Origin of the sequence: Candidatus Tisiphia endosymbiont of Thecophora atra (assembly GCF_964026395.1) — a bacterium.
GTDB lineage: Bacteria > Pseudomonadota > Alphaproteobacteria > Rickettsiales > Rickettsiaceae > Tisiphia.
In genome coordinates, this window is sequence record NZ_OZ032145.1 from 288,357 (window position 1) to 519,042 (window position 230,686).

General features: G+C 32.3%; 230 protein-coding genes, 6 tRNA genes and 4 pseudogenes (1 of these 240 running past the window's edge). 126 read left to right on the plus strand and 114 right to left on the minus strand.

Annotated features, from left to right (window positions below; all coding sequences use genetic code 11):
• Positions 1 to 4 precede the first annotated feature (4 nt).
• The 4 genes from rpmI to AAGD45_RS01370 all read left to right on the plus strand — a co-directional run bounded on the left by rpmI (position 5) and on the right by AAGD45_RS01370 (position 2,483).
• Positions 5 to 208 (plus strand): 50S ribosomal protein L35, encoded by a 204-nt coding sequence (gene rpmI, locus AAGD45_RS01355; RefSeq protein ID WP_341747956.1) that lies wholly within the window; start codon positions 5 to 7, stop codon positions 206 to 208.
• Between the two features lie 27 nt (positions 209 to 235).
• The gene (gene rplT, locus AAGD45_RS01360) at positions 236 to 592 is read left to right on the plus strand and encodes a 50S ribosomal protein L20 (RefSeq protein ID WP_341747957.1); all 357 of its coding nucleotides are present in this window, start codon (positions 236 to 238) and stop codon (positions 590 to 592) included.
• Between the two features lie 570 nt (positions 593 to 1,162).
• Positions 1,163 to 1,714, plus strand: a complete 552-nt coding sequence (locus tag AAGD45_RS01365; protein WP_341761670.1) for a hypothetical protein — start codon at positions 1,163 to 1,165, stop codon at positions 1,712 to 1,714.
• A 133-nt stretch (positions 1,715 to 1,847) separates the two neighbouring features.
• Positions 1,848 to 2,483: a hypothetical protein gene (locus AAGD45_RS01370; protein ID WP_341761671.1), complete on the plus strand. Its 636-nt coding sequence runs from the start codon at positions 1,848 to 1,850 to the stop codon at positions 2,481 to 2,483.
• A 5-nt stretch (positions 2,484 to 2,488) separates the two neighbouring features.
• Here the strand turns inward: AAGD45_RS01370 and AAGD45_RS01375 are convergent, their stop codons facing one another.
• A complete protein-coding gene (locus AAGD45_RS01375) occupies positions 2,489 to 3,553 on the minus strand; it encodes a hypothetical protein (protein ID WP_341761672.1) in 1,065 nt (354 codons plus the stop codon).
• Between the two features lie 29 nt (positions 3,554 to 3,582).
• Entirely contained in the window at positions 3,583 to 4,935 is a 1,353-nt protein-coding gene (gene ffh / locus AAGD45_RS01380) for a signal recognition particle protein (RefSeq protein ID WP_341761673.1), read from the minus strand.
• Between the two features lie 237 nt (positions 4,936 to 5,172).
• Between ffh and AAGD45_RS01385 the strand changes: the two genes are divergently transcribed.
• Entirely contained in the window at positions 5,173 to 5,982 is an 810-nt protein-coding gene (locus AAGD45_RS01385; protein ID WP_341761674.1) for a class I SAM-dependent methyltransferase, read from the plus strand.
• A 34-nt stretch (positions 5,983 to 6,016) separates the two neighbouring features.
• Positions 6,017 to 7,351, plus strand: coding sequence for an MFS transporter (locus tag AAGD45_RS01390; RefSeq protein WP_341761675.1), 1,335 nt, complete (start codon positions 6,017 to 6,019; stop codon positions 7,349 to 7,351).
• Here the strand turns inward: AAGD45_RS01390 and AAGD45_RS01395 are convergent.
• The 4 genes from AAGD45_RS01395 to AAGD45_RS01410 all read right to left on the minus strand — a co-directional run bounded on the left by AAGD45_RS01395 (position 7,269) and on the right by AAGD45_RS01410 (position 10,441).
• On the minus strand, positions 7,269 to 8,021 hold the full coding sequence (locus tag AAGD45_RS01395; protein ID WP_341761676.1) for an HD domain-containing protein: 753 nt from the start codon (positions 8,019 to 8,021) through the stop codon (positions 7,269 to 7,271). The two genes, AAGD45_RS01390 and AAGD45_RS01395, sit on opposite strands and share 83 nt — an antisense overlap.
• A 526-nt stretch (positions 8,022 to 8,547) precedes the next feature.
• Complete coding sequence (gene kdsA / locus AAGD45_RS01400; protein WP_341761677.1) at positions 8,548 to 9,381, minus strand: 3-deoxy-8-phosphooctulonate synthase; 834 nt, start codon at positions 9,379 to 9,381, stop codon at positions 8,548 to 8,550.
• A 17-nt stretch (positions 9,382 to 9,398) separates the two neighbouring features.
• Entirely contained in the window at positions 9,399 to 9,704 is a 306-nt protein-coding gene (gene secG, locus AAGD45_RS01405; RefSeq protein ID WP_341755495.1) for a preprotein translocase subunit SecG, read from the minus strand.
• Entirely contained in the window at positions 9,701 to 10,441 is a 741-nt protein-coding gene (locus AAGD45_RS01410) for a triose-phosphate isomerase family protein (RefSeq protein ID WP_341761678.1), read from the minus strand. Before AAGD45_RS01410 ends, secG begins: the two co-directional genes overlap by 4 nt.
• A gap of 76 nt (positions 10,442 to 10,517) precedes the next feature.
• Between AAGD45_RS01410 and AAGD45_RS01415 the strand changes: the two genes are divergently transcribed.
• Together AAGD45_RS01415 and AAGD45_RS01420 are read left to right on the plus strand one after the other, a co-directional pair.
• Positions 10,518 to 12,206, plus strand: a complete 1,689-nt coding sequence (locus AAGD45_RS01415; protein ID WP_341761679.1) for a peptidylprolyl isomerase — start codon at positions 10,518 to 10,520, stop codon at positions 12,204 to 12,206.
• A gap of 421 nt (positions 12,207 to 12,627) precedes the next feature.
• On the plus strand, positions 12,628 to 13,464 hold the full coding sequence (locus AAGD45_RS01420) for a hypothetical protein (RefSeq protein WP_341761680.1): 837 nt from the start codon (positions 12,628 to 12,630) through the stop codon (positions 13,462 to 13,464).
• A 323-nt stretch (positions 13,465 to 13,787) separates the two neighbouring features.
• On the opposite strand, the gene AAGD45_RS01425 is transcribed toward AAGD45_RS01420, so the two are convergent.
• A complete protein-coding gene (locus AAGD45_RS01425; RefSeq protein WP_341761681.1) occupies positions 13,788 to 14,231 on the minus strand; it encodes a hypothetical protein in 444 nt (147 codons plus the stop codon).
• Between the two features lie 933 nt (positions 14,232 to 15,164).
• Between AAGD45_RS01425 and AAGD45_RS01430 the strand changes: the two genes are divergently transcribed.
• Both AAGD45_RS01430 and groL read left to right on the plus strand, forming a co-directional pair.
• Positions 15,165 to 15,452, plus strand: a complete 288-nt coding sequence (locus AAGD45_RS01430; RefSeq protein ID WP_341761682.1) for a co-chaperone GroES — start codon at positions 15,165 to 15,167, stop codon at positions 15,450 to 15,452.
• 30 nt (positions 15,453 to 15,482) lie between these two features.
• Positions 15,483 to 17,138 (plus strand): chaperonin GroEL, encoded by a 1,656-nt coding sequence (gene groL / locus AAGD45_RS01435; protein ID WP_341761683.1) that lies wholly within the window; start codon positions 15,483 to 15,485, stop codon positions 17,136 to 17,138.
• 449 nt (positions 17,139 to 17,587) lie between these two features.
• On the opposite strand, the gene AAGD45_RS01445 is transcribed toward groL, so the two are convergent.
• Positions 17,588 to 18,193 carry a carbonic anhydrase gene (locus AAGD45_RS01445; RefSeq protein ID WP_341761684.1) on the minus strand — a complete coding sequence of 202 codons (606 nt, stop codon included), beginning with the start codon at positions 18,191 to 18,193 and terminating at the stop codon, positions 17,588 to 17,590.
• A 59-nt stretch (positions 18,194 to 18,252) separates the two neighbouring features.
• The gene (locus tag AAGD45_RS01450) at positions 18,253 to 18,840 is read right to left on the minus strand and encodes a UbiX family flavin prenyltransferase (protein WP_341761685.1); all 588 of its coding nucleotides are present in this window, start codon (positions 18,838 to 18,840) and stop codon (positions 18,253 to 18,255) included.
• A gap of 117 nt (positions 18,841 to 18,957) precedes the next feature.
• Here AAGD45_RS01450 and AAGD45_RS01455 point away from each other — a divergent pair, with 117 nt between their 5' ends.
• Positions 18,958 to 19,143, plus strand: coding sequence for a DUF465 domain-containing protein (locus tag AAGD45_RS01455; RefSeq protein ID WP_341755487.1), 186 nt, complete (start codon positions 18,958 to 18,960; stop codon positions 19,141 to 19,143).
• Positions 19,121 to 19,750 (plus strand): guanylate kinase, encoded by a 630-nt coding sequence (gene gmk / locus AAGD45_RS01460; protein ID WP_341761686.1) that lies wholly within the window; start codon positions 19,121 to 19,123, stop codon positions 19,748 to 19,750. Before AAGD45_RS01455 ends, gmk begins: the two co-directional genes overlap by 23 nt.
• 220 nt (positions 19,751 to 19,970) lie before the next feature.
• On the opposite strand, the gene AAGD45_RS01465 is transcribed toward gmk, so the two are convergent.
• Together AAGD45_RS01465 and AAGD45_RS01470 are read right to left on the minus strand one after the other, a co-directional pair.
• Positions 19,971 to 20,120, minus strand: a complete 150-nt coding sequence (locus AAGD45_RS01465) for a hypothetical protein (protein ID WP_341761687.1) — start codon at positions 20,118 to 20,120, stop codon at positions 19,971 to 19,973.
• A gap of 18 nt (positions 20,121 to 20,138) precedes the next feature.
• Positions 20,139 to 20,804 (minus strand): bifunctional (p)ppGpp synthetase/guanosine-3',5'-bis(diphosphate) 3'-pyrophosphohydrolase, encoded by a 666-nt coding sequence (locus tag AAGD45_RS01470; RefSeq protein WP_341761688.1) that lies wholly within the window; start codon positions 20,802 to 20,804, stop codon positions 20,139 to 20,141.
• Positions 20,805 to 21,104: 300 nt separating this feature from the next.
• On the opposite strand from AAGD45_RS01470, the gene AAGD45_RS01475 reads away from it, so the two are divergent.
• The 3 genes from AAGD45_RS01475 to xth all read left to right on the plus strand — a co-directional run bounded on the left by AAGD45_RS01475 (position 21,105) and on the right by xth (position 23,851).
• Complete coding sequence (locus tag AAGD45_RS01475; protein ID WP_341761689.1) at positions 21,105 to 22,397, plus strand: NAD(P)H-binding protein; 1,293 nt, start codon at positions 21,105 to 21,107, stop codon at positions 22,395 to 22,397.
• Positions 22,397 to 22,864, plus strand: a complete 468-nt coding sequence (locus AAGD45_RS01480; protein WP_341761690.1) for a DUF2269 domain-containing protein — start codon at positions 22,397 to 22,399, stop codon at positions 22,862 to 22,864. The genes AAGD45_RS01475 and AAGD45_RS01480 overlap by 1 nt, the downstream gene beginning before the upstream one ends.
• Positions 22,865 to 23,071: 207 nt before the next feature.
• Entirely contained in the window at positions 23,072 to 23,851 is a 780-nt protein-coding gene (gene xth, locus AAGD45_RS01485) for an exodeoxyribonuclease III (protein ID WP_341761691.1), read from the plus strand.
• Positions 23,852 to 24,051: 200 nt separating this feature from the next.
• On the opposite strand, the gene AAGD45_RS01490 is transcribed toward xth, so the two are convergent.
• The 4 genes from AAGD45_RS01490 to AAGD45_RS01505 form a co-directional block, all read right to left on the minus strand.
• Complete coding sequence (locus tag AAGD45_RS01490) at positions 24,052 to 25,008, minus strand: transposase (protein WP_341760848.1); 957 nt, start codon at positions 25,006 to 25,008, stop codon at positions 24,052 to 24,054.
• A 343-nt stretch (positions 25,009 to 25,351) separates the two neighbouring features.
• Positions 25,352 to 26,227: a heme o synthase gene (cyoE, locus tag AAGD45_RS01495; protein WP_341762178.1), complete on the minus strand. Its 876-nt coding sequence runs from the start codon at positions 26,225 to 26,227 to the stop codon at positions 25,352 to 25,354.
• 59 nt (positions 26,228 to 26,286) lie between these two features.
• The gene (gene parC, locus AAGD45_RS01500) at positions 26,287 to 28,497 is read right to left on the minus strand and encodes a DNA topoisomerase IV subunit A (RefSeq protein WP_341762179.1); all 2,211 of its coding nucleotides are present in this window, start codon (positions 28,495 to 28,497) and stop codon (positions 26,287 to 26,289) included.
• 470 nt (positions 28,498 to 28,967) lie between these two features.
• Complete coding sequence (locus AAGD45_RS01505; protein ID WP_341761692.1) at positions 28,968 to 31,139, minus strand: hypothetical protein; 2,172 nt, start codon at positions 31,137 to 31,139, stop codon at positions 28,968 to 28,970.
• A gap of 923 nt (positions 31,140 to 32,062) precedes the next feature.
• Here AAGD45_RS01505 and AAGD45_RS01510 point away from each other — a divergent pair.
• Complete coding sequence (locus AAGD45_RS01510; RefSeq protein WP_341761693.1) at positions 32,063 to 32,722, plus strand: hypothetical protein; 660 nt, start codon at positions 32,063 to 32,065, stop codon at positions 32,720 to 32,722.
• On the plus strand, positions 32,715 to 33,077 hold the full coding sequence (locus AAGD45_RS01515; RefSeq protein WP_341761694.1) for a hypothetical protein: 363 nt from the start codon (positions 32,715 to 32,717) through the stop codon (positions 33,075 to 33,077). The genes AAGD45_RS01510 and AAGD45_RS01515 overlap by 8 nt, the downstream gene beginning before the upstream one ends.
• Here the strand turns inward: AAGD45_RS01515 and AAGD45_RS01520 are convergent.
• The 11 genes from AAGD45_RS01520 to rpoH all read right to left on the minus strand — a co-directional run bounded on the left by AAGD45_RS01520 (position 33,074) and on the right by rpoH (position 40,500).
• Positions 33,074 to 33,541 carry a transposase gene (locus AAGD45_RS01520; RefSeq protein WP_341761695.1) on the minus strand — a complete coding sequence of 156 codons (468 nt, stop codon included), beginning with the start codon at positions 33,539 to 33,541 and terminating at the stop codon, positions 33,074 to 33,076. The two genes, AAGD45_RS01515 and AAGD45_RS01520, sit on opposite strands and share 4 nt — an antisense overlap.
• Positions 33,542 to 33,581: 40 nt before the next feature.
• On the minus strand, positions 33,582 to 33,989 hold the full coding sequence (locus AAGD45_RS01525; RefSeq protein WP_341761696.1) for a hypothetical protein: 408 nt from the start codon (positions 33,987 to 33,989) through the stop codon (positions 33,582 to 33,584).
• Positions 33,990 to 34,422: 433 nt separating this feature from the next.
• Positions 34,423 to 34,497, minus strand: a tRNA-Thr gene (locus AAGD45_RS01530).
• Between the two features lie 158 nt (positions 34,498 to 34,655).
• The gene (locus AAGD45_RS01535) at positions 34,656 to 34,955 is read right to left on the minus strand and encodes a YraN family protein (protein WP_341761697.1); all 300 of its coding nucleotides are present in this window, start codon (positions 34,953 to 34,955) and stop codon (positions 34,656 to 34,658) included.
• Positions 34,956 to 35,192: 237 nt separating this feature from the next.
• A tRNA-Met gene (locus tag AAGD45_RS01540) sits at positions 35,193 to 35,269 on the minus strand.
• A 61-nt stretch (positions 35,270 to 35,330) separates the two neighbouring features.
• Positions 35,331 to 35,807 carry a 30S ribosomal protein S9 gene (gene rpsI, locus AAGD45_RS01545; protein WP_341761698.1) on the minus strand — a complete coding sequence of 159 codons (477 nt, stop codon included), beginning with the start codon at positions 35,805 to 35,807 and terminating at the stop codon, positions 35,331 to 35,333.
• A 6-nt stretch (positions 35,808 to 35,813) separates the two neighbouring features.
• Positions 35,814 to 36,281 (minus strand): 50S ribosomal protein L13, encoded by a 468-nt coding sequence (gene rplM / locus AAGD45_RS01550; RefSeq protein ID WP_341761699.1) that lies wholly within the window; start codon positions 36,279 to 36,281, stop codon positions 35,814 to 35,816.
• A gap of 313 nt (positions 36,282 to 36,594) precedes the next feature.
• Positions 36,595 to 37,833, minus strand: coding sequence for a PQQ-binding-like beta-propeller repeat protein (locus tag AAGD45_RS01555; protein WP_341762180.1), 1,239 nt, complete (start codon positions 37,831 to 37,833; stop codon positions 36,595 to 36,597).
• 281 nt (positions 37,834 to 38,114) lie between these two features.
• Positions 38,115 to 38,768, minus strand: coding sequence for a DUF2659 family protein (locus AAGD45_RS01560; RefSeq protein ID WP_341761700.1), 654 nt, complete (start codon positions 38,766 to 38,768; stop codon positions 38,115 to 38,117).
• A gap of 28 nt (positions 38,769 to 38,796) precedes the next feature.
• A complete protein-coding gene (gene ybgF / locus AAGD45_RS01565) occupies positions 38,797 to 39,549 on the minus strand; it encodes a tol-pal system protein YbgF (protein ID WP_341761701.1) in 753 nt (250 codons plus the stop codon).
• A 66-nt stretch (positions 39,550 to 39,615) separates the two neighbouring features.
• Entirely contained in the window at positions 39,616 to 40,500 is an 885-nt protein-coding gene (gene rpoH / locus AAGD45_RS01570; protein WP_341761702.1) for an RNA polymerase sigma factor RpoH, read from the minus strand.
• Between the two features lie 379 nt (positions 40,501 to 40,879).
• Between rpoH and AAGD45_RS01575 the strand changes: the two genes are divergently transcribed.
• A complete protein-coding gene (locus AAGD45_RS01575; RefSeq protein ID WP_341748108.1) occupies positions 40,880 to 41,440 on the plus strand; it encodes a cytochrome c oxidase assembly protein in 561 nt (186 codons plus the stop codon).
• A 200-nt stretch (positions 41,441 to 41,640) separates the two neighbouring features.
• On the opposite strand, the gene AAGD45_RS01580 is transcribed toward AAGD45_RS01575, so the two are convergent.
• Positions 41,641 to 42,597, minus strand: a complete 957-nt coding sequence (locus tag AAGD45_RS01580; protein WP_341760848.1) for a transposase — start codon at positions 42,595 to 42,597, stop codon at positions 41,641 to 41,643.
• A gap of 548 nt (positions 42,598 to 43,145) precedes the next feature.
• On the opposite strand from AAGD45_RS01580, the gene map reads away from it, so the two are divergent.
• From map to AAGD45_RS01600, 4 genes are read left to right on the plus strand one after another with little or no spacing between them, the layout of a single operon-like run.
• Complete coding sequence (map, locus tag AAGD45_RS01585; RefSeq protein ID WP_341761703.1) at positions 43,146 to 43,940, plus strand: type I methionyl aminopeptidase; 795 nt, start codon at positions 43,146 to 43,148, stop codon at positions 43,938 to 43,940.
• 8 nt (positions 43,941 to 43,948) lie between these two features.
• The gene (radC, locus tag AAGD45_RS01590) at positions 43,949 to 44,629 is read left to right on the plus strand and encodes a RadC family protein (RefSeq protein WP_341761704.1); all 681 of its coding nucleotides are present in this window, start codon (positions 43,949 to 43,951) and stop codon (positions 44,627 to 44,629) included.
• On the plus strand, positions 44,626 to 45,645 hold the full coding sequence (locus AAGD45_RS01595) for a UDP-phosphate alpha-N-acetylglucosaminyltransferase (protein ID WP_341761705.1): 1,020 nt from the start codon (positions 44,626 to 44,628) through the stop codon (positions 45,643 to 45,645). Before radC ends, AAGD45_RS01595 begins: the two co-directional genes overlap by 4 nt.
• On the plus strand, positions 45,626 to 45,946 hold the full coding sequence (locus AAGD45_RS01600) for a DUF721 domain-containing protein (protein ID WP_341761706.1): 321 nt from the start codon (positions 45,626 to 45,628) through the stop codon (positions 45,944 to 45,946). Before AAGD45_RS01595 ends, AAGD45_RS01600 begins: the two co-directional genes overlap by 20 nt.
• A 15-nt stretch (positions 45,947 to 45,961) precedes the next feature.
• Here AAGD45_RS01600 and metG read toward each other — a convergent pair whose 3' ends face one another.
• From metG to AAGD45_RS01630, 6 genes are all read right to left on the minus strand, one after another.
• The gene (metG, locus tag AAGD45_RS01605; protein WP_341761707.1) at positions 45,962 to 47,500 is read right to left on the minus strand and encodes a methionine--tRNA ligase; all 1,539 of its coding nucleotides are present in this window, start codon (positions 47,498 to 47,500) and stop codon (positions 45,962 to 45,964) included.
• A 170-nt stretch (positions 47,501 to 47,670) separates the two neighbouring features.
• Complete coding sequence (locus tag AAGD45_RS01610) at positions 47,671 to 48,072, minus strand: type II toxin-antitoxin system VapC family toxin (protein ID WP_341762181.1); 402 nt, start codon at positions 48,070 to 48,072, stop codon at positions 47,671 to 47,673.
• A complete protein-coding gene (locus AAGD45_RS01615) occupies positions 48,066 to 48,290 on the minus strand; it encodes an AbrB/MazE/SpoVT family DNA-binding domain-containing protein (protein ID WP_341761708.1) in 225 nt (74 codons plus the stop codon). Before AAGD45_RS01615 ends, AAGD45_RS01610 begins: the two co-directional genes overlap by 7 nt.
• 47 nt (positions 48,291 to 48,337) lie before the next feature.
• Entirely contained in the window at positions 48,338 to 49,105 is a 768-nt protein-coding gene (locus AAGD45_RS01620) for an SIMPL domain-containing protein (RefSeq protein WP_341761709.1), read from the minus strand.
• A gap of 143 nt (positions 49,106 to 49,248) precedes the next feature.
• Positions 49,249 to 49,503, minus strand: coding sequence for a Txe/YoeB family addiction module toxin (locus AAGD45_RS01625; protein WP_341761710.1), 255 nt, complete (start codon positions 49,501 to 49,503; stop codon positions 49,249 to 49,251).
• On the minus strand, positions 49,484 to 49,750 hold the full coding sequence (locus AAGD45_RS01630; protein WP_341761711.1) for a type II toxin-antitoxin system Phd/YefM family antitoxin: 267 nt from the start codon (positions 49,748 to 49,750) through the stop codon (positions 49,484 to 49,486). Before AAGD45_RS01630 ends, AAGD45_RS01625 begins: the two co-directional genes overlap by 20 nt.
• 492 nt (positions 49,751 to 50,242) lie before the next feature.
• Here AAGD45_RS01630 and AAGD45_RS01635 point away from each other — a divergent pair, with 492 nt between their 5' ends.
• Together AAGD45_RS01635 and AAGD45_RS01640 are read left to right on the plus strand one after the other, a co-directional pair.
• Positions 50,243 to 50,620 carry a hypothetical protein gene (locus AAGD45_RS01635; RefSeq protein ID WP_341761712.1) on the plus strand — a complete coding sequence of 126 codons (378 nt, stop codon included), beginning with the start codon at positions 50,243 to 50,245 and terminating at the stop codon, positions 50,618 to 50,620.
• A gap of 111 nt (positions 50,621 to 50,731) precedes the next feature.
• Positions 50,732 to 52,219, plus strand: coding sequence for a carboxypeptidase M32 (locus AAGD45_RS01640; RefSeq protein WP_341761713.1), 1,488 nt, complete (start codon positions 50,732 to 50,734; stop codon positions 52,217 to 52,219).
• A gap of 273 nt (positions 52,220 to 52,492) precedes the next feature.
• On the opposite strand, the gene AAGD45_RS01645 is transcribed toward AAGD45_RS01640, so the two are convergent.
• A complete protein-coding gene (locus tag AAGD45_RS01645) occupies positions 52,493 to 54,445 on the minus strand; it encodes a primosomal protein N' (protein WP_341761714.1) in 1,953 nt (650 codons plus the stop codon).
• A 185-nt stretch (positions 54,446 to 54,630) separates the two neighbouring features.
• Between AAGD45_RS01645 and AAGD45_RS01650 the strand changes: the two genes are divergently transcribed.
• A complete protein-coding gene (locus AAGD45_RS01650; protein WP_341761715.1) occupies positions 54,631 to 55,344 on the plus strand; it encodes an HD domain-containing protein in 714 nt (237 codons plus the stop codon).
• Here AAGD45_RS01650 and AAGD45_RS01655 read toward each other — a convergent pair.
• The 5 genes from AAGD45_RS01655 to hemE form a co-directional block, all read right to left on the minus strand.
• The gene (locus tag AAGD45_RS01655; RefSeq protein ID WP_410521079.1) at positions 55,271 to 56,209 is read right to left on the minus strand and encodes an MFS transporter; all 939 of its coding nucleotides are present in this window, start codon (positions 56,207 to 56,209) and stop codon (positions 55,271 to 55,273) included. The genes AAGD45_RS01650 and AAGD45_RS01655 overlap by 74 nt on opposite strands.
• Positions 56,122 to 56,535: an MFS transporter gene (locus AAGD45_RS01660; protein WP_341761716.1), complete on the minus strand. Its 414-nt coding sequence runs from the start codon at positions 56,533 to 56,535 to the stop codon at positions 56,122 to 56,124. Before AAGD45_RS01660 ends, AAGD45_RS01655 begins: the two co-directional genes overlap by 88 nt.
• A gap of 297 nt (positions 56,536 to 56,832) precedes the next feature.
• Positions 56,833 to 57,270, minus strand: coding sequence for a protoporphyrinogen oxidase HemJ (gene hemJ / locus AAGD45_RS01665; protein WP_341761717.1), 438 nt, complete (start codon positions 57,268 to 57,270; stop codon positions 56,833 to 56,835).
• A 17-nt stretch (positions 57,271 to 57,287) separates the two neighbouring features.
• On the minus strand, positions 57,288 to 58,391 hold the full coding sequence (gene hemH, locus AAGD45_RS01670; RefSeq protein ID WP_341761718.1) for a ferrochelatase: 1,104 nt from the start codon (positions 58,389 to 58,391) through the stop codon (positions 57,288 to 57,290).
• Positions 58,369 to 59,388, minus strand: coding sequence for a uroporphyrinogen decarboxylase (gene hemE, locus AAGD45_RS01675; protein WP_341761719.1), 1,020 nt, complete (start codon positions 59,386 to 59,388; stop codon positions 58,369 to 58,371). Before hemE ends, hemH begins: the two co-directional genes overlap by 23 nt.
• A gap of 394 nt (positions 59,389 to 59,782) precedes the next feature.
• Between hemE and AAGD45_RS01680 the strand changes: the two genes are divergently transcribed.
• The 10 genes from AAGD45_RS01680 (at position 59,783) to AAGD45_RS01725 (ending at position 69,284) form a co-directional block, all read left to right on the plus strand.
• Positions 59,783 to 60,616: a pyruvate, water dikinase regulatory protein gene (locus AAGD45_RS01680; protein ID WP_341761720.1), complete on the plus strand. Its 834-nt coding sequence runs from the start codon at positions 59,783 to 59,785 to the stop codon at positions 60,614 to 60,616.
• 265 nt (positions 60,617 to 60,881) lie between these two features.
• On the plus strand, positions 60,882 to 61,205 hold the full coding sequence (gene trxA / locus AAGD45_RS01685; protein ID WP_341755385.1) for a thioredoxin: 324 nt from the start codon (positions 60,882 to 60,884) through the stop codon (positions 61,203 to 61,205).
• 16 nt (positions 61,206 to 61,221) lie between these two features.
• Positions 61,222 to 61,959 carry an ABC transporter ATP-binding protein gene (locus AAGD45_RS01690; RefSeq protein WP_341761721.1) on the plus strand — a complete coding sequence of 246 codons (738 nt, stop codon included), beginning with the start codon at positions 61,222 to 61,224 and terminating at the stop codon, positions 61,957 to 61,959.
• Positions 61,959 to 62,735 carry an ABC transporter permease gene (locus AAGD45_RS01695; RefSeq protein ID WP_341761722.1) on the plus strand — a complete coding sequence of 259 codons (777 nt, stop codon included), beginning with the start codon at positions 61,959 to 61,961 and terminating at the stop codon, positions 62,733 to 62,735. The genes AAGD45_RS01690 and AAGD45_RS01695 overlap by 1 nt, the downstream gene beginning before the upstream one ends.
• A 25-nt stretch (positions 62,736 to 62,760) precedes the next feature.
• Complete coding sequence (locus AAGD45_RS01700; protein ID WP_341761723.1) at positions 62,761 to 65,931, plus strand: FAD-dependent oxidoreductase; 3,171 nt, start codon at positions 62,761 to 62,763, stop codon at positions 65,929 to 65,931.
• A gap of 1 nt (position 65,932) precedes the next feature.
• On the plus strand, positions 65,933 to 66,454 hold the full coding sequence (locus tag AAGD45_RS01705) for a methylated-DNA--[protein]-cysteine S-methyltransferase (protein ID WP_341761724.1): 522 nt from the start codon (positions 65,933 to 65,935) through the stop codon (positions 66,452 to 66,454).
• A 97-nt stretch (positions 66,455 to 66,551) separates the two neighbouring features.
• Complete coding sequence (gene efp / locus AAGD45_RS01710; protein ID WP_341761725.1) at positions 66,552 to 67,118, plus strand: elongation factor P; 567 nt, start codon at positions 66,552 to 66,554, stop codon at positions 67,116 to 67,118.
• Positions 67,119 to 67,124: 6 nt separating this feature from the next.
• Positions 67,125 to 67,883 carry an inositol monophosphatase family protein gene (locus tag AAGD45_RS01715; RefSeq protein WP_341761726.1) on the plus strand — a complete coding sequence of 253 codons (759 nt, stop codon included), beginning with the start codon at positions 67,125 to 67,127 and terminating at the stop codon, positions 67,881 to 67,883.
• 125 nt (positions 67,884 to 68,008) lie between these two features.
• Positions 68,009 to 68,344 carry a DUF2610 domain-containing protein gene (locus AAGD45_RS01720; RefSeq protein WP_341751470.1) on the plus strand — a complete coding sequence of 112 codons (336 nt, stop codon included), beginning with the start codon at positions 68,009 to 68,011 and terminating at the stop codon, positions 68,342 to 68,344.
• Between the two features lie 244 nt (positions 68,345 to 68,588).
• Positions 68,589 to 69,284, plus strand: a complete 696-nt coding sequence (locus tag AAGD45_RS01725) for a metal ABC transporter ATP-binding protein (RefSeq protein ID WP_341762183.1) — start codon at positions 68,589 to 68,591, stop codon at positions 69,282 to 69,284.
• A gap of 75 nt (positions 69,285 to 69,359) precedes the next feature.
• Here AAGD45_RS01725 and AAGD45_RS01730 read toward each other — a convergent pair whose 3' ends face one another.
• From AAGD45_RS01730 to pgeF, 5 genes are all read right to left on the minus strand, one after another.
• Entirely contained in the window at positions 69,360 to 70,085 is a 726-nt protein-coding gene (locus AAGD45_RS01730) for an SDR family oxidoreductase (protein ID WP_341761727.1), read from the minus strand.
• 5 nt (positions 70,086 to 70,090) lie between these two features.
• Positions 70,091 to 70,654 (minus strand): NifU family protein, encoded by a 564-nt coding sequence (locus tag AAGD45_RS01735; protein ID WP_341761728.1) that lies wholly within the window; start codon positions 70,652 to 70,654, stop codon positions 70,091 to 70,093.
• Between the two features lie 43 nt (positions 70,655 to 70,697).
• Positions 70,698 to 70,783: transfer RNA gene (locus tag AAGD45_RS01740), tRNA-Leu, on the minus strand.
• 283 nt (positions 70,784 to 71,066) lie between these two features.
• Positions 71,067 to 72,230 carry a DNA polymerase III subunit beta gene (gene dnaN / locus AAGD45_RS01745; protein ID WP_341761729.1) on the minus strand — a complete coding sequence of 388 codons (1,164 nt, stop codon included), beginning with the start codon at positions 72,228 to 72,230 and terminating at the stop codon, positions 71,067 to 71,069.
• A 12-nt stretch (positions 72,231 to 72,242) separates the two neighbouring features.
• Positions 72,243 to 72,977 carry a peptidoglycan editing factor PgeF gene (gene pgeF / locus AAGD45_RS01750; RefSeq protein ID WP_341761730.1) on the minus strand — a complete coding sequence of 245 codons (735 nt, stop codon included), beginning with the start codon at positions 72,975 to 72,977 and terminating at the stop codon, positions 72,243 to 72,245.
• Here pgeF and AAGD45_RS01755 point away from each other — a divergent pair, their 5' ends adjacent.
• From AAGD45_RS01755 to bcp, 3 genes are read left to right on the plus strand one after another with little or no spacing between them, the layout of a single operon-like run.
• Positions 72,978 to 74,003 carry a palindromic element RPE1 domain-containing protein gene (locus AAGD45_RS01755; protein WP_341761731.1) on the plus strand — a complete coding sequence of 342 codons (1,026 nt, stop codon included), beginning with the start codon at positions 72,978 to 72,980 and terminating at the stop codon, positions 74,001 to 74,003. It begins immediately after the preceding gene.
• A complete protein-coding gene (locus AAGD45_RS01760; protein WP_341761732.1) occupies positions 74,003 to 74,737 on the plus strand; it encodes an SURF1 family protein in 735 nt (244 codons plus the stop codon). Before AAGD45_RS01755 ends, AAGD45_RS01760 begins: the two co-directional genes overlap by 1 nt.
• Positions 74,738 to 74,739: 2 nt before the next feature.
• Positions 74,740 to 75,207: a thioredoxin-dependent thiol peroxidase gene (gene bcp / locus AAGD45_RS01765; protein WP_341761733.1), complete on the plus strand. Its 468-nt coding sequence runs from the start codon at positions 74,740 to 74,742 to the stop codon at positions 75,205 to 75,207.
• 22 nt (positions 75,208 to 75,229) lie between these two features.
• Here the strand turns inward: bcp and AAGD45_RS01770 are convergent, their stop codons facing one another.
• Together AAGD45_RS01770 and AAGD45_RS01775 are read right to left on the minus strand one after the other, a co-directional pair.
• Complete coding sequence (locus tag AAGD45_RS01770; RefSeq protein WP_341761734.1) at positions 75,230 to 76,084, minus strand: cytochrome c oxidase subunit 3; 855 nt, start codon at positions 76,082 to 76,084, stop codon at positions 75,230 to 75,232.
• Between the two features lie 483 nt (positions 76,085 to 76,567).
• Entirely contained in the window at positions 76,568 to 78,145 is a 1,578-nt protein-coding gene (locus AAGD45_RS01775) for a patatin-like phospholipase family protein (protein ID WP_341761735.1), read from the minus strand.
• A 409-nt stretch (positions 78,146 to 78,554) separates the two neighbouring features.
• Between AAGD45_RS01775 and AAGD45_RS01780 the strand changes: the two genes are divergently transcribed.
• Entirely contained in the window at positions 78,555 to 79,820 is a 1,266-nt protein-coding gene (locus AAGD45_RS01780) for an MFS transporter (protein WP_341761736.1), read from the plus strand.
• A gap of 83 nt (positions 79,821 to 79,903) precedes the next feature.
• Entirely contained in the window at positions 79,904 to 80,740 is an 837-nt protein-coding gene (gene hemF, locus AAGD45_RS01785) for an oxygen-dependent coproporphyrinogen oxidase (RefSeq protein WP_410521080.1), read from the plus strand.
• Between the two features lie 42 nt (positions 80,741 to 80,782).
• Here the strand turns inward: hemF and AAGD45_RS01790 are convergent.
• From AAGD45_RS01790 to grxC, 3 genes are all read right to left on the minus strand, one after another.
• Positions 80,783 to 80,859: transfer RNA gene (locus AAGD45_RS01790), tRNA-Arg, on the minus strand.
• A gap of 175 nt (positions 80,860 to 81,034) precedes the next feature.
• Positions 81,035 to 81,111 (minus strand) — tRNA-His (locus tag AAGD45_RS01795).
• A 116-nt stretch (positions 81,112 to 81,227) separates the two neighbouring features.
• On the minus strand, positions 81,228 to 81,500 hold the full coding sequence (gene grxC, locus AAGD45_RS01800; protein ID WP_341754140.1) for a glutaredoxin 3: 273 nt from the start codon (positions 81,498 to 81,500) through the stop codon (positions 81,228 to 81,230).
• A gap of 74 nt (positions 81,501 to 81,574) precedes the next feature.
• Between grxC and uvrB the strand changes: the two genes are divergently transcribed.
• The 9 genes and pseudogenes from uvrB to AAGD45_RS01845 all read left to right on the plus strand — a co-directional run bounded on the left by uvrB (position 81,575) and on the right by AAGD45_RS01845 (position 92,633).
• Positions 81,575 to 83,563, plus strand: coding sequence for an excinuclease ABC subunit UvrB (uvrB, locus tag AAGD45_RS01805; RefSeq protein WP_341762184.1), 1,989 nt, complete (start codon positions 81,575 to 81,577; stop codon positions 83,561 to 83,563).
• Positions 83,564 to 83,968: 405 nt separating this feature from the next.
• Complete coding sequence (locus tag AAGD45_RS01810) at positions 83,969 to 84,667, plus strand: type I restriction endonuclease (RefSeq protein ID WP_341761738.1); 699 nt, start codon at positions 83,969 to 83,971, stop codon at positions 84,665 to 84,667.
• Positions 84,664 to 84,966, plus strand: coding sequence for a hypothetical protein (locus tag AAGD45_RS01815; RefSeq protein ID WP_341761739.1), 303 nt, complete (start codon positions 84,664 to 84,666; stop codon positions 84,964 to 84,966). The genes AAGD45_RS01810 and AAGD45_RS01815 overlap by 4 nt, the downstream gene beginning before the upstream one ends.
• Positions 84,967 to 85,013: 47 nt before the next feature.
• A complete protein-coding gene (locus AAGD45_RS01820) occupies positions 85,014 to 85,157 on the plus strand; it encodes a hypothetical protein (RefSeq protein ID WP_341761740.1) in 144 nt (47 codons plus the stop codon).
• A 258-nt stretch (positions 85,158 to 85,415) separates the two neighbouring features.
• Positions 85,416 to 88,376 (plus strand): annotated as a pseudogene (locus AAGD45_RS01825) (acyl-[ACP]--phospholipid O-acyltransferase); the annotation flags it as partial.
• 766 nt (positions 88,377 to 89,142) lie between these two features.
• Positions 89,143 to 89,946, plus strand: coding sequence for a DsbA family protein (locus tag AAGD45_RS01830; protein ID WP_341761741.1), 804 nt, complete (start codon positions 89,143 to 89,145; stop codon positions 89,944 to 89,946).
• A gap of 421 nt (positions 89,947 to 90,367) precedes the next feature.
• The gene (locus AAGD45_RS01835; RefSeq protein ID WP_341761742.1) at positions 90,368 to 90,682 is read left to right on the plus strand and encodes a hypothetical protein; all 315 of its coding nucleotides are present in this window, start codon (positions 90,368 to 90,370) and stop codon (positions 90,680 to 90,682) included.
• Positions 90,672 to 91,004 (plus strand): type II toxin-antitoxin system YafQ family toxin, encoded by a 333-nt coding sequence (locus AAGD45_RS01840; RefSeq protein WP_341761743.1) that lies wholly within the window; start codon positions 90,672 to 90,674, stop codon positions 91,002 to 91,004. Before AAGD45_RS01835 ends, AAGD45_RS01840 begins: the two co-directional genes overlap by 11 nt.
• A gap of 282 nt (positions 91,005 to 91,286) precedes the next feature.
• Entirely contained in the window at positions 91,287 to 92,633 is a 1,347-nt protein-coding gene (locus tag AAGD45_RS01845) for an IS110 family transposase (protein ID WP_341761046.1), read from the plus strand.
• A 108-nt stretch (positions 92,634 to 92,741) separates the two neighbouring features.
• Here AAGD45_RS01845 and AAGD45_RS01850 read toward each other — a convergent pair whose 3' ends face one another.
• The 3 genes from AAGD45_RS01850 to AAGD45_RS01860 form a co-directional block, all read right to left on the minus strand.
• Complete coding sequence (locus AAGD45_RS01850; protein WP_341761744.1) at positions 92,742 to 93,446, minus strand: TIGR02281 family clan AA aspartic protease; 705 nt, start codon at positions 93,444 to 93,446, stop codon at positions 92,742 to 92,744.
• The gene (locus AAGD45_RS01855) at positions 93,443 to 94,165 is read right to left on the minus strand and encodes an amino acid ABC transporter ATP-binding protein (RefSeq protein WP_341761745.1); all 723 of its coding nucleotides are present in this window, start codon (positions 94,163 to 94,165) and stop codon (positions 93,443 to 93,445) included. Before AAGD45_RS01855 ends, AAGD45_RS01850 begins: the two co-directional genes overlap by 4 nt.
• Positions 94,166 to 94,247: 82 nt before the next feature.
• Entirely contained in the window at positions 94,248 to 94,994 is a 747-nt protein-coding gene (locus AAGD45_RS01860; RefSeq protein WP_341761746.1) for an MBL fold metallo-hydrolase, read from the minus strand.
• Between the two features lie 31 nt (positions 94,995 to 95,025).
• Between AAGD45_RS01860 and AAGD45_RS01865 the strand changes: the two genes are divergently transcribed.
• The 7 genes from AAGD45_RS01865 to hemW all read left to right on the plus strand — a co-directional run bounded on the left by AAGD45_RS01865 (position 95,026) and on the right by hemW (position 102,189).
• The gene (locus AAGD45_RS01865) at positions 95,026 to 95,697 is read left to right on the plus strand and encodes a phosphatase PAP2 family protein (RefSeq protein ID WP_341761747.1); all 672 of its coding nucleotides are present in this window, start codon (positions 95,026 to 95,028) and stop codon (positions 95,695 to 95,697) included.
• A 98-nt stretch (positions 95,698 to 95,795) separates the two neighbouring features.
• Entirely contained in the window at positions 95,796 to 95,969 is a 174-nt protein-coding gene (locus AAGD45_RS01870) for a zinc-finger domain-containing protein (RefSeq protein ID WP_341748418.1), read from the plus strand.
• A complete protein-coding gene (gene mutL / locus AAGD45_RS01875) occupies positions 95,944 to 97,968 on the plus strand; it encodes a DNA mismatch repair endonuclease MutL (protein ID WP_341761748.1) in 2,025 nt (674 codons plus the stop codon). The genes AAGD45_RS01870 and mutL overlap by 26 nt, the downstream gene beginning before the upstream one ends.
• 354 nt (positions 97,969 to 98,322) lie before the next feature.
• On the plus strand, positions 98,323 to 99,567 hold the full coding sequence (gene hemA / locus AAGD45_RS01880; protein WP_341761749.1) for a 5-aminolevulinate synthase: 1,245 nt from the start codon (positions 98,323 to 98,325) through the stop codon (positions 99,565 to 99,567).
• A gap of 335 nt (positions 99,568 to 99,902) precedes the next feature.
• Entirely contained in the window at positions 99,903 to 100,361 is a 459-nt protein-coding gene (locus AAGD45_RS01885; protein WP_341761750.1) for a nucleotidyltransferase substrate binding protein, read from the plus strand.
• Positions 100,342 to 100,677 (plus strand): nucleotidyltransferase domain-containing protein, encoded by a 336-nt coding sequence (locus AAGD45_RS01890; RefSeq protein WP_341761752.1) that lies wholly within the window; start codon positions 100,342 to 100,344, stop codon positions 100,675 to 100,677. Before AAGD45_RS01885 ends, AAGD45_RS01890 begins: the two co-directional genes overlap by 20 nt.
• A 282-nt stretch (positions 100,678 to 100,959) precedes the next feature.
• Positions 100,960 to 102,189: a radical SAM family heme chaperone HemW gene (gene hemW, locus AAGD45_RS01900; protein ID WP_341761754.1), complete on the plus strand. Its 1,230-nt coding sequence runs from the start codon at positions 100,960 to 100,962 to the stop codon at positions 102,187 to 102,189.
• Between the two features lie 728 nt (positions 102,190 to 102,917).
• Here hemW and AAGD45_RS01905 read toward each other — a convergent pair.
• The 3 genes from AAGD45_RS01905 to AAGD45_RS01915 all read right to left on the minus strand — a co-directional run bounded on the left by AAGD45_RS01905 (position 102,918) and on the right by AAGD45_RS01915 (position 105,716).
• The gene (locus tag AAGD45_RS01905) at positions 102,918 to 103,979 is read right to left on the minus strand and encodes an IS110 family transposase (protein WP_341761755.1); all 1,062 of its coding nucleotides are present in this window, start codon (positions 103,977 to 103,979) and stop codon (positions 102,918 to 102,920) included.
• A 99-nt stretch (positions 103,980 to 104,078) separates the two neighbouring features.
• On the minus strand, positions 104,079 to 105,347 hold the full coding sequence (locus AAGD45_RS01910; protein WP_341761756.1) for an IS1634 family transposase: 1,269 nt from the start codon (positions 105,345 to 105,347) through the stop codon (positions 104,079 to 104,081).
• 18 nt (positions 105,348 to 105,365) lie between these two features.
• Positions 105,366 to 105,716 (minus strand): hypothetical protein, encoded by a 351-nt coding sequence (locus AAGD45_RS01915; RefSeq protein ID WP_341761757.1) that lies wholly within the window; start codon positions 105,714 to 105,716, stop codon positions 105,366 to 105,368.
• A gap of 434 nt (positions 105,717 to 106,150) precedes the next feature.
• Here AAGD45_RS01915 and AAGD45_RS01920 point away from each other — a divergent pair, with 434 nt between their 5' ends.
• The gene (locus AAGD45_RS01920) at positions 106,151 to 106,369 is read left to right on the plus strand and encodes a hypothetical protein (RefSeq protein ID WP_341761758.1); all 219 of its coding nucleotides are present in this window, start codon (positions 106,151 to 106,153) and stop codon (positions 106,367 to 106,369) included.
• Positions 106,370 to 106,463: 94 nt separating this feature from the next.
• On the opposite strand, the gene AAGD45_RS01925 is transcribed toward AAGD45_RS01920, so the two are convergent.
• From AAGD45_RS01925 to AAGD45_RS01945, 5 genes are all read right to left on the minus strand, one after another.
• Complete coding sequence (locus AAGD45_RS01925; RefSeq protein ID WP_341761759.1) at positions 106,464 to 107,063, minus strand: phosphatidylglycerophosphatase A; 600 nt, start codon at positions 107,061 to 107,063, stop codon at positions 106,464 to 106,466.
• An 8-nt stretch (positions 107,064 to 107,071) separates the two neighbouring features.
• Complete coding sequence (locus AAGD45_RS01930; protein WP_341761760.1) at positions 107,072 to 108,292, minus strand: aspartate kinase; 1,221 nt, start codon at positions 108,290 to 108,292, stop codon at positions 107,072 to 107,074.
• A gap of 158 nt (positions 108,293 to 108,450) precedes the next feature.
• The gene (rpmA, locus tag AAGD45_RS01935; RefSeq protein WP_341761761.1) at positions 108,451 to 108,699 is read right to left on the minus strand and encodes a 50S ribosomal protein L27; all 249 of its coding nucleotides are present in this window, start codon (positions 108,697 to 108,699) and stop codon (positions 108,451 to 108,453) included.
• A gap of 24 nt (positions 108,700 to 108,723) precedes the next feature.
• On the minus strand, positions 108,724 to 109,041 hold the full coding sequence (gene rplU, locus AAGD45_RS01940) for a 50S ribosomal protein L21 (RefSeq protein ID WP_341748347.1): 318 nt from the start codon (positions 109,039 to 109,041) through the stop codon (positions 108,724 to 108,726).
• 328 nt (positions 109,042 to 109,369) lie between these two features.
• Entirely contained in the window at positions 109,370 to 109,717 is a 348-nt protein-coding gene (locus tag AAGD45_RS01945) for a hypothetical protein (protein ID WP_341761762.1), read from the minus strand.
• A 364-nt stretch (positions 109,718 to 110,081) separates the two neighbouring features.
• Here AAGD45_RS01945 and AAGD45_RS01950 point away from each other — a divergent pair, with 364 nt between their 5' ends.
• Entirely contained in the window at positions 110,082 to 110,501 is a 420-nt protein-coding gene (locus AAGD45_RS01950; RefSeq protein WP_341761763.1) for a helix-turn-helix transcriptional regulator, read from the plus strand.
• Between the two features lie 59 nt (positions 110,502 to 110,560).
• On the opposite strand, the gene AAGD45_RS01955 is transcribed toward AAGD45_RS01950, so the two are convergent.
• From AAGD45_RS01955 to AAGD45_RS01995, 9 genes are all read right to left on the minus strand, one after another.
• Complete coding sequence (locus AAGD45_RS01955) at positions 110,561 to 111,643, minus strand: hypothetical protein (RefSeq protein ID WP_341761764.1); 1,083 nt, start codon at positions 111,641 to 111,643, stop codon at positions 110,561 to 110,563.
• Positions 111,607 to 112,860 (minus strand): NB-ARC domain-containing protein, encoded by a 1,254-nt coding sequence (locus AAGD45_RS01960; protein ID WP_341761765.1) that lies wholly within the window; start codon positions 112,858 to 112,860, stop codon positions 111,607 to 111,609. Before AAGD45_RS01960 ends, AAGD45_RS01955 begins: the two co-directional genes overlap by 37 nt.
• Positions 112,857 to 114,242, minus strand: a complete 1,386-nt coding sequence (locus AAGD45_RS01965; RefSeq protein WP_341761766.1) for a hypothetical protein — start codon at positions 114,240 to 114,242, stop codon at positions 112,857 to 112,859. Before AAGD45_RS01965 ends, AAGD45_RS01960 begins: the two co-directional genes overlap by 4 nt.
• Positions 114,243 to 114,264: 22 nt before the next feature.
• A complete protein-coding gene (locus AAGD45_RS01970) occupies positions 114,265 to 117,141 on the minus strand; it encodes a hypothetical protein (RefSeq protein WP_341761767.1) in 2,877 nt (958 codons plus the stop codon).
• A gap of 92 nt (positions 117,142 to 117,233) precedes the next feature.
• Complete coding sequence (locus AAGD45_RS01975) at positions 117,234 to 117,566, minus strand: HesB/IscA family protein (protein ID WP_341761768.1); 333 nt, start codon at positions 117,564 to 117,566, stop codon at positions 117,234 to 117,236.
• Positions 117,567 to 117,570: 4 nt separating this feature from the next.
• On the minus strand, positions 117,571 to 117,954 hold the full coding sequence (gene iscU, locus AAGD45_RS01980) for a Fe-S cluster assembly scaffold IscU (protein ID WP_341753738.1): 384 nt from the start codon (positions 117,952 to 117,954) through the stop codon (positions 117,571 to 117,573).
• A 102-nt stretch (positions 117,955 to 118,056) separates the two neighbouring features.
• Entirely contained in the window at positions 118,057 to 119,313 is a 1,257-nt protein-coding gene (locus AAGD45_RS01985; RefSeq protein ID WP_341762185.1) for an IscS subfamily cysteine desulfurase, read from the minus strand.
• 220 nt (positions 119,314 to 119,533) lie between these two features.
• Entirely contained in the window at positions 119,534 to 120,700 is a 1,167-nt protein-coding gene (locus tag AAGD45_RS01990) for a cysteine desulfurase family protein (RefSeq protein ID WP_341761769.1), read from the minus strand.
• Between the two features lie 65 nt (positions 120,701 to 120,765).
• Positions 120,766 to 121,182, minus strand: a complete 417-nt coding sequence (locus tag AAGD45_RS01995) for an Rrf2 family transcriptional regulator (RefSeq protein WP_341761770.1) — start codon at positions 121,180 to 121,182, stop codon at positions 120,766 to 120,768.
• 194 nt (positions 121,183 to 121,376) lie between these two features.
• On the opposite strand from AAGD45_RS01995, the gene AAGD45_RS02000 reads away from it, so the two are divergent.
• The 4 genes from AAGD45_RS02000 (at position 121,377) to AAGD45_RS02015 (ending at position 126,184) form a co-directional block, all read left to right on the plus strand.
• A complete protein-coding gene (locus AAGD45_RS02000) occupies positions 121,377 to 123,530 on the plus strand; it encodes an LPS-assembly protein LptD (protein WP_341761771.1) in 2,154 nt (717 codons plus the stop codon).
• Between the two features lie 10 nt (positions 123,531 to 123,540).
• The gene (locus tag AAGD45_RS02005) at positions 123,541 to 124,428 is read left to right on the plus strand and encodes a SurA N-terminal domain-containing protein (RefSeq protein ID WP_341761772.1); all 888 of its coding nucleotides are present in this window, start codon (positions 123,541 to 123,543) and stop codon (positions 124,426 to 124,428) included.
• Positions 124,428 to 125,291, plus strand: a complete 864-nt coding sequence (rsmA, locus tag AAGD45_RS02010) for a 16S rRNA (adenine(1518)-N(6)/adenine(1519)-N(6))-dimethyltransferase RsmA (RefSeq protein WP_341762186.1) — start codon at positions 124,428 to 124,430, stop codon at positions 125,289 to 125,291. The genes AAGD45_RS02005 and rsmA overlap by 1 nt, the downstream gene beginning before the upstream one ends.
• A 128-nt stretch (positions 125,292 to 125,419) precedes the next feature.
• Positions 125,420 to 126,184, plus strand: a complete 765-nt coding sequence (locus AAGD45_RS02015) for a polysaccharide deacetylase family protein (protein ID WP_341761773.1) — start codon at positions 125,420 to 125,422, stop codon at positions 126,182 to 126,184.
• A gap of 373 nt (positions 126,185 to 126,557) precedes the next feature.
• On the opposite strand, the gene AAGD45_RS02020 is transcribed toward AAGD45_RS02015, so the two are convergent.
• From AAGD45_RS02020 to AAGD45_RS02035, 4 genes are all read right to left on the minus strand, one after another.
• Positions 126,558 to 127,343 (minus strand): succinate dehydrogenase iron-sulfur subunit, encoded by a 786-nt coding sequence (locus tag AAGD45_RS02020; protein WP_341761774.1) that lies wholly within the window; start codon positions 127,341 to 127,343, stop codon positions 126,558 to 126,560.
• Between the two features lie 262 nt (positions 127,344 to 127,605).
• The gene (gene ftsH, locus AAGD45_RS02025; protein ID WP_341761775.1) at positions 127,606 to 129,495 is read right to left on the minus strand and encodes an ATP-dependent zinc metalloprotease FtsH; all 1,890 of its coding nucleotides are present in this window, start codon (positions 129,493 to 129,495) and stop codon (positions 127,606 to 127,608) included.
• Positions 129,496 to 129,506: 11 nt separating this feature from the next.
• On the minus strand, positions 129,507 to 130,943 hold the full coding sequence (gene tilS, locus AAGD45_RS02030) for a tRNA lysidine(34) synthetase TilS (protein WP_341761776.1): 1,437 nt from the start codon (positions 130,941 to 130,943) through the stop codon (positions 129,507 to 129,509).
• Positions 130,943 to 131,338 (minus strand): hypothetical protein, encoded by a 396-nt coding sequence (locus AAGD45_RS02035; RefSeq protein WP_341761777.1) that lies wholly within the window; start codon positions 131,336 to 131,338, stop codon positions 130,943 to 130,945. Before AAGD45_RS02035 ends, tilS begins: the two co-directional genes overlap by 1 nt.
• A 262-nt stretch (positions 131,339 to 131,600) precedes the next feature.
• Here AAGD45_RS02035 and AAGD45_RS02040 point away from each other — a divergent pair, with 262 nt between their 5' ends.
• Positions 131,601 to 132,281: a palindromic element RPE2 domain-containing protein gene (locus AAGD45_RS02040; RefSeq protein WP_341761778.1), complete on the plus strand. Its 681-nt coding sequence runs from the start codon at positions 131,601 to 131,603 to the stop codon at positions 132,279 to 132,281.
• Between the two features lie 498 nt (positions 132,282 to 132,779).
• Complete coding sequence (locus AAGD45_RS02050) at positions 132,780 to 134,321, plus strand: Npt1/Npt2 family nucleotide transporter (protein ID WP_375332607.1); 1,542 nt, start codon at positions 132,780 to 132,782, stop codon at positions 134,319 to 134,321.
• 48 nt (positions 134,322 to 134,369) lie between these two features.
• On the opposite strand, the gene cyaY is transcribed toward AAGD45_RS02050, so the two are convergent.
• Positions 134,370 to 134,681, minus strand: a complete 312-nt coding sequence (gene cyaY / locus AAGD45_RS02055; RefSeq protein ID WP_341761779.1) for an iron donor protein CyaY — start codon at positions 134,679 to 134,681, stop codon at positions 134,370 to 134,372.
• Positions 134,682 to 134,683: 2 nt separating this feature from the next.
• Positions 134,684 to 135,652: an endolytic transglycosylase MltG gene (mltG, locus tag AAGD45_RS02060; protein ID WP_410521081.1), complete on the minus strand. Its 969-nt coding sequence runs from the start codon at positions 135,650 to 135,652 to the stop codon at positions 134,684 to 134,686.
• Between the two features lie 254 nt (positions 135,653 to 135,906).
• Here mltG and AAGD45_RS02065 point away from each other — a divergent pair, with 254 nt between their 5' ends.
• From AAGD45_RS02065 to AAGD45_RS08695, 7 genes and pseudogenes are all read left to right on the plus strand, one after another.
• Positions 135,907 to 136,155: a hypothetical protein gene (locus AAGD45_RS02065; protein WP_341761781.1), complete on the plus strand. Its 249-nt coding sequence runs from the start codon at positions 135,907 to 135,909 to the stop codon at positions 136,153 to 136,155.
• A gap of 39 nt (positions 136,156 to 136,194) precedes the next feature.
• Positions 136,195 to 136,623 (plus strand): hypothetical protein, encoded by a 429-nt coding sequence (locus AAGD45_RS02070; protein ID WP_341761782.1) that lies wholly within the window; start codon positions 136,195 to 136,197, stop codon positions 136,621 to 136,623.
• Positions 136,624 to 136,818: 195 nt separating this feature from the next.
• Positions 136,819 to 139,296, plus strand: a pseudogene (locus AAGD45_RS02075) (UvrD-helicase domain-containing protein); the annotation flags it as partial.
• 6 nt (positions 139,297 to 139,302) lie between these two features.
• Positions 139,303 to 140,028, plus strand: coding sequence for a PD-(D/E)XK nuclease family protein (locus tag AAGD45_RS08690; protein WP_410521082.1), 726 nt, complete (start codon positions 139,303 to 139,305; stop codon positions 140,026 to 140,028).
• A gap of 26 nt (positions 140,029 to 140,054) precedes the next feature.
• Entirely contained in the window at positions 140,055 to 140,363 is a 309-nt protein-coding gene (locus tag AAGD45_RS02085; protein ID WP_341761783.1) for a nucleoside triphosphate pyrophosphohydrolase, read from the plus strand.
• Positions 140,364 to 140,405: 42 nt separating this feature from the next.
• Positions 140,406 to 140,687, plus strand: coding sequence for a transposase (locus tag AAGD45_RS02090; RefSeq protein ID WP_341761784.1), 282 nt, complete (start codon positions 140,406 to 140,408; stop codon positions 140,685 to 140,687).
• A gap of 64 nt (positions 140,688 to 140,751) precedes the next feature.
• On the plus strand, positions 140,752 to 141,120 hold the full coding sequence (locus AAGD45_RS08695) for a transposase (protein ID WP_410521083.1): 369 nt from the start codon (positions 140,752 to 140,754) through the stop codon (positions 141,118 to 141,120).
• A 240-nt stretch (positions 141,121 to 141,360) separates the two neighbouring features.
• Here AAGD45_RS08695 and AAGD45_RS02095 read toward each other — a convergent pair whose 3' ends face one another.
• The 5 genes from AAGD45_RS02095 to lgt form a co-directional block, all read right to left on the minus strand.
• Positions 141,361 to 141,828 (minus strand): transposase, encoded by a 468-nt coding sequence (locus tag AAGD45_RS02095; RefSeq protein ID WP_341761047.1) that lies wholly within the window; start codon positions 141,826 to 141,828, stop codon positions 141,361 to 141,363.
• A 40-nt stretch (positions 141,829 to 141,868) separates the two neighbouring features.
• Complete coding sequence (locus AAGD45_RS02100) at positions 141,869 to 142,507, minus strand: hypothetical protein (protein WP_341761785.1); 639 nt, start codon at positions 142,505 to 142,507, stop codon at positions 141,869 to 141,871.
• Between the two features lie 300 nt (positions 142,508 to 142,807).
• Entirely contained in the window at positions 142,808 to 143,818 is a 1,011-nt protein-coding gene (locus AAGD45_RS02105) for a tetratricopeptide repeat protein (protein WP_341761786.1), read from the minus strand.
• Positions 143,819 to 144,049: 231 nt separating this feature from the next.
• Positions 144,050 to 145,129, minus strand: coding sequence for a class I SAM-dependent methyltransferase (locus tag AAGD45_RS02110; RefSeq protein WP_341761787.1), 1,080 nt, complete (start codon positions 145,127 to 145,129; stop codon positions 144,050 to 144,052).
• The gene (gene lgt, locus AAGD45_RS02115; RefSeq protein WP_341762190.1) at positions 145,108 to 145,899 is read right to left on the minus strand and encodes a prolipoprotein diacylglyceryl transferase; all 792 of its coding nucleotides are present in this window, start codon (positions 145,897 to 145,899) and stop codon (positions 145,108 to 145,110) included. Before lgt ends, AAGD45_RS02110 begins: the two co-directional genes overlap by 22 nt.
• A gap of 131 nt (positions 145,900 to 146,030) precedes the next feature.
• Between lgt and AAGD45_RS02120 the strand changes: the two genes are divergently transcribed.
• Together AAGD45_RS02120 and AAGD45_RS02125 are read left to right on the plus strand one after the other, a co-directional pair.
• Positions 146,031 to 147,194, plus strand: coding sequence for a mechanosensitive ion channel family protein (locus tag AAGD45_RS02120; RefSeq protein ID WP_341761788.1), 1,164 nt, complete (start codon positions 146,031 to 146,033; stop codon positions 147,192 to 147,194).
• An 18-nt stretch (positions 147,195 to 147,212) separates the two neighbouring features.
• The gene (locus AAGD45_RS02125) at positions 147,213 to 147,965 is read left to right on the plus strand and encodes a class II aldolase/adducin family protein (RefSeq protein WP_341761789.1); all 753 of its coding nucleotides are present in this window, start codon (positions 147,213 to 147,215) and stop codon (positions 147,963 to 147,965) included.
• Between the two features lie 187 nt (positions 147,966 to 148,152).
• Here AAGD45_RS02125 and AAGD45_RS02130 read toward each other — a convergent pair whose 3' ends face one another.
• Positions 148,153 to 149,235 (minus strand): IS481 family transposase, encoded by a 1,083-nt coding sequence (locus AAGD45_RS02130; protein WP_341761164.1) that lies wholly within the window; start codon positions 149,233 to 149,235, stop codon positions 148,153 to 148,155.
• Positions 149,236 to 149,842: 607 nt separating this feature from the next.
• Here AAGD45_RS02130 and AAGD45_RS02135 point away from each other — a divergent pair.
• Positions 149,843 to 149,919, plus strand: a tRNA-Arg gene (locus tag AAGD45_RS02135).
• On the opposite strand, the gene AAGD45_RS02140 is transcribed toward AAGD45_RS02135, so the two are convergent.
• The 4 genes from AAGD45_RS02140 to AAGD45_RS02155 form a co-directional block, all read right to left on the minus strand.
• The gene (locus tag AAGD45_RS02140; protein ID WP_341761790.1) at positions 149,890 to 151,446 is read right to left on the minus strand and encodes a recombinase family protein; all 1,557 of its coding nucleotides are present in this window, start codon (positions 151,444 to 151,446) and stop codon (positions 149,890 to 149,892) included. The two genes, AAGD45_RS02135 and AAGD45_RS02140, sit on opposite strands and share 30 nt — an antisense overlap.
• A 222-nt stretch (positions 151,447 to 151,668) precedes the next feature.
• Positions 151,669 to 151,791, minus strand: a complete 123-nt coding sequence (locus tag AAGD45_RS02145) for a hypothetical protein (protein WP_341761791.1) — start codon at positions 151,789 to 151,791, stop codon at positions 151,669 to 151,671.
• Position 151,792: 1 nt separating this feature from the next.
• Positions 151,793 to 152,248 carry a hypothetical protein gene (locus AAGD45_RS02150; protein WP_341761792.1) on the minus strand — a complete coding sequence of 152 codons (456 nt, stop codon included), beginning with the start codon at positions 152,246 to 152,248 and terminating at the stop codon, positions 151,793 to 151,795.
• Between the two features lie 318 nt (positions 152,249 to 152,566).
• On the minus strand, positions 152,567 to 152,767 hold the full coding sequence (locus tag AAGD45_RS02155) for a hypothetical protein (RefSeq protein WP_341761793.1): 201 nt from the start codon (positions 152,765 to 152,767) through the stop codon (positions 152,567 to 152,569).
• Between the two features lie 276 nt (positions 152,768 to 153,043).
• On the opposite strand from AAGD45_RS02155, the gene AAGD45_RS02160 reads away from it, so the two are divergent.
• The 4 genes from AAGD45_RS02160 to AAGD45_RS02175 all read left to right on the plus strand — a co-directional run bounded on the left by AAGD45_RS02160 (position 153,044) and on the right by AAGD45_RS02175 (position 155,844).
• On the plus strand, positions 153,044 to 153,286 hold the full coding sequence (locus AAGD45_RS02160) for a hypothetical protein (RefSeq protein ID WP_341761794.1): 243 nt from the start codon (positions 153,044 to 153,046) through the stop codon (positions 153,284 to 153,286).
• A 523-nt stretch (positions 153,287 to 153,809) separates the two neighbouring features.
• Positions 153,810 to 154,562 (plus strand): DUF1376 domain-containing protein, encoded by a 753-nt coding sequence (locus AAGD45_RS02165; protein ID WP_341761795.1) that lies wholly within the window; start codon positions 153,810 to 153,812, stop codon positions 154,560 to 154,562.
• A gap of 285 nt (positions 154,563 to 154,847) precedes the next feature.
• Positions 154,848 to 155,594, plus strand: a complete 747-nt coding sequence (locus AAGD45_RS02170; RefSeq protein WP_341761796.1) for a hypothetical protein — start codon at positions 154,848 to 154,850, stop codon at positions 155,592 to 155,594.
• A gap of 16 nt (positions 155,595 to 155,610) precedes the next feature.
• Positions 155,611 to 155,844 carry a helix-turn-helix transcriptional regulator gene (locus AAGD45_RS02175; RefSeq protein WP_341761797.1) on the plus strand — a complete coding sequence of 78 codons (234 nt, stop codon included), beginning with the start codon at positions 155,611 to 155,613 and terminating at the stop codon, positions 155,842 to 155,844.
• A 50-nt stretch (positions 155,845 to 155,894) separates the two neighbouring features.
• Here the strand turns inward: AAGD45_RS02175 and AAGD45_RS02180 are convergent, their stop codons facing one another.
• On the minus strand, positions 155,895 to 156,152 hold the full coding sequence (locus tag AAGD45_RS02180) for a type II toxin-antitoxin system RelE/ParE family toxin (RefSeq protein ID WP_341761798.1): 258 nt from the start codon (positions 156,150 to 156,152) through the stop codon (positions 155,895 to 155,897).
• Positions 156,142 to 156,393, minus strand: coding sequence for a ribbon-helix-helix domain-containing protein (locus AAGD45_RS02185; protein WP_341761799.1), 252 nt, complete (start codon positions 156,391 to 156,393; stop codon positions 156,142 to 156,144). The genes AAGD45_RS02180 and AAGD45_RS02185 overlap by 11 nt, the downstream gene beginning before the upstream one ends.
• Before the next feature lie 156 nt (positions 156,394 to 156,549).
• On the opposite strand from AAGD45_RS02185, the gene AAGD45_RS02190 reads away from it, so the two are divergent.
• Positions 156,550 to 157,416, plus strand: coding sequence for a Dam family site-specific DNA-(adenine-N6)-methyltransferase (locus AAGD45_RS02190; protein WP_341761800.1), 867 nt, complete (start codon positions 156,550 to 156,552; stop codon positions 157,414 to 157,416).
• Positions 157,417 to 157,550: 134 nt separating this feature from the next.
• Here AAGD45_RS02190 and AAGD45_RS02195 read toward each other — a convergent pair whose 3' ends face one another.
• From AAGD45_RS02195 to AAGD45_RS02220, 6 genes are all read right to left on the minus strand, one after another.
• The gene (locus AAGD45_RS02195) at positions 157,551 to 157,769 is read right to left on the minus strand and encodes a hypothetical protein (RefSeq protein ID WP_341761801.1); all 219 of its coding nucleotides are present in this window, start codon (positions 157,767 to 157,769) and stop codon (positions 157,551 to 157,553) included.
• Positions 157,770 to 158,166: 397 nt separating this feature from the next.
• Positions 158,167 to 158,820, minus strand: a complete 654-nt coding sequence (locus AAGD45_RS02200) for a hypothetical protein (RefSeq protein ID WP_341761802.1) — start codon at positions 158,818 to 158,820, stop codon at positions 158,167 to 158,169.
• A gap of 464 nt (positions 158,821 to 159,284) precedes the next feature.
• On the minus strand, positions 159,285 to 159,497 hold the full coding sequence (locus tag AAGD45_RS02205) for a hypothetical protein (RefSeq protein ID WP_341761803.1): 213 nt from the start codon (positions 159,495 to 159,497) through the stop codon (positions 159,285 to 159,287).
• Positions 159,451 to 160,692 carry a hypothetical protein gene (locus tag AAGD45_RS02210; RefSeq protein WP_341761804.1) on the minus strand — a complete coding sequence of 414 codons (1,242 nt, stop codon included), beginning with the start codon at positions 160,690 to 160,692 and terminating at the stop codon, positions 159,451 to 159,453. Before AAGD45_RS02210 ends, AAGD45_RS02205 begins: the two co-directional genes overlap by 47 nt.
• 125 nt (positions 160,693 to 160,817) lie before the next feature.
• Positions 160,818 to 162,278 (minus strand): sodium:solute symporter family protein, encoded by a 1,461-nt coding sequence (locus tag AAGD45_RS02215; protein ID WP_341761805.1) that lies wholly within the window; start codon positions 162,276 to 162,278, stop codon positions 160,818 to 160,820.
• A gap of 288 nt (positions 162,279 to 162,566) precedes the next feature.
• Positions 162,567 to 162,806, minus strand: coding sequence for a hypothetical protein (locus AAGD45_RS02220; RefSeq protein ID WP_341761806.1), 240 nt, complete (start codon positions 162,804 to 162,806; stop codon positions 162,567 to 162,569).
• Between the two features lie 507 nt (positions 162,807 to 163,313).
• On the opposite strand from AAGD45_RS02220, the gene AAGD45_RS02225 reads away from it, so the two are divergent.
• The 3 genes from AAGD45_RS02225 to AAGD45_RS02235 all read left to right on the plus strand — a co-directional run bounded on the left by AAGD45_RS02225 (position 163,314) and on the right by AAGD45_RS02235 (position 164,405).
• Entirely contained in the window at positions 163,314 to 163,553 is a 240-nt protein-coding gene (locus tag AAGD45_RS02225; protein ID WP_341761807.1) for a type II toxin-antitoxin system prevent-host-death family antitoxin, read from the plus strand.
• A 190-nt stretch (positions 163,554 to 163,743) separates the two neighbouring features.
• Complete coding sequence (locus AAGD45_RS02230) at positions 163,744 to 163,992, plus strand: type II toxin-antitoxin system Phd/YefM family antitoxin (RefSeq protein ID WP_341761808.1); 249 nt, start codon at positions 163,744 to 163,746, stop codon at positions 163,990 to 163,992.
• 5 nt (positions 163,993 to 163,997) lie between these two features.
• Positions 163,998 to 164,405 (plus strand): type II toxin-antitoxin system VapC family toxin, encoded by a 408-nt coding sequence (locus AAGD45_RS02235; protein WP_341761809.1) that lies wholly within the window; start codon positions 163,998 to 164,000, stop codon positions 164,403 to 164,405.
• On the opposite strand, the gene AAGD45_RS02240 is transcribed toward AAGD45_RS02235, so the two are convergent.
• On the minus strand, positions 164,402 to 164,899 hold the full coding sequence (locus tag AAGD45_RS02240; RefSeq protein WP_341761810.1) for a helix-turn-helix transcriptional regulator: 498 nt from the start codon (positions 164,897 to 164,899) through the stop codon (positions 164,402 to 164,404). The genes AAGD45_RS02235 and AAGD45_RS02240 overlap by 4 nt on opposite strands.
• Before the next feature lie 678 nt (positions 164,900 to 165,577).
• Here AAGD45_RS02240 and AAGD45_RS02245 point away from each other — a divergent pair.
• The 3 genes from AAGD45_RS02245 (at position 165,578) to AAGD45_RS02255 (ending at position 168,882) form a co-directional block, all read left to right on the plus strand.
• Complete coding sequence (locus AAGD45_RS02245) at positions 165,578 to 167,371, plus strand: Sca4 family protein (protein ID WP_341761811.1); 1,794 nt, start codon at positions 165,578 to 165,580, stop codon at positions 167,369 to 167,371.
• 2 nt (positions 167,372 to 167,373) lie between these two features.
• Entirely contained in the window at positions 167,374 to 167,991 is a 618-nt protein-coding gene (locus tag AAGD45_RS02250; RefSeq protein WP_341761812.1) for a hypothetical protein, read from the plus strand.
• A 234-nt stretch (positions 167,992 to 168,225) separates the two neighbouring features.
• The gene (locus tag AAGD45_RS02255; RefSeq protein ID WP_341761813.1) at positions 168,226 to 168,882 is read left to right on the plus strand and encodes an HD domain-containing protein; all 657 of its coding nucleotides are present in this window, start codon (positions 168,226 to 168,228) and stop codon (positions 168,880 to 168,882) included.
• 276 nt (positions 168,883 to 169,158) lie between these two features.
• Here AAGD45_RS02255 and AAGD45_RS02260 read toward each other — a convergent pair.
• A pseudogene (locus AAGD45_RS02260) lies at positions 169,159 to 169,263 on the minus strand (IS5/IS1182 family transposase); the annotation flags it as partial.
• Positions 169,264 to 169,515: 252 nt separating this feature from the next.
• On the opposite strand from AAGD45_RS02260, the gene AAGD45_RS02265 reads away from it, so the two are divergent.
• The 23 genes from AAGD45_RS02265 (at position 169,516) to AAGD45_RS02375 (ending at position 193,113) form a co-directional block, all read left to right on the plus strand.
• Positions 169,516 to 169,869: a hypothetical protein gene (locus tag AAGD45_RS02265; RefSeq protein WP_341761814.1), complete on the plus strand. Its 354-nt coding sequence runs from the start codon at positions 169,516 to 169,518 to the stop codon at positions 169,867 to 169,869.
• 50 nt (positions 169,870 to 169,919) lie between these two features.
• The gene (locus AAGD45_RS02270) at positions 169,920 to 170,204 is read left to right on the plus strand and encodes a hypothetical protein (protein ID WP_341761815.1); all 285 of its coding nucleotides are present in this window, start codon (positions 169,920 to 169,922) and stop codon (positions 170,202 to 170,204) included.
• 46 nt (positions 170,205 to 170,250) lie between these two features.
• Complete coding sequence (locus tag AAGD45_RS02275; protein WP_341761816.1) at positions 170,251 to 170,856, plus strand: TraE/TraK family type IV conjugative transfer system protein; 606 nt, start codon at positions 170,251 to 170,253, stop codon at positions 170,854 to 170,856.
• 27 nt (positions 170,857 to 170,883) lie between these two features.
• Positions 170,884 to 171,624 (plus strand): type-F conjugative transfer system secretin TraK, encoded by a 741-nt coding sequence (locus AAGD45_RS02280; RefSeq protein ID WP_341761817.1) that lies wholly within the window; start codon positions 170,884 to 170,886, stop codon positions 171,622 to 171,624.
• Position 171,625: 1 nt separating this feature from the next.
• Positions 171,626 to 172,954, plus strand: coding sequence for a TraB/VirB10 family protein (locus AAGD45_RS02285; protein ID WP_341761818.1), 1,329 nt, complete (start codon positions 171,626 to 171,628; stop codon positions 172,952 to 172,954).
• Entirely contained in the window at positions 172,954 to 173,271 is a 318-nt protein-coding gene (locus AAGD45_RS02290) for a hypothetical protein (protein WP_341761819.1), read from the plus strand. The genes AAGD45_RS02285 and AAGD45_RS02290 overlap by 1 nt, the downstream gene beginning before the upstream one ends.
• Before the next feature lie 17 nt (positions 173,272 to 173,288).
• On the plus strand, positions 173,289 to 176,030 hold the full coding sequence (locus AAGD45_RS02295; RefSeq protein ID WP_341761820.1) for a TraC family protein: 2,742 nt from the start codon (positions 173,289 to 173,291) through the stop codon (positions 176,028 to 176,030).
• Positions 176,031 to 176,051: 21 nt separating this feature from the next.
• Entirely contained in the window at positions 176,052 to 176,534 is a 483-nt protein-coding gene (locus AAGD45_RS02300) for a hypothetical protein (protein WP_341761821.1), read from the plus strand.
• A 98-nt stretch (positions 176,535 to 176,632) separates the two neighbouring features.
• Positions 176,633 to 176,851 carry a conjugal transfer protein TraD gene (locus AAGD45_RS02305; RefSeq protein WP_341761822.1) on the plus strand — a complete coding sequence of 73 codons (219 nt, stop codon included), beginning with the start codon at positions 176,633 to 176,635 and terminating at the stop codon, positions 176,849 to 176,851.
• Positions 176,852 to 177,466, plus strand: coding sequence for a type-F conjugative transfer system protein TraW (gene traW, locus AAGD45_RS02310; protein WP_341761823.1), 615 nt, complete (start codon positions 176,852 to 176,854; stop codon positions 177,464 to 177,466). It abuts the gene before it with no gap.
• A gap of 53 nt (positions 177,467 to 177,519) precedes the next feature.
• The gene (locus tag AAGD45_RS02315) at positions 177,520 to 177,786 is read left to right on the plus strand and encodes a type II toxin-antitoxin system prevent-host-death family antitoxin (RefSeq protein ID WP_341761824.1); all 267 of its coding nucleotides are present in this window, start codon (positions 177,520 to 177,522) and stop codon (positions 177,784 to 177,786) included.
• Positions 177,783 to 178,199, plus strand: a complete 417-nt coding sequence (locus AAGD45_RS02320; protein WP_341761825.1) for a type II toxin-antitoxin system VapC family toxin — start codon at positions 177,783 to 177,785, stop codon at positions 178,197 to 178,199. Before AAGD45_RS02315 ends, AAGD45_RS02320 begins: the two co-directional genes overlap by 4 nt.
• 116 nt (positions 178,200 to 178,315) lie before the next feature.
• Positions 178,316 to 179,302, plus strand: a complete 987-nt coding sequence (gene traU, locus AAGD45_RS02325) for a conjugal transfer pilus assembly protein TraU (RefSeq protein WP_341761826.1) — start codon at positions 178,316 to 178,318, stop codon at positions 179,300 to 179,302.
• On the plus strand, positions 179,272 to 179,955 hold the full coding sequence (trbC, locus tag AAGD45_RS02330; protein WP_341761827.1) for a type-F conjugative transfer system pilin assembly protein TrbC: 684 nt from the start codon (positions 179,272 to 179,274) through the stop codon (positions 179,953 to 179,955). Before traU ends, trbC begins: the two co-directional genes overlap by 31 nt.
• A 32-nt stretch (positions 179,956 to 179,987) precedes the next feature.
• Positions 179,988 to 181,289, plus strand: coding sequence for a hypothetical protein (locus AAGD45_RS02335; RefSeq protein WP_341761828.1), 1,302 nt, complete (start codon positions 179,988 to 179,990; stop codon positions 181,287 to 181,289).
• A gap of 56 nt (positions 181,290 to 181,345) precedes the next feature.
• Entirely contained in the window at positions 181,346 to 182,419 is a 1,074-nt protein-coding gene (traN, locus tag AAGD45_RS02340) for a conjugal transfer protein TraN (protein WP_341761829.1), read from the plus strand.
• A gap of 176 nt (positions 182,420 to 182,595) precedes the next feature.
• Positions 182,596 to 183,480, plus strand: a complete 885-nt coding sequence (gene traF / locus AAGD45_RS02345) for a conjugal transfer protein TraF (RefSeq protein ID WP_341761830.1) — start codon at positions 182,596 to 182,598, stop codon at positions 183,478 to 183,480.
• Positions 183,470 to 184,897 carry a conjugal transfer protein TraH gene (locus AAGD45_RS02350; RefSeq protein WP_341761831.1) on the plus strand — a complete coding sequence of 476 codons (1,428 nt, stop codon included), beginning with the start codon at positions 183,470 to 183,472 and terminating at the stop codon, positions 184,895 to 184,897. Before traF ends, AAGD45_RS02350 begins: the two co-directional genes overlap by 11 nt.
• A gap of 116 nt (positions 184,898 to 185,013) precedes the next feature.
• On the plus strand, positions 185,014 to 187,779 hold the full coding sequence (locus AAGD45_RS02355; RefSeq protein WP_341762191.1) for a conjugal transfer protein TraG N-terminal domain-containing protein: 2,766 nt from the start codon (positions 185,014 to 185,016) through the stop codon (positions 187,777 to 187,779).
• A 188-nt stretch (positions 187,780 to 187,967) separates the two neighbouring features.
• A complete protein-coding gene (locus tag AAGD45_RS02360) occupies positions 187,968 to 188,888 on the plus strand; it encodes a lytic transglycosylase domain-containing protein (protein WP_341761832.1) in 921 nt (306 codons plus the stop codon).
• Positions 188,889 to 189,016: 128 nt separating this feature from the next.
• Complete coding sequence (locus tag AAGD45_RS02365; protein ID WP_341761833.1) at positions 189,017 to 190,453, plus strand: AAA family ATPase; 1,437 nt, start codon at positions 189,017 to 189,019, stop codon at positions 190,451 to 190,453.
• 33 nt (positions 190,454 to 190,486) lie between these two features.
• Positions 190,487 to 192,508: a type IV secretion system DNA-binding domain-containing protein gene (locus AAGD45_RS02370; RefSeq protein ID WP_341761834.1), complete on the plus strand. Its 2,022-nt coding sequence runs from the start codon at positions 190,487 to 190,489 to the stop codon at positions 192,506 to 192,508.
• Positions 192,505 to 193,113 (plus strand): hypothetical protein, encoded by a 609-nt coding sequence (locus tag AAGD45_RS02375; protein ID WP_341761835.1) that lies wholly within the window; start codon positions 192,505 to 192,507, stop codon positions 193,111 to 193,113. Before AAGD45_RS02370 ends, AAGD45_RS02375 begins: the two co-directional genes overlap by 4 nt.
• 52 nt (positions 193,114 to 193,165) lie before the next feature.
• Here the strand turns inward: AAGD45_RS02375 and AAGD45_RS02380 are convergent, their stop codons facing one another.
• Positions 193,166 to 193,519: a hypothetical protein gene (locus AAGD45_RS02380; RefSeq protein ID WP_341761836.1), complete on the minus strand. Its 354-nt coding sequence runs from the start codon at positions 193,517 to 193,519 to the stop codon at positions 193,166 to 193,168.
• Positions 193,520 to 193,963: 444 nt separating this feature from the next.
• Between AAGD45_RS02380 and AAGD45_RS02385 the strand changes: the two genes are divergently transcribed.
• Complete coding sequence (locus AAGD45_RS02385) at positions 193,964 to 194,383, plus strand: helix-turn-helix domain-containing protein (RefSeq protein WP_341761837.1); 420 nt, start codon at positions 193,964 to 193,966, stop codon at positions 194,381 to 194,383.
• Here AAGD45_RS02385 and AAGD45_RS02390 read toward each other — a convergent pair.
• The 3 genes from AAGD45_RS02390 to AAGD45_RS02400 all read right to left on the minus strand — a co-directional run bounded on the left by AAGD45_RS02390 (position 194,376) and on the right by AAGD45_RS02400 (position 198,022).
• Entirely contained in the window at positions 194,376 to 195,356 is a 981-nt protein-coding gene (locus AAGD45_RS02390; RefSeq protein ID WP_341761838.1) for a hypothetical protein, read from the minus strand. The genes AAGD45_RS02385 and AAGD45_RS02390 overlap by 8 nt on opposite strands.
• A gap of 7 nt (positions 195,357 to 195,363) precedes the next feature.
• Positions 195,364 to 195,729, minus strand: a complete 366-nt coding sequence (locus tag AAGD45_RS02395) for an ATP-binding protein (RefSeq protein ID WP_341761839.1) — start codon at positions 195,727 to 195,729, stop codon at positions 195,364 to 195,366.
• A gap of 118 nt (positions 195,730 to 195,847) precedes the next feature.
• Positions 195,848 to 198,022, minus strand: coding sequence for a sodium:solute symporter family protein (locus AAGD45_RS02400; protein WP_341761840.1), 2,175 nt, complete (start codon positions 198,020 to 198,022; stop codon positions 195,848 to 195,850).
• A 17-nt stretch (positions 198,023 to 198,039) separates the two neighbouring features.
• Between AAGD45_RS02400 and AAGD45_RS02405 the strand changes: the two genes are divergently transcribed.
• Complete coding sequence (locus AAGD45_RS02405) at positions 198,040 to 198,774, plus strand: TylF/MycF/NovP-related O-methyltransferase (RefSeq protein WP_341761841.1); 735 nt, start codon at positions 198,040 to 198,042, stop codon at positions 198,772 to 198,774.
• Positions 198,775 to 198,819: 45 nt separating this feature from the next.
• On the plus strand, positions 198,820 to 199,014 hold the full coding sequence (locus AAGD45_RS02410) for a hypothetical protein (RefSeq protein ID WP_341761842.1): 195 nt from the start codon (positions 198,820 to 198,822) through the stop codon (positions 199,012 to 199,014).
• 607 nt (positions 199,015 to 199,621) lie between these two features.
• On the opposite strand, the gene AAGD45_RS02415 is transcribed toward AAGD45_RS02410, so the two are convergent.
• The 5 genes from AAGD45_RS02415 to AAGD45_RS02435 all read right to left on the minus strand — a co-directional run bounded on the left by AAGD45_RS02415 (position 199,622) and on the right by AAGD45_RS02435 (position 204,576).
• Entirely contained in the window at positions 199,622 to 199,876 is a 255-nt protein-coding gene (locus AAGD45_RS02415; protein WP_341761843.1) for a hypothetical protein, read from the minus strand.
• Between the two features lie 176 nt (positions 199,877 to 200,052).
• On the minus strand, positions 200,053 to 202,731 hold the full coding sequence (locus tag AAGD45_RS02420; RefSeq protein WP_341761844.1) for a UvrD-helicase domain-containing protein: 2,679 nt from the start codon (positions 202,729 to 202,731) through the stop codon (positions 200,053 to 200,055).
• A 158-nt stretch (positions 202,732 to 202,889) separates the two neighbouring features.
• Positions 202,890 to 203,519 (minus strand): hypothetical protein, encoded by a 630-nt coding sequence (locus tag AAGD45_RS02425; RefSeq protein WP_341761845.1) that lies wholly within the window; start codon positions 203,517 to 203,519, stop codon positions 202,890 to 202,892.
• Positions 203,520 to 203,657: 138 nt separating this feature from the next.
• The gene (locus tag AAGD45_RS02430; RefSeq protein ID WP_341761846.1) at positions 203,658 to 203,852 is read right to left on the minus strand and encodes a hypothetical protein; all 195 of its coding nucleotides are present in this window, start codon (positions 203,850 to 203,852) and stop codon (positions 203,658 to 203,660) included.
• A gap of 100 nt (positions 203,853 to 203,952) precedes the next feature.
• Positions 203,953 to 204,576: a hypothetical protein gene (locus AAGD45_RS02435; RefSeq protein ID WP_341761847.1), complete on the minus strand. Its 624-nt coding sequence runs from the start codon at positions 204,574 to 204,576 to the stop codon at positions 203,953 to 203,955.
• Between the two features lie 288 nt (positions 204,577 to 204,864).
• Between AAGD45_RS02435 and AAGD45_RS02440 the strand changes: the two genes are divergently transcribed.
• Entirely contained in the window at positions 204,865 to 205,578 is a 714-nt protein-coding gene (locus tag AAGD45_RS02440; RefSeq protein ID WP_341761848.1) for an HD domain-containing protein, read from the plus strand.
• Here AAGD45_RS02440 and AAGD45_RS02445 read toward each other — a convergent pair.
• The 5 genes from AAGD45_RS02445 to AAGD45_RS02465 all read right to left on the minus strand — a co-directional run bounded on the left by AAGD45_RS02445 (position 205,508) and on the right by AAGD45_RS02465 (position 211,717).
• Complete coding sequence (locus tag AAGD45_RS02445; protein WP_341761849.1) at positions 205,508 to 206,851, minus strand: MFS transporter; 1,344 nt, start codon at positions 206,849 to 206,851, stop codon at positions 205,508 to 205,510. The genes AAGD45_RS02440 and AAGD45_RS02445 overlap by 71 nt on opposite strands.
• A gap of 29 nt (positions 206,852 to 206,880) precedes the next feature.
• A complete protein-coding gene (locus tag AAGD45_RS02450) occupies positions 206,881 to 208,128 on the minus strand; it encodes an MFS transporter (protein WP_341761850.1) in 1,248 nt (415 codons plus the stop codon).
• Between the two features lie 133 nt (positions 208,129 to 208,261).
• Positions 208,262 to 209,926 (minus strand): CDC27 family protein, encoded by a 1,665-nt coding sequence (locus AAGD45_RS02455; RefSeq protein WP_341761851.1) that lies wholly within the window; start codon positions 209,924 to 209,926, stop codon positions 208,262 to 208,264.
• A 95-nt stretch (positions 209,927 to 210,021) separates the two neighbouring features.
• Positions 210,022 to 210,657, minus strand: a complete 636-nt coding sequence (locus tag AAGD45_RS02460; RefSeq protein WP_341761852.1) for a hypothetical protein — start codon at positions 210,655 to 210,657, stop codon at positions 210,022 to 210,024.
• Between the two features lie 16 nt (positions 210,658 to 210,673).
• Positions 210,674 to 211,717 (minus strand): hypothetical protein, encoded by a 1,044-nt coding sequence (locus AAGD45_RS02465; protein ID WP_341761853.1) that lies wholly within the window; start codon positions 211,715 to 211,717, stop codon positions 210,674 to 210,676.
• A gap of 333 nt (positions 211,718 to 212,050) precedes the next feature.
• Between AAGD45_RS02465 and AAGD45_RS02470 the strand changes: the two genes are divergently transcribed.
• Together AAGD45_RS02470 and AAGD45_RS02475 are read left to right on the plus strand one after the other, a co-directional pair.
• A complete protein-coding gene (locus AAGD45_RS02470; RefSeq protein WP_341761854.1) occupies positions 212,051 to 213,358 on the plus strand; it encodes an MFS transporter in 1,308 nt (435 codons plus the stop codon).
• Between the two features lie 294 nt (positions 213,359 to 213,652).
• Complete coding sequence (locus AAGD45_RS02475; RefSeq protein WP_341760830.1) at positions 213,653 to 215,323, plus strand: IS1634 family transposase; 1,671 nt, start codon at positions 213,653 to 213,655, stop codon at positions 215,321 to 215,323.
• Between the two features lie 217 nt (positions 215,324 to 215,540).
• On the opposite strand, the gene AAGD45_RS02480 is transcribed toward AAGD45_RS02475, so the two are convergent.
• Positions 215,541 to 216,308: a 16S rRNA (uracil(1498)-N(3))-methyltransferase gene (locus AAGD45_RS02480; protein WP_341761855.1), complete on the minus strand. Its 768-nt coding sequence runs from the start codon at positions 216,306 to 216,308 to the stop codon at positions 215,541 to 215,543.
• 159 nt (positions 216,309 to 216,467) lie between these two features.
• Between AAGD45_RS02480 and AAGD45_RS02485 the strand changes: the two genes are divergently transcribed.
• From AAGD45_RS02485 to AAGD45_RS02525, 9 genes and pseudogenes are all read left to right on the plus strand, one after another.
• Positions 216,468 to 217,265, plus strand: coding sequence for an isocitrate lyase/phosphoenolpyruvate mutase family protein (locus AAGD45_RS02485; RefSeq protein ID WP_341761856.1), 798 nt, complete (start codon positions 216,468 to 216,470; stop codon positions 217,263 to 217,265).
• A gap of 64 nt (positions 217,266 to 217,329) precedes the next feature.
• Positions 217,330 to 217,416, plus strand: a pseudogene (locus AAGD45_RS02490) (DUF1674 domain-containing protein); the annotation flags it as partial.
• Positions 217,417 to 217,423: 7 nt separating this feature from the next.
• Positions 217,424 to 217,891, plus strand: a complete 468-nt coding sequence (locus tag AAGD45_RS02495) for a type II toxin-antitoxin system RatA family toxin (RefSeq protein ID WP_341761857.1) — start codon at positions 217,424 to 217,426, stop codon at positions 217,889 to 217,891.
• A 174-nt stretch (positions 217,892 to 218,065) separates the two neighbouring features.
• Positions 218,066 to 218,785, plus strand: a complete 720-nt coding sequence (pyrH, locus tag AAGD45_RS02500) for a UMP kinase (protein ID WP_341761858.1) — start codon at positions 218,066 to 218,068, stop codon at positions 218,783 to 218,785.
• A 3-nt stretch (positions 218,786 to 218,788) separates the two neighbouring features.
• The gene (gene frr / locus AAGD45_RS02505) at positions 218,789 to 219,349 is read left to right on the plus strand and encodes a ribosome recycling factor (RefSeq protein WP_341761859.1); all 561 of its coding nucleotides are present in this window, start codon (positions 218,789 to 218,791) and stop codon (positions 219,347 to 219,349) included.
• A 132-nt stretch (positions 219,350 to 219,481) separates the two neighbouring features.
• Positions 219,482 to 219,784 (plus strand): Asp-tRNA(Asn)/Glu-tRNA(Gln) amidotransferase subunit GatC, encoded by a 303-nt coding sequence (gatC, locus tag AAGD45_RS02510; RefSeq protein ID WP_341751542.1) that lies wholly within the window; start codon positions 219,482 to 219,484, stop codon positions 219,782 to 219,784.
• 3 nt (positions 219,785 to 219,787) lie between these two features.
• Positions 219,788 to 221,275 (plus strand): Asp-tRNA(Asn)/Glu-tRNA(Gln) amidotransferase subunit GatA, encoded by a 1,488-nt coding sequence (gene gatA / locus AAGD45_RS02515; RefSeq protein WP_341761860.1) that lies wholly within the window; start codon positions 219,788 to 219,790, stop codon positions 221,273 to 221,275.
• Positions 221,276 to 221,575: 300 nt separating this feature from the next.
• Positions 221,576 to 223,087 (plus strand): NADH-quinone oxidoreductase subunit M, encoded by a 1,512-nt coding sequence (locus tag AAGD45_RS02520; protein WP_341761861.1) that lies wholly within the window; start codon positions 221,576 to 221,578, stop codon positions 223,085 to 223,087.
• 154 nt (positions 223,088 to 223,241) lie between these two features.
• Positions 223,242 to 223,532 (plus strand): hypothetical protein, encoded by a 291-nt coding sequence (locus AAGD45_RS02525; protein WP_341761862.1) that lies wholly within the window; start codon positions 223,242 to 223,244, stop codon positions 223,530 to 223,532.
• A gap of 508 nt (positions 223,533 to 224,040) precedes the next feature.
• Here AAGD45_RS02525 and AAGD45_RS02530 read toward each other — a convergent pair.
• Together AAGD45_RS02530 and AAGD45_RS02535 are read right to left on the minus strand one after the other, a co-directional pair.
• The gene (locus AAGD45_RS02530; protein ID WP_341761863.1) at positions 224,041 to 226,248 is read right to left on the minus strand and encodes a hypothetical protein; all 2,208 of its coding nucleotides are present in this window, start codon (positions 226,246 to 226,248) and stop codon (positions 224,041 to 224,043) included.
• A gap of 132 nt (positions 226,249 to 226,380) precedes the next feature.
• Positions 226,381 to 226,668, minus strand: a complete 288-nt coding sequence (locus tag AAGD45_RS02535) for a hypothetical protein (RefSeq protein ID WP_341761864.1) — start codon at positions 226,666 to 226,668, stop codon at positions 226,381 to 226,383.
• Between the two features lie 218 nt (positions 226,669 to 226,886).
• Between AAGD45_RS02535 and AAGD45_RS02540 the strand changes: the two genes are divergently transcribed.
• From AAGD45_RS02540 to AAGD45_RS02550, 3 genes are all read left to right on the plus strand, one after another.
• Positions 226,887 to 227,117 carry a hypothetical protein gene (locus tag AAGD45_RS02540; protein WP_410521070.1) on the plus strand — a complete coding sequence of 77 codons (231 nt, stop codon included), beginning with the start codon at positions 226,887 to 226,889 and terminating at the stop codon, positions 227,115 to 227,117.
• Positions 227,096 to 228,022, plus strand: a complete 927-nt coding sequence (locus AAGD45_RS02545) for a hypothetical protein (protein ID WP_341761865.1) — start codon at positions 227,096 to 227,098, stop codon at positions 228,020 to 228,022. Before AAGD45_RS02540 ends, AAGD45_RS02545 begins: the two co-directional genes overlap by 22 nt.
• A 65-nt stretch (positions 228,023 to 228,087) precedes the next feature.
• A complete protein-coding gene (locus AAGD45_RS02550) occupies positions 228,088 to 228,291 on the plus strand; it encodes a palindromic element RPE1 domain-containing protein (RefSeq protein WP_341761866.1) in 204 nt (67 codons plus the stop codon).
• Positions 228,292 to 228,637: 346 nt separating this feature from the next.
• Here the strand turns inward: AAGD45_RS02550 and AAGD45_RS02555 are convergent, their stop codons facing one another.
• Positions 228,638 to 229,129, minus strand: a complete 492-nt coding sequence (locus AAGD45_RS02555; protein ID WP_341761867.1) for an SH3 domain-containing protein — start codon at positions 229,127 to 229,129, stop codon at positions 228,638 to 228,640.
• A gap of 8 nt (positions 229,130 to 229,137) precedes the next feature.
• A protein-coding gene (locus AAGD45_RS02560; RefSeq protein ID WP_341761868.1) for a cation:proton antiporter crosses the window boundary here: on the minus strand, positions 229,138 to 230,686 show its 3' portion. The gene runs 179 nt beyond the window's last position; the window shows 1,549 of its 1,728 coding nt (coding positions 180–1,728); its start codon lies off the right edge, out of view; the stop codon is at positions 229,138 to 229,140.

The following is a 230,686-nucleotide window of genomic DNA, read 5'->3' on the forward strand; positions in this document are numbered from 1 at the left end:
TATAATGCCTAAATTAAAAACAAAATCAGCGGTAAAAAAGCGCTTTAAGCTTACTGCTACTGGCAAAGTCTGTGCCACTCAAGCTGGAAAAAAGCACTTTATGCGACGTCGTACAAAATCTCAGCTTCGTAACCTTAGAGGAACAACAATTCTCTGCGATCAAGATGCAAAGAACTTGAAAAAATTCTTTCTTCCATATGGAATTTAATAATTTAAATAAGGAAATAGGTGAGATATGTCACGAGTAAAATCAGGAAAAGTTTCAAAAAATCGTCATAAAAAAATTCTCAAACTTGCTAAAGGTTATAGGGGAAGATCGAATAATTGCTTTAGGGTAGCAATTGAAAAAGTTGAAAAAGCTCTACAATATGCTTATAGAGATCGTAGAAATCGTAAGCGTGATTTTAGAGGGCTTTGGATACAAAGAATCAATGCAGCAGTACGCGAGCATGATTTAGTATATTCACAGTTTATGGGTGGGCTGAAAAAAGCTGCCATAGATATCGATCGCAAGGTGCTAGCTGAATTGGCAGTTAACAACCCACAAGGTTTTGCAGATATAGTGGTGCAGGTAAAGACTCATCTGCAATAGACTTATTATACCATTTCCGAAAATTAATCATCACGTCGTCGTACTTCATGATCTCCGCTCCTCACTGTACGCGAAGGTAGCCGACACTCGTACTCCGAGTAGCAATTTAATTTTGGGAAATGGTATTAAACCTCTTGGATCATTCTACTTTTGCTGGTAATTTGGGCGTTGGGATTAGACTCAAATCCTCACGTATATTTGTTATACTGCTTGCGGGTTAAGGTTTCGGCTCTCCTGCAAATTCCGCAGAAGAGGATTCTGTAATAGGTCTATTGTTGCGTGCAATTTAGAAATACAACTTAGAAGTAGTTTTGTCATCAAAGTAATGATAGTGTTGTGAACGGATTCTTTGTGGTAATTTTGTCGTCAAAATTTGCTTCCGTTTCTTACATACATCTGCGTACTGCTTGCGGTATTCAGCTACATTTTCCCTAAAAATTCCTCAAAAATTATTCAGTTTAATTGGCAACTGGAGATAGTAATTTATTGCATGTATCTTTGTACATTTAGTATAATCTTACTTATTAATTCATTCTTAAATTTTATTAGCAATATAAAAATAATAATTTTATGATTAAAAAACTTTTATATACTTTTTTGATTCTTATAATTGCTTCTACTATTTCTAGTTGTGGTCGGAATCTTGCGGCAAATACATATACTAGTGATTCAACATTAAATATTGTATTGGAAGGAAAGCTTCTTGCCAAAAGAGATATCAAAATCACGGAGGATGAAAGACTTGGTGATAATGCAGTTGGTGGTCTAACTGGTGCTGTCGCTGGTGGGGCGGTTGCTGCTAGCGGAACTAATAACGCGGCTATAATTGTTGGTGGTGCTATTGTTGGAGGTGTTACTGGTGCAATAATGCAATCTGCTTTGGGGGCATCAAAAGGTACAGAATATATCGTACAGGTTAATAGATCGAATTTGAAAGACGATTATTACGAAGGTAGCAGACTTCTAAGAAATGCTATAGCAGCCGTACGTGCAACAGGTATTATCACCATTGTGCAGGCTAGAGAAGATAAAACTAATCCTGTGATAAATGAGGGGCAAGATGTTCTAGTTATTCTTTCTGAGAAGAGATCTAGACTCATTCCAGCTACATATAAAAATTAATAAAAATACATAGTTAATGGTCAGAATTTTCTTTATAATTTTACTGTTTTTTTCTACATCGGCTTGTACTAAGACGACTTTTGTTAGATCTGCACCTGATTATTCGCAATCACTAACTAAGTCCAGAATTGTTTTGCTTTTACCACCAATAGTTGAAGTAAATCAAATTGATGCTTTTAACAAAAAAACGAGAGTTTATAGTTATGAGGATCGCCTTGAAGAAAATATTGTAGATACATTCATAACCAAAATGCAGGACAAAGGGTATAATATTAAACTTTTCTCTAGAACAGAAATTGGTACTAACAAACTGTCAAAATACGTCGTTGACATTAAGGATAATTTTGATGAAACTCTAAATATACTCTATGCTAGTGGAGCTTGGAAAGAGGATGCGGCATATTCTATTGATGAAAAAATTTCTTCTGCAGTTGATCTTGGTGAGAAAGCTGGAGCTGATTTACTAGTTGTAATGAATTTCTATGCGGAGAGTAAAACATCTGGTGCAGTAACTAAGGATTTTTGTACAGAGATTTTGAAGGGATGTATAACTGGTAGAGTCAATTTAGACCCATCAGAATTTTCGCGAGTTAGATTAGCTATTCTTGATGTACCAACTGGTAGGGTACTATGGACACACTCGGTAGGACTGTCTAGTGATATGATTGACACCACTATTGCTAGTTTTTCTGATAATGACAAAGTGGATAAGAAAAATCTTTCTATATTGTTTAATTCAGCACTTGCAGATCTTCCTGATGCGAAATAGGTTTGTTATACCTTCTTATATTCATCCACAGATGGCTGGTTGAATGGATCGATTTTTAGGTGATTTGCAATTAGGATAGTACTCAACATTACGTGAATAATTTGATCTACAATTACCTGTTCATCGATATGTACAAAATTCTCTAGCATCACTGGTCGTTTGACTTGACCTAATGCATTATATATATTATTAGCATGAGCAGCTAGAGCTATTTCAATATCTGAGCTTGCTTTGTTAGTAATAACTTGATAAAATTTATCATCCGGACCTTCTAAATAAAGCTGCAATTGACTGTGTTGATCAAATGTTCCTTTTGCTATTATAGGAGTTATACCAAAACCATTCTTACCAAGTGATTCAGCTATAATTTGTTGTTGCCATCTACATAGACCATCTAATTGATAACAATAATTAAACATAACTAACATATGTCTATTTAAAGAATATTGATTAAGGTAATACTCCGCTATCTCACAAATATTAAATCCATCAAGAATAATATCTGATATTTTTTTTGAAGCAGCTAGTACGACTTTATGTACATCAACTCCTGCAACTGCGGTTGGGAGCAAAGATGCATTAGAAATTACGCCAAATCTTCCACTACGAATGTTATCATGTTCTAGACAATTTGTACCAAAAGACTCTGCTAAATTACGTAATAAATTATTACTAAACGGTACTATTACATAAATATTTTGAGGGGGAACGTGTAAAACTTCTAAAACATACTTAGTTAATAAATAGGTTTCATTTGTGTTCCCAGATTTACTCAATGAGAAAAAGACGGCTTTACTTAAATCAACTAATGCCAGTTTCTCATCAATTTCCAACTGATCTAAACTATCAAGATATATTAGCCTTTTAGTAGCTACTGCCTTTATACTTAATAATGCTCTAACATTTAGAGAAGATGCACCAAAACCTATAACTACCACAATATCATATTTTAAAGCAAGCCGAGCTGCGAGATCCTTTATGGCATCTTGCTTAATCAGATCAAACCTTAGAAAATCATATTTATTAGCTTTAATCTGTAAAATAAGATCGTTATATACCTTGCTAAGCATTTAATCTCCAGTCCTGCTAATTCAGATTATCATAATTTAAATAAGTTGCCTATACCACTACGCATTAGGCTTTTGGGATTCATATTGCTTGCCTTTTTCATGAAACCACTTATTTGTTTAAATTGCTTCAATAGGCTATTCACTTTTTGGACTGATGTTCCAGAGCCTTCAGCGATACGTTTTCGACGTGAGGCATTTAGCAAATCTGGGTTTTTTCGTTCTTTTTGGGTCATAGATAAAATTATTGCTTCTTGGTGGTCTATTAATTTGCCACTTAATTTCGATTGATCGATTTTATCGATAATTTTATTAATACCAGGCAACATACTCATCATACTGCTGAATCCACCTAGTTTCTTTATACTCCTCATTTGCGTTAGATAATCTTCCAAATCAAAATTACCCTTTTTAAGTCTAGCAGCCGCTCTTTCTGCCTCTTGATTGTCTATTATGCTTGCTGCTTTTTCAACGAAGGAGATGATATCTCCCATATCTAATATTCTTGAAGCTATGCGTTCTGGGTCAAATAATTCTAGAGTTGTCAATTTCTCGCCAGCGCTTAAGAACTTAATAGGTTTCTTGGTAACATGTTTAATGCTTAGAGCCGCCCCACCTTTGGCATCGCCATCAATACAGGATAAAATTACGCCGGTAATCCCTAATTTTTGATCAAAATTGCTGGCTATAAGCACCGAATCTTGCCCAGTCATTGCATCAACCACCAAAATTATCTCTTTTGGATCTATTAAATTTTTTATATTTGATGCTTCTTTCATCATTTCATCATCGATTTGCGACCTACCTGCTGTATCATAAATAACGACGTCATAGGCAGATAATTTTGACTCGTGTAAAGCTCTTTTCGTAATATCTATAGGAGTATGGTTGGGGACAATAGTTAAACAATCTACCCCTATAGATTTACCAAGGATAGTTAACTGTTCTTGAGCACCTGGTCTATAAATATCAAGAGAGACTAAAAGTACCTTTTTATTTTGATTTTTTAGCCTAAGTGCTAATTTGGCACTTGCTGTAGTTTTTCCACTGCCTTGTAGACCAACCATTAAAATATTTACCGGCGGTTCAGATTTAAGCTGTAAACTACTTTCATCTAGAGACGAGGATAATATATTGATTAACTCATTATGGACAATCTTTACTATCATCTGCCCTGGGGCTACTGATTTTATGACTTCCTGCCCTGTAGCTTTTAATGTTACTTCAGCAATAAAATCCTTAACTACCGGTAGTGCAACATCTGCTTCAAGAAGGGCAATCCTAATATCACGCATAGTATCGTTTATTTGGGATTCCGATAAAGTACCACTTCTTTTGATACGATCAAAAATTTTCGTTAGATTTTGAGTTAATGTTTGAAACATAAAATGTAATAAATTACTTGAATTCACCGCATTGTAGCATATTTACTAATAATCACTAAGCATATTAGCAAAAAAAATAGTAATTAATTTGTGAAATAAAATTTTCAGATTCTATTGAGAACTAGTGATATTGTTACAACCAAGAATTTATTATTTCAATTTTCTATATTATTTTCTCTTGCTATCAATAAACCAAATCAGCAATATATTTACTAAAAAATAGATATATAAAATATAATGGTAAAAAAGAATAGCTATATTTTGGCAACTGGCAATGAAACGGATTATAGGCTTAGTATTCTGAATAAAATATATGGTAAATATACTAATATTCTATTAGACAGGTTAGAACTTCGCCCTAGTATGAAAGTAGCGATTATTGGTTGTGGATCGGGGGAGTCTATTGATGTAATATATCAGAAAATTGGACAAGATGGCAAACTATTATGCCTAGATATAAGCCAGAAACAGATAGAGCTTACTAAAAGTAAGTTAAGTAGTAAAAACATCGATATTGTTGAATACCAAGTTGCAGATATACAAGATTATCAGGGTAATGAGCAATATGATCTCGTATATTGTAGGTTTGTACTCATACATCTAACACATCCTCAAAAAGCCTTAAATAATATGTTAAGTTTATTAAAGCTAGGTGGAACTATTGCATGTGAAGAGCATGATTATAAAGCTATATTTAATTATCCATATGCTCGTTCAATAGAACAATATAAAGAATTATTACATAAAATTGAAAAAAGACTTAGTGTAGATTATTCTTATGGTATAAAGCTATTTAATACTTTGTGTAGTCTTCAATTAACAGATGTAAAATTTGATTTTTATCAACCAGTTTTTAATGGGGCTGAAGAAAAATTATTATTAAAATTATCTCTGTTAGAAGAAAAAGAACATTTTATTAAGCATAAGTTGATCGATAATTTAGAAATAGAAAAGATGCTAAAAGAAATGGATCAGATTATTCAAGATAAGACGGTTATACAAAGTGCAGGTGGGGTGTTTCAATCTTGGGGGAGAAAACTCCAATGAGTAGTATAATTTACTCCCTCATAAATATATTTCAATGAACGCAAATGCAAGGCAAATAATGTTAAAATATCAGCAAGAACAAAGAAGCTTAACTAGAGAACAAAAAGAAGCGGTAGGATTGCTGTCCATTGGCACATTTTTAGAATTTTTTGATTTTATGCTTTACGTACACATGGCTACATTCCTTAATGAGATATTTTTCCCAAAAACAGATCCTAGTACTGCCACTTTGCTCGCAGCAGCTGCTTTTTGTTCATCATATGTGCTTAGACCTATAGGAGCATTAATATTTGGATATATAGGAGACAATATAGGGCGTAAATCAACTTTCATTATAACTACTTGTATTATGGCTGCCTGTTGCTTCACTATGGCTAATCTCCCAACTTACGCTCAATGGGGTTATACTGCTTCTGTATGTATGGTTATATGTCGTGTTATGCAGGGGCTCTCTTCTATTGGGGAAATAGTTGGTGCGGAGGTTTACGTCACAGAAATGACGAAACCGCCTGCTCAATATCCCGCTGTAGCAACTATTGAAGTAATGGGGCTTTTAGGCACAACAATTGCCTTAATTGTTGCAAGTTTTGCAACTTTAGGAAATGTAAATTGGCGGATAGCTTTTTGGTTTGGAACAATAATAGCCATAATTGGAGGAACTGCTAGAAGAATTTTAATAGAAACTCCGGAATTTGCTGATGCAAAACTTCAGTTAAAAAGGGTATTTGAAAAAGCTAATATGGATATTAAAAAATTAAATAATAACCCCATTGTTAATGAAAAGGTGAATAAGAAAACAGCCTTTGCTTATTTCTTATTAGATTGCTCTTGGCCATTAAATTTCTACATTGCGTATTTTTTTTGTGGTACTATTCTAAAAAATTCTTTCTGTTTTAGTACAGAACAAGTGATTCATCAAAATTTAATGCTCTCAATAATACAAATTTTTCCTTGGTGCATGTTAGCTTGGCTAAGTTACAAAATACATCCATTAAAATTACTAAAAGTAAAGTTATTTATTTTTTTACCTTTTATATTTATTTTTCCATTTTTACTGAAAAATGTCACCAACTCATTTAATATGTTATTAATTCAGAGTTTTATTGTTGTCTTTTCTCCAACTACTATACCAGCTGTTCCTATCATTCTTAAAGCCCTTCCTATCTTTAAACGTTTTACATGTAGCGGTTTAATATATGCTTTTTCTCGGGCTGGTGTCTTTATTGTTTGTTCTTTTGGATTAATTTATTTAACAACATATTTTGGCTATCCAGGATTATTATTTATTATGATCCCAGTAAGTATTGGTTATATATTTGGGCTACTTCATTTTGAGAAGTTGTCTCGGGAAACTGAAAATCATCTTTAACCATAATTTTCCATTGTTTCAATAAAGGATGTTTAATAGATAAATGTTGACAGCATAGTTCAATAATTTGTTTTGTTATTGTTGGTATTTCTAAATGTATAGCTAAAGTTACAAAATGTATTACCGTCTCTTCTATAATCTTCTTAATTTTTTCAGGAGATTTTACACCAACAGTTTCTAAATTATGAATCCGATCAAAAATTTTAATCAATGCTACATTATATTTTTTTTGTTGAATTAATAAATCTAATGTTTCCGCCGAGCTAATCTTGCCACTAGGTTTAACCCTAGTCAAATCTTCTACTTGACTAGCCACCTTGCTGCCAAAAATATAGGCAATCATGGGTTCGGTCAGTTGTGTATCTTCAATGGTATCGTGCAGTAATGCGGTAACAATCATGTCAGTTCTAAACAATCGTGGAATTTCTAGGGCTGTGTACTGGGCTACCATATATGCCACCTCTATTGGGTGTGAGTAATATGGCTCGCCGGACTGCCTCATTTGACTACCATGATATTTTTTAGCATAGTAGATGCCTTTTTTGACTTCATACATGTCTATTGGTTGCTTTACTTTTTCATTTAGCGAAATTAACTCATTAAGCAACCTCTCAGCATATGCACAATACTGGTATTTTGAATTATCCCAATAGTTATTAACATCTTCCATAAAAACCATAATATTTTAATTCTAAAGTCATTTTAAACTAAAATTTCGACTGTTTAAAGCATTTACTATTTTTTATTTTTAAAAAGATGCAATATCTTCTAATCTTGTTGTATAAATTACAGCATAGTACCATTTTTTATGCTGCTGCTGTTAAGAGGTCTTCCGAGCGTCTATTAGCGAGGAGTCGCGAAAAAGCGGCGACGCGGCAATCTAGGATACGCACAACTGTTGAAAGTTAAAAAACCGTCATTGCGAGGCGTCGATAGACGCCGTGGCGATCTCATGAAGTAAGCTCTTCTTCACAAGATTGCCACGTCGTCGCTTACAGCGACTCCTCGCAATGACGGTTTTTTAACTTTCAACAGTTGTGCTAGGATACGCGAAGCGTTACAAAAAAACAGCTTCGCTGTTTACCTAGAGCATCTAAAGAGCCTTGCTATGATGATATAGAAAAATGTAGGTACTATGGGTGCAGGGACACCCTAGGTTATTAAACCGATGTCTTACATAAATACTTGAGGTTATGTTATATCTTAAATATTGCTTTAGTTAGCTCATCATAGCTCTTTAACCTAACCAATATAGGTTCTAAATCATCCAGCTTGATCATACAAGGTCCGTCACTTGGGGCATTATTTGGGTCTTGGTGAACTTCCATAAAAACACCTGCTAATCCGACGCTAACAGCTGCCCTTGCTAATATTTCAACATATTTTCTTTCGCCACCACTACTGTTGCCTATGCCACCTGGTTGCTGAACTGAATGGGTGGCATCAAAAATTACAGGAGTCTTAGTTTCTGCCATAATTGGCAAACTACGCATATCTGATACTAGTGTGTTGTAACCAAAACATGCACCCCGTTCGGTAAGCATGATATTCTTTGCACCAAACGCTTCAAGTTTAGCATACACATTCTTCATATCCCAAGGGGCAAGAAACTGACCTTTTTTAACATTAACAACCTTATTAGTCATAGCTGCAGCATGCAGCAAATCTGTTTGTCTACATAAGAAGGCAGGGATTTGGATTATATCAACAATTTCAGCAACTTTAGCACACTGATTCTCTGTATGAACGTCAGTAAGAATAGGGCAGTTAAAGTATGTTTTTACTTTAGACAAAATTTCCATCCCTTTCTCAAGACCGCTACCCCGGATACCATTTATTGAAGTTCTATTGGCTTTATCGAATGACGATTTATAGATAAAGGGTATGTTAAGTTTAGCAGTAAGGGTCACAAGCTTGTCAGCCATAAATAATGCATGATCTAGATTTTCTATTTGACAAGGTCCAGCAATAAACACAAATGGTAGGGTATTACCAATTTTGATATTATGTAAATCAATTATTTTTTGCATAACTTAGTCCTTAAATTTTACTTGGCAATTGGCAAGCTAGACTCTTCTTGTTTATCGTCAACTTGCTCAATTTTCTTAATTATCCCAAGGTTTTTCTTAGAAGACAGATTGGCAAGAATAATAGCATTAATTATAAACAAGGTGGCAAGCACTACCGTGGTTTTAGTCAAGAAATTAGCTACAGTTCTGCCTGTTACAACACCCATATTACCACTACCACCGCTCATACCACTTAACCCATCATTGCCAGTCTTTTGCATCAGAATTACGATAATTAGCAGTATTGCTATTACAATATGAACAAAAAGTAATATATTCATCATTTTTTAAAAAACCTATAATTTAATATTTGAACTAAAATTTGATAATCAAGTGAAGATTTGCCAATCATAACCCCATCAATATTCTGTATACTTAATATTTTTTCTATATTACCTAAATTTACAGATCCACCATACACTAAGCTAACATTATTTGCAACTTGGCTTTGCTGAAGAAAATAATTGAGGACATCAAATATCTCTATTAATTCTTCTTGGTTAGGAATAATCCCTGTTCCTATAGTCCAAATCGGCTCATACGCTATTATCACATCTATCCCCTCCCCTATTGTATCATTTGGCAGGGATTCCACTAATTGTTTTAATAAAAAATTTTTATAATTATTATTTCTTCGTGTAGCTAGGTCTTCTCCGATACAAATAATAGGGCTAATCTTGGCGTTTAAGCAATTCTCTGCTTTTTGTTTGATTAATTCATTGGATTCTTGAAAGAGACTTCTACGTTCACTATGACCAACAATAGCGTAATTAATACCACTTAGTTTCAGTAGCAGGCTTGAATATTCTCCCGTATAACTTCCTTGTCCTTCAAATTGACTGACATTTTGTCCACAAAACTCTATAGATTTGAATTTATCAGATAAATAAGCAAGATATGGAGCAGGAGGAGCTATAATAAATTTGTTGTTATGTTGCTGCTCTGTCAGCCTAGCACAAAATTTAAATGCATCATCTAAACTTATATGCATTTTCCAGTTAGCAATAATAAGTTTTTTCATAAAAATCGCTTGCAGATATTAGTGTACAGAACTATTGTAGTATACTACAAAAACTTGAAGAGAAAAATTTATATTTATGTTAAATAATATTAGAAACGCTGCTGATAGTTTTGTAATGCGTGTTTTACTTGGAATGATTGCCTTTGCATTTGTTGGATGGGGAATTAAAGATGTATTACAGACTAGCAATAATTTTGATTTGATTACATTTTCTGATACAAAAACTATTAGCGAAGAAGATTTTCTAAAAGCAAAAGCTGAACAAATTCGTGTTATTCAAAAACAAACTGGAACACATCTTAGTGAAGAAGATATAAAGCAGTTGAATATTGATAGTTTTATTATTAAAAAACTTATCAATAATCGCATCATGAACTATTTAGTACACTATTATAATCTAGATATAACTGATGATACTGTGATTCAGTTTATTAAAGAATCTGCTGATTTTAAGAATGAGCAAGGTCTATTTGACATAGCACTCTTTAAAGGTTTTTTAAAAAATTCTTATATTAATGAGGAGGACTATGTATCTGACGTTAAAGAACATACCTTAAAGAATACTCTAATTAGTATTTTTATAGAATCATTTCAAACACCAAAAATAATGGTCAAAAATATCGTAGACTATATGGCCGAAACAAGAGATGTTGACCTTGTGCAAATTGACCTAAAAGCTCAACCTAAAGGGGCGTTTATGACTTATGCAACTCCGGCTGAGTTAGAAGAGCTATACAAGCAAAACCAAGAGTTATTTGAAATACCGGAAAAACGTAGCTTGTCTTATGTAAAAATATCAAATGAAGTGTTAGGTAAGCAAATTCATAATAGCGATGAAGAATTATTGAAATTTTATCAGGATAACCAAGAAGAATTTGCTAATAAAAAATTTAGCGAGGTACGAAAACAGGTTAATGAATTATTGCAACAACAAAAAATAGAAGAGCTGAAGCTATTGTTAGCAAAAAATCTAGAAGATGATGTGGCAGCTGGTTCAAGTTTAACAGAAATTGCTGGAAAATATGAATTACCAATACAGAATTTAGATTCTGTAAGTTATAAGGATTTAACTAATAATATACAAGATGAATTTCAAGAGTTGGCTAAGCCTGCGAGTGGCGATCGAACGAAACGTAGTAAAACCGTTGTTCCTACGCGAAGTCCCATCGTGCCACAACGCCAACAGCTGAAAGGTGGATTGTATATTGATCTTGGTCAAAATGCTGACAGTATTTTTGATCTTGCAGAAGGAGAATTATCATATCCAATGGAGCTAACTGATAAAGGAGCTTTTATATTGGTTGAGATTAAATCTATTCAGCCAAGTAAACTACAAGAGTTCTCAGCAGTCAAGGATCAAGTATACGAACTATGGTATAAGCAATATATTAGAAAGATAAATTTAGGAAACATAGAGAGTCTTGCTAAAGAATATAAACCTGGTAAAAGTAAAAAACCTCTAGACATTACTACCAACCAAGCTACAGTTTTTTCTAGGTATGAAGTTCATAATAATCAGCAATTACCAGCAGAATTACTATCAGCAATTTTTAATACTAACATTGATTCCAATACTCCAGTTTTTCAGTCAAAAGATAAGGCGTATTTTGCTTATGTAAAATCAAAAAGAATTGATAAGACGAAAAGGCAAGAAATTCAGAAAAAAAATGAAGTAGATATTGCAGTAGCCATAAGAAACAATGTTATTGATGAGCTGATTAGCTATGCCATTAAGAAAAATAAAATGAAACAAAAGAGTATGTGATTTATATTGTATGTTATCATTCACCTTACGTATAGCATTTAAAAATTGCAGAAAAGTACAAGAGTCTATTAGCAAGACTACGTAGTGCCAAGTGATGCACACAAAATTAGTAAGATGTATACAACTTTTAGTTAAACGTCATTGCGAGGAGCCACTTTGTGGCGACGCGGCAATCCAAATTACTTATTATATTTTTTGTAGATTGCTTCGTCGCCACAAAGTGGCTTCTCGCTAATAGCGCTAGGCTGTTTTTTCTATGACTTTTAAATTGCCATGGGGGTTACGCGTAAGGTGAGTTATCATGATATAAATATGACAATTTATATAATTAATTTTAACTATATTGTTACTAAATCTTGCATATTAATATATATTAAGATTATATTATGTCATATTAATATAATCTTAATATGTGTTTATTATGTCAAAAGATCGTACGTTATTAGCAAGGCTTTCTACCGCAAAACAATTACTTGAGAATAAAATTGATAAGACAGAACGAGCTAAAAAGTTATTTGCTACTGATAGTACTGTTCTTGAGATATTGCAGGCTGCTAATTTGGAAAAATGTTGTAATCTTGTAAAAACTACGGAAGATAGATCATCAGCTAGTCGGGAATTAAAAGCTAGTTTAAATGGTCTGTATGGTCAACAATCTATCTTATCAAAGTATAATACAGTTGATTGTAAAAAGTTTAAAGAACGCAGTGACCAAATATACGAAATAATTCAAGCTAGAAAGTTACTTAAATGTATTGACCAACATGATTTTAAGGGAGCACTGAAGATTGCTGGGTTGAGCTATATAATTAAGAAGGGTGCACCATGGATAAGTAGAATATGGATAACAGAAAATACTTTTTTTGAAAATTTGGATAAATATTTAGAAGTTAAACGGGAAGAATATAAAGTAATACTAGATGCACATCAAGCTGAATGTGAGCGTGAACCAAGTGCTCCAGCACTACCCCTATCAACTGTTCTTGAAGGATCAAGTAACTGTAATAATATGTATGTTACTAATAACAACCATCCAGCAGCAGATTCTGCACAACCTAGTGTACTACCACTTGATCAACATCCATACCTGCAACTACCTCAAAATAATATTACAACTACATCCCATACAATGTACTCTCATCTGAAACCTCGTAAACCTGTTGCTCCACCTCCTCCATATGCTGCAGTAGTGCCTGATATTTCAAGATCAGCAGAATCTGATGAAAACAACCTTTTAGGTGATTGTACATCATCATAATTAAGCTCAGCTTTGTGGTTATACCACAATTGTTGAAAGTTAAAAAACCGTCTATTAGCGAAGCATTGTTGTAAGGTTTAAACCGTCTATTAGCGAGCGAACGTACGTGAGCGTGGCAATCCATGAAGCTTGTCATATTGCTTCGTCGACCTATGGTCTCCTCGCAATGACGTTTTATAGACGCCTTTTATAGACGTATTCGTAGGTAGCCACGTACTATATGTACGCCTAGCACCTAGACCCTTTGACTCTTGCTACTATCAGGATTTTGATTCTATCGTATATCAACTCTTCATTTACGAGTAGTATATTATTCATCTGTATTAAATATTTAATAGTTCATTAGCAAATTTATAATGGTTTTTACAATAAGTAGCAGCCACGTATAAAAAATAATCATCCTCTATATTTACCTTTTGCAAGAGTATTTTGTTATAGGATCTTTCGTAAGTAGTAACGGTAATTAGACCGGCAGATGACAAAGTACCAAGTACAGACCAAAGTAGAGTGTTAATTGTTGTATGCCGTATATCTTCGTTAATTAGGATGGTGACAGGCTTATTATTGCAGCTCATTACTCGGCGGATTAACTTACCAAAAGTACTGTGGTCATAAGGTCCTTTAGATTCGATAATTTCAACTATGCTTAATCCATCTTGTTCACTAGTAGCACTAACATCATCTCTAAGTTTTAGATCCTTAGGATGGTCATAAGCTGGATCAAGAAAGATGATTGCTTCAGAAGGTAAAGTTGTTGTATATGTCATAGCAGTATCCCCTTTATGATTAAACTTAAAGTTATCAAGTTTTAACCACCAAAGAACCTTGAGAGATTACTTTGGCGATCGGGGGGTTAGAAAAACTGCCGTTGACAGCCATGTTAGCCTTTAGGCTTAAAGTTTACACTTTAAGCCTTGGACATAGCTAACATCTCCCCGACCGTAAAGAAAGTCAAGGATGCATCATTTTATGGTTGATGCTTAACCACAACGGATTACAGGTTTCTACGCCCCAAAGTAACTTTGCAGTTACTTCATTTTTAATTTTAAACTATACTCCTATAAAGTCAATAATAGAAAAACTTATGCGAGGATAAAAAAGGTATTACTCGATAATCAAGTTTTTTAGAATTATTAAAAAATACGTCTATTAGCGAGAAGCCGCGAAAAAGCGGCGACGCGGCAATCCAGTCACAACTGTCGAAAGTTCAACAAACGTCATTGCAAGGAGCGTTGTCAGCCCTAAACCGTCATTGCGAGCGAACGTACGTGAGCGCGGCAATCCATGAAGCTTGTCATATGGATATTATTAATGACTATCGCTGTAATACCCCCTTATAAGTCAGTATAAATCATTATTTACATTGACTTCAATATCTATTATATCATACTTTTAACTTACAATTGCTTCGTCGACCTACGGTCTCCTCGCAATGACGTTTGTTGAACTTTCGACAGTTGTGGCAATCCAGTATACGCGAAGCGTTACTCTAAAAAAACAGCTTCACTGTTTACTTGGATCGCCACGGCATCTAAAGAGCCTTGCTATGACGGTTAAGGAAAAACTTGATTATCGAGTATTACACACAATTTGCTCACAGCAATTATTCTTAAAAATTTTTCTTTTTACCCCTTGAACTGTTACAAAGTCAAGCATATATAGAATACACATTATTAAGTATTAAATCTATGGAGGTAAGAATGTCTTTTAGACCATTGCACGATAGAATTGCGGTAAAACCAATTCAACAAGAAGAAAAAACAAGTGGAGGAATTATTATTCCTGATACAGCAAAGGAAAAACCAATACAAGGTGAAGTAGTAGCTGTAGGTAAGGGAACAAGAAGTGAGAATGGTACTGTCCATCCATTAGAAATAAAAGTAGGAGATAAAGTACTTTATGGCAAATGGGCTGGCACTGAAGTAAAAGTTGATGGTTTAGATTTGGTCATTATGAAAGAAAGTGATGTCATGGGCATAATTGGTTAATAATTTATTTATTGTAAGGAGAATATATATATGGCAGCAAAATTAATAAAACACGGCTTACATGCACGTGAACAAATGCTAAAAGGTATTGATATTTTAGCTGATACCGTAAAAGTAACATTAGGTCCAAAAGGTAGAAATGTTGCAATTGAACAATCATTTGGAGCACCAAGGCTAACCAAAGACGGTGTAACTGTTGCAAAAGCCATTGAACTAAAAGACAAAGCTCAGAATTTGGGAGCTCAATTAGTGAAATCTGTGGCTAGCAAAACATCTGATGTTGCTGGTGATGGAACAACTACCGCAACTGTGCTAACTCAAGCAATAGCAAGAGAAGGCAATAAAGCCGTAGCAGCCGGTTTTAATCCTATGGATATAAAACGCGGTATAGACTCAGCGGTTAACCTAGTAGTTGAAGAAATTAGGAAAGCAAGTAAAAAGATCAGTAGCCAAGAGGAGATTGCTCAAGTTGGTACTATTTCGTCAAATGGTGATAAAGAAATTGGTGAAAAGATTGCCATGGCTATGGAAAAAGTAGGCAAAGAGGGAGTAATTACCGTCGAAGAAGCCAAGAATTTTAGTTTCGAAGTAGATGTAGTTGAAGGTATGATGTTTGATAGAGGTTATCTATCACCATATTTTGTTACTAATTCTGAAAAGATGGTAGCAGAATTGGAAAATCCTTTTATCCTACTATTTGAAAAGAAATTATCAAATTTACAACAAATGTTACCAGTACTTGAAGCGGTAATGCAATCAGGACGTCCTTTACTTATAATCGCTGAAGATGTAGAAGGAGAAGCACTGGCTACTCTAGTAGTAAATAAATTACGTGGTGGGTTAAAAGTTGCGGCAGTTAAAGCTCCTGGCTTTGGAGATAGAAAAAAACTCATGATGGAAGATATATCTATTTTAACCAATGGTCAGCTTATCAGCGAAGATCTTGGTATGAAGCTTGAGAATGTTAATATCAAAATGTTGGGTACTGCTAAAAAAGTTACCATCTCTAAAGAAAATACTGTCATAATTGATGGTGTTGGCAGTAAGGCGGATATCGCTACTCGTTGTTCACAAATTCGTAAACAAATTGATGAATCTACTTCAGAGTACGATAAAGAAAAATTACAAGAGCGTTTGGCTAAACTTGCTGGTGGTGTAGCTGTCTTAAAAGTTGGTGGTACTACCGAAGTTGAAGTAAAAGAAAGGAAAGATCGTGTCGAGGATGCCCTGCATGCTACTAGAGCTGCAGTAGAAGAAGGTGTTGTTGCAGGGGGTGGGGTCACTCTTTTCTATGCAGCAAAAGCTTTAGAATCGTTAAAAAATACTAACGAAGATCAACAGGCTGGTATTAACATAGTTAAGAAGGCATTGCAAGCTCCAGTAAAACAAATCGCAGAAAATGCTGGTGTGGAAGGAGCTATTGTAGTTGGAAAACTTAATGATAGTAAAGACAAACATTTTGGCTTCAATGCTCAAGACATGACTTATGTTGATATGATTAAGGCTGGTATTATCGATCCAACAAAAGTTGTACGTACAGCTTTGCAAGATGCAGCATCAGTTGCTTCTTTAATTATTACTACTGAAGCATTTATTATTGATGAACCAACTGATAAAGATGAACCTGCTATGCCACGTGGTGGCATGGGTGGTGGTATGGGCGGCATGGGCGGTATGGACTTCTAACGCTCATTTCTTCATACGAATAAACCCCAATTCAGGATAAGAATTAGTTAATTCTTATCCTGAATTGGCTTTAATACAAGGAAAAGTGCATTAGACTTCTTTCGAAACTCGCTTATGCGCAAGGGTGTGAAGGAGACGCGGAACCTCGACCCGCAGCGTACTCTAATGTATGTGAGGATTCGAGTACCGCATCGACGTACAAATCACCAGCAGAAGTAGAGTTTCGAAAGAAGTCTAATAAAATTTACTTTGCTATAAGCCGGATACATGACTGCATTCGATCTTTAGGTCGCGGGAATCTTTTTATGCTGCTATGATTTCAAGAGTTGGGTAGACGAAGGTCAACTTCAAGAAGAGCTAGGAGTGTCAAAGTCGAGCAGCGGAGATCTTTAGACACGACGACGCCAATTCTTGAAGTTCACCGAGTATACCTAAGTATGCTCAAGAACCTAAGCAAGGGGTAGATATGTTTGTTGCTTATCAGAATAAGTAAAAATTTGTCCAGTTTTTATATCAAAAAACCATAAATGAATAGTTAGCTCTTTCTTGGTCACTAGTTTATTAATCCATGGAAACGTCATACAATTTTGATGTGATTGTTTAAGTGCTAATTTTGTATAATCATCAGCATTATGATGTCTAAAATTAGGTGTTTTTATCAGAGAGACCCAGTTGGTTATAAAATCATTCTGCACTCTATCGTCACTATTTAATAATTCTTGAATTCCTCCACATTGGCTATGTCCTAATATAATTAAGTGTTCAACTTTCAAAAAGCATATTCCAAACTCTAAGGCAGCACTTGTGCCATGATGAGATCCATCTTTTTCGTAAGGAGGCACAATATTTGCTACATTACGTACAACAAATAAATCCCCTGGATCACATTGTACTATTAATGCCGGATCTACTCGTGCATCACAACAAGCAACCACCATAATCTTTGGTTGTTGACCATCCCGGGATAGACTCTGCATAATAGATTTATTACCATAAGCATATTTTTTTCTAAATAGCTGATAGCCTTTTAGTATTTTTTCAAAACTTTGTTGCATATATGACCCTCAAGACGTCACTGCAATTATAGCAGATATTTTTCAAGCACTAATAGATTTTAAATTTTTGTAGGCATACCATCCCAACGTTTTATTAAATCAGTATTAATATCAAAAATATCAAGAACCCGCGAAATTGAATAATTTATCATGTCATCCAAGGTTTTAGGTAAACTATAAAAAGCAGGTACTGGAGGTGCAATTATCCCACCATAATTCGTTACTTTTAACATATTTTCTAAATGACCTAGATGTAAAGGAGTCTCTCTTATCATCAACACCAGTTTTCTTCGTTCTTTTAGTGTAACCCCTGCTGCTCTACTGATTAAATTATTCTCAATACTGCCAGCAATTGATGCAAGAGTTCTCATGCTACATGGGGCTATTATCATGCCAAATGTCCTAAAAGCACCGCAAGCAACCCTAGCACCAATATCAGAAAGATTGTAACAGTAATCTGCTAAATCTTTTACTTGTTCTATGGAATAATTCGTCTCATGTAATATGGTAAGATGAGCAGATTTTGAAATAATTAGATGACTCTCAATATTTATCTGCCTCAGAATCTCAAGTAACCTTATACCATATATTGCTCCAGAAGCTCCAGAGATTGCCACAAGCAATTTTTTTTTATTATCGCTAGTCATAGCTATATTTTTTCCTTTCAAAGTGTGTTTGCTTATATTAAAATGATGCTTGGTTTACAAAAAACCAAGCTAAAAAACCAAGCTTTTAACTGATTATGGAGTTTGCAAATGAGTCTCATGAGCCACATACAAAGTTTACAAAAAAAACATAATGATTTAGAAAGACTAATAAATACCGGATTTTTGCATTTGCAAGATAATACTAAAGTCAGGCAGTTAAAGAAACAAAAATTAATATTAAAAGATAAAATTCTATTGCTATATAAAGGTTTCACCAAGAATGCTACTATCTCTCAGAAGTAAAGGATTAGCTATTATTTTGTCTTCGCCCTCGGCTACTGGTAAATCTAGCTTAGCTAGAGCAGTTTTAAAAATTGATAGTAATCTTAGATTGTCCGTTTCTGCAACTACTAGAAGGTCAAGAACAGATGAAGTTGATGGAGTAAGTTACTATTTCAAGACCAAAGAGGAATTTAATAAATTAATTGAGCAAGATGCATTTCTTGAATATGCAAATATTTACAATAATTATTATGGAACACCTAAAAAAGTTGTAGAAGACTTACTAAGTCAAGGGTTAGATGTTTTGTTTGATATAGATTGGCAAGGTACAAAGCTAATAAAAAAAACCTTGCCAAATGTAATTGCAATTTTTATTTTGCCACCGAGTCCTAGTATTTTGCAACAACGAATTAAAAATAGAGGGCAAGATAGTAAAGAATCAATAAAGTTGCGTATGAAATTGGCTACTAAAGAAGTGTATTATGCCAAACAATATGATTACGTGGTTATTAACGATGATTTTGATACCACTCTTGAAACAATATATTCTATAATCACTGCTGAGCGATCGAAAAGAATAAGACTTGATTTAGGCAAGTTTTATAATGATTGGCATGACCAACTCTGATGTTATCCCATAACTGTTGAAAGTTAAAAATCGTCATCGCGAGGCGTTGACAGACGCCGTGGCGATCTTATGAAGTAAACTCTTCTTCACAAGATTGCCACGTCGTCGCTTACAGTGACTCCTCGCTAATAGACGGTTTAGGGCTTACAAAGCTCATCGCAATGACGATTTCTTAACTTTCGACAGTTATGGACGTTATTCTAGACAGTAGAGTTTACTATTACCCACAAATATTTATAGAGTTATAGTCAATTGATGAGAAGTTGGTGACGTCGTCACTCGTCGCTCGCCTATTACATGCTCGCCTATTACATATAGGCGTCGCTCCATCGCTCCTAGCACCAAATCCTCCTGAATTGACTATAGCCAACCGCCAACCTTGGATTAATTAGACAAAATTTCTCTCTAACGGTTCTACATTATTTATTTCTTTTATAAATTGTTCTTGTATTGTTTGCAAGTTATCTTGAAAATTATCCCAAAAATTTTTAATTTCTTGTTCGTAAGCAACCAGTTCAGACATAGTCCAATTAAATTGTTCAAAAAGTTTATATAAATTATTTAGTCCGATGTGAAGAACAATTATATTAAGTAATTCTGGAGAAAATAATTTTTTTATCCTTGCTTCTTGTGCTTCTTTATATTCACCATGATTAGCGATGCCAAACTCTGCTATATCATGCATTTGACTAGTCCGTACTTGTATTTCCACATTACGTCTAGATGTACCAATAGTAGTCACAATATGCAAGGAACTATAGCCGTTATCTTTGGGATTAACAATATAGTCTTTATATTTTTCATGGTTACTAGGATATATATCATTAATAATATCCAGTACTTTATAACAGTCTTCTAGCGTATCAACTATAATTCTAAAAGCAATGAGGTCAGTTAATTGATAAAAACCAATACCTTTTCTTACCAACTTCTTTACGATAGAATAAGGGTCTTTTAATCTGCAAGATATCTTCGCTACTATAAAATTCTCTTGCAATTTAGTACTAATAATATCAGTGATATTGTGTAAATTATCAATATCCTCGTATAACATAAAATGCATACTGTTACTTTAATTATTGATTTAGATTATTATATATACTTTACTATCAAGAATTCGCAAGTATTTACGAAGGCAATTCTTCAAAAGCATCGAATATACCTGTAATATTAATAAAAACTATTACCCTGTCAAGATCAAATTATTAATTTATAAATAAGAAAGAGCTTCCAAATGATATAATTTGTTAAATAATTTTTATATCGAATTGAGATTAATGTACTTAGTGTTTAGTTATTTTATGTTATTATACAATCAGTTGATTTGAATTTGCTATGTTATAGAGAGGATAGGGTGAAAGTTTTAGTAGTAGGTGCTAATGGTTTTATTGGTTCATATATCACCGCTGAGTTATTAAAAGATAATCATGATGTAGTTTGTGCAGTTAGAGATATAAAAGCTACTAAAAGAAAATTTCCTAACCTAGAAATTTTAGCTTGTGATTTTAACAATGATACTGATCAACAAAAGTGGCTTAACAATTTACAAAATATTGATGTAGTCATTAATGTATCCGGAGTGTTAACTTCAACTAATAACAACAAAATAGAGAATGTTCATTTCTTTGGTCCAAAAGCTTTATTTGATGCATGTATTTTAGCTAAAGTAAAAAGAATTATTCATATTTCAGCTCTTGGTATAGATAATGAGAAAACTACTGACTATGCTGTAACAAAGAAAAAAATTGACAATTATTTAAAAACTTTAGAAAATATTGATTGGGTAATTTTACAACCATCGCTTGTGTATACAAGTGGTTGTTATGGAGGCACTTCATTATTTAGATCTCTTTCAGCTTTACCTTGGTTTATTCCTTTAATAGGAGATGGATCACAACAATTTCAACCCATACATATGGATGACTTAACTAAAGTGGTTGTTAATTGCACTAAAAGAGAAGGGAAAATTTGTAGAGTATTAAAAATAGTTGGTCCAAAAATAGTTACAGTAAAAGATATATTGATTAATTTTAGGAGCTGGCTTGGTTTAGGTCCTGCCAAACTAATAAAGGTTCCTTTAATATTCATTAGAATTGCAGCTAAGTTAGGAGACTTTTTTAGTATAGGACCACTTAATAGCACTTCATATAATATGTTATTACAACCGAATATTGCAGATAAGAAAGATTTTATCAATTTTACTTCTGTCGTTCCAAGAAGTTTTGAGCAAGGATTAGCCACTGAACCTCTTACTGTCCAATCACTATGGCATGCAAGACTTTTTTTGTTGAAACCACTATTAAAAATCATTTTAGGTTTATTTTGGATTATGACAGGCGTCATTACGGGGGTTTTTACTTCAGAACGAGGTCTGAAAATAATAACAGAGTTAGGATTTAGCAAGCCAATTGCACAAGTTATGTTATATTCAAGCTGTCTTGCTGATATAATTCTTGGAACTCTAATGATTATCAAGCCAAGAATTATAGGGGTATGTATACTACAGATTTTATTAATGCTAGCTTATACATTTTTTCTAACCTTTCTTAAACCTGATTTATGGCTAGAACCCTTGGGGTCACTTACTAAAAATATTCCTATAATACTTCTTACTCTTGTCTTACTTGCTATAGAAAAGGATAAATAATGGATTGGTATTCTGTCGTCAAAACTATTCACATCATTAGCTCTACTATTTTGTTTGGTACAGGTATTGGTATTGCTTTTTTTATGTGGTGGGCAAATAAAACCGGGGATTTAGCAGCCAAAGTTTATGCAGCACGTACTACGGTTATTGCCGATTTTCTCTTTACTACCACTAGCGCTATTATTCAACCAATTAGCGGCATAATATTAATCAATATAGTTGGATATGATTTCTTTGATTTATGGCTTGTTTTAACTTATTTAGGATACGCTATTACAGGAGCATGTTGGCTACCAGTAGTATGGATTCAAATACAATTACGGAATATTGCAGTCAGAACATTAAAAAATAATGAGCAATTACCAGCACAGTATTATAAATTATTTAATTTATGGTTTTATCTTGGCTGGCCAGCATTTATCAGCCTAGTTATTATTTTCTTTTTAATGGTTTTTAAGCCGATGTAAAATTCGGTGAAATTATCGAAACAATCAGATTTGAGGCTGCTCTGCATCTGATTGTTAAATCATGTCATTGCGAGGAGGCCGTAGGTCGACGAAGCAATTCATATGACAAGCTTCATGGATTGCCACGCTCATGTACATTCGCTCGCAATGACGTGTAGAGAAGGTGTATTTACTAATATTAAAGCCAATTTGGGATAAGAATTAGAAATGAAAATAGCTACTTGGAATATTAATTCTATAAGAATAAGACTACAACATTTACGGGACTTTTTAACAGAAGTAGATCCAGACATTGTTTTGTTACAAGAAATCAAGTGTGAGACTGATAAGTTTCCTTTTGATGAACTATCAGATCTAGCGTATAATTTCTATGTGTATGGTCAGAAATCCTATAATGGTGTGGCTATCTTATCAAAGTTTCCAGCTGATGAAGTGGTAAAAGACTTTCCGGGTATTAATTGTACTAATCAAGCACGGATTATAGAAATATCTCTACAAACTCCTATAGGTTTTTGTAGTATCACTTCATTATATGCACCTAACGGTTCATTGGTAGGTAGTGATAAATTTAAAATGAAATTAGAATTTTATGACAATTTAATTAATTACTTCGAATCCAAGAGATCTCTTGATACTAAGGTGATAGTTGGAGGAGATTTTAATATTGCTCCTTTTGATATTGACGTATACTCCGCAAAAGAGTTGCAAAATACTACTTGTTTTACTAGTGAAGAAAAACAACGACTGAGAATTATTTTAAATTCTAGTTTTGAGGATTTATATAGATTATCAAATCCTACTAAGCAAGAATTCTCTTGGTGGGATTATAGAGCAGGTTGCTTCGAACAAAATAAAGGTATGCGTATTGATATGATACTTGCATCAAGCAATGTTGCAGATTATCTAAATGATTGTTACATGCATTATAATTTACGAACAAAAATTAAGCCTTCTGATCATATACCCGTTGTTGCTATCATTAGTTAACCTCAAATATCGATGTATACTCAGGTAGAACTTCAAGAATTGGCGTCGTCGTGTTTAAAGCACAACTGTTGAAAGTTTACAAATACCTATACCACAGCGTCTATTAGCGAGCGTAAGCGAAGCAATCTAGGAAACAATCTATAGATAAATGATGTTACTGGATCAACTATGTTCGCAATAAAAATTTAAATAAATTTGGTTTAAATTTTTATTGCTTGTGCAGAGCTAGTTAAATCACGTAACTTAGCGTTTGCAATCACAATGATTTTACGCATTAATGCTACCATCGCCACCATTTTCTTTTTTCCTCTATTGATCAATTTCTCATAAAATACCTTCAGTTCAGAGTTAGAATTTCTAGCAGCCATAGCAGCTACAAACAACATAGGTCTAACAAAATTTCGACCATGACCTGTATGTCTATATCCGCTATATCTACCGCTATCATTAGATATTGGTGCAACACCTACTAATGATGCTATTTGTTTGCGGTTCAATGTACCAAGTTCAGGTAACAAAGCTATAAGCTCATTAGATACTACTGCGCCTATACCACTAATAGTTTGCAGAGTCTCTTTCTTAGCTTGCAAGAGCTTATCTTTTGCTATTAAGTCATCTATTTCTTTAGTAATAGATGCAATTTGTTCTTCTAGTACTTCGATCATTTTAACACAACTAGACTTGATTAAATCAGCTCTCGGGGACTGAAACCTATTTTTTTCTGCAATCAACATTTGTTTAAGATCGTTCCTACGTCCTACTAATTCATACAAGTTTAAAGCTTGCTTAGATTGTACTTTAAATAGCTCTAATCTTTCTGATCGTTCAAAACCATAAAGTGCTAGAGCTTTAGCGTCAAGACTGTCAGTTTTAGCTGCATTACCAAAAGACCTAATAAAGTTTTTAACTTTACGAGTATTGGCTCTATGTACAGCAAAACCCTGATTGCAAAGCGTTAGTAATAGTTCCATTTCATATCCACCAGTAGTTTCTAAAACACACAATGCAGAACTAATCTCTTTTTTGTAATCCTTGATAAAATCAGCTATTCCATTAGAGTTGTTATTATATTCTTTAGTTTCTTTTTTTCCATGAATAGCAACAACAAAATTGAATTTTCCTATATCAAGACCGATAAAATTATTATATAATAGCATAATACCTCGAAGACTTTTAATGTTTACGATTGTAAGCGGGCGTGCAAAGGCATCCCAATCAACTATTCAAACGTTTCGGGGATTTGGGCTAGAGTACCAATATCCATTCGGTCTTAAAACCAATTGCTTCACGGTCGCTCACGCCTGCACAGCGATAGTCATTTATATTATTAATGACTATCGCTGTAATACCCCCTTATAAGTCAGTATAAATCATTATTTACATTGACTTCAATATCTATTATATCATACTTTTAACTTACAATTGCTTCGTCGGTCTTACAGCCTCCTCGCTAATAGACGCATAGGAAAGCTGTATTTACTAACTTTCAACAGTTGTGGACTAGTTTCGAGAGAAATCCAATGTTAAAAAAATACTAAAAAGATAAAATATTGAATAGGCAAATAGTTTTTTAGCTTGTTTATGATCTTTATCACTAAACAGAGAGGCAGCATAGTATAAAAAAATTAGACCCAGTATAAATGCAGTTACTAAATATACAAAATTACTTATTCCTAAAAAAAAGGGCGTAAATGAAGTAATAAACATAATTATACTATAGGCAAGAATTTGCTTCTTAGTATAATATTCTCCCTTTACCACCGGCATCATCGGGACACCACAATTTTTGTAGTCTTCTGAGCGAAAAATTGCTAATGCCCAGGAGTGTGGGGGTGTCCAGGTTAGAATAATCATAAATAAAGAAAAGGAGAAAAGTGAAATCTCATTAGTTACTGTTGTCCAGCCAATCATAGGAGGCAATGCACCTGCAACCCCTCCAATAACTATATTTTGCATTGTTGAACGTTTTAGCCACATGGTATAAATGAAGACATAATACAATATGGTTATTAGTAATAATAAAGCAGATAGTAGGTTAACACAAAGCCCCATCAAAAAAACTGAAAAGAACCCCACAACCACGCCAAAAGCTAAAGCATCCTGTGGTTCTATAACCCCAATAACTAGAGGTCTGTTTTGTGTACGTTTCATTATCGCATCAATATCTCTATCATACCACATGTTAATAGCTGCACTACTACCAGCTCCAAGTGTAATACAGAGCATAGCGATGCAAGCTATAAATGGATGGATGGGGTATGGAGCAAGCCATAGACCAGAAAAGCTAGTAAATACCACAAGTGCCATAACTCTTGGTTTCATGAGTAGGATATAGTCCATAACTGAGCTATTAGAGCTTTTTTTAGTAGTATTCATCTCTAGTTTTGTAAGAGGTCTATTAATATAATTAGAGGAATTATTCATATATCTTTATCTTAAGAAAATTTATTATTTCTAGGGAATCCACTAGGAGGGATTTTACCAACCGAACCTCGTCGTCCAAGAAATGGTAAAAGATCTTTCTCTACCCTAATCTTTTCTCCTACTTTCCAGCTTAGCCCTAAACTACTATCAAATATTTTGACATCCATAAGTTTAGCATTTTTGAACTTTTGTAGAATTACCCCTTGTCCTCGTTTCATTATTGGTATTTCGTCTAGTTTAAATACTAGTAGTTTCCGGTTCTCACCTATACAAGCTATACAATCACCTTCTACAGGCACACAAGCAATACAGGAATGATTTGCAGGAATTTGCATAATTTGCTTACCGAGTTTAGTTTGTGCTACTACCTCATCTGAATCAATGATAAAGCCTTTGCCAATACTACTTGCCAATAAAAGTTTTTGGGTGGGCTTATAGACCAACATGCTTACTATTTCTTCATTACCTATATCTATCATCAATTTTATAGATTCTCCATTGCCTTTGCCTTTAAATATATTATCGGCTAGGATAGTGAAAAAACGCCCCGCTGCACTTAATATAAGAATTTTGTCAGTAGTATAGCCTTCCAAAATAAAATTTTCTGCATCTCCTTCCTTATATTTAACAGTTGATAAATCGTTATTATGACCTTTTAAAGAGCGAATCCACCCCATCTTGGAACATATTATGGTAAGAGGTTCTTTGGCTATGAAAGCTGAAATATCAACAATTTGAGCAACAATATTAACTTCTTCAAAACTAGTTCGGCGTAGTCCTAGTTTAGTACTAAAACCAAACTTTGTTTGTACCATTTTAACTTCTTTCTTAACTATCTTTTTTAATTCACTTGAATCTTGTAGAATTTTCTGTAAATTTGCATGCTCTTTTTCAAGTAGATTATGCTCGTTAATAATTTCTTGTTCTTCCAATTTTCTTAAAGATCGCAATCTTGTATTAAGAATTGCTTCAACTTGTACATCAGTTAAACCAAACTTAGCTATCATTACTTGTTTAGGCTCATCTTCTTCACGAATAATTTTAATTATGTCATCCAAATTTAAGTAAGCTATCCTTAGACCTTTGAGAACTTCCAACCTATGTTCAATTTTGCCAATAAGAAATTTAGATCTGCGAGTAATAATATTTTGTCGGTGTAATAAAAACTCCTGCAATATTTCCAGTATATTAGCTACTTTAGGAATATTATTTGAACCTATAACATTCATATTAAGCTGAATTCTATTCTCTAAAACTGTCAGTTTGAATAATGATTCCATAATAACATTAGGATCACAATTACGATCCCTAGGTTCAATAATTAATCTTATATCTTCTGTAGATTCATCTCTAATATTGCTTATTAAAGGAATTTTTTTGTCTTTTAACAATACAGCTATTTGTTCGATAAGTTTAGATTTTTGTACTTGATAAGGTATTTCAGTAATTACTATCTGATATAAACCATAACTTAGGTCTTCCTTTGCCCATCTTGCTCTTACTCTAAAGCTACCACGCCCTACGCTATAGGCTTGATGGATTGAATCGATTCTATCAACAATTATTCCACCCGTTGGAAAGTCAGGACCTTTAACAAATTGCAAAATATCGTTAACCTTTGATTGAGGATGGTCAATTAAATGTATTAGTGCATCACATAATTCATGTAAATTATGTGGTGGTATACTGGTTGCCATTCCAACTGCTATACCTTCTGAACCATTAGCCAGTAAATTAGGAAACATAGCGGGCAGAACTACCGGTTCGGTATCGGAATCATCATATGTAGCTCGAAAATCAACAGTATCTTGATCTATATCTGACATTAATAAGGTACAAATTTCTGTCATTCTTGATTCTGTATAACGCATAGCTGCTGCGTTATCTCCATCAATAGAACCAAAATTTCCTTGTCCATCAATTAGTGGATATCTGAGAGAAAAATTTTGTGCAAGACGTACTAATGTATCATACACTGCAACGTCACTATGTGGGTGATATTTACCCATTACATCACCGACAACTCTTGCACATTTCTTATAGGCAGAGGTTGGGTCTAACCTTAATTGGAGCATGCCGTACAATAATCTGCGATGCACTGGTTTTAACCCATCACGAACGTCAGGCAAGGATCTTGACATAATTGTTGATAAGGCATAAGAGAGGTAACGCTCTGATAATGCATTACCAAAATCTATATTTTCTATTTTAGCATTATCTATCATACAAAACTTTTTATTATTATTTATTCCATGTTTAGTATAATATCCTAAATATATGCTAGCACTAATAGCAAAATGGTATTAAATAATAAAAATTATACTTTTTCTTTTAATAGTTCTATTTCAACAATATATTTATCACCTTGCTGGTCTTCAACCCATAACTGTTGAAAGTTAAAAAACTGTCTATTAGCGAAGTACTATCCAGTAACATCATTTATCTATAGATTGTTTCCTAGATTGCTTCGCTTACGCTCGCAATGACGCTGTGGTATAGGTGTTTGTAAACTTTCGACAGTTGTGGAAACTAGCCGCTTGTGGATAGCGACAGAACAATTTAAAAGCCGGACTGTTTAAACAGCCCAATTTTAAAATTACCCTGAGCAACTATCCCTCCTACCTCAAAAGCTGTTAGGCTTTGAAGTAGGAGGAATAATTTATGGGACTTTATTCACTATTTATGACTAGCCTTAATAATCGTTATTAGCACACTCACCGATGAGGTATGTAGTAGATTCTTCAGTAGGGGGATAATAATTAGAATATTTAGTAGAATATTTAGGCAGAACATTATAAGGGCGAGTATATTCGTATGTTGTTTTCATATCCTGACTTAATTCTAGATCGTCTTTTAGAACAAAAGAAGCCTTTGAATATAACGTATATGCTGCATAACTAGGGAATATTGGAAGCAGCATTTGCTTAGCTAACTGTTTTAATTGCCCAGCTATAGCTTCTCTTTTAGCAAAATCTGTATGTGGGTAACAATCTACAGCTTGTACTTGCTGATATACTTTATTGGAAGATAAACAGACCTTAACTAAGCAATCCCTCTCTGCAGCACTATATCCATCTTGAGCAACAGTCTTGGATACTATAGTAGTCTTATTAACATCCATTTCATAATTACCACGTGCATCTGTAAAATAAATACGAGCACTAATAGCTTTACTATAAACTTGTTCGGCTTTTAGTTGATTTGAAGGTAAAAGAACTCCAGCTAAATTTAACAAAACTATCTGATCATCGGTAGCTTGCCATATATTTGGATCAGCGTCAAGAGCCTTTTTACAAACTATTCTTGCTTCCTCCATTTTATTTGAAGACAAAAGAACGTCAGCAAGAAGCACCAAAATTTTAGAATCCTTTATAGTGTTATATACATCAGGATTCTCTTTAATAACTTCATTCAAAAGTTTTTTAACTTTGTCTTTAGTAATGTTATATTTTGAATCTTGCCAATTAAGCGACGGAATCAAATGAGCTAACTCAGTTAACTCAGCTAAAACCTTTGAGTCAAGAGAAGTAACGGTCTTAACTACGGGAGCTGTGGGGACTGTGGGAGTTGTGGTGTCATTTTGAGCAAGTTGCAAATATGGACTACTAGCTATATCGATATCGCTATATGATGGTGGAGCTGAAGAAGTAGAAAAGTCACCGGCTTCATCCACTTTAGTATCTTTTGTAGGTGAAGCTTTAGCTTTAATTGTCTCTAATTTAGCATTGAATACAGCGTTAGCTTTCTCTAATTCAGCTTTTAATTCAGCTTTGTATTTAGCTTCAAGTTTCTCTATCTGTTCCTGATGTTCAGCACGAGTTAGAGCCGTCTCTAACTTATTGGAAAATTTTTCAACTTGATTTTGAGCTTGTTTAAGTTCTTTTTCAGCTTTCTTTACCTCAGGGCTTACAACTGGAGCTGCAGATGCCGTAGCAACTGTTGGATTTGGGTTGTACTTTGAAGCATAGGTAGCAGCTTTGGCAGCAACTTCTTTATCATTAACTTGGTTAATAAGGTGATTTTGCCATTTTTTAAGGATATCATGAATATCTTGACGTTGTGTAAGATTATATTTCTTTGATTTGTCTTCAAAATACTTCAAAGCTTCATTTGGATCTTTTATTGTACTAAAGTATAAATCAAATATTTGGAAATTATGGCCACTTTCATTCAAATACTTCATTTTTTCACGAGCTTGGTCATATTCTCCAGTCTTAATTAGTGACTGAACGTCTGTTTCGACCTCTTTTAATAACTTATTGCATTGTGAAGAAATGCTTGGTACTTTTGTTTGTACATCTTTATCAAGATTTTTATATATCTTTACCCATATTTCTAGTCCTATTATAGATTTATCTCTATCAGGACTATACCTGTTATACGCATGTAATAAATATTTATTATGTTCTGTAAACTCACCTGCTCGGAAGGCACTAATAGCTAGACCGTGGTATATTCCAAACAATAGTGAGTCTTTTTGTTCCTTTTCTAGAGAAAACTTAGGGGTTTTGATATCGTCATGTAATTTTTTATATTCCTTCTGAGTCTTACTATAATTGAATTGATCGAGATCCATACCGATCTTTTGTACATCACCATATTCTTTATTTAAAGCTCCAAGCCGTACTTGAGCAGATTTAAAATTGGCCTCTAAAATAGGATCAGTACCAGTACTAGTATCATTACTAATACTCCTTAGAAAAGCTCCAAGCATATCTTGTAAAGATTTAAATCTAGCCTCTAAAACAGGATCAGTACTAGTATCATTACCATTAGTTCTTAGGCTAGAGTTCCTACTTAGACTAGCACTCTTATCTTTATCTGGACTAGGTTTCTTCTGAAATATCTGAACTATTTTAGACATAATATCCTCCTGGTATACTTATTGTTTTATTATTTAATTATTAGCAGTTAGATTTTATATTATCTAAACCTGCTGTTAAACTTTAGTTGTACTACACACAGAGCTGTCATCCGAGCTACGGCAGGAATGACAGCGTTTGTACTACTGGTACTCCAGTATTACAACTTTTAGTATGTAGAAATAGGCTCTTGCATAACTTCATTCTTGTAAGGTAATCTTATTGTCAAAATTAAGTAAGGAATTATACATATCTTGTTCCATTTATACTCCTAGCTTAATTTTTTTCCAAAACTTCCTCTTTCATAATTTAGCGATACAAGACGTCTTCAGTATATTAAGACAGGTTTATAGCCGGTAATCAAGTAATATCAAATAACATCACGAAAATTATATTAACAACCCTAATAAATAGTAACTTTTTTGTAACTTATGATATTTTTGCAAATACTTCAAGTTTTTCAGTATAGTTAACCTCAACTATTGATGTAAGACATCGGTTTAATAGCTCCGATGTCATCAACTGTTGAAAGTTAGAAGAGGAAGCGGTTTTAATATGAGGAAAAATGCATTCTTAAAGCGGCTAACGCAAATGCATTTTAAACCTTTCTAAAGCTAGAAACATGATTTTAATCTTTTAAAATCATGTTTTTATTTTAGCAAAATGGATTGCCACGCTCACATACGTTCGCTCGCAATGACGCTGTAGTATAGGTATTTGTAAACTTTTGACAGTTGTGCGTTAGATGCCGTGGCGATCTTGTGAAGTAAGGGTTGCTACTTCGAAGGATTGCCACGTCGGCGATTCCATCGCCTCCTCGCTACTCATCTTCTAGATGAAAAAGTGCTTAAAACACCTAAAGAATAAGGTTTACAAGAATCCTGCGATAAATTTGTAGTCATGCAAATGATATTTTTATTTGACAATGCTAGAATTTAGAGATATAATCTCTTTCATGTATATTACAACTGTTCCAAATAGAAATTCTCGTCCTGCAATATTGCTTCGTACCTCTTATCGCGAAGACGGGAAAGTATTAAATAAAACCCTAGCTAACTTAACTAACTGGGATGATTTACGCATTGAGGCTTTTAAGAAGATGCTTAAAGGTGAATTTGATGGTTTAGATGGTGTTCCTGAGGTTGGTGAAAGTTTTGGGACTATTTTTCTACTAAAAAGAATTGCTGATGAAATTGGTATTACTAAGGCTCTTGGCACTAGAAGCAAAGAAGCTTTATTGAGTCTATTTTTGGTTTTAGCACGCTTTGCTCACCAAGGGTCTAGACTTTCCAGCGTGAAATGGGCGAAATCGCATGCGATATCTGATGTATTATCTGTCGATTTATTTGATGAAAACCATTTATATCAGGCTCTTGAATGGTTAGAAGAAAACCAAGAAAAGATCGAATTAAAATTATTTAAAACTTATCAAAAGAAAAATAACAAGCCGCCTGTTATGCTTTTATATGACGTCACTTCCAGCTATTTCGAAGGAACAGAGAATGAACTTGCGGAATATGGGTACAATCGGGATAAAAAGAAGGGTAAAAAGCAAATAGTGATTGGTCTATTAACTGATGAGTAAAGAATTGGTTGATAAAGCTTACCATAATTTACATGAAGTAGAATCGAATTTTAGCAGTATGAAGACGGGATTACTAGAAGTAAGACCGATTTTTTTAAGGAAAAGCAATAGAACAAAGGGACATGTATTTGTCTGTATGTTGGCATTAAAAATATGGCACTATATGAAAAATAAGTTGAAACAGGGTTGTGGAGTAACTAAGGATGGTAAATATAATGTGACCATTGAGGAAGCATTAAGAGAGCTGGATAAAGTATGTTTTTTATATTACACAATCAAGGGTTGCAAAGTTGCAAGATTACCAAAATTAAGCGAGTTTCAACAAAATTTACTCAGTACAGGACAAAGAGATTAACAAGGTGATAATCGAAGTAAAGATGGTGTTATGGGCTTAATAAATTTTGTTATAACTTCTATCATTTCTTCAATATTCAAAAATATTCTCTGCAAGTAATCTAAGCCATACCTGAATAAGGAGATAGACTTTCTACCGTGTTTTTTAAGCTTTATGGGTCTGATAGAATTTTGCCATTGACCCACAACATAAGCAAAAGTAAATGCTATAGCAAGTAAACCAAGCAATTTACTAATTCTATCTAAATGTATTATATGGGTGTTTTCAAAGTTAAATCCTCGTGTTTTAAGGCAAGCAAAAAGATTTTCTATTTCCCATCTTTTTTTATATATATTTAGTGCTATATTAGGGTTATCATTGGTAGCTATGATTACTAATTCTCCTTGATCATTACGCAATGCCGCTACAGATACTTTAGGTCCTTTATAATTCTTACCCAAATATCTTTTTCCTTTAAACAACATATATTCACCATTCTTCTAACAAACTGTTCTAATAGTTTGTTTATGTTTTTACATAATACGTAGCATTTTGTTTGCTGCTCTTAATTAAATGATTAGCAGTAACTAATTCATCTTCTGCTCTACCAATGGTAAGATTGGCTTTGATTCTAATATAAAATGGTATCATTTTATCAGCTAAAAACTTTAGCCATAAATCACCAATCAACTCCCGATCCCCAAGCAATGCTGACATCTTCTCTATGCCAAATACAGTAATAAACCTTTCCATTAATTGCTGACGTTCAACGTTATTAGAAGTTCCTGCTTTTGGCAACATATCCCACATAATTGGTATAGCAATGCCTTTATGGCAAATAGATAATACTAAAATATTGATGTCAAGCTTACCAAATTTCCAATTTGTCCGATCAAGCACTAATAACCATTGTTCAGCATCAATTCCAGCCAACCTAACCAGTAACTTGGCTAAGGATGTGTAGATAATTCACATTTGGCAAAAAATCTCTGTAATTTCTTATAGCGTGATTCTTGCTTGTCTCCTTTTATCGTTAAGGCAAGTTATGTAAGATTTACATCTCTCACTTGCAGTAATCCTAATATTATTTGTTCTATTAATTTTATACTTGCAAAACTATTAAAAAAGTAGTCTCCTATTAATTGTGATAACGCTGTAATCATTCTCTTGCCTCTTAAGTCTTTAACAACCTAACTAATAGAGCTTTGTCTACGCGTTATCTACTATTTTTTATTCTCTCCTTAATCTCTTTGTCCTGTACTGAGGACAAATATATCAAGTTTAGATAGTCTTTAAATATTAATGCAAATTATAGGAAGAAAGCTTATGAGTACTAGGACTTTAAGGATTACAACTAATAAAAAATTGGTGCCGCTAGTAGGAATTGAACCTACGACCTCATCATTACCAATGATGTGCTCTACCTCTGAGCTATAGCGGCCTAGTTTTAAGAGAAGTCTTAGACTATATGAGTATGATCTTTTTGACATATATTGCTTTATTGGTCAAGCAATAATTTTAAAATAATTACTTAGTCAGTTAGCATTTGAGTGTATAGTGTATAATTAAATTCTTTTTCGTCTAGTAGAAAAAACTCTATTACCATGCGTTTTCAATAATAATTGGTATACTGTAAGGTTTAATAATTATTAGGTCAAATCTAACTTGATAATTTTGGTATTTTGGGTTAGAGCTTAAAAATATACTAGCAGATCTTTTTATTCTTGCTTGTTGATGAGTTGATAATATCCGATCATCAATGTCAGAACGCCTTGCTTTTACTTCTATAAAAACAAGTTGTTTTCCACGTAGGGCGATAATATCAATCTCACCAACATAATATCTTTTACGATGGTGAAGAATTTGATAAAATTTAATTTTATAAATAATAATAGCCACATACTCAGCTATTAAACCGAATGTAATCCTTTTCATAATAATGTTTGCAAGAACTTGAAGAATTGCGAGTACATTCACCGCATAATAGCATATATATCAAGTAGCACTAATGACTTTCATATATAAAAAAAATCGCAGTATACTTAATGCTTTAAAGAATTAGTTGTTGATTCTTATTATGAAAACCCCCATTACACAAAGTATAGATAACAAAGCACCACATAAATGAGCATTTTGTGGTAGCGAGGGAGGGATTTGAACCCCCGACACGCGGATTATGATTCCGCTGCTCTAACCAACTGAGCTACCCCGCCATGATGGAAAGAGCTTCAGAAAATCACATGCTAGACAACTCCAAACAGATTCTGTAAAATTTTAACGTTTAGAGAATTGAGTACTTTTTCTAGCTTTATGCTTACCATATTTTTTCCGTTCTACAACCCTTGAGTCTCTTGTTAAGAAACCGGATTTGCGTAAAATACTATGAAATTCTGGTGCAATTTTGTCAAGAGCTCTAGAAACACCGTGTAGTACAGCACCCAGTTGTCCTGATATTCCACCGCCTCTAACAGTACATATTATATCATATTGTCCAGCAGTATTGGTTACAACAAATGGTCGCAAAAGAGATTTGGTATGAGCTTCACGAGTGAAATATTGCTCCATATTTTTTTTATTGACAATTACCTTACCACTACCACTTTTTAACCAAACTCTAGCAATTGCACTTTTTCTTCTACCTGTACCATAGACTTTATTATCACCGCTTCCTACAGGCGTTTTAGGCTTAACTAACTTACTCTGAACTGTATCGCTTTTGGTTTTTTCACTTTGAACCTTTAATATTGTCATAATTCACTATTTTTTATTCTTTGTATTTTTGCTTGCAAAATCATAAAACTCAGGTTGCTGAGCTTTATGTGGGTGTTCATTCTCTGCATAGATATATAGATTACCCATCTGCTTTGATCCCAAAACATTTCGCGTAATCATTCTTTTTACAGCAAGCTTAACGACACGTTCAGGATACTTACCAGACAGAATTTTTCCAGCTGTTGTATCCTTTATTCCACCTGGGAAACCAGTATGGCGATAATAAAACTTACCATCTTTAAGATCTGATTTTTTACCTGTCAAGCAAATATGCTTGGCATTAATTATTATTACATAATCTCCACAATCTAAATGAGGAGTGAAGGAAGGCTTATGTTTGCCGCGTAAGATTTTAGCTACTTCACTAGCAAGTCTACCTAATACAAGGTCTTTAGCATCTATGACCCACCACTTTTTCTGAATTTGTGATGGTTTTGCAGAATAAGTTTTCACGTTATATATCTTTATTAATTAGAATTAATGTTATCATTGTCCCAACCTAGGCTATACTAAATAGCATTATAATTACTATTTTGTCAAGATAAATGTAAATATATATTTTACTCGATAATCAAGTTTTTCCTTAACCGTCATCGCGAGGCATCTTTAGATGCCGTGGTGATCCAAGTAAACAACGGAGCTGTTTTTTCTAGTACGCTTCGCGTATCCTAGATTGCCGCGTCGCCACTTTCAGCGGCTTCTCGCAATGACGTATTTTTTAATAACTCTAAAAAATTTGATTATCGAGTTTTACATAGTTTCTTGACTAATCGACAAACATAATTTTTTTATCAGTAGCAAAATACATACTACCACAGCAGGTTTTTCCGTGATATTCAATATTTTTAGTAATTTTAGTAATCTGTGGAGTAGTGCTTAAATTACCATTAACATCTGATTGGAAACTATATAATTCACCTTTAGTGGAAATAATATTTAGATTCCACTCTTCTGCCTCAGCTACCTTACCAATTATAGGAGCTAGGAATGATGAGGCTTTAACTTTCTTAATATCTTTCCCATCATTTAGATCTGCTACAAATTTGACTTTACCAAAATCAGTACTTACAGCAGCTACTTGTCCAGCATTATTTGTTATAAATAAACTATTACCCGCTAACAACATTGATTGCACATCATAAGCTTTGGTTTGCCAAAGAATATTACCCGTCATAATATCTAGCTTGACTATCTTACCAGCACTATTAGCTATATATATATGAGAGTTATTGACAATAGGTTTGCATAATATAGACGCTGCCTCAAAATTCGGTAAACCTATTTCTTGATGACTAGATAAATCGTTAGTCCATAGAACTTGGCCGCTACCTGCTTCTAGAGCAAGAATTTGTCCTGAATTATAGTTTACTATTACATGATTATTTTGTACTATTGGGCTAACATGGTAACTTGATGACAAAGTTTCTACTACACCTTCATGTTGCCAAACAAAATTTAAGTTATCAATATTAATCGCTAATATTTGATTAGTTACTGTTTGAACTACAATAGTATGATTATTAATTAATACCGGTTTTACTCTAGTAATATCAGGCAACTCTTTTCTAATTATTTCATGACCTGACCTACTATCTAATACTACCAAGAATCTTGAACCATAGGTAACATATAGTTTATCATTGTGGCATAAGATCCCTCCACCAACATAATAATCACTCTTGTTAGTGCTGATATTATATGACCACATAATAGATTTATCTTTCATAGAAAAAGCGGAAATATTACCTTTAGTATCAATGGTATAGGCAACAGCTTTATTAAAAACTGGCTCTGATATTATTTTATATTTTGCAACAGTATATTCCTTATTTTGAAGCTGTTCAGGGCTAAATATATTTGTTTTTACAGAATCTATTTGAATTGTTTCATTACTTTCTACAGATAATCTAGGAGTTAATTCTACAATATTTTTAATCTTTTTAGCTCCAAGACCGCAAGAAGTCAGAATAAAAGGTAGTAAGAAAATAATTAATCGTTGTTTTATCATAATTTAAGCCTTTGTTGTTACGCGAATTAGGGATAAGAATTTGTCAATTCTTATCCCTAATTCGGTGAAATTATAGAAACAATCAGATTTGAGACGGCTCTGCATCTGATTGTTAAATTAATATTTTGCTAGAAACATGATTTTAATCTTTTAAAATCATGTTTCTAGCTTTAGAAAGGTTTAAAATGCATTCGCAAAACCGCTTTAAGAATGCATTTTTCCTTATATTAAAGCCAATTAGGGATAAGAATTAACTAATTCTTATCCCTAATTGAAGTTTATTGTAAGTTTGAAAGTAAAGCTTTAGCCTGCTCTTTAACTACTTGAGTTGTACTTTCTAGTGATATTACCTTTTTCAAAGTATTTTCTGCTAAATCTTTTGAGTTGTTGTTAATATACCAAATTGCTCTGATAATATTTGCAGTACCAAAGAATGGTTTATTCTCATCATCAAAATAATTTAAATATTCCTCGATTTCATTAATGTTTACGTTAGATAAATTTGTTTCGTCTATCATTAAACTTAGCCAAACTAGACGTGCATATGCACTTGTTAATTCGGCATAATTCTTGTTATCAATAATTTTCTTTAATAAAGTTCTAGCCTCTATAAAATCTCCTTGTTGTATTTTTATACTGACTTGTTCGATAGCAGCAAGCTCTCCTACTTTATTATTACTTGTTTCAATTAAATTATCCAACGACTTTATGGTTAGGTCTTTGTTGTCATTGATAAGCGACATAGACTTAACTAAAATATCACCTGTCTTTTGATTATTCTTTATTTTCTTACCGTCAAGCCAATTGTTTATTAGCATAAATAATACAACTATTAGTGCGAAGATTATAGTTATAGGCAGAAGTTTTTTAAAGTAATAAAGTTTCTTTTCTTCATTTTTATCATTTAAGACTTCTTCTAAAATGTCAGTCATTATTATTTACCTTTTTGTTCATAAGAACCTAACGCTTACAAGCAAATTTGGTTCTTGCATCCTTAGCTCTTTTTATTGATGTAGCTGATCTACTAGGAAACTCTGTTTCAAGTTTATCAAGAATAGAGCATGCCTCTTGTATTTTCTTCAATTCCCCAAGAGATAATGCTAATTTTAACAATGAGTCAGAAGCTTTAGAGCCTTTTGGTGATTGTTTGTAACCTTTTAGATAATTTATAGCTGCTTTATCAAACATATTACGTCTAAAAAAAGATTCTCCATACCAAAAATACGCATTACTTACCAAAGGACTATTAGAGTAATTTTTTAAAAAATTTGCAAATTTTTCTTCTGCATCGGTTAATTTATTATCTTTTAAAGAGGCAAGTGCTAAGTCATAAAGTTGCTTATCTTTTGCTATCCCCGAAATGGGTTTTGCAGTATCATACGACGCAACTTCCTTTTGCACTTCTTTAGTAGATGGTATTTCAAATACATCGCCAACTATAGAATCATCTGATAAATTTTTTGCTGTACTAGTATCTTCAGAACTTATTACCTCTTGTTTTGTAGAGCCTAAAATTCTTTCTAATTTGGCAATAGTATGTTCAATTATTTCGACTCTACCAAGTAAGTGCTGATTCTCTTTCTCCAAAATATCTAATCTTTCTGTGCAATCATTAGATGAATCAAATTTCAAACCTTTTCTAGTAATTTGATTTCCAGCAAATACTTGCGTAGAAATCAAAATAATCAATAAATGTATAGCAATTGCTTTCATGAATTAATATTTAATTTAAATGTTATAAAACCATCTGAGTATACTAGAAAAATTATAGTAATCCACTTAAATAGCTTTTGGCATCTGTTGCAATATAAAGTTTTTCACTTTCTCAAACGCTGTGTTTTCAATCTGCCTAATTCTTTCCTTAGAGATTTTATATTCAATACTAAGAGTATCGAGAGTTTTTGGAGAATCTTTTAATTTACGCTCAGTGAGAATATGCAATTCACGATCATTTAATATCTTCATCGCTTGTGTTAACAAATTATGTTTATTAACAGAATCCTCTTGGCTAATTAATCTTAGCTCTTGGCTTGGACGAGTTTCCGGTAAAAATTCAATTAGTTCGCTATCACTGTTATCATTTCCACTATTTACCAAATTATTCAATGATAAGTCCGGACCAGATAGCCTAGAATTCATTTCACTAACTTCATTCTTAGTCACTCCAAGTTCTTGAGCAATTTGAACAAAATCTTGATCTGTAACAGCTCTTGAATATAGGTTAGTAATTTTATGCTTAATTTTACCAAGGCTAAAAAATAACTTTTTTTGTGCTGCCGTAGTACCCATTTTAACCAAAGACCAAGACCTTAGGACATATTCATGGATTGAAGCTTTAATCCACCACAAAGCATAAGTAGACAGACGAAAACCTAAATCAGGATTATATTTCTTTACTGCTTGCATAAGACCTAAATTCCCTTCTGACACAAGCTCATTTAGAGGTAACCCATAATTTCTATATCTAATGGCAATTTTTGCTACCAATTTCAAGTGACTAGTTACTAACTTATGAGCAGCTTCTAGGTCATTCTGCTCAAGATAGGCTTTGGCAAGTAGAAATTCTTCCTCTTGTGAAAGTGACGGAACTTTATTGATCTTTTGCAAATATTGATAAAACCCTGATTCTGCAGAAATTACTGGCACACTGATTTTGTTAGTCATATAATACCTTTAAAATAGATTCCTTTACTTAGGGGATATATTAGAATGAGTACATAATATCATAAGTTTAAGATGTTTTAAATAGACTTCTTGTAAAAAATTGAAATTTGACTCTTTATAGCTAACCCGATTAGCATTATTCTGTCATTGTGAGACCGCGTAGTGGTCGTGGCAATCTACATTTATTAGATTGCTTCGTCGCTACTAAAGTAGCTCCTCGCAATGACGGTTTATAGGCGTATATGTCATTGCGAACGAACGTATGTGAGCGTGGCAATCCATGAAGCTTGTCATATAGATTGCTTCGTCGACCTTACGGCTTCCTCGCAATGACAGAGTAATACTAATCGGGTTAGCTATATAATTAAGAGAGAGTATAGTGTTACAAAAATCTAATAGAAATTTTGCCTTAGCCCTAGTTAGTTTAGTACTTAGCATGGTTTTTTTAAGCTTTGCATCAATACCAATTTACAATCTATTTTGTAAAGTCACTGGATATGGTGGCACTACCACAAGACAAGAGCTCAATATATATTCTCCTAAAAAAGGAACTAGAACCATAACTATAGAATTTGATTCCAATGTTGACAGTAAATTGCCTTGGCGATTTATTCCTAAGCAAAGAAGGTCTAAAGTTACCCTAGGACAAAATACACTAATTTTTTATGAGTCTGAAAATTTAAGTAACGATGATATAATAGGAACTTCTATTTATAATGTTACACCTAATAAAGCTGGTAAATATTTTGTTAAAATACATTGTTTTTGTTTTGAAGAACAGTTATTAAAAGCAGGAGAAAAAATGTTGATGCCAGTGACATTTTTTATAGACTCTGATTTTGAGGAAGATAAAGAAATGAATGATGTGGATACAATAACCCTATCTTATAGCTTTTATAAGGTAAGAACCATTGAAAAAGATTCAATGAAATTCAAATAATAATTTAAAAAACTAAAAGTTTAGTATATTATAACCTCAAATATTGATGTAAGGCATCGGTTAATAGCCTAGGGTGTTATCCTATAACTGTTGAAAGTTAAAAAACCGTCATTGTGAGCGAACGTACGTGAGCGTGGCAATCCATGAAGCTTGTCATATAGATCAACTATGTTCGCAATAAAAATTTAAATAAATTTGGTTTAAATTTTTATTGCTTGTGCAGAGCTAGTTAAATCACGTAACTTAGCGTTTGCAATCACAATGATTTTACGCATTAATGCTACCATCGCCACCATTTTCTTTTTTCCTCTATTGATCAATTTCTCATAAAATACCTTCAGTTCAGAGTTAGAATTTCTAGCAGCCATAGCAGCTACAAACAACATAGGTCTAACAAAATTTCGACCATGACCTGTATGTCTATATCCGCTATATCTACCGCTATCATTAGATATTGGTGCAACACCTACTAATGATGCTATTTGTTTGCGGTTCAATGTACCAAGTTCAGGTAACAAAGCTATAAGCTCATTAGATACTACTGCGCCTATACCACTAATAGTTTGCAGAGTCTCTTTCTTAGCTTGCAAGAGCTTATCTTTTGCTATTAAGTCATCTATTTCTTTAGTAATAGATGCAATTTGTTCTTCTAGTACTTCGATCATTTTAACACAACTAGACTTGATTAAATCAGCTCTCGGGGACTGAAACCTATTTTTTTCTGCAATCAACATTTGTTTAAGATCGTTCCTACGTCCTACTAATTCATACAAGTTTAAAGCTTGCTTAGATTGTACTTTAAATAGCTCTAATCTTTCTGATCGTTCAAAACCATAAAGTGCTAGAGCTTTAGCGTCAAGACTGTCAGTTTTAGCTGCATTACCAAAAGACCTAATAAAGTTTTTAACTTTACGAGTATTGGCTCTATGTACAGCAAAACCCTGATTGCAAAGCGTTAGTAATAGTTCCATTTCATATCCACCAGTAGTTTCTAAAACACACAATGCAGAACTAATCTCTTTTTTGTAATCCTTGATAAAATCAGCTATTCCATTAGAGTTGTTATTATATTCTTTAGTTTCTTTTTTTCCATGAATAGCAACAACAAAATTGAATTTTCCTATATCAAGACCGATAAAATTATTATATAATAGCATAATACCTCGAAGACTTTTAATGTTGTTTACGATTGTAAGCGGGCGTGCAAAGGCATCCCAATCAACTATTCAAACGTCTCGGGGATTTGGGCTAGAGTACCAATATCCATTCGGTCTTAAAACCAATTGCTTCACGGTCGCTCACGCCTGCACAGCGATAGTCATTTATATTATTAATGACTATCGCTGTAATACCCCCTTATAAGTCAGTATAAATCATTATTTACATTGACTTCAATATCTATTATATCATACTTTTAACTTACAATTGCTTCGTCGACCTACGGTCTCCTCGCTAATAGACGATTTTTTAACTTTCAACAGTTGTGGACATCACCTCTAATGCCGATGATTACTTGAGCCTACTATTAATTTATTACATCAATACTCGAGGTTATTATACTCAAGTGATTTGAAGAATTGGAACGTAAAACAAGGGGTGAGCGAGCGGAGCGTACAATGAGTACGTGAATACCCCGAAGTTTTGCGGAGCCAATTCTTCAAAGCAGAAGAGTATATACCGTTCATTCAATTTATTATTATATATTATGACCATAACAATTCATTCACAAGAAAACTTTAAGAAAATGCATATTGCAGGCAAACTTGCTGCAGAAACCCTAGATTTTATTACTGATTACGTAAAACCAGGAGTGAGTACGATCTATTTAAATGATCTTTGCCATGAGTTTATTGTGTCCAATAATGCAATCCCCGCACCTTTGAACTATAATGGGTTTCCAAAATCAATTTGCACTTCTGTTAATCATGTAGTATGCCATGGTATTCCAAATGATAAACTCCTTAAAAATGGCGATATAATAAATATCGACGTTACTGTAATTGTCGATGGATGGTATGGTGATACTAGTAGAATGTATTATGTTGGTGATGTAGGAATTAAAGCAAAACGCTTAGTACAGGTTACTTATGATGCTATGATGATAGGAATTGAACTAGTAAAACCAGGAGTACATTTAGGAGATATCGGAAATGCTATACAAACTTATGTTGAAAAACATAATTATTCAGTTGTTAGAAATTATACTGGTCACGGGATAGGACGTATATTTCATACAGAACCGACAGTTCTACATTATGGCAAAGCTGGCACTGGCTTGGTCTTGGAGGAAGGTATGTTTTTTACTATTGAACCAATGGTAAATGCTGGACATCACTCCACTCATCTAAGTAAATTAGACGGTTGGACAGTCACAACAAGTGATAAATCATTATCAGCACAATTTGAGCATAGTTTAGGCGTAACCAAAGATGGTTTTGACATTTTTACTTTATCACCAAAACATTTGATACATCCACCTTATAAAACAGACTTATTGTAAAACTAAATATGAAAGATGATATACCCCATTATATTGGGCATAGACAACGCCTAAGACAACGTATTATTGTTTCTGCAGAAAATCTTGCAGATTATGAATTACTTGAAATGATATTATTTTTTGTAATACCTAGAAAAGATGTAAAACCATTAGCAAAGGAATTATTAACACAATTTGGTAGTCTCGCTAATTTAATAAATACAGATAAAGAAAAATTGCTTAATATTAAAGGAACTAATGATAATTTATATGTAAATTTTGTTATTATGCGTGAACTAACTAACAGAATGCTAAAACAAAAAGTAATAAATCAAAATGTAATTAGTTCTTGGAACGTTCTAATAGACTATCTAAAAGCAACGATGGGTAGCATGAAGACAGAACAATTTCGTATCTTATTTTTAAATAAAAAGAATGTCCTAATTGCTGATGAAGTTTTAAGCCAAGGCACTATAGATCAGGCAACAATATATCCAAGAGAAATAATTAAAAGAGCTTTATTTAATGAAGCTGGTGCAATTATATTGGTACATAATCATCCAAGTGGTGTTAGTAAGCCTTCAAATACTGACATTGAACTAACACACAAAATAGTAAAAACTTGTGCTAATATGAACATATCGGTTCATGACCATGTAATTATTACAGCCAATGAATATTTCAGTTTTAAGTCTAATATGCTGTTATGAGTAACTTGATTAATTATAGCTTTTTGTTTTTATTATCTTTTATAGCAACAAGCTTTCTTACTTGGCTATTGATTTCTAGTCTTCCATCTTTTGGAGTGGTGGATGTACCAAATACACGTAGAGTACATAGTAAAATCACACCAAGAGGAGGTGGGCTTGCGATAGTTATAGTAGTAATAATTGCTCTTATCGCCTATGAATATTTCTCAACAAAAACTCTGATAAACTCAATTAAAATTGTACCTTTACTGCTGATCATTTCTACCATTTCATTTTTAGATGATCTTATTTCTATTCCAATATTTGTAAGGCTAATTTTTCACATAATTTGTTCTACAATAGCTATTTTTTTATTTTTATCTCCAGTAGTATTATTTCATCACGAATTACCTTTATATATTGATTTTGTACTATCTATAATAGGATTGATTGTCTTTTTAAATATTTATAATTTTCTTGATGGAATAGATGGTATTAGTGGTGCTGAATCTATTCATTTATCGATCACTATATTGATACTTTGTTATCTAAAATCTGATATAATAATAAATATAAATTTTATAATTGTGCTTAACATCATTATATTAGCATGTTCCATAGGTTTTTTGATATTTAACTGGCATCCTGCCAAAATCTTTCTAGGAGATGTAGGTAGTATAAGCTTAGGATTTTTATTAGGTTTATGTTTGCTACTTATTTCAGCATCTAGTGTTCATTTGTTTGTTGCCTCATCTATTGCTAGCTTATATTACCTAGCAGATGGAGGATTAACCATACTAATTAGACTAGTTAATAAGGAAAAGATTTGGCAACCTCATTTAAAGCATTTTTTTCAAAAAGCAGTCAGAAATGGTAAAAGTCATAAGGAAGTAGTGAGTAGAATTATAATATGCAATATATTACTTATGGTATTATCAATTATTTCTCTGTATTTTCCTTTATTATCAATTATCTTTGCTATATTAGTAGTAATGGTTACAATAATTAATTTTGCCCATGAAACCGCTCAGCCATGACATCAATATAATTATTAGACGAATCTTTGGTAAACAGCACCCATTGCTTGCAGAAATTATGATTAATTGGAGCAAGATTGTTGGACCAAAATTTAGTACCAAAACTAGCCCATTAAAAATATCTAGCCCTAAAGAGAAAGGACAGAGAATAAATATTTTACATGTACAAGTGGAAAATTCGAGCATCGCCTTAGAACTATCATTTCATCAACAGATAATTATTGAGCGTATTTCCGTTTATCTAGGTTTTAAGGCTATACATAGTTTAAGAACTACAATATATGCTACAAAAAATAACTAGAATAGACTTCTATTGTCATCGAGTATTATCCTGAAATCTTGGAAATATAGGCTTTGGCTGGCTAATGTTACTACCTATAGCTAAAGTAAACTCCTTTGTTAAATGTTTAAACATTCTCTGACTTTTTGGTACACCAAGCTGATCAAGCATTTTATTAGCCGAATCAGGGATAAATGGCTGTAACATTACAGCAATATACCTTAATGTCTCAAGTAGCGTATATAACACCTCATTCATCCTTATAGGATCAGTTTTTTTTAACTGCCAAGGGGCTTCTCGATCTATATAAATATTGGCTTCTTCGGTTAAAGTAATAATATTTTCTAACACAGAATTAATAGCAAAAGTCTTAGTGAACAGTGAATTTTCTGATATAATTTGGTGGGATAGCTTCATTAAAAATGACTCATAAATGCTATCGATAGATTCCTTGCTAATTGACGGAATTTTTGCCTCATTGTTATTATAAACAAAGGCTAGAGTTCTTTGCAATAAATTACCAATTTTATTAGATAGCTCACTATTCACTCTATTGATTAAGCTACTACGAGAATAATTACCATCTGAGCCAAATATTACCTCTCTCATTAAATAATGCCTAACTGGATCTAAACCAAACTCTTTTATTAATTGCAATGGATCAATTACATTCCCTATAGATTTAGAGATTTTTTGCCCTTCATTAGTCCACCACCCATGTGCCATAACACATTTTGGTGGCGGCAAGCCAGCTGCCATCAAAAATGCTGGCCAGTATACGGCATGAAAGCGTAATATATCTTTACCGACTATATGAACATCAGCCGGCCAAAATTTGTTATACTGGTTTGTATCATTTGGATATCCTAAAGCCGAAATATAGTTGCTCAGTGCATCAAGCCATACATATATTACGTGCTTTTCATCATTTGGTACTTTAATTCCCCACTTAAAACTAGAACGTGATATGGATAGATCATGCAATCCGGATTTGACAAAACTAATAACTTCATTACGTCTAGTATTTGGTCTGATAAAATCAGGGTTGGCATTGTAAAAATCTAATAATTTATCTTGCCATTTTGATAGGGCAAAAAAGTAACTTGGTTCTTCAAGCCACTCAACAGGAGCTTTAGTCGGAGCTAGTCCATCTTCTGTTAATTCTGATTCATCATAAAAAGCCTCATCACGCGTCGAGTACCAGCCTTTATAGCTATCAAGGTAAATATTGCCACTATCCAGCAATTTTTGCCATAGACTACTTACTGCTTGTTTATGCCTAGCTTCTGTAGTTCTAATAAAATCATCATTAGAAATGTTCATTGAGTGCATTAATGTACGAAAAGTTTTAGATACTGTATCGGTAAATATTTGTGGTTCAACATTTTTGGCAATAGCAGATTTTTCTACCTTTTGACCATGTTCATCAGTACCGGTCAGAAACATTACCTCTTTACCTGATAAACGCATAAATCTTGCTATTACGTCAGACGCAACGCTTGTATAAGCATGCCCTATGTGAGGTATATCATTAACATAATAAATAGGGGTGGTAATATAATATGTATTTTTCATAATGAATTTATAATGGATAAACCTATATTTGTTATAGTTATTCTTGCTAAATATGTATACTATAAAAATAGTTAATTTGAGCCGCTTGTTGCCGATGAAAGCAAGCCAGTGTCATCTCGAAATCAAGCAGTCACAAGTATACATTAGAATAAGAATGTAAATCTTTTGACCTAAGGGTGAATAAGATGGAGTTTAGAAAAATATGTTTTGTAACGTGCTACATCTCTTGTAAGAAGAGGAATATTTAATACAGACGCATGTACTCCGATAAAGAAATTTGGTAATACGGAGTTTTTCTTGCCACTATTTGCTTTTTTATATTGTATAAAAACTTTTCCTGCTAAAAATAGGGCTTCTTTAGGGATAGGAAGAACTTTAAAATTATTGCCGATTACTTCTTCAAGTTCTTCAATTCTTTCAAATCCTATTGAAACTTCTGTATATATGTAATCATTAATTGCTAATTCATGAAATTGCGATAATTTTAACAATTGGTTAGAAGACCAATTATACCACCTAGCATCACAGGTGATAATATCTAATAATATATTACTGTCAACTAAGATTATGATCTAGTTAATTTCATTATGGTATCAGTAGACATTTTTACTGTGCTTTTTCTAGACATATGCAATATTAATTTATTACCTCTATTATTTTGATTTTGATATTTTTTTAATAGAACGCCGTCTTCTTTTTCTATAAAAGTGATTTCTGTATCTAGCAAGAAACCAAATTTACTTCTAATATCTATAGGTATAGTTATTTGCCCTTTACTAGATACTTTCATAATTATTACCTCGTGCTTTCGTTGTGCTATAAGATATAAGTGGTACTTTATCGCTTATTCCCTAACACTGAGCCGTATTTAAGCAAAGCAGTAGCTGAAACAGTTATAGTTACCTCACTTGTGCTTGGTTCTGCAACTGGCATATTAACCACACTATCATCAGCATTTACAGGCGATCCCATCATCAATCTAGGCACTAGCATTCTCCTTGCTTCAGGATCAACATTTATCATAGTGAATCCATCGTATTCTTTACCAAGAGCTTTAGCTACACGTATAGCTCGTTGCTTTAGTTTTGCAATAGCAGCTTCTATCATAGAATCTCGAATGACTTCTCTTTTTTCATTAGAAAGAGTATAATTTAAACTTTGTATTAATAGCCCTTCATTCTGTAATTTTCCAATTAATGTTAATAAAGCCTCAGATGATTTGCTTTTCAGTGATAATACCTGAGTACCACGCCACATTTTTTTCTTTACTTTATCTTTTTTATTATCAATATTTTGGTCTTGGTTATATTGGTAAACATAATATTGTTCTGTTGATACAGTAATATCTTCAACTTCTTTAGCCATTTTTACTGCTTTAGACATCATTAGGTTAATCTCATCCTCTATATATTTTAGATCAACTCCTTCTTTTTCTATTCGCATACTAGATATAAGTAAATCTTCTTTTACATCCATTTGTTCAGTAACAGATATATTAAGATACGAACCATCCTGATTTGTTGGTAAATCTTTAGACTGCATAGCAATTGCTGGTAAAGTAAATGATATTAACGCTATAGCAATAGTAAGAAGACTTTTATACATAATACCTACCCCTAGAATAGTTTTGTTTTTTGAGATTATCCAAAACACTCCATCTTATTTCAAAAAATTGTACTAATAATATAACCAAAGCTAGGCATATTTTTAGCAAAATTTAACTTTTGCCCCTGATTTTGAATCCCCTCTTAATAGTGATATTTACATTGCACTATATAAATAGTGTTATCTTTAGTGGTATATACTAACCTATGCTCCTGATTTATTCTTCTTGACCAATATCCAAATAAACTAAATTTTAAAGGTTCAGGTTTGCCAATACCCGAGAAAGGTGAACGAGATATATCCTTGATTAACTGGTTAATTTTTTCTAAAATTTTTATATCATTTTTCTGAAAATAAAGATAATCCTCCCAAGCATCATTATGAAATAATACTTTCATTTATAGTGATATTTTTAAAATTAATATTTTCGTTAAGGTCATTAATTGCACGGTTGAGTCTTTCTGAATTTTTAGGACTCTTTAATAAGTAGCAAGTTTCTTCTAAAGCATTATAGTCATCAAGGGACATTATCACTACAGATTTTTGTTTTTGTCTAGTAATGATTAAAGAGTGATGATTTGTACAAACTTTATCCATAATGCTAGATAGCTTATTACGTGCTTGTGTATAAGATATTGCTTCCATTATATTAACATATTTAAGTACATGTACATAATATTATTACATACTCTACGTTAGATCAATATTAAAAAGAAAAATTTTCAATAGATTTTGTCTTAACCTATTTTACTATAGTTTAACCATCGAATATGTTTATTATATAACATACTTTATAAGTATAACAAAGTTAATTGATATAATGCTCGTTTTTTTAATAACATAAATTCAAATCAAATAATATTGATGTTCTGTATCAGATATGATATTGTAAATTTACAGAAATTCTAGGTTTTGTATGCCTGCTAAACGATTATTGGTATCTTTAGATGAAGAATTTTTAATGAAATTACAAATCTTGCTAAAGTCAATAATAAATCATCATCTAATATAGCAAAAAACCTTATTATTGCTATGTTTAGAACTTCAAGAGGAAAAAATGTTTGCTAAATTAGCAGATATAAAGAATTAGTTTTTTCTTTATTATTATATTAATTTATAACTCATCAAAAAATACTTATGGTACTGCATCTTAAACACTATATACAAATAATCTTATTTTTAATTCTATTTATTTCTAATGCTAATGGCGAAGAAAATAATACTAAGGAGTACATTTCCCCTTTACAGTTAGCTATAAATGAAATGGGTCTAAATAGGAGTTTAGAATTGACAAACACTCTGATTAGTCAAAAACTATCAAGTGTTGAATCGCCTACATCTGTTATTATTACTATTGAACAGTCAGGTTTGCTGGATGACTCTATTGCGGCAATACAAACTGTATTTGTTTTTTCTTTAAATAATGATATATGGACATTAAGTAGTAAGACAACTAAACAAAGATGCCAACGAGGTAGAGGTCATAAGGGCTTCTCAACAAAACCGTGTCATTAGAGTTAAAGGATATTAGCAACATTTACGTAAAAATGTAGCATAAGGCTGTAAAGCAGTATTTTTTAATCCAAAACTGAGGTTTAAAGCAACTTTTGAAGTAGGGGGAATTATATGAAACATTATACATTATTAGAGCAAGAGTTAGAGCAAATTTTTCAAATTAATAACGTGATTAACATACTTTATTGGGATATCGCAGTAAATATTCCGCATGGATCAATTGATAGTAGAACAAACGAAATAGCACTACTATCTTCCATAGCCCACTCTAGGTTACAGTCGAAAAAATTAGCTGAACTAATAGAATCTGTCTCTGAAAACGTGAACACTCTTGATGTTTGGCAGTTAGCTAATTTAAGAGAAACAAAAAGACGAATTACAGAATCTACATGTATAGATGATGATTTATGCAAAATGTATGTTACTGCTAGTGCAAAATGTGAGTTAATTTGGCGAGATGCTAGAAAAAATAATGATTATCTATCACTTAAACCTTACCTACAAACAGTATTAGATTGCGTACAAAAAATGGCTAAATCTAAAGCCAATGCACTAAACTGTTCTGTATATGATGCTTTACTTGACACATATGATCCTGAACGCACACTTGATGAAGTTAAAGTAGTGTTTAATAATCTAAAAAAAACTATACCAGAATTAATTAGTCAAATAGTAGAAAAACAAAGTAAAGAAAATGTTCTACCTATCACTAATAGTATTAGTGAAGCACAACAAAAATTAATTGCTAAAAGGCTTATGGAAATAATGGGTTTTAACCTCACTAAAGGTAGGTTAGATGAATCAACCCATCCATTTTGTAGAGGTACTCCTGATGATGTTAGGTTAACTAATAGATATAATGAGCATAATTTTATTTCAGGGATTATGGGGATTATGCATGAAACTGGTCATGGTTTATATGAACAGGGCTTGCCCAGCAAATATAAAAACCAACCAGTAGGTAAGGCTAAAGGTATGGCTGTCCATGAAAGTCAATCTTTATTTATGGAAATGCAAGTAGGTAGATCAGAAGAATTTTGTCAATATCTATCAAAGCTACTTAAGGATGAATTTGGATTTAAAGGACTAGAATATTCTGCAGAAAATCTTTACAAATTAATGACAAGAGTCAAACTAGGTTTTATTAGAGTAGAAGCAGATGAAGTGACTTATCCAATGCATGTAATAGTTAGGTTTGAACTAGAAAGATTGCTAATTAGCGGAGATTTATCTTTAGATGATCTACCACATTATTGGAATAATAAGATGCAGGAATATTTAGGCATTACTCCACAGAACGATAAAGACGGATGCTTACAAGATATACATTGGTCAATGGGCAGTTTTGGTTATTTTCCATCCTATACTAATGGAGCAATTATTGCTTCAATGGTCATGAAAAAAGCACAGGAAGTTAATCACAATATAAAAAAGGAAATAACAAGAGGAGAATTCAATGGTGTAAACCAATTCTTAGATAATAATATTAGAAGCTATGGCTCATTAAAAAATACCAGTGAATTAATTAAAGACGCTACGGGTGAAGATCGCATTCAATCGGAAATATTTTTAAAATATCTCCAACAAAAATATTTATAACTTATTTAACCTCAAATATCTGTAACAAGTTAATATTAGGCTCAGTATTATCGCCACCCCTGCGAAAGCAGGGGTCTAAAAAAATAGCCAAGAAGACTTTCAACATTTTTAGACCCCGAATCCGTCATTCACACCGAAGGCTCTCACTGGTCTAGGATGACATCACCGACTTAAACCGGACACTAACACGCCTTCACGGGGATAACGACATTGTAAATAACTACAAATGTAGTACTAGCTAAAGCTTTTACTTGGATAACCGTGAAAGTAATATCAATAAAAACTCTTAGGATCTATATCCACTTTCAAATGACAAAAAGAAGGGATTTTGATTAAACTTAACCATGTTTGTAAAAATTTTTGTAAATTAAATTTCTTATCCACTATGATTAGAATACGGTAGCGAAACTTTCCTGCTAATTTAAACATTAATGCACTAGATGGTCCGAGTATTCTAGCTGAACTTTTTGGTGCAATTGCAACTAGAGTTTTGGATATTTCAAGTACTTTATGCTCATTTTTCCCAGACAAAATTATTGATGCCATTTTGGTGAAAGGAGGCATATTCTCTGCTTGCCTTGTTTCAAGTTCATATTGTAAAAACTGATCTCCTCCATTTTTTATATAACTAAATATAGCATTATCTGGGTAATAAGTTTGCATTAATACTAGACCTTTTTTATCTTCTCTTCCTGCCCTACCTCCTACTTGGTGAAGTAGTTGATAATTGCGTTCACTTGACCGCAAGTCTCCACTACTAATAGCCCCAAGATCAGCATCAACAACACCTACTAAAGTAAGGTTGGGAAAGTGATAACCTTTAGTAATCATCTGAGTACCAATTAGAATATCAACCTCAGAATGCTCCATTTTATATAGTAATTCGCGGATCTTTTCAGGTTTTTGGGCATAATCTTTGCTAATTACCACAATTTTACTATCGGGAAAAAGATGCCTAGTTTCTTCTTCAATTCTTTCAATCCCAGGACCACAAACAGTTAAAGACTCTTCTTCCCGACAATCAGGACAAAAAATGTGAATCCTACTTTGATAACCACAATGGTGACATTCAAGTTTTTTGCTAGATTTATGTACCACTAACCAAGCAGAGCAAGAATTACAAGTAAAACGATAACCACAAAGTTTACATAGCATCACAGGGGCATAACCCCTACGATTCAAAAATAATAACACCTGCTCTTTGCTTGCTAGCTTTTTACCAATTAATGCTATTAACTCCTTAGATAAGTAAGAATTTTTTGATAATTTCTCCTTTTTCATATCAATTATTTGAATTTCTGGCAAAGTTGCCTCCTGATAACGATTTGACAATTCAATTAATTGATACTTATTGCTACTTACGTTATAAAGTGTTTCAATAGACGGAGTAGCCGAGCATAATACTACTTTTATTTTGGATAAGCTTCCCCGCAATACCGCCACATCGCGAGCATTATATAATATACCATCATCTTGCTTATAAGAACTATCATGCTCTTCATCAATAATAATTAATCCAAGATTAATATACGGTAGAAATAGACTACTTCTAGCACCAATTATAACTTTAATTTCATTGTTGAGCAAACCTCTTAAAATCATCTTTTTCTGAGCTTTAGTAACCGCAGAATTCCATATTACTGGCTGAAAGCCAAAGCGTGCTATAAAACGATTTATAATTTGCTGACTTAAAGCAATTTCTGGTAACATTATCAATATTTGGTTACCCTGCTTCAAATAATCAGCCAATAGATGAAAGTAAATTTCTGTTTTACCTGATCCGGTTACTCCCTTAATAATTGATGGTTTATCCGATTGACTTAATAGAGAAAGTGCTTCTTGTTGCTCTATTGAAAGCGTTGGCAAAATAAAATCTTTGTTTAATTCTTGATGCTTTATTTTTATAGGTTGCTGGGCAATATCGATCGGCAAAGCCAACTTAGCAACCGAACCAAGTGAAGTCATATAATAATTAGCAGCCCATTTAATTAAATCTAATATTTCCTGATTAAACCTAAATTCAAGTGGCACTTTCTGTTTAATAGATTTGATTTTAATAATTCCCTCTGAAACTTCAGTATCTAATTGCCAAACTATACCCGTTAATTCTTTATTTCTAAATGGGACAACTACTAAATCTCCTATAGCTAATTTTAATTCATTTGGAATTAAATAATCCAACGGGAAAAGCTTAGCTAATGGTAATAATATTTTGGCAACTTGCATTGAAATTCATTTTCAGGTCATTTGAGTATACCATATACTATATACTAATTATCAGAAGCACTAATAGATAAACAACAACAAAATGCAAAAATATTGATCTTTTTCAAAAAAAATATAATAAATTCCTAGTAATATTCTAATTTTTAGTTTAACTTGTATAGTGATTTAAAATATTATAGTTTTTTATGGAAGATATTAACTATTGGGACAACTCAAAGTATGCACCTTGTCAATATGCTACTAGGTTACTGAACAAATTACGTAAGATAAATGAGGAAGTAAACCGGTCAATAGATATTGATGAGGTTAGAAAGGCTATTTATTACGCCAAAAAATATCACGGCAGCCAAATGAGGCAGTCTGGCGAACCCTATTACTCACATCCGATTGAAGTAGCGTATATGGTAGCGGAATATGCAGCATCAGAAATTCCAAGCTATTTCAGAACTGACATGATTGTTACCAGTATACTGCATGATACTATCGAGGATACAAAACTGACAGAAAAGATGATTGAATATATTTTTGGAAGTATAGTAGCTAGTCAAGTGGAAGCTTTAACTAGGGTTAAGCCTCACGGCAAGATTAGCTCCAAAGAGATTTTAGATTTATTATATCAACAAAAAAAATATGATGTAGCATTTATTAAAATTTTCGACCGAATTCACAACTTACAAACTATAGGAGTTAAGTCACCTGAAAAAGCTAGGAAGATTATTGAGGAAACTATAGAAGAATTTATACGTCTAGCTATACACTTAGAAGCAATTGGTTTAGAAAAAAAACTAATAGAGCTATGTTACCAATATTTACCTACTATATCATCTAAGCAATATTTGCTACAGAGTCTAGATAAGTTTTCTTTTCAGAAAGATTTCCAGCATCTTTCTCGAGTTTAATAAAATGTGACAATCCATATGCACAACCCACAATTGTTGGGGTTGTAATAAAATACAATCCCCAATGACTAAAATAATCTGTTAAATACACAAGGCTAACAGAAGTAATAACATATACTAAAGCTTGGGATGCAGCGTATATCGCACTAGTATAAGTAAAACGTTTAAAGACTGGAAAATGCTTGAAGAATATTGCATTAGCTGGTGATGCTTCGCATGCAACAAATAATAGTAAAGACTGAATTATCAATATATCAAAGCCAGTTGTTGCATTATTCAATAAATATGGAATCACTAGGAAATATATGGAAACTAAAATTAATCTTGTCTTTAATATCACTAGTGGATGATGTTTACTGGTGAAATACAGCACAAAAACCATATTTCCTAGTAACATAGCAGATACAATAAAGTTATTGTGAATAATTTGCTCAGCTGTATAGTGAAACGAATATTTTAAAATATTAGCACAATGTATATAAGTAAAATAAAAAATTACTGGCCATATACAATCTACTAACAGTAAACTTATTGTTGTTTTCCAATTAATTTTTTCTTGAATATTGAGAGTATCTTGCATTGCTCGTTCAACGTCAATGTTAGATCCTATACCTTTCAACTGTTGGAAAGTTCTGTTTAATCGACGTTTAGCGTCGGCAAATTCAGGCGTTTCTCGCAGCGTTGCCCTAGCAATCATACCAACTAATGCCACGCCTGCACCAAACCAAAAAGCCAGTCGCCAATTAAGAGCATAAGAAATAACAAGAGAGGCTACACCTAAAGCAGCAAAACCTCCAAAGGCAGCAAAACTATTGTAGCTACAGACACATATCGTCCTGGTGGTTGTAGATACTCTGTTAGGTATAATTGGGCTCCTGTGATTTCCCCCATAGAAGTCATACCTTGCACAATACGACATATTGTCACCAGCCAAGCTGCAGTAATCCCTATTTGAGCAAAAGTTGGCAAATTAGCCATGACAAAACAAGATATTGCCATTAAAAAAGTTGTAATGACTACAGATGCTTTTCTTCCTACATTGTCACCTATCCAACCAAATATTAATGCACCAAATGGTCTAAGCAAGTAAGTAGAACAAAAAGCAGCGGCTGAAAGAAGAGTAGCCGTATGCAGGTCAGTTTTTGGAAAAAACAACTCATTAAGCAATACCGCCATATGCACATAAAGCATTAAGTCAAAATACTCGAGAAATGTCCCTATTGACAAGTAATCCAACAACCTCTTTTTGTTCTTTAGTTAAACTAGTCTGTTTTTGCATAATCTTATTATCTGCTTGGATAATTTTGCTCATATAGTTGTTTAAACTTCACTGTTATGTTATCTATAATAATTAACCTTATTTCGATGTAAGACATTGGTTTAATAGCCTAGGGTGACATCACCCATAGGTTAATTACTTACTTCAATAATTGTTATATGCGTCACGATTAGAAATCAGTAATATAAATAATAAAGTAGAAAAATATATTAATCAAATGGTTTAACAATAACCATAACAACAGCCACTATCATCAACAGTGCTGGTACTTCATTAATGATACGATAAAATCTTTCAGAATGATTATTTTTGCCTTCAACAAAATTCTTCCTCCATCTAGCTAATAAACCATGAAAAATAGTAATACCTAGAACTGCTGTCATTTTTACGTAAAACCATGTTCCTAAAGCTACTAGCCCATATATGTAACTATTTATTATACCTAAAGTATAAGTGCTGATCATAGCCGGATTCATAATTATTCTAAGTAACCTTTTTTCCATTAATTGAAACATCTTGTCAGTTTCACTACCTACTACAACTTTAGTGTGGTAGACATATAATCTTGGTAGGTATAGTAAACCTATCATCCAAGAAATTGCTGATACAAGATGGAATGCTTTAAACCATAAATAATAACTAGCCATTAATTTTACCCCATTACTTAGTTTTTTAAATTACAAGGACACATAGTAAAATTATAAGGACATACTCTTTTATTAATTGAACTACATATCAAATTTTTTGTATCGAAACCATAATTAACTAAATTTGATACCATTTTAGTTATGCTATTGATGAACAATTTATTTATTCCAAGAGCAGAAGTTCTAATATATTCTATTTTGTACTTACCAGCAATCTTTCTATATTCAATGTCCAATTCTACCAACGTTTCAACATGTTCTGATACAAATGCTATTGGGACTATTATAAGAGATTTATTTTCTTTGCCTGCTATCTCAATTTCATCCTCCGTATTAGGTTTAAGCCATTCCACTGGACCAACACGACTTTGATAAGTTATTTTATAATCTAAATTATCTATACTAAGCTTAGACACCAAACTTTCTACAGTCTTTTCAATCTGCCACTGATATGGATCTCCTGCTTTTATTATTTTTACAGGCAGACCATGAGCTGAAAATAATATACGAAAACTTTTTTTGTTTTTCAATTTTTTTAATGATTGCTTTATTAATGATAAATGAGCTTCAATAAATTCGTCATCGATAGGATAACAACAAATAGTTTTAATATGTCGGTTTTTAATATGTTGGAAATCCTCACTTTTATTTTTATAAAGAGAAGATATAAAATCTTTAATCGAAGATCCAGTAGTGGTGCTAGAAAAATGTGGGTATAATGGTAACAATATTATTTCTGAAGGGTTATACTCATTTATTTTTCTTACTACTTCTTCGGAATCAGGATAAGAATAACGCATTGCTATAAAAATCCTAAAATCCTCTTTCAGAGTTTGTTTTAACTTCTCTGTAATAGCAGCTTTTTGAGATTCCGTTTCTCGTAAAATAGGCGAATTATTACCTACTAGAGAATATATTTCCTGAGATTTTCTATTTCTAGTAATTGATATTATCTTAGCAAGAATAAACCTTAGGGGATTTGGTAGGTTAATAATTGCTTTATCATAAAATAAGTTAAATAGAAACCGTTTAACTGAGCTTAAGCTATTTGGTCCACCAAGATTAAAAAGTACGATGGCTATTTTTTTTTGAGATATTTTAGTATTTAAATTCTCTAACATAATTAACTAAAAACTCAACATTTTCAACTGGTGTATTTGGTAAAACACCATGTCCAAGATTAAATATAAAATTTTTTTCTTTAAAGTTTGCAATTATTTTACTTACTTTTTCTGCAATAATTTCTTTATTAGTAAGCAATATAAATGGGTCTAAATTACCTTGTACAACAATTTTCTCACTCCATAATTTCATGGCACTAGCTGGTACAAACTGATCTACTCCAATAGCATCCACTCCAGTATTACTAATATATTTTTCATATAAAATCCCAGAACCTCTTGGAAAACCTATAATCGGTAAATATGGAAACTGTTTTTTTAAAGCTACTACTATTTTTTTTGTTGGTTGCACTACAAACTGATCATATTCTGCTTCTTCTAATATCCCTGCCCATGAATCGAATAATTGTACTAAATTTGCCCCAGCTTTTACTTGTTCCTTTAAATGAATAATAGTTTTTTCAGTAATAAAGTCTAGAAGTTCTTGTGCTAGGTTATTATTTTCATAAATAAATTTTTTACTTGTTTCAAAACTTTGTTTGCCTCTTCCTTCAAGCATATAAGTCATTACCGTCCATGGACTACCGGCAAAACCTATCAATGCAGTATCAACTGGCAAATTTGCTTTAGTTTTATTGATTATTTCATAAATTACATTTAGTTTTCCATTAGAATTTTCTTCAAGATATTTAAAATCTTCTTTTGATTGAAATTTACGTAATATTGGTCCTATATTTTCTTCAAATTTTACATCCCAGCCAAGTGCATCAGGTAAAACCAAAATGTCAGAAAAAATTATAGCAGCATCAAAGCCATACCTTCTTATTGGTTGTAAAGTCACCTCTACAGCCTTATCAACATTATAGCATATATCTAAGAAACCACTAACAGTTTTTCTTATTTTTTGATATTCAGGTAAATATCTACCAGCTTGACGCATTAACCAAATAGGCACGAGATTATTTTTTTTCTTAAAAGTTTGTAAAAGCTGATTCATGAAATAATCCATAATAATCTATATATTGTATATAATATTTTTTTAGTTGATGTAGACATTGTTAATATGTAGATTAATTATATATACACATAGTTATACACATTTTTTTATTGCTAAATTACTAGTAAGGTTTATTGATTATAATTATTATTCACATTATTCATAGGATTATTTTTTTAGTGGATAATTTATAGTGGTTTATGTGTGTAGAATGAGAAAACGTGAAGGACATTAGATATCTAGCATTTTACACACAAAATTATCCACAAAATTATTCTTTAAATTATAGAGGTTATTAACCTCTATATACGGGATATATATGAGTAGTTATTGATTACTTTTAATATAGAGATTAAAATATGAATAAAAAATTATCCACAAAGACTAATAAACTATGAGTAAGCTGATTATTCACTTAGTTTCAGATTCTTCAGTGCAAACAGTTAAACATGCAGCTAATAGTGCTTTGTCACAATTTAGCAAAATTGAGTCAAAATTGTATCATTGGCCAATGTTAAGAAATGCAGAATCATTAAATGAGGTTTTGAAAAAGATCAAGATGAAACCAAGCATTGTATTATACACTATCTTAGATTATGAACTAAGAAGAAATTTAACTAAATTTTGTTATGATTTAAAAATTCCTTGTATCTCTGTTGTAGGTAGAATTGTAAAAGAAATTTCAGTTTTTTTAGGTGTGGAAACAGAAGAAAGTTTAGTTTATGATTATAAATTTGATGAAGGTTATTTTGATAAGATTCATGCTATTGATTATACTCTTAGACATGATGATGGTCAGATGACTAGTGAATTAGACGAAGCTGATATTATTCTGATTGGTCCTTCTAGGACATCAAAAACTCCAACTTCCGTATATCTAGCATATAATGGATTTAAAACAGCAAATGTGCCTTATATTCATGGTTATCCGTTTTTAGACTTGTTAGGTAGCATTACAAAACAGCTTGTAATTGGTTTGATTATTAACCCAACTCGGCTAATTGAAATAAGAGAAACTAGAATGCATTCACTACAGATGAGTGATAATACTAATTATACAGATTTTAAAATAGTCCAAGAAGAATGTATACAAGTAAAACAAATTTGCGAGCAACAAGGATGGCCAATAATTGATGTTTCAAGAAGATCTGTAGAAGAAACCGCTGCTGTAGCTATGAAACTTTATTATGATCGTAAGAAATATGTTCTTAACAACTTTAGATACTAACATTTTTAAGTAAACTTAAAGCAGTCATTTACAATAAGAATTTTACTTAGTATGATTATATAGTTAACCCGAGAAGGTTTTGGCTAAAAACGATGTCCATAACTGTTGAAAGTTAAAAAAACCGTCTATTAGCGAAGTGCTGTTGTAAGGGTTAAACCGTCATTGCGAGGATGATGTAAAGCCGACGAAGCAATTCATTTATCTATGGATTGTTTCCTAGACAAACTCAGGTTAATTGTTAAAACAAGATTAAAAATAAGAGATTATGGCAAGCAATATAACAGATGATTCTTTTAATAAAGAAGTTTTAGAGTCCACCACACCTGTATTAGTTGATTTTTGGGCTGAGTGGTGCGGACCATGTAAAATGTTAACACCTATTATTGAAGAATTAAGTAAGGAATTAGTGGGCAAAATAAAAATCGTTAAAATGGACATAGATCAAAATCCCAATATACCTTCAAGTTTAGGTATTCGTAGTATACCTACAATGATTTTGTTTAAAGATGGGAAACAACTAGCTACTAAGACTGGAGTATTCCCCAAAAATATTATTGAAGAATGGATTAACTCTTCAGTAAAAATATAACTCATATTTTTAATGTATGACGTCTAAACTAGTATTTATAGAGATATCTGATGGTTGTGTAGAAGGAATCAATAACCAACAAAGAGTAGAAAGTTTAAGACACTTTTTTATTAAAGGAGGTAAACTTTTTCCTTCGTCAATTCCTATCTTAAATAATATAAATCTTTCCTGTCAAAGAGGCGAAAAAATTGCCTTTATTGGTAGCAATGGTTCAGGTAAGAGTTCTTTGCTTAAAGTAATTGCTGGAATTTACCCATTAAAGTTTGGAAAAATTAAAGTTCATGGTAACTTTGCCGCCATTATTGAGATGGGAGTAGGTTTTGAATTAGAGCAAACTGGCAGAGAAAATATCAAAATGCTTATGATTTATAATAATATGTTAGGTAAGTACAGTAAAGAATTGGAACAAGAAATCATAGATTTTTCTGAGCTAGGGAGTAAAATAGATTTGCCGGTAAAAAATTATAGCTCTGGTATGTTATCAAGATTAGCTTTTTCTGTATCGGCTTTTCAAGATTCAGATATTCTTTTGTTAGATGAAGTTTTTGCTGCTGGTGATAGTCATTTTATTGAGAAGTCGACCAATTTTATGAAAAACAAGTTACAAAATATACCTATTTTAATATTAGTAAGTCATCAAGAAAATATTATTAAGGAGAATTGTAATAGATGTGTGTTATTAAAAGAAGGTAGTATTATTGCAGACGGTAATCCAGATGAAATACTAAAAATTTATAATAGTGGGAATTATTAATGATAAAGTATTTTTTTTCCAAGAAATACTGGTTGTCAGTGGTATTATTAACCCAAGCTTCTATATCTCGTCAAAATAAAGATTCTTTTTTAGGTTCGTTATGGGGTTTAGTTCAGCCTTTTGTGCATATAATGATCATTTCATATTTTTTTGGATTTTTACTTAAGCTACCAAGAGAAGCAATGATTATGAACCTAGTCGGTGGTTTACCGTTATGGACATTTATTGTTAGCAGCTTAAATATGTCATCAAATTCATTAATTAATCGTAGTGGTATTATAAAAAAGGTAGTAATTTCTAGAACTATCTTTCCTATATCGGATAGTTTAACACAAGTTTATACCCTAATTTATTCGTTTGTAGCTATGTATATAGCTTTTATCATTTTATACCCCGAAAGATTTAGTATATATATACTTTTTGTACCGATTCTTGTGTTGCCGCTGATTATTTCTGTGATTAGTAGTTCTATCGCATTTGCATTTTTAACTCCTTATATACGTGATGTTCCACAGCTATTAAATTTGATTTTGAATGTTGCATATTGGACTATACCAATAGTGTACCCATATTCTATGGTACCAGAATCAAAGAAAATATTTTTTGAAATTAACCCCATTTTTCTTGTCATAAGACCAGTTCAATTCTTAGTAATAGAAGGAGTGTTGCCAGATGTATTTATGATTATAAAATCCTTTATTGTAGCCGTTATTGTTTCATTTTTCAGTTATCTTGGCTACAGATTTTTTTCTAAAAATGTCATATATTATATATAGCTAATCTAAAGAAGGTTTTAGCTATATGACACTTGCTTTTGGTTTAGATTTTGTAGATTTAAATAAATTAGAAGGCTTAAAAAAATTAGATGAAATTTTTCTAAATTTTCTGCGTAGCCATAGTTATTCTCTTTATGAAATTATTTTATTGTTAAGGGCTAATCCCGATCAAGTTGATCAAAAATATTACTCAGATTTTTTATTAGAAATTTCGCCTGTTTTTGATGATTTTCTAGCTAAGTTATTTGGTATTGAACAAGAAATAGCCAATCTAAGATTTAGTCATAAAGAGTTTGATGTAATTTATGAGTGTAAGAGAAAATTCATCCAGCGTATTGCAGTAAAAAAATATCCTCCTGAAAAACTAAAAGAGATTGATTTTGATAGTGTATCAATTTTTTTAGAAAAACTTTTAGGAGAGGAGTTTACCCAAGACAAGTTTGCTCGTCAAGTAATAAAATGGCAATTAGATGATGAAAAATATGCTTTTGAGTTAGATATAGCAGCAAAATATGCTGCCTTTATGGTTTATAATAGACCTCTTGCAGGAGTGGAGTTTCAAAGGAGATTTAATGAATCTGAAAGTATATTATTTTCTTTACCAAATAAAATAGATAAAGATAATTTAATAGATCTTAATAAGGTAGCTAAATATAAAAAACATGTAAGAGTAGGGTTTGATTGTTTAAATCCTATATCTAATCTAGATGTAGTCTTAAATGCTACTCACTATTGTATCTACTGTCATAAACAGGGAAAAGATTCGTGTTCTAAAGGGTTATACTCGAATGATTCTGCGAATATACTACCGATTACGCCATCAAAGTCGGGCTGTCCGCTGAAGCAGAAAATCTCTGAGATGAATTATGTAAAGTCCAAGGGATTCAATTTAGCTGCTCTTGCTATTATTGTCATTGATAATCCAATGGTAGCTGCTACTGGTCATAGGATTTGTAATGACTGTTCCAATGCTTGCATTTATCAAAAGCAAGAACCTGTAGATATTCCTCTGGTTGAATCTAATATTTTGGAAACTACTTTGCTTCTACCTTACGGGGTGGAAATATATTTATTACTTACTAATTGGAATCCACTTAATATTTTTGCTCTGATGCCAAAGCCTCCAACTAATTACAAAGTTTTAGTAGTGGGTCAAGGACCAGCTGGGTTTAGTTTAAGCCATTATTTATTACGAGATGGACATACTGTAGTAGCTATAGATGGCTTAAAAATCACCCCATTGCCTTTTGATATTAACAAGCCTATTAAATACTGGTCTGATTATAAAAAAAACTTATCAGAAAAAATACCTGAAGGTTTTGGAGGAGTAGCCGAGTATGGTATTACTGCAAGGTGGGATAAAAATAATTTAACTATATTACGTCTGATACTGGAGAGAAACAGTCATTTTAAGCTTTTTGGTGGTGTAAGTTTAGATAGTAATATAACTATGGAGCAGGTATTTCATTTAGGATTTGACCATGTCGCCTTGTGTGTTGGAGCTGGTAAGCCTAAAATTGCCCAAATGAGAAATTTTCTTGCAAAAGGTGTGAAAACAGCCTCCGACTTTCTAATGACCTTACAATCAGGAGGAGCTTTTTTAGAACAATCTAACACTAATTTGCTTATTAGGATGCCTATTATTATCATTGGTGGGGGACTGACCTCTATTGATGCAGCAACTGAAAGTTTAAATTATTATAAGTTACAAGTAGAAAAATTTCTAAAAAAGTATGAATTGTCAGTTGAAGAGAATGGAAAAAATCATACAGAACAAAATTGGACAGATGAGGACAGATTAATAGCCAAAGAATTTATCTTGCATGCAAAATTATTTAGGCAAGCACAAAATAAAGAATCTATAAAGAAAATCTTAGATGAACTAGGTGGAGTAATAATTTGTTATAGAGGAAAATTAAAGGATTCTCCTGCCTACAAGTTAAATCCTGAAGAAGTTATGTATGCTATGGCTGCAGGTGTAAATTTTGCTGAAAATATGATACCTTTAGGCATTGATGTTGATCAGTATACTTACGCTGAATCAATAGAATTTGATAATTTAGGTATAAGGAAAAAATTTAAGGTAAGGACTGTACTTATGGCAATAGGTACGCATAAAGATAATAGTTATTTGGAAGACATATATTCAAATATATACTCAAATGATTTGAGTATAACATATTTTGGTGATTGTAATCCTCAATACTCTGGAAGTGTGGTTAAAGCCTTAGCAAGTAGTAAAGAGGGGTACAAGTTTATTGGAAAAAAACTTATCAAAAATAAACCAAGTTTTTTTGGTAATAATCTAGATTTCTTTGCTAAACTAGATTATTTGCTAACTAGCCGTATCAAACGGATTGATATTCTATCTTATAAGATAGTAGAGCTGGTAATACATTCTCCTCTCGCTGCTCAAAATTTTCAACCGGGGCAATTTTTCCGTTTGCAAAATTATTCTAGTGATATTTCAAAAATTATCGAACCATTGGCTGTCACTGGAGCTTATGTTGATTCAGAAAAGGGGTTAATTCATTTGATAGTTTGGCAAAATGGTAAATCAAGTAAATTATGTAGATATTTATCGCAAAATGAACTAGTAGTACTAATGGGACCTAGTGGTAAGCCAACTGAGATATTAAGGGATAGCAATGTAGTGCTTGTTGGTGGAGGAGTTGGAAATGCAGTTTTATGCTCAATAGCTAAGGCTCTTAAAAATAATAATTGTAAAATTATATATTTTGCTGGTTATAAAAATTTACAAGATAGGTTCTATCAAGAGAGAATAGAAGAAGCAGCAGATATAGTAGTTTGGTGTTGTGAAGAAGGTATTTTATCAAAAAATAGGGCGGAAGATATTAGTGTTAATGGTAATTTGGTGTATGCTATAATGGGGCATTGTTACCTTTGGAAAAATTTGAGCATAGATAGGATAATAGCTGCGGGTAGTACAGAAATGATGGAAGCTATAAGCGATATAAAAGATAATTTTTTTGGTAACAAAACTCAACTAATAGTAAGTCTTAATTCTCCTATGCAGTGTATGATGAAAGGTATTTGCGGACAATGCATTCAGGAAGTTACAGATGAAAGGAAATATATTTTTACTTGTTCCTGCCAAGATCAAGATGCAAAAATAGTTGACTTCACAGGGTGTAAAAGTCGTTTAGAACAAAACTCTCTCCAAGAAAAAAATTAAAATGACAAAAATATATAGATATATAGACTTACCAATTGCTCTAATATACTCAAATGATTTGAATATATTATTGGTATCAGACGGGGATTTTTTAACAGGTTTATATTTTGTAGGGCAAAAACATATGCCAATTTTAGATAGTAGCTATCATGAACAGCAAAATTGCAGTATATTCGATCAAACTTACCAAGAGCTAACAGAATACATAAATGGTACTAGAAAAGAATTTACCGTACCTTACCGTTTCACGGGGACTAATTTTCAGGAGAAAGTATGGTCTACCATCTCTGCCATCCCATATGCTAGAGTGATGAGTTACAAAGATATTGCAAATTTAATATTTGCTTCTAAATCTGTACGTGTAGTAGCAAACACTGTGGCACGCAACACTTTGTCAATTATAGTGCCATGTCATAGGGTTATAGGTACTGATGGTAGACTAACTGGTTACGCTGGAGGGCTTGAACTCAAGAAAAAACTTTTAGAATTAGAAGAAAGCTATAAGGATATGATTATACTTTGACCTTTATCGGTAAAAATGATAAAATAGACCTAGAAAGGTATGAATAACCAGCTTAAACAAATATACAAAAGAATTATTTTAGATAAGTGATAATAATATGAAAATTTCAGCAAATGCTATTAGGGCTGGTAACATTATAGTGTATAATAATGATTTATGGGTTGTGAGCAAAACACCTGAACATACCAAACCTGGTAAAGGTGGGGCTTATGTGCAAGTAGAGATGAAAAATTTAAAAACTGGTACAAAACTTAATGAGCGTTTTAATTCATCCGATTACGTTGAAAAAGCACAGCTTGAGAATAAGGATTTACAATTCCTATATTTTGAAGATGATAATCTCGTGTTAATGGATAATGAGACATTTGAGCAGATTTTAATTAATAAGGCAATTCTTGGCGAATGTTTGCCATTTCTTGAGGATAATATGGTACTCAAGGTACAGTTTTATGAAGAAAAAGCTTTAAATGCTGAATTACCGCAAACCGTTATTGCTGAAATTATGCAAACTGATCCTGTAATTAAAGGCTCTACGGTAACGTCTTCTTATAAACCAGCGATTTTAACCAATGGAGTAAAGGTAATGGTACCGCCTTATTTAGTTACCGGGGAGAAAATAGTTGTAAAAATTGAAGATATAAGCTTTGTTGAGAGAGCAAAGTAATATCTTATGCAACAACCTATAACTAACTTACTTATTACTGCATCATGTAAAGCTGTTAAGTTTTTGAAGAGAGATTTTTTAGAGCTGGAAATGCTTCAAAGATCTAATAAGGGAAACTATGATTTCTGCAATAAATCTTATATTAAAACACAAGATTTATTACGTAATGAGTTGCAAAAATATACAAGTTCTTTATTTTTTCCAGAGGATAAGTTTGAATTAGATAACGCTTCTGAGATGGTTTTCTTAATAAATCCGCTTGATAGTTTGAGTAATTTAGAAAAAAGTATACCATTTTTTGCTGTATCTATAACGTGTTTAAAAAAGATTAATAAAATTTTAACCACGGTTTGTACTGTGATAAACTTTCCAGCTCTTGATGAGATTTATTATGTTGAGAAGGGAAAAGGAGTATGGGTAGGAAATAATACCACTAATAATAGTGGTAGATTAAGGGTTTCTGCTTGTTCTAGTTTTGATAATTTTCTAATTTCTACTGACGATCTTAACATAAACCCAGTTTTTTTGAAAAATGCTAGGGTTTTTGGTTCTCATTGTTATGGAATGCTATTACTTGCAGCTGGTAAGATTGATGCTGTTTATTTTTCATCATTAAATTACACTTTAAAAGCTAGCTTTGATTTAATTGTCCGAGAATCAGGTGGAGCAATAATAAATAATGACAAAATGTTTGTTGCTACTAATTATGAACTTTCCGAGAAATTTAAACATCTATTACTTGAAAAAACGTCATTGAGTAGTTAATTTTTGTTGCCAAAATTTTTTACTTTTATTTTTTTGTTGTATCATATACAATTTTATTAGGGATAAGTTTTTTAGGATTAAATCTTGAAATCCCTAATATTATTCTAATAATTTAATGTTATGTTATGAAAAAGTTTAGTGTTAATTGTGATTTTGGTGGACAAATGGCACCGTTTACCATATATGTAGGGCAACCTGAGCCGGGGCATCATCCCCTGCATTTTCAGGATGACTGGTTATCAAAGCAACGTGGTGGGAAAATACCAGCTGAGGTCATGGATGCGATAACTAAACTGCAAGAACTGGCTAATAAGAATAATGTTCTGCTGGAAGAATTGTGTGTGTATGCTCTTGGTTCTGCACAAGAAGAGGATGATAAATCTGAAAAAAGTGAAGAATCGGAAAGTGATAATGACGACCAAGATAGTAATAATGATGTTAACGGTGAGACTGCTAGTTAACCTGAGTTCGATGTAATACCATTTCTGAAAACTAATCATCACGTCGTCGTACTGCATGATCTCCGCTGCTCACGTACTAATGTACGCTACGCCGCTCAACTTTGCTACTGCCTAGCTCTTCTTGAAGTTATACTATCGTCTACCAACTCTCCATTTACGAGCAGTATATAACTTGTTATATCGAACTTCATAATTGGCATACAATAATAATTTTGATCAGGTGGTTGTGTCTATATCAGAAGATATTACATTAATAAAATTCAGTAATGTATCTAAACAATTTGGCAAAAAGTTACCTCTTAATAATATTAATTTTACCGTTAAAAAAGGTGAGGTTACGACTTTAATCGGTCCAAATGGTGCTGGAAAAACAACAATAGCTAGATTAATCTTGGGATTAGACAGTGCCTCATCTGGTAATATAACAATTCACCCCCATCTAAAAATTGGCTATGTACCGCAGAGACTAGATTTTGCTTCAGACTTACCAATTACAGCTGAAAATTTTTTGTATTTATTAGCCTCAAATGCTACTCGCAATGATTGGCAAGAATGGAGTAATTTTATTGATTTTGATAATTATAAACATCATGATATTTCAGAACTTTCTGGTGGTCAATTTCAGAAGCTAATTCTAACTGCTACCTTACTCAACAATCCTGATCTAATTATTTTAGATGAACCAACTCAATCATTAGATGTTACTAGTCAGCAAGAATTTTATCGGATTATTAATCAAATAAAAAAACGTCTAAATATTACAATTTTTATGATATCACATGACTTATTTACTGTGATGAAAAATTCTGACCAAGTTATATGTTTGAATGGACATATATGTTGTAGCGGTAAGCCTAACGATTTAGCACAGAACCAAGACTTTCTAAACACCTTGTCATCAATTGGTTTTTATATCCATCATCATGACCATAAACATTAGATATCTTTGGCAAACTCACTTAGGCATTTGAAGAATTGGTAGAAGTATATACTGCTCGTAAATGAAGAGTATACCTCATGACATATTATACCCACCATTAATTGACAACGTCTCCCCAGTAATGAAACCAGCTTGCTCATCTGCTAGATACTCTACGGCTCTAGCAATTTCTTCTGGCCTACCCAACCTTTTCATTGGTACAGCTGCTATTATTTGCTCTAGTACATTAGCTGGTATCTTTTCAATCATTGATGTTTTAATATACCCAGGAGCTATACAATTTACTGTTATATTTTTAGAAGCTGATTCCCTAGCTAACGCTTTAGTAAATCCTATAATTCCAGCTTTAGCAGCAGAATAATTAGTTTGCCCTATTTGTCCTGCCTGAGCATTAATCGAACTAATATTAATAATTCGTCCATAATTCTGAGTTCGCATTTGGTTAATTACTGCACGGCACATATTAAAGCATGAGCTAAGGTTAACGTTAATCACATCTTGCCAATCTTCCTCAGTCATTTTATGCATCATCGTATCCCTAGTAATACCAGCATTATTTACCAAAACACTTACCGAACAACCAAATTCATTTTCAAGCTCCTCTATTGACTTAAAACATTCAGCATAATTTGCTGTATTCCATTGCTTAGTTTTAATAGAATAATTTTCATTAAAATCTTTAGCAGCTTGGTAATCACTATAAAAATTTGCTACAATGGTAAAGCCTCTATCCCTTAATGCTATAGCAATAGCCTTGCCTATCCCCCTTGTTCCTCCTGTAACTACTGCTAACCTTGACATAATATCTATAACTCATCTATAGCTTCAACAGATTCTACCTCGGGTATAAAATGTTTAAGCATTGATTCAATACCATTTTTTAAAGTAATAGTTGAACTAGGGCATCCCCTGCAGGCTCCATGAAGCTCTAATTTTACCACTCCATTTTCAAATCCTCGATATATTATATCACCTCCATCCATGGCAACCGAAGGACGTACACGTGTTTCAATAATTTCTACAATCTGTTGTTCGATTTCAGACATCTCGTCAGAATTATTTATGGCAGATTGACCATTTTCCCCATCAAAGACAGTAAAACCAGCAGTAAAATGATCCATAATAACCATCAAAATTTCAGGTTTTAAAACTAGCCAATCACTTTCTTCTTCTTTAGTAATAGTAATAAAATCACTACCAAAAAATACAGATTTTACGTTATTTATACTAAATAATTGAACTACTAGCCTGCTTTTACCTTTTGCCTCATCAAGATTACTAAAATGAACCGGCTCGTTAGGGCTAACAGGTATGTTAGGGAAAAATTTTATCGCATTAGGATTAGGAGTAATTTCAGTTTGAATAAACATATACTTTTTCCTCGATAAAAAGAATGGTCTTGATAAAAATGAATGGTACCCGCGGCCAGACTTGAACTGGCAAGGGTTTGCACCCCACGGATTTTAAGTCCGTTATGTCTACCATTCCATCACGCGGGCAAGGTCAGGTTATTTTAGACTCTATGAAGATTGCACAGACTAATAAAAAAAACGTTAAAAAGCAAGTATTTTTACTATAAAAATCTCATTTCTTCTTGATTTTTATCGAGTATACTCGGTGAACTTCAAGAATTGGCGTTCCCGCGACCAAAGATCTGTGCTGCTCACGTACTAATGTACGCCTAGCAGCTCGACTTTGACACTCCTAGCTCTTCTTGAAGTTATACTATCATCTACCAACTCTTCATTTACGAGCAGTATATACATCGAATTAAGGTGAATATTAAACCTTAACTGGCATAATCACAAAAACATCTTTAGGATTCTGAAGGGTTTTCAATAACATTGGTGATGATGCATTTAAAAAGTGTAGCTCAACTTGGTTTGCTTTAGTAGCACTTAACACAGCACTTAGTGCATCAGTAAGATATTTAGGATTAAAACCTATAGACAGAGTATCTTCATGATCAAAAATGCATAAATTACTTTCATCTAGAGAACATGGTATGCATTCTTTAGCCACGCCTCTTGCTTCTCCAGAAGCGGTAATTTCAAGCAAGTCTTTTGATAAAATCAATTTTATTGCTTGAAATTTGTCTATAGTTATTGTCGCTACTCTATCTATAGCATCAGCTAGCAACTTGGTATTAATAGTAAGTTTATAGTTGTTCTCTGCTGGGATAAAAGCTTGATAATCCGGAAAAGTTCCATCAATTAGTTTTGATACCATTATAATATCATTACAAACAAATTTAATCCTATTAACACTTAGAAAAATTTCAGTTTCCAGTTGAATATTCTTAGGGTCTTTCAATATCTTAGCAATTTCCTCAAGAGTCTTTTTAGGTAAAATAACTCCAAACTTGCTAGCATTATTGGCTATTTTTACTACTGACACTGATAATCTATGCCCATCGGTGCTAGCCATATAACATTCTTCATCTTTTACACAGAAATAAACACCATTAAGATTATAACGAGTTTCATCAACGGATACCGAAAACAAAGTACCGTCGATCATTTTAACAAAATCACTACAAGGTATTTTTAAAGTAGCTTCAACATTAATATCATCTAATGCAGGGAACTGGTTAGCATGTAGGGTTAGTAGGTTAAAAGCACAATTCTTTCCTAGAATTTCAAGTTGATCTGTTTCATTTGAGACACTGAGCGTTACATCATTATCAGATATCTTTCTTATTATGTCATTTAATGTTTTAGTAGATACCATTATTTCGCCTTCACTTATTACTTGAGCTGCTACTTTTTGGCTTAAATATATTTCCATGTTAGTAGTTATTAGCTCTAGCTTACCATCCTTAGATGATAATTTAACATGACTAAGCTCAGCAATTACGTTACGTTTTTCTACCACAGAATTGGCAAAAGCCAAAGCATGAGTTAACGTTTTTGTTTCAACTATTGTTTTTAAGTTATTATTATTCATATTATTTAGTATTTATCCTTTAATTACAATGGTGGATAATATAGTACGGTTATATAATTCTCCAGTATGGCAGGAACGTCGATAACTTGGATATTTCTCAGGGTTAGTATATGTATCTTCTAGCATCTTTGTTATATCTTTAATACCAGCTTCTTGCAGTTGAAGTTCTACATAAGCTGGTAAATCGAACATATAATGCTTTGTTCTCAAGGAGGCACTAAAAAACTTTGAGTTCTCAGCCCGCTGCTTTATAAAATTATCGTAAAATTCTTGGTCTACCTCATAAGAATATTGTTGAATACTAGGGCAAATAATAGCTTTAATATTTTTTGCTCCTTTCTCATGCATTAGTTTTACCAAATTATTAGTGATACCAGCTTTAGCACCACGCCAACCACAATGAGCTGCCCCTATAACCTTACCATCTTCGCTACTAAGTAGAATAGGAACGCAATCAGCAGTTTGTACTGTTAGTACTAGATTTTTTTTGGTAGTAACTGCTCCATCACCTTCGGGATCAGTCTTAACATCACTATCAGCATCAATAACTTTGTTACCATGCACTTGCTGTAGGATAACAATATTCTCGGCATCATAATATTTAACTACTGTTAGCCGATTATTCTCGACACTTTCTAAGATACTAGAATCACCCAGCTTATTTTTTTTACTATAAATATGACTAGATTGCTTGAAGCTTCCATCAAAAATTTTATAATAAACTTTATTCTTTATAAACTCATCCACATGACCACCCTACAGCAATTTATCCATACACTATCAGATCATTTGCAAAAGAACAATGCTTTACAAAAAATCATTAAGAAATTTCAAACAGACTACTCGCTAATAGCTTGCATCGGAGTAGAAATAGAATTTTATTTAAGCAAAAATATTGATCCACTCGAATTTCAGACTCTACTTGGAATAGCAGTTAAGAAGGAAAAAGGAGCTAATCAATTTGAGGTAGATTTGCCGCCTTCCACTAACATAATTGAGTATATAGAAAAAATTAGTAGCACTAAGTCTAAAATACAAATTATTGCAGAAAAATTACGGGGTAATGTAAATTTTTCTGCCAAACCATTTGCAAGCGATTATGGTAGTAGTATGCATTTTCATGTAAATTTTATATCCCCAAATAATTTGGAGAATTGTATACTTAATATTAAATCTCTTTCGAAACTCGCTTATGCTGAGGAATTTAAAGGAGCCACGGAACCTCGACCCGCAGCGTACTTAAATGTATGTGAGGAGCAGAGTACTAGGAGCACGAATAAATTACCAGCAGAAGTAGAGTTTCAAAAGAGATTTATTGATCTAATGGGTCAAAGTATCTGTCATTATATGCTTGACACTTTCTTGATATTCATGCCAAATGAAGATGATTACCTTCGTTTGGATAAGAATTTTATGGCACCAACTAATGTATCTTTTGGTAATAATAATAGAACTGTTGCACTGCGTATCCCTGACCTCTCTCCTAAAAGACTAGAACATAGAATAGCAAATCCACTAACTGATCCTTATTTAGCAATTTTTACTATTTTAAACTCTATATTTCTAGGTTTAAAATTTCCTGATAAAATAAATAATATCAACAAAATATATGGCAATGCTTTTGATCAACAATATAATTTAGTGTCATTCCCCAAATCATTAACAGAAGCATTAAAGCTATTTAATTTGGAGTTTTTTATATACCTAAATGATAATAGACAAAGAGAACTAGCTACTCTAGAATCACTACTAGAAATAATGAAGAAATTATAGTGTTACAAACTTTAAAAAAAAGTACTTTAAAAATCGGTAAGCACCAAGTTCAATTATTACCTTTATTACTTACTATATTAGCATTTGTAATTCTCTTATCACTTGGGTTTTGGCAAATTGCTAGATTACAGGAAAAAGAACTGTTTTTAAGTTCAATGAAAAATAATCTTAATAATCCGCCAATTGATATAAAAACACTTAGTGGAAATAAATTATATGCTAAAATAAGGGCGAACGGCTATTTTCTAGTGGGTAAGAATTTACATCTTTATGGACGCAGATCAATGTCCACTGAAAAAGATGGTTATTATTTAGTTACCCCATTTCAAACTGATGATAACAAGATAATCTTGGTTGTACTAGGGTGGTTTGCTGGTAGGCATAAAAAAAATATTGATAATATAATAGATAACTCTATGGAAATTACAGGTGTAATTCTTCCCGGTGAAAAAACAAAGCTGTTTGTACTGGATAATGATGTTAAAAACAATGTTTGGTTTACCTTGGATTTAACTCAAGCCTCTGATGTTCTTGGCTTAAAATTAGAAGATTTTTATTTAGTTATGGAGGGTAATAACAATCGATCTGATATTCTTAAAAGTTTGTCGATTGAAAATTTGTTGAATGTCAGAAATAATCATTTAGAATATGCTATAACTTGGTTTGCATTAGCGATTTCGTTAGCAGTAATTTTTATGATTTGTAATTTGTCTAAAATAAATATAAAGGAGTAGTTATGACATTAAAAATAGGCGATATTGCACCAAATTTTACTATGCCAATAGGTGATAATAGTAAAATCAATTTGTCAGATTTAACAGGAAAGGTTGTTGTATTATATTTTTATCCTAAAGATGATACACCAGGTTGTACTATCGAGGCCGGTGACTTTAATAAATTAAAACTAGAATTTGAAAAAATGAATGCTGTCATTATTGGTGTATCAAAGGACGACTTAAATTCTCACGATAAATTCAAGAAAAAATATTGTTTGGATTTTGATCTTGCATCAGATTCTAATTCTGATACTTGTGAAAAATATGGAGTTTGGGTAGAAAAATCAATGTTTGGTAAAAAATATATGGGAGTTGATAGAGCTACTTTCTTAATAGATAAAAAAGGCAAGATAGCTTACATTTGGTCAAAAGTACAAGTGGCTGGACATGCTGAAGACGTATTAAATCAGGTACGGAAAATAATATAAACATATCTATATTTTTAACAGTCTATCTTCCAAGAACATATAAAAAAGTGAACAAAAATAACCATACTACATCGACAAAATGCCAGTACCAAGCTGCAAATTCAAAACCCAAATGACCATTACCTTTCACAAAGTCACCTCGCCGCACTCTATAATAACAAACGCTTAAAAATATAGTGCCAATTATTACGTGAACTCCGTGAAAACCTGTTGCTAAGTAAAAATTAGAAGGATAGATTCCATCTTTAAAACCAAAAGCTGCATGATGATATTCATAAGCTTGCATTAAACTAAAAAATACACCAAGTATTATGGTAAAGCTAAGAGCGGTCATACAATCCTTTTGATTATTTTCCTCAAGAGCATAATGCGCCCAAGTTACTGTTGTACCCGACAACAAAAGAATCAATGTGTTAATAAAAGGAATGTCAAAAGGATCAAATGTTTGAATACCAGCAGGAGGCCATACACCAGGCTTTACCACCCATACACCATCTAGCATTCCTACAGGGAAAAGATTTGCTTTAAAAAATGACCCAAAAAATACAGCAAAAAACATTATTTCTGACAAGATAAATAGTGCCATACCTATCCTTAAGCCGATTCTTACTGGCTGCGTATGATGTTTTCCAATTAATCCCTCTTTAATTACATCACTCCACCATGAATATAAACAAAAAATTACTGAAAGAATACCAGTTCCAAAAACATATTCACCAAATCTATATGCATGCATAAACATTATGCTACCGCTAGCTAAAAGCAATAAGGCAAATGAAGTCAGGATTGGCCAAGGACTGGGATCAACGAGATGAAATAGATGTTGTTTTTCTTCTAAAGAAACAACATCATTGTTTTTAATAGATCTATGTAACATAACAAACTCATAAGCAATTCACTGCTTGGTTATTTTATGCTATCTTCTGTAAATATCAAGAATATACTCAACAGGGTAATTTAAAAATTGCGATCAGTAGTTGCTATAAACGTAAGTTTAACTATTACCGATGTCATTCTTGGCTAACCTCAGTTTGATGTAAGACATCGGTTTATAGTCTATTTTTTTAGACCTCTGCCTTCGCAGGGGTGACATCACCCCTAATGGCGATGATTACTTGAGCCTACTATTAACTTATTACATCAATACTTGAGGTTAGCTAAAAGCGGTAATCCAAAAAATAACCTACAGAGGCTATTAGATATCATAGATTCCCGCCTACGCGGGCATGACATACTAGCGATCTACGAGGAAATGACATCAAAAACTTATTGAATTACAATCCTTTTAATACTGATTAGCTACCTTTTAAACCGTTCCAGCAACTATTGATTGCAACTTTTAATTAAAAAATAGTTACAATTAATACACCTCAGGAGGAGCGTGTGAAAAATCTGAGCCTCTTCCATCACACGGTACTTCTTGAGCCAAAGCTTCTTGACCACAAGTACTCGAAAGCGAAGTATAATCATTATCAGGTATAAACATCTTACTAAAAGAGCTAAGAAGCATATTTTGAGAATTAGTTAACTCAGGTATCTCATCCGTATGATTACCGTTGATGATTGAGCTAATCTGACCGGATAGAGCTTCAATTTGTGTATTATCTAATACTTGTAAGAACATTTCCAAAAGCTGGGATTCCCTAGGAGTTAAAGTACTTAAGCCTTTTTGTAGAGTTTCATATTGACTATCATCTAAATCTTTAATCAATAATTGTTGTTTATCACATTCATTCGATATTACACGATTACTAACGGTACTGGAAGCATTATTATCTTGCCCTTCATCATCAGTATTATCACTCGCTACTAACGCACTAGAAACAGTAGATTCGTCAATGTTTGCTGCTTTTAAACTCTCTTCTCTATTGACACTCTCAACCAATGTTTTACAGAGACTCTCAAGTAATTCTTTGTTATTTTCTACATATTGTTTACCAATTTCTTTTAATTTAGCTATGTTATCCGGTTTAACATTATCCAATTTTTTACATTCTTTTGGTATAGGAATTGAGATCTCTGTAAATTGACCAGCTTCTGGTAAATCTTTTTTAACTTCATTTGTAGCACTACTTTCGGTAGCTTTCGTAATTTTGCTTACTATGTTTCCTTTAGTTACCCAACCTATCGAACCATCCAATTTTTTTGATGGTATCTCCATTTCTCTATTAGTTTGTTCAAAATTGATAGAACAAATCGTCGTATGTTTTAACATTTCCGCTTGTTTTTCAATAGTTAGCCCTTCTTTCAGCACTCCTAGAGCTGATGCTGCTGGACGATTAGCACTTAAGCCTCCATCGACAAAAGCATAAGGTACTCCAGCATCATAGCCAAAACCACCTACACCCTCTTTATTAACAACAGGTTTAAAATAAGTAGGAGCTGCCGTAGTAGCAAGAACTACCTCTTTTTTTAGTGGGCTGTTAGGGGCATGACTATCAAAAACTTTATTAGGATCATTTTTGCCACCTACGTCAAAAACAGGTATAATAACGCGACTTATAGCCTCATCCAATGTACTATTACCCAAATATTTTTCTAACATTGCTTTAAGAGGTTTTTGACTATATTTATGGCTGAATATGTTACCGATTGGTCCATTAAAATACCACTTTTGTGGAAAAATATCAGCAGCAGTATTTTCAAATAGTTCTAAAGCTTGTTTTGCTGAAAAAAGCGGTTCTGTTGACCCCTCTTCTTTAGGGATGGTCAATAAAGTTGCAATTAATCCTCCAACGCTAGTGCCAGCAATAACATTGAATAATTTAGATATAGGTTTGCCTGTATATTCCTCAATCTCTGCAAGTACAGCCAACTCAGCGATCCCCTTAATTCCACCACCTGAGATAGAGAGAACCCTATTTTCTTTTATTTTGTCTATTCCTCTCTCTTGTATTTTATCTATTTTACCCAATTTTGTTTTACCTATGTCGCCCATAATTATAACTCACTAAATAAAAAAATATTTTATATACTCGATGAAAATCAAGAATTGCGTTGTCGTCTTCAGGGATATTAGGTACTCACGTACTAAATGTACGCCCCGCTCCTCGACCCTTTGACTCCTGCTACTATCATGATTTTGATCTTCGTCTATCAACTCTTCAGCTACGAGTAGTATACAACATACATAGTGGAAGAGCTTGTCAAAAAAATCAAGCAATAGATGATACAAACTACTAATTATTATCTACCTATATTGTATAATAATCACTATATACTAAATAGCAGTTAACTTTTCTGTAAATATATGCAGCTTGTCGCAAAAAATAAAATTATTTTACACTTTATAAGTTGGTTAAGTGGTCTATAATCCGATTTAATTAAATTTGATTGATAAGATCTAGATGAGCAAACCTAAATCCGTTTTTTTATCAGCAATTTCAGGCAATATACTGGAATATTACGATTTCACAGTATATTCAGTATTTGCATTAGTAATTGGTCACACATTTTTTCCTTCAAGCTCAGAATTCTTACAAATATTGTTGGCTCTCGGGGTATTTGCAGTAGGATTCATTACTAGACCAATTGGTGGTATATTTTTTGGTTATGTTGGCGATAAATATGGAAGGCGTATAGCCTTAATTATTTCCATGCTTGGTATGACTATACCAACATTTACTATGGGACTAATTCCTTCTTATCATGACATAGGAGTTTATGCACCGATAATATTAATCATAATGCGTCTTTTTCAAGGTTTATGTATTAGTGGTGAAGGGGCTGGAGCTGCTATTTTTATTCTAGAACATCATCAAAATTTACGACCAGGTTTTACTGCTGGTTTAGTACATGGCTCAAATATTGCCGGTACATTAATAGCCACTCTTATAGGAATTATTATTGAACAATATTTTTATCATTTTGATTTTGCTTGGCGTTTTGCATTTTTACTAGGCGGAGTTATGGGGCTTGTTGGTTTCTATTTGCGTCTTCGTGTATCAGAAACTCCAATTTTCAAAATGTTAGCTGAACAAAAGAAAACTTTAAAAGCACCTTTTATCAACGTAATTAAGACAGCTTGGAAAGCGATGTTTTTAACCTTTTGTACAGGTGCAGTTGCTAGTAGTGTCGTCTATTTAGTAAAAACCATTAATGTGTATTACCTGCACCTTGATAATACAATTGCTCTTACTTATATGTTATATGCAAATTTTATAGCGATGATATCTATGCCATTATTTGGTGGATTAACTGATATTATTGGAAAATTTAAGACTTTAGCTTTAGTAAGCTTAGCGATCTTGATATTAGCTTTACCTATTTTGTTATCTATGTCATTACCGTTCATGTGGCAACAAATTCTAGCACTAACTATCTTAGGTATTCTTAGTGGGGCAATAGCTGGGGCAGCCTATAGCTTTATTATATCTTTATTTACTCCTGAACAAAAATTTTCAGGGGTATCCTTTAGTTATAATTTGGGTATTGCTATATTTGGTGGCACTTCTCCTCTTATTTCTCGTTGGCTTGTTGAGAAAACAGGCTTGTTTTATGCCCCTGCCTTTTATATTATGACTATTTCTAGTATATTTTTAGTCATCATTTATTTTATGAAAAATGAAATAAGATGTTTAATTAAAAATAATAGCTACAAGAGAAAAATATAACTAACCGTTAAATGCGAATCCGTGATGTTTTCAAAAAACAATTCTTCAAAGCAGAAGAGTATATACTGTAAATGATTGGAAAAATTATGATAACTAATAAGGAAAGGGCAATAACATGGTTTACAAATTTACGTGATCAAGTATGTACTGAATTCGAGAAAATTGAACTTGAATATAGTAAGGCGAAAGGTTTAGCTCCTGCAAAATTCATACAATCACCATGGAACAGAAAAAACGGTGGTGGTGGCGTAATGTCTGTAATGCGTGGTAACTTATTCGAGAAAGTTGGGGTGAATATTTCTACAGTTTTTGGAGAATTATCTCTAGAGTTTAGTAAAAATATACCGGGGACAGAAAATAGTAGACAATTTTTTGCTACTGGTATTTCTATCGTTGCTCACCTTACTTCTCCATTAATACCAGCAGTACATTTTAACACACGCTACATTGAAACTACTAACCATTGGTTTGGCGGTGGTGGAGATCTAACGCCATTTTATTCTAATGAAAATGAGACGATAAAATTTCATAATGCTTTTAAACATGCTTGTGATAAACATGATCCAAGTTATTATCCTAAATTTACAAAACAATGTGATGAGTATTTTTACTTAAAACATAGAAATGAGCCAAGGGGAGTAGGCGGTATATTTTATGATTATTTAAATACTGGAAATTTTAACAATGATTTTTCTTTTACTAAGGACGTAGGACAAGCATTTTTAACAGTATATCCTGAAATTGTTAGAACAAAAATGCTACTGCCTTGGACTAATGAACAAAAGGATTATCAATTAGTACGTCGTGGTAGATATGTTGAATTTAACTTATTATATGATCGTGGAACAATGTTTGGCTTAATGACAGATGGCAACGTTGAAGCGATATTAATGTCTCTGCCCCCAGAAGTACGCTGGTAGCCTTATATACTGCAAAAAATAATCCTTAGACTCTAAAGTAATTGGTGCATTCGATTGGATTCGAACCAACGACCTCTGCCTTCGGAGGGCAACGCTCTATCCAGCTGAGCTACGAATGCTTAATTTATCGCTACTTCTCAAACATAAAAATACAATAGATTTTTTTGCTGGCTTCATATTAAAAGGCAGATAGTCAGCATTAAAAGGATTGCAATTCAATAAGTTTTTGATGTCATTCCCGCTTCGGTGCAGAATCCATAATATCTAATAGCCTTTGTTTTAACCTAGCAAATATGGGGCGAATGACGGGACTTGAACCCGCGACCCTCAGATCCACAATCTGATGCTCTAACCAACTGAGCTACATCCGCCATATAACCTGCGTTAAAGTAAATTATTATTACCCGTAAGTCAAGTATATTCAACCCAAATTACCATGACTTAATACATTTATTTTTAGAATTTTTGCTGTCATAATTATATGATATTATTTTACTAATTCATCTAACTTACCTTCTTTTTCAAGTTTATGAAGAGTGTCACAGCCGCCAATATGCTTATCATTAATAAATATTTGTGGTAATGTACGTTGTCCATTAGCTTTAGCTTGCAACTCTAACCTTTGCTTGTCACTATAATTGTCTACGATTATTTCTTTATAAGATATATTTTTTCGATTAAGTAGTTTTTTTGCCTTAGTGCAATAGGGGCAATATGTTAATGTATAAATTATGACGGTGTATAGAATAATTTTGTGCATAATTGTTATCCTATTTTATAGTTATAAAACTATTATCCACATATAATAAACTTTTAGCAAGTTACAAGTTAATGATAAATAAGTTTTCAATAGTATCTAAATATAATCCAGCTGGCGATCAGCCAAGAGCAATTAATGAAATCGTTAAAGGCCTTGAATCTAAAATGCGTTCACAAATACTCTTTGGTATTACTGGTTCTGGTAAAACCTTTACTATGGCAAATATTATTGAGAGAACCGGTAGACCATCGCTTATTATGGTACATAATAAGACATTAGCTGCCCAAATTTATTCAGAAATGAAGGCAATTTTTCCCAATAATGCCGTTGAATATTTTGTATCATATTATGATTATTTCCAACCTGAAGCATATATTGCAAAAACCGATACTTATATAGAAAAAGATTCTTCGATAAATGAACAAATAGATTTATTAAGACACTCTGCCACTAGGTCACTGCTGGAACGTCGGGATGTAATTGTTGTATCCTCAGTTTCTTGTATTTATGGTCTTGGTTCACCAAATCTTTATTATCAGATGACAATAAGCCTTAAGGCTGGGGAAACTTATGCTAGAGATAAATTGCTTAATGACTTAGTAAATTTACAATATGAGCGTAATGATGTGGGGTTTGAACGCGGTACGTTTAGGGTAAAAGGTGATAATATTGACATATTCCCAGTACATTATAACGATAAAGCTTGGCGATTGTCATTTTTTGGCAATGAACTTGAATATATAAGCGAATTTGATCCGCTTACAGGTGAAAAATTAGCTAAATTGGATCAAGCTGTGATTTATGCTAAGTCCCACTTTGTAACACCTAAAGAAGTAGTACAAAATGCTATATCGCAAATTGAGGAAGAATTACAACGACGCTTAGAATTTCTTAAAGCACATGATAAATTAGTAGAGGCTCAAAGATTAAATCAGCGTACCCAATATGATATGGAAATGATGATGGAAACTGGCAGCTGTAAAGGCATTGAGAATTACTCTCGATTCCTAACTGGTAAAGCAAATGGGCAGCCTCCGCCAACCTTATTTGAATATTTGCCCAAAGATGCTTTACTATTTGTCGATGAAAGTCACGTATCTGTCCCGCAAATTAGAGCAATGTATAATGGCGATAGGGCAAGGAAAGAAGTATTAGTGGAACACGGGTTTCGCCTTCCATCAGCCTTAGATAACAGACCATTAAAATTTGAAGAATGGCAAGATTTTAGACCTCAGACGGTTTTTGTCTCGGCAACACCTGGGCCTTTTGAATTGGAAGAAACAGCAGGGATTATGGTCGAACAAATTATCAGACCAACGGGACTACTAGACCCAGAATGTATTATAAAACCAGCGACTAACCAAGTTGAAGATTTGATAAGCGAGATTCAATATACGATAAATAAAGGATTCCGCGTTTTAGTGACAACATTAACTAAAAAAATGTCAGAAGATTTAACAAATTATCTACAAGAATTAGGGTATAAAGTATCATATTTGCACTCTAATGTTCATACTCTTGAACGTATGGAAATCATAAGAGATTTACGCCAAGGTACTATAGATATTATTGTTGGTATTAATTTATTGCGGGAAGGTTTAGATATTCCAGAATGTGGACTTGTTGCAATACTCGATGCTGATAAAGAAGGTTTTTTGCGTTCTGAAGTCTCATTAATTCAAACTATCGGCAGGGCTGCAAGGAATAGTCAAGGAAGGGTAATACTTTATGCAGATCGCAACACCAAGTCTATTGATAAGGCAGTAAGTGAGACATATAGGAGAAGGAAAATTCAGGAGGAATATAATGAGCAACATGGTATAGTACCGCAAACAATTAATCACCATATCCATGCACTAATTGAATTAGACAAATTGGATAGTAAGTTAGACAATAAAAAACAAACTCATATATTATTGGACAATCCAGTGAGATTGAAAGCTCATATCGATAGATTAAAGAAGGAAATGTACGCAAAGGCTAGTAATTTAGAATTTGAACAGGCGGCAAAAATACGAGATCAAATTAATGTACTAGAAGAGGCTGCCTTAGAGTTAACTTAATTTAAAGTACTTTCTGTCCCAATTAACCATTAGTTTGGGATAAGAATAAGCCTTTTAAAGAATGAGTAATAGTAGAGTAATAGTAATGTACTGGTTAGGGGATGAAAAAAATAAGCAATACCGCAAAAATAATGAAAACAGCTATTAGTGGATCATAAAAATCTGTTATATTTATAGATATAACCGAATTTACCCCCATTAGGGATAAGAATTGACTAATTCTTATCCCGTATTCGCGTAATTTGGAATAACTTGTTATATCGAATTCAGGTTATTTATTGCCGTGTATCATCACAACACTCGCAAAAATACGTGAGTTTTGTTTTAGATATAATAACAGAGATAATTACGATATGTTTAATTTGTTGGAAAAACAAGCTGTTTTGTAAAATTGGAATATTCTATATGTATACTAAAAGATTAGAAGCATCTGTAATGCATGATATCTTAGTCCAACTTGATAATCTTGGTTGGATTGTCGATGAAAAAGACCCAAAATGTAACGTCTTTCAGCAAAGAGTGAAACTTACAAAGCAAAAAGAATTACTTAACGGTAAAATACCTGACTTTGTACTATACAAGGAAGGAAGTAACGAACCAATAATAATAATTGAGGCAAAAAAACTGAATGAAAGTATACAATTAGCAATGAACCAAGCATTGAATTTGTATGCTAAACCACTAAATACGCCACTTATATTTGCTTATAATGGTAGTTATATTGAAACACAATATTTGTATAATGGACGTAATCTTAAAATTGATGGGGAAGATGTAAGGCAATTTATAAATCACCATACGGCACTCAGATTTGTTAATGAGGGTTCTGAAATACTATCTGCGGTAAATTTTATTCAGCATTCAAGAGACGAACTTATTAAGGTATTTAAAAGTGCAGCTAATTTACTAAGAGAGGATGGATTACAAGCTGGTCTTGATAGATTTGGGGCATTTTCTGATATTTTGTTTTTAAAAATTCTTGATGAAATTTCTGTTCTAAAGATGTGTGGAAGTGAAGAGAATACATTAGATGAGTATCTTAGATGGAGTTCATTTTTAGATGAAAGATTCAAGACTAAATACGTTCAAGAGATGGGATATTGAAGCTGCCTTTAAAGAGTGCAAAAGTAATGGTTTTAGAATGGAATACGCATATAAAGAGTAAAGTACGATTAGAGAATTTTATAAAATGTTTATTTGTAGCATATGCAATAGCAATAAAAATAGGAGCAATTGGAGAGCAAGAGCAACCGATAAAAATGAAGAAAACGTTAGGATGCAGGAGTTATTCTGTACTACAGTTAGGTATAAGATCAATTAAACAAGCTTATAGTCGTTCTAAGCAATTTTTTGATTCCTTAATCATAAAATTGTTTAAGTTACACTTTGTGCAACCAACCTAACCTTTTTGTCCAGTAGTGTGACAACTAATACGTGAGGAGCGGAGATTATGAAGTACGACGACGTGATGATTAGTTTTCAGAAATGGTATAAGGAGAGAATATTTGACCACCTTGCTTCTATTCATCCTTTAGCTGCCATAGGGAAAAGACATAATGTTAATAATAATAAAGATTCAGATTATTTGACATAAAGTAACACTCGATAATCAAGTTTTTTAAAATTGTTAAAAAAATTATATTTTGCAGAGGAAAAAACCTATACTTTAGTGCTGTTAATACTACTTATAAAATAAATTTTATAACCTTATTAACCTAAGAGTTTCAGTATTATAAAAACTAACACAAAAATTTGCCTTGCAATAAGCCAATTGTTATGACTTAGAAAAAACTTGATTATCGAGTAACAAATTACATACTATACCGCAACTAAATATGTCTTTGGAGAAAACATGCAATCAAATCGGTTATATTTATTTAGAGATACGCGTTTTTTGCCTATCTTCATAGTACAATGTTGTGGTTGTCTAAATGACAGTCTACTAAAAAATGCGTTAATTATATTAATTACCTATAAACTATCTAGTCAATTGGTAGAATCAACCCAATTGCTTGTGCTAGCAGCTAATACCGTTTTTGTATTACCTTTTGTAATATTTGCAAGTATTGCAGGGCAAGTGGCTGATAGGTACGAGCGATCAACTATAGTTAAAATCATTAAATTATTTGAACTATCCATAGTGCTTTTTGCTACTTATGGATTTTTTGATAATAGTTTAGTAATACTTTTTTTATCTATATTTCTTATGGGTATACATTCGACATTTTTTGGACCAATCAAGTATAGTGTTCTACCAGACCATTTATACCGAAATGAGTTATTGGGAGCTAATGGATTCGTTGAGGCAGGAACATTTATTTCTATTTTAGTTGGTACTATTATTGGAGGATACTACACCATAAGTGGCAATTTAATAATCACTATTCTGATAATAATTGCTATAGTTGGCGTTATTGCTAGTTATTTTATGCCAAAATCGAATAACTCTAACTGTGAAATTAAAATAAATTTAAATTTATTTCGTGAAAGTATAGAAATGATTAAATATGCCCAAGCTAAAAAGCAAGTATATTTGGCAATTCTCGGTATATCTTGGTTTTGGTTTATCAGTGCAGCAATACTTGCTCAAATTCCATCTCTTGCTAAAAATACTTTTGGAGCAGATGAAAATGTTGCTAATTTATTCCTTGCAACATTTTCAATTGGAGTAGGGGTTGGCTCTTTTTGGTGTAGTAAGATTTTTGGCAATGAGATTACCACGAAATATGTTTTTGTCTCAGCGATTGGTATCAGTATATTTGGTATTGATTTATTTTTTGCCAGTCGAATTAGTGCAGTGCATTATGAACCGGAACAATTAAAGAGTATATTTGTCTTTTTATCTAAAAAGCATAATTGGCGGATTATTATAGACTTATTTTTTATATCTGCCATTGCGGGGTTATATATTGTTCCACTTTTTGCAGTATTACAATATTTTAGCTCCTCAGCTCATCGCAGTAGAATAATTGCTATAAATAATTTTGTTAATGCTTTATTTATGGCTGGGTCTACTGTAATACTTTCTTTATTATTCTATTGGGAATATTCGATACCATCCGTTATACTATTTATTAGCCTGCTTAACATAGTGGTAGCTTATTATATTTATCAATTAATTCCTGAAGTAAAAATAGTACCTTTTGCTGTTAACCGAGCTATTTTAAAATTTCTTTTTGATTGTATGTACAGAGTGGAAGTTAAAGGCATTGAAAATTTTTATAAAGCTGGCAAAAGATCAGTAATTATAGCTAATCATATTTCATATATTGATCCTGCCTTACTTGCAACTTATCTACCTGAAGAAATGACTTTTGCCATTAATACAACTATAGCTAAAGCATTGTGGGTAAGACCATTTCTAAAAATGGCAAAAACACTGCCGGTTGATCCCACTAATGCAATGGCTATAAAAACTTTGATTAGAGAGGTACAAAAAGATAAAAAAATTGCTATATTTCCCGAAGGAAGAATAAGTATTACTGGTTCCTTAATGAAGATATATGAAGGACCTGGCATGATTGCTGAGAAATCTGATGCGACAATTCTACCTGTAAGAATAGATGGTACACAATTTACTCATTTTTCCAAACTTAAAAATATACTAAAAACACGGATATTTCCTAAGATTACTATCACTATTCTACCACCAGTAAAATTTCCTTCTAAGCCGAATATAGATAATAGGGAAAAGCGTAAATATATAGGTCAGGCTCTTTATGATATCATGGCTGATATGATGTTTGAAAGCTCTGATTATCAAAATACTATATTTCAGTCTCTAATTGAGACAGCAAAAGCTTACGGTTTTAACAAAAAAATAATACAAGATATTGATGATAAATCTGTTACCTATCGCCAATTAATATTGGGATCTTTTTCTTTAGCAAATTTAATAAAACAGGATACGGAAGTAGCTGACTATGTAGGTCTTATGCTACCTAATATGGTTGAAACTATTGTTACTTTTTATGCTATGCAAGCCTGCTGCCGTCGACCAGTTATGATTGACTATATGAGTGAGGTGAGCAATATAGTGGCTTCATGTAAAACAACGTCAGTTAAAATGGTATATACTTCAAAACAGTTTGTTGAAAAAGCTGGATTACAGGAAGTGGTGGCAAAAATCTTAGCAGACAATATAAAAATTATTTACCTTGAAGATTTAACACAAAGAATTGGTTTATATTTAAAAATTAAGGCTATTATTGCCAGCTTCTTCCCACAAAGTTATTACAACAACATATGTAGCAGTTATGATGATAATGATCCATCAGTTGTAGTATTTACTTCGGGTATTTCAGCAACAGCTAAAGCTGTAGTATTATCACATAGGAACTTGCAGGCTAATAGATGCCAACTTCTAGCTAAGGTACATTTTAGTCCTGATGATTTTGCCTTTATGGCTTTACCGCTTTTTCACTGTTTTGGTTTATCTGGAACAATAATGATGACACTCAATGCTATACCAGTGTTTCTTTACTCGTCTTCTCTGCATTATAGGAGTATTCCTGAGGTAATATACGATATCGGAGCGACAATTATGTTTGGTACGGATATATTTTTGTATGGTTATGCTGTCTATGCTCATCCTTACGATTTTTATTCTATAAGATACGTATTTGCCAGTAGTGAGAAACTGAGAAAAGACACAAGGGAATTATGGCTTGATAAGTTTGGTATAAGAATTTTTGAAGGATATGGTACGTCAGAAACATCTCCAATAATATCTTGTAATACCCCAATGCATTATCGTGCTGGAAGTGTAGGGCGTTTGATGCCTAAAATAGAATATTATATTAGACCAATTCACAATAGACCTATTGCAGAATTTGCTTCTGCTGAGGAATTTAAAGAAACCACGGAGCTTCGAACCGTAGCGTACTCAAATGTATTTGAAGAGCAGAGTACCGGGAGCACGAATAAATTACCAGCAGAAGTAGAGTTTCAAAAGAGATCTAATAGGTCTATTGGAATAGAGGGGATAGGACAACTATTCATCAAAGGACCAAATATTATGCTTGGCTATATGCACTCTAATAATCCTGGAATTATCCACCCTACATCATCAGAAGAATTGGGTTTGGGATGGTATGATACTGGAGATATAGTAAAAATTGATGAAGATGGATATCTTACCTTATTAGGTCGTATTCAGCAATTTGTTACAATAGAAGAAGTAATGTCGCTGATATTAATAGAGGATTTAGCTAATATGATCGATGTTGATAGTAAGCATGTTGCTATTTGCCCTGATGATGATAATAAAGACAAACAGATTTTTCTATTGACCACAAGTCAGACCATAAATAGTGAAAAATTCATAGAAATAATGCATAAAAATTCAATAGACTTAAACCAAAAGAATATACCAGTTATTATCCCTGTTAAAGAAATACCAATTCTACCAATAGGTAAAGTAAATTATCGGCAAATAACTAAAATGCTTGAAAATTATAGAAAAGTAACTAAAATGCTGAAATAAGGTACATGAGTGTCATATATGGACGCCAATATACTATATAATTTGGACTAATAAACCATTTATAACAAACTAATCTATTTAATAGAAAAATATTATGCATAATGTTGTTGGTAAAGTATTATTAATTATTGTTGTTGTTCTTCTAGCATTATTTGCTTATAAAACTATGAAGACTCCTAGTGCTTCTACTACGGTTTCGATTAACACTCTTGATCAGCAAGTGTTAGACAAAAAAGAAGAAGTGGAAAAAACTGAACAAATTATAAAAGAATATTTGTTAAATAATCCCGAAATAATCATTCAGGCAATAGAAGGTCTTCAGCAGCGTAAAATGCAAGAAATGGAAATAAAAACTGGCGAATATATAAAAGATAATAAATCTGAAATAGAAGATTCTCTTACATCTCCTGTACTTGGTAACCCGAATGGAGATGTAGTCATCGCTACTTTTTATGATTATAACTGTAGTTATTGTAGAAAAGGTCATAACTTTATTAACCAGTTAATCAAATTAGATACGGGGGTTAAAGTCGTTTTAAAACCATTCCCGATTCTTGGTGATGCATCTAATTATGCTGCAACTATTGCTTTAGCTGTTTATAAAACCACTCCGAGTAAGTTTCAAGATATTCATGATGGTTTAATGGACTTAAAATCTATTACCAAAGAATCTGTAGAAAAATTGTTACTAGTAAATGATCTAAATCCTGAAGTAATTGCGGAAGAAATCAATAAAGATGAAATAAAAAATCTCATCGACAAAAATGTTAAGTTAGCAAAGGGTTTAAAAATACAGGGAGTACCTGCTTATATTATTAATGGTAAATTAATAGCAGGAATGGTAGATCTAGACCAATTGCAGACGATAGTTGCTGATATACGAAGTCAAAATAAGTAGTTTCGCTGTTATTCGAGCTACGGTGCATGGAGACTTTGCCTAAAAATGCCAATGTAAGTAATGGTACTACAAGACCAAAAACGATGTTGACAACGCAATTCTTCAAAGTAGCACCAAACAAAATGCTACACATTATGTAAAAACAAACTATTAGAAGCAGTTTGTTAGGAGAAGAAGGAGCAGCAAACAAAATGCTACGTATTATGTAAAAACATAAACAAACTATTAGAACAGTTTGTTAGAAGCTGACACTTGATATAGTGCTATCAAGTTCATAATGGAAGAAGCAAAAATGCTCGAAAATCAATATGTTAGATAGTTATTTCTTAGAAACCGTTTGGCAGTTCATATTTAGGTTGATAACCGCATAATATAAAGTTATAATGTTCATTACAACATTCACACAAATTAAAGAAAATTTATGTCTAGATTAAGCTTAGATGTTTCGGATGAATTCCACCTTAAGCTAAAGATGCTTACCACTTGGAAGGGCATTAGTATAAAGGATTTTGTAATACAAACATTAAACAAACAAATTGAATTAGAGTATAAGCCTTATGTATCCAAAAATGTATTGAATGATGAAACAATAAAAACTATAGAAGAATCACATCAAGGTATTAATTTAAACTCTTATGATTCGAAGGAAGAATTTTTTGGACATCTTGATAGATTACAAGAGGAAGTAGAACAAGAGGTAGCTAAAGAGAATAAGAAGGCAAATAGTGACCTTTAGAATACTTTCTACCAATAAGTTTGACAAAGAATTTAAGTTAATGCTTAAACGGGGTAAAGATAGAAAAAAATTAGATAAGTTTATTGATTTAATAGAGAAAGGGCTTAATCAAGATGTTGAATATCATCTATTGTTGCCAAATAAATACCGTTTGCATAAGTTATCTAACAATTATTCAGCCCTTTGGGAATGTCATTTAGAGCCTGATTGGCTATTAGTTTTTGAGTTAAATAATAAAACCTTAATATTAGAAAATACAGGTAGTCATAGCGATTTATTTAAGAGCACCAAACAAAATGCTAAGCATTATGTAAAAACATAAACAAACTTTGGTGGTAAGGTATCAACCTCAGAGTATAGTATTCACGACTATACTGTGTTAAAGTTGCAGTTAGCCGAGTTGGTTAAAGAGCTTATAACCGGTGTTGTCAATGGTGCAGCGAAAGCAGCCCGTTTAAGAGCATGGTTTTGGAGTTTTTGGTAAGATCATTGATGGCATTATGTGTTTATAACACATAAGAGACCTCGTTTAGAAGATTAATTTTTTCATTCAATACTCCAACTTAAAATTAGCTCGGTCTAATTACTAGACGTAGGAGGTTGTATGACAAATAAAAAGAATGATAAACAGAAATTATCTGTAATCAATCCTAATGCAGCATGTATTGATATTGGTTCTAGAGAACATTACGTTTGCGTACCAGCTGATAGGGATGAAAAAAATGTACAAAAATTTGCTGCTTTTACCAGTAATTTAAGAGAAATGGCAGATTGGTTAAAAAAATGTGGAGTTAAGACGATAGCTATGGAATCAACAGGGATATATTGGATACCTGTATTTCAGATTTTAGAGACTACTGGCTTTGAAGTTATATTGGTGAATGCTAGGTATGTGAAAAACGTACCTGGACGTAAAACGGATGTAGCTGATTGTCAGTGGTTACAACAACTTCATAGCTATGGATTGTTAAGTGGTTCATTTCGTCCAAAAGATCAGATATGTGAATTAAGAACTCTTACTAGACAAAGAGACAGATTAACAAAGAATGGTGCAACCCATGTAAACCGTATGCAGAAAGCACTGAATGAAATGAATATCCAATTACATCATGTGATTAGTGATATAACAGGCGTTACAGGAATGAGTATAATAAAAGCAATTATTGCTGGTGAAAGGGATGCAAATAAATTAGTCACATTTAGGGATAGTCGTATAAAAAGTGATGAAAAGACTATTATCAAAGCTGTGGAGGGAGATTATCGCAAAGAGCATCTTGTAGTATTAAAGCAAGAATTAGATATTTATGAATTTTACCTAAAACAAATCAAGGAGTGTGACGAAGCAATAGAAAGCTGTTACAAAGAGTTTGATAAACGTGGTGATGGTGATGTAACAAATAAGCAACGCAAGAACAAAAATTCTCCAAAGTTTGATTTACAACAATCACTATATAATGCAGCAGGAGTAGATTTTACTGCAATTCCAGGGCTAAGTGAGCTAAGTGTACAAACGATAGTATCGGAAGTGGGGTTAGATATGGACAAATGGAGTACAGAGAAACATTTTACATCTTGGCTTGGCTTAAGTCCTGCTAATAAAATTACCGGTGGTAAAGTATTTGATACTAGAACAAAAAAGGTAGAAAATAAAGCAAGTATGGCTTTCAGGATGGCCGCTCTTAATCTAGGTAGAGGTAAATCAGCACTAGCAGGATTTTACAGAAGGATAAAAAGTAGGGGTGGTACACCAAAAGCTATTACAGCAACAGCAAGGAAGTTGGCATGTATGTTTTATCGATTATTAAAATATGGTCAAGACTACGTCGAACAGGGAATTGAAACTTACGAAAAACAATACCAAGAAACAATGGTGAAAAACCTACAAAAACAGGCAACACGACTAGGGTTTAGCGTAGTTAAAATAGAAGCTTCTTTAGAACCAGTTTGTTAGAAGCTAACACTTAATACCAAACGATCAAGTTCATAATGGAAGAAACAAAAAAGTAAAAATGCTTGAAAATCAATATGTTAGCTAGTTGTTTCCTAGAAGAGTATACACCTAATAACTCAAAATCAACATATCTCGATCTATTCTGAAACCTTTAAAACGCTCTAATAACGACATGCCGAGTAACGATACGTCAAGACCGCCAGTACCTATGTGAGCTTCAACATTTCTAAAAAAAGCTCCTCTACCAATCTCAACACTATTTAATCTCACGGGAGCAGCCCTACTCGTACCATTAGCTGTAGAGTAAGTTCTAGTGTAATTTAGTTTTGATAAGTCAAATCCTAGCATTTTAGCATCACTAATAGTAAGAGCAACATCACTTGCTCCGGTATCAATCATAAATTTAATTTTTATTCCGTTTACCACGGCGTTAACGTAGAAATGCCCATCGTTACTACGACTAATTACTAATTCTCCTTGTTTATTGACCCAATTATATGATGGTATTAGTACGGATATGACTCTTTGAGCGGCGTAATTTAACTCAAACTTGAAAGCATAACCAGTAATTATAATTAAAAAAATTCCACCCCAAGTTAATAATTGAATAGAGAGTATCCTTATACCTTTTTGACTAAAGGAATTATAAACTATACTGATAATCACCAAAATCATTATAAAACAAGTTATACTTTTTTGGTTATCCCAAGAAAAAGCAGCAAATTGTGCAGCTACTAGTTTACGTACACAGAAAGTAATGACAATACTAATGCAGAGAATAATTATTAACTTTATAAGACTTTTATTACTCACATTAAATCACCTATATTCTCTAAAAATAATCTTGCTCTATGAGATTTGGGTTTTTTAAAAAACTCTACTGCCGGCTGATCAGCTAAAACTTGTCCGTGATCCATAAAAATTATCCTATCGGCTATGGCTTTGGCAAATTTAATATGATGAGTAACTACAATCATGGTTATTTGACTTTTAAATAAAGATATAATTTCAATAATATCTTTAATATTTTCAGGATCTAAAGCTGAAGTAGGCTCGTCAAATAACATTATTTCTGGATTCATCATCAAGGCTCGGCAAATCGCCACTCTTTGTTTCTGTCCCCCAGATAAATTGACAGGAAAGGCGGTAATTCTTTGTCTTAAACCAAATTGTTCTAATAATTTCTCTGCCTTAGCAATGGCAGCCATTTGCTTCATTCCTAAAATATTAACAGGAGCATATATTAAGTTATCTTGGACATTTAAGTGCGGAAAAAGATTAAACGCTTGAAAAACCATGCCAATTTTAAGACAAAGCTTCCTTTTATTTTTTTGCGTCAATTTTTTGTCATCGATTAACACATGCCCACTGGTAGGAACTTCTAAAGCATTAATAATTCGCAATAAAGTAGATTTACCACTACCAGAAGATCCTATAATCGCTATAGTTTCTTTTTTCTTGAATTCAAGACTAATATCTTTAATAGCATAGGTTTTGCCATAGTTTCTTGAAACCTTATCGAGTATTATCATATACTCCTAATAATTTGAAAAGTTGATAGACCTACGTGAATTCGGGATAATTCTTATCCCGAATTGGGGTAACTCAGGTTTGCTAAACTATAAATTTGTAACCATCATATAGAGGTTTTATATTACTTGGCAATATTTTTGATATCTCATGGTAATCAATAAAATGATTCATATTCGTTAATAATATTTGTTGGGGTTTATATTCATCGTTCCACTGTAAAATTTTATCTAATCCTGCATGGCAATCATTAGATTCATACGCCATACAGTCTAATATCCAAACATTGATATTTTTCAAGAATGGTTTAGATTCTGCCGGAAAAGCTAGCACATCACTAGAATATACAAAATCATCCATTCTAATACCTAAACTATCTATGGAACCATGATGTTGTCTGAAAAATTGTACATCTATGGTATTAATTTTAAATTTTGCAAAAAAATCTACCGGTCTTGCAATCAGTTTGTCCGGAGCAAATAAATGTTGGTGACGATTCTCAGTTTTCAATGCTGTGCTACTGTCAGAAAAAATTTCTAGTGGTGTCTTTTGGAAAAATGGAAATATACGTAAATCATCAATACCGTTAACATGATCTGCATGATAATGGGTTAATATAGCACCGTCCAATTTTTTAATCTTTTCTCGCATTAGTTGATTTTTGATGTCAAAACCAAAATCAACAAGAATTTGACTATTACCATCATCGATGTATATTGATGATCTAGTTCTTTTATTGTAACTTGAAGTAGAAGTGCATATATTGCAATCACAATTAATTATCGGCATACCAAGTGATGAGCCACATCCTAGCACTGTTATTTGTAGCATATACTTAAACCAAACAAAATTGAAATTGAAAATGTTTGAACTTTTATATAATTTCCATGGTCTTAATCAAGAGATATTCTTGTGGATCAATAGAATTACTAACCATTTTAGCATAATAGCTTATATTCTACAAATTATCTCTTATTGTTTTAATATTACCAACTTTGCTATCGTTTATTTTATATATTGTGGATATTTCTATATCCAGTTAAAAAAGATTCAAGATTTTAATCAGCGTCAGATCAAATTTTGGTCTATATATAATGAAATGGTAATGATTGGTATAATTTATGCTATATTTGGTTGTACTTATGCTCTATTTAAGTTTTCAGTTAATATACCTAGACCATTTTGCTCATTGCCTCTTAATAGTTTTGTAACAATTGCTAATGTTGAAGTTGAAAGATGTTTATCTAGCTTTCCAAGCAGTCACTCCGGATTAGCATTAATGGTATCTTACTGTATTTGGCCATATATAACAATGGGGCAAAAAATTATAGCATTTTTGATTGTTTTATTAGTGGCAGTCTCACGTATTACTCTTGCTATGCATTACCCAGCTGATATTATTTATAGTTTCCTTATCACCATAATGATTATAATAGTGAGTAAAATGATTTTTAAAATTTTTACCAACAATTTAATAAAATGGTTTGGTGAAAGGATTCTTTCTCTATTATATCATTATTTTCTAGACCACTAATATAATTAATGATTTTTATTTTGAATAAATTTCACTTATGTTTTATAGTAGTAAGATACTAAAAAAACTCTTATTATAGCTTCAAATTTATGCAAAATATGGAAATTATTGAGACTATCTCTACATCCGTATCATGTTTTGGCAAAGAACCACCTTTTGATCATCCAAGAATTTATTTGGAGATTGATTCAACCAAAGGATCTATTGTGTGTCCTTATTGTAGTAAAACATTTGTGTTAGTAAGTAATGAAGATAAAACTCCTGTCAGATAGTACTATAAACCGCATCGCTGCTGGGGAAGTAATTGAACGACCAGCTTCGGTGGTAAAAGAACTAGTTGAGAATGCTATTGATGCAGCTAGCACTAAGATAGATATAAGCTTACAGCAAGCAGGGAAAAATCTTATTATTATTTCTGATGACGGAATAGGCATGTCTGAGGAAGATCTAAAAATTGCCGTAGAACGTCATACTACTTCTAAACTTGATGAGTCAGATTTACAAAATATTCACACTTTTGGCTTTCGCGGAGAGGCATTACCTTCAATATGTTCTGTAAGTAAGATGTTGATTACTTCAAAGGCACGTGGGGCTGATAGGGCTTATCATATACAATCTAGTGGTGGGCATAATAAAGAGATTAAACCTACCATTCATAACGAGGGTACTAAGATTGAAATACGTGATTTATTCTTTGCCACCCCTGCAAGACTAAAGTTCTTAAGATCTGATAAAACTGAATTGGCAGCTTCGGTTGATGTAATCAAGAAAATTGCATTAGCTCATCCTAAAATCAGTATTAATTTATCTCATGATGGCAAAAATATCATAAAAGTAAAAGGTCAAGATGGAAATTTTGATGATCTGTTAAAGCAAAGAATAATTGATATATTGGGTTATGATTTTATTGAAAATTCTGTCCATATTAATCTACAAAGACCAGAAATATCAGTATATGGCTTTACCAGCCTTCCTACCTTTAATAGAGCTTCTGCTGAGGATCAGTTTTTATTTGTTAATAATAGACCCGTTAAGGATAAATTACTACAAATCGCTCTAAGACTAGCTTATCAGGATTATTTAGCTCGGGATAGACATCCAGTTTCAGTTTTGTTTCTACAGATAGATCCCCACATGGTTGACGTTAATGTACATCCTGCCAAAACAGAAGTAAGGTTTCATGATCCAAGTACCATACGGGGATTACTGATAAGCTCTATCAAAGATGCCCTTGCTACTAGAAGTCATATGGTGTCAACAAATATTGCCACAACTGCCTTAGGTCTTTTTCGCAATACGGCTACTACTAATAGCTTTGTTAAAACAAATAAAGCATTTCAAAAGAACCCTACCTCTTCTAACAAAGTATATCCAAATAGTTTGAGTATATCTGATAATATCAGTACTTATAAGTCTCAAAATTTAACCATTCCTAGGCACAATGATAGTTCTAATGTTCAGCAACAATTAATAAAGACAGACCCACATGCTAAAGTAGAAGTGTTAGAGGATGATATCCTAGACCTAGATTGTAATAATAAACCTCTTGCAAAATTCACTTCTACTAGGGAATCTGCAGGAGGATTGAAACCTCACCCTTCAAGCAGTACGGCAAATTCCGTTACGGATTCGAGTCTAGCACCATTGCCTAAATTACCAGCAGAAGTAGAGTTATACAAAAAGTCTAATATTGCACTCGGAGCAGCAAGAGCCCAACTGCACGGCACTTATATAATATCACAAACAGCAGATAGTATTATTATCGTAGATCAACATGCAGCACATGAGCGTTTGGGATACGAGAAAATTAAGCAAATGATAAGTAACAATGGCTTAATTAAGCAACGATTACTCATGCCTGAGATAGTAGAATTACCGGATGTCAAAAGAGCTGATTTATTGTATAATAAAAAGGATGATCTTTCTAAATTAGGTTTAAGCCTAGAAAAATTTGGCGAGCGATCCATCATTGTATCAGAGACTCCAAGCTTACTTGGAAATACCGATATAAACCAGCTTACCCAAGACTTGGCAGATAATTTATCTGATCTTGGTGAAAATATTTCCTTGATTCAATTGATTGAACATGTTACAGAAACCTATGCATGTCATTATGCTATCAGAGCAGGTCGTAAATTATCTTCTGAAGAAATGAATGAATTATTAAGACAAATGGAAAAAACCCCATTTTCTGGTCAGTGTAATCATGGTAGACCAACTTACATCGAACTCAAACTCAAAGATATTGAGCGATTATTTGGACGTAGGTAACCTGAGGTTACGCGAATTCGTGATAAGAATTTGTCAATTCTTATCCCAAATTCGCGTAGGTTAGGTAACTTGAATTCGGTGTAACAAGTTACATCGAATTCAGTATTATATATAGAAACAATCAGGTTTGAAGCGGCTGCCCACCTGATTGTTAAAATATAATACTCCATTCAATATGTGATTTTAATAATTAAAATCACATATTGAATGATGAAAAAAGTTAAAATGCACCCGCGTCAGCTGCTTCAAGAGTGCATTTTTCCTTATAGCAAAGCAAGTATCGATATAAGAATTAATAATTCTTATATCGAACTGAGGTTAGGTAGGTTTTAAACTGTATAAAAAAATAATGTAATGTCTAACTATAATAATATATTCGATCACCATATAACTAGAATTAAACAAGAAGGAAGATATCGTGAATTTGTTCCTGTTCAAAGACAGGCAAATAACTTTCCATCTGCTTGGTATGGTAATAAAGAAATTGTAATGTGGTGTATTAATGATTATCTTGGTATGAGTAAGCATCCAGATGTTACCAAAGCTGCGTTAGATGCTGTATCCAAATATGGAATTGGTTCTGGTGGTACAAGAAATATAGGTGGCAATAATAGCAGCATAATAGAATTAGAGAAGGAACTAGCAATCCTACATAATAAAGAATTAGCTCTAGTTTTCACTTCCGGTTATGTTGCCAATGATACTAGCCTTGCAACACTGGCAAAAATAATGCCTAATATAGTTTTTTTCTCAGATGAGTTAAATCACGCTTCTATTATTTCCGGTATCTGTAATTCAAAAGCTGAAAAACATATTTATCGGCACATTGATACTTGCCATCTTGAAGAATTACTCAAAAAGGTGGATATTAATAGACCAAAGATTATTGTTTTTGAATCAGCTTATTCTATGGACGGATTATTTTCACCAATAGAAAAAATAGTGAATTTAGCTAAAAAATATAATGCTTTAACCTTTATTGATGAAGTACATACAGTTGGTCTGTACGGCAAGCATGGTGCTGGCGTTGCCGATCTTCAGGATTGTGCTGATAAAATTGATATGATCCAAGGAACGCTTGGTAAGGCTTATGGCACTATTGGTGGTTATGTTGCAGCCAATCGTCAAATTATCGATTCTATAAGGCTTACTGCACCAGGTTTTATATTCACCACCTCTCTACCCCCAGTTATTGCTTCAGCAGCAACTGCCAGTATTCGTCATTTAAAAAATTCTAATATAGAGAGGGAAACTTACCAAAAAGTAATAGCCAAGGTAAAAAAATCTTTTGATAAAGCTAAAGTAAATTATTTAAAAAATAATAGTCATATTATACCAATAATTATTGGTGATCCAATTAAAGCCAAACAAGCTTCTGAAATGTTGTTGGATAAATATAATATTTATGTTCAGCATATTAACTTCCCAACAGTACCACGTGGCACAGAACGTTTAAGAATCATCCCAACACCTAACCATACCGACCAAATGATTCATGACCTCACCACAGCCCTTGTTGAAATTCTTAGTACCCTCGATATATCACCATCAATCAATTCTTACTCTATAATAAAATTACCTTTACACCCTGCAGCGTAGCATAATTGCAATCAGTAGTTAATGTACATAGTAGTATTAACTACCAAAGATGCCATTCCTACTTGCCACTATGTCATCAACTATGATTTTAATAGCAGGTGTAGCAATAATAATTCTTCTTACTAATACATTTTCTTCAATCGATTTCTAGGTTGTGTGAACATTTCTATCTAATGGTCAATTTCGTCGTTATTTTCGTTCTCGAATCCTCACGTACATTTAGTACGCTGCGGTTCTGCGAGCGAAAATGCCTATAAATTTACTCATTACATAGAAATGTTCACACAACCTAAGGAAAATAATGTATAATGAAAATTATTAAGAAATGAACTAACATGACCACATTTACTAGTATAAAAACTCCTCGCTGGCTATATCGTTTTGATAATTTTAAACGTGCTTTTGCTTTGCTACGTGAGGCGATGTACACAATGCGAGAACGCAAAATAAGTCAATTAGAGATGGAAGGAGTAGTGCAGCGTTTTGAATATACGTGGGAATTGACATGGAACGTACTTAAAGACTACCTAGAATATAAGGGGGTGATACTATCAACCATTACCCCAGCTACCGTACTTAAGGCAGCTATTGTCGCGAATTTGATTAAGAATGGTGAAGTATGGATGAATGCTTTAGATTCCCGTAATAAGATGTCACATACCTACGATTTCAAACAATTTGAACAGATTATTATAAATATTGAAAAGGATTATTATCCTGAATTGGAGAACATGTATTTGGTGATGCTGAAATTTGCAGAAGAAGAGATGGTAGATGAAAGTAAACATATCTAATCATGGATTAAGTACGGAACAGTTAAACATACTGCGTAATATTTTGTTGCCCTTCTCAAAACAAATTGAGAGAGTTGGTTTGTTTGGTTCGCGTGCTACTGGTTCTTATCGTCCTAATTCTGATATTGATATAGTTATTTATGGTTCGCTTGATGAAAAAACCCTTGAACGTATATTTACTTTACTTAATGACAGTAACTTACCGGTTAAAGTAGATGTACAATCTTATGATCTGATCACCTATCCACCTCTCAAAGAACATATCGATGCTAACATGCTACTATTGTTTACGCATGACCAATTTGAAGAGATCTAATAGACCTCTTTTGAAACTCTACTTCTGCTGGTGATTTGTACGTGATACCGGTACTCTGCTCCTCACGTACATTAGAGTACGCTGCGGGTCGAGGTTCTGCGTCTCCTTCACACCCTTGTGCATAAGCGAGTTTCAAAAGAGGTCTAATAAAGGGGTTGGAAGTAGTGATATAGTCAATTCAGGAGGATTGGGTAGCAGGAGCGATGGAGCGACACCTATATGTAATAGGCGAGCGATCGAAGACGAGGCTACCTACTTCTCATCAATTGACTATAGTAAAAGATGAGCTTAAGTAATGTTCAACTAAGCATAAACATGAAAAATCCTTTATCGATATATATACACTGGCCGTTTTGTTTGTCAAAATGTCCATATTGTGATTTTAATTCTCATGTTGTAGATAAAGTAGATCATGATACATGGTTGAAATGTTATGAACTAGAGCTTGATCATTTCAAGGATATTATAGGTCATAAATATATAAAATCTATTTTCTTTGGAGGTGGAACTCCATCTTTAATGAAGCCATTTGTTGTTGAAGGAATAATTAAAAAAATAGCAAATTTAGCAATAATAGATGAGCAGACAGAAATTACTTTAGAAGCAAATCCCACTTCATTTGAGACTGAAAAATTTAAGGACTTTAGATCAGCTGGAATAAACCGCGTGTCAATTGGCGTCCAGTCTCTAGTGGAAGATGACTTAAAGAGTTTAGGACGACAACATGATGTAGGGCAAGCAATCAAAGCTATTGAAACAGCTCGCCATCTTTTCCCTAGAATATCTTTTGACCTAATTTATGCAAGAAGTAACCAAACTCTAGAAAGTTGGCAAGATGAACTTACCAATGCCATGAAACTTGCCTCAGGTCATATCTCACTGTATCAACTAGTTATTGAAAAGGGCACGTTATTTTATAAATTGTTTAACGAGGGAAATCTGACTATACCAAACTCAGATCAAGCAGCTGACCATTATGAGTGGACTAACTGCTATTTAAAGTCCCAAGGATATCTTAGATATGAAATATCAAATTATGCTATATTAGGTCATGAATGTAAGCATAACTTGACATATTGGCAATATGACAATTATTTAGGTATAGGTCCGGGTAGCCACAGTAGGGTTAACATGTGTGATAGTAGTTTTACATCTAATCTCTATAGTATCATGATGTGGCATAAACCAGAAAAATGGTTACAAGCTGTAGATAGTTTAGGATGTGGTATTCAGCAGATTAATAAACTTTCTATGCAAGAAATAATTGAAGAAATGTTGATGATGGGACTACGTCTTGAAAAGGGTATAACTATTGATAGTATACAGAAAAGAACTGGTAAACAATTATTTGAGATTTTAGATATGGGAAAGGCAACATACTATAAAGAGCTAGGTTTACTTAGGTGGGATGAGGGATTAGGTGATAAAGGTCATATTAATCTTACAAACAAAGGTCTAATGTTACATAGCTATATAGTACCAAGGTTATTTAAAACCTCAGTTTTGGATTAAAATTTTTAATTTTAATCCAAAACTGGCTAGAATATCAGAAAAATGCATTCTTAAAGCAGTTTTGCGACTCAACTTCGAGAGAGAAAAGAGCTTGAAAATGAGTCGCATAAGTGGCAAACTGCTGTATTAAATGCAGCGTAAATATGTTGAAATCACTGAATATATTAAAGTTTTGTACTGTCTGCAGTAGTGCCTTTTAAGGGCAAATCAAACTCCATGGCGAAAGTGGATTTTTCATCATTAGTGAAACAGCCTTCTGAGACTAATGTACGCTTCCAAATTTCAAGAAACATTTCAGGTGAGCAAGCTTCTCATCTTCGAGATAAATATGAGCAGAAATTATGCTATAGAACGTGAGTATTATGCGACGAGTGGAGTGTAGAATTAAATTCTCGTTACTGACTACATGTATGAACCTCCTGTAAAATGCAAGAAAAAAATAACATCTAATAGCAAAAATGCAAATGCATACATGTATCCGGCTTATAGTTAATAAATTATGTGTAATTTATCCTACAGCCCTGATGGAATTCGCTGGCTTACAAATTTACTATATACTTATCATTTTATCGGCTTCAAAGAGCCATTGTAGTCATCAGTTTTTTTGTAAGCTAAGGTTTGTCTTATTTACCATCAATATTATTATCTCACGCATATTCCGGGTTGGAATCTCTTACATATTCTTTGTTTACCTATTAATTAATAAACCACTATTTATTTTATGTTAATTATAATAGCTCTGTGCTACAAACTTTACTCTCTACATAATCATCCCCTGACCTTAGTACTGCAAACACCACTCTTGCCAGTTTATTAGCTACAGCAACTACTGTTTTATTATGTCCATTTCGCTCAGATAAATTAAACATCCACTGCGTAAATTTGCTAAAATCTTTTTTAGATTTTTGTTCTTCCGATGTAAATCTTATCTTGGCATTTAGTACAGCTCTAGCTCCTTGGATCAATAAAGTACGCAAGTAAACATCACCTCGCTTGCTAATTCCAAGCAACTTATCTTTCCCTCCACTGGAATGCTGCCTTGGCACTAATCCAAACCATGCCGATAATTGCCTACCATTCTCAAAACTTGTAGCATTACCTATTGATGCTATTAAAGCAGTAGCAGTAATTAAACCAAGACCAGGTATAGCTGTTAATCGTTGATATTGAGTTAAGTTGCTAGCTATTATTTTTAATCTTTTTTCTATCTCTTTTATTTTTTTGTCATTATCCAAAAATTCCTCTTTCAGTTCACTAAATGTTTGATAACCCAGCTGGCTTAAATTCCCTTCATCTAAAATCTCGGTTAATTTTGTCATAACCTTATTGATCCCTTGAGGAATAATAAAACCAAATTCATGTAGTAGACCCCTAATTTCATTAGCAAGGGCAGTACGATTTTTTACCAATCTCTCTCTTACTCGATGAATTGATAAAATATCTTGTTGTTCTACAGTTCTAATTGGTACAAACCTCATATTTGGTCTTGTTACCGCTTCACATATAGCTTCTGCATCAGCTTGATCATTTTTATTAGTTTTAACATACGGTTTGACAAATTGTGCTGCCATTAGTTTTACTGTATGCCCCAATTTAGTTATTTCTCTTGCCCAGTAACTAGCTCCGCCGCAAGCTTCCATCCCTACCAAACATTTTGGTAAATTAGCCATAAATGTTAAAACTTGATCTCTCATTAATTTTTTCTTTAATACCGTCTTACCATTTTTATCTACACCATGAATTTGGAAAATTCTTTTTGCAATATCTATACCAATTGTGGTAACTTCCATCTTAGCCTCCTGATTGTTATTTTAATATTTAATATTAACTTTAGAAGATTAGCAACTGCTTTTCATTCTGTATATCAGGAGGTTCATACCATTATTTTATCATTTTGCAGATTTTGTCATTTGGGGCATCGTTAAATCAAATAAATTGAATAAATTTTGTTGAAACTCGCTTAATTTTGGTAATCTTGCAACTTTGCAACCCTTGATTGTGTAATATAAAAAACATACTTTATCCAGCTCTCTTAATGCTTCCTCAATGGTCACATTATATTTACCATCCTTGGTTACGCCACAACCTTGTTTCAACTTATTTTTCATATAGTGCCATATTTTTAATGCCAACATACAAACAAATACATGTCCCTTCGTTCTGTTGCTTTTCCTTAAAAAGATCGGTCTTACTTCGAGTAATCCTGTCTTCATACTGCTAAAATTCGATTCTACTTCATGTAAATTATGGTAAGCTTTATCAACCAATTCTTTACTCATCAGTTTAATTTCAATCTGTGTTTCAATCGCATAACAACCATCAAGAGCAAACAACTCTTTTTTCTTATCTTGATCAATTTCAACCACTATTTGGTTGCCATCTAATTTTAGGTTGATAAATTTATCTATCCGCCATTCTTTGGCAATTTTTTGAATATTATTTAAACCAAGTTCTAGCTTTGCTTTCTTATGGGTTGATACATATATATTACGTTCTTCAATCTTTGCAACCAATTTTTCAACTCGGTTATTCCTATCAAACTCAACTTTTCGGGCTATAGAACCATTTTTCCTTAAAATATATCTTTTGCCATTATTGGTTACTTCGCATAGCTGTTCTTCAAAAAAACTATATTGCAAAACTCCGCTTTTCTTTAAGCTTTCAATCTCAACTTTACTTAAGGTTGTAATATAGTCCCATCCTTCTTTGCTCAGGGCTTCTTTGCCTGTCCTCTTAATCATTCCTTTATCACCAACAAAGACGATATTCTTAATACCAAAATTAGATTTTACTAGCTCAATCTGCTCATAAATGGTAGAAGGATCAGCACTATTACCCTTAAAAACTCTAACAGCCAAAGGTTCGCCATGATCATCAGTTAATAGACCAATCACTATTTGCTTTTTACCCTTCTTTTTATCCCGATTGTACCCATATTCCGCAAGTTCATTCTCTGTTCCTTCGAAATAGCTGGAAGTGACGTCATATAAAAGCATAACAGGCGGCTTGTTATTTTTCTTTTGATAAGTTTTAAATAATTTTAATTCGATCTTTTCTTGGTTCTCTTCTAACCATTCTAGAGCCTGATATAAATGGTTTTCATCAAATGAATCGACAGATAATACATCAGATATCGCATGCGATTTCGCCCATTTCACGCTGGAAAGTCTAGACCCTTAGTGAGCAAAGCGTGCTAAAACCAAAAATAGACTCAATAAAGCTTCTTTGCTTCTAGTACCAAGAGCCTTAGTAATACCAATTTCATCAGCAATTCTTTTTAGTAGAAAAATAGTCCCAAAACTTTCACCAACCTCAGGAACACCATCTAAACCATCAAATTCACCTTTAAGCATCTTCTTAAAAGCCTCAATGCGTAAATCATCCCAGTTAGTTAAGTTAGCTAGGGTTTTATTTAATACTTTCCCGTCTTCGCGATAAGAGGTACGAAGCAATATTGCAGGACGAGAATTTCTATTTGGAACAGTTGTAATATACATGAAAGAGATTATATCTCTAAATTCCAGCATTGTCAAATAAAAATATCATTTGCATGACTACAAATTTATCGCAGGATTCTTGTAAACCTTATTCTTTAGGTGTTTTAAGCACTTTTTCGTCTAGAAGATGAGTAGCCAGTTATCAGACCTCCCAACCATTCATTATCAGTTAAATTACACAAGCCTAAAACAGAGAGAGATAAAGCTGTAAAATATCAACGAAAGAGGGGATATCAAGCATGAAGAGTAAATGACCGAAGGGAGAGCGTAGAAAATACGCTTTTTCGTTTTAAAACTTCTTTTGGTAGCAAGTTTTTATCAAGAGATAATCAGAATATGACAAATGAAATATCGATTAAATGCCACCTTCTAAACAAAATGTTTTAGATTGGCAAACCAATTTCTGTTGCCGTTTGCTAACCCTCTATTTTGGGGTTAGGGGTAATTTATCTCAAATCCTATTTATGCAACAAAGCCCAAAAGAATTATTAAAATTTAACAGAAGTCATTGGTCATGCGAAAATAATTTAAACTGGATAAAAGATAAGGTTTTTGAAGAAGATAAGTCAACTATTAGTACTGGAGAAAATCCGTTAATAATGTCATTATTGGGGATAATAGCTCTATTTTCAAACAAAATTACTGAAACTAGAGAAAATTTTAACAATTATAGACATAGGTAATTATAGACATAGGTTGGTTATTTAAATTATTCTCAACTTAAAGTTAGGATTTTTAAACTGCCCTGAACCTAGAACAGCCTAATTAAAATATTATTTAGCCAAACCAATTTATTAAAGTAAAAGTGATAGCATAATGCATGACTGAAGCAAAGATTGCTGCTGCAATGTCATCTACCATAATACCAACACCCCCTTTGATATTAGCATCGAGCCAATTTATTGGCCATGGTTTTATTATATCAAAAAATCTAAACAACACTAAGGGCAAAGCAAATAAAAAGATAAAATTTATTAGTTGTGAACTTAAATATTTTGTAAGTCCTGAGTAGTTTACGAAAACCACAGAAAAACAACTTAGTATTATTGTTAGCATTTGACCAACTACCTCATCAATCACCACTTCTTTTGGATCGTCCTGTGTAGCATATTGTATGTATATTGAAGAGAAGTATGTGCCTAACATAAATAACAATAGGCAAATCAAAAGAGTAATAATAAAGAGAGTAATAAGTTGTGCTTGTAAAGTTGTGAAATTAGTAAATGAAAAAATTAGTTGATTAGTTAGAGAAAGATATACGATCAAGTAGCACAAAGGGAAAGCAGCTAAAGACCCAAATGTACCAGGACAATATTTTATTCTACCTATATAGAAAAAAGTTACAAAAAGTTCTACAAATTTTTTTCTTTTAGACATAATTCTGCTTAATTTTCTGATAATTCAAATAATTGATGCAAGCAACGTATTGTTTTTTCAGTATCTAGGTCTTTTATTAGGATAGAAATTTTAATTTCTGAGATTTGTATCTTTTTCACTGGTATATTTTCTTTTTCTAGTTCATTTAATACCGTACCAAGTAGGGTTTGATCATTTTTAATACCATAACCAATAATTGATACTATAGAAATTTGACTGTCAATGATAAAATTATTTATTTGATTAGTATTTTTTAGATCATCTAGTAAATGTTGTAATTTATTTTTATCGGATAGTTGGATAATGAAACTATATTGTATATTTGTCTTAATATTTTCCATTAATTCTAGGTGAATATTATGGTCAGCGATGAGTTTGCATATCTTAGAAAAACTCAATTGGGAGGATACCACTAATTGTAATAAATTCTTGTTGGAAGTAATACCAGTAATTTGCCTATTTTCCATAATTTTATCTCTAGATGTTATTAGTGTACCATTTTTTTCGTGGTATAATGGGAGTAAAAACGACGATAAAACGCGTATGGGTACATTATATCTAATAGCAACCTCTAAGGAACGTGGATGCAGCACTTTAGCTCCACAAGATGTAAATTCCAGCATTTCTTCAAAACTAATCTGTGATAATTTTGTTGCTCCCGGGACAATGCGAGGATCGGCAGTAAACACTCCTTCCACATCAGTGTATATATCACATCTATCAGCTTTCATAGCAGCTGCAATTAAAGAGGCGGTAGTATCTGATCCTCCTCGACCAAGCGTTGTCAACCTATTATTATTGGTAACACCTTGGAATCCAGCAACTATTGGAATGATGTTTTGCTTAATACATTCTATTAACAAACTAGTAGAGAGTTGTTCAACCAAAGCTTTGCTATAATTATCATTGGTTAAGATCGGTAATTGCCATGCCAGCACAGATCTTGCACTCATGCCTTGTTCTTGTAGTTTAAGGGCTAGTAAAGATGCTGTTACCATCTCCCCGCTACAAAGAGCGGCATCATATTCTGCGAGTTCTGAATTGGTCTTAAGACTAGAAACTTCATTACATAGAGTAACTAATTGGTTGGTAACCCCGGCCATAGCTGAAACGACAATTATTACTTGATTGCCATGCTGCTTTTCAAGCTTAATTATTGGAATAATTTCTTTTATTCTTGCAATGTTAGCAACGGAAGTTCCACCAAATTTTTGAACTATTACTGACATAAATCTGCAAGCGTAATTTTCGATGTCATTCCTACGTAGGTAGCAGAATCTAAAAAAATAGACCAAGAGGGTTTGTTAAACTTTTTTAGACCCCTGTCTACGCAGGGGTAACATTGTGTGGTTAATAGGGATGACATCCGCAGGCAGAAATAGCATCATCACTGCACAATATTGACTATTTTATAGTCTCTCTTACTAGAAAATTCTACTTTGCCTGCAATCAAGGCAAATAACGTATGATCTCTACCAAGTCCAACATTTTTACCTGGGTGAAATTTAGTACCACGTTGTCTAACAATAATGTTACCTGGTATCACATATTGTCCATCATATTTTTTAACACCCAACCTACGACCGACCGAATCTCTGCCGTTTCTAGAACTACCACCAGCTTTTTTAGTTGCCATTTATATATCCTTAAATAAATCCTATTATAGTTTAGTAATGTCTAATATTTTCAATTCGGTCAATTCCTGCCTATGACCAGTCTTGCGACGATAATTCTGACGACGTTTTTTCTTAAAGACAATAACCTTATTATCTTTAAACTGGTTAGTAATTTCAGCAGTAACAAGAGCTCCTTTAACCATTGGCGTACCTATAAAAGATGGCTTTGAATCTTCACCAATCATCAATATTTGGTCAAATTGGATTTTTGCACCTCTTTCACCGTCAATTTTTTCTACTTTGATGACACTGTTTTTGCCGACTTTATACTGTTTCCCGCCTGATTTGACGATTGCGAACATGAAAAATATCCTAACTAAAATTTAAACAAATTAAGTCGGCATTATATTACCAGCAACTATTTTAGTCAATAGCAATTCGTAATTAAATAGATAATGCTATAAATAAAAGATAGCCCGTATTATTTATAATAATACAGTTTCTAATCATTATTATTGACCTTGTATTGTTGACATGATTAGTATACTCTTCTGCTCCTACGAATTGTTTTTTGAAAATATCATGGATTCGCATGCTCACCATTCATTTTCAAATCCAATTCTTCAAATTATTTGAGTATAACAGCGATAGTTGCTTGCCTTATCACAACTACACATTCTGTCTTCTATGCTATAATTTTATTTTGGTTTTACTATTACTTATTTTGGATTTATTTGTTGACTCTTCAGTTGTCTTACACTTTTCTTGTTGTTCAAGTATGCTCAAAATACTTTTGATATACAGTTCGATATCCTCTAAGTGATACACTACGCTTAAAATGTTATCATCTCTTTTACTGGTTACAGTACTTAACTGTTGTAGTTCTTTAAATAAACGAGATGTATCTGTCTTAGCTTTGCCAAATATATTGGAGAAATCTTTACTAGTTATATTTATCTGATGCAAATATTTCAAAGATATTAAGATTAATAAACCTTCAATAATAATTAATATTATTGCTAAGTATTGCTGCCACATTCTAATTTCTTATTGTTTTGTTATGATATCAATGTTACTTCAACATGTTTTTTGTGAACTATCTTGAGTTGCATCTTGCTGTTCCATACATACTACCCCAATTCGTAATAAGAATTAGTTAATTCTTATTACGAATTGGCTTTAATATAAGGAAAAATGCATCCTTAAATCCATTTACATGAATATTAATCATTCTTATTTAAATAAATACTTTGATAAACTACTTTACCTTGTACAAATTTTAGTATATCAATACAGTTAATACTTATAATATTATGCATAATAATATACATTTATTTTTAGTGTATATAAATACATAATATTGTCAACTAAAATGTCTAACTAAATTCATTTATTTATAAGAATGTCACACTTAATTATTAAGAAAAATATTGAAAGGCTATTAAAAGAAAAAAATTGGCGTGTTGCTGATCTTGAAAATAAGATTGGACAAGGTAGAAGCGTTACAAATATATTCAGAGGTACTTCCAAAAATCCTACTATAGAAGTATTGCAATCTATAGCAGGTGCTTTTAATATTGAAATTCAAGAATTATTATTAGATCACGATAACCAAGATTCTATACTTAATATTTCTTTGCTTCGTGATACTTGTGATAAAATCATTAATGAACTTGAGCTAATTCACTATCCTATTGCTGTAAGGTATAGTAACGTATTTGCTCTTATTAAAGAAGTATACGAATACTCTTCACAGTTGAGTTTAGATAAAGCTGATGAAAATTTTACTAAATGGCTTATTCAAAAACATTATAAAAAATAACTCTAATATTTAGATTAACACTAGGTTCTAGAGCATTATTCACTTCAGACAATATGCTTTTATGGGCATACTCCATATAATTCTTTACTCCTAGGATGATCAGAACCAAAATATGTCAAAAGAAGTGAGTAAAAATAAGTGCATTGTATATGTCTATCACTTTTATTAGCTAATTTCGTAGCAGTTTTTGCTGCCTGAAAGAAGGCATAACTTACATTATCCATATTGCCGATGTTTTTGATATTGTATATGTTCCAATAAATATTTTTAGCTAATCTATAATTAATCATAGCCTCTTCTGCTTTCCCTAAAGTACTTAATATATTTGCTTTTACTACTAAAGCATTAGCTAAAAATATATCTATGGAATTCTCTAACTCATTTTCCCTATTGCTTCTATCTTGGTCTTGTATCAGTATATCAACTACTTTTACTATATGTTTCCAAGCATCATTCTGCCTCTTTAGCCCTAATTCAGATTTTGACAACTCTGTTAAACAATATGCTATTGTTGTAGATGTGATATCTTTAATTTCATTTAGATCACTACTCATTATCTTAGTATATACATCGTTAGTTATAGCGTAAGCCTCTTCAAATTTTTGCATATTATTTAGTATTTCTGCTTGCAAAATATAAATGGGTGCAAGCCATACATTTTCTTGTCTTAATTCTACATCACCTATTTGTGCCAATGTCCTAGATTTATTTAGCTGAGTTTTTTCTTTACTTATCGTATCTATAATTGCTAATAAAGCCTGCTGATACTTTCCTTGAGTTAATAATATTCTAGCCATACCATAATCTATCATGCTTGCTTTATGTATAAAGTTTTTATTATTAAGCATTATATTTTGTATAATATGTAAGTTATCTTCTGCCTCTTTTATTTGCCCTGTGAATACCTGAACTTGAAACATTTCATAATAAATTGATGATTTTGCTACCTCATTGTTTGGTAAACTATTTATGGCGTTTTTAGCCTTCACTAAATATTGCATGGCTATATCTGAATGGTGATTAACAACAAAGTATTCATATCGTCCTATACGTCCTAAATACCTACTATACGCTACTTGCTCTAATTCTGTCATATTTTGCCAAATCAACTTATGTTCGTGTTCTTTAAACCAACTGACCATTTTTTTGGCATTATATAACGTAAGTAGTAGCCAAGTAGGCTATTATGCAAGACCATGCTTGCATAAATATTACTATTATACTTATCCGCATTAGCTAGCAGTACTTCTACATTACTTTCAAAGGTATTATCCTGCATAATTAAATAAAATTGATTTACCATCTCCCCTGACATTAAATGTTGTATTTTAATAAGTAGTTTATCAATAGTTTTCTTATTAGTAGCTAAATCGTATATATTTAATATCTCATATTTTACTGCATTATGCATTCGAAATACTTTTTTATTTCTATTGTTACTAATTTGTTCAATTAAACCAAATCTCACTATCTCATCAATTAAATCGGATAATTTCTCCTTATCATCTACTAGATGTTCTAGTAAATTATTACCTATTTTTTGATTATTTAATAACGCCATATAGTATAATAGTGTTTTGGCTTCTGATGTAATTTCATTTAATACTATTGATAAATGTGCATTTAATTTGTTATCATGTTTTCGTATATAATTTATATACTCTTTGATTGTCATGTGGTTGTTGCTTTGTAAAAAAATAGCACTATGTCCAATTATATTAGTTGGATAACCTTTTAAATTACATGCCAAATCTTTTTTAAATTCCTCTGATCGCTCGTCTATAAGCTTATTAATTGCCATAAAAATGTCTTTTTCTTGTAAATAAGGAACTGAGATTCTTGGTAGCAAATATTGACTATCTTGCGAACAAATTATAATATGTCCATTATGATGCCAATCAATAATATCCTTAATTTTGTTATTTTCATTAATATGTAAATTATCGAATATTAATAACCACCTCCCCTGAGGTTTAAGATATGTCATAAGGTTTTGTTTAACGCTTCCGGTACTTTCTGAAATGAAACACCCCGTTTTTGAACATATTTTTTGATTTATTTCTTTAGCCAATAAAACAAATTGTGGGATTAAATCTATACTTGCATCTAAAAACGCAATAATATCGTAATCTTGTTGATATTTTTGTGCATATTTTCTAGCTATTTCACTTTTTCCTATACCACTGATACCTGTAATACCTACTATTCTGTCTCTTATTAATAACTTCCTTATGTTGTTAATTTGTTCCTCATGATTAACGAAATAGTATACTGGCTCTTCTTTATTAAAAAAAAGTACTGCATATGCTTCACAAGTAGAAATTACTACTATAAATAGTAATAGTATAAAATTTCTCATTTTAAGTCGTTAAGTTTTCTATACTTATTCATTTTAATTATCTGTGCCTTTTGGGTAGTGTCGGTATTTAACTCTGTTGGTACATTATCTAATTTTATTTCTATTGTTGTAGAGTACTTATTTTTAGTTACTTGACAATTTATTTTAAAACTTTTTAACAAAATAAATATTTGTCCCAAATTTAATATGTATAAATTAGCTGTATCATTAAATATTTTTTCAGAATATCTTACTGCTAAATTTTGGTCTAAACTAAACCCTTCACCGATAAAGGTAATCAAGTTGTTTTGAAATATTAACTTTACACATCTCGATCTTTCTGTATTTTTATTAAAGTACAAGATATTAGATAATACACTAACCATAATTTGGTTAAATATTTCCGATTCAAAAGGCACTTCAAGTGTCTCTATATTACTGACTATATCTAGTTTAATATTAGAATTATAGCAAGCTGTGTATCCTGTATAATAACTTTGTAGATATAAAATTATCGGAGTTAGTTTTATTGTATGGTAATTAATTTCATTGTGGGACTCTAATGTTGTTATTGGTAATGGAAAATATTCACTATTATATCCTAGTTCTGCTTCTATATTAACAGTATTAGAGATATTAAATGATTTTTTATTATTACTTTTAGAATAGTGATAACATTTTAGAGTAAATTCTTCGTTTATTTTGTGAAATAATAGAATATTTTTACTATGTTCCATACTGTTAGTTAAATCTGCCTCTAACTTGTTAAGTTTAATTTTAATTTTTTTATCTCTATAAGATAGATACAATATTATTGTAAATAGTACTAAAATTGTAAATATAGAACCTATATTTAATAATAAAATTTGCTGCTTAACCCTAGAGATAGCTTGTTGTGTATAATAAGAATTAGGAGAAATTTGTATTGAGATATTATAAGTGAGGTCTTTATTAATGTGATACTGCTTGTTCAAACTCTCCTGAAATTCTACCACACCATTAGATATAATTGAATGATTATTAATAGTAATATTGTATTTAAATACTTGGTTTGATAGTATATCTAGTAGTTCTTGTAGAGTGATATAAGGTAGATCGTTTTTGCCATACACGCTATTTGGTATATGATACTTCGAAATGAAAACATGATTCCTAATATGTTCTTTTAAAATAGAGATTTGATCAGATATATCATTACTACTTAATATATAATTAATATTAAATTTATCAACTAAAAGCGATCTAATTATATTATGATATTCTTCTAATTTTATTAGGTTTTGCTGATGATATTCATGATTGATACAACGACGTACCAATATATTTGTTAATACAACAAAGCTAATCACAAATATCATAGATATTGCACTTGCTTTTAAAATGTTCTCCCTTTTAATAAACATTTTTGTTTTTTTTGTTCATGATTTAATAACATTTTATAAGTATTATGGAAAGCAATTTAAGCTCAATAGTATGTACTCCCATGCAGCTTACATCATACATGGAATAATCTTCCGGAAAAACATCACACTTTAAAGGATAATCTTCTATCTGTGTACTATGGTCTACACCCCCAAAAACTTTTATACACTCAATATTCTCAGCACGCAATGCCCTTTTTATGCCATCATGATCAGTTTTTTTATCAAAAATCACTAAAACAGCACCATTATCATTTTCATAAATTTTGCTTGCGTATAACCGAGCATCTGCATTTATTTTAAGTTCTAGAAAACATGATCCTAATATTTTAACCCCGTTAAGGTTAGAATTTTTTACTATACCTTTCTTTAAAACATTAGTAAATTTGTCTTGTTCAGATCTCTCTAATAATCCTAATAGTTTAGGGTCAATAACAGCATAAATATTCTTGTGTTTACTAATACGTATAACATCATCTTCATCTTTTGTTGTATATGATACTTCGTTAGAAATGTTCCAAGTGTGATAATTTTTTTGATGATGATCGGAGCTTTTATCATGAGAAAATCGAGTGGCTTTTTTAATATTTTGATAATATTGATGGATAATTGTCCAGTGGTTTAAACATTTTTCTACAAAACTTTCTTTGGCTAAGGAGTCTTCTTGAGTAGGAATATTACTTATCTCAGTATTGGACCTTTCTTCAGAGCTATATTCTTCTGTGCCACAACTAGATGCACCAACATGACTACCTGCGGGAATCTCATGATGTGTTTTTTCACTAATAGTTTTATCTATAATTCCTAAAGAAAAAGTAACTTCATCATCTTCCGTGATTTTATTAACAATGTTTTTAATTGCATCTTGTGAGTTTAGACTTGTGTTACGATTAGGATCTTTGGTCAATATATGATATTGACATATATCAATTATACTGTGAAACTCCTCTGAAAACTCTTTCCTTTTGGCATTACACATGTCGTATATTTGTTTAATATAATTCCAATTTTTGTTTAGAAATTCTGTATTCTTATCTGCAAATGCATTAAACATTAAGTTTAATTTAGCTGCGTTAAGGTTTATTTTAGGGTCTATTTCATATTGAGAGGATTTATGAGTTTTTAACAGCTTTTCTGCTATATCTAAACAACATTTAGCTTCACTTAACTCTTCTATGGCTAAATAAAATTCCGCCATTTTTATGTTAATTATAGGATCTTTCTTTATAGAATCACCTTTTAGGGCGTCTAAAACTTTTTGATAATTTACTTTTTCTATATCATTTTTAGACCAACATTGCAAACAAGCTAAAATCCTCAAGATACACTCAGAATCACCAAAATCAAGATCATCAATTACCTCCTTTATAGTATTAATACTACACTCCCCTGTTTGCATGAGAAATGCCTGTAAAAATTTTATAATAGTTGTGCGGATTTCCTGATTGTTTGCTGAAAGAGCTTGTTTAATTATTTCTATATCTTCCTCTATTTTTTTAACAAATGCTTTATCAAAAACATGATATGAAAATAATTTTATAAATTTCTCTTTAACTTCACCAAATAAATTAAAATAATCAATAGCTAATTTATCAAGGGTTGACGTTTTAAATGGACTACTTTTTATATTATATAAAGCTATTAATAAACGATATAAATCTTCCTGTATTTCAGTACTATCAGCATATTTTATTAATTCTAATAATACTTCAATTGTTCCTTGCAAAATTGTTTTTTCTGAATTTTCTTTATACTTATAGTAATTAAAACGCTGCCTATAAGCATAATGTTTTGCACTGTTATCTGCATTACTATTAATACTTAATGTAACCAGTTGATTAGTATACTCATCTAATAACCCTTCCTCTTCCTTTGTTAAGAATGGCTTGAGCTTTTTATCAAAATATAGTCCTATTAATTCTTCATAGTAAATCATCCTTAATGAATCTAACGGTACATCTTTTACAATATAACGTATTATTTCTATATCTTTATAATATTTACGTAGAAGCGTATCCACCACATACACATGAGCCTCATGATTCTTTGTATCTTGTTTTTTAAGAAGTAACTTTATACGTTGAAAAATCTCTCCTCTTTTGTTATTTAAGATAGCATCGAGACATTCTAAAAACTCTTTTGGCCTATTTTGTTCGAATTTACGTACCGCTTTAAACCCTCCCTCGGATGTTACCTCCTTTGGTAAACATTCTTGTAATTCTTTTTTGAATTTTTCTATATTTTTATCGTAATTCTCTTGATCAAATTTGTCTTGTAATATTTCTAAAGAATGCTTAGCCCCCTTTTTTTCTTTTAACGATTTAATTAATTCCTTGTTTTTCTTGATTTCTGATCTATCTATTAATACATCGTTTAAAGATTCGAGCAAATCTAATAATGTTAAGTTATTATCATCATTTAATCTATTAGGGTTAAATAAATTCTCATCAAAAACTTTACTATTTAATAAATATTGAATAACACTTGCCTCACCTTTCTTATTTAAATGCTCACGAATTAATACAAGATTATATAATTGTCTCCAAGGTTGTAATTGTTCCATTGAATTCTTATCCATTTCTTGAACAAACTTTGACACAAATTGCTCTATAATCTTTATATATTTTATTTTTTCTCCATTAGTTATATTAGTTGCATCAAGGGAACATAAAATACGATTGATTATAAAATTTCCTATTTTACTACCACCTCCTAAAGAATTATTTAAAACTGCTTGTAATTTATCATCAAATTGTCGTAGTTTAACACTAGGGTCACTTACTGAGCTAGCTGATAAGCTACTGCTTGTAGATGATGCTTTTGTAGAGTGTTTATGTTTCATATAAAAACCAATGTTAAGAATGAGCGGTTTTGTTGCCACTTAGATTGAAACTCAAGGTGAGTAACGCCTTACATTCTACACGCTAAAGACATGGGTTTTACGGCATTTTTTATAAAAACAGAAATATTTTCTTATATATTAAACGACTTCCCACATCCACAACTACCTTTTTCGTTTGGGTTATTAAAAGTAAACCCAGATTTAAACTTGTCTTCTACATAATCCATTTCACTTGCTAGAATATACATCAGAGCTTTTGGATCGATTAATATTCGTACACCTTTATCTTCTATCACCTCATCAAACTTATTCTTGTCATCCGCATATTCTACGTAATAAGATAGACCAGAACAGCCACCAGATTTTACCCCAACCCTAATACCAAAAGATGGTTTATTACGTTTGTCTATCAATAGCTTTATTTGCCTAGCTGCTGCATCAGTCAATGACATAATATTTTTCATAAATTTACTGCAATTTTTTAGTTTTATAATCAGCTATTGCAGCTTTTATTGCATCTTCTGCCAATAAAGAGCAATGGAGTTTTACTGGCGGTAAAGATAGTTCTTTGGCTATTTCAGTATTTTTTATACTACCAGCCTCATCAATAGATTTACCCTTAACCCATTCTGTTACTAAAGAACTTGAAGCAATAGCAGAACCACAACCAAAGGTTTTAAATTTGGCATCTGTAATAATTCCATCTTCACTAACTTTAATTTGTAACTTCATTACATCACCGCATGCAGGAGCTCCGACAAGACCTGTTCCAACATATGCATCATTTTTATCTAATGACCCTACATTACGAGGATTTTCATAGTGATCCAGCACTTTTAGACTATATGCCATTTTATTTCCTATCTATATTATAATAATTAAGTGATAAGCATCTAAGCAACCTAAGCGAATTTAGGATCAGAATTGACAAATTCTTATCCCGATGCTGAGGTATCAATGCATTGCCCATTTGATCTGCTTTAAATCAACTCCCTCTTGCACCATCTCCCAAAGAGGGCTTAGCTCTCTTAATTTATTAATTTTGGACGCTATTAACGCTGCAGCATAATCGATTTCTTCTCTAGTAGTAAATCTACCAATACCAAACCTAATAGAGGTATGTGCCATTTCTTCATCAACACCCATAGCTTTTAGCACATATGATGGTTCAAGTGAAGATGACGTACAAGCAGAGCCGGATGAAACGGCTAAATCTTTAATAGCTAGTATCATAGACTCACCTTCCACATAAGCAAAACTTAGATTTAAATTCCCCTTATATCTATTATGTCTAGCACCGTTTAGATAAACGTCGGCAATTTCTTTAGTAATATTATCATAAAACCTATCAAAAAGCTCTTCTACATGCTTAGCATCTTTTTGCATCTCAAGCAGAGCTATTTCAGCAGCCTTACCAAGCCCAACAATTAAAGGAGCTGGTAGAGTTCCAGAACGCATACCTCTTTCCTGCCCTCCACCATTTAAAATCGGCACTAGTCGTACCCTAGGTTTTTTCCTTACATATAAAGCACCAATACCTTTAGGAGCATAAATTTTATGCCCAGAAATACTTGCAAGATCAATATTACAATCATTAACATCTATTGGAATTTTGCCGTATCCTTGAGCAATATCTGAGTGAAAGAATACTCCTCGTTCACGACAAATTTTGCCAATTTCTTTAATTGGTTGGATAACACCAATTTCATTATTTACAGCCATCACCGATACCAGTATAGTTTGATCTGTTATGGCATTTTTCAATATTTCTAAATCAATCAAACCACTCAGCTGAATTGGCAAATATGTTACCTTAAATCCCTCATCTTCTAAATGTCTACAAGCATCTAAAACGCATTTATGTTCACTTACCACCGTCACTATGTGATTTTTTTTATTACCATAGAATTTGGCAATTCCTTTAATAGCTAAATTATTAGATTCAGTAGCACCAGAAGTAAAAATAATCTCTTTAGGATCTGCTCCAATAAGCCTAGCTACTTTTTTCCTCGACAACTCCACAGCTTCCTCAGCTTCCCAACCAAAGGAATGACTCCTAGAATGCGGATTACCAAATTTAGTGGTAAAATATGGCAGCATACATTCCAAGACCCTTGGATCTATAGGAGTTGTAGACTGGTAATCCATATAAATTGGCAGCGATTTACCACTTAATTTTACTTTTTGTTTTAATTTCTCTAATTCATCCATACTAGTTACTCTTTTAGCGTTCCTGCGATTTTTAAGATCATCCCTGTACCTAGAAGGGTTATCCGTCATTGCTCATAGGCGTCATTGCGAGAAGCCGCTGCAAGCGGCGACGCGGCAATCCAAGATACGCGAAGCGTTACTCTAAAAAACAGCTTCGCTGTTTACCTGGATCGCCACGGCATCTAACGATGCCTCGCGATGACGGCTGTGTTTAATTTGTTTATACATGTTCAATCATTACACTCTTAAGTTGACGCCTATGCGCAATGACGTTTAAGTTAGAAGCATATATTTCTTCAAATGCTTTAATAAACGTTACAACATCTTGGGTAGTTTGTTGATAATCAAAGCTGACTCTAATCGAAGACCTAGTGTCATCCTCACTAAACCCCATATTCGATAAAACATGTGATTTACCAACTCTCCCTGATGAACAAGCAGAACCGGAACTAACTGCTATACCCCGTAAATCGAAAGCTATCAATTTGGTTTGTGCATCAGTGTTAGGTACGATTATCAACGTGGTATTTGGTAATCTTTCAACATCTTTCGACACTATTTTAACATTTTTATAGTTGCACAAATTTTGTTCCAAATATGTCTGTAATTTCTTCATTTTTTTGTATCTATCTTCTATCTCTGTAGTCGCTATTGATGACACAAGCCCGAACGAAGCAATCGCTAGTACATTTTCTGTACCTGAGCGAATGTTTCTCTCTTGCCCTCCACCAATCATCATTGCTTTAAGCGTATGCTCTGCTTTAGCAATCAACGCACTACTTCCCTGTACTCCCCCTAATTTATGACTTGATATAGTAGCAAAATCAACTCCTAATTCTTTAATATTGACCGATATTTTGCCAACTGCTTGAACACAATCACTATGAAATACTGCCCCATATTTTTGGGCAATTTTAACCAGCTCTTGTACATTTTGCACAACACCACTCTCATTATTAGCTAGCATTATAGACACGAGCTTTTTATTGCTATGACTAACCGATAGTAGTTCTCCTAAATGCTGAGCATCAACAATGCCATCGCTATCTACCCTAATAATTTTAATATTATTTCTATATTTAGCATGATCAAAGATCGATAAATGTTCTATGCTAGAAACAAAAATTTCTCCATCATAATAATTATTCATCAGCAAATTATTACTTTCTGTGCCAGAGGAAGTAAAAATAACCTGATATTCTCTAGAATTTATGTCAACGCCCACAGATCTTGCAACTTGCTCCCTAGCTGTTTCTACTAAACTCCTAGCATAACGCCCTTTGGTATGAATAGAAGACGGATTATATGCTTCTTCGAGCAAATTCTTCATAAGTTCCTTAACCTTAGGATGAACGTTAGTAGTAGAATTATGGTCTAAATATAACATATATATAACATAATTTATTCGTCCACTAATACATAAGTTAAAATAATTTTCAAAAACTTTTAGAGCTAATCTAGTGTATCAGCTAGCATGTCAGCTACAGAGATGGTGTCAAAATAGTTCCTTATATGCTTACTTAAACCTAACCATAAATGATGAGCGTTACATTTTACTTTATTAGGTACGCAACTATTCTGAGATTTTCTTAAACATCTTGTCATTTCAATATTCTCATCTACCGCATCAATAATATTAGTAATCTTGATATTATTTAATTTTTCATTAATGATGTAACCACCTTTTGGACCTTTCGCTGATCTAACTATATTAGCTTTCTTAAGTTTTGCAAAAATTTGCTCCAAATAGTTAACCGGTATATTTTGTTTTGCCGAAATCTCAGCCAAGGTAACAGGCATATCCGACATTTGCGATGCGATTTCTAAGATAGCCATTACAGCATACCGCCCCTTTGTAGTTAATTGCATACAAACAACTCCCCTATAATAACATGATTATATAATACCATACTAATTTAGTCAAGTATAGATTGACAGTATAACTATTATTTCAAGGACAACCTAATTTTAAAAATTACTACTATTTAACCTCGGATTATCGTATAAATATATCAAATTTGATGTATACATGATATATCATCTTACTTCAAAAGTTATCTTTAATGCGAATTTTCTGCAATATATTGATTATTATTACTTTGTTATCGGTTTTTGGCTTTGCAATAGCTGACAAGCAAGGGACTGATAAAAAAAAGATAGGCAAACAATTTAGCTTTATGTCAGCGGATTATATTGAATATAACCAAAAAGAACAGTTTATTTATGCTAAAGGTGATGTTCAAGTTATATTGGATAATTACTTCCTAACAGCTAATTCTTTGATTTATGATATAGGGCAAGATAAACTTTGGGCTGAAGGTGATATTAGAATTAAAGATCAGCACAATAGAGTTATTCTAGGAGATATTGTTATATTAAAAGACAAACTAAAGGCAGGGATAATCTCAGATTTTATTTTATATTTTGGTGATAATACACTATTAGTATCAAAATTAGCAGAAAGAGTAAATGAAGATATTTTCCGTCTGCATAATAGTACCTTTACTCCATGCAAAATACTATGTAACCAAAAACCTATTTGGCAAGTTTCTGCAAAAAATACTGAGATAGATCTTAATAAGAATAAAATGGTTTATAATCACCTATTTTTTGAGGTATATGGTGTACCAATCTTGTATATACCATATTTTTCTCATCCAACACCTAAGGCGTCCGCAGAATCGGGAGTATTGATACCTGGAGTGCGAGATAATGCTTTGGGAATACCGCTATATTATAGAGCTAAACCTAATCTAGACTTTACTCTAACCCCTAGGATTTTTTGGCAAAAGCATAATATTATATATAAAATTTTTGAACTAGAAGCTCGTTACAAACCGAATAAAACTGATTATATATCTTTAGACGCTAATTATGGTAAAGTACCATATTCTATAAAAGATGGTAATGTAACGATAAAAAACCGTAAGGTGAACTCATATTATCTATTAAGCAATGGTAATTTTACCAAAAACGATTATAGATACGGATTTAGGTTACAACGTACTTCTGATAAGGCTTATTTAAAAAATTACTATAACAATTATACTCCGTATTTAATGTCTAAGTTATATTTAGAACATGTCAATAATTATAATTATTTATTAACGGAAGGAATATATTTTGAGGGATTGGGAACAAATGATTCTAGTAGTACGAATCCATTAATTTTTCCCAAGGTCAGAACCAAGAATGTTATACCTCTAAATGACGAAGAAACTAGTAATTTAGTTGTAGAGAATGATGCATTAATCTATAAGGAAAGAAGTGGAAAAGAACTAGGTCGAGTTGCATTGCAACTAGCAGTGGATAATAATTTTTTAACTGAGACAGGTCATTTGTTTAATGTTACCTTACGTAATAGATCAGATGTATATTTTATTAATCACCTATATCTAAATAATTCTAGGACTAATCATGTTCTAACTAGAAATATACCTGACATCCAAAATATTTGGCGTTATCCATTAGCTGGATCAATTTTTGATAAAACTAGCTTGTTTGTAGAACCAATTATATCCGTGACTATTGGACGTAGACATAATTCTAATAAGAAATTTTCCTTTATTGATCCATCAAAATATGAACTATCAGAAAATAATATATTCAATTCGAATCGTTATAGTGGTATAGATTATCATGAATTTAGCAATAGATTAAGTTATGGGGTTAATTCTTCTATACTATCGGAGGAGAATTATACAAGTTTATTTCTAGGACAAACCTATAACACTGCTATTAATACTAACTCTATTAATAATATCGAAAATGTTGGTAGAATTGCTAGTAGTTTTTCTGATAAGATAGAACTATTCTATAGATTTAGAAAAAGTAGAAATTTTGATCCAATTAGAGATGAATTAGGTGGAAGCCTTAACTCTAAGAAAATTCAGTTAACTGTTGGATTGGTTCAGATTTCAAATTTACAGAAATATTATTTTACAGATAAATTAACTGATAACAAAATAAGGCAATTTTACTATAATTTCACTTATCAATTAACCGAAAATTGGTCAGTTGCCTATGATATGAGAGTAGATTGGCCAAAAAGCAAACTAAATGTTCTTTCTAAGAGTATCCAGGTGACATACTTGAATGATTGTGTTAGAATAGCCGGAAAACTTTCAGACAATTACATGGAAGATGGTAGTAGGGGAATAAAAAAGAATTCTGCTGTACCTACTATTTCTATAGGTTTAAAAATATTAAATATGTGAGTCTAAAATTATGAAGAAGTTATTTTGTTTAGTTGCTATCGTTTTTAACCTAGCCATAGCGAAAGCAGAATTATCCAATATAGTTGCATTAGTTAATAATGAGCCAATTACATTACATGAATTTCTAGCTAGAAAACACATGATCATGGCACTTAACAATATTAACAATCCTGATTCTCAAACAGATAAGCAACTTGACAAGATGGCAATTAACAGCGTGATTGATGATTTATTGCTTTATCAGTCTGTAAACGGTAAAAAAAGTTCTGATAGTGAGTTAAATGAGTCTATAGAGACTATTGAGCAACGTAATAAAATGGCAAAAGGACAATTAATGCAACTTTTGAAGAGTAAATCTGTAGATATTAATAGTTTTAAATCTCAGATTGGTGCTGAAATTATCAAAATGAATATTTTATCTAGTATTTCTAGATCAGTTGCTATTAGTGCAAAAGAAGTTGATGCTATAATATTAGCGACTAATTCAAAAGATGCAGAAATATCGGTCCAAATCTTTACTTCAAAAGATAAACAGGATAAAACTTTGCAAAAGATGTATGGGTTACAAAAACACCTTACAAATTGTCACGATATCAAAGAATCTTTATATAAAGATTTTTCTACGTTAGAAATAGTCAATCAAAATTTAAGCACTCTAGATTCTACGTTACAAACAATTCTCAAGGATTTAAATACAGGAGAGAAAAGTAGTGTTTTCGAGATGCAAGATGGGTTTAAGTTAATCTTAATGTGTAATAAAAAGATAGTTAATGTTACTCTAGATGAAAATGATTATGTAGTAAATCTTCTGACCAATAAAAAAATGTCACAAAAAGCCCAAAAATACTTTGAGGATATGCGTAAGAAAGCATATATCAAAATAATGCTACCTTTGTGATATACTCGAATGATCCGAGTACACTACCTTCAATTGCCAAGCATGCCAGCCAACATGGTATTGTTCCTATTAAGAGATATGGTCAGAATTTCATTTTTGATAGTAGTCTATGTGATAAAATAGTTCGCGTAAGCGGTCTCCGAGAAAATGATTCTGTATTAGAAGTTGGTCCTGGTACAGCCGGACTCACTAGAGCTATCCTTTCCTACAACCCTAAATCTTTAACTGTGGTTGAAACTGACGCTAGATGCATACCGTTACTGACGGAAATAAGAGAGTTATACCCTAATCTGCATATTATTCATTCAGATGCTTCTAAATTTGATCTATCAACCTTAAGTCATGACAAAACACATGATAAAATAACTATTATTTCAAATTTACCTTACCAAATAGGTACAGAGTTAGTTATAAAATGGTTAAAAAAATCATACTTAATAAGTAGTATGACTTTAATGCTGCAAAGAGAGGTTGTAGAGCGAATATGTGGTAAAGTTGGAACAAAATCTTATGGCAGATTATCAATAATATGTCAGTTACTTTGTTCAGTCGAAAAATGCTTTGATGTTAATCCGCAAGCTTTTTACCCTGCACCAAAAGTCCACTCTGCAATAGTTAGACTCGTGCCTTTTGATAATCCATTAACACTTGAACTAATTGGGAAAGTTGAACTAATTACCAAACTAGCCTTTAGTGAACGTCGTAAAATGATTAAATCATCTTTGAAGAAACTAACCCCGCACATAGAAGATTTGTTATCTCAATTAAAGATTGATAATTCTTCTCGATCTGAAAATTTATCACCACAAGATTATTTGTCTTTAGCAAAATTATACTCAAATGAACCACTACATCGCTATTAATATCACTACCAGTAAATATTTATTGTTAATTGTCAATTTTTTACTTTGGTATACTTGGTAATGTAATGATACAATTCTATTTACGGTAAAAGCAACCTACTTAACCATATAATCTCAGGTATATTTTTATGAGAATAACCAAAATCTTCCTAATCTATTGTTTCGTAGCTATAGTAAATCTACCTTATGCATTATGTGCAGATACAAATAAAACAATTTATATAACATCAGATGATGGGCCTCTTGGAGGAACCGAAAATGTTATTAATGTCATGACCCAAAAAAAGACTCCTATTACCATGTTCATGGTAGGATTACATTATGATAATTCGAGTCCTAGCCTAAAGAAAGCTGTTGATCTAGCTAAAAAAAACCCTTTTATTGAAATAGGAAATCACAGCTATACTCACGCTAATAACCACTATAGGAATTTTTATCATCAGCTTCCGGATGTAATTAAGGATCTTAAAAAAAATAATACTGTTTTTGGTTTTACTGGTTCACATATCAATACTAGACTACCAGGTAGAGATGTATTCCGTCTCCCCAACCTAAGTAAAGATGATCCATATATTTCAAAAGAAGAAGATAAAGTAGAAAGAATAGATGATGATGGAATATATAAAAACGGCTTCTATCTATATGGCTGGGATTTAGAATGGGTGCATAATCAACATGGCAAGCCAATTCAATCTTTAGATGAATTAGTGCAAGAGATAGAAGATAAATTTAACAGAAATGATACTGCCTTACCTAATAAATTAATTTTACTTATGCATGATGAAATGTTTCAAGACCAATTTAATGGCAAAGAAAATTTAAGTCAGTTAGTTGATCTTTTGCATAAAAAAAATTATAAGTTTGATTTTATTAAAAATTATCATGTAGAGTGATTTTTATCTATAAATGCTTTAAAGAATTGGATTTGAAAATAAATGGTGAGCATGCTAGGCGTACATATAGTATAGTTACGCATGCGAATCCACGATATTTTCAAAAAACAATTCTTCAAAGCAGAAGAGTATACACTAATGCTATATCGAACTTAGGTTAAGTAACTCACCTTACGTATAACCCCCATGGCAATTTAAAAGTCATAGGAAAAACAGCCTAGCGTCTATTAGCGAGAAGCCACTTTGTGGCGACGAAGCAATCTAATGAATGTGGATTGCTACTACACTCACGTGGTCTCGCTAATAGACGTCTTGTACTTTTCTGCAATTTTTAAATGCTATACGTAAGGTGAATTAAGTAAGTCTATTCGCTTTACACTCCGTGACGTTCTATTATTTGGCTTTTTATCTCTGCAATAGCTTTAGCTGGATTTAAACCTTTCGGACAAGTTTTTGTACAGTTCATAATCGTATGACAACGATATAATTTAAATGGATCTTCTAAAGCATCTAAACGCTCTCCTGTATACTCATCCCTAGAATCAGCAATCCACCGATAGGCTTGTAGTAAAATCGCAGGTCCTAAATATTTATCACCATTCCACCAATAACTTGGGCAAGAGGTGGAACAACACGCACATAATATGCATTCATATAAACCATCCAGTTTGTCTCTATCCTTAAGAGACTGCAATCTTTCAGTATTGGAAGGTGGCGGACTGTCAGTTTTTAGCCAAGGTTCTATCGATTCATATTGAGCATAGAAATGCGACATATCAGGTACTAAATCTTTTACTACCTTCATGTGCGGTAGAGGATATATCTTGACATCACCACGAATTTCTTCAATAGCCTTAATGCAGGCAAGTGTGTTAGTTCCATCTATATTCATCGCACAGCTACCACAAATTCCTTCACGACAAGAACGCCTAAAAGTCAAGGTAGAATCTATTTCATTTTTTATTTTAATTAAGGCATCTAGAACCATTGGACCTGTTTTGCATAGATCTAACTCATAAATATCAATTCTAGGGTTTTCTTCAGAATTTGGGTCATATCTATAAATTCTGATATTACGTAACTTAACCGCTTCTCCAGAATGTTTATATGTAGTACCTTTACGGACTTTAGAATTAGGTGGTAATCTAAGTTCTGCCATGTTTATTCCTTATCTAAAATTCTAACTATATTTCAGAGCAATTTAAAAGTTGTAATCAATGGTGAAAAGATGTCATTCCCGCGTAGACGGGAATTCATTAATATCTAATACTACAGTTGTAGTTACTCACAATGTTGTCCCTGCGTAGGTAGCGGGATATAAGAAACTGTCCTTTTAAGCTATTTAGACTTTTTTAGCCCCCTACTTTCCTTTCGCAGGGGTGACATCAAGCACATTGCCTACCGTAGCCACGACTTTTCAATTATCCTGCTGTCCTTTTCTGATTTAGTTTCTTAACTTTTACAGTACCACCATAATCATTTTTTATTGGAAATAAATTTTCCTCTTCTGAATTCATTGATCTATCACTCAGCAAGTTTTTAATCTGCTGACCAGACAATGTCTCATGTTCAATCAATAATTTAGCTAACAAATGAAGTTGATCAATATGTGTAGTTAATATATTTTTGGCAAAATCATAACCTTTTTCAATAATTTTTCTTACTTCTGTATCAATTAATTCTGCTGTATGTACAGAAGTATGACCTGCTCCCCTACCACTAGTATATAGATCTTCATTACTCGAACCATGATATACTGGTCCTATTGCATCACTTAACCCCCAGTCCGTTACCATAGCTCTAGCCATTTGGGTTGCCATTTTAATATCTGAAGAAGCCCCAGAAGTAACTTTATCTCTGCCAAAAATAAGCTCCTCAGCTACCCTGCCAGCCATTGCTACCGCTATATCAGCTTCCATTTTATCACGTGGCATAGAAAAACGATCATTTTCAGGAAGCCGCATAACCATTCCAAGTGACCTACCCCTTGGAATAATAGTTGCTTTGTGAATTGGATCAGAAGCAGGACAATACAACCCAACCAATGCATGCCCTCCCTCATGATAAGCAGTTAGTTTTTTCTGCTCATCTGACATAACCATAGAACGTCTTTCTACGCCCATTAACACTTTATCTTTTGCCTCTTCTAAATCTGCCATACTTACTTCTTTTTTGCCCTTGCGAGCAGCAATTAATGCAGATTCATTGACAAGATTAGCAAGATCTGCTCCTGAAGATCCAGGAGTTCCTCTAGCTATGATTCTAGCGACTATATTTGAGGCACATTTTATTTTCTTCAAATGTACTTGTAAAATTTGTTCTCTACCATCAATATCTGGATTAGGAACAGTAATTTGGCGATCAAATCTTCCAGGTCTTAGCAATGCTGAATCCAATACATCCGGTCTGTTAGTTGCAGCAATGATAACTACCCCTTCATTATCCTCAAACCCATCCATTTCTACCAGCATTTGATTTAGTGTTTGTTCACGTTCATCGTTGCCACCACCCATACCAATACCTCTGTGGCGACCTACTGCATCTATTTCGTCAATAAAAATTATGCAAGGAGCATTACGTTTACCTTGTTCGAACATATCACGGACACGGCTAGCACCAACTCCAACGAACATTTCAACAAAATCAGAGCCAGAGATACTAAAGAATGGGACATTTGCCTCGCCGGCTATAGCTTTTGCTAGGAGAGTTTTACCTGTTCCAGGTGATCCTATAAGCAAACATCCCTTTGGAATTTTACCACCAAGTTTTTGGAATTTGCTTGGGTCTCTAAGGAAATCAACAATTTCAGTTAACTCTTCTTTAGCTTCGTTAATTCCAGCAACATCTTTAAAAGTAATTTTCGGACCTTTATCTGAAACTAGTTTAGCTTTAGATTTACCAAAACCCATGGCTTTTCCTCCACCTTGCATTTGACGCATGAAAAATACCCACCCACCTATCAAAAGAATCATTGGAAACCACGAAACAAATATGTTAAACAACAAGTTCATTTTTGTATCAGGTGGTATTATTTCAATATGAACCGAATTGCTGTTTAGGCGATTTATTAGATCTGGATAGTCAGCAGCATAAGTTGAAAAAGAAGATCCATCGCTGAGAGTCCCCTCAATCATTCTACCCTGAATTTTAACAGCACTAATTGCTTTCTCATCAATTTTGCTTAAAAAATCTGAAAAAGCGATATTACTTTTTCCTCCAATAAAACCATCATTTTGAAATGCATGAAAAACAAGTATCATTAAAACAAAAACCGACACCCAAATTAAAACATTCTTACCTTGATTATTCATCTATGACTCACCTAACAGAAATGCGTAAAACGCGATATAAAATTGGGAGAGAAAGAAACACTAAGACTTCTCCTCAAACCTTGGTCATTATAATACGATATATGGGGTATGGCTATAACTTTTTCAAGTATCTTGACTACTGGTAGGGTGAATAAAATAGCTATATGATTGTTAAAACTTGCGTCTTTCAGTATTTTAAAATCTAAATCTTGCCTTATTTTACTATAATCCTTGATCGTTAGGTTACTGATCAAATAGCCTGAATTATTAGACCTCTTGTATAATTCTACTCCTGCTGGTAATTTGGACGTCGGGGCTAGACTCGAATCCTCACATATGTTTGAGTATGATGTGGTTCTGCGTTCCGGATCTCCTGCAAATTCCTGAGCTAGAGCGAATTCTAAAAGAGGTCTATTGATATAGAAATGAAATCTACCATCCCATGCATCTACATTATTAAGCCTAATATCTATAGGTAAATTCCTACCAAATTCTCGGTAAATTATTAGATTATTACTAATTTTTTTAATCACGCAACCATGGAGTGTCTTAATAAAGTCTATTTTTTGTTGTAATAGTTCTGTTATCATACTTATTGAGCCTGATCTACTAGTGCGGTTCTTACCGCTAATAATGATAAGTACAAAACTGATTACCTGTAGTGTTATTGCACTAGAAAATTCTGCAAACTTTAATAAATTTACAGTAGCAAAACCAAAATCATAAATTTTTACTGATTCTGCGATGCAATCAATCAATTCCGGTTGCCATTTCTCTTCTACTACTTGGTTAATTCTAGATTGTTGAGAAGTTATTTGATTCTTTATATATTCTCCTTCTAGGGATAGCTTTTTTCTAATGATATTTCGTTGATATTTATCAGATTTATTAGATTCATCTTCAAACCATTTTATATTATTGGTAACTAAATATGCAATTAACTGTTGTTTCGGAATGTTAAACAATGGTCTCACTATTTTAACATTATTATACCAATTAATATTGCTAGCACTAAGTCCAAATAGACTACTTTTTTTTTCTAATCTCAGACAATAATTTTCAATATAATCATCCAAGTGATGTGCTGTTAAAATTGTCAATATATCTAATTTGCTACACAAATCAGTCATTAATTTATAACGACCTTCTCTAGCCCTTGCTTGTAAATTAGAAAAATTATTTTGGTGATCGAAATGAAGCTGGTGATATCTATGTCCCAATTTATGGCTTAACTCTCGTACATACTCATGCTCCAACTTAGCCTGCTCTCGTAAATGATGATTAACTAACATCACTACTAGCTTAATACTATTAGTGCTAGCCCATTTATGTGTTAACATTAAAAGGGCTATGGAATCAGAACCACCTGAAATAGCCAATGCGATAGACCTCAGGTGAGGTCTATCAACTAGCTTTTCAATATTCTGCTGAAATTGTTCATAAAGCATTATTTAGGCAAATATTTTTTGTCAATAGAGCTAGTATCCTCTTGGTTTTTATCTGAATTTTTGCTTAAGGATAGTATTCTTTTTTTATAGTCTCGTTCTTTGGCAAGATAATTTTGAGCTTCTTGTGAGATTTTTTTATATAATTCACGTTTTTGGCTATTAATTTTAGCCACTTCTATTCTATATTTTGTTATTTCTTCTCTTAGTTCTGCTGAAATTCCCGCAGCATAAGACTTGAAATCATTCTCAATTTTTTGCAATTCATCATTAGTGCCACTACTACTAATATTAGTTTTATTGGCATTTGATTTTGCAGTTGTTGTACTTGCTAAGCTATTTGAACTTAGTAATAGTAATCCTATTATAGTAGTAATTAATCTATTTTTTTTTATCATCATATGCTCCTAAAATGTTTTTATATATTTTTTGCTAAACGTGAAATCTAGCAAAATTTAATATACACTATAATAATCCTATTTAGTCAATCATAAAGATACTGAAATAATCTTTTTAACAGCAAATAATATCATAATTTTTAATATATTATTATATTTAGAATATTAGCTATTAAATATAATAATTTCATTTGATATTAATCGATATTTTATGTAAAGTAGTTGAATGCAACAAATTTGTTAATGTACAAGGAGGAAGAATATGGGACGTAACAAACATAATCAGGGAGACTGGGCTAATCATTTCCGAAAATATAATTTTTCAAAACAAGATAAACCTCTTTCTAAAGAAGTAGAGCCTCTTAAGTTATATACAGATAAAGATATGCTGTTATTGACAACTCTTTCTATGATTCGTCCTAACTCGATAGATGATAAAGATAATCTGTCAGCACATTATATTGCAAAACGTGCAATAAGTGAGGGTTACACAAATGCTGGTTATACATTAGAAAATACTACTACTCCTAAACATAATACTCCTGAAAAATCAACTTCTCACAATCAGGATATAGTCAATTCAGGAGGATTTGGTGCTAGGAGCGATGGAGCGACGCCTATATGTAATAGGCGAGCGACGAGTGACGACGTCACCAACTTCTCATCAATTGACTATAGTGGGACAATAATGTTAAGCATAGGTAGCACAGCTACTGGTTGTGTTATTATAGGTTTTGTCGGGATTGCTGCATGCAAAGCATATAAAAGTTTTGGCAGTAAGAACAAAAACGTTAATCACCCAACAGAAGTATGTAAAAGTTCTGATAGTAAGAACGAACATGTTGATTACTCAGTAGATACTAACTTGTCAATAATAACAATACCACTAGAAGAGATTCAAGATATATCTTTAGCAGGTAATACAACAACGCAGGTAGAATAGTAATAAAAATAAAGACCTCTTGCATAATTCTACTTCTGCTGGTAATTTGTGCGTCGGTACGGTACTCGAATCCTCACGTACGTTTGAGTACGCTGCGGTTCTGCGTTCCGGTCCTCCTACAAATTCCCTAGCAGAAGCGAATTCTGCAAGAGGTCTAATATTAGTATCAATTCTTCGCTGCTTTCAAGAATTATTTTTTGAAAGTAGCATGGATGAGCCGTAGTCACGTATATCTAATTCTAGAAGGTTTTAGGCAAAAACGATCATTCCTAGCTAAAAGCGGGAATCCAAAAAATAACCTGCAAAGGCTATTAGATATTATGGATTCCAGTTTTTAGTATAAGAATGATATCAGGAGCGGTAAAACTTATGTTTATATCAACTATTGATTATATTTTTTAATTACCCTGCTCAAATTCATGCTTATTCTTCTTGACACTAAAGACAATAAGCTTTAATATGTAGCCCTAGCCAATAAATAAGTAGGTTAGGCCTTATATGGCAGTCATTTCTAGAATTCTTTCGTATTTTTCTATAACTCACAATACATCCTCACCCTCAAAATTAACAAATAAATTATTAGAATATATTTGGCCTGTTGAAAGACATGAATTATCCAAATTTCTATATATAACATTATTGATGTTTTGTATTTTGTTTATACAAAACATTATCAGAGCCTTAAAAGACAGCCTTGTTAATACTATGATTGGTACTGAAACTGTATCATTTCTCAAATTTTGGGGTGTTCTTCCTTCTTCATTTCTAGTCATGATGATCTATGTAAAATTAGTAAATAACATGAAAGGTGAAAATATCTTCTACCTTATACTGTCAATTTTTCTAATATTTTTTGCCTTATTTGCTTTTTATATTTTTCCTAATCATACAATATTTCATTTGAGTAGTGAGCATGCAAGCATTTTAATAAAGTCTTATCCTAATTTGAAGTGGTTTATATTACTTTTATCTAATTGGAGTTTTTCCCTATTCTATATTATAGCAGAATTATGGCCAGGTGTGATGTTTGCATTACTCTTTTGGCAGTTTGTTAATAATGTCACTTCGGTAGAACAATCGAAAAGATTTTATCCTTTATTTGGACTCTTGGCACAAACAGGTATTTACATATCAGGCAAGTTTTTAGAAAATTTAGCTTATTTCAATCAATATTTAATTAGAAATTTTGACTTAAAACATACAAATACAGAACTTTCAGTACAAATTATCTTAGTCTGTGTACTTGTTCTTGGTATAATAGCAGTGGCAACTTTTTGGATGTTAAACCATAAAATATTAGCTAAAGATCAGGTAGAACAACTGAAATTTTCGGTCAAGAAGCAATCAATAACTCTTGTGGAAAGTTTTAAAATGATTATCGCTTCAAGATATATTAGACTAATTGCTACACTACTTATTTGCTATGGCATAGCTATAAATCTAGTTGAAGGACCTTGGAAGGCATCAGCTGCAAAAATTTATAAAACGCCAACTGAATTCGCTGCTTTTGTTGGCAACTATCTAAGTATTACTGGCATATTTACTATTCTATTTGTTATTCTTGGTTCTAATATTGTAAGAAGGTTGGGTTGGTTTACAGCAGCAATTATAACGCCAATAATGGTTTTTGTAACTGGTATGTTATTTTTTGCAGTATCCGACTTTGATGGATTTGCTGCCTTAATTGTGGTTAGCTTTATGTTAACCGACCCTTCTTTGATTGCTATTACAATGGGACTGATCAATAATGTGTTAAGTAAATCAAGTAAGTATACTTTATTTGATTCTACTAAAGAAATGTCATATGTTCCTTTAGATACTGAACTTAAAACAAAAGGTAAGGCAGCTGCCGATATAATCGGCACTAAGCTTGGAAAGTCAACAAGTGCATTTCTCCAATCTTTAATATTTATTATTATGCCTTCTGCAACTTTTCAATCCATCTCTATCTATTTAATGGTAGTCTTTGGTATAATCTGTATCATATGGATTTGGACAGTTAGAGAATTAAGTAAAGAGTACAATAATATAACATCATGAATCTTAGACATTATTCCTTAAATCTAAGATAACAACTAATAGCTACAACTAGTAGATGTAATTTAGCATATTAATTTTTAACTCCTGCTCTAAAATAACAATTAGATCATCAGAGGATTTTGATTTCCATTTACCAGCAACATAATAAAAATGGTAAGGACCACTAATCGGTGAAGATAACCAAATTTCTTTAGCAGCTGAGTGTTTGTTAATAACAAATACTCCTTGGTTAGTAGTTAGGGTTAGAATATCACCTTGAAAATCAATATCGATAAGACAATTCTTATCTTCTGCCTCAATTGTATCGGCAATTAAAGATATTGTTTTTTCAGCCAATTTGGCAAATTCAGTATTGTCCATACTTAATGCTCCTTTAAACTTTTGCGATACATCTCAACGTACTTATTGTGATCGTTAAGGTTATTGGAAAAATTATGCCCTCCCATAATGTTAACAACAAAATATAATGAATCAATTTTAGCAGGATTTACTACAGCTTCTAAAGATTTTATTCCAGGGCAAGAAATAGCTCCAGGTGGTAAATTAAAGACATAATATGTATTATAGGGTGATTGGATAGCTAAGTCTTTTTTAGTTAATCGCCTTGCTAGTTTATCTTGCCCAAGTGTTATAGCATAAATCGTCGTTGGATCTGCTTGCAATTTCATATGTTTGGTAAGGCGATTTAGAAATACAGCAGCAATCAAAGGTTTTTCTGCGTCTAAGCTAGCTTCCTTCTCCACAATGGATGCTAAAATTAAAACGTCAAGACGGGTTTTTAATGAGGAATTGGGTGATAATTTTTCCATGACTTTGTCAAGATGCAGGGACATTAATTTTCGCATTTTATCAATGATCTGCTCTTTTTGATCACCATATGAAAAAAAATAAGTAGATGGCATTAAAAATCCTTCAGGAATTGTTCCTAGAATCTCACCAATTAAGCGTTCTTCATTATTAATCTTTTGTATTATTTCATGTACAAGCAGACCCTCAGGTATAATCATTTTATGAATAATCGATTTGCCACTGGACAATATTTTTAAAGTTTGCATTGGAGAAATATTTTGAGTAAAAGTATATTCCCCACTTTTTATAGGATGTTTTAATGAATATATTTTTGTAAGAAATGCAAATAAATAAGGATATTTAATGATTTTGTTATCATTTAATATCGTGGTAATTTGATCAATCGACAATTTAGGCTTAATTATTAGAGTTTTACTTTCTGCAAGTAAACCAGGTACAAATAAGTAAAATATACAAAAATTGATTCCGCTGATCAGCAAAATCAATGTAATAGTTACAAAAACAAATTTTATTTTTAGTATTTTCTTAAACAAGCTATACCTAATTAGAATTAGATGATTTCAGAAGATTATAACATAACCTCAACTATCGATGTAATAAATTAATAATAGGCGGAACAGTAATATAGGTAGTGATAACATTTAAATAATATGTTATGATGCAGATAATTAACATTCATAAAAATTATTAATATGCAAATACAGAAATGCTATCGCGTTATTTTTCAAACCTATGATCAATCTAATCCTCTAATTTAGTTAAGGAATATAATCAAATGCTAAGATATGATTTGTATAGAAGTGTACATAAGTTCATTCGTAAGAAGCTGTACCAGTTCGGAGAGGAGCTAGGTAAAACAGATTTTCGAAAAATAGCAGCTGTAATTGGTATTAAAGATTCTTTTAATAATATTGCATTTGATCTAAAAATGCATGCACAAAAAGAAGAAAAATATTTTACCCCATTGTTTAATGAAAAAGGATCAACCGTGCATAAGCATGTTGAACAAGTACATTACGACTAGGAAAATGAGCTGATGGAGTTTCAGGGGATTTTTGAAAATGTGATAAAAACAGTGGATGATGAAGAAAGGGTTATACAAGGCTGCCATATCTGCTCCTTATATGATAAGTTTTTGTCTAACAATCTTCTGCATTTTTATCAAGAAGAAACCATATTAATGCCTGAATTATGGCATCTTTATTCTGATAAAGAGTTGCAGCAGGTTACCGTAGATAGTTATAGAGGTCTGCCTAAACATGTTTTATTAGATAGCTCGAGCTTCTTCCCGGTTTTGAATTTTCTTGAAAAACGTACTTATTTACAAGATATTAAAGAAGCTTGCTCACCTGAAATGTTTCTTGAAATTTGGAAGCGTACATTAGTCTCAGAAGGCTGTTTCACTAATGATGAAAAATCTGCTTTTGCCATGGAGTTTGATTTGCCCTTAAAAGACACTACTGCAGACAGTACAGAACTTGTGAAACCGTAATATATTTAGTGATTTCAACATATTTACGCTGCATTTAATACAGCAGTTTGCCACTTATGCGACTCATTTTCAAGCTCTTTTCTCTCTCGAAGTTGAGTCGCAAAACTGCTTTAAGAATGCATTTTTCTGATATTCTAGCCAGTTTTGGATTGAAATTTTTAATTTTAATCCAAAACTGAGGTAAATAGGAATTAAATGAATGAATTACAACAACAAGCATCTGACCCAAAATATTCTGTTTGGGTTTCTGCATCAGCTGGTACAGGCAAAACCAAAATTTTAACAGATAGGGTGCTGCGGTTACTAATTAAGGGAGTTCCATTTGAAAAGATTCTATGCTTAACTTTTACTAATGCAGCCGCCCTTGAAATGCAGAGTAGGATTAAAAATAAGCTTGCTAAATTTGCTGCAAACGAAACCACTAAATTAACTGAAGAGTTAGGTTTATTACTTACTAGAGAGGCTTTAAAAAGTGAGGTACAATATACCAAAACTTTATATCACAGACTACTAAACTCTGAAGATGGTATTCATATTTATACTATCCATGCTTTCTGTCAGAAGATGCTTAAATTATTTCCTTTTGAAGTTGGTATTAATCCAAAATTTCAGATTCTTGACGAGATTACAGCACAAGGGGTTCTTAGCAAAATAAGAAACCAAATCTATTTAGATCAGACTTATAATGAGCTGATTAGTTTTTTTTTGACAAATTTCCATGAAACAACTATCAATGATATTTTCTCTGAAATAATCCAGCAAAAAATTAAGTTTAAGAAATTATTTGCCAAACAAATGGATTCTGTAGAGTACGATACTCAAACTATTTCTGCACAATTATTAAATATTTATGATCAAGCTAAGCAATTATTGGCAAAATACTCAATAGCTATTGACCTAGATCAAGAAATTCAACAATTTTTTCTTACTAAAGAAAACCTTAAGCGTAAGAACATATTGCCTAAATCTGTGGCAATGAAGTACCCAAAGTTATTGAATGAACTTGAATATATTCAAGAGAAAATTTTTCAGCTAGATCAACAAGCTAAAATGCAAGATATGGAGAATTACTCAAATTCATTACGTAACTTGGCAAAGATTTTTCTTGATAAATATGATTCCTACAAAACCAGGCATAGTTTGCTTGATTATGATGATTTAATTTATCTTACGCAGTTATTATTAACGGATAATGCTGCAAAAAATTGGATAGCTTATAAACTTAATGGCGGGATTGACCACTTGCTTGTTGATGAAGCACAAGATACTAGCCCAGAACAATGGGACATTATCACTGCAATTATAGCAGACTTTACTTCTAGCACTAAGCAAAAAAGTACTATTTTTGTTGTAGGCGATGAGAAACAGTCGATTTTTAGCTTCCAAGGAGCAGATATTAGTTCTTTTAGTTATGTTAATGAAAATTTGTATAAAAACCTATCTGATGCAAATAAGAATTTCAGAAATATTACCCTCCAGTGGTCTTATAGATCTACTAAAGAAATTATTGATATTGTCTATCTAATTTTTCAACAAATTAAACATACTACCCCACAATTATTTACATCTGATAACCCTAAAATTTTGCCATTTCGTCAAACTCATAAAGGTAGAGTTGAACTTTGGCCATTAGTTAAGGATGAAAAAGAGAGTAAGTTGTTTTGGCCTTTACTGGAAGAGCATAATAAATCCAAATCTGCTCAGCAATTACTTGCACAACAAATTGCTAGTTTTATAAAAAGCCAAATAGCAAGTCGAAGAATCCTGCCTGCTACTAATTCCGCAGTCAAAGAATCAGATTTTATGATTTTGGTACGCAAGAGAGATGAGTTGATTTTTGAGATTATTAACTGTCTTAAGCAACATGGTTTACCAGTAGAAGATGTTGATCGGATTACTTTAAATAAAAGTTTGTCAGTATTAGACCTAATGAGCATAGCGAAATTTGTACTACTACCTCAAGATGATTTGAATTTGGCTAGTCTGTTAAAATCACCAATAATCGGCATGAGTGAACAGGCACTACAAACTATTGCAATTTCTCGAGGCAAGAATTCTCTTTGGGGTTACCTACAAACTGTCCAAGACTATGCAAGTATATATAAGAAACTGTGCCATTTCTTGCAGCTATATAAGGTTGCCAATTGTGAGAATTTTTTTTCACTTATTGTCGATTGTTTGGATGTTAGAAAAGTTTTAGTTGAGGCTAATGGATTTGATAGTAATGACGTAATAAATGAATTGATATATTTGAGTAGCAATTATGCTAATAATATAGATAGCTCTTTGCAAAGCTTTGTTTATTGGTTTGAAAATAACAAAATTGAGATTAAAAGAAACTTAGAATCGTCAAGTAAGATAAAAATTATGACCGTGCATGCTTCTAAAGGTCTGCAAGCACCTATTGTTATTCTGTGCGATACTAGTTCAGTAACAACTAATAGTAATAAATTCATTTGGGACGAAAATCAAGTGTTCTCTACCACTCAATCAGCTAATAGTCCAGAATTCTTTAAAGCTCTTAAAGAAAAAGAACAGCAAAAAGACTTACAAGAATATATCAGACTACTTTATGTTGCAATGACTAGAGCCGAAGATCATTTAGTGATATGTGGTTATCAGTCAAGTAGTAAGCTGTCACAAAATTGTTGGTATGAGTTGGTTGCTAGGACTATGAATATGCACGGGAAGGTACAGGAAAATGGTATTATAGTTTATGAATCAGTTATTGAAGGAAGTGGAAATGGGCAGAAATCTAAAGAAATAGACCAAAAAGGTGCTTTAGATATTCTATATCCCGCACCGAAGCAGGATGACATCAAGGAAAGCAGGAATGACATTGAAGGTAGTGGGAATGATATTGAAGATTGGATACCAAATCTTTTTTTAATTAATAAAATCACCAAAAATACAAAGCAAAATTATTCAGTCAATTCTCCTATTATAGTTAATGATCATTTAGAATATGGTAAGATATTTCATAAAATTCTAGAAGATGCCACAAAGATCAATGATTTTTCTATGATGAATAAACATCCGTTTATTCACAAGTTACCAACAACTCTGCAAGAAAAGATTCATAGCAATATTGATAAATTACTGAATAATATAGAATTTATGGCACTTATTTCCCAAGAGCTAAAAACTGAAGTGACGATAGGGACAACTCTAAATGATGAGGTTAAGATAGGAAGAATTGATTTACTTGCCATTGATACGGGAAAAATAACCATTATTGATTATAAATCCGATGCTGGTCCACCTAAAACCTGTCAATTAGTTAAGGAATTTTATATTGATCAGTTGAATTTTTACCAACATATAGTAGCAAAACTATATCCTAACAATGAAATTATTTGCAAAATTTTATGGCTAGAAAATGCCAATTTTATGACAATTGGTTAACCTTTAACCAATAATACACAGGTAATATGACAAAATTAGTGAGAGATTCAGTTCCGCAAATTATCTTAAAATCTGGTCGAATACCAGTCTTTCGTATTGCAGAATTGGCTGAGTATAAACAATTATTAAGACAGAAACTTTCTGAAGAGGTAGAAGAATTTTTAGAAAGTGAATCTATCGAAGAAATTGCTGATATCATAGAAGTACTTGAGGCAATATGTAATAGCAACTCTTATAAATTAAAGGATATACTAAACATTAAAAAGCACAAAAAAGATACCAATGGTGCTTTTGACAATAAAATAGTTTTAGAAAAAATAACCATAAAAACCTAAGCTACTCAATAACAATCAAGTGAGTCAATTATTAAAGGGCTGGTGACTAATTTCAAAGATTATAGTGATACAGCGATATTGCGATGTTTAGAAATTAGATGTTTATTTGGGCTTAAGTTACGCCAAACTCAAGGTTTTATAAATTGGCTATTTGAGATGTCTGGTTTATCAATTAGATGCTCGGACTATACAACGTTAAGTAAGCGTATGAAATTACTAGATATCAAGTCTTTACATGGTAAGCAAGATAAAGAATTTGATTGTATTTCTATGGATAGTACAGGCGTACAAACCTATACAGGTAATGAATGGCTAGGAGAATAAGCATGGGAAAAGATATAGCCGTAGGATATGGAAGAAGCTCCATATTGTTGTAAATGATAAGGGAATAATCCTAGCTGATAGCACTACAGAACATAACACAGGTGACATATCTCAGATTGAGCCATTGCTGATTGGTATCAGGGCTAAAGATTTCCTCGGGAATTCAGGGTATGACGGTGAAGCTGTATATCAATTGTTGAGAAAGAAAGGAATGAAGCCAGTTATCAGACCTCCCAACCATTCATTATCAGTTAAATTACACAAGCCTAAAACAGAGAGAGATAAAGCTGTAAAATATCAACGAAAGAGGGGATATCAAGCATGGAGAGTAAAGAATAGTTATGGCCGAAGGAAGAGCGTAGAAAATACGCTTTTTCGTTTTAAAACTTCTTTTGGTAGCAAGTTTTTATCAAGATATCAACGATTTGAGTAGTATTTATGATATAATGACTAATTTAATCAACTAGTCTATTAGTTTAATTATTAATGTTAAGTTTTAAGCAAAAACAATTGAAAAAGATTAACTTATTTTAGTTTAATATTAAAATAATAATTCAACTAATAATGTGACTAGAAACTATTATTTCTCATGTAGGTTTTATTTTGGTTTTTTTAAGAAATCGCCCTAGTTTTTATGATAAATTGACAAATATCTCAGTACAGGACAAAGAGATTAACAAGGTGATAATCGAAGTAAAGATGGTGTTATGGGCTTAATAAATTTTGTTATAACTTCCATCATTTCTTCAATATTCAAAAATATTCTCTGCAAGTAATCTAAGCCATACCTGAATAAGGAGATAGACTTTCTACCGTGTTTTTTAAGCTTTATGGGTCTGATAGAATTTTGCCATTGACCCACAACATAAGCAAAAGTAAATGCTATAGCAAGTAAACCAAGCAATTTACTAATTCTATCTAAATGTATTATATGGGTGTTTTCAAAGTTAAATCCTCGTGTTTTAAGGCAAGCAAAAAGATTTTCTATTTCCCATCTTTTTTTATATATATTTAGTGCTATATTAGGGTTATCATTGGTAGCTATGATTACTAATTCTCCTTGATCATTACGCAATGCCGCTACAGATACTTTAGGTCCTTTATAATTCTTACCCAAATATCTTTTTCCTTTAAACAACATATATTCACCATTCTTCTAACAAACTGTTCTAATAGTTTGTTTATGTTTTTACATAATACGTAGCATTTTGTTTGCTGCTCTTAATTAAATGATTAGCAGTAACTAATTCATCTTCTGCTCTACCAATGGTAAGATTGGCTTTGATTCTAACATAAAATGGTATCATTTTATCAGCTAAAAACTTTAGCCATAAATCACCAATCAACTCCCGATCCCCAAGTAATGCTGACATCTTCTCTATGCCAAATACAGTAATAAACCTTTCCATTAATTGCTGACGTTCAACGTTATTAGAAGTTCCTGCTTTTGGCAACATATCCCACATAATTGGTATAGCAATGCCTTTATGGCAAATAGATAATACTAAAATATTGATGTCAAGCTTACCAAATTTCCAATTTGTCCGATCAAGCACTAATAACCATTGTTCAGCATCAATTCCAGCCAACCTAACCAGTAACTTGGCTAAGGATGTGTATGATAATTCACATTTGGCAAAAAATCTCTGTAATTTCTTATAGCGTGATTCTTGCTTGTTTCCTTTTATCGTTAAGGCAAGTTGTGTAAGATTTACATCTCTCACTTGCAGTAATCCTAATATTATTTGTTCTATTAATTTTATACTTGCAAAACTATTAAAAAAGTAGTCTCCTATTAATTGTGATAACGCTGTAATCATTCTCTTGCCTCTTAAGTCTTTAACAACCTAACTAATAGAGCTTTGTCTACACGTTATCTACTATTTTTTATTCTCTCCTTAATCTCTTTGTCCTGTACTGAGCTTTTTTCTACTATTTATACTAATTTAAATTAGGGAATTGGTATTATCCATCTTTGATACCTGAAGACTTAGATTTACTTATAAAAGTAGCAGAGCAAGTAATAATTGAAATTAAAGTGCAGCGATTAAATGTTTCATGTGTTGATGTCACCTCAATGATCAATGAAGTGTTTAATTATTCTTCTGAATCTAAATTACTCAACGTTGAGATTTAGGATAGCATGTCGAATCCATCTTTAGTATTTCAACACTTTTAGGATGATCTAAACCAAATTTGTTTATATGCTGATCATGAAATTTAATATACCAAGATTTTTCTGCTAAATGGCAAGTAGCTTTTGCTGCTGCTAGGTACATTCTACTTACTTCGTCAACATTTTTCACATTATCTTTGTAATTATTCCAATATAACATTTCTGCTGTTAAATAAGACTGAACTGCTTTCTCATTTTGACCAAGAGCTGCTAATGCATCTCCTTCTGCAACAAAAGCCTTAGCTAAATCTATATCTGGTGAGATGGTAAGGTTTTTATTAGGTCTGCTTGGATTCTGAATAAATATGGTTATTGCTTTTTGGGCATATTCTAGAGCTTCTTGAGTATTACCCAATCCAAGTATAGCTCTCGACATTTGGGTATAAATGCGAGCAAATACTTCATGATCTTCTTTCTTTACTGACTTATGCATATCATATAATTGCTGTGATTGTTCATAGGCTTCATTATATTTACCTAAGGAGTTTAGTATTTCAGATCTTGACATATAAGGTTCTACAAGATATATATCATTAGCTTGTACTCCACCCTCAATATGTTTTTTTATAGTATTATTAACTTGCTCTAGTGCTTCTTTATATTTTCCTTGCATAAAAAATAAACTTGTTTTGGCATAATACAAATTTACTACATCTGGACTATTTACCAACTCCTTATTAAACATATTTTCTACTATTTGAATATTTTCCTCTGCTTTTTGAGTTCTCCCTAGTGAAATATAGGCTTTAGCTAAGAAATATACTACATTACATACAAATTCTCGAACCAAAAACTCTGCTAGTTTAGGATCATTTTTTTCTAAAATATTATTAGCAAAAGTAATAGCATCATCTTTATTAAATGCCGTCATTTTGACTATATTAGGTAATAGCTCACTATCTTGGGAAGCAAAAATAACATGACCATTATGTTCCCAATTAACAAATTCTTGCACCTTATGATTTTCTTTAATTTTTAAATTATCAAATACTAATAACCATTTATCTTTACTAGATAAGTAAGATAACGCTTCTTTTTTTGCTGATCCGACATCTTCCGATATTAAATTAATCCTAGCCTTTTCATTGATTGACTTTGCTAGTTTTAAAAATTCTTCATTAATATCTAAGTTACAATTGCTTCGTCGACCTACGGTCTCCTCGCAATGACGCCGTGGAATTATACCTTACTCCTGTACAAGGCACAATACTTTAAACAATAGTCCCATTTTATTAGGAGCGATTAGCCTATCAACTTGTTTTGCTATTATATTTGCTTCTATAATAGGTAATTTATTTTGCAATAGTTTACTTCGTAATAATATACCATTACCAATTAGAAAATCACGTTGTGTTATTGATCCATAAACATTTATTCCTATATTTTGGGCTACTGTTTTTAAAGCATAAAAGTCAACATGTGCTGACAAATCAGCTTCTCCTAAAGTTTCAAGCAGAGGGTAATATTTATGATTTTTTATCGCTTGTAAAGTAGGGTCGTATTGGTTACGCATCCTTTTTATTGGATCTATATCATAACCGTAATCAATAACTAAGCTAGCCCCACCAAATTTCATTATATGCTTGCTAATAAATTTTATGATTTCTAATGATTTAGGTGATTCTTCTATTACTGCTCCGTCATATGCGTTTGGGTGTTCTTGCAGTAAGTAGTGTTGCAATTCTTTACTAACTTCTATCTTATCGAACTTAATTTTACCATCAGTTGGGTCAATAATAAGTATTGACTCGTACCAAAGTTCTTTGCTTTTAATATATTGTTTAATTGGCATAGCGTCAAAAAATTCGTTAGCTATTATAATAGAAGGAATTTTAGATATATATTGTACTGCTGTATGATGTTTAATAGGTAAACCAGCTAATTTGAGGTTTGTTTTCTGTTTCTTGATAAAATGAAGATTAATTTCAATCAATTCTATTGAAATAGATTGGTAGAATTTTGGAACTAATTTAGCAACATTGAGAAAATCCCGCATTAATACTCCTTGTCCAGGACCTAACTCAACTAAATTAGTCTTCTGAGGACATCCCATTTTATGCCATTGATCAATAGCCCATAACGCTATCATTTCACCAAAAAGCTGAGAAATTTCTGGAGCTGTGGTAAAATCTCCTAGGCAACCTAACTTATCTTGTTTTTTGTAGTAAGAAGAAGGATTTACCGACATTACTTGGAGCATCATTTCGTCAAGCTTAATACTACCATTCTGTTCAATAAGTTTTCTTACTTTAGAGTCGATTGGCATCTAATTCGTATTATTAAATAAATTCCTAGTATTAGCATAGGTAATGATAAAATTTGTCCCATAGTTAAGTTATTAAAAATAAAGCCTATGTGAAAATCTGGCTCACGAAACATTTCTATAATAATTCGAAATACAGAATATAATATTAAAAATATAGCAAAATTCAAACCACGGATATTTATAGTTTTGTATTTAAAAGTGGCATAAGCTAGAATTGACAGTAATATAATTCCTTCAAAAAATGCCTCATAAAGTTGGCTGGGGTGTCTTATTTGTAGATCACTATTTGGGAAAATCATTCCCCAAGGCATTTTAGTTATTCTACCATATAATTCACCATTAATAAAATTGGCTATTCTACCTAAAAATAAACTGATAGGACCAATTGTAGCTAATAGATCACATAGAAATAAGAAGTTAATTTTATACTTATGGCAGAAAAAATAACTAGATATGATTAAACCAATCATACCACCATGAAATGACATACCTCCTTCATAAGTCTTTAAAATGGTAATAGGATCAGAAAAATATTTAATCGGATTATATAGTAATACATAGCCTAATCTTCCCCCTATTACTATACCGAGAATAGCCCAAGTAACAAAATTTTCTAAGTGTGACGCGGTAACACCAACTTCAAATTTTTTTATAATTTTATAAGCATAGAACCACCCAACTATTATACCCAAAACATAAGCCATGGAGTACCAATAAACGGTAAATGATCCAATAGAAAAAATAACAGGATTGATATTTGGGAAGAGCATACGGTAATTATATACACCAACTTGATAGATTGCAAGTGTTGGAAAAAATATTAAATAAATCATCGAATTAATTAGACTAATAGTTGACTAATTAATATCATACAATGAACAAATATCAAAAAGGTTGATTTATGACACAGTATTTATTGCATCTTTATCACAAATACGATAAAGAAACTTTAATGTTAATAATTATGATAGTTTCAATCATTCCATTGGTTATTGTTATTAAGACAGTAATATTTTCAATGATAAAAAACTATATTAATAAACGCCATCATGATTATGAAAAAACATTTAAAAAATACTCTATATACACCTACTTATTACATACATTGCTAAGTTTATACCTTATATTTTGGGGCAATATCTTACAGGCATTTCCTATTCCACATTGGATAATTAGTATTAAGAATATTGTAATAACACTCTATACAGGTAGCTTCGTTACATTGCTAATCCTATCTCTTATAGAGGCTTTTGCCGATATTTATCGAAACAAAATGGCAACTTCTGTACAAGCCTATTTAAGTTTATACACACAAATATCAAAAATACTTATTGTTTCTGTTGCTACCATTATAATTATTTCCAGTATTTTGAATATTTCCCTTGGTGCATTTTTTACTAGTTTAGGAGCAGCGGCAGCGTTGTTAACCTTCCTATTTAAAGATACTGTTACAGGTTTGTTAGCAAGCTTACAACTTATTTCTCAGGATATAATACGAATTGGTGATTTTGTTACTGTTAACCAGTATAATGTTGAAGGTACTGTAGAAAAAATTACTATTACAGTAGTTAAGATTAAAAATGCCGATCAAACTATTTCAACAATACCTACATCTAGTCTTTTAACAACTAATGTAGTGAATTCTCGTGGTATAACGGAATCAGTGGCAAAAAAAATTCAGAGAGCAATATGTATTGATACAAATAGTATCGTATTTGTTCCAACTATATTTATACAGGAGTTACAAAAATCACCATATCTTGCACCGGAAGCAATAAATAAAGTGAATTTGGAACATATAGGTAGCGATATAACAAATATAAAAATATTTAGATTATATATAAAAGAATATCTTAAAAATCACCCTGCGATATATAAAGAAAATTTTACATTTTTGGTACGTCAGTTAGCTCCAACCCCTAATGGTTTACCAATAGAATTATATGTCTTTACTAATGAAACAAGAGGGGATATATATGAAGATATTCAAAGCGGTATTTTTGATCATTTGTTTGCAGTGATTCCTGAATTCAAATTAAAAGTATTTCAAAATAATAATGTATAAGCTTAAACTAATATAACAATGACTTTAGAAGAGATCAAATTTAACTTAGCTTCTGCATATCAAATTCTTGCGATTTTGACCCTAGATGACCATACTTATACACATCTATCTGCAAGACCTGAAGGGGCGGATTTTTACTATATTTATCCTTTTGGTTTAAGGTTTGAAGAAGTAACTAGCGATAATTTACTGCGAGTTGGTTTTGATGGAACAGTTCTAGAGGGTAGCGAAGATAGTTACAATGAAACCGGCTACGTCACTCACGGTAATATATACAAAAAAAGATCAGACATTTTATCTATCTTTCATCTACATACTCCAGCAACTGTTGCTGTATCATCCATGCGAGTTGGATTGATGCCCATAAGTCAATGGGCGTTGCATTTTTATGGAAAACTATCTTATCATGACTATAACTCTCTTCTACTTAAATCTAATCAAAGTAATACAATGCTTGATGATCTTGGACAAAATTATGTTATGTTTCTACGTAATCATGGAATATTAGCTTGTGGTAAAACAATCCATGAAGCTATGTTCTATACTTATCATCTAGAGCAAGCATGTAAGACCCAATGTTTAGCATGTTCAACAAATCAGGAGTTAATCTTGCCATCTCAAGAAATTTGTAAAAAATCTGTGCAAGATCTATTGTCATTTGAAGAAGATTTAGGCAAACGTGACTGGATTGCTTGGCTTAACTTACTTAAGAGAGTTAATTTTGCAAAGTATAAAGAATATACTCAAATAGATTTGAAGAATTGGATTTGAAAATGAATGGTGAGCATGCTAGGCGTACAACTAGTCACACTACTGGACAAAAGAGAAGGTTTTTACTTACATGTTACCAGATTTTTGGCAAAAAGTGTCTCTAGTTAATCCTATTGTTTACCTCGTAAGTGGATTAAGATAGACTTTTTATGTACTAGTTACGACTTAATCTGACAATAAGTAATAATCAGGCAGCTTGATAAGTAATAGCCAAGTTGTCTGATATTCTCTCTATATTACTAATATTTTTATCTTTAGCAATATAAAGTGAATCTCTAAAAGTTTGCATTGGTGTTTTACCAAAACAATGTTTACCTGAATGAGACCTTTCGTTATTATAATTTGTAAGCCAAGTATCTATATCAGCTTGTAACTCATCTAATGTATTATAGAGCTTTTTACGGAATAGAATGTGATAGCACTCTTCCTGCATAGTTTTGTGAAAACGCTCACATATACCATTAGTTTGAGGACTATATGCTTTAGTTCTAGAATGATCTATATTCTCAATACCAAGATATAGTTGATAAGCATGATTCTCAGGTTTACCACAATATTCCGTGCCTCTATCTGTAAGTATTCGAAGCAAAGGGATATTATACTTTTCAAAAAATGGAATAACCCTATCATTCAAATGGTCTGCTGTAGTAATAGCTGTTTTCTCGGTATAAAGCTTACAAATAGCTACCCTAGAATAAGTGTCTACAAAGGTTTGTTGGTAGATACGTCCTATGCCTTTAATGTTTCCAACATAATAGGTATCTTGAGAGCCAAGGTAACCAGGATGCATGGTTTCAATCTCACCAGTTGCTTCACGTTTATTCTTGATTTTCTCAAGTGCAGCAAGTTGTGCATCACTCAAAATAATACCATCATTTGCAACTTTAGCATCCAATGCTTTTAGACGTTTTTTGAAATTCTCTAGATCATGACGTAGCCAAACAGACCTTACTCCACCTCCAGAGATAATGATACCTCTCCTACGTAATTCATTAGCAGTACGTTCCTGACCATAAGCAGGAAATTCAACAGCTATATTAACTACTGCATCCTCGATATTAGATGGAACACGATTCTTCAAACATGGCTTCTTTCTAGTCATCTCAAACAAAGATTCTGCTCCACCTTGCTCATGCAGTTCCTTATAGCGGTAAAATGTATCTCTGCTATAGCCCATTACTTTACAAGCTTGCGATACGTTTCCTAGTTGTTCTGCTAATTGTAATAAACCAATTCTTGGTTTTATGATTTTTTCTTGATATGTTGTCATCTGACAGTCTCCTTAATAAGAGGTTGTTAAAATTTGCTGGGTACGATTTTATTCGATATTTTCGTACCCAACAACTCCAAACTGTCAGATCAAGTCTTTACTTTTACAATTTAAATGCTACCTTCTAAACAAAATGTTTGAGATTGGCAAACCAATTTCTGTTGCCGTTTGCTAACCTTCTATTTTGGGGTTAGGGGTAATTTATCTCAAATCCTATTTATGCAACAAAGCCACTTTTTCTTACTATCTTTATCCCTTTCTAGATACCTTATTTCCTAGCTTGCAGTATCTTTTAGTTCTTTTATTCCTGTTCTAAACATTTGCACCCCCTTCTACTCACAGTTGCGGTTTTTTAAACTGCCCTGTTCTAGGTTTGGAAACTTATGATCTTGACATAATAGGAGTTTAGGGATATAGTATACTCTTTCTAAAAATTTTCAATTTTAAGATGTTTTATAAAAATAAGCACACTATGCTATCTAGGATTCAAGTATACTCGAATGGTCTTACGAATTGAAAATGAATTAGGAACGTACTCAGTGTACTTTGGTACGTGAATCCAATAATATCTCAAAAAACAATTCTTTAAAACAGAAGAGTATATATAGCACCCGTAGCTCAATTGGATAGAGTATATGACTACGGATCATAGGGTTAGGGGTTCGACTCCTCTCGGGTGCGCCATTCTCCGATTTTAGTACATTTTATGAATGCGTCAAACGGTGGACGTAGCATAAAGTCTAGCTTTCCGTCTTTTAATTCTAGGTTCGCAAATACTAAATTTATCAATTTGCGTTTTCCTTCCGTAGTCGAACCTTTAAAGGTTTCCAACGCTCCGGAAGCCAGTTCTACTAGGTTAACCAAGCATTCTGAAAATTTATCATCAGCATTATTATGGCTTTCTATTTCTCTCACGATATCTTCACGTTTTTGTATTAATTGCTGACGTTTTCCTTCATGATCTTCCTTGCTAATATCACCATCTAAAAATAAATCAGTTAACCTATCCATACGAGTTTTGATCTTAGTATGCTCAGTATGTAGCTCTCCTATACGCATTTTATGAAAACCTTGCTCTATTTTTGCTGAGCTTTTAATATAAGCAGTTACTTCAGCTAGCAAATTAGGATCTAGATGGAGTGTTGCTAATACTTTTTCTACTTCTTGTAGTACTATTTCTTCTTTCACGTATATCCTCCTATCAGGTTCATTTGAGTCCCAAGTTCTTAAATATATCCATTCTTCAGTTTGACCATTAACATAGGTCTTCTTTTTGGTTTCAGCAGTAACAACTCGACCAGTGGCAGTACATTTTATTAACCCCCTAAATATATACTCTTTCTCTCCATATTTAAACGGTTTCTTATTCCAGTTAAGACGTATCCTTTGGCAAGCATCAAATAGTTCTTTACTAATTAGAGGAGGATATATATGTTGGTATTCTTTTTTAGTTTTTAGTAATCTCATTACCCCGTAATAAAATGGATTTGTAATAATAGAATAAATATGAGAGTGGCATAAATAATCTTGATTACCTCTAGAATTGCGTAATCCCCATTCTTTGGTTTTCTTTAGTATCTCAGCAAGAGTATGACTACCTGTAGCATATGTTTCAAATATTTTCTTTATTAAAGGACCACGGTCAGGATCAACTATTATACCCCCCTTACCTCGATCTCTACTATTGCCACTTGTTACATGCAAGTAACCAATGGGAGCAGTACTTACCCACTCTCCTTGGCGTAGTTTTTGGGCAATAGCACGGTTAACATTATCTCTAAGACTATCAACAAAAGCTTGAGCCATCATTACAAACATATTCCATACCATCCTATCTTGCGAAGTAGAATGCTTATGGATGATACAATTTTCCGTGTAAAAATGTAGTTCGATTTTTGCTCTTTCAATTAGATCATTTAGTAGAGGTGTTTCTTTATAGCTACGTTGTAATCGATCAACTTTATCTGCAACTACTGCTATAATTTCTTTTTGTTTTTTAGCAAAACCTATAGCCTCCATAAACTTCTTACGATTACCTACTGTTGATGATTCAGAGAATTCAAATATCCTTAGAATTTCTAAACCTTTACGCATACAATATTCTTGTAATCGGTATTTTTGTGCTTCAATAGAGTAGCCTTCTTCTTGTTCTTTTGATGAGACACGAGCTAGAAGAATAGCTTTAGTAGCTTTTTGTGCTGTTTCTGTCATATTTTCCCTTAACAATAATAGATTTTGTTTAATTAAAAGCGTTATGCATTTAAAGATAAATTAAGCACCACATAAGTTCAGTTGAGTTTGCATTAAATTATCCTAGTATTAGAGCCAAGAGTAAAAAATATTTCTTTTTCAATATTAACTCCTTCAGCTTTGCTGTACTAGTCTGACATAATATTCTTAAAATAGAATGAACTAAGGTCTAGAAAATCCAGCTCATTTTTTTATATAGTGCAATATTCTTACAGATGATATTTTTGTGCTAATAGAGAAGCCTCTTTTTTGTTCTTTTGATAAGACACAAGCTAAAAGAATAGCCTTAGTTGCCTTAATGGACATATTATTCATCTATATTTAAATTTGATTTTTTACTACCAAATGTATGGTATCTCTTACAATAAGTAGCAGCAACGTATAAAAAATAATCATCTTTTATATCTATCTTTTGCAAAAGTACTTTTTCATAAAACCTTGTGTAAGTAGTAACGGTGATTAGGTTAGCAGATGACAAAGTACCAAGTACAGACCAAAATAACGTATTAATTGGTGTATATAGCAAGTCCTCGTCAATTAGAATGATGACAGATTTATTACTACAAGTCATTACTCGGCGAATTAATTTGCCAAGAGTACAATAATCATAAGGTCCTTTAGATTCGATAATTTCTACTACTGTTAATCCTTCTTGTTGGCTAGTAGTAATGACATCGTTTCTGAGCTTAAGATCATTACTGTTGTTATAAGGTGGGGTAAGAAAAATTATTGCATTTGCAGTTAAGGTTGTTGTATGTCTCATAATGGCATTCCCTCGTTGATTAAACTTAAAGTTATTAAGTTTTAACCACCAAAGAACCTTGAGAGATTACTTTGGCGATCGGGGAGTTAGAAAAACTGCCGTTAGACAGCTACGTTAACCTTTAGGCTTAAGGTTTTCACCTTAAGCCTTGGACATAGCTAACATCTCCCCGACCATGAAAATCGAGGATTCATCATTTAATGGCTGATGCTTACCACTAACGGACTACAGGTTTCTACACCCCAAAGTAACTTTACAGTTACTTCATTTTTAATTCTAAACTATACTCCCCTAAAGTCAATAACAGTTTTTTTATGGTTAATTGTTATTTTCGTTGTTTTCCTTTTCTTTCTTTTTCATCTTGTAATTAATAATTTCTTGACAGAAGTCAATTAAGTTTCTCGCAGCTTCATGAGCTTCTGAGTCAGTGATTTTGTTATGGTACATTACTTTTATCCTAAAGACTATGCTAGCATAGATTTCTTCCTTGGTACGTTCATTACATTCTTTTATAGGCATAATATTTTCAGCTCTTCTTATTTTTATAATTTTATCTTAGCATCCAACATAATTTTACATTACACAACTACGAGTTCATGGCATGTAACAGAAAATAATTTGTTTTCTAAAACCAGTTGCCTTTAACTTCAGCTTTATAAGCGATATAGTTTTGTAAAAGATTTAGTAATTAGTTCATTACAGGAACTAATTACTAAATCTTTTGGAGTATCTAGCAAACGATGATTTTTTAAATGAAGATATCTACAATTTACAGGTTAATTATTTTAAGGCTATATGAGATTAGAAAAGTGGTTAGAGCTGCAACAAATGCAAGTTCATATATTTGCTAAGAAAATAGGTAAGAATAGAAGTCAAGTACATAAATATATCCATGAAAATGTTATGCCAATGCATGATGTTATTGTTAAAATTTATATTGCAACTTTGGGGGCAGTTTCAGCTAATGATTTCCATAGGCTTTCTGATAAATTATTTGAGAAAGAAAAACTACATGCTAATTCTTTTCGTGATGATTAGTATATCAATCGTAATTAACATATCAAAATCCAATCAATAACTCTTATGTATCAGATAATAATTTCCATATTTCTGATGTTTTAAGCATATTAAACGACTATGAAGAGTTGGTGATATAAGACAACAGTAAAATAATTCATATATCTGTTTACAGGATATTTGGTTGTCCAATCTTTCATGGTCATTTTAAGTTTTAATCATTACCTAATATTCTCTTAATAATTTAGCATTATCTTTTTACATAAGTAATTTTTATAAAATTATTAATTACAAAATGCTACTAAACAACCATTAATGGTATTAAAATTACTCGCAAATATTATGGATAATTCTGTGGAAAATGCGTGGATAAGTTTTTAAAAACTACAAAAACTGTAAAATCTAGTAGAAAATTTTCAGAAAATCTAAAGAAAATTAGAACTTTTTTCCAATTTTTTAAAGATTTTTTTTGGTTTCATAGAATGAACTGTCTTTTTAGCCTCGATATTTTACTAATTTATATTAATTAACAAGGACATTAATTATGACAGAATTTTACCATAAACCCTTTTACCCATCGGCTATTACTAAGGATGCAGAGTTACTAAAACATGATGAATATGGTGTTTATATTCGTCTATTGGAACATATGTGGATAAGTGGTGGAAAACTACCACATGATGATACAAAAATTGCTCATTATTTACGCATTACACCAAAAAAATGGCAAAATTACAAAAAAATTTTACAAAATTTTTTCATTTTTTCTGACAAAACATTTACTCATACTGAACTCAAAAAAGAATACCAAAAAACTGTTTTAATATCACAAAAAAATTCTCTGAAAGCCAGGAAGAGATGGGGTAAACAGAATTGCAATATCGATGATAAAATAATTGAAAATATTGCATCAATAGGAAGCAAAAATTGTAAATTAAATGATGCTACAGCATATGCAACTGCAATGCCACAGCATATGCAATTGCAATGCTACGCACGCACGTCTAAAAAGAAAGATATTGATTTAAGATTAGATGATATAGATAGGCCTGTGGATAACTCAAAACAATTAACCGTTTATCACGAATTATATAATAAACTGCAATTACTCTTTAGTGAGCATAGTATGCTTTTCCCTAAGGATCAATTTTTGCTAGTTGAATGGATAAAAGCTGGTATTAGTATCGATTCTATCTATCAAAAAATTGCCCTAATACTCCAGCGTGTTAGCAAGCAAAATCTAGAACGTCCAAAATCTTTTGCGTACTTCACTGCTGAAATACAACGATGTTTTTAAACCTTGTATCATAACATGAACTAATTCCAGCTATTTTTTGCTTTCCCTTTAGCTTTATAAGACAAATTATCGTTGCATGCCATGAACATCCTATTGCACAAGGTAAAAATCTTTCATAGTATCGCAATAGTAATTGCTATCGATGGTTTATTAAGGTGAGAAGATAGAGGAAGAGGTGAAGTAAAGAACCAAGATAGCAATTACGCCTAGCTATTAAAAAAACTAGAAATTAGGAAAATATGACCTTACCAACTTTAAGTGAAAAATCATCTAATGGTAGTAAAGATGCACAATAATAATCTTAACCAAACGTTATATTGGTCATTATCAAGACCGTTAATTAGAGTAAAAATTATGAACAAAACTACCTTAGACAAATCTCAATCACAGCTTGTTTCAATGGAGCAAACTAATGAAATTTACAAAGAAGCTGAGAGTAAGAATGAACAAAATGGTAAAAAAATGATTAAATGCCCAATGAATGAGTGTGTAATGAGTCAGTGTTTAATCAATGAAGTCGTTTTTACCGGTTTAGCAAAAAATGTATTACAAGCAAAACTGATTGAGCAATTAACTGGTACGTTTAACTTACAGATTCAAGAATTTGGCTATCGTCAATTTTTAAGCAATGGCACAACTATGGGTTTTTGTACCCGAAATTTTTGCACCAAAAATTTTGACAATAGCCACAATATCCAAAACAAAAATCTCAGCTACCAATCTCTAATACAATTCTACAGTCAGCAAGCATGTAACAGTTTTGTCATTTACCAAAGAACCAAAGATAAAATTGAAGGATTTTACTTTTTGCCATCAACTAATAGTCCGGAAATTATTAGCTATTACCTTAGCCACTTTGAATCTTTTGAACAGTTTATTAGTCTTGTAAGTCTTTGTGTTAGCCTAGTTCTAGGTAGTATAAGATGCAGTAATTCATACTGCCAAAACTTACACAACAATAACTTATACGTAAAAATTTTTAGCCCCAATAACTTGGCAGAATTATTTCCTGAAAAGGTTTTAAACAATTAACTAAAATAGCCCTATTATGAAAACAACTAAAATTAACGTAAAATATTTAGGCAAGTCTTTCATTCTTACTCAAAGAGCTATGGAATGTCTTACACTTGCAGCTCTTGGCTTTCCTAAAAAACACATAGCAGCTAGACTAGGTATATCGTACAGAACTGCAGAAAAACATATAACAAATGCTAAAAATAAAATTGGCATCTATCACCACCGACAATTATTAGATTTTTTATTTTCTTACCAACTGTTATAAGTAGCCTACTACCTCTTACTGATAATACAAATCAATATAAAAATTCTACACTAGTAAATATTACTTCTATGTCCTATTTTATTTATAATGACCAAATTATTTTCTAAATCAATTTCATAAAATATTCTGTAGTCACCGTATCTATATCGATAAAGACCTTTGTATTTACCAATTAACGGCTTTCCTAATTTTTGTGGCATCGATGTTAAATAATTTTCCACTTTATTGTATATTTTTAAAGCGATATCAGGAGAAATATTTGATAAATCTGCATCTGCTTTATCATCCCATTTAGTTTTATAAACCATGCTTTGTACGATATCTTTCTTCTAATCTTTGTTTCATTTCTTCAGAAGTATAAAATTTTCTGTTTGGACTTTTTATTCGTACTAAAGCATCTTCTGCATCCTCTATATCTTCTAGTTGTTCTTTAATGTAGCTTTCAATTGCTTTATGAACAATATAGCTTTTTGATCTTTCCATTGATTTAGCTATCAAAGATAAAGAGTTATTTAAATCATCTGGAATACGTGTAGTAATTGTGGTCATAATAATGTCATGTATTGTGAATACATTGTATTCTAATATATTCATATGTAGTTGTCAAGACTACTAAACAACAAAATAAATGGGTAAAAATGTCAACTATTCGTTTTTAGTTAATCTTCTATGCTTTACTAAAGAGTAATTGAAGGATAAATTTAAATGACCCAGCAGCAAATTACTAGAAATGAAAGCATCAACACGGCTACTAAAATAACTGCTATTCGTACTACAGTTAATCCCATTATTAGTCCATTTTTTCAATGGGTAGGAGGGAAAAGAAAATTTATTGATAAATTGCTTGAACGCATTCCATTAGATTTAAATAATTATTATGAACCTTTTCTTGGCGGTGGAGCACTGTTTTTCCAAGTAAAAGATAAATTCAACAAGTGTTTTTTATCTGACATTAATCTTGAACTTATAACAAGCTACAATGCTGTCAAAAAGAATCCAGCAAAAATTATTGAATTATGTGAATCATATAAGCTAAAACATACTAAAGAACATTATTATCAGGTCAGAGATAATAATGTTAATAGCAATGATCCTCTAGAAATTACTGCAAGATTCTTGTATTTAAACCGATATTCTTTTAGAGGAGTATATCGAGTAAATAAATATAACCAAGTACAAATGTCTTATTCTACTAGACAGTATGGTCAATCTAATAATTTTGCTATCATACTTAACCAATGCAGTAATCTTTTGCAAAATACTCTAATTTACGCAAGTGATTTCTCTTTTATTGAACCTAAGACCAATGATTTTGTTTATTTTGATCCACCTTATCATAAATCAGGTGAAACTTTTTATACTAGGTTACCATTTGGTGAAAATGACCAAGTAAGACTTAGTAATTTTGCCAAAGAATTAAGTAATAAAGGTGTGAAACTTATGCTCTCTAACAGTGATACAAGCTTTATTAGAGATGTATATAAAGGTTTTAATATTAGCACTATTACCGTTAAATATTCTATGTCAAATTATAGAAAAACATCTAATGAATTATTAATAACAAATTATTGAGCCAAGAATCATTATATAAATATTTCTAATTTTAGTTAGAGTAGACGTAAAGGACAGCTTTCCCGTCTACTCTGCTAAATCCTACTTTGTTATCTTAATATCACAGATTACAAAAATAAAGATAAGTAATTTTACTAAGATTTACCAGCTAAAGCATCGATAATTACTTTATTATTAATAATTATGGCATCTAAATATTTTATGACTTGCTGTAAATACCATATAATGGTTGTAGAGCTATCACCGGAATATTCGTATATTTTTTTCATTAACTTATCATTAGAACAAGCTATTTTTAAAACCCTTTCTAAAATTAGTCGTGCTTCCACTAATTGTGGTTGAAGTTCGTACAAATTAGTAATTTCTTTAACTTCTTATTGATTTTCATTATTATTGGACATATGATTTTATACTCCTAAGAGTACAGTGAGATCGTAGAATAAATATGATTATTTCTTGAAAATATTAAGCACAGCTGCAAAGATGAGACATCAGTAAATAATTGCTATAATTAAATCAAATTTCACTTATTACAGTTATTATTGTAGTTATGGTAAATAAGCTAGATAAGTAATTGGTCATTGTGGCTAATTGCAACATTATTGACATTTTTGGGGGTATTTATTATTGATGTAACTGTTTAAAATTTTTAAATTTTAAACAGTTGTTAAATGTTATTCAGTTAGTCTTCAGAAAAATAAAAATACACGATTAACTTAAAAGGAGGAGGAATGGTGGAAACCCTATATCTCAGTTATAGTTATCCACCAGTTTTTTATTATTTTCCTCTAGCACTTTAATTAGTAGCTCTAACACTTCATAACTAATATCATTGTTTTCAAGATCTATATAATCCATTATTATTTCGCTATTAATTTTATTAGTATTTAAACTTTTTACCAATTCCATTACCCCCTTATCACTAATATTATTATAACTAAGCTTTACTTGCCTTATAGTCCTATTAATTTCTAAGGCCTTGAAAAGTTGTACAAACCCCTCATCATTAATATTATTGACATTGAGATTTATTCGCTTGATGGTTTTATTATTTGTTAGGAATTGTGCCAGTATGATTGCTCCTTGATCTCCAATATTGTTGTATTCAAGGTCTATATCAGTTAAAGTAATATTATTCTCTAATGCTTTAACAAGATGCTTTATCCCCTGATAACCTATATTAGTTTCGGTAAGATTTATATAGGTGGTAATTTTATTATTTTCAAGAAACTTGGCAACTAACTCAGCTCCTTCTGCTCCAAGTCTAATTTGTTCAAGATTTAGCTCCGTTCTATTGTTGCTTTGGAAGATCTTGCAAAACAGTCGTATAGAGACTTCACTGAGATTATTTATTTCTTCATTTGTTAAGTAGTTTTGTTGTTGATCTTTAATATCGCTCACCATATAATTAACCCCTATTTTTGTCTATAAAAAATGGACACTGAGGTTAGATTTAAAAATCATCCTATTTCTTGTCTAACCTCGGTATTTGACACCACGCTGCGTAGTATCTACACCACATTTAATCCCACTAATTGACAGAGTCTAGAGAAAGTTTTTGCCTAGGGTATTTTTTTGCAAGATTTAATAGATCAGCGGTAGAATAGAGACACTAGGGAAAATATTATCTTAAAAAAATACGACAACATCAAACACCAATGCTTGGCAGTTGAAGGGTATTGTTTTCTAACTGAAGAGTGACGACGTCACCAAATTCTTATCAATTGACTATAACAGATCAAATAATAGAATTATTTGAAAAATTCTATTATTTGGAATAATATCTTCAAGAAGATAATAAATTTCTTAGTATCCCACAAAAAGTAAAGTTAAGAAATTATCTAAGTGGTAATATTAATCTAAGCTATTTAAAAATCACAAATCAAATATATCTTCTCTTTATTAGGATTTTCTGCTTCTAATTTTTGTAGAAAATTGATTATATAATTCCCGTTTACTTTAGGATTATCTGTGCTAACTAATTGCAAATCAGATAAATTAATTGCTCTTATTAAATGCTTCCTTTTCCAGCCACTAAATATTGGTAATTTCTTCCTTTTTAAGTAAGGTAGCTTGCTCAATAATATCAAAGTCAACCCCTGCTTGCAGTAATTTTTGTGCTATATTTAATCTATCGTCCTTTTGTTCCTGTAAAAATATTTCTGTAATCTTTTCAAAGTTCTCAATCCTTATATCAGGCAAATCCATTACTTTAGGTCGAATCTCCTTAATATTAGCAGGAATAGTAATATTATAATTTATACCTTTATCTTGGTCTTGGTTATTATCAACCTTACAATTTCCATAGTGAGCATCTATAATATTAGAACACTCAAAAAAAGTTAGTTCATTAGTTTCCCTAAAAGTTGGAGTGAAAATTAATTTAAGTTGTTGTTCAGTAAGGTGATCTCCTTGATTTTTTATTGTTAGTCTTACTGCTTCAATTGATTTTTTACTTTTAGTAGTTTCCGAGATATTTACCTTAAAATCTAGAACATCATCCTCTAGAAAAATATTCACTAGATTACTATCAACATTATTGTTGATAGCATGAATTAACAGGCTTTTTATTACTGCCTTCAGTTTCTTTGGATCGCATGTTATATTATGATATTTTATTGCATATTGGCTAACAAACCGTAATGGTTGATCAGATAATTTTTCACATTCTACTACTACTTCATTTACTAAATCCATAATGTTAATTTTAGTAGGCTTAATATGCACTTGACGTCTTACTCTGTGAGTAATAGTCGAAAGATATAAAGCCCAAGCCTCTATTCGTTTTGCTACCTCATATAATTCTTCAGTAATCCAAGAAATTTGGTCTTTATTATCTGTTTTTTGTAGTTTTGTACATAATGCTTTAAATTGGAGTTGCAAGCTATGAAGTTGTTGTTGTTCTTGAGCTTCTATTCTATTAAAAAACTCTTCTTCATGTTGTGCTATTTTTATCAAATCATGCGTTAGTTTTCTTGATTTTGTTTCCCATACACTCTTCATGGTCTCAGACAATTCTTCATATTTTTGTTTTGGTTTCAGAAATGCTATTAGTACACTACTAAATAGTAATAAAAGGTAAATTATTTGGAATTGTATATCACCAAAATTACTAGTTAAATAATATTTACCCATACAACATTTAAAAAATTGCAATGATGTGAATGTGCCAAAAATTGTAATAAATAAAGCTATCTGCCACCTAAGCAATATTCCCGTAACTAACAAGTTAATAATAAATATCATTAATTGTAGTTGATGAAATTCGCTAATCATAACCAACATACTTCCAACACAAATCAACAGATATAAAATACCTAAATTCCAAGCTAATGCGATAAATATCTCGTTTTTAAATCTAGGAGGCCATATCGAATAAGTTACAAATCCAGTAGCTATTATTAATACTGAATGAAGTGATAAATATTAGCATATTTTGTACTATAATATTCTGAAATAGTAAATAACGAGGAATAAGTGGATACTATTACAAAGAAACCAAATAGAAAATAAGTACTTTCATCTTTTGGTAAATTACCTTTACAAAAATTTATCAAATTAAATTGTTTGATTGAACTAACGATTTGCTTGAATTTTCTTTTACGTTCAAGTCTAAGAGCGATGATGGGGCTTGTGTCTTTTACCCCAATCCAACCACCAACTTGTTTAAAAAAGTAATGGCTAAACATCAAAGTTAACAAATTAGCTGCCATAGCTGGTACTATAGGCTCCATTTTTACATTTAGGACTTTAAAACTAACTGCTGTAATAAATCCAGCAAACATTCCCATTAATACTGCTTTACTACTACTACGAAAGCCTAGAATTGCTAAGAGGAAAGGTACTGAAACTACAGGCATATAGAAATCTAATGCTATTAACAGTAAAGCAAGTATACTCTTTGCTTTAAAAGCTAGGAAAATAGCAGAAATACCAACAAAAACAGCAAGAATACGTAATATAATGAGATCACTAAGATTATTACGTATCTTTCTTATAACCTTAAAATCTAATAATTTTAAAATATCATTAGTGAATAATATAGCTGAAGAATTAATGTATGAGTCTGCCGTAGACATGATTATCGCTATAATACCTATAGCAGTAAGTCCTCTTAATCCTGAATAGCTGTAATTCTCTATAATATGGGCTAACAAGTTATTAGGGTTAAGATTAGGATTGTCTGCCAGTAATAATATTCCAACCCACATTATTATTACTAATATCACAAGACATATTAAACCTGCTGTTATAAAAGACTGTCTAACTTGTGTGATATTCTTAGCCATTGCCAATCTTTGAAAAAAAACTGGTTGAAAACCAGGGATTAGAAAAAATAATAACAGCAAAAAGGAGCTTATAGACTTAGAGTTAAAATTAAATAGCTGCCTATAATCAAATAAAGGATTCTCATTAATTGTTACAAAAACTTTATGAGGATCATGCAGAGTTCCCCAAATCATTAAAGTAATTACAGGAATGATAGTGCCAAAAGTAAAGAATTGTATTATATCTGTAAAAGTAACAGCCTTTATACCACCAAAAGCCGAATATAATATTACTATAACAGCACTTGCCAAAACAGCATAAAAACTAGAAAGATTAAAGAAAAGTTGCAGCATGGTAGCTGAAACCTTAAATTGCAATGCAACTATTCCGGTGCAAAGGAAAATACCTACTATAGCTGTAACCAATTGAACTTTTTTGCCATATAGAGTACCCATAGCTTCAGCTATGGAAAGATTACCTAAAAACTCTGCCATACGTGGAGCTAATAAGTAACCAACAATTATGAGAGCCAAAGGTTCACCAATTGCTGGAATGATAAAATATAAACCTTGTTTATACGATTCACTACTCATCTTCGAGATAAATATGAGCAGAAATTATGCTATAGAACGTGAGTATTATGCGACGAGTGGAGTGTAGAATTAAATTCTCGTTACTGACTACATTTTTTCACCTGTGGAATTTTATAATAAAGAAATACTGATAAAAGTGTACTTTAATGACAAGAGTTTTTATTTGAAACAAAACAATGGTAATACACATAAGAAGCATTATGTTGACTAATTTTTAGTATGTCAAGTAGAAAAGTGATGTTTACATGACTACAAACTTCATTCCAAAACCGCTGCGAACCTGATTCTTTAGACGTTTAAAGCACTTTTTCGTCTCGAAGATGAGTCACTAACTGCCTCAGAAAAGAAACCGCCTCCTATACAAGTGGCAATAATTGTAGCAGTTATAGTGCTGGTGGAGAAATTGCGATTTCCTATAGCATATTCGTTAATATTTTTTATACCACGACTATAAAATAAACCTACTGCTAAGTTAAAAACTAAAAAAATAGCAAAAATGGTTATATCCCAATCCCAACTTAAATGCATATAATCTTCCCCTGAATGTCAAAAAACTGTAAATTTTTGACCACCAAAGACAAGATTTTTAGAAGAAGTGACTCTAGATTGGTGATCGGGGGCTCAAAAAACTGCTAACAGACAGCCATGATAGTCGTATAGCTTAAATGTAAACACTTAAGCCGAACATACGACTACCATCCCCCCGACCATAAAAGACCGAGAAGCACTATTGTACGGTTAATGCATACCGCCGTTAGATAGAGGCTTTTGAGACCCCGGAATTACTTTGCAGTAATTCCGCCTTAAATTTTAAATATATACTTGTATAAAGTCAATATAATGTTTTTATGATTTAACTAGGCAATTTAAAAGTCATGACGAGAAGCCGAAAAGATGTCATCCCGCAAAGGCGGGGATGACATCAAAAGTGAAAAATGACTTTTAAATTCCCCTGTACAATTTTTACTTAATTATGGTTGATAAACATATTTAATTGAACTAATATTAATCCTAGTAAAAAGTAAATTAAACTTTATGTATCCAGTAAACATTACTTCTGCAAAAGCTCACTTATCATCTCTACTGAAAGAAGTAGAATACAAAAATGAAGAAGTTATTATTGAAAGAGCTGGGAAACCAATTGCTAAAATCGTTAAATACAATCCTGTGAAATCTATTAATAGGCTTGGGATATTTAAAGGTAAAATTAAAGTAGCTAAAGATTTTGACAAATGGTCTGAAGAAATAGCAACAAAGTTAGGGATAAAGGATTAGTTGTGAGATTATTACTTGACACTCATACCTTAATATGGGCATTGTCTGAACTAGAAAAATTACCCATTTTACAATGTATACCTAATTACTTCACATCGATTATGCATAGAAATAACTTATTTTTAAATAAGATATTATTTGCTAAAATAAACTAGTTTTAAATTATCAAGTTCATTTGGAAAATGATTATATGAAAAAATGGCAAATTCAAGAAGTGAAAACAAAACTAAGTGAGATAATACAAAAAGCAGTTAATGATGGTCCTCAAGAAATTAGTGTTAAAGGTAAAACTATGGCTGTTATAATATCAATCAACCAATATGTTGACTTAATCTCTCCAAAATCCTCTTTTGTTCAATTTCTACAAAATTCTCCGCTAAGAGGATTGAAAATTGATCTTGAAAGGGACAAAAGTCCTTGTCGAGAAATTGAGTTGTAATTTAAATGAGTTATTTAATTGATACAAATGTAATTTCTGAACTTATCAAAGTAAAACAAAATACACGGGTAGTAGAGTGGTTTAATGCTGTACAAAATCGAGACTTATATTTAAGTGTTTTAACCATAGGAAAAATACGCAAGGGTATTGGTAAGATTACAGATATAAAAAGAAGAGAAAAGGTCTGTATATGGTTGGATCAAGAGTTAACATCGTGGTTTGCTGGTCGTATTTTACCTATTGATCAGCAAGTAGCTAATAAATGGGGAGTAATACAAGCTCAGTCAGGTAGAACGTTACCAGCTGTTGATAGTTTAATTGCTGCCACAGCTTTACATTTTGATCTTATTTTAGTAACACGGAATGTTAAAGACTTCAGTTATTTAGGTCTTGAAATAATTAACCCATTTTAACCTGCGGTAGTGGGTTTAATTCTACCAACCATTTCATCTAGTGATACTTGAAAGTAGTCGGCTAATGCTACTGCAACTGTACTAGTAAGTGTCTTCTTAGGATTATTTTCTTTTAAGAATTTGGGAATAACATTTTGACTAAAACCAATAGTTATACCTAATTGATATGGATTAATATTTTTCTCTTTAAGTTTTTTATTAAGAAAATGTCTTAAATTAATACTTATATCTTCTGAATTAATTATTTGAAAGTTATAATCTTTTTGATTTATAGAAACATATTCATTTCTACCAATTACTTCGTTCATAGAACATTTAAAATAATTAGCAATTTTCAATATAGTTTCCAATTCCGGATTAGCTCCTATAGAATTGATGATATTACATACGGTTCTATATAAAATATTACTCTCTTGTGCAAAAGTTTTACGTTTTAAATTATTATCTTTTAATTTATGTGTTAAAAATATTTGTATTTGATGAACAAGAGCCATACTTTAAATAATTTAATATCTCTAATAAAATGAATTACGGTAATTCATTTTTTTCTTGACACCCAAAAATAATTGTAATAAACTCCCAAAAATAGAATGAGATCATAAAAAAAAGACCAATGATTATTGATTAATTTTTTAAAGCAAAGAATATACTTTGCTAGATCTCAAACTAAAAAAGCCAGTATAACAACTCAAACGTTTAGCTTATTAATAAGACTAAAACTTGAATGTTACACTGGGAATCTAAACTAGGTAAGTACTCAAAAGTTTTGCAGCATCAGAGTACTTACCAGTGAAATCAATCCAATAGCTATTGCTATTAAATTACAACCATTATTGAGGTGTACTATGATCATACACAAATTTTCTCCACTAGTCAAACTCTATTATTTTTGCAGCTTTATAACGTAAGTATTAGCAATACCAACGTTATTGCGAAACCACGTGAATGTAGTGGCAATCCACTATTCATTAGATTAGCTTCGTCACTACTAAAGTAACTCCTCGCAATGACAGTATACATGCGTCATTGCGAGGAAGTAGCATTGCTACGACGAAACAATCCATTTCTAATTACTTTATGGATTGCTTCGACCATTACGTGGTCTCGCAATGACGACAGTTTGCTATACCAAATGTTAAATTGTTTCTAACACAAAATAGTAGAGTAGGATTATGAAAGATAACCCACAACTCAGTAATATTCTTGAAGAGAATATTACTGAAGTTATAGAACCAACAGAAGAAGCACAAGACTTAGTTACTTTAACTAATTCAGTCAGTAGTAGCAGCTTCTTTGGTATAGAAGAAGAATTAGATCCTATTACTCAAGCCATTAGGCAAGAAATCCTGCAAAAACAGCGGAATATCTTAAAAGATTATATCGCTGCGAATCTTGATGTAACAGTAAATTACCATGACGATCAAGAATTTGTCAAATATCTCAAAAATGTTAATAATAGAGCAATAATTAACCAAGCGTTTGCAAATAGTAAAGTTAAAGATGAGCTAGAAAGAACAGAGATAGCAGGCTATAAGAAAGTTCACCATAATTTTGCTGATCGATTCCATACAATAAATTGGCAAGATGATGATAGGCAAGACAATACTAAAAGCCAAATAGTAAGAAATGATTCAGGTGATGAGTTAGCTACTATCAAGGAAATAACTCATAAAATTAATACTCTAGTCTTTTTGTCAGACGGCACTTTTAAACAAATCAATAGCTATCGAACCATAGATTTACCAACAGAATTGGAAAATAAAAGCGGTCCTATGCATTTGTCATTAGCTGTAAAAGATGAAAATGGTCGAAATATTTCCTTAGACCAAGCAGTATATTTTACTGCTCATTATGATAGTCGAGGTAAATTGTCAGAGATCAGCAGCCCAAAGCCAGTAAGATTTAATGGTGAAGGAGATGAGGCAATAGGCTATATAGAACATCTAGGACATGTCTATAGTTTGCCAGTAACCCAAGGTAAATATCGAGAAATGATGTTAGCTTTGGAGAAGAATAAAGGGCAAGAAATTGACCTCTCTCAAAATATCACTACTGCTCAGGATAGGATAGTTATTGCTAATACTGTCAATAGTGATTTACCAGTGCAACAAGAAAAAAAGCAATATCATCATGATAAACAAAAATTAGCCGAAGAAACATTAGAGAAAACAACAGAGCATCATGAGTTAGCAAAACGACAAGAATCAATATCACAGGGAATGCAGTTAACAGAAAAGAGTGATAATGTTGCTAATCGACAATTATTTGAAAAAATGTCAGAAGATTCTCAGTATATCCATGACATGTCTCCTGAGCAGGCAATTAGCAAATATCAAGTAATCTTAAATGAATTACAACCATTAACTAGCTCACGAGAAAAAGAAAGAAAAGCATTATACAAAGTTGCTGAGCTATATCCTGATCTAGCAGGTAAGTTAGTAGCAAGACATTATGATATTCATGCAGTAGTATATCACAAAGAAAAAACAGCAGATGCAAGTAGTACGGCATTAGAAGAGTTAGAGAGTCTTGTAAAAATATGTGGTGGTTATAAGAAATTAGGCTTAACTCCGGTAGAGAAACAATTAGCTGAACTTGATAAAATACGACGACAAGGAGAGAAAGATATAGACAAAGTAATGACCAAGATAGAAGTAGCTGATAAATCTTTTTATGAAAAACTGAAGAAAATACAACTATCGGCTGATGCATTACCAGAATCCAATCCCGATAAAGAAAAATTGAATATTTTTATAAAATTAAAGTTAGAAGCACAAGAGTCAATTAGAACCGATAAACCGTTACTAGAAAGCAAAGAAAGAGATGAATCTTTAAAAATGGAAACTGAGACAACTAAAAAAGTAGATCGTATGATAGGAAGATTTATAAGTAGATATTCTCCATCTAATACACCACCACCATTAAATAGATCAAAACTACAATTAAATAACACTAAAGGGAGGTAACTATGCCAGGCAAGCAATTTTTATATAGTAGAGTACTTAAGTCTGATACATCAATGCATGTTCAAGAACAAATTCACAACTATTTAAGTAAAGAATATCAGATTGATTTTGCCAAAGTTTTAAAAAATTATGACTCAGACATGTCTATGTTGGAGACAGTTAAAAATATTGAACTTTCAGAATTGCAAGAAATATTTAATAATAGCCAAAAAAACACCGCTTGGAATTTATACTTGCATTTAGTGGCAGGAAAAAAAGAGGTTTCTTCATATTTATCAAAGTATTTAAGAAAAGGTTATGGCACTGATAAAGATGAGTTCCTTGCTGATTTAACTCTGAGCATAGGAGTCGAGTTGGGAGATCAGGACTCAATTAAACTAACGGAAATAACATCAATATCATCTCAAATACGAAATGTAGCCAAAGAATGTTTACTAGAAATCATCCAACATAAATTAGGAGTAGAAGGTAGAGAAATATTATGTGATGAGATGATGTCTAGAGGTAAAGCATTTGCTTATTTTGTTGAGGAATTATCAGGTCATTCCTATTATCAAACTATCCAAGACTCTGGAACAGCCGGAATAAAATACTGGAGTAATTTTGTTGAACCAGCATAAGAAGAAGTTCAATAGCAGGGGCAGGAGCATTACATGATCAAGAATGATCTAAGATATTAGGGCTTACAGCCAATAGCTAACCCGATTAGCATTACTTCGTCATTGCGAGGAGGCGTGAGCCGACGAAGCAATCCAAATTTAATCATTTTTCTAGATTGCTTAGTCGCTACTAAAGTAGCTCCTCGCTAATAGACTAAGCAAGCTTCAGAGTAAACATTCAATAGGGAGTCGTTTATGACCGGTAAAAAAGTCATTATCCTGCTACATTCGTTACATGAGTCTCATAGCCAGCAACTACAAGAATTTTTGAAAAAGGAGTTCTTAGATAAAATTAAAGCATGTAGTAGAAGACACAGTACCATAATAGATTTCCCTGTTGTAACACGAGCATTAAAATACGTTATCAAACACCAAGCAGATCAGAAACGACACTCTGGCGAGTCATTTTACCATCATCCAATACAGGTTGCATTAATAGCATCTAGAATTTCATGTAAAACTGAAATAATAGCAGCATCTTTATTGCATGATATTGTAGAAGATACAGCACTTACTATTAGTCAGATACGGTTTTCATTTGGCACAAAAATAGCAGAATTAGTTAACAAACTGACGAAGCTTGATGATATTGCAATAAAAAAAATAAAAATTGAAGGAGAACATGCCTTGCAGAAATTACGTGAGTCAGAAGATATAGATGCATGGTATATCAAGCTTGCTGATAGGTTACATAATATGCAAACTCTTCATTACATTAAGTCAAAAGAAAAACAGAAAAGAATCGCTTTTGATACTTTAAAGAACTTTATACCGTTGGCAAAACTAGCTCGGGTAGAATGGATAGAACAAGAACTATACACATTAGCTATCAAAATATTAGAGGAGAATTAATACAATTTATTTATTTTTTATTAAGAGTTTAGTCAAATTGTCTCTTTATTAATCCTTCCCAAGCAAATTTTTTCCGTCACTATTTTTAATTTTTTAACTCTATCAATAAGCTAAAGTTATGTATGGATATACCCGACAATACAAGAAAAAAATAATATATAACAGCAAAAAAATCGAATGCAGTCATGTATCCGGCTTATAGACAATAAATCAAGCAGTTTGCCCTATAGCCTTGATGGAATTCGCTGGCTTACAAACTTATAATGTCATTTCATCACCTTTTGATTTCTTAAGACTATCAGCTTGCCTCAAAATATCCACCATCCTTGAGAATGTCATCTTCTTTACTCCTGTTAATCGACGAAACTGTTCATCCTCCAAATCAGATACTTATAACACCTCTCTTCCTTAAAGTCTAGTTTCGAAAGAGGTCTATTATCTTTAAAAATACGACAACATCAAACACCAATACTTGGCAGTTGAAGAGTATTGTTTTCTAACTGTGTAGTCTTCAAAAATATGGGTGATAATGACACCTATTTATTTTAAAGAGAATCACGTAATTTATCATTTTAAGTTTAGTTATGCCTCTACAACGGGGAAAGTAACAAGAAATAACAAAAGAGGAGAATTATGGTCGATTCAAAGAAAATACTAGGCACAAGTCAGAAAATAACTAGCAAACAAAATTGTCTAGATGACAACTGGAGTAAGAGTTTCTTATATCTTAGTTATGGAATAATTGGCATTTTACTTACCCTTATTACATCAGAAAGTTTAGCAGTAGATTTAGGTAAATTTGGTAAAGGTGTAACTGAACCACTGGTAAAATTTGCCGCAGATTACTGGGTTTATGGAGCTGGTATTGGTGGTATTACCACAGCCATTATGTCTGAAGGTGATGGTCGTGTTCGGGTATTTCGTGGCGGTACAGTTTTTATAGGTAGCAGTGCTATTTGTATGGGCATACTTGCTGCTATGGCTTAAATCAAGTGTAAATTGTAACAATATTGGTTTTTTACTTGTGAGATTCAATTATGGAAAGAGTACGATTTAATAATTGCTTAAACAAACACGTTAGATTTTGGAACATATCTATTGGTTCAATAGTAGGAGGCATTAGCTTTGGGTTAATCATTTTATGTTTTAAAGGCGTGCTATGGTCTTTTGCTGGTGGTGCTATTGGTTTTGCTATAGGTGGTTGGTTTATGCATCAATGGTGGCTTGGAATAATCCAGCGTTGGCTCTATTGGCATCTACCCCTAACTAGACTGATTATATCAGCTAATTTACCAAAGTCTCATGTAAGGCTGCTTATGTAGTAATACTAACTTAAATGTAAATAGATATGAATAAGCAGAGATAAAAATGGAGAAGATAATAGCAATAGGTAACATCGAGCAAGTAGCAAGACAGCGAAATTTGTTTTTAGTACTGACGTTGCTGCTTTGCCTGACTGCTTTAGGACTATCAGTTAAATTATTAACAAACAATGAGAAAGTAATATTGATGCCAAATCTTAGCCAAGAAGTATGGATTACTAATAATGGAGTCTCCAAAGGATATTTGGAAGAAACAAGTTTAATGTACCTACCATTGTTACTAGATTTAAATCCAGAAATAATAGACTACAAAGCAGGTATCATATTTAAATATATTTCGCAAAGTGATGCTACCTATATGAAAAATATTCAAAATTATTTTGCAGATAGTAAAGAGAAGTACAAAAAATTTGCTTTATCAACCTATTTTTCTATCAAAAGCTTGGAAGTTGATAGTAAGAATTTGCAGGTAATAGCCGCTGGCATGCTAACCTCAAGGTTTGGCGATAAGGGCTTTGAGGTTAGTCCTGCTTCTTATCAATTATCTTATGAATGGGCAGGTAGACAGCTAAGACTTAAAGAATTTGTAAGAATCAAAGAAGATCAAGAAACGGCACAATATAACAAAGAAAATGATAAAGATAAAAAATAAAGGATAAGAAAAATAAGAGAATAAATAATGATCAAAATAATACTAATAATTGCCATGATACTAACGAGTAATGCAGCACTTGCAGCACAAGAATTTGAATATATAGCTGGCAATAAAATCAAGGCTAAAATAAGTGCAAGTAATGTTAATAGAATAGAGTTTGGCAAAATAGGCATAGCACAAATTATTGGTGATGAAAGCAAGTATAAAATAATAGCGGATAGCAAGGCACAAAACATATTTTTACTACCGAAAGTTCCAGCTGCTCAGACTTTGGAGCTAGCCTTAGTCAACTTTTCGGGGAATGTTGCTGATTTAATACTTGAAGTGGAAGATATGGAAGGGCAAATTATTAAAATTTCCATGGATAATTTTTATAATAAGTCATCCAATGGTTTCCTAAATAATTCAGCTGTTAACAATAAATGGTCAGTAAACACCCAAGAGCAAGAAATTGCTGGAATGATAAGGAACATGATTGCTGACAAGGAAGGTAAATATTACGTTACTCATGTAAAAAGAAAAATTGACCGCTTACGTAATATAGGACTTTCCATAGAGCAAGATAGGATTTACCGTTTTGGTAAGCTTATTGGAGCAAGACTAGTAGTAATCAACAGGAAATATCAAGGCTTAGTTCATCTTAAAGAAGTAGATTTTAATAATCTATTTGATTTTTGTTTAGCTACAACTATCGACAAAACCATACTTCTTCCTAAAGATAAAGGATTTGTTTGGATAGTAGCAAAGGAGCAAGATAGGGACTGATATGACAATATTTGCAAAGCTTAAAGAAAGACTCTCTTTTTTATTAGGAAAGAGTATACAGCTTAAAGTTTCAAATGAAGTTCCAGTGGCTAGTTCGTTTATAGCTGATAGTCAAAAACAGTCGTTAGATGCAACTAATAATAAGGAGATTAGACGTAAACAGTATAATTTCTTGTTACTGCTTTTGGGTGGGAGCATCATTACTGTACTTGTTCTAATCAACATAATGCAAGGAAAAATTAAGCACAAAGCAGTTATTAACGATAATACTAAACCTAAATTAGAAGTAGCAAGTGAAGCGTTAGACCCGGAGAAAATGTGGCACAACCACTTTGAAGATTTGTTAAACGACAATAGGCGTAAATTTGATGAACGCTTACAGTTAGCAGAAACAAACTTTAAAGAAAAAGAACAAAAGCTACAAGAAGAGATAAAATTAGAACTAACTAAAATGCAGATTCAACTGAATTTTGCTAAAAATGAGCTGATCAGTAGCACAGAAGAATTAAAAAGAATGCGTCAAATTCACCAAGAAGCAGAGCAAAATACAAAAGGTAAGGATTTTGGCAGTGATGTAAATATTGGTGTTATAGACTTAAATGGTGAAATAGAATTTGATAAACCAAAAGATGCTAAGATTTATATCCCTGAAACTTCTTATGTTAGTGGCTATTTACTTGGTGGTCTTGCAGTATCTACCGCATTAAATACCCCAAATGAACATGCTACTCCAATAGTAATTAGATTAACAGAAAGAGGCAACTTACCCAAGAACTTTAATCTTGATATTACTACCTGCCGTATTTTAGGTAGTAGTTATGGTGACTTATCCAGCGAAAGAGTAATTATCCGCTTGGAGAAAATGGTTTGTATTGATCCAATCACAGAGTTAGTAATTACCAGTAACATAGCTGGAATAGTGCATGGACCAGATGGTATGAATGGCATTAAGGGGAAAGTAGTAGCTACGAGCAGTAAGCATATAAAAAATGCCCTAATAGGTGGAGTTATTAGCGGGCTTAGCCAAAGTAGTAAAGGTCTAGATAGTATGACTATCACTAGCCTTGGAGCAATTGCTAGCCAAAAGAAAGGTTTTAAGGATATGGTAACAGATGGTATTTTATCAGGAACATCGAATGCTGCTGAGAAAATAGCTGACTATTACTTAAGAATGGCAGAAAACATGTCGCCTGTTCTTACTATACCTAGTGGAGTAAAGGTAGATGTTGTCTTCATGAAAGGCTTTTTTGTCGGAGAATTAACCACCCATAAAAAGATAACCAAGGAAAGAACCAAAAAACCAACAAATAAACAATACGGAGAACAGTAATGCAAGGAATATCAAAGATTTTACTGATTATTACATTATTTAGTTTATCTGCCTGTGGTGGATATGGTTCATCGTTTAGTTGTAAAGACGCAAGTGGTTTTAATTGTGTGCCTTTGAGCATAGTTGATCAAAAAATTAATAGCGGAGAAATTGTCGAAGTAGAATTAAAGGAAAGGGCAAAGTGTCAAGGAAAAAATTGCTATGCTAGACACTTGGACAAACCTGACATTAAAGCTAATAAGGTTCATAAAATAAAGTTGCAACAAGAAACTAATCAGAAAATACTTAAAGATGGCAACTTGTTATATATCAAATAAGACAATGAGATGATTATATGAACATAGCTAATTTCTTACAAAATATAGGCAATATTTGTGGTTTGACTAGTCCTGCCGAAGTAAATTACGACAGTACACAACTGTTGAAAGAACATACCGAACAAAATACTAAAGGAGCAAAATCTTTAGCAGGATATCTAAGTTATCGATATTTTGATCCTAAATGTAATATCTTCTTTAATGAAAATAATGTAATAGGCTTCATGCTAGAAATAGCTCCGATAGTTGGAACAGATGTTAATTTGGAAAAAAACTTAAGCTTATTTTTTAACAATGAATTACCAGTAAATTGCTATTTACAATTTTTACTGATTGCCAGTCATAATATAGAGCAAAAACTAAAATTATGGAGTAATGCTAGAAGTAATCCTAATCAGATGTTACAGCAATTAACAGAATTCCGTAGAGAATTTATTAGTAAGTGTGCTAAAGATTTTACAAGTTCAGATGGAAGGATGGCTAAAGATTTTCGGATATATGTTTCTTTTAGCAAAAAAAGTGAAGGTAATAATAGTGTAAAATCTATTGAAGAAGTAGTAGTGTTCCAAAGCAAATTAGTAAAAAAGCTGCAAGCAATAAAATTATCTCCCCGTATATGTGATGCACAAAATTTAATGTTTGTAGCAGGCGATATGGCACAAATGCAAATGCAAGAAAGATTAAGCCGTAAATATGATCCAATAAACCCTTTAGCTAATCAAATCTTAACACCACTTTCAAGAACCATTGTTAAAGAAGACTGCCTAATTCATCTAGATAGTATTTATAATGATAATGGATTAAAACCAAACAAATTAACATCTAATAACCTAGCTTCTAACAAGTTAGTCTCTAAATGTTTTTACCCAAGTATGCTACCAGAGCAGTGGTCATTACTGGAGATGATTAATTTACTTGGTTCAGCCAGTGATCATAGTTTACCAGCAAGACTAATAATTAGTTACACAGTGGCAAATAATGTAAGTAAAACACAAAGCTCAAAAATTCTAGCAAGAGGACATAGGAGCATACATGCTGCTGAACAATGGTATGCAAGGCATGATACTAACTTGAAGAAAGAAGCTTTAGAGTGGCGGGAGATAATTGCTAAAGCTAAAAATGGTGAGCAGTTTTTGACAGAATCACTGCAAATAATGATTACTGCACCTCAGTCAGAAATAGAAATAGCGGAGGAATTTTTAATTAGCCTATATAATGCACACGACTTCCAATTACAAGTTAATAAGCATCTCCAATTACCAGCAATGTTATCTCAGTTACCAATGCATCAGGCACTTAGTTGGAAGTTTTTACAGCATTTCCAGCTAGTTAAAATTGCTCAGGCTAAAGAAGTGATAGCCAAGTTGCCGATCCATGGTGAGTGGAAAGGAGTAAACCAAAGTGGAGTTCTATTAATAGGACGCAGAGGTGAGTTATTTAATTGGAATCCATTTGTAAGAATCAATAGCGGTAATTACAATGTAGCTGTTATGGTACCATCTGGTTCAGGTAAGTCAGTATTTTTGCAAGAACTAGCTACTTCAATGCTAGCACAAAACGCTTCAGTATTTATCTTAGATATAGGTGGTAGTTATCAAAATATCTGTGAGTTAATCGGTGGGGAAACAATTAGATTTAATCAGCATAGTAATATTTCTTTAAATCCTTTTGCTCAAATAGCAGGTAGTGGAACAAAACATGCTAAGGCTCTTTCTATGCTTGCTAGAAATTATAATTTAGTGGAAATAGGATCAGTTACTGGTTTGTCCTTAGAACAAATTGAAATGCTTACTGCTAAGGATCAAGACCAAAGCCTAGACCTAGAACAAAGAATAGAGATATTACAGATAGGCAATCATTTTGTCACTAAGGATAGTATCATATACGCAAAAAGCATTATTGGTGCTATGTGTGGTGTTAGCAAGGATGCTCATAAGGAAGCTATCATTGAACGAGCAATAAATGAGGGTATAGAAAAACATGGTACTACGCTAGATATTACCAAACTTACTAAAGTATTAGAAGAATTAGAGGGGGCAACTACAGCAAAAGCTCTTGCTGAAACTTTATACCCTTATAGTGAAAAAGGAGTACATGGTAAATTTTTTGAGCAAGGTAAAGCTGCATCATTTAAAGAAATACTAACCATTTTTGAGTTTGAGGAGGTCAAGAATGATCCAGTATTACTAGCGGTAATATTACAGGTAGTATTGATGCAAGTAACTATGCAGTTCTTATGTGGTGATAGGTCGAAGCAATTTTTACTTATTGTTGATGAAGCTTGGATGATTTTAGATTATTCAGCCAAGTTCTTAGAAAGCTTTGGTAGAACTGTTAGAAAATATGGGGGTTCATTAGTGATTTGTGTACAAAATTTTACTGATTTTCAAAAAAGTGATGAGCGTAGGAGCATTTTAGAAAATAGTGCTTGGGCGGTAATATTAAAGCAAGATGAGAAAGGACTAAACTCATTTAGTACTTCAGAAGCCTTTAAAGATATTGTACCGTTGATTGAGTCTATTAGTTTGATACCAAGTAAATATGCCGAGATGCTGCTGATATCTACTGGCTTAAAAGTTGTTGGACGTCTTAGTCTAGATCCATACTCGCAAGTATTATACTCAACAGAAGCAGCTGATTTTAAATATTTATTAGAAGCAAGACGCAGTGGTCTTAGTAAAGATGAAGCAGTAAAAGCCTTGGCAAAAAAATATGGTGAGCTAGCTATTCTGCCAACTACAGAAAAAATGGATAAGTAATAATATGGTAAGTGTATGGAGATGAATAGGAACATAAGTATAAGTAGTGATAATGAATTGAGCAAGAAACAAATTGTTGTTTTACTAGTGTCTATCCTACTTGGAGTTGGAATTGGTTGGCTTGGGTTTTTGTTATTTGGTGATATTGGTAATCAATGCAAGATTATGTATGTATCACAAAAAGAAATATTAAAGCTAGAAAAAGAAAGGGTAAGTAAGGAATTAGAAGAAGCAAAAATAAACCAACAAAAAGAGAAACAACAACCAAAAGAAAGCAATTTATTTTTTGGTCAAATTAATCAGGCAATAGAACTAATAAACGAGGAAACCCAAAAATATAAAGATAAAAGAACTAAAGTAATATTTGCAGCTGATGAATTTATTACAGGAGAAGGAGTGATATCAATAAGCAGGCAAGTACATCAGAATGTAATAGAGAATTTAGCAAAACTAATCAGTAACCTAAAGCAGGCTGATCTAGAACAATTAAATAATAACAAATAATAGATAGAGAAATTAAAATGTACAAAAAAATTCAGTATCCGTTTTATAACAAAGCAAACAGAGACAATATGAATACATATGTCAATTACAAGTATAGTATGAATAATCAAAGTACTAATTATTTAGAACGCAAACAAGATGCTAGAAAAAAGATTATGCTGGGTGGGCTGATAATAAAAGCAGGATTAGATTACTTGCATCCAAAAGATGACCAAGCTCTGTATGGCATGTTGCTAGTTAGTAAAATGGTACTTGCTAGTAAACCAAAGATACTTGAGCAATGGAGAGAAATTGGTAAAGATTTAAAGAAAATATAAATGAAACGAATACTAACAATGATTTTAGTAATTCTACTACCACAAATAACTATTGCTAAGGATTTTGGCATATATGGAACAATTTTTGAGGTTAAAGAAGAAGGATTTTTAGCAATGATCGAAAGAAAACTAAAATCAGTTGATATAGAACAGGAGAAAAGCAAGATGTTAGAAATCACTAAAACTCGAATAGAGCAGCCAATAGCAGTTAGCAATATCAAACGTACTCAAAAAGCACAAGATTTTACTTATGATCCAAGCTATATAATAAAAGAGGATATTATTTTGCCAGATGGCAAGCTACTTCACAAGCTAGGTACAAAAGTTAATCCACTAGATTATATAAACTTGGACAAGAAGTTGATATTTATTGATAGCAGAGATAAAGAGCAGGTTAAGTGGTTTAAGCAGCAACAAAGCAGCTCAGTAATAAAGGCAGAAGACAAGTTGATATTAGTAGCTGGTAGACCACTTGATTTACAGAAAGAACTTGATAGAGAAGTATATTTTGATCAAGCAGGAGTTTTAACAACAAAATTTAAAATTAAACAAGTACCAGCAATAATTCAGCAGGAAGGAAAAGTTTTAAGAATAAAAGAAGTAGAAATTGATTAGTGGTCGTAAAAAAACAGTTATAATATACAAATAAACAAAATTAGAGGTAATTTATGCAAAAATGGCAATTACAAGAGGCAAAGGAACATTTTGAAGAAATTATTGAACTTGCTGAAAACGGGCAACCTCAATTAATAAATGATAAGAAGAGACATAAAGCAGTCTATATTATCTCAGTGGAAGATTATATGGGTGATAAAATAAAACCTCCTATGTCATTTAAAGAATTTTTATTATCCATACCAAAAATTGATAATGATGATGAAGAGGATTTATTTGAAAGAAAACCAAGTAAAGCTAGGGAAGATATTGATATATGAGATATTTACTTGATACTAATATATTGTCAGAGTTTCGTAAGAAAAGTCCAAATAGCCAAGTAATATCTTGGTTATATCAAGTACCTATAGAATCATTATATATAAGTTACTTAACAATTGGTGAAATTCAAAAAGGGATTGCTAAAAAGAGACAAACAGATTTAATAGCCTCATTAAGTTTAGAAAGGTGGCAAGATATTTTAATTAAAAAATATACCGCTAGAACCATTGGTATAGATAATAATGTATGTAAATGTTGGGGTGAATTACTTGCTATTGATTCTACAAATCAGGTGGATAGCCTAATTGCTGCCCAAGCAATAGTTCATGATATGGTTTTAGTTACTCGTAGTACCAAGCATTTTACTAAATTTGCAGTAAAATTACTAAATCCTTTTGAGGAATTTGAATAATGTAAGAGGTAAAAACATTGACAAATATCAATAATACGGCCTTGAGCAAAAAGTTTGGCGACCCAGCTCAAGGCACAAAGACACGGTTAAGTATCCTACTGTTAGTGGCTATTTTTATGCCATTTTCAGTATCTGCAAGTATTACATGTCAGGGGCATTTTGTCAATCCAATTACTGATATTTGTTGGAGTTGCATATTGCCAATAAGCATAGGCAACTTAATTAATATTGGTAGTGGTGTAACGCCTAAAAAAAGAGATACCAAAAATCCCTCATCACCAGTTTGTCTATGTATTAAAGCAAATATTCCTGTACCAGGGATAGCAATAGGATTTTGGGAACCAGTAAGACTTATTGATGTTACAAGAACTCCTTATTGTATGACTAACCTTGGTGGTATCTCTCTTGGTTCTGATAGCAAAAGGACTAGTAGTTTTAATAGAAGCTATGATGACAGGCATGTTCACGATAGTTTCTATCACGTTCATTATTATATTTATCCACTAATTTATTGGCTTGAACTTATTACTGATTTTATTTGTTTAGAACAGAGTACCTTTGACGTGGCTTATATGAGTGAGTTTGACGTTACTTGGAATGATGAAAAATTGCAGAACCTGTTAAATCCTGAAGCTTTTTTATTTGCCAACCCTATAGCCCAAGCAGCTTGTGGTTTGGATTGTGCAAGTAGCACAGCTAGGATGCCACTAGATAGTATGTTTTGGTGTGCTGGTTGCTTAGGTAATATGTACCCATTTAGTGGAGCAAATGCTGATCATGTTGGTGGAGTACAATCAAGTAGTTTATTAGCTATTCGAATAATTGCCAAGATGCACCGAATAGGTCTTGCGGAGGAGACATCAACTGATGAAAACACTCGGTTGGCAGGTGGAGGTAAATTGTGCCGTAAGTCTAAGGCATTAAAGATTAAGAAGAGCCAGTATAAACTACAAATGGTAAATCCAAAGTCAACATCAGATAGCATTGGTTGTTGGCCATTAGGTTTAAGTGACATGATGTATTCAACATTTAAAGAATATCCGTATGACGGACAAGATTGGGGGTATTTAGTATGGCGAAAAATCAACTGCTGTGCTTTTTAGTTACATTACTATTTAACAGTAGTCACTTAACTATAGCACAAAACATCAGCAACACTAATAGTGAATTGCTAAATAACATAAAAAATATTGAGGCAACTGATCAGCAGCAAGATTGGGCTAAAAAATTGGGACATGCAGGACAAATACTAACAAGAGAAGCTATTTTACAAAAGCTGTGTGAGTTAGATAAGCAGCATTGTTTAAAGCAAGGACGAAATTGCAGTGATAAAGAATTAATAGACAAAGAACTTATTAATCCAGCAGTGCTTAAGATATTTATAAGTAGCGGAATGCCAAGTAACTTACTGAAGACCTATCATCAGCAAGCAGTAAAATATGGTGGAACATTGGTATTTAAGGGATTACCCAATGGTAGTTTTAAAGAACTTAGCAAACTAGTTATGTCAATATCAGAAAATGGTGAAGTAGGCAGTATGCAAATAGATGACGAAGCTTTTGATCAGTTTGGTATTAATGTTGTGCCAGCTATTTTGTTGGTTAAACAAGAAGGTTACTTAGATGGGTGTTTTGGTAAATCTTGCAAAGTTACCTACGATAAGATTACTGGCAGTATAGGTATAAAAGCAGCTTTAGAGAAATTTGTGATTAATGGTGATTTATCACAAGAAGCACAAGAGTTGTTACAAAGATAAAAAGCAGGTGTAAGGATATAAAGATGAGAAGGATGAGGCAGATAGTTCTAATAATTTTAATGGTAACTATTACTTGTGCAGAAGCCCAATATTTAGACCCAATCAATAAGACCAATATTAATGAGGTAGATCCATTGTTTGAAAAGAATATAGACAATTATCAAAGTTGGAGTAGACAAATAGAAGATAGTAAAGCAGGTTTTGCTAGAGGAGTAGAGAATAGTCAAGGGTTAGGTGATTTAGTAGGTCATGATAAGGCGGAGTCAGAAGCAGATAGGTTAAGTAGTATAGAAGCAGGAGATTTAAGTAACAAAGGACGGAGGGAAGCAGCTAAAGACCCGTTCTATAACGAGATATTTGTTGATTATAGCAGACCTGGCATGATGGCTCATAAACAAGATGCGGAAATGATAGCAAATGCATCTGGCAAGATGATGGATAATTTGCTAGGAAAACTAAAAGATATAGGAGTGGATTGTAAGACGGTTAAAGGCAATAAGGAGATAGAGCCGCAATATTTCATGGAGCTAAGTCGCAGAGATGAAAGAGCCAAGGGAGATACCATATATGACCAGTATTTCTGTGAACGCTTACGTAATAGATACTCTTGTGTTGATGGACTTACGCTACAATGTTTGCAATTTTCTGAGAAGCCAGCTGAATTAACAATTAGTCAATCGAGTATGAAATACACCCAAAATATAGCAGGCTTAGTTAAACGTATTAGTTTTGTAGAACAATATGGTCCGGATTCCCTCAGTCTTCTTATGAAGTTTTTTGGTGGTGGTGGTGATTCAAGTAGTTATGGCGGTACAGTACACGGTTTTATTAATAAAGCGAGTGGGACAACTTACCATGCTCGGGAAGCAACTTGGCAGATAAGTTTTAATATATCCGCTAAAGTGGCAATGCTTACTAAAGTACAGTTAACTGCTGCTAGTTACGGTACGTTTATTATGTTTAAGCTAAATGGTCAGGTGATATTTGTTGGTCCTACTCAGGGAAATAACCTTTTTCTTAATGGTCATAGGTCAATTGAAACTAAAGGCAAAAGAAAATATGCCGGCAAGGTTGGTAAGAGAATGACAGTCACCACTAATTATCCAATAGTTAGTACTGGTTTTGGTGAATATGCTCTAGGTTTAGACTCTATAGCTGATAGGTCTAGAGTTGAAGTAATCAACTTGTTGCCTGATATAAGGCAAGGAGACAATATACTGGAGATCAAGGCAATTGGTCGCGGAAACAACGAGGTAAGTTTTAATTTAGATGTAAGTGAGCGTATTTGTACATATTGGCAGGAGAATTGGCATGAGCAATGTAGGTTAGAGTGATAAGAGTCATGAAGTTAATGAAAATAATAAGGATTTCATTATTGAAGGTAATCGTAATGTTCAGCATAGCAACTGAAACAACAGCATTGGCTACTGGGAGATCAAACTTTGTTCCCAATTATCCTTGCCAAGAAGGACAAAAGAAGTGTTTAGCTAGTGGCGTAAGGGTAATAGATGGTTTTCAGGTACATAGAGACTGCTGGGAATGGGGGTATAGTAAAATTTGTAATTATCCGAGTAAAAATAACTGTGATCAATATGCACATTGCTATTTTGTTGCACTTTTAGAGTGTTTGCTTACCGATAGCTTAGGTAATTGTGTTAATAGGAAAGAGGAATATTCTTGTAAGAGATGGATACCATCGCCTATCGAGAGTCAGAAAGTGCGGGTAGGATTTAAGGAAAAAGAAGGACCGGAAGGTCTTGTATGTAAAGGTATACCTTGTATTGATGGTAACTGCGTTGATAAAAGCTATATGACCAATGGTGAGATGATGGATTCAATCTCCAAGCTCTATGCAGTAAGTCAGTTGAAGTCAGGTAATGGCATGAATGTTAAGTTGTTTGAAGGGCTTAGCATGCATTGTAGTAAGAAGGCAATCGGTTACAGTAATTGCTGCTCAGTAGATCAGAAAGGTTGGGGTAAAAATTTTGGAGCAGGTTGCAGTAAGGATGAGCAGTTGCTGATCGATAAGCGTAAAAAGAATCTATGTGTTTATGTTGGCAAAGAGGGAAAGCAGAATCTAGGAGTAACAAAGATAGTCAAGCATTATTATTGTTGTTTTGGTCAAATGCTGGACAAGGTCATACAGGTTGAAGGTCGGAAGCAACTTGGTATGAGTTTTGGTAGTGGCGGCAATCCTAATTGTCGTGGTTTGACATTAGATGAAATATTAAGAATAGATTTCAATCGCGTCGATTTCACTGAGTTTATCGAGGAGTTTAAGGTAAAGTTTTTTGGCAAATATAAAGCACCAAATAACGGAGATATGAGCATGAGGGTTAAGGGTAGTCTGCAAAATATCAGGCAATATGATGACAACCCGAATAATCAGGCAAATAATCAAGCTGGTTGGAATATAGGAACAGAAGAGGAACGTAAAGCAGAGGCTATAAGGCAAACAGAATAGAAGAAACAAGATGAAGCAAAAACTTCACAAAGGAAAGTGAAATAACAAGAGTTAGCTGAGCTGAAGAGACAGTCAAATAGTGGACATAGTTCTTGTCAGAATTGTCCTACTAAAGATCAGTTATTACAAAGGATAAAAATTCTAGAACAAGATTTAATTAATGGGAACTATTAGTGGTGATTAAAAAGTTTGGTAGAATAATATTATTTAGAATTTTACATATGGTAAATCAGCTGGCTTATTTTTTATTAATTTTATTAACAGTAATTCCCATTGTTATTGCTAGTAGTTGCTATGCTCAAGGTTTCTTTGAACAGAGATATCGTGGTTGGTTATGGTTTGAGGAGAGGGAGTTGGCAAAAGAATTAGAGAAACAACAAGAGACATTAGTCATAGAGCAACAAAGAGAACAAGAATACGCCAAAGCAAGGCAGGAAGTGGAACAATTTAGCAAAGAGTTAGAGGAGCTAAAGTTTATGATGATTAGATACCCAGAAAATATCAAACATGTAAGAAGATATAAAGAAAAGGAAGCCTCGATGTTAGATAATAGTTTAAAACTTGCTCATAGCTTTAGGATGGTAAATTTTCTGTACCCTGAGACTATCAATTTAATTGAGAATCCAATTAATCTGTATGGCAGAAGAATAAAAGAAGAGACTGATCAACAAAAGCTAGCTAGCAAACTTAAGATACTTGCTACTCAGATAGAACTCTTTGTATTCTTTTCGTCAAATTGTCCTTATTGCATAGCTCTAGAGCCAGTACTAAATGACTTTGCTAAGAAATATGGATTTAAAGTAGAAGCAGTCAGTCTAGATGGTAGCAAAAGCAAATTTTTTAAGACTTACCAAAATCAGGAACTTGCTGGGAAACTAAACTTACAAAGAACTCCAACAATTGTAGCTGTTACAAATGATAGTAAGATTCATTTTGAACTCATTAGAGGTACAGCATCGATGTCAGAGCTTGAGGAAGCTGGGTTACTGGCAAGTGAGTATTTAAGCAATTATCCGAATAATACGGAAAATATACTTAAGGTAACAGAAAATGGTAATTAAGAATTTGGCTCAGATAATAATTATTGTTTGGTTAGTATTGATCAGTATCTTCACAAGCAACAATAGTTATGCAGGCATAGAGAAGTTAATTAAAAGCGTTATGCCAAGTGGTACTATGAGTAATGTAACTAGATCAGCGATCGTACAAGATCAATTAGCAGGTCATATAATTGGCGGATCAGTGCTAATTAAGTCGCCACCTATAGAAGATTTACAGCTTTTTAATTTTCAAGCTCCTAGTTGTAAGCTTGGAGGATTGCCTTGTGGAGCACAGTTAGATCTTAGAGGTGGAGCGTTATCGTTCTTGAAAAGTGCTGCTATGGAACGATTCCTTAAAGAAATGGTACAAAATGTTGGCGGCTATGCGGCAATTATGGCAATTAAAACCATCTGTCCGCAATGTGAGAATATTATGACTTACTTAGAGCAAATGCAAAGAAATATCAACCAATTCAATATTAATTCTTGTGACATGGCTACTCAGATCAGTAATGGTCTAGCAAGTAAAATGGATAAAGGAGCAGAACTTACCCGCCAAAGTGACTTGGTAATGACAGGCAGAGGAAGTGATATGGCAGATATTAGAGACAAGGCAAAACATGATACTGGTGATCCAACCAAAAGCAATAAAGAACTTGAGAGTTTACTTGGTGATAATTTTAATTTGGTATGGAAGGCTCTTGATAAGAAAATAAGTAGCTCAGGAGACGCTACTACTTTTAAAGAATTACTCATGAGCATATCAGGGACTATTATTGGCAAAAAAGATGCTGAAGGACGTCGTTCAATAACTCATAAAAAATCATTGGTTAATAAGGAATTAATAGGAGAGTTTATTGGAGTTCGTAGTGGTAATGTAGATGTAGAGTTGTATAAGTGTGATGAAACAAACTTATGCTTACTCCCCCAAAAAGCCAAAACTAGGTTATCCGATAAAGATACACTATATGGTAGCATTGATCAGATGCTATTTTCTATGGTTAAGAAAATAAAGAATAATAACGGTAATTTTACTGAGGATGAAGAAAATCTAATTGCTTTATCATCCATTCCACTAACTAACAAGATACAGAGAGAACTTGCTACTAATACTGATAATGCTTACTTAACAGTACGAATAGCTGAATTTGTTGAAAGCTTATGCTATGACGTAGTAACCAACTACCTTACTAAATTATTACAACAAACTTCTGAAGCAGTATCAGAGCTTTCTTACTTGCAGCTTGCAGATATAGGAGTATTTACCAACTTTGAGCAGGAAGTCAATAACACTATTAGCTTTTTGATAAGTAACAGAGAAAATGCCTTTAGGCGTTATAATATTATTGAGCAAACCAAGATGAGAATGTTACAAGAGGAAAAATACTTTGAAATGAAATTTCAGGAGTTTATGTCCACTAATCAAATGGATGGATAAAAGCTAGGTAGGAAAAGGATAATAAGGTAAATAGGTAAAGAAATATGGAACTAAATTTAACAATCCATACTTACGGTTATTACGATGCTTTGTATTATATATTAAATGGCCTTGCAATGCTACGCAATAGTGAGTTTTATACAGATATAGTCAATAGTTTATGTGTTTTGACTTGCTGCTATTATTGCATCCGAATAACTTACAGTAATAATTCTATGGTGTGGCGGGCATATGTACTTAAAGTACTTGGTATGATTGTACTAATTAACGCATTATTACTGCCTAAAACAGAAATGATTATTAAAGATCATGTAAGTAAAATAATAGGCAAGGTTGATAATATTCCTATAGCTTTTGCCCTGCCCGTTGGCATATTAGAAGAATTTGGTCATTTGGTCACTATTGGTTTTGAACAAGTATATGCACCGATAGAAGCTCTTGTTAATTCTACGTCACCTATATTTTCTTATTATAATTATGGTATGTTATTTGGTGCAAGACTAAAAAAGGAATTACGTCAGGTTCGTATTAAAGACCCAGAGTTTGTAGAAAATATGCGTTCTTTTATCAAGCAATGTGTTGTACTACCAGCAATGATAGGTTATCAGTTTACTCCTAAACAATTAATAGATACTCCTGATATTTGGAAATTAGTGAGTAGCAAGGCTGGCACATTGACCCGTCTTTACATTAGAGACGGTAAGAATCTGCTTAATGTTACTTGCCAAGATGCAGCAAATCTCTTTGAGAATTATTTTGATGGAGAGATCAAAAGGGTAGTATCAAAAAATGCCAATACAGAATTTGCTAAGGCAAGAGGTGGATCAGATTATGTCCCTTCAGCTAGATCATCAAGCATCCTATCAAATATTCTCGAGAAAAATATTAGTAGTCTTTATGGAGGTGGTCAAAAAGCAGGTGACATACTAAGGCAGCAAATGATGATTAACAGTATATCTGATTATACCGCAAGTAACTATGCAGTAGCTCGTTCTCGAACCAGCCAAGAAAGTGGTTGGTTATTATCAAGTGATATGGCGACATTGTATTTACCAATGTTACTAGTAGTAATAAAATGCATAGTCTATGCCTCGTTTATGTTTTTAGTACCAATGTTAATCTTTAGTGGTGGCATAGCAAAATATACTTCTTATCTGACTTTAGTTGCTTCACTACAATTATGGCCGTCATTAAATGCTATTATTAATATGATCATGGGTACTTATAGTAATTTAAAAACTGGCTCAAATTTAATGTTAAGTTTCAGTAGTAGCAGCACAATCCTAAATCACGTTGATACAATAGTAACAGTAGCGGCAGGTTTACAAATGGTAATACCATTTTTGGCATTTGCTATTATGCAATCGGGCGTTAGCAGTCTTGGTCACTTAGCTGGATCAATTATTGGCGGGCTGCAAGCAACATCGGGCAGTATGGGAGCAGAGATAGCAAGTGGTAACAGAAGTATTGATAATGTTTCAGAAGGAAATAGCCAACACTATATGAAGTCAGGATATAAGACGGACTATAATATGCAATATGTTGAAGGTGGCAATAGCTGGCAACAAGCTGATGGTAGTATAGCTCGCAATAATTCTGATGGTAGCGTAATTTATAGTGGTGGTCAAGGTATTAACACTTCGGTTGGTATCACCAAATTTAATCTAGAACAAACAGCCCAGAATCATGTGACTCAAGGCATACACACGTCTGAAAGTTTATTGAAGTCAGATCAAAGGGCACTATCAGATGCAAAGAGTAACACCTTGAGCAAAACAGCCGATTTTGTTTCCAACTTAGCACAGCGTGAACATAGTGGGGAAAGCTTTAATTATGATACAATGGGAGAGCAAGGCAAGTCACTTCAGCGGGCAGTAAACAACGTCAGAACTCTTAAAGAACAATATGGATATAGTTGGCAACAAGCAACAGATGCAGCGTTAAAAGCATCTATGACTGCGTCTACTCCGCTAAAAGGACTTACTGGTATTGGTATCTCTGGTAGTGTAGAAGGTTCACTCACTGCTAGAAATGTAAGTGATCAGTCTTTTATGGAGGATAGTGATACATCAACACAAAATAATACTCATGAAGATTACAACAATATAGTCAAAGCAGCATCAAGTGAAGTATGGGGAAAAGATAATAGTGCTGAGAAACATTATAGTGATGCAGTAAGGAATAGTTATGAAAAGCAACAAAGATTAGAAGAACAAGTATCAATGCGTCAAGAAACAGTAGATAATTGGTACAAAACAAAAAGCAGACTTGAATCAGAATCAGCAACAGTTAACAAGGATATGTATCAAGAAGTGTTAGACCGCTGCGTAATAGAGTTTGGTATGGATGCAAACTCCGTTAGGAAGCTAGTAGACAAGCAGCATCCTGACGTAATGAAAGTATGGAATAAAATGGTCACTGAAAATTTGCAAAATTTAATACCTGAAATAAATAGTGGTAGGCGGCAAGTTTCAGGTCAGCATGCAGAAAAAGCATTAAATGATTTTAGCGATAAACATGATAAGAAAATTAATAGAAATCCAAGCCCACAAGTTAAAGAAGCAACAGCAAAAAGCGGTATTAATAATGAAGAATTTATGGCAAATATTAGAGGCAAAGAGGGAAAACTTAAAAATAAGTTTGAAGAAGTAACAGGTAAAAATACTGAACAATATAATAATATCAAGCAAGTAAATATACTTGAGCATGGAGACTTACAAACACAAATTAATAAATATGAAGAAGATAGAATTGGGCAGGGGAAATTTATTGGTGGTCCTTTAGGAATAGGTGGATCAACTAAAGGATCGCAAAGGACAACTCGAGTTAACAAAGGAGCTTATCAAAATGCACATCAGGTTAAAGCAAAAACTGATAAGTGAAAGATCATTTTCTATGATAATACATATTACTAGGAGAATTACGATATTCAATACCTGTGTAATAGACATTGTTAGAACTAAAGGTAGATGTAGAGTAATTAGCATTATACGCTCCTGCTTTCATACCAATAACCTCTTCTTTCCAAGCATTTTTGTCAAATAAAATAGAAATAGGAGTGTTTTTACATATGAAATATAAGATAGGTAAGGTAAGAGCTATACCAATAATGGAAGCAATCGTTAAGTCATTAAAATTTTTAGATATGCATACAGCGGTAAAAAATATATTAACTAAAACTACTATTCCTAACCTTTTGGGTAGCCTATTTGTTAAGTCTTCACCTTGGTTATTTAAGAATATTTTATTGTCAGTGTATTTAACTTGGTTAAACCTAGTAAGTATGTATGGTATTAAAGTTAGTGATAAAACCAAGGAAACCAAACCTCCAGTACCTGAGAAATCTGCTATTTGTTCGCTCAAAAAAACACTAAAGCATATCCCCAGCCAAAACATTAAATTCCAAAAATTATCCTTATTTAGCCGTGATTTGATCCAATTCATAACAAGCCTCAAGTTTAGCATACCTAAATCAATAATATCATGGTTTGATATTTTAAGTAAAGAAATAATCAAGATTTTGGTTATTATAATAGTTGGTTTTTCACAAAATATGGTGTTTGCACAAGATTTAGCGGGATTAATTAGCACAGTTGAAAAAGAATATAATATTCCAAGTGGTTTATTGAAAGCTATTGCTGAAGTAGAGTCTGAAATGAAAGTTTATGCAGTAAATTTAGGTGGTAAAGCGTTCATTGCCAAATCTAAGGCGGAAGCATCTAAAAATATACTTTCTTATCTGAGAAAAGGACATACAAATATTGATATTGGCGTAATGCAAATCAATTGGTACTGGCACAATGATAATTTTAACAGTATCGATGAAATGCTTACTCCTAAAAATAACGTTGAATATGCAGGCAAACTACTAACTGATTTATATCTGCGACATGGTGATTGGCAAAAAGCCGTCAGACTTTATCATTCTGCTAAGCCATATCATCATAAGCAATATTCAAGAAAGGTACTATTGTCTTGGCTGGGGAGCTAATTGGTATAAGACGGTACTATAAATCTACATTAGTTTATTTGTAGTAGTATTTTTTGAATTATTATTACTACTAATAATTTGCATTTGCAGATTATTAGTAGTAACATTATTTTATTTTAGGCAAAAACATGGCTATACCATTTATAGGAAGACAACAAGAACTACAAACCTTATCAAAGCTACTCAAGAAAAATGTTGCCAGCTTAGTGGTAATTCAAGGAAGAAGAAGGATTGGTAAAAGTAGGTTAGTAGAAGAATTTGCTAGAGATTATACCTTTTACCAATTTGCTGGACTACCTCCAACACAGGAGACCACAGCACAATCTGAGCGTAATGAATTTTCTCAACAATTAGCTATACAAACAAGACTACCTGAACTTTATGCTGATGATTGGAGTAAGTTATTTATTCTGCTTGCTGAAAAAATTAAAACTGGTCGCATTATTGTCTTATTTGATGAAATTTCTTGGATGGGTTCAAAAGATCCTGATTTCTTGGGTAAATTAAAAAATGCTTGGGACTTATATTTTAAGAAAAACCCAAAATTAATGCTTGTTTTGTGCGGTTCTGCTTCAGTATGGATTGAGAAAAATATTTTATCTAATACCGGATTTGTTGGCAGAATATCTTACCGTTTAACATTAGATGAATTACCTTTGCAAGACTGTAATAAATTTTGGCTCAAGATGGGGCATTATATATCAGCGTATGAAAAGTTTAAAGTACTTTCTGTTAGTGGCGGAATACCTCGTTACCTAGAAGAAATAAAGCCAGAATTACCTGCGGAAGATAATATCAGGGACTTATGCTTTATAAAAGGTGGCCTCCTAGTAAATGAATTTAATGATATATTTTCAGATCTTTTTTCTATACGTAGTTCGACATATAAAAAGATTATCCAAGCACTGTCTAATAGTCCACAGGAAATCAAGAGCATTTGTAATATGTTAAATATTGCTCAAACAGGATTTATTAGTGAGTATCTTGATGACCTTGTAAAATCAGGGTTTGTTAGTAGAGACTATACTTGGCATATTGCATCAGGCGAAATTTCTAAATTAAGCTACTTCCGTTTAAGTGATAACTATTTAAGGTTTTATTTAAAATATATTGATAAGAATCGTTTAAGAATTGAAAATAACGAATTTGCTTTTAAAGCTTTGACTTCTTTCCCAGGTTGGGAAGGAATTATGGGATTACAATTTGAAAATTTGGTGCTAAAGAATCGTAACTACATAAAAAAATGCTTACATATTTCTCTAGAAGAAGTTATCTCGGATAATCCATTTTTCCAAAAACAGACAACTAGATATCCTAGTTGTCAAATTGATTATCTTATTCAAACAAAATTTGGAGGACTTTATGTTTGTGAGGTTAAGTTCTCAAAGTATCTTATTACGTCTGATATTATTAATGAAGTGCAGAAAAAATTAGACAGTTTGTATTATCCTAAAGGATTTTCTTGTAGACCTGTCTTGGTACATGTAAATGGAGTACATGAGGACGTAATAGATAGTGGCTTTTTTGCAGCAATTATTGATTTTGGAAGCTTATTGAAAGAATAACAAAGAGACGATATAACAGAAAGAAGTAAAGAAATGCTAAGTAATTTTATAGGTGGTGGTCAGATATTCTTGCATAAGATTAGGATGTTTTTGCAGGTATTTAATCGCTCTATTGCTATTTCGTGTATTGTAAGTGTGATAATTACCATAGTTCTAGCTTACCCTAAGCTAAAACTGTATGATTTATCTGCTGCTATAACTTATCAAAAAGCTTTACTAGCCAGTAACTTTGATAATAGCGTGCGTCCTATTAAGGTAATGATCAATCCTAAAGGCAAAGAATATGTTACCCTAATTAATGCCTATAATCATGCTGGTTTATATAGGAGTAATATTGATCCACAACTGATCTTGACTTCCTCTAAATTTAGTAAGAATTATTATCAGCTGGTTAATTTTATCAAAGCTAAGTTACTACTCTGCCTTGGTTTGATGTTTGCTATTTTTGTTAGCATCTTTCTGCTGTGGACAAAATTTGGTAAGTCGGTATCACTAGAAAAACAAATTAGCGGTAGTACTATCAAATCAGCCAAAGAAATAACTAACTATTTAAATAAAGCTAATAAAGCAAGTAAATTCATTGTAGGTAGCATGCGACTTGTTAAAGATAGTGAAACTAGGCATATTATAGCTACTGGCACTACTGGTTCTGGTAAGACTAATTTGTTTAATAATTTAATTCCGCAAATCAGGAACTTTCAACAACCAGCATTGGTCGTTGATCAAACAGGGGAAATGATAGAAAGATATTATAACCCGGATAGAGGAGATATTATCTTTAATCCATTAGATGCTAGATCTCACAGTTGGGATTTTTGGACTGATACTAGTTCTAATAATAGTAATGATCATGAACAAGCAGAATATATTGATCCAAAGTTAGATAAATTTGCTAAAGTACTGTTTAAGTTTAACAAGAAGACTAGTAGCGGCTTTGATCCATTTTGGAATAATAGTAGTGCAGCTATTTTTTGTGCTTGTGTTCAATCCTTAATAAAAGAAGGCAATAAATCAATTACTGAACTGCAGAAAATGTTACAGCTATCTTCTAGGCAATCACTTGAGAAAAAGTTAGCTAATACAGTAGCCGCTAGATATTTAACAGCCAGTAATAAGACTACTGCTAGTTCTATTTTATCAGTGTTGGCAACTAGTACTGCTCCTCTAAATCTCTTATTTGACTCTGAGAAAAAGTTTTCCCTGACCAAATATTTTACTGAAGTGGCACAAGGCAATCCCGCTTGGTTATTCTTGAGTAACAGACCAGATATGCGAAACGTTACAATGCCGCTAACTAGCTGTTTATTCGAACTAGCAATTTCATGTCTAATTGGCATAGGGATCAATGAGAAAAGACGTATGTGGTTTATTATCGATGAACTAGCTTCTTTAGGTAATTTGCCTAGCTTTCCTACTTTAATATCAGAATCACGAAAATATGGTGGGTGCGTTCTTTGTGCTACGCAATCAATTAACCAAATATTCGATAATTTTGGTATGTTGCAAGGTAATAGTATCTTTGGCCAATTTGCTACTAAGTTTCTCTTTAGAAGTGATGAGCCAGCTACAACTAAAATTATCACTGAGATATTTGGGCAACTGGAATATGCTACTAGTCAAAAAAATACTTCTTATGGAGCTCATGAGTTTCGAGATGGTATTAGCTATAGTGAAAATACTAAACATAAAGCTTTAATCACTACCGATGATCTTGCTACTTTAGCAGATTTAGAGTGTTTTGTTGGACTACCTGAGCCAAAAGCTAGAATAGCTAGAATTAAAGTGCCTTTAGCGGCTGATGTTCCTAAAAAACACCCATATTTTGTTGCTGCAAGCAAGTTTCCTGAGCATTATAATAATTCCATTGATAGTTATAATGTTCAGGAAGCTAGTATTTCTGATATTTCAAATGACCAAGCAAGTATAACAGATGTTGAGCAAGTAGTACCACAATATCCACGCAAGGATCAACCTTGGTGGCAAGAAGCTAGGCAAGAATATATTGTTATAACTAACGAGTATAATACATTAACGAATATTCATGGTAAAAAATGAGTAAAAAAATAACGACTGACTTTACTACAATTTATGACAAAGTAGACAAGCACTTTACTACATGTATAGAACTTATTAAAGAACTGCCATATATTAAACGGGAGGTTCAAGATATTTTAACATCTTTTAGTGATTCCACTAAGCAATATAGTAATAATATTAATATTCAATTGGAAGATTTTAAAAAAAATCTTTCTAGGCTTAGTGAGGAGTGCTATATCTTAAGCAAAATACCGGAGAAGTTAGATAAAAGCATAATAGCTATAGCTCCTAAAGTTGCTGAGGAAATTCAAAGTCACAACCAACTTAAAATAGATGAAATGACTATAGCGATTAATAGTTGTAGTCAAAATCTCAATAAAATTAAAGATGATATTGAGTCTCTTAGGATTAATCGTAGCAAGAATTTCTTTCCTGTGGTAGCGATTAGTCTTAGCTTATCAACTATTACTACAACCACTGTCCTTTATTTTGTGTTACAATGGTTTCCACCACAGCAAAAATATCTAGTTGATAAAGCTCACGATATTCATACAGAAGGAGTAGTACAAATATTTGATATGCAAGGTAAATTCTGTAATAAAGCAAAAATAATCAAGGATTGAAGAACTTTTTGATATACAAAATTAATTGGCAACTGGGGTTAGTTAATGTTAATTATTTTTGTGTCTTGGTCTGTGACGTAGTATTGCTAGAGTTAGCAAATACTTTAAACTCATCAAGTAGTATTTTAAGATGCAGATTAATATCTGCTAACTGAAAGGTAGCATTTAATATGTAATTTTCTTTCTTAACTGTACTATTAGCTAGCTCTGTGATCTTTTGATATAGAGCTGCTATTTCATCTTGTGCTTTAATGTAAACGCTAGAGAAATCCTTGCAAATAACCTTGATGTCACTATAGGTTGATCTGATTTGATTAAGCCATTTGACCGAGAGTAGTATTAATAATATTTGTCCGATGATTAGGCTAAATACTCCAATGGTCAAGGCTAATATTTGGTAATTCATGTTCTACTTCCTTTATTTGCTAATGTTATGTTTGTCCGCATAGCCTGTTGTAAGGTTAGATAAAGTCAGCTGATTGATTGCTACTAAACTATTGCTAGATATCTTGACTCTGCTAAGTTCTGTCAATATTGGTTCTAAGGTACATATTATCAATACCCTAATAAGTTTGTGCTACAAGTAGCTATTGTATGTAGTTATCTTCTTTTTATTGTATTTATTTTTAAAAATTTACAATATCTACTATATTATATAGTAGATATTGTATTATACAATATTATTCATGTATACATATTTGTATAATTTTGTATAAAAATTGTAAAATATTCTACATTAGTATTTTTGACTGTTATAATTTTACTTGTAAACACATAAGCTAGAGGTTATTGTATTGACTTGAGCAAATATTGTAATAGTTACAATTATTCGATATATCAAATTTACTTTATGTTGACTACAGGTGAAATTATAAGAATATTAATGAGTGAAAAGGGGATTACTGTAACCAAACTTGCTGAGCTAACAGAAATAAAAGAAAGTACTATTACAAATATAATTTACAACAGAACTACGAAACCTGAATATTATAATAAAGTGGCAAATGTATTGAATGTCCCAATTGACACATTAGTTAAAAATAAAAAGCAGTTTATTGTAAATATCAAGACATATTTAAATGCTTTGCAAATAATTATTGATGTTATTGATACATTAAAAATTCAAGAAATAAGTATTAATATTCTGCATGAATATATAGAATCATTATACCAATACTTAGAAACAAATACGAAGCCTGAGTATGCTAAAGTTTACATTAAAGGTATGATTGAAGGACACTTAAAATTCGGACTAATAAATGCTAAATAGTGCTAGATGCATTAGTTAACATTTGATTATAGAAATATAGATTATTATAGTCTATATCTATACTATCTTTAACACAGGCAATGTAATAATTATCTCCTGATATAAGTATTTTGTCTGCTCTATGAATATACTTTTTCCATACATGAGATTTTGGCCAATCGGTTGTTGAAGTACTATAAAAGCATAAAATATTTTGATAATTAGCTAATGACTGTATTGCTTCTGCATCTACAAAACGTAGTTTTGCTTCTTCTATGATTTCATCTGCACTTTCTTGGCTAAATATAAATACTCCATAGCTTTGACCATTATTATCTAATAGTAAATACCAACCCAAATCATTTAATAAATAGTATTCCGCTATATTTAAGTCTTGTATTAATTGATGGATATAATTTCTATATTCCTTAGAATGAAATGCTTTAGATCTTATTAATATACTCAGATCTTTGGATATATTGTGAAAAAATTCATGGCTACTACGGTGTATTTTCTCTAAAAATGCACTTATATTATATATTATATCTTGTTTTATATAAAATTCATTAATTATAGACTGATTTAAATGGTTTACTGCTTGTTTGTAGTCCATATTAGCTGTTAATAATATTTTATTCGCATTGGAATATTGGGCAACCTTTGTACAAAACTCAATACCTGACATACTTGGCATATTGTGATCTACTATAATAGTAGTAACTTGCTTAAATCTCTCGGGCGAATAAATATTATTACAAATTTTTTTATAGTCTATATCGTATAGTTTTTTTTCGTAATAACCGTAATCTAACAAATGTTTATACCATTGATTATCAAATTGTAAATTTGATAAATAGTTTAATGAGTCAATTGGACTAGTAGAAAAAATAATATTCTTTTTATCTTTGTATATCTCTTTTAGTTCTACGATAAACAATTCATCATCATCTAATATTAAAGTTTGAGTCGGCCAAAAAAATGGTAATAATGACATATGTTTGCTATGTATTATAATTAGGGAAATTTAATTGAAACTCTGTATATTGCCCCTCTTCAGATATACAAGATATATCACCACCAAAAGAAAGCATTATTTTTTTACAAAAAGATAACCCTAAACCTGTACCATTTGCACGTCTAGTATAAAATGGTATAAAAATATTCCCTAAATCTTCTTGCTTTATACCTTCACCTGTATCTTTAAAAAAAAGATAATTGTATTCATTAATTCGTTCTGACGTTATATATATTTTTGCATTACTATTTGACCTAGTATAATACAAACTATTTTTAAGTAAATTATGTATGACATGCTTAAATAAACTACTGTCACCTAAAAAACTAAAATTATAGTTTATTGATATCACTTTATTTTGCTCGTCCTTTATGAATGGATAAGAATCTATTATTACATTTATTTCATGCTTGATAGATAATAGCTCTAATTTTATATCGCTACTATCTTTTTTTAATTTTGCTAAAATATTATCTACTAAATATTCTGTTTCTGTAATGACTTCCTATTCTAGGCAAGATTTTTTTTAATGTGCCTATATCGTCTTGATTGTTTATTTTTCTTTTAATATTATTATTAATTAAGGCAAGTGTAAGTAATGGTGACTTAATTTCATGCATCATCGTTCCAGCTATATTTTTTGCAGTATTAAATTTTGCTGTACTTACTAGTTCTTTTCTTTTATTAAAAATGAATCCTATGGTTGTACTATATATTACTATATATATAAAATTATACATTGCTTCACAGTGTATTGCTTGAATAGAATGCGGTATAATAACATAATGTAATGTTATTCCCAGTATAATTCCAATAAATGAAATAATACAAAAGCTAAGCCAATCAACTAGCATAGCTAGCAGAAATATAGCAAGAGAAATATTAATTAACCAAAACTGAGAAGTAGGGTTATTCAATGCCATAAATGTTGTGAATAGAGGTAAAGTGTATATTAAAGTAAAATACCAATATAATGGGAAATATTTGATATATTTTTTATGCCAATAATCATGCGTTAATAATATTACACAAATAAGACCTGCTATAAAACGTAATGCTAGGATTACATTAAAGTTATCAACCTTATCAGAGTCCCACATGAACCATGGTACTATATAATTTATACAACAAAATGTACCATATACTTTTACATTGATAGAATTTTCTTCCATTTTATTTTTAATAAAGTGTATAAATTGGGTGATATTATACTGAGACTTAATAATATGTTGCTTTTTGCTTGTAATATTTTTATTTAACCTTAATCTAAATCCACTATTGCACCATAAATTATAAACTAATATCATGAATGATATTAGTAACGATACTATAAGTGTACTTATACAAATCTCAACTTTAAGGTAATAATTTAAAAACATTGTAATACATGTTATAACACAGCAATACCAAAAAAAATTAAGTGGTCTACTTAGTCTTAAAATACCTATGATCATAGGTATACCAACCATTATGCCCCATATTAATTCTAAGTCCATAATAACTCTAATAATATTTAAGTTTAACAAACCAATACTTATGCCTATAATTCCGCTAATAAATGTTGCAATTTTAGCTAACTTTAATTCATTGAAGCTAGAATGTATTTTAAATATACAATTATGTGATAGTAGGATAGCTGCTGAGTTGATATTTGAATCAGCAGTTGACATAATTACCGCAAAAATACCAGCAATAGTTAAACCTTTGACTATACTAGGTAATAAGTTTATTATTGCTATATTTAATAGGTGATGTGGTAAAATATTAGGATATATAATTAACCCAGATAATGCGATAATTGCTAAAGTAAATATAAGTGCAGACTTTATAAAACAATAAGTATACATTATTGACTGTATGTCTTTTGGATTAATTGCGGCTAGATATCTTTGTATTAATGAGGGATTTAAATGATGCGTAGGCATAGATAAGGCAAAAAATAGTATAATATAATTTAAGTAATCAGCCTGATTGAAAAATGATAGTTTATTACTTTTAGATTGTAGTAGTATAGCTGTCATACCTCCAGCCTTATTCAGCATTACACTTGCTAGTATTGGTATAACTACAATTAACAATGTAAATTGTATTACATCTGTTATTGCTACTGATCTAAATCCACCTGTACATGAATAGACTACTATAATTAATCCGCCTATTATCACTCCCATTTCATATTGCATACCAAGTAAAGAGTTAAATATATGACCTAAGGCAGTAATTTGTACTCCAGCTATTCCTGTACAATAAGAAAATCCAATTATAGCTGTTACAATGGACGCGTTTTTACCATAAAAGATTTTAATTATATCACTAGCTGATATATTGTTATTAAATCTATTATCAATTTTTATGGCTATGAATTTTGCAAATAAAAAGCTACCTAAAACATATCCAAAATTAGGTATTATAAATATAACACCTAGTTTATATATTTCAGATATTGTTCCTACAGTAGAACCTGCACCAATTATAGTGGCAAGTGATCTGAACAATAATATAGGGTAACTAAGTTGTTTTTTAGCAATTGCATAATCTATTATATTAACGTTTTTTGCTCTATAGTATACTCCTACTACAATAGTAATTAGTAAATATAAAACAATGATGCTAATGTCCAGATAAGATAATTTTGATATATACATATAAAATTGTTTTTGTTATGCATAAAATACCTTTTAAAAATTACAATTATTTTCAAAATAATGCAATTATATTCCCGGATGTAAAATTAAAGCATAATTATGGCAATAATCAAATACTTCATTTTTGTACAGCCAATAGACCTGTAACAGATCATTTGTCTACTATAAACTACATAAAAAAGCACATGCGTGGTTGCATAATTTTTGATTGCGATGCGGATATATTAAAATTTACACTAGAAAGTGTTAAAACAGTTACTAATAGTCTTATTATTGAATTTGGAGTATGCACTGGCAAAACTATTAACATTATTGCAGCACTGAATTCTAAAAATATTGTTTATGGATTTGATTCATTTGATGGTCTTCCAGAAGACTGGCGTACTGGAGCAAATAAAGGTACATTTAAATTAAGCGATGATATTGTCCCACCTTTATTGGCAAATGTATCAATATATAAAGGTATGTTTGAAGACACTATCCCCCTGTTTAAAAATGAAATAAAAGACACACCCATATCTTTAATACATATAGATTGTGATTTATATTCCTCAACTAAGAGTATATTTAAATATCTATCTACAAATATAGTAGTTGGCACATTTTTATTATTTGATGAATATTTTAATTACGATGGCTGGGAAGAACATGAGCATAAGTCATTTATAGAATTTATACAGCATACTAATTTATCTTTTGAATACATAGCTTATAATAAGTTTCATGAGCAAGTCTTAGTACGTATTTGTTAAATCACATATAGCCTTTATGCAGCGAATGTTTCTGACTGTTTAGAGATGAACTCTACTCTTATCTTAGGTGTGCCAAGAGTACGAGTCACTGTAGAAGTGAGGAATGGTGCTGTACTTAACATGGTGGTAGGTCCACCGGAATCGGCTGGTATGAGCAGATATCAAACTACCTTAAGCTGCTGTATTCTAAGGAATATGGTGGTGAGCGTTAAGGAAAAGGCTGGAAACAGTCAGGTATGACCTATGGAGGTGAACGAAAGTGAATCACTGTATTTAAGTATCGAGAGAGTCTTCTTTTTGTCAAAATTATGGGTTTCGAAGAGCTTGTAAGATCAGGTAACTAGCTGTCATACAATAGCCGAGTTACTGGCAAACGGTACATAGGTGGCACGAACATAGGTTAGGGTTAGGTATGGAACTTGGGAATCAATAGCAAATCATGCTATTGGGGCGGATGAAGTTGGAGTAGTGATGAAGCTCCTGTAATGGGAGTGGAGCGAAGGGCTTCATGTGGAAAGACAAAATTAATTAACAACTGCAGTAGAAGGAAAAATGCCTTGAAGCGGCTGACGCGGGTGCATTTTAACTTTTTTTATCATTCAATATGTGATTTTAATAATTAAAATCACATATTGAATGGAGTATTATATTTTAACAATCAGGTGGGCAGCCGCTTCAAACCTGATTGTTTCTATATATAATACTGAATTTGATATAACTTGTTACATCGAATTCAGGTTCAGGTTAAAGTAACAAATTTTAAATCCATATAACAACTCTATCGCTCTTAAAAACAGTCTTATGTTGTCCTTTCAACCAATAAACTAATTTTTTTAGCCAAATATACTTATTTTGCTGAGCTATTTGGTGTTGATATATTTTGACTTGTTTGATCTTTTAGTAGTTTACTTTTTTCTTCTATTGAATTAAGAAAGAAATAAGTGAAGGTTAGGAAACCAACTAAAAGCGGTATAAATACAAAGAGAATTGCCTTTAGTTTCCTAGCTGATTCTTCACGATCTAGTCGTTTTTCTCTTTCTTCTTCTGTTTCAACAAATTTATTATCGGTATTTTTGCCAGTATCTAAATTATCTTTTGACATTTCTATAATCTAATAATCTCATTAGTTGCATAGTAGCATAATATTATTATCTTTCAAAATGTTTTCTACATTTCTTTTGTTTATCCTAGAAAGCTGATAATAATTGCTAAATCAATGTCAAAGTGCATAAGATAATTCATTTTATGATCAAGCTTGAGTAGATTTAATATATAAACCTAATACAAATCTTCCCAATTATCGTTAAGTTTTATCTGTAATTCTTCATTAAGACTATATACCCCTATTTGTACCCTAGTAAATAAACGTTTGTTATAGGGATAATTACTATTTACCTCATTGCGAGCAAGTATAGATCGTATATATTCTTGTGATTTGCGTCGTTTAGGTAAAATATTCTCCGGAAAATTCTTTAGCATATTACTAATAGTACCGGCTTTAAACACTATATGTTGATCATCCTTGACATACGTTATATTCCTTACTTTTGTTAGCAAAAGATAGAGAAAAAAATATTCAGATTTATACGATTCAATCTTAACTAGCTTATTATTTATTTTTACTATAATCGAATCCGGTTTTAAATATTCATAAATACTTGGAAAAAGTCCAATGCAATATTTTATATCATCTGTTGCTCTAGCAATGCCAATCATAAGAGCATTGCGACGGTTATTGTCGATTAAATCTACTGACGCCCCTAAAGAAATCAGGGTTTCAACAGACAGCTTTTTGCCAATATATGTAGCAGCCATTAAAGGAGTAAGATTGAACTCATTTCTATAATCAATACCAAATTGATCAATTTTTTGTAACATAGCACTAGTATTTTTATAAGTATAATCACTAAAATATTCATCCTGCATTAAAGCAACACATTTTGCAATATTATTCGCAGCTTTTATTCCCATATCTTGTAGTTTTCTTATTATTGCAGAATCAGAATAGATTATTGCATAATTAAGCAGTTTAATTATATCCTTTTTACTAGCAGTTTTTTGTTCTAGTACAGCGGTCTGTAATTGAATCAATAGTTGATTATCAATAATTTTCCACGGAATTACTTTATGTTGCAATATGTTGTCTTCAATGGCTTTTGCCTGCTCTTCTTTACCTTGTATTATTAATTTATTCGCTTCCTTTTGCCACTCCTCTCTAGAAGATTCCTTGGCTTCAATATTTACTTCCTTAATTTGATTAATATCTAATAGCCACAAGAACTTATGAGTGGGATTAGAGTCTATTATATAAACATTACAAATAGACCTAGTAATTGCAACATACAGCGAATTTATATAAAATTTATATATTTCAAGAGACTTGTCTGATTTATCTTTCATTCGAGAATATTTAAAATCTGAGTTAAGAAATGACCTATCCATATCCTTGCTAATAGTAGTATAACTTTGTTCAGAGGATATAAAATTGTAGAGAATTATATTCTCATATTCTAATCCTTTCGCTTCTTGTACGGTGAATATAAGTGGGGTATTAAAAAACTCTCTTGCTTGTTGCTTGTAATGATCATGTAACACTAAAATGGCGTAACTTGTAGACCTAGATGTTCGTGCATTTATTTCTTTTATAATATTTGGTGTAGCTTCTAGGCAACTAACACTACCATGATTTTCAGAAGTGCTTTCTATCAGATAATGACTCTCTTTATCTATTGAGCCAAAACGATAATTCTTAAAGCGGAGTACACGATTAGCCAACTCAGTGACTTCCAAGGTATTACGATAATTGCTTGCTAGAATCCTAGTGATATTATGTGTACTTAAATCTGCATCATTATAAAAAAAGGATTTTAGTTGAGACCAAGAGAAAAAGTTAGGATGAACTATTTGATTAGCGTCTCCACATAACAAAAATTGACTTCTATCTTTTAAACTTTTGAATATTAGAGATAATTGGCTATTAGTAAAATCCTGAACTTCATCAACAAGAATTGCGTCATAAGTAGACTCAACTAAATTAGTATATGTATAAGCAATAATATTACTGTCATAATAGTTTTCTTTATCTAAAAACTCAGTGTATTTTTGAAAAAGATTGTATATTTCATTCCGTTGTTCAGGTGAAAATATCGACTGCTTGATTCCCAAATTAAGGTAGTCCTCTTTGGTAAGATAAGCTTTATCGATAGAAGAGCCAGCTATTACCCCCATAAATTCTTCAAATACCTTACGCCCGTCCCCTATAGATATAGCAAGATTTTGCTTGTTAAACCATAGTAAAAATATATTCTCATTAACTTGCCTTCCTTTAGGAATTTCTATAGTTTCTAGAAATTCTTTAAAAGATAAAAAATCAAGCTGTTGTTTATCATTACTGTAGTTGCAAGAAAAATATAATTTTTGTGAATGATGTACCAAATAGCTAGATAGACTTGTATAAAGGATTCTTCCTTCAAGTCTTTTAAGTTTTTCTAAAGTTACTGAGGTTTTTCCACTACCAGCAGAACCAATAACCAGCAAAGGCAAGTTGAGGTGTAATATATCTTCTTGCTGCTTATCAAAAATAATAAACTTATTTAACAAGTGAACAGACGAAGTAGTAGTAGGGTCACCATTTAATAACTCAATGTTATCTATTGCAAGTGGCTTAAATTCTACATCTTCCTCAATTATTTCTCCACCTTTTAAAAATCTTGATTTATTGTAATCATGATTTCGAATTATTTCTAAAATAAGTAAACAATACTGATTCTTATGTTTTATAGGCTTGAACAACACCCGATTAGTTATATCCAGTTTAGCTCTAAAATAATCAGTAGGTTTTAGCTTTCTAACTTCTGCTGATTTAAAATCACCTTCCTGTAAAAATTTAACCACCTTATTAAATTTTGTTTCAAGACCACTATAATCTAGATTATTATAATAAAGTATAGAGTACACTAGTTATTCTCAAATTGATTGTATAGGTAAAGTTAGAAAATAAACTAAAGGTACTCTGAAATAAATAATAAAATATAACAATTTACACGCATTTAGGAAACTTTTATGCCAAATTCGCTAATATAAGGAAAATGCACGATTTGAAGTGTCTGCTTGTATTAAGTTAGAAAAATTAGCTGCTTTTCTGTCGTCTGAATCTTTGTTTTTCTACCACCCATTTTATTGCCCTCCTTTCTTACAAAGTTTATAATTTTATTACGCAGAATCGTATCATTAACTATTCCATTGCCAGTAATAGCTGCTTCTTGATTCCTAGCCAAACTAACAAATATCTTCAATACTTTATGTTTATCAGGATCGAGGTATTGACACTCTTTGGCTGTTTTCTCCACTGCATTCCATTGATTTGCACTTCTTTTGTGTTCTTCTTCTAGTGCGGCAATTGTCTTATCTACTTCAGCTTTACGTTCTTTAGCTTCTGTTACAGTATGAGCGATTTCCAATATTTGCTTATTCTTATGTTCTAATTTTTGCTCTATTATCTTAAGTACGTCTAGTGATTTGGCTTCTTTTGACTTCCTCTGCTCTTTCTTAAGTTTTTCTTCTAACTCTTTTTTATCTGCTTTCAATTTTTTATCATGATAACACACTGCATAGTAATGCTTATCAGTGTCAAACTTATATTGATAAAAATATTTGTATTTTTCATTCCGCTGTTTAATTTGGTCTTCACTTTTTATTAGGATTGCTAGCTTCTCTACCCACTCAAATTTATGCAATTCTTTCATAATCGGTAATTACAAGTTTAATATAGTTTTATTATAAATTAAAATATTATTATAGTTTTTTCTAGTAAGAATTCTATAATAATAAATAATATAAATTGTACTGGTACTTTTTTGTCTAGTCACTTACAGCTTACACAATTATAGGGTATGTGAACATAAAGGGAGTAGCTGTCTATTTATACAACAACAAATAGCCATATGAACATAAAGCATCAGGTCAAAATACTCTAAGAACGTGCCAATTGAGAGTAATCCAATAGCTTCTTTTTGTTCTCTCGTTAGACTAGTTTGGGGATGGATAACCCTACCATCTACTCGTACAAATTTGCTCATAGTTGTTTAAATCTCATTTGTATGTTATCTATAATTGGATATAACTGTTTAAAAAATCCCTATACCAATTGGCATAGGGGGTGATTATTATAGACTTGTATTAAGTTAGAAAAATTAGTTTCTTTTTTTTCCCCTCCTGATCCTGTACTTTTTTACTACCCATTTTATTTTTTGCAAAGTTTATAATTTTATTACGAAGAAGCGTATCCTTAACTATCCCATTGCCAGTAATAGCTATCTCTTGATTCTTACACAAACTAGCAAATATCTTTAACACTTTATGTTTATCAGGATCGAGGTATTGATATTGATTGGCTACTTCCTCCATTTTCTTCCATTCCTTTTCATTTGTTTTATGTAGTTCTTCTATAGTAGCGATATACTGATCTACTTCAACCTTATGTTTTTTGGCTTTCGTCATAACATGAATGCTTTCTGAGATTTGCTTATTCTGATGTTCTAACTGTTTCTCTATTATCTTAAGCACATCTAGTGATTGTGCTTCTTTCGGTTTCTTTTGTTCTTTCTTAAGTTTTTTTTCTAACTCTTTTTTCTCTGCCTTTAATTTTTTATCATGATAACACACTGCATAGTAATGCTTATCAGTGTCAAACTTATATTGATAAAAATATTTGTATTTTTCATTCCGCTGTTTAATTTGCTCTTTGCTTCTTACTAGGGATGTCAAGTTCACTACCCACTTAAATTTATGCAATTCTTTCATAATCGGTAATTACAAACTTAATATAGTTTCATTATAAATTAAAATATTATTATAGTTTTTTCCAGCAAGAATTCTATAATAATAAATAATATAAATTGTACTGGTACTTTTTTGTCTAGTCACTTACAGCTTACACAATGGATATGTGAATATAAAGGAAGTAGCTGTCTATTTATACAACAACAAAATGCAAAAATATTCATCTTTTTCAAAAAAATATAATAAATTCCTAGTAATATTCTAATTTTTAGTTTAACTTATATAGTGATTTAAAATATTAGGGTTTTTATGGAAGAAGAAGAGATTAATTATTGGGACAACTCAAAGTATGCACCTTGTCAATATGCTACTAGGTTACTGGACAAATTACGTAAGATGAATGAGGAAGTAACCCGACCAATAGATATTGATGAGGTTAGAAAGGCTATTTATTACGCCAAGAAATATCATGGCAGCCAAATGCGGCAGTCAGGCGAGCCTTATTACTCCCATCCACTAGAGGTGGCATATATGATCTCTGATTATCTTTTTCGCACTGACATTATTGTTACCAGCATACTACATGATACCATCGAGGATACAACACTTACCAAAAAGATGATTGCCTATATCTTTGGGAAGCAGGTTGCTAGTCAAGTAGAAGACTTAAGCAGGAACAAGCCTCACGGGAAGATTAGCTCGGCAGAAACATTAGATATATTACTTCAACAAGAAAAATATGATGTGGCATTGATTAAATTATTTGATAGAAAGCATAACTTACAAACAATTGGGGCTAAATCTCCAGAAAAAATGAACAAAATAATACTGGAAACTATGGAAGAATTTATAATAGTTGCTATGCATTTAAAAATACCAACAATAACACAAGATTTAGTTGCATTATGTTATAGAAGTTTACCTATACTGCAGTCTGAACAACATAATCATTTTATGGATAATTTCCAGCCTCTTTTTCCAATTTTTGCAGATGTAATAACCCAAATACGTACCCTAAAATAACTGGAATCATTATAATCAATAACCCCCAATGACCAAAATATTCTGTTAAGTATACTACTCCAAAAGAAGTAATAACATACATTACAGCACGTGATAAAGCAAATGTAAGACTAGCATAGCTAAACCGTTTAAAGACAGGAAAATGTTTATAAAGAATGGGAGCAGCTGGTAATTCGCCAATGCCAAGTATAGCAAATGATTGGAGTAATAACAACTCAAAGGGGGTACTAATATGATTGAGTAAATAAGGGCAAACTAAGGCAAATACGGTAAATACTGTAATGGTAGCCTTAAGAATCTTTAATGGGTGAAAGTAATAACTTAAGTACACTATTACTGCAATCCAACATATTAGTATAATTGAAATAATAAAATTATGTTGGATAATCTGTGCGGAACTATATCCAAAATAGTTTTTTAGGATACCAGCACAATAAATATATTTGAAATAAAAAGATACTGGACATATAAATCCTATTAACATCACAGAGAGGAATGTTGTCTTATTACTTTTTTCTTTCCATATACGATGACCTTCCACTTTTCTTTGATCCACATTGATAACATTAGAAACCTTAGCAAGAGTTTTTTTTAATTGACACTTTGCATCAGCAAATTCTGGTGTTTCTCTAAGGGTTGTTCTAGCTAAAGAACCAATTACTGCAATTCCTGCACCAATCCAAAAAGCTATCCGCCAATTAAATCCAAAAGAAGTAACAAGAGTTGCTACGCCTAAAGCAACAGCTGGACCGAGAGACCCAAACAGTCCAAGTAATGCAACAGTTGGATATTGTACTGGAGGTTTTGTAATTTCAATCAAATAAAGCTCTGCTCCTACTATTTCTCCCATAGAGGACATTCCTTGAATAATTCGGCATATCGTTATTATCCAAGCAGCTGTTACTCCTATTTGTTCATAAGTTGGTAAATTAGCCATGATAATACAAGAAATCGACATCATAAAGGTTGTAATAACAATAGTTGACTTACGCCCCACTGTATCCCCTATATAACCAAAAATTAATGCTCCAATAGGCCTGAAAACAAAGCTAGAACAAAAAGCCGTAGCAGAATACAGGGCTGTAGTATGTGGATCAGTTTTGGGAAAAAACAACTCATTAAGCAATACACCCATATGAACAAAAAGCATGAGATCAAAATATTCTAAGAATGTCCCTATTGAAAGTAATCCAACAGCTTCTTTTTGTTCTTTAGTCAAACTAATCTGTTTTTGTATAACCTTCCCATCTAATTGTATAATAACTTTGCTCATATAGTTGTTCTCACTGTTATCAACATTTATTATATAGTCTTTGCTACCAAATCAACGTTTGGTATTCCTTGGGGATAATTTCCTTTTTTCCCCAATTTTTCAAAATGAAATAGCCCAAATGCGAATCCTAAGCTAATTAGACAAAATAGGATAAATAACCCCCAATGACCAAAATATTCAGTTAAATATATCAGCCCAAAGGATACAATAACGTACATAAATGCACGTGATAGAGCGTATATTAGAGTAGCACAAGTAAAACGTTTAAATACAGGAAAATGCTTATAGAAAATTGGAGCAGCTGGTAGACTATCAGATATAAATAAAATAACAATTGCTTGAAGTAAAAGTACATCGAGGGGATTTCTAAGACTGTCTAATAAATATGGACAACTTATAGCAAAAATAATAAATACTACTAACTTTACTTTCAGAATTTTTAATGGATAAATTCTTGAGCTTAGGTACGTCAAGACTATAAAACCCAATAAATTTACTATAGAAACAATAAAGTTTTGATGTATAACCTGTTCTGCTGTGTAACCAAAAGAATCTTTTAGTATGTCAGCACAGTAAACATATATAAAATAAAAAATTGCTGGCCAAGAACATTCTATTAAAAAATAAGCCAAAAAGGTTTTTTTGGCAATTTTTTCTTGCAAAAGAGGATGATTTTCTAATGATTTCGGGTCTTCATTAGATTTTTCTAAGCTTGTCTTTAATTGACGTTTTGCATCGACAAATTCCGTTGTTTCTCTAAGGGTTGTTCTAGCTAAAGAACCAATTACTGCAACCGCTGCACCCACCCAAAAAGCTATACGCCAATTAAATCCAAAAGAAGTAACGAGAGAGGCAATACCTAAAGCAAATGTTCCCCCTAAGGTAGCAAAAACTGTCACTACTGCTACAGCTGGATATTGTGCTGGCGGAGCTATAGTTTCAGTGAGATAAAGTTCAGCTCCAATTACTTCGCCCATAGAGGACATACCCTGAACAATACGGCATATAATCATAAGCACGGAAGCGGTAATACCTATTTGAGCATAAGTTGGTAAATTAGCCATGGTAATACAAGAAATCGACATCATAAAAGTTGTAATAACCACAGTTGCCCTACGTCCTATATTATCACCTATCCAACCAATAATTAATGCACCAAAAGGTCGGAAAACGTAAGTAGAACAAAAGGTAGCGGCTGAAAGAAGAGACATGGTGTAAGGATCATATTTTGGAAAAAAAAGTTCATTAAGCAATATAGCCATATGCACATAAAGCATTATGTCAAAGTACTCTAAGAACGTTCAAAGAGAAAGTAACCCGATGGCTTCTTTTTGTTCTCTAGTTAGACTAGTTTGGGGATGGATAACCCTACCATCTGCTCGTACAAATTTGCTCATAGTTGTTTAAATCTCACTGTTGTGTTTGATCTTTAATATTAGTTGGAAAATTTACTATAGCTGCTGGATTAGTAGTATCCTTTTGATTTTGTGATTTCAATAAATCTAATTTTGACACTAATGCAGAATACATTGTACCCATTTCTTTTTCATCCCCTAATTTAGAACAAGCTATGCCCTTTTCTTGCCATGCATCCATAAATAATGGCTCTCTATCAATTACTTTATTACAGTATTTAATCGCTTCAGAATATTTGCCAACAGCATTACAAAGACGTGCTTTATACACCATAATAGATGTGTTATCGGGTATGAGTTCATGTACTTTATTAATCGCAATTAGTGCTTTGTCCATTTTACCTTCACTTTCTAAGTGAAGAGTTTGTGATAAAGCCAACCTTATATTTAATTCCTTATTTGTTGGATCAAGATGAATAGCCCGCTCTAGATATTTTATTGACTCTGCATTTTGACCTAATTTGTACAGAGTCGATGCTTTATATCCTAAAACCTCAGTATCGTTAATATTCATTATTAATAAGTCGTTTTCGCAAGTAATAGCTTCATCATACCTTTCTAATTTAAATAGAGCTAATATTTTAAATTCAAGAATTTGTGGATTATTTTTATATTCAGGATTGTTTGCTATTTCATTACAAACTTCCAACACCTCTTCATATTTCTCTAAACCACTTAAACAACATGCTTTACTATGTAATATTAGTATATCTTGAGGAGCAAGTGTTAATGCTTCGTTTATTACGTGAAATGCTTCTTCAAATTTGTTTAATTCCATCAGGCATATTGCTTTATTTCTTAAAGAATCTGCAGAAGACGTAATAATTAAAAGTTTATCATAATATTCTAATGCTTCTTCATATCTAGCTATTTTGAAATATGCGTTTGCTTTATATTTCAAACCAAACTGCAACAAAAATTCACTACACTCCTCTGACTTTAATCCTACATCTAAATAGCTAATTGCTTCTTCATATTTGTTTAATTCAAATAAACAATGAGCCTTATCAAATACAGCTCCAATATTATTAGGTTTTAATTCTAACCTTTTATCACAATATTTTAATGCTTCTTCATACCTATTTGATCTGAAAAAACAGTTTGTCTTCTCTGCTAGGGCTCTAAGGTGTATATACTGTATATCAGCACATTGCGATATAATTCTATCAAGGATATTTATAGCGTCTACATATAGTTTCTGATCAACACATCTTTGAGCTTTTTTGATCCATGAACGCTCTTCTTTATTTAAGCACAGATCAAGGGTTTTTAGAGCATAGTTTTTACTTTTTTCTAACACATCTTTGCTTTTATTATCAGCATAGCGTTTTTTTATTGTGTCGTAGCATTTAGTATAAGTAATATGTATTAGAAATTCTAAATCATGAACCTCATTATCATGAATCTCAGCATCTACTGAGTCTAATGCTATTGCTTTTTTCCGACAATCATATGCCTTTTTAAAAAGCCCCATCTTTGTATATATACGCCCTTTGTACCACCATATATAATAAATACACGCCTCATCATGCGTTAGTTTAAGTATTTCATCGCAACATTTAAGGGCTTCTTCGTAATGTTTTCTAAATACCATATCCCCAAGCTCACCTAGAAGAATATCTAGTCTTGTCAAATCACTGTAATTATTCTCTTTCGACATAGTTTGCCATATGTTGCGTGATTGTAGGTATTCGGTGTTGTTGCCCCTATACCAATTGGCATAGGGGTAATTTATGGTCTTTAATGCAACATAACTTACATATGAGGATGACTACTCCCTGCTAGTCCTACATCATCCTCCGAGTCAAGCGACGTATCAGGACCAGTTTCGTACGAAGCATTATGCTGGGAAGAAGATGCCCCTGCACCGTAAGAAGTTGAGGCAACAGTACTTTCCTCAGTGAAACAACTTTGTAATGATTTTCCTGGAGAAACTTTGACAGCTTGAAATTTTTCCATTTGTTCAAAAACTTTATCCATACTTACTCCTTTAGTAGGAATTTTTTTATTAGCTTCTTTTATTAAATCAGTAAGTAAATTAACGTTAGATTGCACAGATTTAGGAACTACAACATTTTTACCTTCACACCTTTTGTCACCAAGCTTCCGTGCCACACCAAACATCATTGCTGCTATATCGTTACTTTGGTTTACGCCTATCCCCTGACCAAAACAAGCATATAGAGAATAAGGAGCTTCCTTACTGCCTAGAGATAAGGCCTGATAAAAATATATAGATGCCGCCCCTCCAAGACCCTCTATTTCTCCTTTTGTACCTATTCCACTTTCAAGTGCCTTTCCCCTTTCTCTATAATTATATTCTGCCATCTTATAAAATTGCTCAGCTGTGTTTAAGTCTAAGTCTTTTGACGTTTTTTTTGATTTTGCCATAATTTATACTCCTTTATTAAATTTCCCATTGAGGACTGTGTTTAGATTTGTTGTTATTGATAACTACTTTGGGTTTTTGACCCAATTGCTCTGTTGCACCCTGTTTGTTATCAACTTTTTTCTTGCTAACATCCTTGTTATTAGTTTCTAAAATTTGATGAATCTTTTTAGCTTCTTGCTGAGCTGATTTTGTTAATATTTCTTTTGGGTGAACCCCATGTATCTTACGCAATTGCTCCTCTAGTTTAGCAGTAAGTTCTTTATTACCTTGATTTTCATGTTTTTCTGCTAATTCTTGGCATTTTATGAGCTTTCTAGCCTCTTCATCTCTCTCACGATACTGTTTTGTACACTTTGCTTCTTGAACTTTAGCTAAATCATAATGATGTTCATGGTATTTTTTCTTATCAGCTAAAAGTATTCTATCCGGATGCTTCTTTGGTAGATGATTAATTTTTTCTTCAAGCTCCTCAATTTTCTTTATTTCATCAGTATGATGTTTTTGTTGTTCTTCAGCTATTCTGTTGGTTAGTGCAATATGCTGCCAACGTAATTTTTCTTCTTCTAGTTCTTCAGGTGTTCTATTTAATTTTTTCTTTGTTTCTTCATCAACATCTTCACCCTTTTCCATGGCTTTTAGGGCTTTGCCTAAATTTTCATTTCTTTCTATTTGTTGTCCAAGATGTTTCTCATGAAAAGAATCAAATTTTTTGTAGATATCTCCAACTTTTTTCTCTCTACTAACTCTTTCTTGTTCTTCCTCAGTTAGCTCTTTGTTATCTTGACCGTATGTCTCCTTGACGGTCTTAGAGTATTGGAACTCTACCTCAGCCTCCCTAACTATTAAGGCTGATTCTAATGCCCCAATATCTAAGGAAATACCTGCAAGCCCAGCTAACTGCGATAAAGCAACAATCTGCTCCTTTAACGCATTAACTGCTAGAGGAGATATATTCATATCTTTTGCAGAAATTGCAGCCATTAATTTATCATAACGTACCTGCAACTGCGTTCCTTTATCCCCATCATCAAAATCATCAGCCATTTTATATTTTACCATGCTATTAGGTTGATTTACGTTGCCATAATTTAATTAGAATCAATTCTAAAATATTAGTCAACTTATTTTTAATAAAAATTAATTATTTTTTATAATATAAACAATATCCAATATTCTACTCACATAACTATATTAGTTCTGATATTTAACATCCTTTGATCTCAGCCTATATTTTTACCAATATCTCTTTTTCCCCTTCTAATTTGTTTATAGAACCGTGATATTGTTACAACCAAGATTTATTATTTCAATTTTCTGTATTATTTTTTCTTGCTATCGTTCAATCAAATCATCAATATCCATTAGTATTAATAAATATATTAAGGTGAGTAAATGATAGGATACCAGCAAGAACAAAGAAGCCTAACGAAAGAACAAAAAGAAGCGGTTGGGTTGCTTTCGATCGGGACTTTTTTAGAATCTTTTGACTTGATGCTTTATATTCATATGGCGGTATTATTAAATGAATTGTTTTTTCCTCAAAGTGATCCACATACTACAGCAATTTACTCTGCCACAGCTTTTTGCTCTACCTTTGTTTTTCGACCGGTTGGAGCATTAATTTTTGGCTATATAGGTGATAATGTCGGACGAAAAGCAACGGTAATTGTGACAACTTTTATGATGGCCTTGGCTTGTTTTTTGATGGCTATCCTGCCAACTTATGCTGAAATAGGGCTAACTGCTACTATATTAATTACCATGTGTCGTATTCTTCAAGGTTTATCATCTTTAGGGGAAGAAACTGGAGCCGAGTTGTATCTTACTGAAATGACGAAACCACCTTTACGGTATCCAGTTGTTGCTTTAATTAATGTATTTTCTACTGTAGGTATGGTGGGTTCTTTAGGAGTTGCATCACTTGTTATGTCATTTGGTGTTAATTGGCGTTATGCTTTTTTATTTGGTATGGTAGTTGCTTTTATTGGTTCAATTGCTAGAACTGCACTACGCGAGACACCAGAATTTGCTGATGCCAAACGTAGAGTTACAACCACTTTTAATGAGTCAAATGAAAATATAGAATCTTTAAAAGGACATCCCATTTGGAAAGAAAAAGTATATTGGAAAACATATTTAGCATATTTTTTAATACAATGTGCTTGGCCGGTAATTGTATATTTTGTCTATATTTACTGCACTAATATTCTTAAAGACTCCTTTCATTACACCTCTACACAAATTATTGTTCATAATTTTATTATCTCAATAGTTCATTTGTTGTGTTCTATAGTATTAGTTTATTTAAGTTATAAAACATATCCTTTAAAAATTCTAAATAAAATATTCATGTTATTTGTTATTGTAGCTTTATGTTTACCATTTTTCTTATCAAATATGCATACTTCCTTTCACTTATTGCTAATTCAAATACTTTGTATTTGTTTCGGTCCTAAACAAACACCAGCTATACCAATTTTTCTTAAGCATTTTCCTGTTTTAAAACGTTTTACTTATAGTAGTATCACATTTGCATTATCACGGGCTTTTATGTATGTTATAGTTTCTTTTGGACTTGTTTACTTAATGGAGTTTTTTGGTAGTTATGGATTGTTTTTTATTTTAATTCCTATTTGTGTTGGGTATAAATGGGGGATAAATCATTTTAGCAGATTAGAAAAATCAATAATAGGAAGTTGAAAAGTCTTACCAAAATGTTTGGATTCAGTAAGTTTATTAGATATACATGTTTCGCGTAACGCTTGTTCTAATTTTGGTAGTTCAAAATACTGTGCAAAAAGAAAAAAAGATAGTAAAGTTTCTTCCTGACTTCCGCAGATTTTTTGATATTAGTTGTTATAAGTGGCATTAGTAAGGAGGTGAAGTGGTACTCTCGTTCTGTTGTGCCTAGTAGATATTTTATTATTGACTTTAACTGCGATGTTGTTTATTATTTAATTAATTGAATATAGCCCCATATTTTATAGCCCTAATATGTACATACGTCGTAAAAAAACTCCTAATAGTCCAAGGCAATCTATTCAAATAGTGGAAGGTTATCGTGATAGTAAAGGTAACGTCAAACAGCGTATAGTACGTCATTTAGGAGTCTTCATAGATGAAGTAGAAGAAGCTAAATTAGTTGCCCTAGCACAAGATTTGATTGCCAAGATTAAAGCTGAGAGAGAAGCTGCAATTGGGCAGAGGAATTTGTTTACTGATGATACTAACGAGGTTAAAAGAGGTCGTCCAACTAACAAGTTGTTAAAAGATATTCTACCTGTTAACGAAGTAAAACTAAATGAGGTTGTAGAAGTCAAGCGAGTTGTTGAAGGAGTGCATCAAATAGGGGGGCATGTTTATGATCAAATGCATTTTAACCAGTTACTAGCAAGGAAACGTGACGCTGGGATGCTGAAGGATTTAGTGTTAGCCCGTATGGTAAGACCAAATAGTAAAAAAGGGATAGTTGAGTATTTAAGCGATCAATTTGACAGGCATCATGATCTAGATGCTACTTATCGGATGATGGACAAATTACATGAGCAAATACCTAAAATTAAAGAATTATGCTTTAAAAACACCCTAACCCTGATTCCTAATAAAGAGATTAGCCTAGTATTTTTTGATGTCACTACACTATACTTTGAATCAGTAGAAATAGATGAGCTAAGAGCCTTTGGCTATAGTAAAGATCATCGCTTTAATACTACCCAACTAGTTCTTGCCCTAGCAACTAATGAGGATGGATTACCACTTGGCTATGAGCTGTTTAGTGGTAATACCGCAGAAGTTAGCACCTTAATTAAATCAATTAACAGCTGGCAAGCGTATCTTAAAGTTAAAGATGTCTGTTTTATTGCTGATCGTGCAATGTTTAGTAAAGCTAACTTGCAAGCTCTCGATGAAGGTGGTTATCGTTATATTGTGGCAGCAAAGCTTAAAACACTCAAGAAAGAAAAGAAAGAAGAAATATTATCAGAGGAAAACTATAAGCCTACTGTTATAGGCAATGATCTTACTTGGATTGCCGATCTAGAGCATGATGGTAAACGTCTAATTACCAGTTATAAATCTAAAAGGGCTATTAATGATGCACAGGAGCGACAAAAAATTTTAGATAAAATTAATAAGACTATTGGTGAGTCTGGTAGTACTAAAAAACTTATATCTAATAGTGGAGTAAAAAAATATACTTCTAGTGAAAATGGCAAGAGCTATATTGACGCAGAGAAGATAGAGCAGGATGCGTTGTGGGATGGCATACATGGGGTAATCACCAATGACCAAACTATAACTCCACATGAAGCAATAGCAAAATATGCTAGATTATGGGTAATTGAAGAGCAATTTAGAATCAATAAACATAATTTACAAATGCGTCCAATTTTTCACTGGACTAAACAAAGGATAGAAGCACACATAGCTGTGTGTTATATGAGTTTTGCAGTGCTTAAAACTATAGAATACAAGGTTGCTCTGACCCAAAAGATCAGTGTAACTAACATCGTTGAATTATTAATATCAGTACAGGCTTCAATCTTAAGACATACAAAGACTGGTGATCTTTATAGACTACCAAGTGCAATAAAAAACGAAGCTAGAAAAATCTATAAAACCTTTAACATCAAGCGTTCAGACCATGCTGAAATATATTTAAAATAACAAAATAATGTTGTGCCTAAATTTTAAAAATCCTAGCACTATGAGCCTTCTAAGCTTATGCCTTATTAAAAAATGCGGAAGTCGGGACGAAATGGTAAGAATAATCTTAATATTTGTGTTGGGGTTGTTGGGGGAGGAGTTTTGAATTTGACTATTAAATATCAACTGAAATAACCTGAGTTTGATAAAGACATCAGGCTATCACCATTACTATTAGTCAATTTAGGAGGATTGGTTTAGTTGCAACGCAACTAGCTGTGAGTAATTTAATTTGTGCTAGACATGTTGCTACGGCCGTTTCAGTTCGGAGGATATTTGACCCTAGACTTATTGATAAAGTATTGGGTCTTAATGAAAGCATTTGGAGTTCATTTTGTGAAAAACCACCTTCTGGACCAACAACAACTGAAAGATTTGCCGAAATATCTGATGAGTATATAGGCATGATTTTTAATAAAGTATTATTTTCATCTTCATTTTCATTGGCATATATTATAGAACTACCTAGAGTTTGTTCTAGGAAAAGACTAAGTGATACTACTGGCATAAGAATGCAGGGTATTAAACGCTCGGACTGCTCTGTAGATTCGATAATACATTTCATCAATCTTTGAGTATTAACAGTGCGAAATTGAGATCTTTCGGCGATTAGTGGAATAATTTTTGTTACCCCAAGCTGTACAGCCATATCTATGGCATCCAACATTCTATCACTTTTAATAATGGATATTCCTAAAGTAAGTTCAGGTTCAACTGTTGCTTTTCTTAAAATATTAGTAAGTCCAACATGTAAATTATTTTTTGTCATACCAGTAATTTGTGCTATAAACTCACCATCTGTGCCGTTAAAAATTCTAAAATGATCGCCAACCTTTAGTCGTAATACTGTTTTAAGGTAGTGACTATGATCTTCTGCAAAATTTAACGAATAGTTTTCAATTAGTTTGATATTGGTATATATTCTGTGAAGACGAGAAGTTTTCATAATTTTAACTCTAATGGTTAACACCTAGGCATTTTGATTTTTTCATTTACTTCAAAATATTATTTTAATAATTAAAATTATGTTTTGAGTAACAATATATTATTAAGGAAAAAACAACAATGAAAAAAAACTAACTCAAACAGAAGGAGATAATGTAGTATGAAAAGAAAATTCACAGAAATAGAAGATAACTTGTTTAAAACACTTCATAAAAAGGGTAACCCTTTAGTATTGTATAATATTTGGGATGTTGGTTCAGCACAGATTGTAGAGAAGTTCGGGGCGAAAGCATTAGCTACAAGTAGCTGGGCAGTAGCAAAATCTTATGGTTATGAAGATGGTGAGAAATTCCCACTTAAATTAGCCTTACAAAATTTAAAGAATATTATTGAAAAAGTCAAAGTACCTGTGAGTTTTGATTTTGAATCAGGATTTGCATCGAAGTTAAGTGATTTAATAGAGAATGTTGAACACGTAATTAAAACAGGGGCAATTGGTATAAATTTTGAAGATCAAATTATTGGAAAAGAAAAGGCAAGATACTCTATAGAAGAACAATGTAAACGAATTAAAGCAATTAAAGAAGCTATAAAGGAGTTATTGCCTAATATGTTCATTAATGCTAGAACGGATATCTTTCTTCAAAAAGATACATCTGAGCATAATGAACAAGACTTAAAAGAAGCTATAGAACGAAGCAAAGCTTATGCAGAAGTTGGAGCTGATGGGTTTTTTGCACCAGGCTTAGCAAATCATAATTTTATAAAACAATTATGTGAATTTTCACCTATTCCTGTCAATATAATGGTGCAAGATATAACGGCAGTAAAAAACCTTGTTGATTTAGGTGTATCTAGAATTAGTTACGGTCCTTTCCCATATATTGCAGTGATGCAAGAATTGGATAAATCTGCAACTAAAGTGTTAACATATATAGATACAAATAAAAAGACGTAATAGGAGAGGACTAGTACATATTATGGATAACAAAAAAGATACTACCATAAAAGATAAAAAAGAAAAGCCAAAGGAAATAGGTGGTTTCAAGGGTCAAGAACCCACTATCCACGGAGATTGGCAGCATAAAGGTAGGGTAACTGATTTTTAAAAAATTTATGCCAAGTTTTTATCAAATCAAAGTTCTACCATATAATGCACAAGAATTATATTACTTAGTTCTTGATGTAAAGTCATATCCTGAATTTTTGCCATGGTGTAAGGCTGCTAGAATTATCTCAGAGAGCGAGAATCAAATTATAGCTGAATTAGTAATTCAGTTGAAAGGTTTCACAGACAAATATCAATCAAAAATTATATACTCAAATGATTTAATGAAACAAAGCTATTCTATTGAAGTAGAAGCAGTTTCTGGACCATTTAAATATTTAAAAAACTTATGGCAATTTTCTAAAGAAGATACTGGTAGTAAGATAGAGTTCTTTATTGATTTTAAGATGAAATTTGCAATAGTTGACAAGTTAGTTAATATATTTTTTACTGATGCTACTGAAAAAATGGTTGATGCATTTGAAAAAAGGGCAGATACTATGTTAACTAAAATAAACTTAGCAAACTACTCTTGAAATAGGGATCAAAATAGCCTAAAAGGTTATTAAATACTATAGATTTCTGCCTTCGCGGGAATGACATCATGCGAATTAGGGATAAGAATTTGTCAATTCTTATCCCTAATTGGGGTACATCGAAAGTGTATTTAGGGTTTACATAGAAAATTTATAAAACCAAGAGTTTAATTTATGTCCTCTTTGCAATATAAACGAGTCCTGTTAAAAGTTTCTGGCGAAGCCTTAATGGGCAACAAACAATTTGGTCATGAATACTCTATAATCCTAGGAATTGCTGAAGATATAAAGGAAGCAATTGATCTTGGAATAGAAGTATGTGTGGTCGTCGGCGGTGGCAATATTTATCGTGGCACTGATGTCTTATTTGGCATGGAAAGAGCTGCCGGTGATTATATTGGCATGCTTGGCACGGTAATAAACGCACTTACTCTACAAAATATTATGGAAAGTTTGGGTATTCATACTAGAGTTCTTTCTGCAATTCCTATGATGAGCGTTTGTGAGCCTTATATACGTCGTAAAGCAAAAAAACATATAGAAAAAGGTAGAGTAGTAATTTTTGCCGGCGGTACTGGTAATCCATTTTGTACTACTGATAGTGCAGCTGTTTTAAGAGCAATTGAAATGAGCTGTGATTTATTACTAAAAGGTACTAAGGTTAATGGTGTATATGATGCAGATCCGACAAAGAACCTTAATGCAGTTAAATATTCTACTATAAGCTACACTAATCTTTTAAAAGATAATTTACAAGTTATGGATATTGCTGCTATTGCTGTGGCTAGAGAAAACAACTTGCCAATTAAGGTATTTTCCATTAAAGAGAAAGGTAATTTTGCAAAAGTACTGCAAGGAAAAGGTGAATATACAAAAATTCAAGAAGGTGAGTAAAGTATGGATAAAACAACTATACGTAAAGAATTACAATCAAAAATGGATAGTTCGATAAGGGTATTAGATCACGAACTTAAGGGACTCAGGACTAGTCGAGCTTCAGTTAACTTACTTGACCCTGTATTGGTTGAAGCATATGGAGATAAAGTACCATTGTCGCAAGTAGCAAGTCTCTCAACTCCAGATGCACGGACTATTACTGTACAGGTGTGGGATAAATCTATAGTAAAATTTGTAGAAAAAGCTATTATGGATACAAATTTGGGTCTAAACCCATCATCAGATGGACAGCTAATAAGAATCACAATACCGCTACTTACTGAAGAACGTCGCAAAGAGCTTGTTAAGTTTGCTCACAAATATGGAGAGAATACTAAAATTGCCTTGCGTAATATAAGAAGGGATGGTAATGAAGATTTAAAAAAGTTAGAAAAAAACAGTATCATAACTGAAGATGAACAACATAACCTATCAGAAGAAATCCAAAAATTAACTGATGAGTATAGTAATAAAGTAGACTTGCATGTTAAACAAAAAGAACAAGAAATACTGACTATTTAAGTCTAAAAATAGGTGTCATTCCTCAAAGAGATGCCGCCTAAATGACTTAGGTATATTTTTTCATAAAATAGCCATAAACTATTAGTGCAGACATATTTCATGCTATAATGACTATAATATTTAAGGTATATAATGATTACAAATGAAGAAGTACAAAAAATAGCAAAACTTGCTAGGTTTAATTTTACCCAAAAAGAGATAAGCAGTTTTGCCCATCAATTAACTGAGATGATGAATATGATCAACATTTTAAACGATGTAGACTGTAGTAACGTTGAACCACTTACTTCTGTTTGTGATATGCACCAAAGAATGCGAAAAGACCAAGTATTGTATGGTGACATTTCTGATGAATTATTTGCTAATGTGCCTAATGATAAGGCAGAACTTGCCAAAGAAGTAAAATGTTTTGTTGTCCCAAAAGTAGTAGAGTAAAATATGTCAGAAATTATAAAATTAACCATCACACAAGCTCTTAAAGCCTTAAAAAATAAAGAATTTTCGTGTGTTGAGCTGACTAAAGCACATATTAAAGAAATGGACAAACATAAAGAGTTAAATGCTTATATTACTGAAACTACAGATATTGCTTTAGAGCAATCTAAAATTGCTGATCAAAATTATCATAATGGAATAGCAAGACCCTTAGAAGGAATTCCTATTGCTGTAAAAGATCTTTTTTGTACAAAAGGAGTACTGACTACTGCCGCCTCAAAAATACTCAGCAACTTTGTCCCAACATATGAATCTACTGTAAGTAAAAATGTTCGAGATCATGGCACAATAATGCTTGGTAAGGCTAATATGGATGAGTTTGCCATGGGATCGGCTAATATTACTAGCTATTTTGGTAACGTTATTAGTCCTTGGAAAGCGGTAGATGCACCTACAACTCCGGTAGTCCCTGGTGGATCTTCTGGAGGCTCGTCAGCTGCTGTCAGTAGCTTTTTAGCTATGGCAGCTCTTGGAAGTGATACAGGAGGTTCTGTTCGCCAGCCCGCTAGTTATACTGGGCTTGTTGGCTTCAAACCAACATATGGTCGCTGTTCTAGATATGGTATGATTGCTTTTGCCAGTTCGCTTGACCAAGCTGGAGTACTTACAAGAACTGTTGAAGATACTGCTTTAATGCTACAAGCCATGATTGGTTTTGATGAAAAGGATTCTACTTCTATAAACTCTGAGGTACTAGAGCTAAGATCAGCATGTAATGGTAGTGCAAAAAATATGAGAATAGGTGTACCATTTGATATTATGAAACAAGATGGTATACAACCGGATATTATTAAGATGTGGCAGTATACTATTGATATTCTAAAAAATGATGGGGCAGAAATTATTGATATTTCATTACCCTATTCTAAATATGCTCTAGCTGCATATTACGTTATAGCACCTGCTGAAACCTCATCTAATTTATCTAGATATGATGGTATAAGATATGGAATCAGGGTAGGAAATGAGGGAATATCTATTGAGGAAATGTATGAAAAAACAAGGACTGCTGGCTTTGGTGCTGAAGTTAAAAGACGTATTATGATTGGTACTTATTTGCTTTCATCTGCTTTTATGGATGCTTATTACTTAAAAGCCCAAAAAATAAGACGCTTGATTTCAGATGATTTCAAGAAAGCTTTTGCACAAGTTGAAGCAATAATTTTGCCATCTGCACCATCCGAAGCTTTTAACTTAGGTGAGAAACAAGATAATCCTGTGACAATGTATTTAAACGATTTATTTACTATTCCAGCTAGTCTTGCCGGTCTTCCTTGTTGCTCTGTACCTGCTGCATTATCTTCTAGAGGTTTGCCTCTTGGCATGCAAGTAATAGGAAAAGCCCTTGATGAATATAATACTCTAAAGGTAGCAGCAGCAATTGAGCGTGGTTCAAGAGATATTAGTTTTGTATATTCTAATAAACGCTAAAGTTATCGGAGTTAATTTACCCCAATTAGGGATAAGAATTAGTTAATTTTTATCCCTAATTGGCTTTAATATAAGGAAAAATGCATTCTTAAAGCGGCTAACGCGAATGCATTTTAAACCTTTCTAAAGCTAAAAACATGATTTTAATCTTTTAAAATCATGTTTTTAGCAAAATATTAGTTTAACAATCAGATGCAGAGCCGTCTCAAACCTGATTGTTTCGATAATTTCACCGAATTTGGGATAAGAATTGACAAATTTTTATCCCGAATTCGCGTAATTTGATTATTAGAGCTTAAAATGTCCGGGTTACCGATCTTATCAATAAGTATTTTTTTGCCTTTAGTAAGTGCATTATATATTCTGCTATTTATCAACCAAAGTAGGTCAGTAAATAAGCAAGCCCAAAATAAACAAGTTTATGCGATGTATGTCGCAGTTTTAAGCTCTATCCTAACCCTAATATCTACTATTTATTTATTAGTTCAATTTGATAATACATCAAAACTTTATCAATTTGTAGAATGTTATAGTTGGATTCAATCTATAGGTCTTGAATTCCACATTGGAGTTGACGGAATTTCAATATTTTTTGTTGTTCTGACAAGCTTTTTAACCCTTATCTGTATTATAGCTAGCTTATTTACCGTCAAAAAATATATCAAAGAATTCTTATTTTGTTTTTTATTAATTGAGTCTTTTTGCATTGGGGCTTTCTGCTCAATGAATTTACTATTATTTTACTTATTTTTTGAAGTAATATTGATCCCTATGTATATAATTATAGGAATTTGGGGAGGGGAAAATAAAGTTTATGCTGCCGTAAAATTCTTCCTCTATACTTTTTTGGGGTCGGTATTTTTCTTATTGTCACTCATATATATTTATAGCCAAGTTCATAGTTTTAATATGCTTGATCTAAACGAATTAGTACCTTCATTAACATTACCGGTGCAGAAGGTTTTATGGTGGGCAATCTTTATAGCCTTCGCAGTGAAAGTTCCTATGCTGCCGTTCCATACGTGGCTTCCTGATGCACACGTACAAGCACCAACTGCTGGATCTGTCATTTTGGCTGGTATATTGTTAAAACTTGGAGCATATGGGTTTTTACGTGTATCATTACCAATGTTTCCAAATATATCAAAAGAATTTGCATTTTATGTATTAGTGCTGAGTATTTTTGCTGTAATATATGGTTCACTAGTAGCACTGACTCAAAGAGACATGAAAAAGATGATAGCTTATTCATCGATAGCTCATATGGGCTATGTGACTGGAGGAATTTTTAGCTTAACAGAAGCTGGGATTAAGGGAGCCATATATCAAATGATTAGTCATGGCACTGTGGCATCTGCTTTGTTTTTGATAATTGGTACTTTGTATGATAGATTGCATACTAAGGAGATAGACAAATATGGTGGAGTGGCAAATAAAATGCCAATACTCGCCACCTTTTTCATGATTGCCATGCTTGGCTCTATAGGTTTACCAGGCACTAGCGGTTTTATAGGAGAATTTTTAAGTTTGGTAGGTATTTATCAAGCTAATGTAGTAGCAGCTATTATAAGTAGTGTTGGCATTATTCTTGGAGCTGTTTATATGCTAAAACTTTATAAGGAAGTAATGCTAGGACAAATTACTAATAATCAGGTTATAAGTTTTAAAGATCTATATCTTTATGAGATACTTGCAATTATGCCGCTTTGTGTAGCAATAATTTATTTAGGTTTGTTACCAAATACAATTATGAACATACTGGATTTATCAACTCATAAAATCTTATCACAAATACCTTGTGTTGTAAAATAATTACTTAAATTAACTTAATTATTATTATTTTAATGATTTAACGATTTTTTTAGATATTTATAAATTAATTTTATATTATTACTTGTAAGACTCAAACAACTATGCTAGGGTTTATTAAAATCTTTCTTAACTATAGAATTAATAGGTTATACAAATGTTAAAAGACAATTTAAATTCAGAAATTATTACTAACGAATTAAATGTTGAAACAGAAAAGATTGAAGAAACAGAAGAAGAAAGAGAAAGCCGCTTGGATCGTGAAGAATCGGCTAGAAAATTAAAGGCAATTATATTTGTCGTTATCCCGCTTTTGGTCGGGTTTCTAATGTTTACTTATTTCTTTCTTAACTCAATAGAGGAGAAAAGTAAGCTTTTGAAACAAGAACAGTCAAATCAACAGCTAGATCGACAGACTGATCAAAATACCCCAACAAAAACCAAGTAAACCCTAAGTTCACATGCTTTGCTTAGTATAGGAGTATTATATCCTAGTTCAACATTCCATGTGGTGTAGGGGCTGCCTCATAGTACCCTACATTTTTCTATAATCGTCATAGCAAGGCTCTTTAGATGCCGTAGCGATCTAGGTAAACAGCGAAGCTGTTTTTTTAGAGTAACGCTTCGCGTATCTTGGATTGCCGCGTCGCCGCTTTCAGCGTCTCCTCGCTAATAGACGATCAGTAGCCATTTTAATAGTGGTTATATAAAAAATGTATGGTACTATAGGGCTGCCTTTGCAATCAAGGTTTTATTACGTGTATACTCGAATGATTTGGAGAATTGGATTTATCTCAATGCGATATAAAAATTAACAATTCTTATATCGAATTGACTATACCCCGCAAGTATTTGCAAAAACCAATTCTTCAAAGCAGAAGAGTATGTTCCCCATGGAAGCTATTTTTTCTATATTTACATTGACAAGTTCTTCATTATTTCTCAACTTAACTTGACTATGCCTGCTGACCTAATAACGGTGATTCAAATGGTATCTCATAATATATATGCTCGTCTATTCCTAATAATGGCTCTGCTGAATTCTCAGTACTAGATATATTAATAAGATTTATTGTTGGCGAGAGTGTTGTCGTATTTAGATTAGGTGATTTAATATCTTGCTTTGTTATTATATGTGTTGTCTTTATTACAGGAAGAAGTTCATCATTTTGATGTGAAAATATTTTACCAAGTGCGGACATAATCATCTCAATGGTTGAGTTTTCTTGCTGACCAATAAAACTGCTAGCACTCTTAATTTTTTTTATAGCATATATTGTGATTGCTATTAGTGTGGTTACTGCTATTCCTGTTCCAACTATAGCTAATGGTATAGAAGAGCTTGTTGATTCTTCGGTGTTATTATCTTCAGTATGAGTAGCTGGAGTAGTAGTTGTTGTACTTCTACAACCATGAGGAATATCTCTATTAGCAAACAGGCTATGTATAGTAGAACCTTGAATTTGTTGCATTAACCAATTGCCCCAGGCACCAATACACTCAAACTGTTGAATAGTGTTGTCATCTTTGACTATAGTAACTGCAACATTATTACCCTGATGATTATGAGTTATAACTGGCATTGATCTACAATGATCTCTAATATAAGAATCTACTATATTCAGAGCATTAAGTGTATTGCAATGAAATACTACACATACTGAGTCAGAAGAATCACATTTTATTAGTAATATTTTATCTATATGATAAGGAGTTGTAGTAGATGCTACACTTGTAGGCTGTACAGTTGTAGTAGGCTGTACACTATTAGTAGCATGACAACTCTGCATATTCTTAATTATAGTCCGACCTATCTCTTGTTGTATTGAGACACAACTCTTGTCATCACTTATAGCATCTTCCGTTCTATGTATTAGTTCTAAGAGCCAATCTCCCCAATGGGTACCACAATTATATGTTGTAGCAGAACTCTGCTGGATTGTAGTAAGCGATGCTCCTGCCTTAATATTATAGGATATTTTGTAGTTATCATAATAGACTATAATATCACTATCTGAAGGTATATGTTTTTGTTTATGAGGGAAGCAATCTTGGACTCTCTGATACATTGCGGTATGGTTATTAAGTTCTTCCTCAGCCCATTTCACTGTACCTGAATCGCAAGATGATATTTCATATTTTGAACTGTTAGGGTTGCATATAATAACAAAGGGTGTATCCTGTGCTGCTGCAGGATCTGCACTATCACTTAGCCATTTTTTGAACTTTGATACATCAAAGTATGGTTTTAAGTGTGTAGCTACACATTGTAGTTCTTCTTTATTTTTCCGACATTCCAAAAAGTTTCTTATTGTTCCTGGTGTATATTCTTGATAATACTTTATTATAACGGGTCCTATTGTATATCGTCCAATAGAGTTCTCTAGAACTTGATCGTCATTATAATTTTGCAATGCCTTGTTATCAAAAAGAGAGCGAGCTGAATTAATCAAATGTTTAGAATTGTCATTATTACGTTGAACAAATGCTGCAATTCCTTCAGATAATAACGTCCTTATCCCTTTACCATCAGTGTTATAATATTGAATGGCATGAGCTACTTCATGTACCACAACACTACCATCATACTCTTCTGGTGTTCCTATTATAGCTGTCATTGCACATCGTATAATATTGGGATTTTCTAGATCGTTACCTCCAGGCATATACTGTCCCGCTATGTATCCATGAGGAGCATCCCACTTGGTAAGAGTACATTTGTGTTCCATTTCAGATGGTATTATTCCAATTGTGCTGTCAAATATTGCAATAGATTCACGAATACTGGCCTTAACCTTTAATATCTGATCAGCAGTAAAGCCTTTGAGAGTTAAGCTCATGTTTAAAGGATGCTTTATCTGAAAATATGGAGTGTTATCGTCAGATATTTTTGCATCCATGGTTCTAAATAATTCTGGGACAAAATGTTTCTCTATAGGTACTGTTTTAGATTCTAGTTTTTCTGTAAAATACGGATCAATTTTTTCTTGCTCAAGTAAATCAAAAGGTGTTTTAGTGTTAAATGAGTCTAAAATATCATTATTATCGTAAGTTACGAATGATGTGCCATTTGCATCTATTTCATTAGTATTTCTGAAACCATAAACAGAGTTAATACCACTCACCAAAGGAGAGAGCCAAATAAGAAGATTAGATAAATTCATGTAAAACCTCAAGTTTAATGTGTTAATAATTTAGATTGTGTATATTATTTTCTTTGAAGAATTTGTTTGATAAAACTTCGGGATATTGGTCACGGTTCTTCCGTACCTTTACCTCTTGTTTTAAAAGAGTTATTAAGGAAGGCTATCACTTACTGTTTTAAATAAGGAGTTTGTCTTGTTTTTTATTATGTATGATATATATACTTGTTGATTAGTTAATAGAATATTTAGAATACCTCTATTCTGCTTTTGTGTTGAGAACAATAAATCTACTGTTGTTATTTTAACTTTTATATATTTGTTATGGATATTTATGGTATTTAGGCTCAATGGTGTATTAGCATTCTTTATATTTACATTATCTTTTGTCATTAGATAATTTGTTAGATTTATGTTGTTTGTTTCTACAGATTTTAGCATATATACTCTATTTTTACGATAAACCGTTTAATACGGTTTTTATTGCTGCAGCAACATATACTACATTCTCACTTTATGCAAGCAGTTATTTGAAAATTTTTGTAAACATTCATAATGGCATCGTCAAGTTAAGCTAAAAAATAATTTGGATTGTATAATAGATAGTATATATTTATAGAATGGTTTCATAATAATCACGTAATCTATTACTTATATTTATGTACATCAATAAACCTCCAAAGAGACATCGTTTTCCAGTTAGTATTATCAATCATGCAGTATGGTTATATCATAGGTTCAATAACAGTTATCGTGATATTCAGGAACATATGGTCTATCATGGGATTATACTAAGTCATGAAACAGTGAGGTTTTGGTGTTATAAGTTTGTACCTAATTTCCAATATGTAATAAGAAAAAGAGGTTTATGCAACAAACAAATAAGTTAATCTTTAATTACAAAAAAACATCTCATATACCATGCATATTTAATAATCAGTCATTTATTGTAATTCGGTCATTTAAAAGGAGTAATGAGGACTATTTTGTAATAGTTAATATTAATACTCTAGAAATTAAGATAGTCGCTCAGAACTTATGTGCTTACCGTAAGAGTGATCAAGATGGAAGATATTTCTCATTAAAGGAACTTGAATCTTCTGTATACTATAGATCATTGTATTATTTTAATAATATAAAAGATAGTAGAGAGAATCAAGGCCTCAAGAATATTCCAGGAGTCAAAGGATGTTTTTTATCCATAGATATGTGTCCATCAATAAAAATGTTAGAACATAATTTATTTGATGCAATTTTAAAAACTGCTAAAAGAAGTCAAGAAATAAACCTATTAATAGCTGTAAGTGGTTTATGGATAGCAACTCATCTAGAAGACTTTATGTGGTTACAAACTCTTCCAACCCAAAATATAAAAATCACGTGGGTTAATCATAGTTTTAGTCATATTTTCTACCCTGATAAAGATTTTACAGACAATTTTTTATTACTGCCAAATACTGATATAGAAAATGAAATATTACAAACCGAACACTTGCTAATTGAAATGGGCGAATTACCATCTCTATTTTTTAGATTTCCTGGGTTAGTAGCCAGTCAAGAAATATTAGATATATTAACTTCTTATGGGCTAATACAATTAGGTGCAAGTGCGTGGATACATAGGCTTCCTGAACATGAAACAGTTAAAGATGGTGACATAGTACTAATCCATGGAAATGGTAATGAAGATAAAGTAGCCCTAGATAAATTGATTAAATTAGTTCAATCAGATCAGTTTTTATGGAAAAATTTACAAAAAGAACTATGTTTGAGTAATACCATTTCCCAAAACTAAATTGCTACTCGGAGTACGAGTATCGAACACCGGAACGTACAACTAGTACGTGAGGAGCGGAGATTATGAAGTACAACGACATGATGATTAGTTTTCGGAAATGGTATAATAGACTTCTTTCGAAACTCGCTTATGCTGAGGGATTTGAAGGAGACGCGGAACCTCGACCCGCAGCGTACTCTAATGTACGTGAGGATTCGAGTACCGCATCGACGTACAAATCACCAGCAGAAGTAGAGTTTCGAAAGAAGTCTAATATACTGCTATGATTTCAAGAGATAAAGTAGCTTACTAGAATACTCCCGTTTGATATATCCGAAAAAATTACTACTAGTCTTGAATGGCTCAGCCTAGTGGATGATTTTAGAACCAAAAGTGACATAAGAATTGTTATAAACCAATCCTTATCATACATTTGTATAGATGTATCAATTTAATAATCTTTGGGAGAATCTTGCCTGAATAATTTTAAAGTGTAGATTGCAATATGCTTTTGACCCCTTTTGAAAAAAATTGTAATGTGACTAGAGTCCTAACCTAGTCACACTAAAACCTAATTAAGATATAAGAACCTAGACACAGAGCAAGGATTTACAGTAGAGGCAAGAGTATATATTATTCATCCTTATATACTCCCCACAATACTGTTTTAGGTAGCCATCCAGTATAATTCTTGCAGCACACCTGACAATAATCTTGTTTGCATTTATTAAGTAGGCAACGGACATAATTACTTACTTTTGCAACAATTTTATGTTGATCATTAGCTGCTCGAGTCAGAGCTACTAACTTGGAACTTACCACAATTACCGATCTTTTACCGGACAATACACTTGAATGTACCCAGCCTCCTTCTCCTTTTATATCACGAATTTGCCTCCATTGTTCATATTCTGCAATAATTTCTATTGGTTCACCTTTTTTAACAAATACCCATTCTATAGGTGTTTTTATCGAAGGACCAACTCTAGCATTTACCTCATTAGCCTTTATTGAGGCAAATCTAGGTATCGGCAATTTCTGATTATCAGCTGTCGTTAGTAAAGGTGTAATGGTCAAGATTATAATCAAAATATATGACTGTTGCTTTAGTAACTTGATTGCCATGGTTATTTTTAATCATTCTCTTCTAATTCACGCAAAGCATCATCTCGTTTAGCTATTACATAATTACCTGATCTAAATTGTCCTTTGATACGATTTATTTCATATTCACTAAGGCCAATAAATTTTAAAATTGTTCCACCAAGCTGTAACCCTGTCTCATAATTTTCTGGTATGATTGTTGTTGCTCCAGCATCATAAAATTCTCTAGCCTTTTCTAGATTCTTTAATCTTACAATAACTTCAAGATCTGGAAAATGACTTGAAATTGTTCGAAGAGATTTTTTGATAGTAACACTATTATTCATTGTAAGTACTAGAGTTAAAATCCTTTCTGCTCCCACAGCTTTTAGCGTATCAATCTGTGATACATCTCCTTTAAAAACTGGAAAGCCATTAGCTGTTTCTGCTTTTACAATCTCGTCATTAACATCTAGTGCTATATAATTGATTCCTTCAGCTTCCAGTACTAATGCTACCATTCTACCAACGCTACCAAAACCGGCAATTATTATATGATTTGTTAAATCTCTTGCTCCAAGTTCTATAATTTGTATTGGAGTCTTGCCAAGTTGTTTATCAAGTCTTTCAGCAAGTTTTCTTCCTAAAATTGCCAGTAATGGAGTTAGTGCCATAGTACATGTCACCACTAATAACAGAACATTAGCCGTACTCTCTCTAATAACCTGAGTTTCTTTACCAAGACCGAATAAGATAAAAGCAAATTCTCCACCTTGTGATAATAATAAACCTGCATGCAAGGCTACTCCTTTATTAAAACCAAATAAAATGCAAGAGGCGGCAATAATTAGTGCTTTTACTACAATCAAGGCAATAGAACAAGTTAGTATAGTTGATATTTGAGCGTATATTTCTTGAGCGTCAATATTCATTCCAACGCTCATAAAAAATAGTCCTAGCAATAAGCTTTTGAAAGGGTATATACTTTCTTCAGCTTGCAACCGAAATTCTGTTTCTGCAACCAAAACACCTGCAACAAAAGCTCCTAAAGCAAGTGATAAACCAAAATATTGCGTGGCCCAAGCTGCAGATAGAACTACCAATAGAGTCATGGAAATTGGTAGCTCGTTTATATCGCCATTGTCCGATGAAATTAACCCAAATAAAGGTCTTAGTAACACTCTACCTGCAACAAATATTGCAAGTAGTGCTATGATAGCCTTAAGTAAAGCTGTTCCTAGAGCTATCGCTAACGAATCTTTACTATTGCTAGCAAACAGTGGTACCATAACTAGCAATGGCACAACTGCTAAATCTTGTAATAACAAGATAGCTAGGGATATACGACCTAGTTGAGTTGATTGGCTACGGCTTTCCTCAATAACTTGCATAACAAGGGCAGTTGAGGATAAAGCAAGACCACCTCCAATAATAATTGCAGCACTACTATTACCGCTGATTAGTACAACAGCGGCAGCAATTACTATAGCTGTAGTTAACACTTGTAGTGAGCCAAGACCAAATACATACCGCCTCATTACCTTTAATCTTTCAAAAGATAATTCTAAACCTATAGCAAAAAGTAAAAAAACTACTCCT

Excerpts from the sequence above, each read along its gene's own strand:
- rpmI (WP_341747956.1), top strand. The coding sequence starts at position 5 with ATGCCTAAATTAAAAACAAAATCAGCGGTAAAAAAGCGCTTTAAGCTT.
- rplT (WP_341747957.1), top strand. The coding sequence starts at position 236 with ATGTCACGAGTAAAATCAGGAAAAGTTTCAAAAAATCGTCATAAAAAA.
- AAGD45_RS01365 (WP_341761670.1), top strand. The coding sequence starts at position 1,163 with ATGATTAAAAAACTTTTATATACTTTTTTGATTCTTATAATTGCTTCT.
- AAGD45_RS01375 (WP_341761672.1), bottom strand. The coding sequence starts at position 3,553 with ATGCTTAGCAAGGTATATAACGATCTTATTTTACAGATTAAAGCTAAT.
- ffh (WP_341761673.1), bottom strand. The coding sequence starts at position 4,935 with ATGTTTCAAACATTAACTCAAAATCTAACGAAAATTTTTGATCGTATC.
- AAGD45_RS01385 (WP_341761674.1), top strand. The coding sequence starts at position 5,173 with ATGGTAAAAAAGAATAGCTATATTTTGGCAACTGGCAATGAAACGGAT.
- AAGD45_RS01390 (WP_341761675.1), top strand. The coding sequence starts at position 6,017 with ATGAACGCAAATGCAAGGCAAATAATGTTAAAATATCAGCAAGAACAA.
- AAGD45_RS01395 (WP_341761676.1), bottom strand. The coding sequence starts at position 8,021 with ATGGAAGATGTTAATAACTATTGGGATAATTCAAAATACCAGTATTGT.
- kdsA (WP_341761677.1), bottom strand. The coding sequence starts at position 9,381 with ATGCAAAAAATAATTGATTTACATAATATCAAAATTGGTAATACCCTA.
- secG (WP_341755495.1), bottom strand. The coding sequence starts at position 9,704 with ATGATGAATATATTACTTTTTGTTCATATTGTAATAGCAATACTGCTA.
- AAGD45_RS01410 (WP_341761678.1), bottom strand. The coding sequence starts at position 10,441 with ATGAAAAAACTTATTATTGCTAACTGGAAAATGCATATAAGTTTAGAT.
- AAGD45_RS01415 (WP_341761679.1), top strand. The coding sequence starts at position 10,518 with ATGTTAAATAATATTAGAAACGCTGCTGATAGTTTTGTAATGCGTGTT.
- AAGD45_RS01420 (WP_341761680.1), top strand. The coding sequence starts at position 12,628 with ATGTCAAAAGATCGTACGTTATTAGCAAGGCTTTCTACCGCAAAACAA.
- AAGD45_RS01425 (WP_341761681.1), bottom strand. The coding sequence starts at position 14,231 with ATGACATATACAACAACTTTACCTTCTGAAGCAATCATCTTTCTTGAT.
- AAGD45_RS01430 (WP_341761682.1), top strand. The coding sequence starts at position 15,165 with ATGTCTTTTAGACCATTGCACGATAGAATTGCGGTAAAACCAATTCAA.
- groL (WP_341761683.1), top strand. The coding sequence starts at position 15,483 with ATGGCAGCAAAATTAATAAAACACGGCTTACATGCACGTGAACAAATG.
- AAGD45_RS01445 (WP_341761684.1), bottom strand. The coding sequence starts at position 18,193 with ATGCAACAAAGTTTTGAAAAAATACTAAAAGGCTATCAGCTATTTAGA.
- AAGD45_RS01450 (WP_341761685.1), bottom strand. The coding sequence starts at position 18,840 with ATGACTAGCGATAATAAAAAAAAATTGCTTGTGGCAATCTCTGGAGCT.
- AAGD45_RS01455 (WP_341755487.1), top strand. The coding sequence starts at position 18,958 with ATGAGCCACATACAAAGTTTACAAAAAAAACATAATGATTTAGAAAGA.
- gmk (WP_341761686.1), top strand. The coding sequence starts at position 19,121 with ATGCTACTATCTCTCAGAAGTAAAGGATTAGCTATTATTTTGTCTTCG.
- AAGD45_RS01470 (WP_341761688.1), bottom strand. The coding sequence starts at position 20,804 with ATGTTATACGAGGATATTGATAATTTACACAATATCACTGATATTATT.
- AAGD45_RS01480 (WP_341761690.1), top strand. The coding sequence starts at position 22,397 with ATGGATTGGTATTCTGTCGTCAAAACTATTCACATCATTAGCTCTACT.
- xth (WP_341761691.1), top strand. The coding sequence starts at position 23,072 with ATGAAAATAGCTACTTGGAATATTAATTCTATAAGAATAAGACTACAA.
- AAGD45_RS01490 (WP_341760848.1), bottom strand. The coding sequence starts at position 25,008 with ATGCTATTATATAATAATTTTATCGGTCTTGATATAGGAAAATTCAAT.
- cyoE (WP_341762178.1), bottom strand. The coding sequence starts at position 26,227 with ATGAATACTACTAAAAAAAGCTCTAATAGCTCAGTTATGGACTATATC.
- AAGD45_RS01505 (WP_341761692.1), bottom strand. The coding sequence starts at position 31,139 with ATGTCTAAAATAGTTCAGATATTTCAGAAGAAACCTAGTCCAGATAAA.
- AAGD45_RS01510 (WP_341761693.1), top strand. The coding sequence starts at position 32,063 with ATGCTAGAATTTAGAGATATAATCTCTTTCATGTATATTACAACTGTT.
- AAGD45_RS01515 (WP_341761694.1), top strand. The coding sequence starts at position 32,715 with ATGAGTAAAGAATTGGTTGATAAAGCTTACCATAATTTACATGAAGTA.
- AAGD45_RS01520 (WP_341761695.1), bottom strand. The coding sequence starts at position 33,541 with ATGTTGTTTAAAGGAAAAAGATATTTGGGTAAGAATTATAAAGGACCT.
- rpsI (WP_341761698.1), bottom strand. The coding sequence starts at position 35,807 with ATGACAATATTAAAGGTTCAAAGTGAAAAAACCAAAAGCGATACAGTT.
- AAGD45_RS01560 (WP_341761700.1), bottom strand. The coding sequence starts at position 38,768 with ATGACTGACATTTTAGAAGAAGTCTTAAATGATAAAAATGAAGAAAAG.
- ybgF (WP_341761701.1), bottom strand. The coding sequence starts at position 39,549 with ATGAAAGCAATTGCTATACATTTATTGATTATTTTGATTTCTACGCAA.
- rpoH (WP_341761702.1), bottom strand. The coding sequence starts at position 40,500 with ATGACTAACAAAATCAGTGTGCCAGTAATTTCTGCAGAATCAGGGTTT.
- AAGD45_RS01580 (WP_341760848.1), bottom strand. The coding sequence starts at position 42,597 with ATGCTATTATATAATAATTTTATCGGTCTTGATATAGGAAAATTCAAT.
- map (WP_341761703.1), top strand. The coding sequence starts at position 43,146 with ATGACCATAACAATTCATTCACAAGAAAACTTTAAGAAAATGCATATT.
- radC (WP_341761704.1), top strand. The coding sequence starts at position 43,949 with ATGAAAGATGATATACCCCATTATATTGGGCATAGACAACGCCTAAGA.
- AAGD45_RS01595 (WP_341761705.1), top strand. The coding sequence starts at position 44,626 with ATGAGTAACTTGATTAATTATAGCTTTTTGTTTTTATTATCTTTTATA.
- AAGD45_RS01600 (WP_341761706.1), top strand. The coding sequence starts at position 45,626 with ATGAAACCGCTCAGCCATGACATCAATATAATTATTAGACGAATCTTT.
- metG (WP_341761707.1), bottom strand. The coding sequence starts at position 47,500 with ATGAAAAATACATATTATATTACCACCCCTATTTATTATGTTAATGAT.
- AAGD45_RS01615 (WP_341761708.1), bottom strand. The coding sequence starts at position 48,290 with ATGAAAGTATCTAGTAAAGGGCAAATAACTATACCTATAGATATTAGA.
- AAGD45_RS01620 (WP_341761709.1), bottom strand. The coding sequence starts at position 49,105 with ATGTATAAAAGTCTTCTTACTATTGCTATAGCGTTAATATCATTTACT.
- AAGD45_RS01625 (WP_341761710.1), bottom strand. The coding sequence starts at position 49,503 with ATGAAAGTATTATTTCATAATGATGCTTGGGAGGATTATCTTTATTTT.
- AAGD45_RS01630 (WP_341761711.1), bottom strand. The coding sequence starts at position 49,750 with ATGGAAGCAATATCTTATACACAAGCACGTAATAAGCTATCTAGCATT.
- AAGD45_RS01635 (WP_341761712.1), top strand. The coding sequence starts at position 50,243 with ATGGTACTGCATCTTAAACACTATATACAAATAATCTTATTTTTAATT.
- AAGD45_RS01640 (WP_341761713.1), top strand. The coding sequence starts at position 50,732 with ATGAAACATTATACATTATTAGAGCAAGAGTTAGAGCAAATTTTTCAA.
- AAGD45_RS01645 (WP_341761714.1), bottom strand. The coding sequence starts at position 54,445 with ATGCAAGTTGCCAAAATATTATTACCATTAGCTAAGCTTTTCCCGTTG.
- AAGD45_RS01650 (WP_341761715.1), top strand. The coding sequence starts at position 54,631 with ATGGAAGATATTAACTATTGGGACAACTCAAAGTATGCACCTTGTCAA.
- AAGD45_RS01660 (WP_341761716.1), bottom strand. The coding sequence starts at position 56,535 with ATGCTTTATGTGCATATGGCGGTATTGCTTAATGAGTTGTTTTTTCCA.
- hemJ (WP_341761717.1), bottom strand. The coding sequence starts at position 57,270 with ATGGCTAGTTATTATTTATGGTTTAAAGCATTCCATCTTGTATCAGCA.
- hemH (WP_341761718.1), bottom strand. The coding sequence starts at position 58,391 with ATGTTAGAGAATTTAAATACTAAAATATCTCAAAAAAAAATAGCCATC.
- hemE (WP_341761719.1), bottom strand. The coding sequence starts at position 59,388 with ATGAATCAGCTTTTACAAACTTTTAAGAAAAAAAATAATCTCGTGCCT.
- AAGD45_RS01680 (WP_341761720.1), top strand. The coding sequence starts at position 59,783 with ATGAGTAAGCTGATTATTCACTTAGTTTCAGATTCTTCAGTGCAAACA.
- trxA (WP_341755385.1), top strand. The coding sequence starts at position 60,882 with ATGGCAAGCAATATAACAGATGATTCTTTTAATAAAGAAGTTTTAGAG.
- AAGD45_RS01690 (WP_341761721.1), top strand. The coding sequence starts at position 61,222 with ATGACGTCTAAACTAGTATTTATAGAGATATCTGATGGTTGTGTAGAA.
- AAGD45_RS01695 (WP_341761722.1), top strand. The coding sequence starts at position 61,959 with ATGATAAAGTATTTTTTTTCCAAGAAATACTGGTTGTCAGTGGTATTA.
- AAGD45_RS01700 (WP_341761723.1), top strand. The coding sequence starts at position 62,761 with ATGACACTTGCTTTTGGTTTAGATTTTGTAGATTTAAATAAATTAGAA.
- AAGD45_RS01705 (WP_341761724.1), top strand. The coding sequence starts at position 65,933 with ATGACAAAAATATATAGATATATAGACTTACCAATTGCTCTAATATAC.
- efp (WP_341761725.1), top strand. The coding sequence starts at position 66,552 with ATGAAAATTTCAGCAAATGCTATTAGGGCTGGTAACATTATAGTGTAT.
- AAGD45_RS01715 (WP_341761726.1), top strand. The coding sequence starts at position 67,125 with ATGCAACAACCTATAACTAACTTACTTATTACTGCATCATGTAAAGCT.
- AAGD45_RS01720 (WP_341751470.1), top strand. The coding sequence starts at position 68,009 with ATGAAAAAGTTTAGTGTTAATTGTGATTTTGGTGGACAAATGGCACCG.
- AAGD45_RS01730 (WP_341761727.1), bottom strand. The coding sequence starts at position 70,085 with ATGTCAAGGTTAGCAGTAGTTACAGGAGGAACAAGGGGGATAGGCAAG.
- AAGD45_RS01735 (WP_341761728.1), bottom strand. The coding sequence starts at position 70,654 with ATGTTTATTCAAACTGAAATTACTCCTAATCCTAATGCGATAAAATTT.
- dnaN (WP_341761729.1), bottom strand. The coding sequence starts at position 72,230 with ATGAATAATAATAACTTAAAAACAATAGTTGAAACAAAAACGTTAACT.
- AAGD45_RS01755 (WP_341761731.1), top strand. The coding sequence starts at position 72,978 with ATGACCACCCTACAGCAATTTATCCATACACTATCAGATCATTTGCAA.
- bcp (WP_341761733.1), top strand. The coding sequence starts at position 74,740 with ATGACATTAAAAATAGGCGATATTGCACCAAATTTTACTATGCCAATA.
- AAGD45_RS01770 (WP_341761734.1), bottom strand. The coding sequence starts at position 76,084 with ATGTTACATAGATCTATTAAAAACAATGATGTTGTTTCTTTAGAAGAA.
- AAGD45_RS01775 (WP_341761735.1), bottom strand. The coding sequence starts at position 78,145 with ATGGGCGACATAGGTAAAACAAAATTGGGTAAAATAGATAAAATACAA.
- AAGD45_RS01780 (WP_341761736.1), top strand. The coding sequence starts at position 78,555 with ATGAGCAAACCTAAATCCGTTTTTTTATCAGCAATTTCAGGCAATATA.
- grxC (WP_341754140.1), bottom strand. The coding sequence starts at position 81,500 with ATGCACAAAATTATTCTATACACCGTCATAATTTATACATTAACATAT.
- AAGD45_RS01810 (WP_341761738.1), top strand. The coding sequence starts at position 83,969 with ATGTATACTAAAAGATTAGAAGCATCTGTAATGCATGATATCTTAGTC.
- AAGD45_RS01820 (WP_341761740.1), top strand. The coding sequence starts at position 85,014 with ATGAAGTACGACGACGTGATGATTAGTTTTCAGAAATGGTATAAGGAG.
- AAGD45_RS01830 (WP_341761741.1), top strand. The coding sequence starts at position 89,143 with ATGCATAATGTTGTTGGTAAAGTATTATTAATTATTGTTGTTGTTCTT.
- AAGD45_RS01835 (WP_341761742.1), top strand. The coding sequence starts at position 90,368 with ATGTCTAGATTAAGCTTAGATGTTTCGGATGAATTCCACCTTAAGCTA.
- AAGD45_RS01845 (WP_341761046.1), top strand. The coding sequence starts at position 91,287 with ATGACAAATAAAAAGAATGATAAACAGAAATTATCTGTAATCAATCCT.
- AAGD45_RS01855 (WP_341761745.1), bottom strand. The coding sequence starts at position 94,165 with ATGATAATACTCGATAAGGTTTCAAGAAACTATGGCAAAACCTATGCT.
- AAGD45_RS01860 (WP_341761746.1), bottom strand. The coding sequence starts at position 94,994 with ATGCTACAAATAACAGTGCTAGGATGTGGCTCATCACTTGGTATGCCG.
- AAGD45_RS01865 (WP_341761747.1), top strand. The coding sequence starts at position 95,026 with ATGTTTGAACTTTTATATAATTTCCATGGTCTTAATCAAGAGATATTC.
- AAGD45_RS01870 (WP_341748418.1), top strand. The coding sequence starts at position 95,796 with ATGGAAATTATTGAGACTATCTCTACATCCGTATCATGTTTTGGCAAA.
- mutL (WP_341761748.1), top strand. The coding sequence starts at position 95,944 with ATGAAGATAAAACTCCTGTCAGATAGTACTATAAACCGCATCGCTGCT.
- hemA (WP_341761749.1), top strand. The coding sequence starts at position 98,323 with ATGTCTAACTATAATAATATATTCGATCACCATATAACTAGAATTAAA.
- AAGD45_RS01885 (WP_341761750.1), top strand. The coding sequence starts at position 99,903 with ATGACCACATTTACTAGTATAAAAACTCCTCGCTGGCTATATCGTTTT.
- AAGD45_RS01890 (WP_341761752.1), top strand. The coding sequence starts at position 100,342 with ATGAAAGTAAACATATCTAATCATGGATTAAGTACGGAACAGTTAAAC.
- hemW (WP_341761754.1), top strand. The coding sequence starts at position 100,960 with ATGAGCTTAAGTAATGTTCAACTAAGCATAAACATGAAAAATCCTTTA.
- AAGD45_RS01905 (WP_341761755.1), bottom strand. The coding sequence starts at position 103,979 with ATGGAAGTTACCACAATTGGTATAGATATTGCAAAAAGAATTTTCCAA.
- AAGD45_RS01915 (WP_341761757.1), bottom strand. The coding sequence starts at position 105,716 with ATGCTGGAATTTAGAGATATAATCTCTTTCATGTATATTACAACTGTT.
- AAGD45_RS01920 (WP_341761758.1), top strand. The coding sequence starts at position 106,151 with ATGCAACAAAGCCCAAAAGAATTATTAAAATTTAACAGAAGTCATTGG.
- AAGD45_RS01925 (WP_341761759.1), bottom strand. The coding sequence starts at position 107,063 with ATGTCTAAAAGAAAAAAATTTGTAGAACTTTTTGTAACTTTTTTCTAT.
- AAGD45_RS01930 (WP_341761760.1), bottom strand. The coding sequence starts at position 108,292 with ATGTCAGTAATAGTTCAAAAATTTGGTGGAACTTCCGTTGCTAACATT.
- rpmA (WP_341761761.1), bottom strand. The coding sequence starts at position 108,699 with ATGGCAACTAAAAAAGCTGGTGGTAGTTCTAGAAACGGCAGAGATTCG.
- rplU (WP_341748347.1), bottom strand. The coding sequence starts at position 109,041 with ATGTTCGCAATCGTCAAATCAGGCGGGAAACAGTATAAAGTCGGCAAA.
- AAGD45_RS01945 (WP_341761762.1), bottom strand. The coding sequence starts at position 109,717 with ATGTGGCAGCAATACTTAGCAATAATATTAATTATTATTGAAGGTTTA.
- AAGD45_RS01950 (WP_341761763.1), top strand. The coding sequence starts at position 110,082 with ATGTCACACTTAATTATTAAGAAAAATATTGAAAGGCTATTAAAAGAA.
- AAGD45_RS01955 (WP_341761764.1), bottom strand. The coding sequence starts at position 111,643 with ATGGTCAGTTGGTTTAAAGAACACGAACATAAGTTGATTTGGCAAAAT.
- AAGD45_RS01960 (WP_341761765.1), bottom strand. The coding sequence starts at position 112,860 with ATGAGAAATTTTATACTATTACTATTTATAGTAGTAATTTCTACTTGT.
- AAGD45_RS01965 (WP_341761766.1), bottom strand. The coding sequence starts at position 114,242 with ATGTTTATTAAAAGGGAGAACATTTTAAAAGCAAGTGCAATATCTATG.
- AAGD45_RS01975 (WP_341761768.1), bottom strand. The coding sequence starts at position 117,566 with ATGAAAAATATTATGTCATTGACTGATGCAGCAGCTAGGCAAATAAAG.
- iscU (WP_341753738.1), bottom strand. The coding sequence starts at position 117,954 with ATGGCATATAGTCTAAAAGTGCTGGATCACTATGAAAATCCTCGTAAT.
- AAGD45_RS01985 (WP_341762185.1), bottom strand. The coding sequence starts at position 119,313 with ATGGATGAATTAGAGAAATTAAAACAAAAAGTAAAATTAAGTGGTAAA.
- AAGD45_RS01990 (WP_341761769.1), bottom strand. The coding sequence starts at position 120,700 with ATGTTATATTTAGACCATAATTCTACTACTAACGTTCATCCTAAGGTT.
- AAGD45_RS01995 (WP_341761770.1), bottom strand. The coding sequence starts at position 121,182 with ATGCAATTAACTACAAAGGGGCGGTATGCTGTAATGGCTATCTTAGAA.
- AAGD45_RS02000 (WP_341761771.1), top strand. The coding sequence starts at position 121,377 with ATGCGAATTTTCTGCAATATATTGATTATTATTACTTTGTTATCGGTT.
- AAGD45_RS02005 (WP_341761772.1), top strand. The coding sequence starts at position 123,541 with ATGAAGAAGTTATTTTGTTTAGTTGCTATCGTTTTTAACCTAGCCATA.
- AAGD45_RS02015 (WP_341761773.1), top strand. The coding sequence starts at position 125,420 with ATGAGAATAACCAAAATCTTCCTAATCTATTGTTTCGTAGCTATAGTA.
- AAGD45_RS02020 (WP_341761774.1), bottom strand. The coding sequence starts at position 127,343 with ATGGCAGAACTTAGATTACCACCTAATTCTAAAGTCCGTAAAGGTACT.
- ftsH (WP_341761775.1), bottom strand. The coding sequence starts at position 129,495 with ATGAATAATCAAGGTAAGAATGTTTTAATTTGGGTGTCGGTTTTTGTT.
- tilS (WP_341761776.1), bottom strand. The coding sequence starts at position 130,943 with ATGCTTTATGAACAATTTCAGCAGAATATTGAAAAGCTAGTTGATAGA.
- AAGD45_RS02035 (WP_341761777.1), bottom strand. The coding sequence starts at position 131,338 with ATGATAAAAAAAAATAGATTAATTACTACTATAATAGGATTACTATTA.
- AAGD45_RS02040 (WP_341761778.1), top strand. The coding sequence starts at position 131,601 with ATGGGACGTAACAAACATAATCAGGGAGACTGGGCTAATCATTTCCGA.
- AAGD45_RS02050 (WP_375332607.1), top strand. The coding sequence starts at position 132,780 with ATGGCAGTCATTTCTAGAATTCTTTCGTATTTTTCTATAACTCACAAT.
- cyaY (WP_341761779.1), bottom strand. The coding sequence starts at position 134,681 with ATGGACAATACTGAATTTGCCAAATTGGCTGAAAAAACAATATCTTTA.
- AAGD45_RS02065 (WP_341761781.1), top strand. The coding sequence starts at position 135,907 with ATGCTAAGATATGATTTGTATAGAAGTGTACATAAGTTCATTCGTAAG.
- AAGD45_RS08690 (WP_410521082.1), top strand. The coding sequence starts at position 139,303 with ATGCACGGGAAGGTACAGGAAAATGGTATTATAGTTTATGAATCAGTT.
- AAGD45_RS02085 (WP_341761783.1), top strand. The coding sequence starts at position 140,055 with ATGACAAAATTAGTGAGAGATTCAGTTCCGCAAATTATCTTAAAATCT.
- AAGD45_RS02095 (WP_341761047.1), bottom strand. The coding sequence starts at position 141,828 with ATGTTGTTTAAAGGAAAAAGATATTTGGGTAAGAATTATAAAGGACCT.
- AAGD45_RS02100 (WP_341761785.1), bottom strand. The coding sequence starts at position 142,507 with ATGATTACAGCGTTATCACAATTAATAGGAGACTACTTTTTTAATAGT.
- AAGD45_RS02110 (WP_341761787.1), bottom strand. The coding sequence starts at position 145,129 with ATGCCAATCGACTCTAAAGTAAGAAAACTTATTGAACAGAATGGTAGT.
- lgt (WP_341762190.1), bottom strand. The coding sequence starts at position 145,899 with ATGCTCTTCCCAAATATCAATCCTGTTATTTTTTCTATTGGATCATTT.
- AAGD45_RS02120 (WP_341761788.1), top strand. The coding sequence starts at position 146,031 with ATGACACAGTATTTATTGCATCTTTATCACAAATACGATAAAGAAACT.
- AAGD45_RS02125 (WP_341761789.1), top strand. The coding sequence starts at position 147,213 with ATGACTTTAGAAGAGATCAAATTTAACTTAGCTTCTGCATATCAAATT.
- AAGD45_RS02130 (WP_341761164.1), bottom strand. The coding sequence starts at position 149,235 with ATGACAACATATCAAGAAAAAATCATAAAACCAAGAATTGGTTTATTA.
- AAGD45_RS02140 (WP_341761790.1), bottom strand. The coding sequence starts at position 151,446 with ATGACAGAAACAGCACAAAAAGCTACTAAAGCTATTCTTCTAGCTCGT.
- AAGD45_RS02145 (WP_341761791.1), bottom strand. The coding sequence starts at position 151,791 with ATGTCCATTAAGGCAACTAAGGCTATTCTTTTAGCTTGTGTCTTATCA.
- AAGD45_RS02150 (WP_341761792.1), bottom strand. The coding sequence starts at position 152,248 with ATGAGACATACAACAACCTTAACTGCAAATGCAATAATTTTTCTTACC.
- AAGD45_RS02155 (WP_341761793.1), bottom strand. The coding sequence starts at position 152,767 with ATGCCTATAAAAGAATGTAATGAACGTACCAAGGAAGAAATCTATGCT.
- AAGD45_RS02160 (WP_341761794.1), top strand. The coding sequence starts at position 153,044 with ATGAGATTAGAAAAGTGGTTAGAGCTGCAACAAATGCAAGTTCATATA.
- AAGD45_RS02165 (WP_341761795.1), top strand. The coding sequence starts at position 153,810 with ATGACAGAATTTTACCATAAACCCTTTTACCCATCGGCTATTACTAAG.
- AAGD45_RS02170 (WP_341761796.1), top strand. The coding sequence starts at position 154,848 with ATGCACAATAATAATCTTAACCAAACGTTATATTGGTCATTATCAAGA.
- AAGD45_RS02175 (WP_341761797.1), top strand. The coding sequence starts at position 155,611 with ATGAAAACAACTAAAATTAACGTAAAATATTTAGGCAAGTCTTTCATT.
- AAGD45_RS02180 (WP_341761798.1), bottom strand. The coding sequence starts at position 156,152 with ATGGTTTATAAAACTAAATGGGATGATAAAGCAGATGCAGATTTATCA.
- AAGD45_RS02185 (WP_341761799.1), bottom strand. The coding sequence starts at position 156,393 with ATGACCACAATTACTACACGTATTCCAGATGATTTAAATAACTCTTTA.
- AAGD45_RS02190 (WP_341761800.1), top strand. The coding sequence starts at position 156,550 with ATGACCCAGCAGCAAATTACTAGAAATGAAAGCATCAACACGGCTACT.
- AAGD45_RS02200 (WP_341761802.1), bottom strand. The coding sequence starts at position 158,820 with ATGGTGAGCGATATTAAAGATCAACAACAAAACTACTTAACAAATGAA.
- AAGD45_RS02210 (WP_341761804.1), bottom strand. The coding sequence starts at position 160,692 with ATGATTAGCGAATTTCATCAACTACAATTAATGATATTTATTATTAAC.
- AAGD45_RS02215 (WP_341761805.1), bottom strand. The coding sequence starts at position 162,278 with ATGAGTAGTGAATCGTATAAACAAGGTTTATATTTTATCATTCCAGCA.
- AAGD45_RS02220 (WP_341761806.1), bottom strand. The coding sequence starts at position 162,806 with ATGCATTTAAGTTGGGATTGGGATATAACCATTTTTGCTATTTTTTTA.
- AAGD45_RS02225 (WP_341761807.1), top strand. The coding sequence starts at position 163,314 with ATGTATCCAGTAAACATTACTTCTGCAAAAGCTCACTTATCATCTCTA.
- AAGD45_RS02230 (WP_341761808.1), top strand. The coding sequence starts at position 163,744 with ATGAAAAAATGGCAAATTCAAGAAGTGAAAACAAAACTAAGTGAGATA.
- AAGD45_RS02235 (WP_341761809.1), top strand. The coding sequence starts at position 163,998 with ATGAGTTATTTAATTGATACAAATGTAATTTCTGAACTTATCAAAGTA.
- AAGD45_RS02240 (WP_341761810.1), bottom strand. The coding sequence starts at position 164,899 with ATGGCTCTTGTTCATCAAATACAAATATTTTTAACACATAAATTAAAA.
- AAGD45_RS02245 (WP_341761811.1), top strand. The coding sequence starts at position 165,578 with ATGAAAGATAACCCACAACTCAGTAATATTCTTGAAGAGAATATTACT.
- AAGD45_RS02250 (WP_341761812.1), top strand. The coding sequence starts at position 167,374 with ATGCCAGGCAAGCAATTTTTATATAGTAGAGTACTTAAGTCTGATACA.
- AAGD45_RS02255 (WP_341761813.1), top strand. The coding sequence starts at position 168,226 with ATGACCGGTAAAAAAGTCATTATCCTGCTACATTCGTTACATGAGTCT.
- AAGD45_RS02265 (WP_341761814.1), top strand. The coding sequence starts at position 169,516 with ATGGTCGATTCAAAGAAAATACTAGGCACAAGTCAGAAAATAACTAGC.
- AAGD45_RS02270 (WP_341761815.1), top strand. The coding sequence starts at position 169,920 with ATGGAAAGAGTACGATTTAATAATTGCTTAAACAAACACGTTAGATTT.
- AAGD45_RS02275 (WP_341761816.1), top strand. The coding sequence starts at position 170,251 with ATGGAGAAGATAATAGCAATAGGTAACATCGAGCAAGTAGCAAGACAG.
- AAGD45_RS02280 (WP_341761817.1), top strand. The coding sequence starts at position 170,884 with ATGATCAAAATAATACTAATAATTGCCATGATACTAACGAGTAATGCA.
- AAGD45_RS02285 (WP_341761818.1), top strand. The coding sequence starts at position 171,626 with ATGACAATATTTGCAAAGCTTAAAGAAAGACTCTCTTTTTTATTAGGA.
- AAGD45_RS02290 (WP_341761819.1), top strand. The coding sequence starts at position 172,954 with ATGCAAGGAATATCAAAGATTTTACTGATTATTACATTATTTAGTTTA.
- AAGD45_RS02295 (WP_341761820.1), top strand. The coding sequence starts at position 173,289 with ATGAACATAGCTAATTTCTTACAAAATATAGGCAATATTTGTGGTTTG.
- AAGD45_RS02300 (WP_341761821.1), top strand. The coding sequence starts at position 176,052 with ATGAATAGGAACATAAGTATAAGTAGTGATAATGAATTGAGCAAGAAA.
- AAGD45_RS02305 (WP_341761822.1), top strand. The coding sequence starts at position 176,633 with ATGAATAATCAAAGTACTAATTATTTAGAACGCAAACAAGATGCTAGA.
- traW (WP_341761823.1), top strand. The coding sequence starts at position 176,852 with ATGAAACGAATACTAACAATGATTTTAGTAATTCTACTACCACAAATA.
- AAGD45_RS02315 (WP_341761824.1), top strand. The coding sequence starts at position 177,520 with ATGCAAAAATGGCAATTACAAGAGGCAAAGGAACATTTTGAAGAAATT.
- AAGD45_RS02320 (WP_341761825.1), top strand. The coding sequence starts at position 177,783 with ATGAGATATTTACTTGATACTAATATATTGTCAGAGTTTCGTAAGAAA.
- traU (WP_341761826.1), top strand. The coding sequence starts at position 178,316 with ATGCCATTTTCAGTATCTGCAAGTATTACATGTCAGGGGCATTTTGTC.
- trbC (WP_341761827.1), top strand. The coding sequence starts at position 179,272 with ATGGCGAAAAATCAACTGCTGTGCTTTTTAGTTACATTACTATTTAAC.
- AAGD45_RS02335 (WP_341761828.1), top strand. The coding sequence starts at position 179,988 with ATGAGGCAGATAGTTCTAATAATTTTAATGGTAACTATTACTTGTGCA.
- traN (WP_341761829.1), top strand. The coding sequence starts at position 181,346 with ATGTTCAGCATAGCAACTGAAACAACAGCATTGGCTACTGGGAGATCA.
- AAGD45_RS02350 (WP_341761831.1), top strand. The coding sequence starts at position 183,470 with ATGGTAATTAAGAATTTGGCTCAGATAATAATTATTGTTTGGTTAGTA.
- AAGD45_RS02355 (WP_341762191.1), top strand. The coding sequence starts at position 185,014 with ATGCTACGCAATAGTGAGTTTTATACAGATATAGTCAATAGTTTATGT.
- AAGD45_RS02360 (WP_341761832.1), top strand. The coding sequence starts at position 187,968 with ATGAAATATAAGATAGGTAAGGTAAGAGCTATACCAATAATGGAAGCA.
- AAGD45_RS02365 (WP_341761833.1), top strand. The coding sequence starts at position 189,017 with ATGGCTATACCATTTATAGGAAGACAACAAGAACTACAAACCTTATCA.
- AAGD45_RS02370 (WP_341761834.1), top strand. The coding sequence starts at position 190,487 with ATGCTAAGTAATTTTATAGGTGGTGGTCAGATATTCTTGCATAAGATT.
- AAGD45_RS02375 (WP_341761835.1), top strand. The coding sequence starts at position 192,505 with ATGAGTAAAAAAATAACGACTGACTTTACTACAATTTATGACAAAGTA.
- AAGD45_RS02380 (WP_341761836.1), bottom strand. The coding sequence starts at position 193,519 with ATGAATTACCAAATATTAGCCTTGACCATTGGAGTATTTAGCCTAATC.
- AAGD45_RS02385 (WP_341761837.1), top strand. The coding sequence starts at position 193,964 with ATGTTGACTACAGGTGAAATTATAAGAATATTAATGAGTGAAAAGGGG.
- AAGD45_RS02390 (WP_341761838.1), bottom strand. The coding sequence starts at position 195,356 with ATGTCATTATTACCATTTTTTTGGCCGACTCAAACTTTAATATTAGAT.
- AAGD45_RS02400 (WP_341761840.1), bottom strand. The coding sequence starts at position 198,022 with ATGTATATATCAAAATTATCTTATCTGGACATTAGCATCATTGTTTTA.
- AAGD45_RS02405 (WP_341761841.1), top strand. The coding sequence starts at position 198,040 with ATGCATAAAATACCTTTTAAAAATTACAATTATTTTCAAAATAATGCA.
- AAGD45_RS02410 (WP_341761842.1), top strand. The coding sequence starts at position 198,820 with ATGAACTCTACTCTTATCTTAGGTGTGCCAAGAGTACGAGTCACTGTA.
- AAGD45_RS02415 (WP_341761843.1), bottom strand. The coding sequence starts at position 199,876 with ATGTCAAAAGATAATTTAGATACTGGCAAAAATACCGATAATAAATTT.
- AAGD45_RS02425 (WP_341761845.1), bottom strand. The coding sequence starts at position 203,519 with ATGAAAGAATTGCATAAATTTGAGTGGGTAGAGAAGCTAGCAATCCTA.
- AAGD45_RS02430 (WP_341761846.1), bottom strand. The coding sequence starts at position 203,852 with ATGAGCAAATTTGTACGAGTAGATGGTAGGGTTATCCATCCCCAAACT.
- AAGD45_RS02435 (WP_341761847.1), bottom strand. The coding sequence starts at position 204,576 with ATGAAAGAATTGCATAAATTTAAGTGGGTAGTGAACTTGACATCCCTA.
- AAGD45_RS02440 (WP_341761848.1), top strand. The coding sequence starts at position 204,865 with ATGGAAGAAGAAGAGATTAATTATTGGGACAACTCAAAGTATGCACCT.
- AAGD45_RS02445 (WP_341761849.1), bottom strand. The coding sequence starts at position 206,851 with ATGAGCAAAGTTATTATACAATTAGATGGGAAGGTTATACAAAAACAG.
- AAGD45_RS02450 (WP_341761850.1), bottom strand. The coding sequence starts at position 208,128 with ATGCTTTATGTGCATATGGCTATATTGCTTAATGAACTTTTTTTTCCA.
- AAGD45_RS02455 (WP_341761851.1), bottom strand. The coding sequence starts at position 209,926 with ATGTCGAAAGAGAATAATTACAGTGATTTGACAAGACTAGATATTCTT.
- AAGD45_RS02460 (WP_341761852.1), bottom strand. The coding sequence starts at position 210,657 with ATGGCAAAATCAAAAAAAACGTCAAAAGACTTAGACTTAAACACAGCT.
- AAGD45_RS02465 (WP_341761853.1), bottom strand. The coding sequence starts at position 211,717 with ATGGTAAAATATAAAATGGCTGATGATTTTGATGATGGGGATAAAGGA.
- AAGD45_RS02470 (WP_341761854.1), top strand. The coding sequence starts at position 212,051 with ATGATAGGATACCAGCAAGAACAAAGAAGCCTAACGAAAGAACAAAAA.
- AAGD45_RS02475 (WP_341760830.1), top strand. The coding sequence starts at position 213,653 with ATGTACATACGTCGTAAAAAAACTCCTAATAGTCCAAGGCAATCTATT.
- AAGD45_RS02480 (WP_341761855.1), bottom strand. The coding sequence starts at position 216,308 with ATGAAAACTTCTCGTCTTCACAGAATATATACCAATATCAAACTAATT.
- AAGD45_RS02485 (WP_341761856.1), top strand. The coding sequence starts at position 216,468 with ATGAAAAGAAAATTCACAGAAATAGAAGATAACTTGTTTAAAACACTT.
- AAGD45_RS02495 (WP_341761857.1), top strand. The coding sequence starts at position 217,424 with ATGCCAAGTTTTTATCAAATCAAAGTTCTACCATATAATGCACAAGAA.
- pyrH (WP_341761858.1), top strand. The coding sequence starts at position 218,066 with ATGTCCTCTTTGCAATATAAACGAGTCCTGTTAAAAGTTTCTGGCGAA.
- frr (WP_341761859.1), top strand. The coding sequence starts at position 218,789 with ATGGATAAAACAACTATACGTAAAGAATTACAATCAAAAATGGATAGT.
- gatC (WP_341751542.1), top strand. The coding sequence starts at position 219,482 with ATGATTACAAATGAAGAAGTACAAAAAATAGCAAAACTTGCTAGGTTT.
- gatA (WP_341761860.1), top strand. The coding sequence starts at position 219,788 with ATGTCAGAAATTATAAAATTAACCATCACACAAGCTCTTAAAGCCTTA.
- AAGD45_RS02520 (WP_341761861.1), top strand. The coding sequence starts at position 221,576 with ATGTCCGGGTTACCGATCTTATCAATAAGTATTTTTTTGCCTTTAGTA.
- AAGD45_RS02525 (WP_341761862.1), top strand. The coding sequence starts at position 223,242 with ATGTTAAAAGACAATTTAAATTCAGAAATTATTACTAACGAATTAAAT.
- AAGD45_RS02530 (WP_341761863.1), bottom strand. The coding sequence starts at position 226,248 with ATGAATTTATCTAATCTTCTTATTTGGCTCTCTCCTTTGGTGAGTGGT.
- AAGD45_RS02535 (WP_341761864.1), bottom strand. The coding sequence starts at position 226,668 with ATGCTAAAATCTGTAGAAACAAACAACATAAATCTAACAAATTATCTA.
- AAGD45_RS02540 (WP_410521070.1), top strand. The coding sequence starts at position 226,887 with ATGTACATCAATAAACCTCCAAAGAGACATCGTTTTCCAGTTAGTATT.
- AAGD45_RS02545 (WP_341761865.1), top strand. The coding sequence starts at position 227,096 with ATGCAACAAACAAATAAGTTAATCTTTAATTACAAAAAAACATCTCAT.
- AAGD45_RS02550 (WP_341761866.1), top strand. The coding sequence starts at position 228,088 with ATGAAGTACAACGACATGATGATTAGTTTTCGGAAATGGTATAATAGA.
- AAGD45_RS02555 (WP_341761867.1), bottom strand. The coding sequence starts at position 229,129 with ATGGCAATCAAGTTACTAAAGCAACAGTCATATATTTTGATTATAATC.